The 230686-nt window shown below is 38.5% G+C and carries 192 protein-coding genes, 2 tRNA genes, 1 rRNA gene and 1 pseudogene (1 of these 196 cut by a window edge); 88 read left to right on the top strand and 108 right to left on the bottom strand.

The features are described from left to right. From accB to ade, 8 genes are all read left to right on the top strand, one after another. Positions 1 to 6, top strand: partial view of an acetyl-CoA carboxylase biotin carboxyl carrier protein gene (gene accB / locus CBW18_RS17215; RefSeq protein ID WP_088302561.1) — the final stretch only. 474 nt of this gene lie to the left of the window's left edge; only the last 6 of its 480 coding nucleotides appear in the window; its start codon lies beyond the left edge, outside the window; the stop codon is at positions 4 to 6. A gap of 97 nt (positions 7 to 103) precedes the next feature. Continuing rightward, positions 104 to 1444 (top strand): acetyl-CoA carboxylase biotin carboxylase subunit, encoded by a 1341-nt coding sequence (gene accC, locus CBW18_RS17210; protein ID WP_088302560.1) that lies wholly within the window; start codon positions 104 to 106, stop codon positions 1442 to 1444. Between the two features lie 70 nt (positions 1445 to 1514). Further along, positions 1515 to 2399 (top strand): twin-arginine translocase subunit TatC, encoded by an 885-nt coding sequence (gene tatC / locus CBW18_RS17205; RefSeq protein WP_029287019.1) that lies wholly within the window; start codon positions 1515 to 1517, stop codon positions 2397 to 2399. Between the two features lie 45 nt (positions 2400 to 2444). Further along, complete coding sequence (gene rpiB, locus CBW18_RS17200; protein ID WP_088302559.1) at positions 2445 to 2882, top strand: ribose 5-phosphate isomerase B; 438 nt, start codon at positions 2445 to 2447, stop codon at positions 2880 to 2882. A gap of 30 nt (positions 2883 to 2912) precedes the next feature. Next, on the top strand, positions 2913 to 4550 hold the full coding sequence (locus tag CBW18_RS17195; protein WP_088302558.1) for a M28 family peptidase: 1638 nt from the start codon (positions 2913 to 2915) through the stop codon (positions 4548 to 4550). Between the two features lie 89 nt (positions 4551 to 4639). Beyond that, complete coding sequence (locus CBW18_RS17190) at positions 4640 to 6028, top strand: LutB/LldF family L-lactate oxidation iron-sulfur protein (protein ID WP_088302557.1); 1389 nt, start codon at positions 4640 to 4642, stop codon at positions 6026 to 6028. Positions 6029 to 6058: 30 nt separating this feature from the next. Further along, entirely contained in the window at positions 6059 to 8035 is a 1977-nt protein-coding gene (locus CBW18_RS17185) for a thiamine pyrophosphate-dependent enzyme (RefSeq protein WP_088302556.1), read from the top strand. A gap of 87 nt (positions 8036 to 8122) precedes the next feature. Then, positions 8123 to 9760, top strand: a complete 1638-nt coding sequence (gene ade, locus CBW18_RS17180; RefSeq protein WP_088302555.1) for an adenine deaminase — start codon at positions 8123 to 8125, stop codon at positions 9758 to 9760. A gap of 83 nt (positions 9761 to 9843) precedes the next feature. Here ade and CBW18_RS17175 read toward each other — a convergent pair whose 3' ends face one another. From CBW18_RS17175 to CBW18_RS21785, 3 genes and pseudogenes are all read right to left on the bottom strand, one after another. Next, positions 9844 to 10452 carry a SprT-like domain-containing protein gene (locus CBW18_RS17175; protein WP_253249070.1) on the bottom strand — a complete coding sequence of 203 codons (609 nt, stop codon included), beginning with the start codon at positions 10450 to 10452 and terminating at the stop codon, positions 9844 to 9846. A 129-nt stretch (positions 10453 to 10581) separates the two neighbouring features. Then, a pseudogene (locus CBW18_RS17170) lies at positions 10582 to 10959 on the bottom strand (GxxExxY protein). Positions 10960 to 11014: 55 nt separating this feature from the next. Continuing rightward, positions 11015 to 13285 (bottom strand): helix-turn-helix domain-containing protein, encoded by a 2271-nt coding sequence (locus CBW18_RS21785; protein ID WP_216359260.1) that lies wholly within the window; start codon positions 13283 to 13285, stop codon positions 11015 to 11017. A gap of 493 nt (positions 13286 to 13778) precedes the next feature. Here CBW18_RS21785 and CBW18_RS17160 point away from each other — a divergent pair, with 493 nt between their 5' ends. Together CBW18_RS17160 and CBW18_RS17155 are read left to right on the top strand one after the other, a co-directional pair. Beyond that, entirely contained in the window at positions 13779 to 15362 is a 1584-nt protein-coding gene (locus CBW18_RS17160) for a peptide chain release factor 3 (RefSeq protein WP_088302554.1), read from the top strand. 156 nt (positions 15363 to 15518) lie between these two features. Next, positions 15519 to 16493 (top strand): thiol-activated cytolysin family protein, encoded by a 975-nt coding sequence (locus CBW18_RS17155; RefSeq protein WP_088302553.1) that lies wholly within the window; start codon positions 15519 to 15521, stop codon positions 16491 to 16493. A 32-nt stretch (positions 16494 to 16525) separates the two neighbouring features. Here CBW18_RS17155 and CBW18_RS17150 read toward each other — a convergent pair whose 3' ends face one another. Next, on the bottom strand, positions 16526 to 17560 hold the full coding sequence (locus tag CBW18_RS17150; RefSeq protein WP_088302552.1) for a YafY family protein: 1035 nt from the start codon (positions 17558 to 17560) through the stop codon (positions 16526 to 16528). An 858-nt stretch (positions 17561 to 18418) separates the two neighbouring features. Between CBW18_RS17150 and CBW18_RS17145 the strand changes: the two genes are divergently transcribed. Both CBW18_RS17145 and CBW18_RS17140 read left to right on the top strand, forming a co-directional pair. After that, positions 18419 to 19516 carry a slipin family protein gene (locus tag CBW18_RS17145; protein WP_088302551.1) on the top strand — a complete coding sequence of 366 codons (1098 nt, stop codon included), beginning with the start codon at positions 18419 to 18421 and terminating at the stop codon, positions 19514 to 19516. Positions 19517 to 19578: 62 nt separating this feature from the next. Next, on the top strand, positions 19579 to 21003 hold the full coding sequence (locus CBW18_RS17140; protein ID WP_088302550.1) for an RtcB family protein: 1425 nt from the start codon (positions 19579 to 19581) through the stop codon (positions 21001 to 21003). A gap of 154 nt (positions 21004 to 21157) precedes the next feature. Here the strand turns inward: CBW18_RS17140 and CBW18_RS17135 are convergent, their stop codons facing one another. The 17 genes from CBW18_RS17135 to CBW18_RS17055 all read right to left on the bottom strand — a co-directional run bounded on the left by CBW18_RS17135 (position 21158) and on the right by CBW18_RS17055 (position 40804). Continuing rightward, the gene (locus tag CBW18_RS17135) at positions 21158 to 22411 is read right to left on the bottom strand and encodes a pyridoxal phosphate-dependent aminotransferase (RefSeq protein WP_088302549.1); all 1254 of its coding nucleotides are present in this window, start codon (positions 22409 to 22411) and stop codon (positions 21158 to 21160) included. 1 nt (position 22412) lies between these two features. After that, entirely contained in the window at positions 22413 to 23744 is a 1332-nt protein-coding gene (gene argH / locus CBW18_RS17130; protein ID WP_088302548.1) for an argininosuccinate lyase, read from the bottom strand. 205 nt (positions 23745 to 23949) lie between these two features. Further along, positions 23950 to 25017: a M20 family metallo-hydrolase gene (locus tag CBW18_RS17125; RefSeq protein ID WP_088302547.1), complete on the bottom strand. Its 1068-nt coding sequence runs from the start codon at positions 25015 to 25017 to the stop codon at positions 23950 to 23952. A 93-nt stretch (positions 25018 to 25110) separates the two neighbouring features. Next, entirely contained in the window at positions 25111 to 25923 is an 813-nt protein-coding gene (gene proC / locus CBW18_RS17120) for a pyrroline-5-carboxylate reductase (RefSeq protein WP_088302546.1), read from the bottom strand. 232 nt (positions 25924 to 26155) lie between these two features. Beyond that, positions 26156 to 26950, bottom strand: coding sequence for an acetylglutamate kinase (gene argB / locus CBW18_RS17115; RefSeq protein WP_088302604.1), 795 nt, complete (start codon positions 26948 to 26950; stop codon positions 26156 to 26158). Between the two features lie 215 nt (positions 26951 to 27165). Then, positions 27166 to 27495, bottom strand: coding sequence for a DUF1016 N-terminal domain-containing protein (locus tag CBW18_RS17110; RefSeq protein ID WP_088302545.1), 330 nt, complete (start codon positions 27493 to 27495; stop codon positions 27166 to 27168). An 82-nt stretch (positions 27496 to 27577) separates the two neighbouring features. Next, complete coding sequence (locus CBW18_RS17105; RefSeq protein WP_088302544.1) at positions 27578 to 28552, bottom strand: acetylornithine carbamoyltransferase; 975 nt, start codon at positions 28550 to 28552, stop codon at positions 27578 to 27580. 94 nt (positions 28553 to 28646) lie between these two features. Continuing rightward, the gene (locus tag CBW18_RS17100; protein ID WP_088302543.1) at positions 28647 to 29783 is read right to left on the bottom strand and encodes an aspartate aminotransferase family protein; all 1137 of its coding nucleotides are present in this window, start codon (positions 29781 to 29783) and stop codon (positions 28647 to 28649) included. 29 nt (positions 29784 to 29812) lie between these two features. Further along, positions 29813 to 30181: a four helix bundle protein gene (locus tag CBW18_RS17095; RefSeq protein WP_088302542.1), complete on the bottom strand. Its 369-nt coding sequence runs from the start codon at positions 30179 to 30181 to the stop codon at positions 29813 to 29815. A gap of 31 nt (positions 30182 to 30212) precedes the next feature. Next, complete coding sequence (argC, locus tag CBW18_RS17090) at positions 30213 to 31214, bottom strand: N-acetyl-gamma-glutamyl-phosphate reductase (RefSeq protein ID WP_088302541.1); 1002 nt, start codon at positions 31212 to 31214, stop codon at positions 30213 to 30215. Between the two features lie 86 nt (positions 31215 to 31300). Beyond that, the gene (gene argG, locus CBW18_RS17085; protein WP_088302540.1) at positions 31301 to 32491 is read right to left on the bottom strand and encodes an argininosuccinate synthase; all 1191 of its coding nucleotides are present in this window, start codon (positions 32489 to 32491) and stop codon (positions 31301 to 31303) included. Then, positions 32491 to 33192 (bottom strand): N-acetyltransferase, encoded by a 702-nt coding sequence (locus tag CBW18_RS17080; RefSeq protein ID WP_088302539.1) that lies wholly within the window; start codon positions 33190 to 33192, stop codon positions 32491 to 32493. The genes argG and CBW18_RS17080 overlap by 1 nt, the downstream gene beginning before the upstream one ends. A gap of 349 nt (positions 33193 to 33541) precedes the next feature. After that, positions 33542 to 34084 carry a hypothetical protein gene (locus CBW18_RS17075; protein ID WP_088302538.1) on the bottom strand — a complete coding sequence of 181 codons (543 nt, stop codon included), beginning with the start codon at positions 34082 to 34084 and terminating at the stop codon, positions 33542 to 33544. Between the two features lie 265 nt (positions 34085 to 34349). Beyond that, on the bottom strand, positions 34350 to 35333 hold the full coding sequence (locus tag CBW18_RS17070; protein ID WP_088302537.1) for a DUF5007 domain-containing protein: 984 nt from the start codon (positions 35331 to 35333) through the stop codon (positions 34350 to 34352). 18 nt (positions 35334 to 35351) lie between these two features. After that, positions 35352 to 36041, bottom strand: a complete 690-nt coding sequence (locus CBW18_RS17065; RefSeq protein WP_140418703.1) for a hypothetical protein — start codon at positions 36039 to 36041, stop codon at positions 35352 to 35354. Between the two features lie 25 nt (positions 36042 to 36066). Further along, positions 36067 to 37584 carry a RagB/SusD family nutrient uptake outer membrane protein gene (locus CBW18_RS17060; protein ID WP_088302535.1) on the bottom strand — a complete coding sequence of 506 codons (1518 nt, stop codon included), beginning with the start codon at positions 37582 to 37584 and terminating at the stop codon, positions 36067 to 36069. Between the two features lie 10 nt (positions 37585 to 37594). Beyond that, complete coding sequence (locus tag CBW18_RS17055) at positions 37595 to 40804, bottom strand: SusC/RagA family TonB-linked outer membrane protein (RefSeq protein WP_088302534.1); 3210 nt, start codon at positions 40802 to 40804, stop codon at positions 37595 to 37597. A 482-nt stretch (positions 40805 to 41286) separates the two neighbouring features. On the opposite strand from CBW18_RS17055, the gene CBW18_RS17050 reads away from it, so the two are divergent. The 8 genes from CBW18_RS17050 (at position 41287) to CBW18_RS17015 (ending at position 54444) form a co-directional block, all read left to right on the top strand. Continuing rightward, positions 41287 to 41982: a DUF4397 domain-containing protein gene (locus tag CBW18_RS17050; RefSeq protein ID WP_172406560.1), complete on the top strand. Its 696-nt coding sequence runs from the start codon at positions 41287 to 41289 to the stop codon at positions 41980 to 41982. A gap of 263 nt (positions 41983 to 42245) precedes the next feature. Beyond that, positions 42246 to 44657 carry a TonB-dependent receptor gene (locus tag CBW18_RS17045; protein WP_088302532.1) on the top strand — a complete coding sequence of 804 codons (2412 nt, stop codon included), beginning with the start codon at positions 42246 to 42248 and terminating at the stop codon, positions 44655 to 44657. A gap of 11 nt (positions 44658 to 44668) precedes the next feature. Then, positions 44669 to 47080, top strand: a complete 2412-nt coding sequence (locus CBW18_RS17040; RefSeq protein ID WP_088302531.1) for a TonB-dependent receptor — start codon at positions 44669 to 44671, stop codon at positions 47078 to 47080. 63 nt (positions 47081 to 47143) lie between these two features. After that, positions 47144 to 47854, top strand: a complete 711-nt coding sequence (locus CBW18_RS17035) for a DUF4198 domain-containing protein (RefSeq protein WP_088302530.1) — start codon at positions 47144 to 47146, stop codon at positions 47852 to 47854. A gap of 69 nt (positions 47855 to 47923) precedes the next feature. Further along, a complete protein-coding gene (locus tag CBW18_RS17030; protein ID WP_088302529.1) occupies positions 47924 to 49129 on the top strand; it encodes a PepSY domain-containing protein in 1206 nt (401 codons plus the stop codon). Positions 49130 to 49146: 17 nt separating this feature from the next. After that, complete coding sequence (locus CBW18_RS17025; protein WP_140418702.1) at positions 49147 to 50067, top strand: DUF6607 family protein; 921 nt, start codon at positions 49147 to 49149, stop codon at positions 50065 to 50067. 147 nt (positions 50068 to 50214) lie between these two features. Then, positions 50215 to 51354 (top strand): M28 family metallopeptidase, encoded by a 1140-nt coding sequence (locus CBW18_RS17020; RefSeq protein WP_088302527.1) that lies wholly within the window; start codon positions 50215 to 50217, stop codon positions 51352 to 51354. 315 nt (positions 51355 to 51669) lie between these two features. After that, positions 51670 to 54444 (top strand): outer membrane beta-barrel protein, encoded by a 2775-nt coding sequence (locus CBW18_RS17015; RefSeq protein ID WP_172406559.1) that lies wholly within the window; start codon positions 51670 to 51672, stop codon positions 54442 to 54444. A 78-nt stretch (positions 54445 to 54522) separates the two neighbouring features. On the opposite strand, the gene CBW18_RS17010 is transcribed toward CBW18_RS17015, so the two are convergent. The 3 genes from CBW18_RS17010 to CBW18_RS17000 form a co-directional block, all read right to left on the bottom strand. Continuing rightward, the gene (locus CBW18_RS17010; protein ID WP_088302525.1) at positions 54523 to 55206 is read right to left on the bottom strand and encodes a bifunctional 2-polyprenyl-6-hydroxyphenol methylase/3-demethylubiquinol 3-O-methyltransferase UbiG; all 684 of its coding nucleotides are present in this window, start codon (positions 55204 to 55206) and stop codon (positions 54523 to 54525) included. Positions 55207 to 55391: 185 nt separating this feature from the next. Continuing rightward, positions 55392 to 56789 (bottom strand): MBL fold metallo-hydrolase RNA specificity domain-containing protein, encoded by a 1398-nt coding sequence (locus CBW18_RS17005; RefSeq protein WP_088302602.1) that lies wholly within the window; start codon positions 56787 to 56789, stop codon positions 55392 to 55394. Positions 56790 to 56844: 55 nt separating this feature from the next. Continuing rightward, positions 56845 to 57072: a YtxH domain-containing protein gene (locus CBW18_RS17000; RefSeq protein WP_088302524.1), complete on the bottom strand. Its 228-nt coding sequence runs from the start codon at positions 57070 to 57072 to the stop codon at positions 56845 to 56847. A gap of 79 nt (positions 57073 to 57151) precedes the next feature. Between CBW18_RS17000 and CBW18_RS16995 the strand changes: the two genes are divergently transcribed. Further along, positions 57152 to 57775, top strand: coding sequence for an HAD family hydrolase (locus CBW18_RS16995; protein WP_088302523.1), 624 nt, complete (start codon positions 57152 to 57154; stop codon positions 57773 to 57775). A gap of 38 nt (positions 57776 to 57813) precedes the next feature. On the opposite strand, the gene CBW18_RS16990 is transcribed toward CBW18_RS16995, so the two are convergent. Further along, the gene (locus tag CBW18_RS16990; protein ID WP_088302522.1) at positions 57814 to 59280 is read right to left on the bottom strand and encodes a DUF6600 domain-containing protein; all 1467 of its coding nucleotides are present in this window, start codon (positions 59278 to 59280) and stop codon (positions 57814 to 57816) included. A 277-nt stretch (positions 59281 to 59557) separates the two neighbouring features. Here CBW18_RS16990 and CBW18_RS16985 point away from each other — a divergent pair, with 277 nt between their 5' ends. Together CBW18_RS16985 and CBW18_RS16980 are read left to right on the top strand one after the other, a co-directional pair. After that, positions 59558 to 60259, top strand: coding sequence for an SAM-dependent methyltransferase (locus CBW18_RS16985; protein ID WP_088302521.1), 702 nt, complete (start codon positions 59558 to 59560; stop codon positions 60257 to 60259). Positions 60260 to 60575: 316 nt separating this feature from the next. Beyond that, the gene (locus CBW18_RS16980) at positions 60576 to 62858 is read left to right on the top strand and encodes a Tex family protein (protein WP_088302520.1); all 2283 of its coding nucleotides are present in this window, start codon (positions 60576 to 60578) and stop codon (positions 62856 to 62858) included. Positions 62859 to 62962: 104 nt separating this feature from the next. Here the strand turns inward: CBW18_RS16980 and CBW18_RS16975 are convergent, their stop codons facing one another. The 6 genes from CBW18_RS16975 to CBW18_RS16945 all read right to left on the bottom strand — a co-directional run bounded on the left by CBW18_RS16975 (position 62963) and on the right by CBW18_RS16945 (position 68704). Further along, positions 62963 to 63364, bottom strand: coding sequence for a hypothetical protein (locus CBW18_RS16975; RefSeq protein WP_140418701.1), 402 nt, complete (start codon positions 63362 to 63364; stop codon positions 62963 to 62965). Positions 63365 to 63675: 311 nt separating this feature from the next. Further along, on the bottom strand, positions 63676 to 64755 hold the full coding sequence (locus CBW18_RS16965; protein WP_088302517.1) for a mechanosensitive ion channel family protein: 1080 nt from the start codon (positions 64753 to 64755) through the stop codon (positions 63676 to 63678). Positions 64756 to 64909: 154 nt separating this feature from the next. Next, positions 64910 to 65692 carry an indole-3-glycerol phosphate synthase TrpC gene (gene trpC / locus CBW18_RS16960; protein WP_088302516.1) on the bottom strand — a complete coding sequence of 261 codons (783 nt, stop codon included), beginning with the start codon at positions 65690 to 65692 and terminating at the stop codon, positions 64910 to 64912. A 53-nt stretch (positions 65693 to 65745) separates the two neighbouring features. Continuing rightward, positions 65746 to 66330 (bottom strand): aminodeoxychorismate/anthranilate synthase component II, encoded by a 585-nt coding sequence (locus CBW18_RS16955; RefSeq protein WP_088302515.1) that lies wholly within the window; start codon positions 66328 to 66330, stop codon positions 65746 to 65748. 24 nt (positions 66331 to 66354) lie between these two features. After that, positions 66355 to 67752 carry an anthranilate synthase component I family protein gene (locus tag CBW18_RS16950; RefSeq protein WP_172406558.1) on the bottom strand — a complete coding sequence of 466 codons (1398 nt, stop codon included), beginning with the start codon at positions 67750 to 67752 and terminating at the stop codon, positions 66355 to 66357. A 508-nt stretch (positions 67753 to 68260) separates the two neighbouring features. After that, entirely contained in the window at positions 68261 to 68704 is a 444-nt protein-coding gene (locus tag CBW18_RS16945) for a cytochrome B (protein WP_088302513.1), read from the bottom strand. 115 nt (positions 68705 to 68819) lie between these two features. On the opposite strand from CBW18_RS16945, the gene CBW18_RS16940 reads away from it, so the two are divergent. The 3 genes from CBW18_RS16940 (at position 68820) to CBW18_RS16930 (ending at position 74135) form a co-directional block, all read left to right on the top strand. Next, the gene (locus CBW18_RS16940) at positions 68820 to 71840 is read left to right on the top strand and encodes an amidohydrolase family protein (protein ID WP_088302512.1); all 3021 of its coding nucleotides are present in this window, start codon (positions 68820 to 68822) and stop codon (positions 71838 to 71840) included. 1 nt (position 71841) lies between these two features. Further along, a complete protein-coding gene (locus tag CBW18_RS16935; protein WP_088302511.1) occupies positions 71842 to 73152 on the top strand; it encodes an amidohydrolase family protein in 1311 nt (436 codons plus the stop codon). 437 nt (positions 73153 to 73589) lie between these two features. Further along, positions 73590 to 74135 carry a transposase gene (locus CBW18_RS16930; protein WP_088299538.1) on the top strand — a complete coding sequence of 182 codons (546 nt, stop codon included), beginning with the start codon at positions 73590 to 73592 and terminating at the stop codon, positions 74133 to 74135. A gap of 217 nt (positions 74136 to 74352) precedes the next feature. On the opposite strand, the gene CBW18_RS16925 is transcribed toward CBW18_RS16930, so the two are convergent. From CBW18_RS16925 to CBW18_RS16910, 4 genes are all read right to left on the bottom strand, one after another. Beyond that, positions 74353 to 75495: a TIGR03364 family FAD-dependent oxidoreductase gene (locus CBW18_RS16925; protein WP_088302510.1), complete on the bottom strand. Its 1143-nt coding sequence runs from the start codon at positions 75493 to 75495 to the stop codon at positions 74353 to 74355. Next, on the bottom strand, positions 75492 to 76805 hold the full coding sequence (locus CBW18_RS16920) for a DUF5690 family protein (protein ID WP_216359259.1): 1314 nt from the start codon (positions 76803 to 76805) through the stop codon (positions 75492 to 75494). The genes CBW18_RS16925 and CBW18_RS16920 overlap by 4 nt, the downstream gene beginning before the upstream one ends. Positions 76806 to 76814: 9 nt before the next feature. Further along, positions 76815 to 77498, bottom strand: coding sequence for an HAD-IA family hydrolase (locus CBW18_RS16915; protein ID WP_088302509.1), 684 nt, complete (start codon positions 77496 to 77498; stop codon positions 76815 to 76817). A 77-nt stretch (positions 77499 to 77575) separates the two neighbouring features. Beyond that, positions 77576 to 78154: a helix-turn-helix domain-containing protein gene (locus CBW18_RS16910; RefSeq protein ID WP_088302508.1), complete on the bottom strand. Its 579-nt coding sequence runs from the start codon at positions 78152 to 78154 to the stop codon at positions 77576 to 77578. A 146-nt stretch (positions 78155 to 78300) separates the two neighbouring features. Here CBW18_RS16910 and CBW18_RS16905 point away from each other — a divergent pair, with 146 nt between their 5' ends. The 6 genes from CBW18_RS16905 (at position 78301) to CBW18_RS21590 (ending at position 86310) form a co-directional block, all read left to right on the top strand. Then, positions 78301 to 78882, top strand: coding sequence for an HD domain-containing protein (locus CBW18_RS16905; RefSeq protein ID WP_088302507.1), 582 nt, complete (start codon positions 78301 to 78303; stop codon positions 78880 to 78882). 180 nt (positions 78883 to 79062) lie between these two features. Continuing rightward, on the top strand, positions 79063 to 82344 hold the full coding sequence (locus CBW18_RS16900; RefSeq protein WP_088302601.1) for a SusC/RagA family TonB-linked outer membrane protein: 3282 nt from the start codon (positions 79063 to 79065) through the stop codon (positions 82342 to 82344). A gap of 20 nt (positions 82345 to 82364) precedes the next feature. After that, a complete protein-coding gene (locus tag CBW18_RS16895) occupies positions 82365 to 83963 on the top strand; it encodes a SusD/RagB family nutrient-binding outer membrane lipoprotein (RefSeq protein ID WP_088302506.1) in 1599 nt (532 codons plus the stop codon). A 55-nt stretch (positions 83964 to 84018) separates the two neighbouring features. Beyond that, positions 84019 to 85110: an alkaline phosphatase family protein gene (locus CBW18_RS16890; RefSeq protein WP_088302505.1), complete on the top strand. Its 1092-nt coding sequence runs from the start codon at positions 84019 to 84021 to the stop codon at positions 85108 to 85110. Between the two features lie 193 nt (positions 85111 to 85303). Next, a complete protein-coding gene (locus CBW18_RS16885) occupies positions 85304 to 85525 on the top strand; it encodes a hypothetical protein (protein ID WP_029287553.1) in 222 nt (73 codons plus the stop codon). A gap of 194 nt (positions 85526 to 85719) precedes the next feature. After that, positions 85720 to 86310 (top strand): hypothetical protein, encoded by a 591-nt coding sequence (locus tag CBW18_RS21590; RefSeq protein WP_216359258.1) that lies wholly within the window; start codon positions 85720 to 85722, stop codon positions 86308 to 86310. A gap of 121 nt (positions 86311 to 86431) precedes the next feature. Here the strand turns inward: CBW18_RS21590 and CBW18_RS16875 are convergent, their stop codons facing one another. After that, on the bottom strand, positions 86432 to 87223 hold the full coding sequence (locus CBW18_RS16875) for a glucose 1-dehydrogenase (protein ID WP_088302504.1): 792 nt from the start codon (positions 87221 to 87223) through the stop codon (positions 86432 to 86434). A gap of 196 nt (positions 87224 to 87419) precedes the next feature. Between CBW18_RS16875 and CBW18_RS16870 the strand changes: the two genes are divergently transcribed. The 3 genes from CBW18_RS16870 (at position 87420) to CBW18_RS16860 (ending at position 89831) form a co-directional block, all read left to right on the top strand. Continuing rightward, on the top strand, positions 87420 to 87722 hold the full coding sequence (locus CBW18_RS16870; protein WP_088302503.1) for a helix-turn-helix transcriptional regulator: 303 nt from the start codon (positions 87420 to 87422) through the stop codon (positions 87720 to 87722). A gap of 12 nt (positions 87723 to 87734) precedes the next feature. Continuing rightward, complete coding sequence (locus CBW18_RS16865) at positions 87735 to 88835, top strand: NADH:flavin oxidoreductase (RefSeq protein ID WP_088302502.1); 1101 nt, start codon at positions 87735 to 87737, stop codon at positions 88833 to 88835. Positions 88836 to 88940: 105 nt separating this feature from the next. Further along, positions 88941 to 89831, top strand: a complete 891-nt coding sequence (locus CBW18_RS16860) for a pirin family protein (RefSeq protein ID WP_088302501.1) — start codon at positions 88941 to 88943, stop codon at positions 89829 to 89831. Positions 89832 to 89946: 115 nt separating this feature from the next. Here the strand turns inward: CBW18_RS16860 and CBW18_RS16855 are convergent, their stop codons facing one another. Further along, a complete protein-coding gene (locus CBW18_RS16855; RefSeq protein WP_088302500.1) occupies positions 89947 to 90345 on the bottom strand; it encodes an HIT family protein in 399 nt (132 codons plus the stop codon). A gap of 88 nt (positions 90346 to 90433) precedes the next feature. Beyond that, on the bottom strand, positions 90434 to 90907 hold the full coding sequence (greA, locus tag CBW18_RS16850; protein WP_029287566.1) for a transcription elongation factor GreA: 474 nt from the start codon (positions 90905 to 90907) through the stop codon (positions 90434 to 90436). A gap of 272 nt (positions 90908 to 91179) precedes the next feature. On the opposite strand from greA, the gene CBW18_RS16845 reads away from it, so the two are divergent. After that, complete coding sequence (locus tag CBW18_RS16845; RefSeq protein WP_088302499.1) at positions 91180 to 93060, top strand: M1 family metallopeptidase; 1881 nt, start codon at positions 91180 to 91182, stop codon at positions 93058 to 93060. A 65-nt stretch (positions 93061 to 93125) separates the two neighbouring features. Here the strand turns inward: CBW18_RS16845 and CBW18_RS16840 are convergent, their stop codons facing one another. Together CBW18_RS16840 and CBW18_RS16835 are read right to left on the bottom strand one after the other, a co-directional pair. Next, complete coding sequence (locus CBW18_RS16840; RefSeq protein WP_088302498.1) at positions 93126 to 93602, bottom strand: OsmC family protein; 477 nt, start codon at positions 93600 to 93602, stop codon at positions 93126 to 93128. 85 nt (positions 93603 to 93687) lie between these two features. Further along, positions 93688 to 94611 carry a 2-hydroxyacid dehydrogenase gene (locus tag CBW18_RS16835; RefSeq protein WP_088302497.1) on the bottom strand — a complete coding sequence of 308 codons (924 nt, stop codon included), beginning with the start codon at positions 94609 to 94611 and terminating at the stop codon, positions 93688 to 93690. 226 nt (positions 94612 to 94837) lie between these two features. Between CBW18_RS16835 and CBW18_RS16830 the strand changes: the two genes are divergently transcribed. From CBW18_RS16830 to CBW18_RS16820, 3 genes are all read left to right on the top strand, one after another. Further along, positions 94838 to 97327 (top strand): TonB-dependent receptor domain-containing protein, encoded by a 2490-nt coding sequence (locus tag CBW18_RS16830; protein WP_088302496.1) that lies wholly within the window; start codon positions 94838 to 94840, stop codon positions 97325 to 97327. An 82-nt stretch (positions 97328 to 97409) separates the two neighbouring features. Then, entirely contained in the window at positions 97410 to 97964 is a 555-nt protein-coding gene (locus tag CBW18_RS16825) for an NUDIX hydrolase (RefSeq protein ID WP_088302495.1), read from the top strand. A 33-nt stretch (positions 97965 to 97997) separates the two neighbouring features. Beyond that, the gene (locus CBW18_RS16820) at positions 97998 to 98741 is read left to right on the top strand and encodes a 1-acyl-sn-glycerol-3-phosphate acyltransferase (protein ID WP_088302494.1); all 744 of its coding nucleotides are present in this window, start codon (positions 97998 to 98000) and stop codon (positions 98739 to 98741) included. Between the two features lie 85 nt (positions 98742 to 98826). On the opposite strand, the gene CBW18_RS16815 is transcribed toward CBW18_RS16820, so the two are convergent. Both CBW18_RS16815 and CBW18_RS16810 read right to left on the bottom strand, forming a co-directional pair. Next, a complete protein-coding gene (locus tag CBW18_RS16815; protein ID WP_088302493.1) occupies positions 98827 to 99576 on the bottom strand; it encodes a LytTR family DNA-binding domain-containing protein in 750 nt (249 codons plus the stop codon). A gap of 59 nt (positions 99577 to 99635) precedes the next feature. Next, positions 99636 to 100667 (bottom strand): sensor histidine kinase, encoded by a 1032-nt coding sequence (locus CBW18_RS16810; protein ID WP_088302492.1) that lies wholly within the window; start codon positions 100665 to 100667, stop codon positions 99636 to 99638. Between the two features lie 265 nt (positions 100668 to 100932). Here CBW18_RS16810 and CBW18_RS16805 point away from each other — a divergent pair, with 265 nt between their 5' ends. From CBW18_RS16805 to CBW18_RS16795, 3 genes are read left to right on the top strand one after another with little or no spacing between them, the layout of a single operon-like run. Then, on the top strand, positions 100933 to 101190 hold the full coding sequence (locus CBW18_RS16805) for a hypothetical protein (protein WP_088302491.1): 258 nt from the start codon (positions 100933 to 100935) through the stop codon (positions 101188 to 101190). A 3-nt stretch (positions 101191 to 101193) separates the two neighbouring features. After that, positions 101194 to 102102 (top strand): ABC transporter ATP-binding protein, encoded by a 909-nt coding sequence (locus CBW18_RS16800; RefSeq protein WP_088302490.1) that lies wholly within the window; start codon positions 101194 to 101196, stop codon positions 102100 to 102102. 1 nt (position 102103) lies between these two features. Continuing rightward, positions 102104 to 102901 (top strand): ABC transporter permease, encoded by a 798-nt coding sequence (locus CBW18_RS16795; RefSeq protein ID WP_088302489.1) that lies wholly within the window; start codon positions 102104 to 102106, stop codon positions 102899 to 102901. A 196-nt stretch (positions 102902 to 103097) separates the two neighbouring features. On the opposite strand, the gene CBW18_RS16790 is transcribed toward CBW18_RS16795, so the two are convergent. Then, on the bottom strand, positions 103098 to 103328 hold the full coding sequence (locus CBW18_RS16790) for a response regulator transcription factor (protein WP_088302488.1): 231 nt from the start codon (positions 103326 to 103328) through the stop codon (positions 103098 to 103100). Between the two features lie 294 nt (positions 103329 to 103622). On the opposite strand from CBW18_RS16790, the gene CBW18_RS16785 reads away from it, so the two are divergent. The 7 genes from CBW18_RS16785 (at position 103623) to CBW18_RS16750 (ending at position 109968) form a co-directional block, all read left to right on the top strand. Continuing rightward, a complete protein-coding gene (locus CBW18_RS16785; protein ID WP_088302487.1) occupies positions 103623 to 104012 on the top strand; it encodes a hypothetical protein in 390 nt (129 codons plus the stop codon). Between the two features lie 692 nt (positions 104013 to 104704). Further along, positions 104705 to 105433, top strand: coding sequence for a sensor histidine kinase (locus tag CBW18_RS16775; RefSeq protein WP_172406557.1), 729 nt, complete (start codon positions 104705 to 104707; stop codon positions 105431 to 105433). A 3-nt stretch (positions 105434 to 105436) separates the two neighbouring features. After that, entirely contained in the window at positions 105437 to 106078 is a 642-nt protein-coding gene (locus tag CBW18_RS16770; protein WP_088302484.1) for a response regulator transcription factor, read from the top strand. Positions 106079 to 106189: 111 nt separating this feature from the next. Beyond that, positions 106190 to 106567 carry a BlaI/MecI/CopY family transcriptional regulator gene (locus CBW18_RS16765; RefSeq protein WP_088302600.1) on the top strand — a complete coding sequence of 126 codons (378 nt, stop codon included), beginning with the start codon at positions 106190 to 106192 and terminating at the stop codon, positions 106565 to 106567. Beyond that, complete coding sequence (locus tag CBW18_RS16760; RefSeq protein WP_088302483.1) at positions 106564 to 108585, top strand: M56 family metallopeptidase; 2022 nt, start codon at positions 106564 to 106566, stop codon at positions 108583 to 108585. Before CBW18_RS16765 ends, CBW18_RS16760 begins: the two co-directional genes overlap by 4 nt. Positions 108586 to 108597: 12 nt before the next feature. Next, a complete protein-coding gene (locus tag CBW18_RS16755) occupies positions 108598 to 109221 on the top strand; it encodes a TonB-dependent receptor plug domain-containing protein (protein WP_088302482.1) in 624 nt (207 codons plus the stop codon). A gap of 24 nt (positions 109222 to 109245) precedes the next feature. Then, positions 109246 to 109968, top strand: coding sequence for an energy transducer TonB (locus tag CBW18_RS16750; protein WP_088302481.1), 723 nt, complete (start codon positions 109246 to 109248; stop codon positions 109966 to 109968). Positions 109969 to 110249: 281 nt separating this feature from the next. Here the strand turns inward: CBW18_RS16750 and CBW18_RS16745 are convergent, their stop codons facing one another. The 3 genes from CBW18_RS16745 to CBW18_RS16735 all read right to left on the bottom strand — a co-directional run bounded on the left by CBW18_RS16745 (position 110250) and on the right by CBW18_RS16735 (position 113826). Then, positions 110250 to 111020, bottom strand: coding sequence for a succinate dehydrogenase/fumarate reductase iron-sulfur subunit (locus CBW18_RS16745; protein WP_088302480.1), 771 nt, complete (start codon positions 111018 to 111020; stop codon positions 110250 to 110252). Positions 111021 to 111113: 93 nt separating this feature from the next. Beyond that, complete coding sequence (locus CBW18_RS16740) at positions 111114 to 113093, bottom strand: fumarate reductase/succinate dehydrogenase flavoprotein subunit (RefSeq protein ID WP_088302479.1); 1980 nt, start codon at positions 113091 to 113093, stop codon at positions 111114 to 111116. Positions 113094 to 113112: 19 nt separating this feature from the next. Next, a complete protein-coding gene (locus CBW18_RS16735; protein ID WP_253249069.1) occupies positions 113113 to 113826 on the bottom strand; it encodes a succinate dehydrogenase cytochrome b subunit in 714 nt (237 codons plus the stop codon). Positions 113827 to 114164: 338 nt separating this feature from the next. On the opposite strand from CBW18_RS16735, the gene CBW18_RS21895 reads away from it, so the two are divergent. Further along, on the top strand, positions 114165 to 114314 hold the full coding sequence (locus CBW18_RS21895; protein ID WP_216359257.1) for a GxxExxY protein: 150 nt from the start codon (positions 114165 to 114167) through the stop codon (positions 114312 to 114314). Beyond that, on the top strand, positions 114311 to 114490 hold the full coding sequence (locus CBW18_RS21890) for a GxxExxY protein (protein WP_216359262.1): 180 nt from the start codon (positions 114311 to 114313) through the stop codon (positions 114488 to 114490). The genes CBW18_RS21895 and CBW18_RS21890 overlap by 4 nt, the downstream gene beginning before the upstream one ends. Before the next feature lie 124 nt (positions 114491 to 114614). Here CBW18_RS21890 and CBW18_RS16725 read toward each other — a convergent pair whose 3' ends face one another. The 3 genes from CBW18_RS16725 to meaB form a co-directional block, all read right to left on the bottom strand. Beyond that, complete coding sequence (locus CBW18_RS16725; protein WP_010599638.1) at positions 114615 to 114806, bottom strand: cold-shock protein; 192 nt, start codon at positions 114804 to 114806, stop codon at positions 114615 to 114617. Positions 114807 to 115112: 306 nt separating this feature from the next. After that, positions 115113 to 115616, bottom strand: coding sequence for a hypothetical protein (locus CBW18_RS16720; RefSeq protein ID WP_088302477.1), 504 nt, complete (start codon positions 115614 to 115616; stop codon positions 115113 to 115115). Between the two features lie 225 nt (positions 115617 to 115841). After that, positions 115842 to 116744 (bottom strand): methylmalonyl Co-A mutase-associated GTPase MeaB, encoded by a 903-nt coding sequence (meaB, locus tag CBW18_RS16715; RefSeq protein WP_088302476.1) that lies wholly within the window; start codon positions 116742 to 116744, stop codon positions 115842 to 115844. Between the two features lie 154 nt (positions 116745 to 116898). Here meaB and CBW18_RS16710 point away from each other — a divergent pair, with 154 nt between their 5' ends. From CBW18_RS16710 to CBW18_RS16690, 5 genes are all read left to right on the top strand, one after another. After that, positions 116899 to 117777, top strand: coding sequence for a glycosyl transferase (locus CBW18_RS16710; protein WP_088302475.1), 879 nt, complete (start codon positions 116899 to 116901; stop codon positions 117775 to 117777). A 59-nt stretch (positions 117778 to 117836) separates the two neighbouring features. Next, positions 117837 to 118895, top strand: a complete 1059-nt coding sequence (locus CBW18_RS16705) for a glycosyltransferase family 1 protein (RefSeq protein WP_088302474.1) — start codon at positions 117837 to 117839, stop codon at positions 118893 to 118895. Positions 118896 to 119110: 215 nt separating this feature from the next. Beyond that, positions 119111 to 120940: an ABC transporter ATP-binding protein gene (locus tag CBW18_RS16700; RefSeq protein ID WP_088302473.1), complete on the top strand. Its 1830-nt coding sequence runs from the start codon at positions 119111 to 119113 to the stop codon at positions 120938 to 120940. Positions 120941 to 121023: 83 nt separating this feature from the next. Next, entirely contained in the window at positions 121024 to 122115 is a 1092-nt protein-coding gene (locus tag CBW18_RS16695; RefSeq protein ID WP_172406556.1) for a glycosyltransferase, read from the top strand. 11 nt (positions 122116 to 122126) lie between these two features. Next, positions 122127 to 122924: a DUF5672 family protein gene (locus tag CBW18_RS16690; protein WP_088302471.1), complete on the top strand. Its 798-nt coding sequence runs from the start codon at positions 122127 to 122129 to the stop codon at positions 122922 to 122924. A gap of 50 nt (positions 122925 to 122974) precedes the next feature. Here CBW18_RS16690 and CBW18_RS16685 read toward each other — a convergent pair whose 3' ends face one another. Next, positions 122975 to 123913, bottom strand: a complete 939-nt coding sequence (locus CBW18_RS16685) for a glycosyltransferase family 2 protein (protein ID WP_088302470.1) — start codon at positions 123911 to 123913, stop codon at positions 122975 to 122977. Between the two features lie 80 nt (positions 123914 to 123993). On the opposite strand from CBW18_RS16685, the gene CBW18_RS16680 reads away from it, so the two are divergent. Together CBW18_RS16680 and CBW18_RS16675 are read left to right on the top strand one after the other, a co-directional pair. Next, positions 123994 to 124848, top strand: coding sequence for an alpha-1,2-fucosyltransferase (locus CBW18_RS16680; protein ID WP_088302469.1), 855 nt, complete (start codon positions 123994 to 123996; stop codon positions 124846 to 124848). After that, a complete protein-coding gene (locus CBW18_RS16675) occupies positions 124845 to 125852 on the top strand; it encodes a glycosyltransferase (RefSeq protein ID WP_088302468.1) in 1008 nt (335 codons plus the stop codon). The genes CBW18_RS16680 and CBW18_RS16675 overlap by 4 nt, the downstream gene beginning before the upstream one ends. Here the strand turns inward: CBW18_RS16675 and CBW18_RS16670 are convergent. The 3 genes from CBW18_RS16670 to CBW18_RS16660 all read right to left on the bottom strand — a co-directional run bounded on the left by CBW18_RS16670 (position 125849) and on the right by CBW18_RS16660 (position 128387). Then, positions 125849 to 126940, bottom strand: a complete 1092-nt coding sequence (locus CBW18_RS16670) for an acyltransferase (protein ID WP_088302467.1) — start codon at positions 126938 to 126940, stop codon at positions 125849 to 125851. The genes CBW18_RS16675 and CBW18_RS16670 overlap by 4 nt on opposite strands. Before the next feature lie 304 nt (positions 126941 to 127244). Continuing rightward, positions 127245 to 128078, bottom strand: coding sequence for a hypothetical protein (locus tag CBW18_RS16665; RefSeq protein ID WP_088302466.1), 834 nt, complete (start codon positions 128076 to 128078; stop codon positions 127245 to 127247). After that, complete coding sequence (locus CBW18_RS16660) at positions 128079 to 128387, bottom strand: hypothetical protein (RefSeq protein ID WP_088302465.1); 309 nt, start codon at positions 128385 to 128387, stop codon at positions 128079 to 128081. 360 nt (positions 128388 to 128747) lie between these two features. Here CBW18_RS16660 and CBW18_RS21885 point away from each other — a divergent pair, with 360 nt between their 5' ends. Continuing rightward, positions 128748 to 129002: a helix-turn-helix transcriptional regulator gene (locus CBW18_RS21885; protein WP_088302464.1), complete on the top strand. Its 255-nt coding sequence runs from the start codon at positions 128748 to 128750 to the stop codon at positions 129000 to 129002. 30 nt (positions 129003 to 129032) lie between these two features. On the opposite strand, the gene infB is transcribed toward CBW18_RS21885, so the two are convergent. The 4 genes from infB to CBW18_RS16635 all read right to left on the bottom strand — a co-directional run bounded on the left by infB (position 129033) and on the right by CBW18_RS16635 (position 134506). Further along, positions 129033 to 132119, bottom strand: a complete 3087-nt coding sequence (gene infB / locus CBW18_RS16650; protein ID WP_088302463.1) for a translation initiation factor IF-2 — start codon at positions 132117 to 132119, stop codon at positions 129033 to 129035. A 60-nt stretch (positions 132120 to 132179) separates the two neighbouring features. Continuing rightward, entirely contained in the window at positions 132180 to 133424 is a 1245-nt protein-coding gene (gene nusA, locus CBW18_RS16645) for a transcription termination factor NusA (protein ID WP_088302462.1), read from the bottom strand. Positions 133425 to 133488: 64 nt separating this feature from the next. Continuing rightward, positions 133489 to 133953 carry a ribosome assembly cofactor RimP gene (rimP, locus tag CBW18_RS16640; RefSeq protein WP_088302461.1) on the bottom strand — a complete coding sequence of 155 codons (465 nt, stop codon included), beginning with the start codon at positions 133951 to 133953 and terminating at the stop codon, positions 133489 to 133491. Between the two features lie 121 nt (positions 133954 to 134074). Beyond that, positions 134075 to 134506: a hypothetical protein gene (locus CBW18_RS16635; protein WP_088302460.1), complete on the bottom strand. Its 432-nt coding sequence runs from the start codon at positions 134504 to 134506 to the stop codon at positions 134075 to 134077. Positions 134507 to 134523: 17 nt separating this feature from the next. Here CBW18_RS16635 and CBW18_RS16630 point away from each other — a divergent pair, with 17 nt between their 5' ends. Beyond that, positions 134524 to 134868 carry a phage holin family protein gene (locus CBW18_RS16630; protein ID WP_088302459.1) on the top strand — a complete coding sequence of 115 codons (345 nt, stop codon included), beginning with the start codon at positions 134524 to 134526 and terminating at the stop codon, positions 134866 to 134868. Between the two features lie 202 nt (positions 134869 to 135070). Here CBW18_RS16630 and CBW18_RS16625 read toward each other — a convergent pair whose 3' ends face one another. The 4 genes from CBW18_RS16625 to panC all read right to left on the bottom strand — a co-directional run bounded on the left by CBW18_RS16625 (position 135071) and on the right by panC (position 138938). Beyond that, positions 135071 to 136210, bottom strand: coding sequence for an acyl-CoA dehydrogenase (locus CBW18_RS16625; RefSeq protein ID WP_088302458.1), 1140 nt, complete (start codon positions 136208 to 136210; stop codon positions 135071 to 135073). 122 nt (positions 136211 to 136332) lie between these two features. Then, a complete protein-coding gene (locus CBW18_RS16620; RefSeq protein WP_140418700.1) occupies positions 136333 to 137283 on the bottom strand; it encodes a lysylphosphatidylglycerol synthase transmembrane domain-containing protein in 951 nt (316 codons plus the stop codon). Positions 137284 to 137326: 43 nt separating this feature from the next. Then, positions 137327 to 137677, bottom strand: coding sequence for an aspartate 1-decarboxylase (gene panD / locus CBW18_RS16615; protein WP_088302456.1), 351 nt, complete (start codon positions 137675 to 137677; stop codon positions 137327 to 137329). A 415-nt stretch (positions 137678 to 138092) separates the two neighbouring features. Continuing rightward, a complete protein-coding gene (gene panC / locus CBW18_RS16610) occupies positions 138093 to 138938 on the bottom strand; it encodes a pantoate--beta-alanine ligase (RefSeq protein WP_088302455.1) in 846 nt (281 codons plus the stop codon). A 149-nt stretch (positions 138939 to 139087) separates the two neighbouring features. Between panC and CBW18_RS16605 the strand changes: the two genes are divergently transcribed. The 3 genes from CBW18_RS16605 to glmS all read left to right on the top strand — a co-directional run bounded on the left by CBW18_RS16605 (position 139088) and on the right by glmS (position 143273). After that, complete coding sequence (locus CBW18_RS16605) at positions 139088 to 139912, top strand: glycogen/starch synthase (RefSeq protein ID WP_088302599.1); 825 nt, start codon at positions 139088 to 139090, stop codon at positions 139910 to 139912. Between the two features lie 21 nt (positions 139913 to 139933). Then, on the top strand, positions 139934 to 141310 hold the full coding sequence (locus CBW18_RS16600; RefSeq protein WP_088302454.1) for a DUF4270 domain-containing protein: 1377 nt from the start codon (positions 139934 to 139936) through the stop codon (positions 141308 to 141310). A 124-nt stretch (positions 141311 to 141434) separates the two neighbouring features. After that, on the top strand, positions 141435 to 143273 hold the full coding sequence (gene glmS / locus CBW18_RS16595) for a glutamine--fructose-6-phosphate transaminase (isomerizing) (RefSeq protein ID WP_088302453.1): 1839 nt from the start codon (positions 141435 to 141437) through the stop codon (positions 143271 to 143273). Positions 143274 to 143447: 174 nt separating this feature from the next. Here glmS and CBW18_RS16590 read toward each other — a convergent pair whose 3' ends face one another. Together CBW18_RS16590 and mutY are read right to left on the bottom strand one after the other, a co-directional pair. Continuing rightward, complete coding sequence (locus CBW18_RS16590) at positions 143448 to 143888, bottom strand: single-stranded DNA-binding protein (RefSeq protein ID WP_088302452.1); 441 nt, start codon at positions 143886 to 143888, stop codon at positions 143448 to 143450. 58 nt (positions 143889 to 143946) lie between these two features. Further along, on the bottom strand, positions 143947 to 144996 hold the full coding sequence (gene mutY, locus CBW18_RS16585) for an A/G-specific adenine glycosylase (protein WP_088302451.1): 1050 nt from the start codon (positions 144994 to 144996) through the stop codon (positions 143947 to 143949). Positions 144997 to 145165: 169 nt separating this feature from the next. Here mutY and CBW18_RS16580 point away from each other — a divergent pair, with 169 nt between their 5' ends. The 12 genes from CBW18_RS16580 (at position 145166) to frr (ending at position 158139) form a co-directional block, all read left to right on the top strand. Continuing rightward, positions 145166 to 145468, top strand: a complete 303-nt coding sequence (locus CBW18_RS16580) for an HU family DNA-binding protein (protein ID WP_010601128.1) — start codon at positions 145166 to 145168, stop codon at positions 145466 to 145468. Positions 145469 to 145478: 10 nt separating this feature from the next. After that, the gene (locus tag CBW18_RS16575; protein WP_088302450.1) at positions 145479 to 146357 is read left to right on the top strand and encodes a M48 family metallopeptidase; all 879 of its coding nucleotides are present in this window, start codon (positions 145479 to 145481) and stop codon (positions 146355 to 146357) included. A 283-nt stretch (positions 146358 to 146640) separates the two neighbouring features. Further along, the gene (locus tag CBW18_RS16570; RefSeq protein ID WP_088302449.1) at positions 146641 to 148191 is read left to right on the top strand and encodes an Rne/Rng family ribonuclease; all 1551 of its coding nucleotides are present in this window, start codon (positions 146641 to 146643) and stop codon (positions 148189 to 148191) included. 283 nt (positions 148192 to 148474) lie between these two features. Further along, positions 148475 to 148918 carry a 50S ribosomal protein L13 gene (gene rplM / locus CBW18_RS16565; protein ID WP_029287677.1) on the top strand — a complete coding sequence of 148 codons (444 nt, stop codon included), beginning with the start codon at positions 148475 to 148477 and terminating at the stop codon, positions 148916 to 148918. A 3-nt stretch (positions 148919 to 148921) separates the two neighbouring features. Continuing rightward, on the top strand, positions 148922 to 149308 hold the full coding sequence (gene rpsI / locus CBW18_RS16560; RefSeq protein WP_055913282.1) for a 30S ribosomal protein S9: 387 nt from the start codon (positions 148922 to 148924) through the stop codon (positions 149306 to 149308). Between the two features lie 18 nt (positions 149309 to 149326). After that, positions 149327 to 150160, top strand: a complete 834-nt coding sequence (gene rpsB / locus CBW18_RS16555; RefSeq protein WP_029287679.1) for a 30S ribosomal protein S2 — start codon at positions 149327 to 149329, stop codon at positions 150158 to 150160. A gap of 129 nt (positions 150161 to 150289) precedes the next feature. Then, positions 150290 to 151135 (top strand): translation elongation factor Ts, encoded by an 846-nt coding sequence (gene tsf, locus CBW18_RS16550; protein WP_088302448.1) that lies wholly within the window; start codon positions 150290 to 150292, stop codon positions 151133 to 151135. A gap of 146 nt (positions 151136 to 151281) precedes the next feature. Then, a complete protein-coding gene (gene nagA / locus CBW18_RS16545) occupies positions 151282 to 152367 on the top strand; it encodes an N-acetylglucosamine-6-phosphate deacetylase (protein WP_088302447.1) in 1086 nt (361 codons plus the stop codon). A gap of 21 nt (positions 152368 to 152388) precedes the next feature. Continuing rightward, positions 152389 to 153351, top strand: coding sequence for an MBL fold metallo-hydrolase (locus tag CBW18_RS16540; protein WP_088302446.1), 963 nt, complete (start codon positions 152389 to 152391; stop codon positions 153349 to 153351). Between the two features lie 53 nt (positions 153352 to 153404). Further along, on the top strand, positions 153405 to 156674 hold the full coding sequence (locus CBW18_RS16535) for a TonB-dependent receptor (protein WP_088302445.1): 3270 nt from the start codon (positions 153405 to 153407) through the stop codon (positions 156672 to 156674). Between the two features lie 159 nt (positions 156675 to 156833). Further along, the gene (gene pyrH, locus CBW18_RS16530) at positions 156834 to 157538 is read left to right on the top strand and encodes a UMP kinase (RefSeq protein ID WP_088302444.1); all 705 of its coding nucleotides are present in this window, start codon (positions 156834 to 156836) and stop codon (positions 157536 to 157538) included. 37 nt (positions 157539 to 157575) lie between these two features. Continuing rightward, positions 157576 to 158139 (top strand): ribosome recycling factor, encoded by a 564-nt coding sequence (frr, locus tag CBW18_RS16525; RefSeq protein ID WP_088302443.1) that lies wholly within the window; start codon positions 157576 to 157578, stop codon positions 158137 to 158139. Positions 158140 to 158188: 49 nt separating this feature from the next. Here the strand turns inward: frr and CBW18_RS16520 are convergent, their stop codons facing one another. Together CBW18_RS16520 and CBW18_RS21455 are read right to left on the bottom strand one after the other, a co-directional pair. Continuing rightward, positions 158189 to 159208 (bottom strand): LacI family DNA-binding transcriptional regulator, encoded by a 1020-nt coding sequence (locus tag CBW18_RS16520; RefSeq protein ID WP_253249068.1) that lies wholly within the window; start codon positions 159206 to 159208, stop codon positions 158189 to 158191. A 149-nt stretch (positions 159209 to 159357) separates the two neighbouring features. Then, positions 159358 to 159501, bottom strand: a tRNA-Asp gene (locus CBW18_RS21455). A 340-nt stretch (positions 159502 to 159841) separates the two neighbouring features. Here CBW18_RS21455 and CBW18_RS16515 point away from each other — a divergent pair. Further along, the gene (locus tag CBW18_RS16515) at positions 159842 to 160318 is read left to right on the top strand and encodes an Lrp/AsnC ligand binding domain-containing protein (RefSeq protein WP_025145395.1); all 477 of its coding nucleotides are present in this window, start codon (positions 159842 to 159844) and stop codon (positions 160316 to 160318) included. Positions 160319 to 160467: 149 nt separating this feature from the next. On the opposite strand, the gene feoB is transcribed toward CBW18_RS16515, so the two are convergent. From feoB to CBW18_RS16410, 21 genes are all read right to left on the bottom strand, one after another. Beyond that, the gene (gene feoB / locus CBW18_RS16510) at positions 160468 to 162576 is read right to left on the bottom strand and encodes a ferrous iron transport protein B (RefSeq protein WP_088302441.1); all 2109 of its coding nucleotides are present in this window, start codon (positions 162574 to 162576) and stop codon (positions 160468 to 160470) included. A 6-nt stretch (positions 162577 to 162582) separates the two neighbouring features. After that, entirely contained in the window at positions 162583 to 162801 is a 219-nt protein-coding gene (locus tag CBW18_RS16505; RefSeq protein ID WP_088302440.1) for a FeoA family protein, read from the bottom strand. A gap of 256 nt (positions 162802 to 163057) precedes the next feature. After that, on the bottom strand, positions 163058 to 165877 hold the full coding sequence (locus CBW18_RS16500) for an outer membrane beta-barrel family protein (protein ID WP_088302439.1): 2820 nt from the start codon (positions 165875 to 165877) through the stop codon (positions 163058 to 163060). Positions 165878 to 166129: 252 nt separating this feature from the next. Further along, positions 166130 to 166528 carry a VanZ family protein gene (locus CBW18_RS16495; protein ID WP_088302438.1) on the bottom strand — a complete coding sequence of 133 codons (399 nt, stop codon included), beginning with the start codon at positions 166526 to 166528 and terminating at the stop codon, positions 166130 to 166132. 11 nt (positions 166529 to 166539) lie between these two features. Further along, a complete protein-coding gene (gcvH, locus tag CBW18_RS16490) occupies positions 166540 to 166920 on the bottom strand; it encodes a glycine cleavage system protein GcvH (RefSeq protein ID WP_088302437.1) in 381 nt (126 codons plus the stop codon). Between the two features lie 76 nt (positions 166921 to 166996). After that, positions 166997 to 174136 carry a cell surface protein SprA gene (gene sprA, locus CBW18_RS16485; RefSeq protein ID WP_253249067.1) on the bottom strand — a complete coding sequence of 2380 codons (7140 nt, stop codon included), beginning with the start codon at positions 174134 to 174136 and terminating at the stop codon, positions 166997 to 166999. A gap of 54 nt (positions 174137 to 174190) precedes the next feature. Further along, positions 174191 to 174775, bottom strand: a complete 585-nt coding sequence (ruvA, locus tag CBW18_RS16480; RefSeq protein ID WP_088302435.1) for a Holliday junction branch migration protein RuvA — start codon at positions 174773 to 174775, stop codon at positions 174191 to 174193. A 6-nt stretch (positions 174776 to 174781) separates the two neighbouring features. Then, positions 174782 to 177103 (bottom strand): NADP-dependent malic enzyme, encoded by a 2322-nt coding sequence (locus CBW18_RS16475; protein ID WP_088302434.1) that lies wholly within the window; start codon positions 177101 to 177103, stop codon positions 174782 to 174784. A gap of 127 nt (positions 177104 to 177230) precedes the next feature. Further along, complete coding sequence (locus CBW18_RS16470; RefSeq protein ID WP_088302433.1) at positions 177231 to 178637, bottom strand: lytic transglycosylase domain-containing protein; 1407 nt, start codon at positions 178635 to 178637, stop codon at positions 177231 to 177233. A gap of 121 nt (positions 178638 to 178758) precedes the next feature. Further along, positions 178759 to 180177 (bottom strand): Asp-tRNA(Asn)/Glu-tRNA(Gln) amidotransferase subunit GatA, encoded by a 1419-nt coding sequence (gene gatA, locus CBW18_RS16465; RefSeq protein WP_088302432.1) that lies wholly within the window; start codon positions 180175 to 180177, stop codon positions 178759 to 178761. Between the two features lie 18 nt (positions 180178 to 180195). Continuing rightward, positions 180196 to 180396, bottom strand: a complete 201-nt coding sequence (locus CBW18_RS16460) for a twin-arginine translocase TatA/TatE family subunit (protein WP_216359256.1) — start codon at positions 180394 to 180396, stop codon at positions 180196 to 180198. Between the two features lie 11 nt (positions 180397 to 180407). Next, positions 180408 to 180770 (bottom strand): twin-arginine translocase TatA/TatE family subunit, encoded by a 363-nt coding sequence (locus CBW18_RS16455; RefSeq protein WP_088302431.1) that lies wholly within the window; start codon positions 180768 to 180770, stop codon positions 180408 to 180410. Between the two features lie 49 nt (positions 180771 to 180819). After that, the gene (locus CBW18_RS16450) at positions 180820 to 182124 is read right to left on the bottom strand and encodes a murein hydrolase activator EnvC (protein ID WP_088302430.1); all 1305 of its coding nucleotides are present in this window, start codon (positions 182122 to 182124) and stop codon (positions 180820 to 180822) included. Between the two features lie 194 nt (positions 182125 to 182318). After that, the gene (locus tag CBW18_RS16445) at positions 182319 to 183110 is read right to left on the bottom strand and encodes a DUF4292 domain-containing protein (protein ID WP_088302429.1); all 792 of its coding nucleotides are present in this window, start codon (positions 183108 to 183110) and stop codon (positions 182319 to 182321) included. Further along, a complete protein-coding gene (locus CBW18_RS16440) occupies positions 183088 to 184710 on the bottom strand; it encodes a lipopolysaccharide assembly protein LapB (protein WP_172406555.1) in 1623 nt (540 codons plus the stop codon). The genes CBW18_RS16445 and CBW18_RS16440 overlap by 23 nt, the downstream gene beginning before the upstream one ends. Before the next feature lie 216 nt (positions 184711 to 184926). After that, the gene (dut, locus tag CBW18_RS16435; RefSeq protein WP_088302427.1) at positions 184927 to 185361 is read right to left on the bottom strand and encodes a dUTP diphosphatase; all 435 of its coding nucleotides are present in this window, start codon (positions 185359 to 185361) and stop codon (positions 184927 to 184929) included. 37 nt (positions 185362 to 185398) lie between these two features. Beyond that, on the bottom strand, positions 185399 to 186886 hold the full coding sequence (locus CBW18_RS16430) for a lipopolysaccharide biosynthesis protein (RefSeq protein WP_088302426.1): 1488 nt from the start codon (positions 186884 to 186886) through the stop codon (positions 185399 to 185401). A 135-nt stretch (positions 186887 to 187021) separates the two neighbouring features. Continuing rightward, entirely contained in the window at positions 187022 to 187309 is a 288-nt protein-coding gene (locus tag CBW18_RS16425) for an acylphosphatase (protein ID WP_088302425.1), read from the bottom strand. Between the two features lie 82 nt (positions 187310 to 187391). Beyond that, on the bottom strand, positions 187392 to 188351 hold the full coding sequence (locus CBW18_RS16420) for a nitronate monooxygenase family protein (protein ID WP_088302424.1): 960 nt from the start codon (positions 188349 to 188351) through the stop codon (positions 187392 to 187394). A gap of 82 nt (positions 188352 to 188433) precedes the next feature. Beyond that, positions 188434 to 189600 carry an amidohydrolase family protein gene (locus CBW18_RS16415; RefSeq protein WP_088302423.1) on the bottom strand — a complete coding sequence of 389 codons (1167 nt, stop codon included), beginning with the start codon at positions 189598 to 189600 and terminating at the stop codon, positions 188434 to 188436. Between the two features lie 121 nt (positions 189601 to 189721). Further along, positions 189722 to 189794, bottom strand: a tRNA-Thr gene (locus CBW18_RS16410). 279 nt (positions 189795 to 190073) lie between these two features. On the opposite strand from CBW18_RS16410, the gene CBW18_RS16405 reads away from it, so the two are divergent. The 3 genes from CBW18_RS16405 to CBW18_RS16395 all read left to right on the top strand — a co-directional run bounded on the left by CBW18_RS16405 (position 190074) and on the right by CBW18_RS16395 (position 192210). Then, positions 190074 to 190388 (top strand): hypothetical protein, encoded by a 315-nt coding sequence (locus CBW18_RS16405; RefSeq protein ID WP_088302422.1) that lies wholly within the window; start codon positions 190074 to 190076, stop codon positions 190386 to 190388. Positions 190389 to 190495: 107 nt separating this feature from the next. Further along, a complete protein-coding gene (locus CBW18_RS16400; RefSeq protein WP_088302421.1) occupies positions 190496 to 190810 on the top strand; it encodes a hypothetical protein in 315 nt (104 codons plus the stop codon). Between the two features lie 68 nt (positions 190811 to 190878). After that, positions 190879 to 192210 (top strand): sigma-54 dependent transcriptional regulator, encoded by a 1332-nt coding sequence (locus CBW18_RS16395; protein ID WP_088302420.1) that lies wholly within the window; start codon positions 190879 to 190881, stop codon positions 192208 to 192210. Positions 192211 to 192245: 35 nt separating this feature from the next. On the opposite strand, the gene CBW18_RS16390 is transcribed toward CBW18_RS16395, so the two are convergent. Continuing rightward, positions 192246 to 194723 (bottom strand): ATP-binding protein, encoded by a 2478-nt coding sequence (locus CBW18_RS16390; protein WP_088302419.1) that lies wholly within the window; start codon positions 194721 to 194723, stop codon positions 192246 to 192248. A gap of 124 nt (positions 194724 to 194847) precedes the next feature. Here CBW18_RS16390 and CBW18_RS16385 point away from each other — a divergent pair, with 124 nt between their 5' ends. Together CBW18_RS16385 and CBW18_RS16380 are read left to right on the top strand one after the other, a co-directional pair. Then, positions 194848 to 195537 (top strand): YafY family protein, encoded by a 690-nt coding sequence (locus CBW18_RS16385; protein WP_088302418.1) that lies wholly within the window; start codon positions 194848 to 194850, stop codon positions 195535 to 195537. Positions 195538 to 195753: 216 nt separating this feature from the next. Beyond that, positions 195754 to 196251 (top strand): DinB family protein, encoded by a 498-nt coding sequence (locus tag CBW18_RS16380; RefSeq protein ID WP_088302597.1) that lies wholly within the window; start codon positions 195754 to 195756, stop codon positions 196249 to 196251. A gap of 126 nt (positions 196252 to 196377) precedes the next feature. Here CBW18_RS16380 and CBW18_RS16375 read toward each other — a convergent pair whose 3' ends face one another. The 15 genes from CBW18_RS16375 to CBW18_RS16305 all read right to left on the bottom strand — a co-directional run bounded on the left by CBW18_RS16375 (position 196378) and on the right by CBW18_RS16305 (position 213977). Beyond that, positions 196378 to 197376 carry a GDP-L-fucose synthase family protein gene (locus CBW18_RS16375; RefSeq protein ID WP_371566915.1) on the bottom strand — a complete coding sequence of 333 codons (999 nt, stop codon included), beginning with the start codon at positions 197374 to 197376 and terminating at the stop codon, positions 196378 to 196380. Next, positions 197369 to 198484 (bottom strand): GDP-mannose 4,6-dehydratase, encoded by a 1116-nt coding sequence (gene gmd, locus CBW18_RS16370; RefSeq protein WP_088302417.1) that lies wholly within the window; start codon positions 198482 to 198484, stop codon positions 197369 to 197371. The genes CBW18_RS16375 and gmd overlap by 8 nt, the downstream gene beginning before the upstream one ends. A gap of 35 nt (positions 198485 to 198519) precedes the next feature. Then, positions 198520 to 199233 carry an exopolysaccharide biosynthesis polyprenyl glycosylphosphotransferase gene (locus CBW18_RS16365; RefSeq protein ID WP_088302416.1) on the bottom strand — a complete coding sequence of 238 codons (714 nt, stop codon included), beginning with the start codon at positions 199231 to 199233 and terminating at the stop codon, positions 198520 to 198522. A 19-nt stretch (positions 199234 to 199252) separates the two neighbouring features. Then, complete coding sequence (locus CBW18_RS16360; RefSeq protein WP_088302415.1) at positions 199253 to 200569, bottom strand: WcaI family glycosyltransferase; 1317 nt, start codon at positions 200567 to 200569, stop codon at positions 199253 to 199255. Between the two features lie 174 nt (positions 200570 to 200743). After that, on the bottom strand, positions 200744 to 201310 hold the full coding sequence (locus CBW18_RS16355; protein WP_088302413.1) for a WcaF family extracellular polysaccharide biosynthesis acetyltransferase: 567 nt from the start codon (positions 201308 to 201310) through the stop codon (positions 200744 to 200746). Between the two features lie 6 nt (positions 201311 to 201316). Beyond that, positions 201317 to 202552, bottom strand: coding sequence for a glycosyltransferase (locus CBW18_RS16350; protein ID WP_088302412.1), 1236 nt, complete (start codon positions 202550 to 202552; stop codon positions 201317 to 201319). 20 nt (positions 202553 to 202572) lie between these two features. After that, the gene (locus CBW18_RS16345) at positions 202573 to 203586 is read right to left on the bottom strand and encodes a glycosyltransferase (protein ID WP_088302410.1); all 1014 of its coding nucleotides are present in this window, start codon (positions 203584 to 203586) and stop codon (positions 202573 to 202575) included. A 9-nt stretch (positions 203587 to 203595) separates the two neighbouring features. Beyond that, a complete protein-coding gene (locus CBW18_RS16340; protein ID WP_088302408.1) occupies positions 203596 to 204783 on the bottom strand; it encodes a glycosyltransferase in 1188 nt (395 codons plus the stop codon). A 20-nt stretch (positions 204784 to 204803) separates the two neighbouring features. Continuing rightward, the gene (locus CBW18_RS16335; protein WP_088302407.1) at positions 204804 to 205355 is read right to left on the bottom strand and encodes a hypothetical protein; all 552 of its coding nucleotides are present in this window, start codon (positions 205353 to 205355) and stop codon (positions 204804 to 204806) included. Positions 205356 to 205367: 12 nt separating this feature from the next. Continuing rightward, positions 205368 to 206414 (bottom strand): glycosyltransferase, encoded by a 1047-nt coding sequence (locus tag CBW18_RS16330; RefSeq protein WP_088302405.1) that lies wholly within the window; start codon positions 206412 to 206414, stop codon positions 205368 to 205370. 157 nt (positions 206415 to 206571) lie between these two features. After that, positions 206572 to 207621, bottom strand: coding sequence for a glycosyltransferase (locus CBW18_RS16325; RefSeq protein ID WP_088302403.1), 1050 nt, complete (start codon positions 207619 to 207621; stop codon positions 206572 to 206574). A 47-nt stretch (positions 207622 to 207668) separates the two neighbouring features. Further along, positions 207669 to 209309: a hypothetical protein gene (locus CBW18_RS16320; protein WP_088302401.1), complete on the bottom strand. Its 1641-nt coding sequence runs from the start codon at positions 209307 to 209309 to the stop codon at positions 207669 to 207671. Between the two features lie 8 nt (positions 209310 to 209317). After that, complete coding sequence (locus CBW18_RS16315) at positions 209318 to 210841, bottom strand: lipopolysaccharide biosynthesis protein (RefSeq protein WP_088302400.1); 1524 nt, start codon at positions 210839 to 210841, stop codon at positions 209318 to 209320. A gap of 37 nt (positions 210842 to 210878) precedes the next feature. Beyond that, a complete protein-coding gene (locus CBW18_RS16310) occupies positions 210879 to 213239 on the bottom strand; it encodes a polysaccharide biosynthesis tyrosine autokinase (protein WP_088302398.1) in 2361 nt (786 codons plus the stop codon). A 3-nt stretch (positions 213240 to 213242) separates the two neighbouring features. Beyond that, positions 213243 to 213977 (bottom strand): polysaccharide biosynthesis/export family protein, encoded by a 735-nt coding sequence (locus CBW18_RS16305; protein WP_088302396.1) that lies wholly within the window; start codon positions 213975 to 213977, stop codon positions 213243 to 213245. Positions 213978 to 214386: 409 nt separating this feature from the next. Here CBW18_RS16305 and CBW18_RS16300 point away from each other — a divergent pair, with 409 nt between their 5' ends. Together CBW18_RS16300 and CBW18_RS16295 are read left to right on the top strand one after the other, a co-directional pair. Next, positions 214387 to 214947, top strand: a complete 561-nt coding sequence (locus tag CBW18_RS16300; protein WP_088302395.1) for a UpxY family transcription antiterminator — start codon at positions 214387 to 214389, stop codon at positions 214945 to 214947. Between the two features lie 32 nt (positions 214948 to 214979). Further along, entirely contained in the window at positions 214980 to 215378 is a 399-nt protein-coding gene (locus CBW18_RS16295; protein ID WP_088302393.1) for a helix-turn-helix transcriptional regulator, read from the top strand. On the opposite strand, the gene CBW18_RS16290 is transcribed toward CBW18_RS16295, so the two are convergent. Beyond that, the gene (locus CBW18_RS16290) at positions 215344 to 215622 is read right to left on the bottom strand and encodes a hypothetical protein (RefSeq protein WP_088302391.1); all 279 of its coding nucleotides are present in this window, start codon (positions 215620 to 215622) and stop codon (positions 215344 to 215346) included. The genes CBW18_RS16295 and CBW18_RS16290 overlap by 35 nt on opposite strands. Positions 215623 to 216022: 400 nt before the next feature. Between CBW18_RS16290 and rluF the strand changes: the two genes are divergently transcribed. Next, complete coding sequence (gene rluF, locus CBW18_RS16285; RefSeq protein ID WP_088302390.1) at positions 216023 to 217003, top strand: 23S rRNA pseudouridine(2604) synthase RluF; 981 nt, start codon at positions 216023 to 216025, stop codon at positions 217001 to 217003. Between the two features lie 88 nt (positions 217004 to 217091). Continuing rightward, complete coding sequence (gene rlmN, locus CBW18_RS16280) at positions 217092 to 218138, top strand: 23S rRNA (adenine(2503)-C(2))-methyltransferase RlmN (RefSeq protein WP_088302388.1); 1047 nt, start codon at positions 217092 to 217094, stop codon at positions 218136 to 218138. Here the strand turns inward: rlmN and CBW18_RS16275 are convergent. The 5 genes from CBW18_RS16275 to CBW18_RS16255 all read right to left on the bottom strand — a co-directional run bounded on the left by CBW18_RS16275 (position 218135) and on the right by CBW18_RS16255 (position 224835). Next, on the bottom strand, positions 218135 to 219454 hold the full coding sequence (locus CBW18_RS16275) for a leucine-rich repeat-containing protein kinase family protein (RefSeq protein ID WP_088302386.1): 1320 nt from the start codon (positions 219452 to 219454) through the stop codon (positions 218135 to 218137). The two genes, rlmN and CBW18_RS16275, sit on opposite strands and share 4 nt — an antisense overlap. Positions 219455 to 219955: 501 nt before the next feature. Then, a 5S ribosomal RNA gene (gene rrf, locus CBW18_RS16270) occupies positions 219956 to 220067 on the bottom strand. Positions 220068 to 220174: 107 nt separating this feature from the next. Further along, positions 220175 to 222544 (bottom strand): ABC transporter permease, encoded by a 2370-nt coding sequence (locus CBW18_RS16265; RefSeq protein ID WP_088302385.1) that lies wholly within the window; start codon positions 222542 to 222544, stop codon positions 220175 to 220177. A 192-nt stretch (positions 222545 to 222736) separates the two neighbouring features. Beyond that, positions 222737 to 223435, bottom strand: coding sequence for an ABC transporter ATP-binding protein (locus CBW18_RS16260; protein ID WP_088302383.1), 699 nt, complete (start codon positions 223433 to 223435; stop codon positions 222737 to 222739). A 155-nt stretch (positions 223436 to 223590) separates the two neighbouring features. Then, positions 223591 to 224835, bottom strand: coding sequence for an efflux RND transporter periplasmic adaptor subunit (locus CBW18_RS16255; protein WP_088302382.1), 1245 nt, complete (start codon positions 224833 to 224835; stop codon positions 223591 to 223593). 297 nt (positions 224836 to 225132) lie between these two features. Between CBW18_RS16255 and CBW18_RS16250 the strand changes: the two genes are divergently transcribed. The 3 genes from CBW18_RS16250 to CBW18_RS16240 all read left to right on the top strand — a co-directional run bounded on the left by CBW18_RS16250 (position 225133) and on the right by CBW18_RS16240 (position 230360). Next, complete coding sequence (locus CBW18_RS16250) at positions 225133 to 226542, top strand: sigma-54 dependent transcriptional regulator (RefSeq protein WP_088302381.1); 1410 nt, start codon at positions 225133 to 225135, stop codon at positions 226540 to 226542. A 91-nt stretch (positions 226543 to 226633) separates the two neighbouring features. Beyond that, positions 226634 to 227992 (top strand): PAS domain-containing sensor histidine kinase, encoded by a 1359-nt coding sequence (locus CBW18_RS16245; RefSeq protein ID WP_088302379.1) that lies wholly within the window; start codon positions 226634 to 226636, stop codon positions 227990 to 227992. Between the two features lie 169 nt (positions 227993 to 228161). Beyond that, entirely contained in the window at positions 228162 to 230360 is a 2199-nt protein-coding gene (locus tag CBW18_RS16240; protein WP_088302378.1) for a bifunctional alpha,alpha-trehalose-phosphate synthase (UDP-forming)/trehalose-phosphatase, read from the top strand. Positions 230361 to 230686: the final 326 nt, after the last annotated feature.

The raw sequence follows: 230686 nt of genomic DNA, 5'->3' as shown, positions 1-230686 counted from the left end.
ATTTAGAAGCTGATTTCACAGATTAATTTGATTTCACAGATTTTTGATCATACAGTTAAACCGGTGTAATCGTTTAAATCTGTGTAATCCTAAATTAAAAATTATGTTTAAAAAAATACTGATTGCCAACAGAGGGGAAATTGCATTACGCATTATCCGTACCTGTAAGGAAATGGGCATCAAAACAGTTGCTGTTTACTCTACCGCCGATCGCGAAAGTTTACATGTACGTTTTGCTGATGAGGCTGTTTGTATTGGTCCTCCACCAAGTAAAGATTCTTATTTAAATATTCCAAATATCATATCGGCCGCAGAATTAACCAACGCTGATGCCATACATCCGGGTTACGGTTTCCTGTCAGAAAATGCTAAGTTTTCTAACATTTGCCGTGAATACAACATCAAATTTATTGGTGCCACACCAGAGCAAATTAACGGGATGGGCGATAAAGCTTCTGCAAAAGAAACGATGAAAATTGCAGGTGTACCAACTATTCCGGGATCAGAAGGCTTACTTACCAGTGTTAGAGAAGGTATAGCTATTGCCAACGAAATGGGTTATCCGGTTATTTTAAAAGCTACTGCCGGTGGTGGTGGCCGTGGAATGCGCGTAGTTTGGAAAGATGAAGATTTCGAAAATGCATGGGATAGTGCACGTCAGGAATCTGGAGCTGCATTTGGTAATGATGGTTTGTATTTGGAAAAATATATTGAAGATCCCCGTCACATTGAAATCCAGATTATTGGTGACCAGTTTGGCAAAGCCTGTCACTTGTCAGAACGTGATTGTTCTATTCAACGCCGTCACCAGAAATTAGTGGAAGAATCTCCATCACCATTTATGACGGAAGAACTTCGTGTAAGAATGGGTGAAGCAGCCATCAAAGGTGCACAGGCTGTAAATTATGAAGGTGCCGGTACAATCGAATTTTTGGTTGATAAACACCGTAACTTCTATTTTATGGAAATGAATACACGTATCCAGGTAGAGCATCCGGTAACTGAAGAAGTCATTAACTTCGATTTAATCAAAGAACAAATTAAAGTGGCTGCCGGAATTCCAATATCAGGTAAAAATTATTTCCCTGACATGCATGCCATTGAATGCCGGATCAATGCCGAAGATCCTGCAAATAACTTCCGTCCTTCACCTGGAAGGATTACGAACTTCCATTCACCAGGTGGACATGGTGTTCGGGTAGATACCCACGTTTATGCTGGTTATTCTATTCCTTCAAATTACGATTCAATGATTGCAAAACTGATTTGTGTGGCACAAACCCGCGAAGAAGCCATTTGCACAATGGAACGTGCTTTAGGTGAATTTGTAATCGAAGGGATCAAAACCACCATCCCATTCCATTTACAATTGATGAAAGACCCTAATTTCAGAGCAGGAAATTTCACCACTAAATTCATGGAAACATTTGAATTTGCAGAATAATATAAACTATTTCTATATTTAACACGTAAATACCATTCTATTCATTTAGAATGGTATTTTTGTTTTCAACATGAGCGACACTACAGAAAAAACATCCCTACGCAAAGCAATCGGGCAAAAAGGAACAACACTGGAAGCAGAAATGTCTTTTTTTGATCACCTTGATGTACTCCGTAAACATTTAATCAGAGCCGTAATTGCCATTGGTGTATTTACAGGTATCGCCTTCTATTTCAATGAAGAAATTTTAGACAAAGTTATTTTCGGACCTAAAAAACCTGATTTCTGGACCTATAGAATGATGTGCAAACTGGTTGAAAATTTTCCTTCACTCGGTAAAGATATGTGTATCACTAAAATTAATGGTGAGATTATCAATACTGAAATGGCTGGTCAGTTTAATCTGCAGCTCAATGTGTGCGTAATGTGTGGCATTATTGCAGGCTTCCCCTATCTTCTCTGGGAAATCTGGCGTTTCATTAAACCAGCGCTACACGATAATGAACGGAAATCTGCCAGCGGATTTGTCTTTTTCGCATCCATCCTGTTTATCATTGGTATTCTTTTCGGCTATTTCGTGGTTTGTCCGCTTTCGGTTAATTTCCTAACAGGCTATACCGTAAGTGCAGAAATTAAAAATACTTTTACCGTAGATTCTTATCTTTCTTCTGTTGCCACATTAACTTTAGGAACAGGTATCATTTTCGAGCTTCCGGTCATTATTTTCATTTTATCGAAATTGGGATTAATGACGCCTAAACTGATGAGATCAAGCAGAAGATATGCCGCCGTGATTATTCTGATTATAGCTGCCATTGTAACGCCAACTCCGGATATCATGACGATGCTGATTGTGGCCACGCCTTTATTCTTATTATATGAATTAAGTATTTTCGTATCTGCATACATCGAAAGAAAGAAGAAAAAAGCAGATGCTGCTTTCTATGCTAACTAACAAAAACATTACGAACAGATTTTATAATTCTGTATAAATTTGAACATGTCTGAGACTAAAATTAAAATCGCCATTGGAGGTGATCATGCAGGCTTTGAATACAAGGAAATACTTAAGGATTTTCTAAAAGATTATGAAGTAAAAGATTTTGGACCACATTCTGCTGTTTCAGTTGATTATCCTGACTTTGCACACCCCCTGGCCTCCTCGGTAGAAAAAGGCGAATTTACTTATGGCATACTGCTTTGCGGTTCTGCAAATGGTGTGGCCATTACCGCGAATAAACATAACGGAATCAGGGCCGGCTTATGCTGGGAGAATGAAGTGGCCGCTTTGGTTCGAAAGCATAACAATGCCAACATCTTATGTATCCCAGCCAGATTTGTTTCAATAGCACAGGCCAAAGAAATCACCAACACTTTTTTAAATACTGCATTTGAAGGCGGCCGTCATCAAAACAGAATTGAAAAAATTTCATGTTAACCCTATTCACTCAACTAACCATTACCCATAATGAATAAAAGATTTTTAACCCTTGGGCTAGCCTCACTACTTAGTGTTTCCTGCTTTGCACAAGTTAAACCACTGGTACCAAACAAAGATGCCATCAGATTCAGCAAGGCTATTAATCCTGAAACGGCATTCAAACACCTTTCTGTTTTAGCTTCTGATGCATATGAAGGACGGGAAACCGGAAAAAAAGGTGCCTGGATGGCTGCAGATTACATTCGCGATTATTTTAAATCAATCGGATTAAAAGGACCGGTTGACGGCAGTTACTTCCAGAAAATTGACCTTGCCAGTTATGTGGTTAGTGAAAGTATGTTCACCATCAACGGACAGCCAAAACAAGCATACAAAGATTATCTGATTACCAGTAATGCCGTAGGTTTAAATGGCTTCACTTTCAGTGCAGATGAAGTTGTTTTTGCAGGTTATGGAATTTCTAAAGATGGTTTTAACGAATATGATGGCCTTAACATTGAAGGCAAAGTCGTGATGATTTTTGGATCGGGAGACCCAACTTTGAAAGCTACGGATAAAACAGACAGACGCGCGGCCATGATGGCGAGGCAAAAAAAATTAAATTACCTGGCCCAAAATAAGGCAAAAGCAGTAATTGTAATTGACCCTGCTGTTGATCAGATCTCTCCGGAACGCAAAGCAGCCTATGAAGCGGGCCAAGTGATAATGAGAACAGAAGAAGTGGTAGAGCGCATGAAAAAACAAAACCCTTTTACTATCATCAGCATTTCCACAGCTACTGCAAATGAAATTTTAAAAGCGGCAAATACTTCTGTTGATGCTTTTCAGAAAAAGACAGCTGAAACAACAAAACCAGCATCTCAAACCATCAATGTTGCCCTTTCTGCAAGTGCAATGAAAAAAGGAATGGCTGTTCGTGGAGAAAACGTGTTGGGTTATTTAGAAGGTTCTGATCCTAAACTTAAAAAAGAAGTGCTGGTATTAACCGGTCATTACGATCATATTGGAATTACACCTGAAGTAGAAGGGCCAGACAAAATTAATAACGGCGCAGATGATGACGGATCAGGCACCACTGGTGTTCTTTTAATGGCTAAAGCATTTACTGATGCAAAAAAAGCAGGTAAAGGCCCGAAACGGAGCATTTTATTTATGACCGTAGTAGGAGAAGAAAAAGGTTTGTGGGGTTCTGATTGGTACTCGCAACATCCTGTTTTTCCGGTAGAGAATACCATTGCAGATTTAAATACAGATATGATTGGCCGTATCGGTGAGGAGTATCTTGGAAAACCTGATTCTGCCAATTATATTTATTCTGTAGGTTCAAAAATGTTGAGTTCTGATTTAGGTAAGTTAAGTGAACAGGTAAATGCAACTTATACTAAAATGAAACTGGATTATAAATATGATGATCCTCAGGATACCCAGCGCATTTATTACCGTTCAGATCATTATAACTTTGCTAAACTGGGTATTCCAATTATTTTCTATTATGACGGAATGCTGGAACAGGATTACCACAGGCCGGGGGATGAAGTTAGCAAGATTAACTTCACTCTATTGACAAAAAGGGCAAAATTAACTTACTACACTGCCTGGGAACTGGCTAATGGTGCGAAAAGACCAGCCGTTGATTTAGATGGAAAAGGAAATCCTAAGAAATAATAAAGTCATAAAATCAAGCCTCCTGATATTCGGGAGGCTTTTTTATGCACATTACTTTTGGCGGCAGTAGAAATTCATATCTTTGGTTTATGATGAAGACAGCCGAGGAATTTTTAGAAAAATCTGATGAAAAAGCTTTCGATTTACCGCATCGTAAAACCATAAATTATAATATTGGCAAATACAATACGGCAGTAGAACGTGGATTATCAAAATTCGAAAACCTCGAGGCATCTAAAAAGAAGGCTCACGTGATCAAATGGCGTGTGATGGAGAATCTGGATAAATTCCTGCCTGAGTTTGAATCAAATTTTCAACGTCGAGGAGGCAAAGTCATCTGGGCAAATGATGCCGAAGAAGCCCAGCGGGAGATCCTGAACATCATCCAACGCAATAATGGCAAAACGGTAATCAAATCAAAATCGATGACCACCGAGGAAATTCACCTGAATGATTTCCTGGAAAGTAACCAAATCGAATCTTTAGAAAGCGATTTAGGTGAATACATTGTGCAATTGCTGGGGCAAGCACCTTATCATATTGTTACGCCAGCCATGCACCTGAGTGCAACCGACATTGCCAAATTGTTTCATGATAAATTCGGTACGCCTATAGATGCCACGCCACCACAGCTCGTTCAAAAAGCACGTGAATTGCTTCGCGATAAATATTTAAAAGCAGATATCGGCATCAGTGGTGGGAACTTCCTGATTGCTGATACCGGCAGTATTGCGCTTACTGAAAATGAAGGGAATGCCCGTTTAAGTACCACTTTCCCAAAAATACATATTGCTATTGTGGGTATTGAAAAGGTAATCCCTTCCATGGCAGATTTAGATTTATTCTGGCCGCTGCTGGCCTCACACGGAACCGGACAAAACTTAACGGTTTACAATACCATTTTAAGTGGCCCGCGTCAGCCAAATGAAACCGATGGCCCTGAAGAAATGTACGTTATCCTTTTAGATAATGGCCGTACAAATTTACTTGCTCAAAAAGACCAGCGCCAGGGCCTATACTGCATCCGTTGCGGAGCATGTTTAAATGCTTGTCCGGTTTATAAAAACATCGGTGGTCATACCTATAATACCACCTATAGCGGACCAATTGGCGCTGTAATTACGCCGCACCTTAAGGGCATGGAAGAGTTTAAACACTTAAGTTATGCCTCAAGTTTGTGCGGAAAATGTTCAGAAGTTTGTCCGGTTAAAATTGACATCCACAAGATGCTTTTGCTGAACCGCAGAGATGCTGCAACAGCACATGAAAACGGTAAGGTGGAAGAAATGGGCTGGGGAATGTTTAACCGGATGATGCAGAAACGTAAATGGATGGATTTCTTCGGCGGAAAGTTTAAAAATTTTATGCTTAAATCCTTTTTTAAAAAAAGCTGGGGTAAATATCGTGAAATGCCGGCGGTAGCCGATAAATCCTTTGCTAAACAGTGGGAAGAGTTGAAGAAAAGTAAGGAGTCTTGAGTCCAGAGTCATTAGTCAAAATAACCAGATATGCAATTTCACAGAGGAGATAAAGACGACAAATTCTTACTGAATTTATATAAAAAGCTGCTTTATCCCCGTTTGGTAGAAGAGAAAATGCTAAAATTATTGCGCCAGGGCAGAATTGGAAAATGGTTTTCGGGTATTGGTCAGGAAGCCATCGCAGTAGGCAGCACTTTGGCGATGCATAATGATGAATATATTTTACCCATGCACCGCAACCTGGGTGTTTTCACCTCGCGTGGTATTCCATTAAAAAAATTGGTGGCACAGTGGCAGGGCAAAATCACCGGCTTTACTAAGGGTCGCGACCGCTCTTTCCATTTTGGCACACAAGATTATAAAATTATTGGAATGATATCCCATCTCGGTCCGCAAATGGCATTGGCTGATGGTATAGCATTGGCTGATGTATTACGCCAGCGGCCTAATGCTACACTGGTTTATACCGGAGAAGGTGCAACCAGTGAAGGCGATTTCCACGAAGCTGTAAATGTTGCCGCTGTTTGGAATCTTCCGGTTATTTTCCTCATTGAGAATAACGGTTACGGATTATCCACACCAAAATCAGAGCAATTCAGCTGCAAAAATTTAGTTGATAAAGCCGTTGGCTATGGCATAGAAGGAATCCAGGTAGATGGCAACAACATTTTAGAAGTTTACGATACGATTGATCGTATTGCAACGGATATTCGTCAAAATCCGCGGCCGGTTTTATTGGAATGTATCACCTTCAGGATGCGTGGACACGAAGAAGCATCAGGTACTAAATACGTTCCTCAGGAATTATTTGAGGAATGGGAAAAGAAAGATCCGCTCAGCAATTATGAAGCTTATTTAATTGAGCAAGGTATTTTAACATCCGACTCAATCATTGATCTCAAAATTAAAAATAAACGGGACATTGAACTGGAAGTGGAAGAAGCCTTTAATGAACCGGAACCAGCGGCAGATCCCCATCATGAAGAAGCTGATATGTATTTTCCCTTCGCTCAACAGGTTACAGAACCGGAACACTCATCAACTGAAAAGCGATATCTGGATGCCATAAGCGAAGGACTGGACTTGGCCATGCAAAAATACCCCAATTTGGTTTTAATGGGACAAGACATTGCAGACTATGGAGGAGCCTTTAAAATTACAGATGGCTTTACCGCTAAATATGGTAAAGAAAGGGTAAGGAACACACCGATTTGCGAATCTGCCATTGTTGGTGCGGGCTTGGGTTTATCCATCAATGGCTATAAGGCTGTGGTAGAAATGCAATTTGCAGATTTTGTAACCGTTGGATTTAATCAGATTGTAAACAATTTAGCGAAAACACATTATCGGTGGGGCGAAAAGGCCGATGTAGTGATACGTATGCCTACAGGGGCTGGAACGGGTGCCGGACCATTTCACTCACAAAGCAATGAAGCCTGGTTCACCAAAACCCCGGGATTGAAAATTGTTTACCCCGCTTTTCCGGCTGATGCAAAAGGATTATTACTGGCTGCCATTGAAGACCCAAATCCTGTGCTTTATTTTGAGCATAAGTATTTATACAGAAGCTTAACCGCTCCTGTTCCCGATGGTTATTACACTACTGCCATTGGAAAGGCCGTTACTTTAAAAAAAGGCGAAAAGTTCACCATCATAACTTATGGTTTAGGCGTTCATTGGGCTTTAGATTACCTAAAAAACAATCCGGATAGCGATGCAACCTTAATTGATTTAAGAACATTGCAACCCTGGGATAAAGAAACTGTTGCCAAAGCAGTAAGAACAACGGGAAGAGTTTTAATTTTGCATGAGGACACGTTAACCAATGGATTTGGTGCTGAAATTTCAGCCTGGATCGGAGAACATTGTTTTACTGATTTGGATGCTCCGGTTATGCGATGCGCCAGTTTAGACACCGCAATTCCGATGAGTAAAATATTGGAGGAAGATTTTTTAGCGAAAGCGAGATTAGCGCAAACGATAGATAAGTTATTAAAATATTAAATAATTTTTGCCACAGAAATTCCGGAAGATATTAGTTGTCATTCCATCCCAATCTGTATTTCTGTGGCCAATTCATAAAAAGCACAAATGAACAATTTTAAAGTCAAAGGAAACATAGTTGATATCACAAACCGAAATATTTTCTTTGGCGAAGTAGAAGTTGAGGATGGAAAAATAAAGTGTATAAACGCGATTTCCGAAGCAAAAGAAGATACTCATTTTATTTTGCCAGGATTCATCGACAGCCATGTACATATTGAAAGCAGCATGTTAATTCCGAGTGAATTTGCCAGATTAGCGGTTGTGCACGGAACAGTTTCTACCATTAGTGATCCACACGAAATTGCCAATGTTTGCGGCATGAAAGGTGTTGAGTTTATGATTGAAAACGGAAATACCGTACCTTTTAAGTTCAATTTTGGTGCACCCAGCTGCGTGCCGGCTACCATTTTTGAAACAGCAGGAGCCGAACTCAATCATGATGATGTTAGCAAGCTTTTAGAACGGCCGGAGATCAAATACCTGAGTGAAATGATGAATTTTCCGGGTGTGCTTTTTAAAGATGAAGAGGTTTTACAGAAAATTGCTTCTGCACATAAATTGGGCAAACCTGTAGACGGGCATGCCCCAGGTTTACGTGGTGATACCGTTCAACAGTATATTGATGCCGGTATTTCTACAGATCATGAATGTTTCACTGCTGAAGAAGCATTGGATAAATTACAGCGTGGGATGAAAATCCTCATCCGCGAGGGAAGTGCCGCTAAAAATTTCGATGCCCTGATCGGTTTATTAAATGAATGGCCCGACATGATGATGTTTTGCAGTGACGACAAACATCCTGATAGTTTGGTCGACAATCATATTAATGCACTTTGTGCAAGGGCAATAGATAAAGGAATAGATATTTTTAATGTTCTTCAGGCTGCGTGTATTAATCCGGTTCTTCATTATAAACTGGATGTTGGTACCCTAAAGCTTAATGATCCGGCAGATTTTATCGTGATCGAAGATCTGAAAAACTTTCAGGTTAAACAAACCTACATCGACGGCATATTGCTTGCTGAAAATGGAAAAACAGCTGGAGACTGGGTGAAGCACCTGCCTGATCAGGAATCAGTAAACCATTTCAGCTGCAGTTTCAAAAAAGAAGAAGATTTTGTTTATCCGTTTACAGACCAGCAGGAAATCCCAGTGATCGAAGCTTTAGACGGGCAGTTAATTACCAACAGGCTTTACTCCAAACCTCAGGTTTTAAATGGAAACATCGTCAGCGATTTGAAGAATGATGTATTAAAAATAGTGGTGGTGAATCGTTATCATAACGCCCCCATTGCTGTTTCCTTTGTGAAAAATTTTGGCCTCATAAAAGGCGCTATTGCATCCAGCGTAGCGCATGACAGTCATAACATCATTGCTGTTGGTGTAGATGACAAAAGCATTTGTGATGCAGTTAATCTGGTTATTAAAGAAACTGGTGGTGTAGTTGCATTAGGAGATGGGAAAGAAGAGGTTCTGCCTTTACCGGTAGCGGGTTTGATGAGTAACCAAAACGGCTATCAGGTGGCTGAGCGTTATACCTCAATTGATCAGTTTGCCAAGAAATTGGGTTCGACTTTGGTCGCTCCTTTCATGACACTTTCTTTTATGGCACTCTTAGTGATTCCACATTTAAAGCTGAGCGATAAAGGTTTATTTGATGGGGATAAGTTTGAGTTTGTGTAAGGCGTTCGTCACCCTGAATTTATTTCAGGGTCTTTTTGTTGATAAAGATGCCGGAACAGTTCAGCAGGGCGATCGCGAAAAAATTATTCTACCACAAAAACCTCCGCTAAGGGATTAAACAGATACAAACGTTTATCATCCAGACAAATACAGCGGTAGCGCTTTCTGATTCGTTCTCCTTTGGTAAAACGCCGGCCATCTTTAATTTTAAAGTTAGCGTTAAGCGGAATTTGTTCTAAATGTAAAGTCTCCGTTTGATTGCGATCATACTTTTTTAAAACACGTGATAAATGCAGGTCAGAGCAACTTGATGCAGCCGGATTGGACATATAATTATTTATGGCCTGATGAATATCTGCCGGAAAGATGTGCATATCGAAAAACGGAACCATCATCCGCTGGAAGTTTTTTTTCCACTCTGCACCATGAGGTTTTACTTTGTTCTTGAAATCGTTCCAGGTGAGTAAGTGCGCAAATTCATGGACAGTAGTTACCAGAAAGGCGTAATGATTGAGGTTAAAGTTTACCGAAATTCTGTGGCCCTTGCCCTGATAAGGATGGCGGTAATCGCCCAGTTTGGTTGAACGGGTTTTAGCGATCTTAAATTCACACTGAAAATAATCAATCCACTTTGCAATGAGCGGTGCCGCTGGTTCTGGCATATACTGCGCTAAAACTTTAACCTTTTCCACGGATGCTAAGATAAATAATTTTAAGGTTTAACCACAAAGGACACAAAGTTTTACACAGAGGAAACAGAATCTTCTTGTAGTGTATAACCACAGAGTGCACTAAGTTTACATAGAGAAAACGGAGATGTTTTAGTAACCATTAACAACTCTTTTGATCCCATCTTTCAATCTTAAAACATTAAAATTAATCAACAATCCAAACCTATAACCACCTAATTTCATATAAGTTAAGGTTTGTGCTAAATGAATATCATTTAAGCCTTCAACACTTTTCAATTCTAAAACTAACTTATTCTCTACCAAGAGATCAATTCGATAGCCACAATCCAAACTTACCTCTTCAAAGAACAAAGGCATTATTTTTTCTTTTTCAACCTGAAAACCTGCTTTATCAATTTAATAAAACAGACATTCCTTGTAAGCACTCTCAAGCAATCCAGGGCCAAGAGCTGTGTGAATATCTATAGCCAATCCAATAATGGTCCTAGTTAATAAATCCTCTTTCATAATCCTTTGTGTTCTCTGTGCCTCACTCTGTTCGCTCTGTGGTAAAAACATCGATCTATTCCTCGGATGGGAACAACGACGCCAGCACCAACTTAATCTCCCCAAAAGAATAATCCTTTCCCAAAAACTCCCTTATGGTAGCCATTGATTTTGTTTTCTGGCTTTCTACCGCATCCGTAATATTCTTAATTTTATTAGGCTTTACCAGCTTACTCACATCCAGTTGCCGGGTAGAAACATAATATGCCAGATGCCCTTCAATCGTACCAATAGAAAAACCCCTTTCTTTTGCAATCTCTCCTAAACTTTTACCCTGCTCATAAAGCTCAAAGCTTACCAGCTTGGTATCAATTTTAGGCTCCTTTTTCTTTTTCTCCACTGCAGACTTTACCTTCAGTGTTTCACCCTTCAACTGAATGGCCTTTTGCAGCTGCCGGTTTCTTTCTGAAGCATTTAATAACGCATCTGTATCTGCTTTGCTAAACTCCTTACCATCGATAATTGCCTGCAGTAAGGCCTTGCTTTTATGCATTTTCTTCAGCTGCTCATATACCAGTATCTCCAGTTCCAGCAACTCTGTCAGATAAGTTTTAATCTGTTTTTCTTCTTTTACCGCCTCAATATGAGCTAATAACTGATCTGAAACACCCTTAATTAGCGGATTGAAATATTTTAATGCAGCCCCCACCCTTTTTGAAACATTAAATAAAGTGTGTTCAGTTTGTTGAGCGAACAGGTTTTTCAGTTGATTGATAAAGGTATCAGCCGTTGCCGCTATTTTCTGAAAATCACGGTAGAGATTCATCGTCCACTCATCATAACGCTGCTTGGTGGATTTGGCCTCACTTTTATCAAAAGTCTGAACATGTTCCTTCAGGTAATACCTCACCAGGTTCAGGTCAAAAGCCGACAATAAATAAGTTCTGATAAAATCATAGCTCTCCAAACTGATCCGCTGATTCAGCACTTCATTTGGTTGTTTCGTTTTAGAAAAATAATGAATATTCTGATCCTGCTGCAGACCGGTTTCACGCAGGTGAGAAGTTAATACCAAGCCTTTTAATGAACGTAAACGCGAAAGGGCAACATAAGCCTGTCCGGGCGCAAAAGCATCTCCAATATCGATGATGGCTTTATCAAAGGTTAAACCCTGACTTTTATGTACCGTAATGGCCCAGGCCAGTTTAATCGGATATTGTACAAATGAGCCAGCAACATTTTCATCGATTTCATTGGTCGCTTCATTCAGTTTATACTTGACATTTTCCCAGGTATAAGGCGAAATCTGAATCACCACCTTGTCTTCCGGCAATTCAATTTCTACCACATCCTTTTCAATATGATGAACCACACCTATTTTACCATTGTAATATCGCTTCTCGGCCGTCATATCATTTTTAATGAACATGATTTGTGCCCCCACTTTAAGTTCCAGGCGTTTATCATTGGGATAGGCATGTTCATTGAAATCACCGGTAATTTTGGCATCAAAGAAATAGGATTTCGTTTTTAACTGCGTTAACCTTTCTCTGTTAATTGTATCTGCCTTATTATTATGCGTGGTTAGCGTAATATAATTTTCATCAGTATCCGGTTTAAAATCCTGTCTGAAATGTTGCTTCAGCAAAGCCGTATCCTCAGCAGTAATCTGATTATTTCGTAAGTTGTTCAGTAAATTAATAAATACGCTATCATTTTGACGGTAGATTTTATCCAGCTCGATGTAAACCGGTGGATTTTCCTGCAAAGCCAGTGCATCAAAAAAATAAATGCTCTTATAAAAGCCGGCCATCACCCGCCATTCATCATTTTTCACCACTGGTGGCAACTGGTGCAAATCACCAATAAAAAGTAGCTGAACACCTCCGAAAGGTATATTTCTGTTTCTGCGGATATATCGAAGAGAAAAATCAATTGCATCCAGCATATCGGCACGCAACATACTAACTTCATCAATGACCAGTAATTCTAATTCCTGAATCATCCGCCGCTTATTGCCCTGCATATTTAAATGCTTCACAATGGTTTTGGGTGTATTAAAATTAAAAGTGATATTCTGACTGATAATACCTGCCGCCGCATCCGGAAAAAACGCACCAAACGGCAGCTGAAAAAGAGAATGAATGGTTACACCGGCGGCATTGATGGCAGCAATACCCGTTGGCGCACAAATCATTGCTTTTTTGTGCGTAAGCTGAATGAGTTTTCTTAAAAAGGTAGTTTTACCTGTACCAGCTTTCCCGGTTAAGAAAACGTGCTTAGCGGTATAATTCACAAATTTAGCCGCGATCTCAGCGGGCATAGATGTTTCTTCCAGAGTGGGCATTAGCAGTAAAATTTTAATTGGTAATAAACGGAGGGACGAATAAAGCTAAACATTTTAGTACAAAACTAAAGAATGATTAATGAGAAATTTTAATTTTAGATGGATATTTTTGGTCTAAATCTTTATTTAATCGATAATATCATCATTCGCGGAATAAAAACCTCAATAGAATTACTGCATAAGCAATCTAAACCTGACAGAAACGGCAGCCTCCGATTTAAGCACCGGTTTATGCTATATTTTGGTGTGCTTGCTTGTTTCACAGGTTTTCTATCGGAGCTATAGTGTATGGCAGGGCTTCAATAACAAAAGAACCACTGTCCTTACTTTTCTAAATCTATTCACCTCAACAATAAAACAATACAATAACCTAACAATTAATGATAAAGCTTTTTATTATCTTTGCGGCCTGATGAAACAACAATATTCAAATCTTATCGCTGTTAAATTCCTTTAACCAGGTTTCATCTCCCTTTACACCCAACATTTTATTATGCTTAACCCTGAAATAGAAAAACGTAAAACCTTTGCCATTATTAGTCACCCCGATGCGGGCAAAACCACTTTGACGGAAAAATTCCTGCTCTTTGGTGGTGCGATCAATACTGCAGGTGCGGTAAAACGGAACAAAGCGAACCAAAGCAATACTTCCGACTTTATGGAAATTGAAAAGCAACGTGGTATCTCGGTGGCTACATCCGTAATGGGTTTTGAGTATAGTGGAAAACGGATCAACATTCTGGATACACCTGGTCACAAGGATTTTGCCGAAGATACTTACAGAACTTTATCAGCGGTAGACAGCGTTATTCTGGTGGTTGATTGTGTAAAAGGTGTGGAGGAGCAGACCGAGAAGCTCATGTCGGTTTGCCGCATGCGGAACACCCCGGTTATCATCTTCATTAACAAAATGGACCGCGAAGGTAAAGAGGCTTATGATTTACTGGATGAAATTGAGGAAAAACTGAACATCAGCTTATGCCCGCTTTCATGGCCTATCGGACAGGGCCACACCTTTAAAGGCGTTTACAGCATTTACAATAAACACTTGAATTTATTCAATTCTGATAAAACAAAAGTAACCGATTCAGTTGTGGCGGCCAGTGACTTAAATGACCCCTCCTTATTAAATTACCTGAAGGAAAACGAAATCAATACCTTAAAAGATGATGTAGAACTGGTTGACGGCATTTATGGCAAAATTGATAAAGATTTATACACCGAAGGTTTAGTTGCGCCTGTATTTTTTGGAAGCGCCATCAATAACTTTGGGATCAAAGAACTATTGGATACTTTCATTGATATTGCCCCAAGTCCACGGTTACGTGAGGCCGAAGAAAGAGATGTATTGGTTGAAGAGAAAAATTTCAGTGGATTTGTATTTAAAATTCACGCCAACTTAGATCCGAAACACCGCGACAGAATTGCCTTTTTAAGGATCTGTTCTGGCAAGTTCGAGCGAAATAAATTCTATTACCATACCCGTCAGGATAAAAAACTGAAATTCTCCAACCCGATGGATTTCATGGCTAACGAGAAAAGTATTGTGGAAGAGGCCTGGCCAGGTGACGTGGTGGGTTTATATGATAGTGGCAACTTTAAAATTGGCGATACCTTAACTGAAGGCGAAAAACTGCAGTTTAAGGGCATTCCAAGTTTCTCTCCATCTATCTTTAAAGAAGTAGAAAACATGGATCCGATGCGCACCAAACAATTGGAAAAAGGTATTGAGCAGTTAACGGATGAAGGTGTGGCGCAGCTATTTGTAATGCAGCCCGGAAATCGTAAAGTAATTGGTGCCGTAGGTGAACTTCAGTTTGAGGTAATCAATTTCCGTTTGGAACATGAATATGGCGCAAAATGCCGTTTCCGTACCTTAAGTTATACCCGCTCAAGTTGGGTAACTTCAACTGATAAAAAGAAACTGGATGAATTTGTAAAACGTAAACAACAGCACATTGGCTTTGATAAAGAAGCCAATCCTGTTTATCTGGCTGATAGTGAATACATGATTAATTTAACTAAACAGGATTATCCGGATATCGATTTCCACAAAACAAGCGAGTTTAAGAGTTAGTTGGGAGTTTCCAGTCCTGAGGCTGAAGTTTAAATGACAGAAGAACCTGTAAGATTTATTTATGTACCCGTAACATAATCATAACTTAAGAACAGATTTTTGAACTCAAAAATTGTGTAGATTCGAGCGTTTTTATACCTAATACTGATGCACTTGATGAAAAATAAAATAAATTATTTTTTGGTTGTTTCTACACTTTTATTTGTGGTTTCCTGTAAGAAAGCTAATGATACGGTTCCAGTTCCTGAGCCTGTTAATCCTACAGAAATAGATAAGACAGAAGTAATAACCTGGAAATTCGATTCCTTTATTGTTGATGATCTTAACGTTAAACAAGTTTTTCCAGGAGCAATCTTCACCATCAGGGAGAATGGGAACGATCTTGAAGTAGTGTCGTTAAAAGATAAATATACCCCGTTGCCCATTACTGCTTCTACTTCTCTTGTTGGTGAGATCAACAACAGTTTTAAAGATGTTCCGTCCTCAGAAAAGATTGCTGCTTATGCCAAAAGCCTGCCGATTAAAAATGATAATGAAAGTCTGGCCTATTCGGAAGATGAATTTAAGGATTATAATGTATTAAAGTATTATTTATCGAACAACGATGATGTAAAATCAGTATTTGAAAAAATTGGAATTACAACATCTACAAGGATCACCAAAAAACATGCTGCATATTTTTTCTCCAACCATATTAAGTTTTCACTTGATATGAACTTGCCCACTAAAACCGAATTATTATCCATAGCGGATGTAGAAAAGATAAACACCACAAATAATGCATACTATATTAATAGTGTGATGTATGGAAATAATACTTTAATCTTAGCCGAAGCTGATACCGATTATGCCATCCTAAAAAATGCGCTAAAAGCCCTGCTTTTAAAACAGGAATTAACACCCGCACAAATTCAATCCTTAAGCACAGCAAAAGTTACTTTTTATGCCAGGGGAGGAAGCGAAAAGTCTTTTATCAAGATTGCTAAAGGCTCAGAAGAGATAAAAGCTGCAAACAAAGAATTTGAAATATTTAACAATACAGCCATTTCTTATCCCATTTCATATTCGCTACACTCGGTAAAAAATTTCACCTTGTTTAAACATGAAATAAAGGTTAATATGATTCATTAGTAAATGCACCAATGGCCAGGTTTAGGAGCTAATTATTTTAGCGTCTGCATTTTTTCTATTTCATATCGCTGATAAGTTTGCGCCAATCTTCTTTTGATTTTAGCAATCAATATTCTTGGAGCAAGCACTTTAACGCATTCTCCAAAACCCAGAATTTCACGCTCCAGTTCATAGTTTAATACGACATCAATCCTGAAGGTGGTAGTTTTTTCATTCTTATTTAATACAACCTGAGAATGATGTAAGGGTTTAGTTACCACATATGGTGCATGGTCATTGGTAAATTCGAGAATTACTTTTTGTGCACGGTCACGTTCGCTCTTGCTTACGCCAATTAAATCTTCATAATAGCGATCGAAATCTACCCCTTTGTAAGCAACAAATTCTTCGTTGGGCAGTTCTTGAAATTCTATTATCCTATCTAAGGCAAGGTTCAGGATTCCAGCTCGTTTTTTTGCTTTACAGATCAAAAACCACCTGTTTCTATATTCCTTTAACAGATACGGATAATAAATGCCCTGTTGAGCCTGCTGCGCCTTGAAAGATTTATATTCGATCAGTAGTGAACGCTTATTTAAAACCGCCTGGTATAATGGCGGAATGCAGTCTAATCCTTTAACCAGTTTATTGCTTTCCAACTGGATGTGATTGCCACTTTGCTTGGTTGATTTGTTAAGGTTATTCTCCAATCGTGCAATCATATCACTCATTTCATCGAAATAATTAAAAGCATTAAACTGCTTCAATACCCCAACAATCTCCTTCATTTTATCCACGTCGGCATTATTGATCGGTGCTTTGGTAATGCTGAAAGCCGGATCTTCGTAAGCATAAAATCGTTTGTCTTTCACTACAATTGGAGCATTATAGCCCAGTTTATCACTCCGCATCAGTTGAATATCAGCCTGGATAGTTCTTTTGCTTACCCCTGATGTGATACCCTCCAATTCGTATAAGGTTTCTGATACTTTTTCGATAATATCTTCTAATGTCCATTTACGGAACCGGTTTCTTAAACAATCATCGATGGTTTTGTAACGGATCAGTGCCAGTTTATTTACAGCCATTTTGGAGTGGATTTGGGTTTCTGCTAAAAATCTGTTGATTTCGCTGATCTAAATATAAGAAAGAGTTTTACTACTACGCAATACATTTGCGTAGTTTATGATTAAAAGAGCTATTCTACGCAATAAATAAAATTTATTAATTTAATTATCAAACACTTAAAAATGATCTACTAAATATTTTTATCTACGCAAATGTAGCGCGTAGTAGTGGTGGCATCTTTGTAATGTCGCCAGTCGATAAAGTTCTTTGAGAAATATTAATCATCATATATAAGATATCCCGAAAGGGATGGCAATACTAAATAATGACTATCCATAGTTGCGGGTTTCGAAACAGCCCCAAAGTATTCACGCTTTTGCGCAGCATATTCTGATAGAAATTATGATAGATTGTCTAAAACACGTTGTGTGTCGTGGGTTCGAATCCCACTTCCGGGAAATCGGAATAGCTCAGGGGTTAGCGTAACAACCAAACATGCAGGTTCGAATCCTGCTTCCAAATACCACTTGGAATAGCAAAATGGTAATGCAATGGATTTAGGTTCCATCTAAAAGAAGGGCAACTTTTCAAAACGCCCACCAGAATAAGCGTTGTAAAACCGCATTTGGCTTAAGGATTAATTTCAATCTTAAAGCAAATTCGTCTTTCGCTTTGTAAGTAAAAATGATGAAAGAACTAATTTAAAAATCAGCAAGAAACGGCAAACGAAATCTTTAGATAGCGTAACTGCAAAGCTCAATTCTATTTTTAAAAACATCAGGATTCTTTTTACTTCCGCAAAAAACAAATGAATGCGCTTTTACAATGCTTAATAAAACGCAAAAAATTAATAGTTATAAATCTAAACATCAAAAGACATGAAAAGAGTAACCATTAACACCAATTATGTTGGATTGGTGTTTAAAAAAGGAAAATTAAAAAACGTATTAACTGCAGGAACTTACTGGTTAGGTTTTGGCGAAGACATTACCGTATACGACATGGGTAAGGAATATTGCTTCACCATTGCAGAGTTAGAAGTTTTGTTAATGAACAATGACTTTGTAAACTTAGTGCATGTTGTTGAAGTAGCTGATAATGAGTTGGCTTTGGTTTACAGAAATAACAATTTTAAAAGTGTATTAACCGCAGGTAAACATGCCATCTGGAAAGGTTTATCAGAATACAACTTTGTTAAGGTAAACATCAGCAACATTAATATTGACGAAACAATTGATAAAAACTTATTGGACAAAGCACCATTAATAAATTACATCAGGGCCAACAAAGTAGAATCATACGAAAAAGGATTGTTATTTATCGATGGAAAATTTGAAAAAATAGTGGGTGCAGGAAACTATTTGTACTGGAAAAATGCCACTACAATTCATGTTTTAAAAACTGATATGAGACAATTGAACATGGAAATTCTTGGACAAGAAATCTTAACAAAAGATAAAGCACAATTGAGGGTAAACTTCAGCATTCAGTATAAAGTTGATGATATCATCAGGGCGTTATTGGAGAACAAGGAATTCGAAAAACAATTGTACATCACCATGCAACTGGCATTAAGAGAATCTATTGGCCTTATGACTTTTGACGAATTGATGGAAAGCAAGGAAAAAATTGCTGAAATGGTAATGGCCACCACATTGGATAAGGTTGAAAGCTTAGGTGTTAAATTGACCAACTGTGGTGTTAAAGACATTGTTTTACCAGGTGATGTGAAGGAGATTATGAACCAGGTTTTGGTTGCCGAAAAAAGAGCACAAGCCAATATCATTACCCGAAGAGAAGAAACGGCCTCGACCAGAAGTTTGTTGAATACTGCCAAATTAATGGAAGACAATAGCATGTTGTATAAGTTGAAAGAGATGGAATACGTAGAGAAAATCGCAGAGAAAATCAATAACATCAGCTTATCTGGCAGCGGACAAATTGTAGATCAGTTGAAACAGATTTTCGTGAAATAAACTAAATTTAAAAACCCCTCGGTTAGGTGAATGTTGCCTGCCGGGGATTAATGTAGAAAAAAATGAACAGCAACATCACAGGTAATAACCTGATCGAAATAGGTTATACCGAAGGAAAAATAGTAGGCTTAGCATTAGCTATCGTGAAAGAAAATTTTGCGGATATTGAAGAAAAAGAATTATTGGCCTTATTTAAGAAAGTAAAAGATTATCCGGAAAGTTTTTTGGATGATGAAATATTGAACATTTTGGCAACAGCCGTGATTGAGGAAGCCAATGTGCCAAAAGATGAAACCATCGAACTGGTAAACCATGTTAAACCCTACGCGGTATTTGGTCCTGATTACATTGAAGAAGGCGCAAGAAACCAAATGGATATTGCCATGAAATTACCGGTTACGGTTGCAGGTGCATTAATGCCTGATGCCCACCAAGGTTATGGTTTGCCCATCGGTGGCGTATTGGCTACGAGAAATGCGATTATTCCTTATGGAGTAGGTGTAGATATTGGGTGCCGGATGGCTTTGAGTATTTTTGATATTCCCGAAAAACATTATTTCGGTAAAGATGCCATGTACAAACGCGAATTAATTGCCTTCACCAAATTTGGTGCCGGTCAAAATTTTAAAGGTAATGAAAAAGCAGATCATGAGGTTTTAGAGAACGGGGCTTTCAACAGCATTCCTTTCCTGAAAAACCTGCATGGAAAAGCCTGGGCACAATTGGGTACTTCGGGTGGTGGAAATCACTTTGTGGAATGGGGGATCATTGACTTCGCAGAACGAGATGAAATTTTAAACATTGATAAAGGCCGTTATGTGGCTTTATTAACGCATTCAGGTTCACGAGGCCTTGGCGCAACAATTGCTGGTCATTATACTAAACTGGCTAAAGAGATCTGTAAATTGCCCAAGGAGGCTGTAAATCTGGCTTACCTTGACTTAAACACTTCCGAAGGACAAGAATATTGGATTGCCATGAATTTAGCCGGCGATTATGCATCAGCCTGTCATGAAGTGATCCATAAAAGGTTGACTAAAGCCATTGGTGCCAAAGTTTTGGCCAAAGTAGAAAACCATCATAATTTTGCCTGGAAAGAAATGCTTGATGGCGAAGAAGTAATTGTTCACCGAAAAGGTGCAACGCCTGCCGGTAAAGGCGTGATGGGGATCATCCCGGGAAGTATGACTGCACCAGGATTTTTAGTTAGGGGAAAAGGTGAAGTGAATGCCATCAATTCTGCTTCGCATGGTGCAGGTAGACAAATGAGCCGAACAAAAGCGATTCAATCGATTACGAAATCGGAGATGAAGGCCATTTTGAAAGACCATCATGTCACTTTAATCGGCGCAGGTTTAGATGAGGCACCAATGGCCTATAAAGACATTGACAAAGTGATGGCAGCACAAACTGAACTGGTTGATGTTATCGCTAAATTCGAGCCTAAAATGGTGAGAATGGCTGATGATGGAAGCAGGGAGGATTAGCGTGGAGTGTTGAGTCTTTAGTCCAAAGTCCTTAGTCTTCAGTCAAATCGTTATTGCTTCGTCCCTCAGCATTGACTATTATTTACAAAAGTCTTACGACAATAAAAAACCTCTTCAAAATTAATTGAAGAGGTTTTTTTATCTATTTATAATCTTATTTCAATTTACTCAATGCCGCTTTAATCCTTGGCAACATATCTTTAATATCCTGCAAAGTACAAGCACCAACTGAAGCCCTGAACCAAGGCATACTATCTGCATTTCCGAAGGCAGAAAAAGGAACCAAAGCTGCGCCAGCTTCTTTGATCAGGTAGAAATTCACATCTGCACTGTCTTTTAAAACCTGACCATCTTCAGTGGTTTTTCCGATATAGTCGATTTTAATGGTTAAATAAATGGCACCCATTGGCTCTACAGCCTCCACATTAAAGCCTTCATTCTTTAATTCGTTAAAGCCATTATAAAGCGCATTCAAACTATCCTGAATCTGGCTCTTAAAACTGGTTAAGAAAGTATCAACCTGTACTTTATTATTAAAGTAATTTGACATAGCCACCTGCTCAGCCTTAGGTGCCCAGGCACCCATGTGCCCAACCAATGCTTTCATCCTGTTGATAATATCTTCCGGACCAAAACCCCAGCCTACACGCACGCCGGTTGCAGCTAAACACTTAGAACTGCCATCCACAAATACCGTAAACTCACGCATCGCCGGACGTAAAGAAACCGGATTTACATGGGCTTTGCCAAAAGTTAAAAGGGAATAAATCTGATCGTACATTAAATACAATGGCTTTTCATCAGCTCCGCGACTTGCATTTTCTTCCAAAATAACATCACAGATTTCAGCTAAAGAATCACCATCGAACATCGTTCCAGTCGGGTTCAAAGGGGAACATAAAGCCAATAAAGTTGCTCCTTTTAAATGCGGTTTTAATTGTGCAGCTGTTGGCATAAAATTATGCGCAGCATCAGTTTCTACAGCAATAGTTTTAGCCGAAGTTAAGTGGCAATAGTGATTGTTATTCCAGGAGGGTGCCGGAAAAACAACGGTATCTCCCGGATCGATTAAGGCTAAATAAGTTGCATAAATTAACGGACGGGAACCGCCTGAAACCAAAATACTGTTAGTATTGTATTCCAATCCGAATCTATCTTTCAGTAATTCAGAAACGGTTTCGCGTAATTGTAAAACGCCATCTGCAGGAGGATAGTTAGTTTGATTTGCATGGTATGCATCTACAATTCCGGCTTTCAATTCGCTTGGTATCGGGTAAATATTCGAATCGAAATCACCGATGGTTAAGTTAGCGATTGAAGCGCCTTTGCGTTTCATTTCGTTAACTTCATTGCCAATTTTTATAATTTCTGAGCCAATTAATGCACTGGCTAATACTGAAACTTTCATATTATGCTATTAAATCTTCTATTGCTTTATTCACTTTTTCAAAACCAAACTGAGCTAAAACCTGCTGCATTGCTGCCGTAATCTGCTCGTTACAAAGGTTGCCAATACTGCCTTCATGTGTATGTTTGATCTCACTTGATGGTGCAAAGGTACCATTTTCAATCTGTTCGCCTACAATTTTATATGCTTCCCTGAATGGAACCCCCTGCAACGCCAGTTCATTAACCACCTCTACACTAAACAGATAATCGTATTTTTTATCTTTTAAGATGTCATCCTTGATGGTGATGTTTTGAAACATAAATGTAGCGATCTCCAAACATTCATTCAGGGAAGTAATGGCTGGAAAAAGATTTTCTTTCAGCAATTGTAAATCTCGGTGATAACCTGATGGCAAATTGGTGATCATCATGGCAATTTCATTGGGCAAAGCCTGTATTTTATTGCAACGTGAACGAATCAGTTCAAAAACATCCGGATTTTTCTTGTGCGGCATAATACTCGAACCTGTAGTCAGTTCTGCCGGAAAACTAATGAAACTGAAATTCTGGTTGATGAATAAACATACATCCATTGCCATTTTGGCCAAAGTAGCCGCAATGGAACTCATGGCCTGTGCCAAAATTCTTTCTGTTTTTCCACGCCCCATCTGCGCATAAACCACATTGTAGTTTAAACTTTCGAATCCTAATAATTCAGTCGTTAAAGTTCTGTTTAATGGGAATGACGAACCATAACCAGCGGCAGAACCCAATGGATTTTTATTGGTAATTTTCCAGGCAGCAAGCATCAGTTCAAGATCATCGGCAAGGCTTTCCGCGTAGGCACCAAACCATAGTCCGAATGATGATGGCATGGCAATCTGCAAATGCGTGTAGCCTGGCATCAATTTATCTTGGTGTGCATTACTTAATTCAATTAATTGGTTAAACAAGATTGATGTCTGATTGACCATATCTTCAATACAAGCCCTGAAAAATAGCTTTAAATCAACCAGAACCTGATCATTACGTGAGCGTCCGCTGTGGATTTTCTTTCCTGCCTCACCAATTCGCTGCGTAAGCAACCATTCTACCTGCGAATGAACATCCTCTACGGTATCTTCAATAGTGAAATTTCCAGCCTCAATTTCAGCATAAATATTTTTCAATTCCTGCTGAACGGTTTTTAATTCATCAGCAGTAAGCAGGTTAATGGTTTCCAACATTTGCGTATGGGCCAGAGAGCCCAACACATCAAATTTTGCCATTTGTAGATCCAGTTCACGGTCTTTTCCAACCGTAAAGGTTTCTACAAATTTATTTACGTCTGTATTTTTTTGCCAGATTTTCATTTTAAATCTATTTAACCGCAAAGGGCACTAAGTTTTTTCGCAAAGTGCGCCAAGCTATTTTATAATTTTAGCACAGAGTTCATGAAGTTTTTCAGAGAACACAAGGCTATTTTTACCACAAAGACACTAAGCACAAAGGTTTTTAAATCTTTTAAAAGATAAAGGGGCATTTAAGTTTCGCATCTGAACCTTACGCCTTAAACCCTCAACCTTCAATAACCGGTTTTAACATATTCACATATCCTTCCACACCTTCTGCTACTTCCCTCACATACAAAAACTCATCAGCCATGTGCGAGCGGCCAGAAAAACCTGGTCCGCATTTTACAGATGGAATATCTAATAAAGCCTGATCGGATGTTGTTGGCGAACCATAAGTAGTTTTACCCAATGCCACACCAGCCTGAACTACAGGATGGTTTTTATCGATTGATGATGGCTTTAAACGGATAGATCGTGGTGTAACATCACAATCTACATTGGCCCGGATAATTTCTAAAACTTCTTCGTTGGTATATGCATCAGTCACCCGGACATCTACTGTAAAAGTACAATTTGCCGGAACCACATTATGCTGCGAACCCGCATTGATAATCGTAACCGACATTTTCAGCGGACCAAAAACCTCAGAGACTTTCGGGAACTGATAATTCCTGAACCATTCGATAGCTGCCAATGCTTTGTAAATGGCATTTTCGCCTTCTTCACGTGCCGCATGACCTGCTTTGCCATGAGAAACACAATCCAATACTAATAATCCACGTTCAGCAATGGCTAAATTCATTTCTGTCGGTTCACCCACAATTCCGAATTCCAATTCACCTAAATCAGGCAGAACCAATTCTAATCCGTTATTACCGGAAATTTCTTCTTCCGCCGTTGCGGCCAAACAGATGTTATATTTTAAATTTTCCTGTTCATAGTAATATAAAAACGTACCGATTAAGGAAACCAGGCAACCACCAGCATCATTACTGCCCAAGCCGAATAATTTATCTCCTTCAATGGCTGCATCGTAAGGATCACGGGTATAACCAGAATTTGGCTTTACCGTATCATGATGGGAATTGAGCAACAGTGTTGGTTTCTTCGCATCAAAATGTTTGTTATATGCCCAAACATTATTCATTTTGCGGTGGGTTTTAATGCCCCGCTCATCCAAAAACTGCGCAATTAAATTAGCCGTTCTATCTTCTTCTTTACTAAAAGACTGGATACGAATCAATTGACGCAATAAATCCAGACTTTCCTTTTGTATATTTTCTAATGACATAGTATCAAGTAATGAGTATCAGGTATCAAGACAATTTTCATCTTAACATGCATGATACTTTTTATTTTGCTTTCAGCTTTAGTCTTTCTGCTTTTAGCTTTCCTTGGTATATAAATTCCCGGCTTTTAAGGCCGAAAGTTTAATTCCCTTTATTAATGATGAGCTAAAACCATTGTGTTCCATTTCGTTTAAACCGGCAATGGTACAACCTTTCGGCGAAGTTACTTTATCTATTTCTGATTCCGGGTGTGTACCATGCAATAAAAGTAAATCGGCCGCTCCTTTTGCCGTTTGAACAGCCATTTTAAGTGCTTCATCGGCATGGAAACCAATTTCTACGCCGCCCTGCGATGCTGCCCGGATCGCCCTTAAAAAAAATGCAATCCCACAGGCACAAAGTGCGGTAGCAGAAGTCATTAAATCTTCGTTTATTTTAACTACCGAGCCTACGGTTTCAAACATTTTGGTCACATCCGAAATATTTTCAGCCGAGGCATTATCACTGGCCATGCAAGTCATCGATTGTCCGATGGCAATTGCCGTGTTTGGCATTACACGAATCACTTCTACATCCTCACCCAGTTTCGCTCGAACCGCAGCACAGCTGACACCGGAAATTACAGAAATAACCAAATGTTTAGCCGAATCTATCGCCGCATTGATTTCATCTAAAACGGTGTTTAACTGTTGCGGCAAAACGGCGAGGATGACAACATTAGCTTTGGAAACAGCCTCTTTATTATTATTGCTCACTACAAATCCAGCTTCGGCGAAAGATTTTAAATGATCAATATTTCTACGGGTAAGTGTAATATCGCCCGCTTGAGCAAAGTCGGCCTTTACCAAACCTTTAGCTAAAGATAAACCTATATTTCCGCTACCAATGATGGCTATTTTTTTTGTCATGATTCCTAATTTTCCTGCGGGTTGATTACACAGATGATTTGATTACACAGATTTATATATTTTTTGAAAAGCAATTTCAGCAATTCTATTGATGTTCAGTCCTGCTATTCGTTACAAGTCCCGATGAAAAACCGGGAGCTTTCCACTACTATCAGGTTTAAATGGCAAAAGCAGAATTCATCGGTTTCTTTTCCTTTCTAATCCCAAAACCTTCAGCCTTTCTTCTCTACCTTTACTTCAGCATTTTGGTGCCAAACGTTCCATCAGCCAGTTCTGCTAATTCATCGGCTTTACCAATATAAACGGCAGAAACACCTTTTTTAATGGCCTCGAAAGCATTGTGCAATTTTGGAATCATTCCGCCCTGCACAGTTCCATCAGCTTTAAGTCCTTCAAATTCATCTGCTTTGATTTCTCTAACTACAGAATCATCATCATTTACATCTTTCAATACACCTTTTTTCTCGAAGCAATATACCAAACGCGTTTCGTATAAAGCCGACATGGCTACCGCAACCGATGATGCAATGGTATCGGCATTGGTATTTAACAGTTGGGTTTCTCCATCATGTGTAATGGCACATAAAACAGGAACCAATCCGGCTTGCAATAATTTACTTAAGGTTTCGGCAGAGACAGATTTTTCATCCAAATCACCTACAAAACCATAATCGATCTCTTTCACAGGACGTTTTTTTGCTTGAATGATATTTCCATCCGCACCGGTTAAACCAATGGCATTGCTACCCTTGGCCTGCAACTGGGCAACCATATTTTTATTAATTAATCCTGCATAGACCATGGTAACAATTCGCAAGGTTTCAATATCGGTAATCCGGCGACCATCCACCATTTTCGCTTCGATGCCTAAACTTTCGCCCAGTTCTGTTGCGATTTTGCCACCACCATGAACCAGGATTTTATCGCCTGGCAAAGCGGTAAAATCCAGCAAAAACTGATGTAAGTTTGCGGAGTGATCGATGACGTTTCCACCAATTTTAATGATGGTCAGTTGCTTATTGTTCATTTCTATAAAAAATTTCAGAAAGTTGATGCAATTTTTCTGCAAGCAGTTTTTCATCAATCAACTTGGTTTCATAATCGGCAATGAGTGCTGGCTCTCTTCAATGCCTTTTGTTTTTGACAGTATTAACAGATGATGTGTCCAGTTTATTTTTGATAATATCCTTTTGCAAAAAGTAAAAATACTGCTTTCTAATTGTGTCACCACTGGTGACACTTCTAAGTTGTGATCAGCTTGCAATTTGTCAACAGTGTCGAAACAATTTGCTCATCGCTATAAACATCATAAAATTGTTTCATTCTATAAAGTCCGCGGCGGTTAAATCCCTTTAAAAGTGGTTGCTTTTCAGCGATATAATCTGCCAGATCATTTACTATTCCATCACCCCAATTTCCAGCCAATACTTTTTCAGAAACAATTTTTCCAATATTAAAATACAACATTACCAACTCGGCGTTTGCCTTACTGTAGGCCCTGTTCCGTGCATCGTTGATCATGATAATCACCTGATGGAAATCGGATAAAGTACTTGTAATTGGCTTAGTCATGTATAAAAATAATTATAATTTTTATGATCGTAAGCTGTCTTCCTGATAAGTTGCAGGTTATAGGCCTTCAAATCGTAACAGATTATTTCAATTCTTCCAGCATCGATTTAATTACAGCTTGTGCGGCCCATAAACGGTTACCAGCTTCGTGAATGACTAATGAATTTGGTCCATCTAAGATTTCAGATGATAATTCCAAATCTCTGCGAACAGGTAAACAATGCATCACTTTCGCATCATTGGTGAATTTTAGCTTTTCATTGTCCATCATCCAGCCTTCAGGATAATTTAATACTTGACCATATTCCTGATAGCTGCTCCAGTTTTTTACATATACATAATCTGCTCCGGCCAATGCCGCCTCTATATTATACTGAATATCGGCACCTTTGGTAAAACCTGCTGAAAGTTCATAACCTTCAGGTTGAGCAATGGTAAAATCGATCATTCCTTCCTCCTGTGCCTGACACATCCATTCAGCAAAAGAATTTGGCACAGCCTGTGGCAAGGCCTTTACATGAGGTGCCCAGGCTAAAACGACCTTTGGTTTACGTCCATCAGGTTTGTTCGTCCAGGTCTCGTGAATGGTAATGATATCAGCAAAGCTCTGTAGAGGATGGCGTGTAGCACTTTCTAAACTTACCACAGGAACTCCACAATATTTCACGAATTTATTAAAGAAATCTTCGCTATAATCTTCTTCACGATTATTTAGTTTAGGGAAAGATCGCAAGCCTAGAATATCGCAATATTGACCCATTACGGCAGCAGCTTCGCGGATGTGCTCCACGGTTGAGCCATTCATCACCACACCGTCCTGTGTTTCTAAAGCCCAGCCTTCTTTATCCAGATTCATCACCATCACATTCATCCCTAAATTTAAAGCAGCCTTTTGGGTACTTAAACGGGTGCGCAGACTTGGGTTCATGAAAACCAAACCCAGGGTCTTGTTTTTACCTAAATCCTGATGCGCATAAGGATTTGCCTTTAAGGCAAGCGCATCATTTACAAACTGCTTGATGCTTGGAACATCGTGCACGGAAGTGAAAAGTTTCATTTTAAAACGTTGTAAGTAGTAAGTTATACGTTATAAGTTTCGTATTCCTCATCCAAAATAATTTATAAATAGAGTCCTGTGTACTTAAAACGTACTACTTAGAACTTAAAACTAAAGCAAACGCTTCCAAAAATTCATCAGCATGTGCCTTGGTTAAATTCAAAGCCGGCAATAAGCGAATTACATTCGGCTTTGCTTCGCCGGTAAAAATATAGTGGGTGAATAATAACTCTTTTTTAACATGGGCAAGCTCGGCTGGCAATTCAATACCAATCATTAATCCACGACCGCGAACTTCAACTACCTGTTCAATTTTTTTTAATTCTGTAATTAAGTAATTTCCGATTTCTTCGGCGTTTTTCATGAGGTTATCTTGCTCCATCACCTCTAAAACGGCTAATGCTGCTGCACAGGCCAGGTGATTACCACCAAAAGTGGTACCTAATTCTCCATGCCATGGTTTAAACTTAGCGGCAATTGAAATTCCTGCTACCGGAAATCCATTCCCCATTCCTTTGGCCATGGTGTAAACATCGGCTTCAACCCCGGCATAATCGTGTGAATAAAATAAACCAGTTCTGCCATAACCACACTGAACGGAATCGGCAATGTAAACCGAATTGTATTTATCACAAAGCGTACGGATTTTCTGCAAGAAACTTTTTGAAGCTTCCTTAATTCCACCTACACCCTGAATACCTTCAATAATTACGGCCGAAATTTCATTGCCTTGCGCTTTGAAAGTTTCTTCTAAAGCAACCTCGTTATTAAAAGGTAAAAAGATTACGTTTTCCGTCTGGTTAACCGGCGCAACAATTTTCGGATTATCAGTTACCGATACGGCCAATGATGTACGTCCGTGGAAAGCACCGGTGAAAGCAATCACTTTCTTTCTGCCGTTGTAAAATGAGGCTAATTTTAGCGCATTTTCGTTGGCTTCTGCTCCTGAATTCACCAAAAACAATTGGTAATCTTTCTTACCAGAAACCTGGCCCAATTTTTCTGCCAGCTGTACCTGTAAAGGAATTTTAACTGAATTGGAGTAAAAACCAACTTTGTTTAACTGCTCAGTTAAGCGATTAACATAATGCGGATGGGTGTGACCAATGGAAATCACGGCATGGCCACCATATAGATCTAAATATTTTTGTTCATTAGCATCCCAAACATTGCTGCCGGCTGCTTTGGTAATTTCTATATCGTTAAGAGGATAAACGTCGAATAAGTTCATTGTTTGAGTTATGAGTTGTACGTTTTAAGTTATAGGTTTTGGCGCTTAGTTCTAACTTTCAAAATTAAACTGATAAGCATTGCCTTAACTTCATTAATACTATTTGATAAAATTGTAAATTGTTCTTCAGCTAGGTAGTCTAAATCTTTAGATAAAATCAAAAAGTATTCAGTCTCATTTGCTGAACCTAAAGAAATATTTAAAAAATTTGCCAAATCTGCCTGTGAATTTTTCCCACAGCCTTCGGCAATATTAGCTGGTATTGATGCCGATGCCCGCCGGAGTTGATTGGTAAGACTATACACTTCTTCTTTTGGGAAGCTCGCACTAATCTTATAAATACTAAGTGTAAGCTGGTGGGCTTTATCCCATACTTTTAAATCTTTAAAATTTTGCATACACTTATTACTTAAAACTTATAACGTATCACTAAAAATAGGCCGCTTTCAATTTAAGCCCTGCTGTTTCTTCCAGTCCGAACATTAGGTTCATATTCTGAACCGCTTGTCCGCTGGCACCTTTTAAGAGGTTATCAATAATGCTGATGATAAATAATTTATCGCCGTGTTTCTCTACGTGAACCAGCGCTTTATTGGTATTGACCACCTGTTTTAAATCGATATTTCGCCGGCTTACATGCGTGAAAGGATGGCTACTGTAATATTCTTCAAAAATGCTTTGTGCTTCTTCCAAAGTTAAATCACTTTCCAGATACATGGAAGCTAAAATACCTCTGGTAAATGCACCACGCTGCGGAATAAAACTCAAAAGATCTGTTAGTGATGGCTGCAACTGCAACAAACTTTCACCAATCTCATTCAGGTGTTGATGCTCAAAAGCTTTGTAGATAGATAAATTATTATTTCTCCAGCTAAAGTGTGAAGTAGCATTTAAGCCTTGACCAGCGCCTGTTGAACCGGTAGTCGCATTGATATGAACTTCACTATTGATTAAACCTTTTGCAGCCAGAGGTAATAAACCTAACTGGATACAAGTGGCAAAACAGCCAGGATTTGCAATGTTTTTGGCAGATTTTATTGCTTCGCGATTAAGTTCGGGTAAACCGTATGTGAAGTCTTTAGTCGGGAGTCCGGAGTCTGGATTCGAAAAAATGGCATTTGCAGTTAATCTGAAATCCTGAGATAAATCAATGATTTTAATACTTTCCTTGATTGGATTGGCTGCTAAAAACTTTTTTGCATCACCATGGCCAACACATAAAAACAATACGTCAATATCTTGTGGAATATCACTTACAAATTTTAGATCTGTATCTCCGATTAAATCAGTGTGTACATCAGAAACTAGGTTTCCGGCATTGCTGGTACTATTGACGAAAGCAATCTCAACATTTGGGTGGTTAACCAGAATACGAAGCATTTCACCACCAGTGTAACCCGCACCGCCAATTATTCCTGCTTTTATTTTCATATTTAAAAAGGTTTAGGGTTTGAGGCCTAAGGTTTAAGGTTTAAATGCTAATGTAGCCTTAAACCCTCTGCCTTGCGCCTTTGAGGCTACGCCTCGTTATTAACTTTATGCCAGATCATGACCTGGTTACCAAAGATTTTAGAGAAGCCTTTCACATCTTCTCCGCTCCAGGCATTGTTCATTTCGCCGTAGCTACCAAATTTATTGCTCATTAAATCGTGGTTCGATTCGATACCAATAATCTGGAAACGGTAAGGCAACAACTCCAAAAATACCTTGCCGCTTACTACCTTTTGCGTATCGGTTAAGAAAGCTTCAATATTCCGCATGATTGGATCGTGGAACTGACCTTCATGTAACCAATTGCCGTAAAAAGATGACAATTGCTCTTTCCAGCTTAACTGCCATTTGGTTAAAGTGTGTTTTTCTAAAGTGTGGTGAGCTTTAATAATTAATACTGGTGCCGCAGCTTCGAAACCCACACGACCTTTAATCCCGATGATGGTATCGCCAACATGTATATCGCGACCAATTCCAAAGGGTTGAGCAATGGCCTGTAATTTTTGAATCGCGCTTACAGGTGCCAATGTTTCACCATCAATGGCAACCAGTTCACCTTTTTCGAAAGTTAATTCAATTTTGCGTGCTTCCGTTTCCGAAACCTGCGTTGGCCAGGCACTTTCGGGTAAAGTTTCGTGAGAGGTTAAAGTTTCCTTCCCACCTACTGAAGTGCCCCATAAACCTTTATTAATGGAATATCTGGCTTTTTCTGCACTGTATTCCACACCATGTTCTGCTAAATATTCTATTTCCGCTTCACGGGATAATTTTAAATCTCTAATAGGTGTAATGATTTCAACTCCAGGGATCAGGATATTAAAAATCATATCAAAACGTACCTGGTCATTACCTGCACCAGTACTTCCGTGCGCCACATAATCTGCACCCACTTTTTTAACATAGTTGGCAATTGCCGTAGCCTGACTTACACGTTCTGCACTTACGGAAAGCGGGTAAGTTGCATTTTTCAATACATTACCAAAAATCAGGTATTTAATGCAGTCGTTGTAATAACTTTCTGTTTCATCTACTACGGCATGTGAAGCAACACCTAAAGCATAAGCTCTTTTCTCAATCTCCTGCAATTCTTCCTCAGAAAAACCACCGGTATTTACAATAACTGAATGAACTTCCAAGCCACGATCCTGTGCTAAATAAATACAACAAAATGAGGTATCAAGACCTCCGCTAAAAGCTAAAACAACTTTCTTTTTCATTATTTATGAAATAATAGGGTAAATAAAAACATCAAGGCCTTGAACCCGGATTTGGGTTTCGGTTTTACAACTAAACGTTGCTTGATGCGCATGAAGCGCTCATATAATTTAGGTTTCTTTTGTAATTCTTCTGCAAATCTTTTGGCCGCATCATGTTTCTGCGTAGCAGGATCATATAACATGGCCGTGCACATGCAGTTTTTACGTTCCTTCATTTTCAGGATCTCAAAGTTCACGCAACTCTGACAGCCTTTCCAGAATTCCTCATCCTGTGTTAACTCAGAATAGGTAACCGGTTCGTAACCCAGGTCGGAATTAATTTTCATTACGGCCAAACCAGTGGTTAACCCGAAAATTTTTGCTTTGGGATACAAACTTCTGGAAAGGTCAAAAACCTTTTCCTTAATGGCGTGCGCTAAACCTGCCTTCCTGAATTTAGGAGAAACAATTAACCCGGAGTTTGCCACAAACTGACCATGGCTCCACGTTTCTATATAGCAAAAGCCGGCCCATGTACCATCTTTATGAAAAGCAATCACGGCCTTGCCTTCGATCATTTTACCAGCAACATAGTCTGGAGAACGCTTGGCGATACCGGTGCCACGTGCTTTTGCAGACTCAGCCATCTCAGTTACAATTTCTTCTGCAAATACACGATGTTCAGGAAGTGCAACCTGCACTATAAATTCGTTAATATCCATTCGTTTTCTAACGAAAAATTATAAGTATTCTTGTTAATTGGGTTTTTAGAGAGGATCAATTCCTCATAACGTTTAGTGGAGGTACTAAATACGTGGCGTGAAATTTTGCCGGCTTGTGGGATAATAAAATACAGGCTGAAAACGATTAATAAACAAACTCTTTCCAAACGCCAGTTGCGCGGAGAAAGCAGAAAGTTTATGTAAAAATTGTTTAATCATTTCAGGCGTATTAAAACGGCTATAACTCTATTGAGGTGCAAAGGTTTAAATAATAATCGAGTTACACAATATTTTTTGAATTTTTTACAATAATTGTAAAAATTAAAGCCCCTGAGTTGGGGCCTTAATTTTATTTTTTTGTTAATCCGACTGAAACTCTTGTTCCATCTACGAAAAAATTTAGCTTTTTAGGTGAGGTGCCTGCAGGCAAGCTAAATTTCCATACGGCTTCTGATGAAGCCTCCGGCTCAGGCTCGGTATTACCGCTCTCTTTATTTCCGGGAACCGCTGTACCATTATCCAATTCAAGTCTGGCATCAGCGGCAGAAACAGAGAAATATTTCTTAGCATCGAGGGTACTTTTATTGGTAACCTGCAGTTTAACAGTAAGTTCAGCACCTGTAGATTTACCATCCGCATCCTGCAATTCTACTGCAGTTGCTTCAGTTACCTTAACCAATGCTTCCTTGCTTTTGCCTAAAACAGCACTATCAGGTGTGATACTAAAGCTACTGCCTGCCGGTGCATTTTCTTGCTTCTCCGGTACAGTTACAACCGTTTCTGTCTTGGTAATGGTGGTATCAGCAGGTTTGTCCTTTTGAGAACTTCCACATGAAGCCATCACCAGTGTACCTAAGCAGATGCAGATTAATTTTGAGCTGTTTTTAATCATTTTAATAAATTTAGTGGTTAAACAAAATTATAATTGACATTTAATATTAAGATTACTAAATAGTTAAGTAAACCTCAGTTGAACAACTAATCATTTATTTTGTTTTTGAAAGAAGCGAGCAATAAACTGCCTCAATATTTAATTTCACTAAATTTATTTTTACGGTTATTTAATTAGAAACCCCACTCATATTAATTAGAAACCCCACTCATACAGAAAGGCAATTCCATATGAAATTGCCTTTCCGTTTAATTGAATTTACATACTATTTTTTTGTTACATCAGGAAATTTCACCTGTATTACATATGTTCCTTCAAGCTTTAATTGCCATGACCACCGGGGATTTACAGAGAATGTTCCGAGAGATGCAGGAAAACCATCAACGGTGACAAAGTTACTTGGGATCCTGTAATACATTAAAAAGCCCCAATCTGTTGTTGGCGTAACATATTTGGTCAGTGGGAAAGGCGCTACCTCAAAATCACAAATCATGGCTGTATCAGTCTTTATAACCGGATTAAACTTTGCATAATTTTCAAAAATAGGCCGATCTCCTCTTTGTATGATTTCGCCTGCCTTAGGGTTAAAAACCTTTCCATTTTTATCAACCATTTTTAATATCGCCCTTGCACCATTATTAGAGATTTTAGTACAGGTAATAATGGGATTTTTCATAGGCGTTGCCACACCTGTAACATCGTGAAATGCATTCGAAACATTATCCGTAACCACAAATAAATCATCGCCTTCAGGGTCTACAACATTTATCGTTGCCAATTTTGGAAAAAGCTTTGTTCCGGTAACGTTTGTCATTTCAACATCAAAAACATACTTGCCCAATGGTAAATTTGCTGAAGCCCTATTGAATGTGAGTTGTCCGCTGTTTTCGTTGAAATACATGGGTAATCTTTTAACCGTTTCTCTTTTCTTGTTCAACAAATCAACAGTCACATCCTTTTCTGCATCGAAACTGGTACCCTCCTTAAACACCAGAATTTCATAGGCTTTAGAAAATTCTACCGGTGCAGGAGAACCGTCTTCTTTTCTGAGGTTTACCATTTTATAGGTAAATGGCGGCGTAGAGCCATCTGCATTAATCCTGTCAGACTGAAAAAGTATCAGGCCTCGTTTAGCATAAATATCGTTGTCTTTATAGCGAATGGCATTACTTTGAAAACCTTTCTCAATTTTTGAGCAGGAATAAATACTCAGTAAAAACAGTATGCCTAAAATATATTTAATTTTCATGATTGAATATTTTATGGTTTAATTCCCTAACGATTGTCCATTAAAAAACAACCTATGATTTCCGTTTAAAACATGAACAATTCCTGTTTTTGTGATAATACCGGAGGTCTGTACGTCTACCGCTTTGTCTTTTTGGTTATCCGGTATAGCATTCAGATCAGGTTCCGTATCATCGCGCGTACCTATCACTTTGGTATAGGTAACATAATCTATATAATTCAAATACTGGGTATATTCCAAAGTAGATCGTCTAAACTTAATTAAATATTGGACATTTGGAATGGCACCTAATAAGCTATTGTACAGCTTCCCGGCAAGGCTAATCTGATCCCTGTTTATTTTACCTGCAAACAGGTAAGTTTTTAATGAATCACTAAGTTCCTGAGCCGGAATATCTTTGATTCCGAAATCAAAATTTTCTTTACCGAGTTGAAGACTCTTTTGATATTTTTTCGCTTTTACATAATCTGCTATTCCATAATTTGTGGTAGCAAAGAAGGTAGCATCGCCATTTACAGCATCTTTCAAACCCGCCTTATCAATCACTTTCACTAATGAATCAAAATTGCGATTGGATTTTAGGTAGTCATAAGTGGTCATATCAACAAAAGGACTACTCTGCCCCCCATCTCGTTTATAGTCGTCTTTTTTACATGCCGACATGGCCAGTAAAACAATCGACATATATATTAAAATAGTATTTTTCATGATTTTTAATATAAAAATTAATTATTTACACCTTACCCAACCAATATGTAGTTTGCTTTAAGAATGGATTGTTCCTAAACAAAGCGGGATCTACAGGCCAGTAAAAACCTTCTTTTTTAAATCTGTCTTCCGGTAGCCAGTCTACGATGAACCCATACCTTCTGGTGCGTAGCAAATCATAAAACAGGTGTCCTTCGAGATACATTTCCCGTCCGCGTTCGATAATGTATTCATCCATGACATCGCTTACAGACAAGCCGTTATCTACCAACACAGGATTGGGATCATTCCTTCTTCTGAATGTATTGATAATTGAAGTAGCCGTGGCGGCATCTCCCTTATACAGTGCGATTTCAGCTTTTAGCAATCTCATATCACCTAACCTGAAGATTATGATGTTATTGCTTAAATATGGATTTAACTTTTGCCCCGGATTTCTGTATGTCACATTGGAATATTTCAGACACACGGGCTTATCCGGCAGGGTTACATCAAAGCCTTTGGTGTATCTGATATCAGTAGTTGTAGAAAAATGATCTTTCAGATACCTGGGCACCACAAAGTACCTTGGATTATTACCGTTTCCTTTTACATAGCTTTCGTTTAAAAAGCCCCCACCTATTGAACTATTAGAACCTTCCAACGTATTCTCGCTTATATTGATTTCAAAAATACCTTCTGAAGAACGACCTATAAAAGTATTCTTATAATTGGCCGTATCAGTTAAAGTATAGCCACCACGATTGATTAGTGTGTTAATCGTAGTATCTGCGCTATTTACATCAACCAGGTTGGGCGTGTCTGAACTAACATTGGACATGGTGGCCCGCCATAAATACAAATGGGCTAAAAGTGCATATGCAGCTCCTTTGTTAGCTGTAACTTTCGCATCGCCACTGTTTTCATAAGTCCAGGTCAGCAAATTAATGGCTTTATGACAATCATCTTCAATGAGTTTCATTACCTCTGCCTTTGGCTTTCTGGGAAGTTGAGGTGCATTAAGTGGATCTTCGTATGCTTCGGTAACAATTGGCAGATCGCCCCAAACCCTTACCATCATAAAATAACTTAATGCCCTTAAAAAATAAGCCTGGCCTAAAGTGTTATTTCTAAATGCAACAGCATCATTTTCCGCCGATAATTGGGCGTCGGTCATCGCCGCTACTTTTAACAATATGGTGTTCGACATCGCTATACTTTTATAGTAAAGCGTGTAATTGGCTAATGAGTTTAGGTTATACTGAAAGGTAAAATCGCCGGTTTGTATCCCCTCAAGCCCATCCCCACTATACTGAATGGTAAAATAATTTTTAGCAATTGCATCTCCATACATGTAATAGCGGTTATTTTTATTCGTAATTGCACCACGGAACAATGCGTAATTACCCGCCATGGCACTCCTTACATCTTTAGAAGTTTTCCAGAAAGTTTGCTCATATGGTGCATCTTTTGGTTCTTCATAAAGGAATTTTTTACAGGCACTGGTACTCAAGATCAAGGTTAGAGCACATAATATGCTAAGTTTTGTACGTAAATTTTTCATGTGAATGGTATTAAAATTGAACTTGAAGGCCTAATGTATATTTTCTAGGGATCGGGTATCCATTTCCATTATACTCGCCATATCCGTTTACAGCCTCCGCATCAGGCAGTTTTTTAGATTGCTGGAACATATGAACATTGTCAACTACCGCAAATATTTTAAGCTGGCTCAATCCCAATCTTTTTAAAGTCCTGGCATTCAGGTCGTAGCCAATATTGATGCTTCTTATCCTCAAATAACCACCCTTTTCTAAGAAAAAAGTTTGTGCCCCTGTATAATAATAGTGGTAACTACCCAAATCGTATTTAGCGTATTCAGCATTGTCGCCAGGATTTCTCCAGATATTAAGTCTGTCTAAATCAGGGGTGGAGAAATTTGCGAAATTTGATACAGCATCAATAGACGTTGAATTAGCAAAACGATCTGAATCAAATAAGTTCAGTACATCTCTTTTAAATGTAAATGTTGCAAAAATGCTCAACGAGAAATTTTTGTAGCTGAAATTATTGGTCCATCCACCTGTAAAACGCGGATTGGGATCACCGACTGGCATTTTATCAGGATTAATTCCATCATTAAAAACATCAATAACACCATCTCCGTCAAGGTCAGCCAGATAAAATTCACCGGCTGCATAGGTACCACTCGTATTCTTGTACAATTCTCCTGTGAAAGGATTAACAGGGATATCACTTGTTCTCGAAAATACCCCATTTGTTCTATATAAGTAAAATGCATTTATTGGGCTCCCGACAGAAAGGATATGGGATTTATCAAACCGGTCACCTCTCAATACAATGTCTCTGCCACCGTTAGGCAGGCTCATGATCTGGTTTTTGTTGTAGGATATATTAAATGAGGTATTCCATTTAATCTTTTTACTGATTGGAGTTGCGTTAAAGGTTAATTCCATACCAGAATTGCGCACAGAAAATGCATTGGTAAACGCGTTATCATAACCAGAAGTAACTGGCAAGTCTACATTAAACAATTTATCCTTTACCTCTTTATTGTATACATCAAACGAAAGTGCGTATTTTCCATTTTGGAATTCAAGATCAGTACCGATATTCCATTGCGTTGATTTTTCCCAGCTTAAATCTTTTTGTGCCACACCGTTAATAAAATTTGGAGTTATTGCTGTAACGCCGTTATATGAAGTTGCACCGGGGAGTCCATATTGAACACCATTAACAGCACCATTACCTTCAAACCCACCATTATTAACCAGGTATTTATTATACTGTACGTATGAATTCCTTAAATCTTCATTGCCGGTAGCGCCGTAACTACCCCTGATTTTCACTAGTGTAAATGGATTATTAGTGATGTTTTTCATAAAATTTTCTTCGGATAATATCCAGCCTACCGATACCGAAGGGAAAACACCATATTTGTTGTTCTCGCCGAAACCAGATGAACCATCAGTCCTGAGTGTTCCGGATAACAAATATTTACTATCGTAGTCATAGTTAAAACGACCATAATAGGCAATTAAACCATGTGCCCGATACTGCGACAAAGCAAAAATATTGGCTTGCTGAAATCCCGTTACCACTTGTATGTTATCAGAAGCACCACCAAATCCGGCAGCCTGTGTATTCTGATATTTATTGTATTCTATATCCTGCCCTACCACAGCACTAAAAGAATGCTTTCCAAGCGTACCATTGTAGTTTAGGTAATTAGAAGTTCTTAAACCAATACCACTGGAAGAAAAACTAGTCGCGCTGTTTCCAAAATTATTATTGAGCAGGCTACTTCTGCTGGCATCTCTCCGGGTATTGTCTGAAGTATATGAGGACTGCGAGTTTAGCGTAAAATGCTTATTAAACTCATAAGATAAATTTAAGTTGATGCCAAACTGATTACTGACGTTTTTGTCGAGGTTTTCGCTGTTAGGACTTACAAAAAAATCTAGTTTCTCAGGTGACAAATTGATCAGTGACGAGGGCAGATTGCCAGCACCAATTTTGGTTGGTTTGTTCGGATCATCTGGATCTTCATTTCCTCTCGCCCGATCAGCGCTTGAGTAGTAAAATTGTGGATTAATCATCAGCTTTTTATTCAAAGCCCTTGACGTTAAATTAATCCTCGAACTATACCTTTTAAATCCTGTTCCCTTTATAATTCCCTGCTCATTATAATAACCACCACTAAAACGGTAGGTCATTCCGTTGTCCGATCCACCGGTTATACTCAAGTTATTATCATTAATCTTACCCACCTGATAAAATAAATCCTGCCAATCTGTATTTCCGTTAAAAGCCGGATTTAAACTATCGGTAAGCAAATAGGGCAACTGTCTTCTTTGGTCGTAAGTAAGCTGACGCTGCAAAACTTCCATTTTTTGCCTGCGTTCTGTAGCGCCTATCGTTGCTTCCCTCAGATCTGGCCTTTGCACAAAACCCACATAACTACTTAAGGAAACCCTGGTTTCTCCGCTAACACCTTTTTTGGTTGTAATCAGAATTACACCATTTGCCGCTCTTGATCCATAAATAGCTGCTGCTGATGCATCTTTCAACACATCGATTGATTCAATGTCGTTCGGATTAATCCCTGCAAGATAGTTTGTACCAGTTCCTGTACCAGGTGGCACAAAGTCATCTGAAGATTGTGGCACCCCATCAACCACATATAATGGCGTTCTTACGGTATTAAACTGATCGTAGCTCGTACTCGCTGTTGAGTTACCACGTACCGAAACAGTTGGTGACACTCCAGGCTGGCCGGTAAAATTTTGAACATTTACGCCCGAAAGCCTGCCCTGTAACAATTGGTCAAAACTTGCAGCAGGTAAATTAGCCAGTTCTTTCCCGGAAATACTGGAAATAGAGGCCGTTGATTTTTTTCTGGTAATTTTTTGATAACCAATCAGTACCACCTCATCAAGCATCTTATTGTCGTCTTGTAAAGAAAAGTTCAGTATGGCATTTGCCGTAACAGGTTTCTCTACCGTTAAGAAGCCCACAATCCTTGCCACAAGTATTGCTTTACTATTTTGTACAGTTAATACGAACTTTCCATCCCCATTTGTGGAAGTACCATTTTTTGTTCCCTTTTCCAATATAGATACCCCAGGAATGGGTTTATCGTTCTGATCTAAAACGGTTCCCTTTATTATTTGCTGGGCAAATGCCAGCCAGGGAATTAATAAATAAAAAAATGTTGCAGATAGAAATTTCAGATAGAAATGTCTTGTAAAAGTTTTTTCCATTGACGGTTAGTTAGTTATGTTTGATTTTTAATAAAAGTAATGGTATTATACCAGCGTCTTTTATTCCTTTTTACCCAACAAACACCATATTTTAACTAAAACCAATCATTAGCCTCATGCGCTAACTAAAAATATTACTCATCACCTACATAAACCCGTTTATAGCTCCTTATTCCGCATGATGATGTAGCTTAAAAGCCGTTTACCCATAAAACTGAGGGCCTAAACATTATCATTTGAATGACTTAAACTTTGTATCAAAACAATGTTGAACATCCTCCTATTTATTTTTATTGAGCAGATTATTTCTACAGCATCCTAAAACTGTTAAAATCTGACAGTTATCATTAACATCACTTAACAAGATTTAACAATCACTGCTGATATTAAAACACAATATTTGTGCTATTGTAGCGCTTCCTAACCCGTCGCCGTTTAACCTTACACTACATTTATTAATCAAAATTTAAAACCCAATGAAAATGTTTACCCTTAAAAAACTGAGTTACTATTCCTTCTTAACCCTTATCATTTCAATGGGATTTATTTCCTGTAAAAAAACCGAAACTGTTGATCCAAACTTATCGAATTTAAGAGTAACTAACATTTCGCCTACACTGGGCACCTATAATGTATACCTGAATGAAACGCTACTGAATACCGCTGCATTACCATTTGCCGGATCAACCTCTTACACTACCAGAACCTCTGGCAACTATACCTTAAAATTTACAACGGCCACTTCAACTGAAGGTATACTCACTAAAGCCCTTAATTTAACCGCCAGCACTAATCAATCTTTTTACCTGATCAACAAAACCGCTGCATTAGAAGTGTTAGCCTTAACGGATGATTTAACTATATCCTCCACAGACAAGGCATACATTCGCTTCATCAATCTTGCTCCGGATGCTTCCGCTATGGATTTGGTAAAAACAGGCAGCACAAATAGCTATGCAACAGGCAAACCTTATAAAAGTGCCAGTGGTTTTATCGCTGTCGACCCCGGAACATTTACCCTGAATTTAAAAGAAACCAGTTCCGGAACAGTTAAAGCTGTTTCTGAAAACAGCTCCTTTGCCGCAGGATATCACTATGATGTTATTGCCGGAGGTTTGGTTTCGCCTGCCAATGATACAGAAAGACCACTTAGCTTGAGGGTAATCCAAATCAAATAAACTTTTTACCCTTGTTGGTTTTTTGGGTTTCAATCCTGTTGTAACCAGGAAACCAACTTTTATCAGCTTCAGGATTCATCATTTCCGAGTGATGAAATGTTAATCTCAGCTGAAAACAGCTTTTAAAATCTGGCTACCGGCAATTTAAAAAGCAAACATCTTTTTGAACGCTATTCTTATTTAGAATTATTACAAATTATTTGGATTATAATTATTTCTACCGTTATTTTGCAGCTGTTTAGAATTAATCCAAATAAATAAGCATGCTTAAACTTAGACTCTTCAATTTAATACTTTTACTTTTATCTTTTACTTCAGCAACTTTCGCTCAGCAAACATCAACCATCAGTGGAAAAGTAACCACTTCAGATGGTAAGCCTGCCCCTTATATTTCTGTTGGCCTTAAAGGAAAAGGCATCGGGAATACCACAGCCGAAGATGGTTCCTTTACTTTAGACCGTATTAAACCCGGCACCTACATCATTCGCACTTCAGGTGTGGGCTTAAGTTCTGAGGAAAAAAACATTACCGTAACTTCAGGTCAGCCGCTCACCATAAATTTTGTACTGCGAGAAAATGCTGACCAGCTTAAAGAGGTGAACATTAGCAGTAATAAACGGAATAAATTTGCTACAAAACCAAGCAATTACGTGGCTAAGCTGCCTTTAAAAAACCTGGAAAACCCTCAGGTATATGTCACCATCAGTAAGGAATTAATGGAAGAACAAATCGCTACAGATTTTAACGCTGCCTTAAAAAATTCTCCCGGAATCGATAAACTATGGACCTCAACCGGCAGAGCTGGCGATGGTGCAGCTTATTATAACCTTCGTGGTTTTGTTACGCAGGTATCTATGATTGATGGTATTGCCGGACAAACCAACGGAGATCTTGATCCATCCAATATTGAAACGGTTGAAGTGATAAAGGGACCAGCCGGCGCTTTATATGGCGGTGCACTCACCAGCTTTGGAGGCTTGATTAACGTAGTGACCAAAAAGCCGTTGGATACCACCGGGGGCGCTGTTTCTTATTATACCGGTAGCTTTGGTTTAAACAGGTTAACCGCCGACGTTTACAGCCCGGTGAATAAGGCTAAAAACCTACTGTTTAGGATGAACGCAGCATATAACAAGCAAAATAGCTGGCAGGATGCAGGTTTTAATAAATCAACTTTTTTTTCTCCGGCTTTAGAGTACAGGGTTAATGATAAATTAAAATTAAATTTAGCTGCCGATTTCTATAGCTACGAAGGCACCAACCCTTTAATGGTTTTCTTAAACAGAAGCAGACCATTGATTGCCCGCACCCCGGATGAATTAAACTTTGACTTTGGAAAATCTTATACCAGTAACGATTTAACTGTTAAAACACCTACTAACAATGTTCGCGGCCAGGTAACCTATAAAATTTCTGATGAGTGGGTCGCTCAAACAAACTTCTCTCAGAACACCCGTAAATCTGACGGATTTTATCAGTACATCATGTATCTCGGCGCTACTGATAATGTGCTTTCCAGGTATATAAACATCCAGAATTCAACCAGTAACGGGGCTAATATTCAACAAAATTTTATTGGAGATTTTAAAATCGGTGGTATCAGAAACCGGGTAGTCATCGGGTTGGATTATTTATCTCAAAAAACAAACAACAGCAATTCTCCATATGTATTGTTTGATTTAGTTAATAGTGTAGGTACACCCGCAAACTATGCCAGCATTACCCGCAGTGCTGTAGAAGCTAAAATTGCCGCAGCCTCAGGCCCGGCAAAATCATCTACTTTAAGTAAAGTATATAGTGCCTATGTATCAGATGTGGTAAACATCACTGATGAGTTGGGTGCAATGCTGAGTTTAAGGGTTGATCGGTTTGACAATAAAGGATCTTATGATATCTCGACTGGCATAACCACAGGTAAATATTTACAAACAGCGTTATCGCCTAAGTTTGGTTTAACATATAATATTGTAAAAGATCAGGTAGCATTATTTGCCAATTACATGAATGGTTTTAAAAACCTGGCACCTGTTATTCAGCCATTGGCAGATATTAATGGCACGTTTAAACCTCAGCAAGCCAATCAGATTGAAGGTGGTGTTAAGGCTGATCTATTTCATAACAAGCTCAATATTACAGCAAGTTATTTCGACATCAAAGTGGATAACATTATCAGGGCTGAATCCATTAACAGAGGTGGAACCAATTATAACATCAGTGTTCAGGACGGAACGCAAAGAAATAAAGGTATTGAAATCAGCTTAAATGCCAATCCGGTAGCGGGCCTGAATGTAGTTGCCGGCTATAGCCATATTGACAGTAAGCTCACTAAAGCCGCTCCATCTGTAGAAGGCAGAAGACCAGTTGATGCGGGACCGGAAAACATGATTAACGGTTGGATCAGCTATACCATTAGTAAGGGAAGTTTAACAGGGTTGGGTCTTGGTTTTGGTGGCAATTACAACAGCACAAATATAATTACCAATAATGCTGTTACAGGGATTTTCACGCTACCGTCATATACCGTTTTAAATACCACTGTTTTTTATAACAGGAATAAGTATCGACTCGGACTTAAGTTAGACAATATCACAGATAAGAGATATTATAAAGGCTGGACAACAATCGAACCTCAAATGCCTAGAAATCTGGTAGCAAACATCACTTACAAATTCTAATTTTTAATTCAATGAGATTATTAACACTAACAGCAGTGATGCTGATGATCAGTCTGATTACTGCTGCACAACAAGTGGCCACTATTAAAGGAAAAGTAAGCACTTCAAATGGTCGCCCTGCTCCCTTTATTACCATAGGTTTGAAGGATAAGGGGCAGGGTACCACTTCAGATGATGCCGGTAATTATACCATTCATCGCGTAAAACCAGGAACATATATTATTGTGGCTTCTGCCGTAGGCATTAAAGCATCAGAACAAACCATAACAATCACTGCCGGAGAAGATAAAGTGGTTAACTTTACACTGGTAGAAACCGATCAGGCCCTGGAAGAGATAACCATTGCCGGTAAAAATAACAGGTACAAAATAGGATTACCTTCCGCCTCCCTGCGTTTGAATGAACCCCTTTTAGAAGCGCCTCAAAATATACAAACCGTTAGTGATCAGGTGATCAAAGACCAGCAAATCATTAGCATGAGCGATGGTTTAATCAGAAATGTGAGTGGTGCTACCCGAATAGAGCATTGGGGTGATATGTACACCAACATTACCATGCGCGGATCCCAGATACAGGCAATGAGAAATGGTTTCAATGTCGTGTCATCATTCTGGGGACCCCTGACAGAAGACATGAGCTTTGTTGATCATATTGAATTTGTAAAAGGTCCGGCAGGTTTTATGCTCGGAAATGGTGATCCAAGTGGCATGTATAATGTAGTGACCAAAAAGCCAACAGGTTTTAACCGTGGGGAGGTTTCCTTTACCTTGGGGAGTTATGACCTGTACCGCACTGCAATTGATTTCGACCGCAAGTTAACGAATGATGGAAAACTATTGTTCAGGCTAAATGGTGCGGTACAAAATAAAGGATCTTTCAGGCCTTATGAGCAAAATGATCGCTATAGCATTGCTCCGGTATTAAGTTATCAGATTACAAACCGCACTAAATTAACCGCCGAATATACCTTTCAAAATGCAAAAATGACTGAGGTCGGATCATATTATATTTTCTCGCCGGATGGATATGCCACGCATCCACAGGAGCTTACCATGACGCAGCCTGGAGTTCCGCCAACACGTATCAAAGACCAGAGTATATTTTTAAACCTGCAGCACAATTTTGACGATAACTGGAAATTAACCGCACAGGCCGCCTATTTTAAGTATAACCAGGTAGGTTATAGTTCGTGGCCATCTGCCGTGAATGCCAATAGTACAGTCATTAGAAATGTGGCCATTTGGGATGCCGAAAGCAGCATGAAACTGGCTCAATTATTTATCAATGGAAAGGTGAAAACCGGTGGCATTAACCACCGCATTTTAGCAGGCTTTGACGGTGGAAAGAAAAATTATATGGCAGACTGGGGTCAATCGCATAATTTAGATTTACCAACTGCTCCATTTGATTTAAATAACCCAAACTATGGTTTCCCTTTAAATGGGTATCCGGTTTTTGATCGCACAACACCCTTAACACAAAGAGCCATCAACGCTGGCGGGTTAATGGATTCAAAATATTTAAGTGCCTACGCACAGGACGAACTTGGTTTCTTCAACAATAAAGTACGTTTAACATTAGCCGGCCGCTATACTTATGTGAATCAATCAGCCTGGGGTGGCGAAGCCTATTCAGCCAAAAAAGTTACACCACGAGTTGGTTTAAGTGTATCCATCGATAAAAATACGGCAGTTTATGCCGTTTATGATGAAGCCTTTACGCCGCAAAGTGGCTTAATCCGCAACGGTGGTAAGGTTGAACCCATTACCGGCACCAATAATGAGATTGGTATAAAGAAAGATTGGTTTGATGGGAAATGGAATACAACGCTATCAGTATATAGAATTCGTAAACAAAATGAACTGACTGCTGATCCTGCAAATGGCGTAATTAATAACCCAGCAGATCCGGCTAATCCGATAAGAGAGAACTTTAGTGTTGTTTTAGGCGAGAAAAGATCCCAGGGTATCGAGTTCGACTTAAGGGGTAAAATCACGGATGGTTTAACTTTAATTGCCAACTACGCCTACACAGATTCTAAAGTAACCGAAGTTACACCTGGTGTTACCGGTATTAATGTGGGCGATGTTGTTCCGGGTTTTGCTAAACATGTATCAAATGGATGGTTAACATATACCTTGCAAGATGGGGCATTAAAGGGTTCCGGAATTTCAGCTGGCTTTACCTATCTGGCCGGCCGCGCAACAGATACCTGGAGTGTGGGTTTACAAAAATTACCTAATTACTTTAAGTTAGATGGCGGATTGTTTTACGAACGCTCGAAATTTAGAATCACCGGAAATGTATTTAACATTCTGGATAAATATTTATACAGTGGTTCTTATTACCAATTTTTAAATGCTTACTACTACCAGGCAGAAGCACCAAGAAATTACAGAGTAAGTGTAGCCTATAAATTCTAACAAATCTGCGAGCAGAAATTGGTCAGATAGTTTCTGCTTGCTTTTACCTAAAACCGAAATACAATGAAAACGAAATTATCACTATTGTTTTTTTTCTTCACCTTCAGCCTTTCTCAGGCATTTTCACACGCTTTATGGATTGAAACTGCATCAACAGGGAAGAAAGGTCAAGCTCAGGAAGTAAAAATCTTTTTTGGAGAATACGAAGCCAATGAACCAGACTCTACCGCAAAATGGTTCAGCAATTTAAAGGATTTTAAACTGATGTTAATTGCACCAAACGGAACAACAAAAGTATTGACGGCTTCGCCAGATTTACATTTCTACAAAGCCAGTTTTACCCCGGATCAAAGCGGAACCTATAAATTAGCTGTGGTACACGAAGTGGCAGATATTTATGAAAAAGGCAAATTAATGTACTATGCATTTGCCGATGTTGCTATAGGTGGCAAGAAACTAAATAATGGTTTTCCGGCTAATGCAGCATTAACCATCAGGCCAGATCAACCTGTTCTAAAAGTTGGCGAATCATCCACTAATCAGCTTATTTACGACAAAAAGCCTTTTGCGAAACAAAAAATAACACTGGTTAATCCGGAGAGAAAAGTTATTCCGACAGAAACTGATGCTGACGGAAAATTCATCTTTAAGCCGGAAGCAAAAGGAAATTATTTCATTGAAGCATTTACTGAAGATAAAACTGCCGGAAAGCTGAATGGAAAAGATTATGAAAAAGTTTGGCACCTGGTTACTTATACTACCCAGATCAATTAAAAACCAATGCAACATTTACAACCCATTAGCAGCATAAAACCTGCAATGGGTTAATTTATTACAATATTGATGGCACCAACCAAACCAGTCCAAAAAAAACCAGCAAAATCCCGGATTCGAAAAATCAGCGATTGGCTACACTTGTGGCTTGGAATTGCTTCGGGTTTGGTCGTTTTTCATCTGGGTATTACCGGATGTATTTTTGCTTTTCAAAAAGAAATCACCGAATGGATTCATCGGAAAGAAATTTTTGTTGATGTGCCTGCTAACAGGCAAACTGTTCCGCTTAGTGTTTTAAAACAAACAGCAGAGAAAGCTTTAGGTGGCAACAAACAAATTTCCTTTATTTCTACTTACCAGGAAGCAGATCGTGCCTGGGAATTTGGCACTTTTAAAGCAGGAGACCCCAAAGCTTTCTGGTATTTTGATTCAATAGACTATTACGATCTGGTACTGGTTAATCCTTATACCGGAAAGGTAACAATGGTTGCCGATCACAAATATGAATTCTTTGCCATCGTTAAAATGCTCCATTGGAGTTTTCTAATGAATCATCCCATTGGTCAGCAGATTATTGGTTGGGCTACTTTCATTTTTGTATTTCTACTGATTTCCGGAATGGTGATGTGGTGGCCCAAAAACCTTAAAAAATCCAATTTTGATAAAAGTTTCAAAATCAAATGGCGTGCAAAGTTTAAAAGGGTAAATTATGATTTACATAACGTACTGGGTTTTTATGTGATGATCATTTGCCTGATGCTGGCGCTTACCGGCATGGTTTGGGCTTTTAAATGGTTCCAAACCACGGTATATGTGGTTGCTTCCAGAAGCATTACCCCTCCGGTACAGGCTGATGTGAAGTCGGATGCTACAAAAAAAATCACAGCAAATCCCTTCGATATCGCTTTTGAAAAAGCAAAACAGACATTTAAAGATTTTGACCGGATCGGTATGTCGCCTGCAGTGCCAGGCGGAACCAACACCATTTATGCCACCGGCTATCATGGTACTGAAACGTATTGGAATTTTGATGTTTTACAGTTTGATCAGTATACAGGAAAATTGTTGCATCGCAAAAACCAACGTGATAAAAATGCCGGCGAAGCACTCATCGGAATGAATTACGATATCCACGTGGGTGCAATATTGGGCTTGCCTGGAAAAATCATGGCCTTTTTTGCCAGCTTCATTGCCGCAAGTTTACCCATTACAGGTTTCATCATCTGGTGGGGGAAAAAGAAAAAAAAGAAAAATCCCGCCCTGGCGGATCAGTAAACCTTAACCTTTATAAAATGAAAAATCTAAATTTCTTAGCCGTATTGATTGTACTCATAACAGCTAATGTCCAGGCTCAGGATAAATTTGAGCAAGATAGAAAAGCCATTAAATCACTAGCAGGTTTCTATAAGGTAAATTTCAATTATGCAGAAATTACTGCCCCAAACACGGAATATCAGTTTAGCAAGCCTTACCGGAGCCATGGAAATGAATGGGCAGAAATCATTGTTGATGAGCCTAAACGCATCGTGATTCAACATATGTTAGCCATTAATGATTCTACGGTAATTAAACACTGGCGCCAGGACTGGACCTATGAGGATACTGATATTATGCTTTATACACAGGATAATTCCTGGAAGAAAACAACCTTAACGCCTGCTCAGGTAAAAGGGAAATGGACGCAAAAGGTTTACCAGGTAGATGATAGTCCACGTTACCAGGGTTATGGAACCTGGAGCCATGTTGGCGGTCATGATGCCTGGCAAAGCGAAACAGATTCGCCACTTCCAAGAAGGGAATCAACCGTTCGGAATGACTATAATGTTTTAAATCGTGGCAGCAGAATTTATATTACAAAAGAGGGCTGGATGTTTGAGCAAGACAATAAAAAAGTTTTGCGTACGCCGAAAGGTGACCAGTTGCTGGCTATAGAAAAAGGATATGAAGAATTTACTAAAATCGATCCAAAGAAATTTGAATATGCCCAGAAATGGTGGGATAACCAAAAAACATATTGGGCTGATGTTCGTGAGGTATGGACAGATTTAACTAAAACCTCGCCAGCTGATTTCAAAGTTAAAACCAAAGTAAATGACAAATTATTATATGAAGTACTATTTGCATTAGGTGATCAATCCATTACAGATAAATGGACTTCAGTTCAAAATAAAGAAAAGATAAAAGTGGCACTGCAACCCTATTTAGCAAAGTAGCATGGCTAAAACCATATTTACAAAAGCCATTCGATTTCAAAATTGAATGGCTTTTTGCATGGATTTTGTTTAGCATTTAAAAAGCATATTTACCGAATTTATCATTTAACAACAATTTCCGCTTAGCTTTACACTTCATCCTTTTTTATGAAAAAGATCTTCACGCTGTTTTTAATGTTGTCCAACATCGCCTGCTTCGCACAGGATTCTCTTTACGTGCGTAAGATGGTTAACACCTTAGCATCTGCGTCCTTCTGGGGGCGTGGCTACACCAAAGATGGCATGAAGAAAACTGCAGATTTCTTATTAGCCGCATATAAAAACATAGGCTTGCTACCTATGGGAACAGACTTTAAGCAAGAATTCGCTTATCCCGTAAATACTTTTCCTGGTAAAATGTTTGTAGCCATTAACGGTAAAAAGCTTATGCCTGGTAGAGACTTTATCGTTAACAATGAAAGCGCCGGCGTCAAACAAAAAGGAAGTTTGGAAAAAGTTGACAGCTTAAATTTCATCGCACATCCAAACCTGCGTATTCAATTAAAAGATAAGTTAACCTGGTCTGTAGCCACAACTGTTGCGCAGGAAACAACCATCGAGATCAATCGTAAAAATTTCAAAGAAATACCAAGGGAGATTAGTGTCGATATAGAAAACAAATTTATTGAAAACTTCAGGGCATCCAATATTTGCGGATGGATTAAAGGAACCAAACAACCCGATTCCATGTTGATCATCACGGCACATTATGATCACCTTGGTGGAATGGGTGCTGATACCTATTTTCCAGGAGCCAATGATAATGCTGCAGGTGTGGCTACTTTACTAAGCCTGGCAAAATATTACAAAGCACATCCTCAGCCCTACTCCATAGGGTTCATCTGTTTTGCAGGTGAAGAAGCCGGTTTGCTTGGTTCGCGCTACTTCGTTGAAAACCCACCAATTCCCTTAAGCAAAATTAAGTTTCTGATTAACCTGGATTTAGTTGGAACAGGAGAAAGCGGAATGACTGTCGTAAATGCAAGTGTTTATCCTAAAGCATTTTCTTTGTTAAATGAAATTAATCAGGAGCAAAAATTAATCAGCAAAATTAATTCAAGAGGAAAAGCGGCAAACAGCGATCATTACTTTTTCACTGAAAAAGGTGTTCCGGCCTTCTTCATTTACACACAGGGTGGTCCTTCGGCTTATCATGATATTTTCGACAGAGCTGAAACCTTACCCTTAACTGAATACCATGATTTATTTAAGCTGATTGTTGGGTTCAATCAAAGGATCATGGAATAAGAAAATGCGCAGGTTCAACTTCGTATATCCATTAAAATAAGTCAGCCTAAAGATTTTTCTAAACTGAAAATCAGTATAAAAAGAAGAATATCATACACAATGCATCTGTAACTTTTTTGCGCCATTTCAAATCTGTTCGGGATTAACCTTATGTTTAACTAAATTTTTAGTTGTTTTGTTGATTGTATTCATTTTTAACATGTAAAGCAAAAATGCTGGTTTTGGATGTCCGTCACATTTTATAAGACCTTCATCACATTTTTTAAAGTGGCATCAATACCATACATAACTTCAGACTTCCTAATCAGCTATTATATGAAGATATTCCTACTTTCAGCAATTTTATGTTTTACATTTCTTAACCTGGCTGCTCAAAAAAACGGCAGTATAACAGGTATATTGGCAGATAGTGCCAACCACAATAGCACTTTAAATTATGCTACAGTTTCTGTGTATAAGGCTGGAGACAGCATTTTAACGACTTATAAACTTTCTGATGATCATGGCGTTTTTAAAATTAATGGCTTGGCAACGGGATTAAAATACCGACTGATCATAACAGCCTGGCAATATGGAATTTACAGAAAGAATGTAGAACTTACCGCAGATAAACCCATTTTAGATTTGGGCACACTTTATCTCTCCACAAAATCTAACGATCTCGATGAAGTGATCATTACGGCAGAAAGGCCTCCTGTGATTGTCCGGAAGGATACGATTGAATTTAATGCAGCATCATTTAAAACACTTCCATCGGCTGTAGTGGAAGATTTGTTAAAAAAATTGCCTGGTGTACAAATCGCTGCTGATGGTTCCATCATGGTGAATGGTAAAACGGTTAGTAAAATCCTGGTGGATGGAAAGGAATTTTTTGGTGGAGACCAGCAAATTGCCACCAAGAACTTGCCTGCCAATATGATAGACAAAGTTCAGGTGGTTGATGATAAACAGGCAAAAAGACGTAATCCTGATTTAACGGCAGCTGAAATTCCGCAGGTGATTAACCTGAAACTAAAAAAAGCCATTAAAAAAGGTGCCTTTGGAAAATTATATGCAGGTGCTGGCACTAAAAACCTGTATCAGGCTGGCGGCTTAATGAACTTTTTCAGAGATACTACACAGGTAAGTGTATTGGCATACGGAAACAATATCAATCAACCTGGTTTTAATCCGAATGATGTGCAAAGAATTGGCGGTTTCAACCGAAGTGGTGTAAATTCCATGATGATGAGCTCTGGTGGATATTTCGAATTTAACGGAATTAGCTTTGGCGGAAGTTACAGCGGAATTCAAACCTCATCAGGAGGAGGTTTCAACTTCAATACGTTAACCAAAAAAGGAATAAAAATAAACACACAGTATTTCTTCGGCAAAAATGATAATCTGCTGGAAAGATTAACCAATACCAACCAAACCCTTGGAGAAGATAGGTTAGTCACCAATGCAAATGAAAATACCAGTTCACTAACATTGAAACATAATATTGCCGGGAAAATTGATTGGCAGATAGACTCACTAACCCAGTTAACCATTGAGCCCTTTCTGGTATTGAACTCCAATAATTCCGTAAGTACAAATTATTCAACCAATACCAATGCCGCGGGGCAGTTGCTCAATACCCTTCAAAACTTAAATAACATCAATTCAGCTAATAATAAGTATCAGCTGGTGGCCGATCTGAGTAAAGATTTTAAGAAAGCCGGAAGATCATTTAATATCGGATTTGACATATCAACCAAACCCAATCCTGGCTTAAACTATAATCAAAGTAGCAATACCACCTTTCTAACGCCTTCTACAACTGAAATAGATCAATTAAGAAATAATCAAATTGAAAATTTCAGAACGTATATCTATACGAATTACAGCGAACCCATTAATAAAAAACTTAACTTCAAGATTGATTTAAGCGGCAATATCATCAATAATGAGAATGCCCTCAGCACTTTTTATAAAAACCAGGCCAATCAGTTGTATGATATTGTCATTCCGAATCTAAGCCAAACGGTTGAACAAACAGGCTTTAAAACAAACATGAATGTGAGCTTGAATTATAAAATCACCAAAGATTTTAACTTGCAGCCGGGAGTGGTACACAATTATATTTCACTTAACAACCGTTTTAGCCATGCAAACAACCTTAACCAGCGCTATCATTTCATTTGGCCAACATTTCAGTTAAAGTATAAAATATTCCGAATCAATTATTCGGCGCAGTTTACAGAACCAAATGTAAGCTATTTACAGCCCGTAGCCGATAATACAAATGCCTTGTATATCCGCAATGGTAATCCAAATTTATTACCTGCCCGAACACAAAATGTAAGTTTAAATATGTACAAATATGATCCGCAAAACCTGATCAATTATAATTTATACGGTTATGGAAACTTTACTAAAAACGGAATTGTAAACACCGTAAACATCAGCAACGGTGTACAAACGGTAACCCCGATTAATGCAAGCGGAATATACAGCTTTAATGGTGGAGCCAATGGTGCTAAAGATTTCAAATTCAACAAAACAAGCTTAAAGCTAGGGCTAGGTTTCTGGGCGAACTTCAATCACCTGCCAGTTATTGTAAATAATATCAGGAGTAATGCCAATGTATTTTATGTAGGGCCAAATGGAAGCATTCGCCTCAATCTGAATGATGTGGTAGAAATCAACCAATCGTATGCTATTAATTTAAACCGCAGTCGCTACCAGGATAATTTCTACACAAATTTAAGCTACAATACACAAAACAGCACTTCTGAATTGATAATCAGATACCCTAAAAAAGTTGTTTTTGAAACCAATTTTGCACTGACTGCAAACACGCAGCAAATTGCAGGCTATAACAATAACATTAAACTTTGGAATGCAGCCATAACCTATCTTTTTATGAAGAATGACAAACTTCAGCTGAAACTGGCAGTGAATGACATTTTACAAAGTAACGTGCGCCGTTCTATTGAAATTACAGGAAACAGTGTGGTGGATTATCAAACGAATAATCTGGGCAGATACGGCATGTTAACCCTAACATATAACATCCAGAACTTTGGGCAGAAAGTTGGTGGCAGGCAAACGATGTTTAGTTTTTAAATTGTCAGATCGTCCTTGCCGAGGCACGAAGCAATCTCATTTGCGAGTAAAATTGCTTCATGCCTCGCATTGACAGATTTATGCCAATGTTAATTTCACCAGGTACTGGTCTTCACCATCATCAAAAATCATTTCGCAATTCCAGCCGGTCTCCGCAGCAATTGCTTTGATGCTTTCTTCGTCAATATAAACCCAATTGAACCAATCACCTTTTTTGCCTTGATATTCGTATTGATAGGAAACTTCACCATAATACTGGTTTTGAGGCTTTAACTGGTCCTCATACAAATACGAAATATCAGACGAATCGAAAATCACTTGTCCGCCGGGGTTAAGCAAATCTTTTATTTTGATCAGAAATTCTTTAAAGCCAGAAAGTGTTCCGGTTAGGCCAATACCATTCATCAGCATTAAAATGGTATCAAACTTTTCCTGGTAAGTAAAAACATCCTGAAGTAAGGCTTTTTTTACGCCACGATCTTTCATAATATCAACCGCAGCTGCTGATACATCGATAGCCGTTACATCAATATTAAAGGCTTGTAAAAGTAAAGCATGACTTCCTACGCCTGCACCAATATCTAAAACTTTTCCAGTACACATATGCAATGCCTGTAACTCCAAAACCGGCATTTCTTCATCATCACGAAAGAAAAATTCGAGAGGCATTTCTTCCGGTTCGCCGTAAGAATTGTGTAACCAAAGTGTATCGGCTTCGCCGGTTTTATAAATATCAGTAAGTGCCTCACCAAAAACATCCATATTACAAAGATAGCGAGGAATGGCGAAATAGTAAAGAATAAGGAACAAAGAGCAAGGAACAAAGAAAAATTTAATTTATGAAATCTACCTTAAGTTAGCCGATAGATGAAAAACGCCTATCGAATAAAATCTTTAAACATGCAATCAAACATCTCTATGTAACATGTCCGAAGGTCATTCATCAACTAAATCTCAAACTCCTGATGATATTCGGGAATGGCAACATGCTTAAATCCATGATCCTTTAAACGTGTGGCAAAGTGTTGCTGCACTTCATATTCTCCATGAACCAGAAACAATTGTTTTACCAGTGCAGGATCCTGACAGGAAAGAAATTTTAATAAATCTTCATAATCACCGTGCGCACTCATCGATTTGATGGATTGAATTTCTGCTTTTACATCATACTCATCCCTGAAAATTTCTACCACTTTTTTACCTGCAATTAATTGTCCACCCAGTGAATTGGGTTCACAGTAGCCTACCATTAAAATGGTGTTTTTTTGGTTTCCTATATTGTTTCTGATGTGATGCTTTACTCGTCCGGCATCAGCCATACCTGAAGCAGAAATAATCACGCAAGGTCTTGGGTCTTCATTTAAGGCTTTAGATTCCGCTACACTTTCAATAAACCGCAATCCTTTGAAACCAAAAATATCATGATCTACTTTTAAAATCTCTTTTACCCCATTATTATACACTTCGGGATGGTTCCTTAAAATTTCAGTTGCTTTTGACGATAATGGGCTATCTACATAATAAGGAACATCTGGTAATTTGCCTTTTAATTCCAAACCATTCAGTGCATAAAGCAATTCCTGCGTTCTTCCTATGGCGAAAGCAGGAATAATGACTTTCCCTTTTTTAACCTCGCAGGTGTTCTGGATAATGTCCAGGAGCATATTTTCAATTGGATCGAGGTCTTTATGCAAAGAATCGCCATAAGTAGATTCCATTAAAATATAGTCTGCCTGATCAAAATGCTGCGGACTTTTTAACAACAAATCGCCATAACGACCTACATCACCAGAAAAAGTTAGACGTGTAGATTTGTCATTCTCTTGGATGGTTAAATGAACAGTAGCACTTCCTAAGATATGGCCGGCGTCAGTCAATCGAAGGTGAATGTTTTCATCAATTTCAAAATCCTCTTCGTAGTCTACAATCCTCATCAGGCTTAATGTTTTTGCAACATCTTCATCTGTATAAAGTGCTTCTTCCATTTCTTCCCCTTCCCGGCGATGGCGATTAGAAAATTCAGCATCCTGCATTTGAATCTTAGCAGAATCCATCATTAAAATCCGCCCTAAATCCATGGTAGCAGCCGTACAGAAAATTTTTCCATTAAAGCCATCTGCTACCAGTTTAGGCAATAAACCACAATGGTCTATATGTGCATGAGATAGAATTACATAGGTAACTGCTTTAACATCGAAACCAAAAAAGTCATTTAACTTTTCGGTCACATGGCCCATTCCCTGAAACAGGCCACAATCTAATAGTATTTGGGTATTATTATCTAATCTAATAAGGTGCTTGCTACCTGTAACTGTACGGGCAGCACCATGAAAAGCAATCTTCATTAAGGTATGGTTAGAAATACAAAAAGAAAATGCCGGAATATCCGGCATTTCAATATTAAGCTTTTACCTCTGCTATTTTATCTTTCACCTTATCAGCCACATCTGATGCTCGATCAGCTAAACCAGCCAATTTATCTTTTGAGGAGTCTAACAGATCAGCAAAAAAGTCTGATAATTTACCTTTAAGATCATTTGAAGAATCTGAAGATAATGCCAATGCAATTGTTGCGCCTAATGCTGCTCCTGCTAACACGCCTACTATGATTTTCGTCTCTTTTTTCATGGTTTTAGTTATTTATCTAGTTAAACATATTTTAGTATAAGGTGTTTTATTTTTTTTATCTTACAAAAACCAATCCACAATGAAGCAAATATTTTTTATCGATCTGGATAATACCATATACTTTACAAAACCCAATGAAAAGCAGTTGATGGGTGGCTTATATCAATTTTTAGATGAACAGCATCTGGGCATCACAGCTGAACAATACCAGGCGGCAAAAAGTGAAATGCTGCGCACACCTTTTTTAAAAGTTGCCGAAAAATATGGTTTCAGAAAAGAAGCGATGGAAAACATTATCGATTATTTAAATTCGAGATCAGTAACAGAACCCTTAAAACCTTCGGATGATTATCATTTTATCAAAGCATTAAAAGGAAGAAAATTTATTGTCACAGCTGGCTTTTACAAGCAGCAGACTTCTAAAGTTAAAATGCTGGGAATTGCAGCTGATTTTGAAGAAGTTTGTGTGGTTGATGTTTCAATTTCTAATAAAAAAGAGGCTTTTCAGAAACTGATTGATCAGCATCAGTTCAAAACAGATGACATTCTGATCATTGGTGATGATGCGACATCTGAGATTAAATTCGGGCTGGAACTTGGGATAGAGACTTTCCTGCTAGATCCTGAAAACCGTTATCCGAATGCTGAAACAACCTACAAAGGGACTACCCTGAGCAGCTTAAAATCCGCAGCCGGACAATAACATAAAAAGGTCCCGATTTTAACCGGGACCTGTAAAATTTATCCTCTGCCTCCTCTGGATGGTCTTCCTGCTTCACCACCTCCTCTTTGTGGTGGAGGAGCAGATTCTGTTCTTCTTTGCTCTTGTCTTTGTTGCATTTGTTGCGAACGTTGTTGTTCCATCTGCTGGTTACGTTGTTGCTGCATTTGCTCGTTACGCTGGGCTCTTTGTTGCTCCATCTGCTGTGAACGTTGTTGTTGCATCTGTTCGTTACGCTGGGCCCTTTGTTGCTCCATCTGTTGTGAACGTTGCTGTTGCTCAAGCTGACCGCGTTGTTGCTGAACCTGAATATCACGTTGCGCACGTTGCTGATCTATACTCATCCGATCTTGTTGCGCACGTTGCTGGCGCATTTGATCCACTTGTTGCTGACCCTGACCTCTGCTTATATTTTCGGGTGTATTTCTTTGATCAACGCCATTGGTATTTCCACGCCCGATTCTGCCATTGGTATTTTTATCATAAGCTTCACCTCTATTAGGTTGATTTATGGTATTCCCCGGGCCAGCATCATTACCACGATTTGGTCTTCCATTGCGATTATCAGTAACCCCAACACGGTTATTTCCATTCTGGTTATTAACTGTGCCTCCACGCGGATCACGGTTAGCTAAGCCATCGTTCCTTCCGCCGCGGCCTATTCCGGCATTACCTTGTTCAAATCTTCTCGGTGCCGCATTGCGGTTGTCTACCGCATTACGCTCTGGTCTTGGCCTGTAAATCGACACTTCCCTGCCCCCAATTCTACTGGCTCCTGGTCTGCTACTCTGATCAAAACGATAAACGGTTACGTCACGATTAGTGGCACGTCTGATATCTTCTACCCTCGGGCCGCCATAATAACTTCTTCTGTTATACACGTAAGTGTTATTGATGATCGTAGTATTACGGATATACACGTTATTTCTGCCATAATCATATCTTGGAAAAGTATTAATATAGATGTTGCGTTGCGGAATAAAATTCCAGCAAAATTCTGGCACTGAATACCTACGGCCAAAGCTTAAATTAATATTAATGCTTGGTGCCATTGGTGCCCAACCATAATAACCATCCCCACTTCTCCAGTCTACCCATGCCGGTCCCCAATTGGTATCTGGTAACCAAATCCACTGGCGATAGCTATTGATTACCCAACGGCCGTAGTGGAAAGGCGCCCAGCCCCAATCATAATTGGAAACCCAGGTATTGCCATACTCTGTCATGGCCCAGCGTCCATTGGTATAATAAGGCCGAAATTCATTCTGATCTACATCCGGCCGCCAAACATAACCATATTGCGGATCCTGAATCCAGGTTCCATAAGGCGTCAGTTCGTCGTAAAAGGTTTGCAAAGAAACGTTACCAGTGCTATAACCATCATTCTGGTAATCATTTTGATAGTCCTGTGCCCTGACTAATGTGGTGGTTCCGGCGAGGAGCGTGAAAAGCCCCAGCACAATTGCCGATTTTTTCAGTGTTTTCATTTGTGTGTTTATTTAATAACCTAATTTGTGTGTATCAATTAGAGCACCAAAAATGCCCAGGGTTTAATATGCATGCATAGTTTCATGCAATTAATGGGAATACGCCTGTTTAAGCTGTATTTAACTCTTATTTAACGTTTTAAGCGCGACATAATTGTGCTAAAAAGCAGTCGTTGTGAAATAAAATTTGCTACACCTTTACTTATAAAAAAGATTATACCGTAGTGACCGTAAACTTTAGAACTTAAATCCTATTTATTGTAAGTATTTTTGTACCATGCAAAACGGCACCTTATATCTTATTCCTGTTCCTCTGGCAGAAGAGGCAGCACATAAAACTTTTACACCCTATCTGGTAGAGACCATTAACCAGATTGATACCTATATTGTAGAAAATAGCAAAACAGCCCGCCGGTTCTTAAAGGAAGCTGGTTTGAAAACACCCCAGAAAGATTTAATCGTTCATGATTATGGAAAACATAACCGTACCGATTTGGGTCAGTTTTTTGTAGAGCTTGCTGCAGGTAAAGATGTGGGTTTAATGAGTGAAGCAGGTTGCCCCGGCATTGCAGACCCGGGAGCAGACATTGTAGCTGAAGCGCATAAACGTGGAATTAAAGTAGTGCCTTTGGTTGGCCCCAGTTCTATATTACTGGCTTTAATGGCTTCTGGTTTTAATGGACAGAGCTTTGCTTTCTGGGGATATTTACCTATTGATAAGGAACAGCGTACCAAGCGCATCAAAGATCTGGATTTATCTGCCAGCCGTTATAAACAAACACAGATTTTTATTGAAACACCTTTTCGCAATAACCAGTTATTTGAAGAAGTGCTTAAAAGCTGCAAACCAAACACGCAGGTTTGTGTGGCCAGCAATTTAACTTCTGAAGATGAATACATCAAAACCCAAAGCGTTTACAACTGGCGCAAGGAGGAAATTGACCTTCATAAAAAACCGACCATATTCTTGTTGTATTAAATCATTAATGGTCTGTGTCACACAGACCATTTTTATTTCATTAAAGTTAATATAGACTGTAAACCAAAGCATTCATGTATAATCGATTTATACACTTTGCAACCATAAATGACCACAAAGATTAAGCGACTTAAACTGGATTGAAGATAACATTCGCAAAAAAGCAAGAGCAACTATAAATGCGATCAGTTGCTAATCAAAAAAGATAAGTGTACTAAAAATTTTCCCACATTTTTCGGTGGAAAACTTAATTCCAAAAATCCATGAATCCCGTAAATCCTGTTTAGCTTTGCTCCTTTAATATTGAGATCAATATATGTTAGCCCATCATAAAATAATTGCTGCAGAATTAAACATTGCAGAAAAACAGGTAACCGCCACCATTAACTTACTGGATGAAGGTGCAACAGTGCCCTTTATTTCAAGATACCGTAAAGAATTAACCGGAAGCCTGGATGAGGTTGAAGTAGCAGCTGTTCGCGATAGGGCCTTGCAACTGCGGGACCTGGACAAACGTCGTGAAGCGATTTTAAAATCAATGACCGAGCTCGGAAAGTTAACACCTGAACTTGAAAAAAAAATCAACGAAGCAGCAACCATTTCACTTTTAGAGGACATTTATCTGCCTTTCAAACCTAAACGTAAAACCCGTGCTTCAGTAGCCAGGGAAAAAGGTCTGGAACCTTTGGCCTTACAAATTCTTGATCAGAAAAAATTTGATCTGAATGCAGAAGCCAACAAATTTATTGATGCGGAAAAGGGTGTGAATACGCTTGATGAAGCATTGGCCGGAGCCAGAGATATTATCGCTGAAATCATTTCTGAAAATGTGGATGCCAGGACTAAAATGCGTAGCTATTTCCAGGAGAAATCTGTTTTCAAAACGGAAGTGATAAAAGGAAAGGAAGAAGAAGGCATTAAGTATAAAGATTATTTTAACTGGACTGAACCTGTTAAAACAGCTGCTTCTCACCGGGTTTTAGCCATGCGGCGTGGTGAAAAAGAATTAATTTTAAGATTAGATGCTTTGCCACCTGCTGAAGATGCCATAGCAATCCTTGAAAATCAGTTCATTACCAGCCAGAATGTCGCTTCACAGCAAGTACGGCAAGCATTGGAAGATGGTTACAAACGCCTGCTTGAGCCAGCCATGGAAACCGAACTTCGGGTGCTAACCAAACAAAAAGCCGATGAAGAAGCCATTAAGGTTTTTGCGGAAAATGCCCGCCAACTCCTGCTGGCAGCCCCAATGGGACAAAAAAATGTATTGGCCATTGACCCTGGATTTCGTACCGGCTGTAAGGTGGTGTGTCTGGATAAACAAGGTCAGCTTTTAGAAAATACAGCTATTTATCCGCATACCGGACAAGGTAATGTAAAAAATGCCGAAGCCACGATAAAACAGCTTTGCGAAAAATATCATATTGAAGCCATTGCCATCGGAAACGGAACCGCAGGCAGGGAAACGGAATCATTTATTCGCGGTTTAAACCTTCCAAAGGTGACCATTGTAATGGTAAATGAGAGCGGTGCGTCCATTTATTCTGCATCCGAAGTAGCCAGAGCAGAATTCCCTACTCAGGATATTACGGTGCGGGGTGCAGTTTCCATTGGTCGCCGTTTGATGGATCCATTGGCTGAACTGGTCAAAATTGATCCAAAATCGATTGGTGTAGGCCAGTACCAGCATGATGTAGATCAGAGTAAGTTACAGGCCAGCTTAGATGATACCGTAATCAGTGCCGTAAATGCGGTTGGTGTGGAATTAAATACAGCATCTAAACAAATCCTGGCTTATGTTTCCGGCCTCGGACCAACACTGGCGCAGAATATTGTAGATTATAGAAACGCAAATGGTGCTTTTAAGAACCGGGCAAGTTTGAAAAAAGTTCCCCGTTTGGGCGATAAAGCTTATGAACAGGCAGCAGGTTTTCTCCGTATCCGCAATGCCGAAAATGTTTTGGATACCAGTGGCGTTCATCCTGAACGTTACAGTGTTGTAGACCAGATGGCGAAGGATTTAGGTACAACTGTTTCGGCTTTAATCAAAGATACGCAATTACAGAAACAGATTAAGCCACAACAATATGTAACGGATGAAATCGGTTTACCTACTTTGAATGATATTTTAAAGGAATTGGCAAAACCGGGCCGTGACCCACGTGAAGCTTTTGAAGCATTCAGCTTTACAGATGGTATTAATGAAATTGCTGACTTAAGAGCAGGCATGAAGCTGCCGGGAATTGTAACCAACATTACTAATTTCGGTGCTTTTGTTGATATTGGTGTCCATCAGGATGGCCTGGTGCATACCAGTCAATTGGCGAATCGTTTTGTGGCTAACCCAAATGACATCGTTAAAGTTCATCAAAAAGTAGAAGTAACGGTAGTGGAAGTTGATGCGGCACGTAAACGGATCTCTTTATCGATGAAAACGGAGCTTAGTCCTAAGCCACATGGACTAAAGAGCAAAGAACAAGGAGCAAAGCGTAAGGAGCAAGGAACACGTAACTTTGCTGAAAAACCACAACCGAAAATAAAAGATGCTGATGGTGATTTGCAGGAGAAACTGGCGAAGCTGAAGGGGATGTTTAAATAATAGATCTATAAAAGGAAAACAAAACTAAGCACAAAATGCATTAAAAAAGGCTTTCTTGTTTTATCAAGAAAGCCTTTTGTGCATAAATTTATTTTAAAATTTAATTATTGAAATACATAAGTTGAAGTAATATCCGTTAAGGTATTTCCACTACCAGATTTCTTATCAACACTCTTACCGTCAACTAAAATCTCACATTCAATTGTACCGCCAGTGTTTGACGTTCCACTGATTAATAAGGCATCAAATTGTTTAACAGTCATATCAAACTTATAAGAATAAGGAAGTACTTGATCACTAAACAATTCTGTTGCTCCTGTTGCATTTCTTCGTACAATGCTATATAAACTTGTAAGGCCAGACGGCGAAGTGATTCTATATTCTACAGATACTTTTCTGGGATAGGTATTTTGATCAATTGGTGTAGGTTCGTCTTTTTTACAAGAGAACAAAAACGTTGTTACTAAAATTAGGGAAAGGGATAGCAGCAGTTTAAATTTTTTCATAGATTTTTTAGTTTTTAATTTCTTAAAACACCAATCCAAATTAAATGCCAAAAGCTCATTTCAACCCAAAATATACCAGTTTACAGGTAGTTAAAATCATACTTTCCGAACATTTCTTGCCTTTTTTCGAAATCTATCAATTTAACCGCTTAAAAAAGCATACACAAATGTTTAATTTTACACATGGTCGATATAAATTCAAGATTGCATTGCAAGTTAAAAACCTTTCTATAAATTTTTTCTATAGAAAAGTTTATTCCCATTAGAATTGAGAATATTTTACCCAAGAAATATCTTAGACTCTGAAGATTCTATAAACCTGCAAATTTATCTTTGTACTCCAGCCTTGTTTTTGGTAAACTTTCAGGATAGTTATTTTGGATGAAAGTTATCATTGCTTCCCTAACATTACAGCGTAAATCAAAAGCCCTTGAAGAATTTGAGGCACTCATTAAAAACCTGATTTCGATGGAACCATCTTTATTGGTATCCGTTACCTGAACCACATTTACCCTTTTATCCCAAAGCGGATTGCTGGTTAAAAGCCTGGTCAGTTCTTGCCGAAGTGGTTCAATTGGAATCGTATAATCCATATACAGGAAAACCGTTCCAAGCAAATCAGCTGATACCCGGGTCCAGTTTTGAAAGGGCTTTTCAATAAAATAAGTGATGGGCAAAATCAACCTCCTTTGATCCCAGATACTTACGACCACGTAAGTCAATGTTATTTCTTCCACTCGTCCCCATTCTCCCTCCACAATTAAAACATCATCAATACGTATGGGTTGTGTAAATGCAATCTGGAAACCAGCCAGTAAATTCCCTAAAGATTTTTGTGCGGCGAAACCGATGATAATACCACCAATTCCTACACCTGTAAGTAAACCAGCACCTATTTTACGCATACTTTCGAAACTCAATAAAATGATGGCGGCGGTAACGATAATGATCAGTGAAACAATAAATTTCCTGATAAATTGTAATTGCGTACGAATCTTTCTTTCCTTTAAGTTATTCTCCTTGTTAAGATCATATTTTAAAAATAAAAAATCTTCGAGTACATTAATTAATCGGATTAGAATGAGGGAAAATGTTACCGTAAGTGCCATTTCGAGCATCTTTTCAACCGGCACCCTGACTTTGGCAGGCATTACCATTAAATCCAGCGAAAAATTGAGCAGCAATAAAGGTATAAATACCGCTACCGGCCTTTTAAGGTGTTTGATGGTAGATTTAATGACAATAGAATCCCACCAGCGTGAAAGTAGAATGAAAGTTTTACTGATTATAAATTTTATAATGATTCCCAATAAAATGGCAATACAACCAATAATCACATTTTTTAATAACAAAGGGATGGGGTAACCAAAAAAGTGGTCGAGATACTGCATAAACGAAATTTGTTGGTTAAATATTAGAGCTTATTCCTCTATCTAACAACAGCGTTTAATGATTGTTTGGAAAGCCATTCTTATACATAAAAGTGCCACAGATTCATAGATTAAAAATAATTTATGAAAATCTGTGGCATAAAACTTAGCAGCATTAAATCTGTGCTATAAATTCTTTTATTGCAGCTCCGGGATCGGAAGTTTTCATGAAATTTTCGCCAATCAAAAAACCATGGAAACCGGCAGCCTTTAAAGCGCTGATAGTTTTCGGATCGCTGATGGCACTTTCTGAAATCTTTAAAAATTCATTAGGGATTTTGTTCACCAGATTAAAAGAAGTTTGAATATCAACTGTAAAATCGGTCAGGTTCCGGTTATTTACACCAATGGCATCCAGGTTCGGACAAATGCTTCGTTCTAATTCTTCGAGGTTATGCACTTCCAATAAAACATTTAAACCCAGATCATGTGCAAATTTTCCAAAATCATTAATCTGTTTTGGCGTTAAAATCGCCGCAATCAGTAAAATGATATCGGCACCCCAGGCTTTTGCTTCCAGTATCTGATATTCATCAATCATAAAATCCTTCCGCAGAATAGGAATATCATTTGCAGCCCTGGCCGCCAGTATATCATCGGTTTTACCACCGAAAAAGTCTATATCGGTTAACACGGAAAGTGCAGAGGCACCAGCCCGATTATAAGCCTGCGTAACTTCAGCCACATCAGCAACACCGTTAATCAAGCCTTTAGACGGCGAACGGCGCTTAAACTCTGCAATAATTCCTGTACGATCTTCAGCCAGCAAAAATTCTTTGAATGAATGAGGAGTCCTTTTAAAATGAACTGCCTTTTCTAAATCCTGTACAGAAATTAACTGCTTTGCATCAGCAATTTCTTCTTTTTTTCGTAATACGATTTTATCTAAAATATTCATTTTTTTTTAAATTTTAGTTGTCATTACGAGATACAAACAATGACAAAGACCTTTTAAGAAGTCAACCAATTCTCCATCATTTGTTTACCATGCTCTGTTAATACACTTTCAGGATGAAACTGTACTCCCCGCACATCTAACGTTTCATGTCTTAACGCCATTATTTCACTTTTATGATCCCTGGCCGTAATTTTTAAACACGACGGAAAGTTTTCTTTGCTCACCACCCAACTGTGGTAACGGCCAACATTAATTGTTTGGGGACATTCCCAGAACAAAGGTTCATCACCATCTACCACTGTTACAGGTGTTGCAATGCCGTGCATGGGCCTGCCCAGATTCAGCAAGGTACCTCCAAATGCCTCTGCAATTGCCTGTTGCCCCAAACATACACCAAAAATACTTTTTGTTGGTGCATAGGTTTTGATTACATCCAGCAGCAACCCAGCTTCTTCAGGTATCCCTGGTCCCGGAGAAAGCAAAATCTTATCGTACCGGGCAACATCTGCCAGATCGAATTTATCATTTCGCCATACTACAGCTTCATAGCCCACCTCATTGATCAAATGAACCAGATTATAAGTAAAACTATCATAGTTATCAATGACCAGTACGGTTTTTTTATCTATATTTTCCATTGTAATTTCTTCTTTCACTCCAAACTAGATACCTGCTGCCATCTCAATTGCTTTCCGCAAGGCTGCAATTTTATTATTCACTTCCTGCATTTCTGTTTCAGGAACAGAATCTGCCACAATGCCTGCACCTGCACGGTAATGCAGTTCATTATTTTTACTCATAAAAGTTCTGATCATGATGGCATGGTTAAAATCTTCATTAAAACCCATAAAGCCAATGGCACCGGCATAAAAATTCCGCCCCAATTTTTCATTTTCATCAATCAGCTGCATGGCTTTGTACTTTGGTGCACCACTTAACGTTCCGGCCGGGTAAGTATCTGCAACGACTTTAAAAGCACTTACATTTTCCTGTAAATGCCCGCTTACCTTACTCACCAGGTGGATCAGGTGCGAATAATATTGAACTTCTTTAAAAGACTTCACTTCCACCCGATTACAGTGCCTGCTCAAATCATTGCGGGCCAGGTCAACCAGCATCACATGTTCGGCACTTTCCTTCGGATCCTGCTCTAATTTTCTCGCTTGTTCTGCATCTTCAATGTCGTTTCCACTACGTTTAAAGGTTCCTGCGATGGGGAAAATGTTAGCTGAATTGTTTTTGATGGTAATCTGTGCCTCCGGTGAAGAACCGAAAAGCTTAAAATCCCCGTAATCAAAATAAAACAGGTAAGGCGATGGGTTTATCGAACGCAGGCAACGGTATACATTAAATTCATCACCAGAAAAAGCCTGTTTGAATGCTCTGGAAGGAACGATCTGAAATACATCACCGCGGTAAATATGCTTTTGAAGTTTCTCTACCAAATCCATAAATCCCTGATCGGTCAGGTTTGAAGACTCTTCCCCCCTGATCTGGAACTTATATTCAGGGTAATTTTTATTCTGGATGAGGTATTCCATTTTTTCGAGGCCACCCTCTTCTTCCTCATCAAATGTATTTTTAAATAAGGTAATTTCGTTCTTAAAATGATCAATAGCGATCAGGTACCGATACAAATGATATTGCATTTCCGGAATTTCTTCGCCATCTGGTGTTTCAGAAACAAATTTAATATCTTCAAAATGCTGAACAGCATTCCAGGTAAAATAGCCAAACAAACCACTCGAAATAAATTTAATTTCAGGCAATTCTGTTTCCTTAAACTTGCCTTTAAAATCCGCTATTTCATCAATCAGGTTCTTGCTTTCGGTAATTTCAACCGTCCCATCAGGAAAATAAGTTTCCAGTCGCGAACCTTTTAAAATGATACCAGCAACAGGATCGGCACAAACAAAACTCATGGAGTTTTCTCTACTATGGTAATCTGAACTTTCCAACAAGATGCTGTTCGGGTACACATCACGTAAGCGTAAATAAATGCTCACAGGCGTAGTGGTATCGGCAAGCATTTTTTTGTAAGTCGTATTTATTTTATACATGATAAAGGTAAAATGGTGTAAGGCTTATGGTTTGCATTCTCGTATTTTTTTCAACAATAAAAAGCCCGGCGTGTGGTTCTACGCCGGGCTTTAATGGTTCTTTAATAAGGTTTAGGTTGATAAACTATATTTTGTTCATACGCAGCCAGCGCAATTCGTTCGAATTACTTTGCCAAAGCCATGTATGTATATTGTTGATCATGAGGAGCAAAAATATAAAGAATTTTGAAAAACGGAAATTTTTATGAAAATAAATTAAAAATAGATTTAACAATGAAGTTCACCAAGATCATTAAGCATGATAACATTTAACCGCAAAGGGCGGAAAGAACAAACTCAAAGAACTTCAAGCTGGTATTTTAAATGACAACCAAGGAGCAAATGGAGTTAAATTACAAAGGGCACAAAGCCTTTTGCTTTATGCCCTTTGTAAATATATAGTTGCGCTGTGGTTAAACCTTTGCGCTACTTTGCGAAAAGCTTAGCGTTTCTTGGCGGTTAAAACCAACTAAGAAACCCCGAAAAATGTTCTGCCCGGAATACTCTTAGTCATCATTAAGATCGATACGATAATAATAACCAACGCCAGGCCAAAGAAAATAGCGATGGTGCGGTGTTTTGCAAGAGCATCAGCCACTTTTTTTGATTTAGCATTACCTACTGTAATTAAAATAATAGCAATAAGCATCATAGAAGTATGCTCTGCTTTGAAATATCTACCAATGGTATCACTCATTGGCAATTTAGTTAAAGGGCTTAAAAAGAAAAGCACTAGACCTAATAAAAATTGGATGTGTGCACTAATGAGTGTAAATACATTCAACTTACGATTACCTTCAGTATACGTTTTTTTACCAAACCAGCCAGATAATGCATTGATAACAGCCACCAATAATAAAATTAATACGATGTAGCGCCATCCGGAGTGCGCAGATTTTAAGATACTATACATTTTAATTCAAATATGTTTCCTCAAAAATAGACATTAATTGTAAAAAATAGGTTATTGAACATATTCAACGCTTATTTATATTAGTTTTAAACAAAATTAAACCCCTAAACTTATTATGAAGAAAATTTTACTCGCCATTGGGCTGGTATTTTCTACTACATTCGTATTTGCTCAGCAAACTACCTTTCCTGTAAATGGTTCATATGATACCAGGCCTGGAATGTTTGCTTTTACCAACGCAACAATCGTAGTTAATGCCAACCAAACTTTAACAAATGCTACACTTTTAATTAAAGGCCAGACTATTCAGGCGGTGGGCGCCGGATTATCGGTACCAAAAGGATACGTGATCGTAGATTTGAAAGGAAAATTTATCTATCCTTCTTTAATTGATGCCTTTACCAGTTATGGCATTACAGAAGCGGCTGCTCAACCACGCGGATTTGGTGCACAAAGACAATCGATATTTGTTTCAACTAAAAAAGGGGCTTATGGCTGGAATGAAGCCATCAAACCTGAAACTTATGTTAAGAATGTTTTTTCTGCTGACAGCAAAAAAGCTGATGAATTACGTAAAGTAGGCTTCGGCAGTGTTAACGTCATTAACCGGGATGGGATTGCCAGAGGTGTTTCTGCAGCCGTAACCTTAAATGAAGATGCAGACAACAGCTTAATTCTAAAAGATCAAACTGCAGCAAATTATTCCTTCAATAAAGGGACGTCATCAAATGATTACCCAACATCTTTAATGGGTTCAATTGCATTACTGCGCCAAACCTATTATGATGCCCAGTGGTATAGCAAACAAAAAGCGGAATATAATATATCTTTAGATGAGTTTGCTAAACAACAAGCACTTCCACAAATATTTGAGGTAGATGGTTGGGCAAACGTACTCCGTGCAGATAAAATCGGCAAAGAATTTGGCAAAAAGTACATCATCAAATCCGGAGGAGACGAATATCAACGCATTAATGAGGTTAAAGCAACAGGTGCAAGCTTAATTATTCCATTGGCCTTCCCAAAAGCTTATGATGTGGAAGATCCTGCTGAAGCCAGAAATTTAACTTTAGCCCAAATGAAAGGCTGGGAACTGGCACCTACTAATCCGGCAGTTTTAGAAAAAGCGGGCGTTAAATTTGCCTTAACAGCATTTGGATTAGAAAGTAGCAGAGATTTCTGGGCGAATATCCGCACGGCAATTGAAAATGGCTTAACTGAAAAGCAAGCCCTACTAGCAGTCACCACTATTCCTGCAGAACTTTTAGGCATCAATGATAAGGTTGGCTCATTAGAAAAAGGCAAAGTGGCCAACTTCCTGATTTCATCAGATAACCTTTTCAAAAACGGAAACATCATTTTCGAAAACTGGGTACAGGGCAAACGTTTCATTGTAAATAAAATGGATGTAAGTGATGTTCGTGGAACCTATAATCTGAATGTTGATGGTGTGGGTGCCTTAACCTTAAAAATTACCGGAACTGGTGGTGGGTCAACCGCAGCCATCGAGAGAACTGGTACAGATAGTGTTAAAACTACAGCCACTTTCACCAGAAATGGCGATTGGGTCAGCATTAATTTTAATTTAAAGAAAAATCCTAAAGGTGATGTTCGTTTAAGCGGCTACATTACTTCTGCAAATCCAATTACCATTAAAGGTGAATCTGCATTGGCTGATGGATCAACAGGAAAATTTACGGCGACTTATAAAGAGGCGGGCAAAGAGACGCCAAAGAAAGATGAGCCTAAACCAAGCCTTGCAGCTGGATCGGTAATTTACCCTTTTGGTGCCTTTGGTGCTACAGAATTACCAAAACAGGAAACTGTTTTAATTAAGAATGGTACCGTTTGGACCAATGAAAAAGACGGTATTCTTCAAAATGCCGATGTACTTTTAGAAAACGGAAAAATCAAGGCAGTAGGTAAAAACCTTTCGGCTGGTGGTGCAAAAGTAATCGATGCCACAGGCAAGCACATCACTGCCGGCATTATTGATGAACACTCACACATTGCGGGTAGTGGCGGCATTAATGAAGGGGCACAATCGGTATCTGCAGAAGTTCGTATTGCCGACATCATCAACTCTGAGGATGTGAATATTTATCGCCAGCTGGCTGGTGGTGTAACCACTTCACATATCTTGCATGGTTCTGCAAACCCGGTTGGTGGTCAGTCGCAATTAATTAAACTGCGTTGGGGTAAATCACCGGAAGAATTAAAATTTGCCGGTGCTGATGGCTTCATCAAATTCGCTTTGGGTGAAAACGTAAAGCAAAGTAACTTCGGTACAGGTGCCCGTTTCCCGGTAACGCGGATGGGGGTAGAACAGACTTTTGTGGATGAATTTACCCGAGCTAAAGAATATGCAAAAGCCATGTCGGTTAAAGGCAATAGCGTTCGCAGAGATTTGGAATTGGATGCGATTGTAGAAATATTGAACAACAAACGTTTTATTACCTGTCACTCTTACGTACAAAGCGAAATTAATATGTTAATTCATGTTGCCGATAGCTTAGGATTCAAAATCAACACATTTACGCACATTTTGGAAGGTTACAAAGTGGCCGATAAAATGAAGGCACATGGTATTGCAGGCTCTACTTTCTCAGATTGGTGGGCTTATAAAAATGAGGTGGCTGAAGCCATTCCTTACAACGGAAAAATTATGCACAATGTGGGTGTAACTACCGCTTTCAACTCTGATGATGCAGAGATGGCACGTCACTTAAATCAGGAAGCCGGAAAATCAGTTTTATACGGTAACGTTCCGGAAGAAGATGCTTTGAAATTTGTGACGTTGAACCCGGCTAAAATGCTTCACATAGCTGATCAGGTAGGCAGCTTAAAGGCAGGCAAAGATGCAGATGTAGTGATCTGGACGGCTAATCCACTTTCTATTTATGCCAAAGCGGAGAAGACTTTTGTTGATGGGATTGCTTACTGGGACATTGAAAAAGATGCGCAGCTGATTAAATCTCAACAAGCAGAAAAAGCACGTTTAATCCAGAAAATGCTGGAAAGTAAAAGTAAAGGTGGAAAAATGCAACGCCCCACAGGCGATGCTCCTCGCTTATATAATTGCGAAACATTAGAAAATTATTCAGCAGAACTAACCGAGAACGAACATGCACACTAATATGAAAACCTATTTATTAAGTCTGGCTTTTTCGGCAACAAGTCTGATGAGTTTTGCGCAGGCAAACATTTCGCCAGCTAAAAAACAAAGCAAAACCATTGCTATTTCAGGCGCAACAGTACATGTTGGCAATGGCAACGTCATCGAAAATGGAACCATCATTTTTAGTAATGGAAAAATTGTTTCTGTTACAGCCAACGGACAAGTACCACAAGGTGATGTCGCCCAGATTTCTGCCAACGGAAAACATATATATCCAGGTTTTATCGCTGCTACCACCAATTTAGGATTAACAGAAATTGAAGCGGTGAAAGCAACCCTCGATTTTCAGGAGATCGGTGATTTCAATGCTCACATCCGCTCCATTGTGGCTTATAATACCGATTCAAAGGTACCTGCAACTTTAAGGAGCAATGGTGTTTTAATGGCGCAACCTACTCCGCAAGGCGGAATCATTTCCGGAAGCTCATCAGTGGTACAGTTGGATGCCTGGAACTGGGAAGATGCAGCACTCAGAAAAGATGATGCCATGCACATGACCTGGCCGGTTACGCCACGTTTTAGAGGTGGTTTCGGAGGGTTTGGCAGACCGCAATTGTCGCCAGAAGCATTGGCCGAAAGAACGGCAAATTCTATTAATCAGTTAAATTCTTTCTTTGCTGAAGCAAAGGCTTATGCTAATTTGGGCAAACCTGAAGTGATTAATACCCGTTTCGAAGCCATGAAAAGAGTATTTTCAGGTGAGGAAAAATTATTTATTACAGCCGATAGTCAGAAGGATATTGTTGCGGCAGTTAACTTTGCCAAGAAATATGGCATTACGCCTGTAATCACGGGTGCTGATGAAGCTTACCTGGTGATCGATTTTTTAAAAGAAAACAACATCAGCCTGGTGGTTAAACAACCTCATGCCCTGCCAAACAATAACGATGATGATGTGAACATGCCTTATAAAAATGCAGCTATTTTGGCTAATGCAGGTTTAAATGTGGCATTAAGTATTGATGGTTACTGGCAACAACGCAACCTGCCTTTTATGGCGGGTACCGTTACCGCCTGGGGATTAGATAAAGAAAAGGCATTATCTACCATCACCTTAAACGCCGCAAAAGTAATGGGCGTTGATAAAACCACCGGAAGCATTGAAACAGGCAAAGACGCCACATTCTTTATTTCTGCAGGTGATGCGCTAGATATGAGAACCAACAAAGTAGAACAGGCTTTTATTCAGGGCAGGGATATTAATCTGGATAATTTGCACAAGCAGCTGGATAAGAAGTTTAGCGACAAATATGCCGCTGAGAAAAAGTAAATTAAATAGTTTAATAGTAAACGGCCAATATTAATTTATTGGCCGTTTTTGTTTAAATCTAATTTAAAAAACCGATCACTAAAAGGAAATTACTTTATAAACTATAATACCATTTTTAAATGCAATTTTTAATCCAAATTGTAATGGATATTCATTTTTAGAAGCATAAATATGTCTTTCAGTTTCGTCAAATCTTGAAACAGGCGTAAAATCATAGGGGGATGCTCTCATCACCGTACAAAACCTCAACACTTTCAATATCATTTGCTATCGATGGATTAATTACCAATGAATTAGCGAAAAAATTAGAAGGAAAATTTACTTGTCTATAAAAACCATCATAAACTTTACCTATCGGTTGGTGTCTCACCAACCGAAATATTAACCTGAAAAATCCTATATTGCTTTTATTGTCCCTCTAATCTAAAAAAAGTATTATGAGTATTTTTCACAAAAGACAGGGACAAATGGATTATAATTATCCTTATTTCTACACAGACACTATCTGCCATTTTGATCACTTACTGGCAGATGATCATTTTAAGATGATTGTTATTAATTCTCTTCAGTATCTAACTCAACAGAAATTAATAGAGATTTATGGTTATGTTATTATGCCTAATCATATCCATCTCATCTGGAATATGTTAAAGCTAAATGGGAAAGAAAGTCCTGCAGCAAGTTTCACAAAATTTACCGCCCATCAATTTAGAAAACATTTAATAACTCATTCACCAAATTTACTTAAGAAATATAGATCAATAAAAGAAGACCGTAACTACCAGTTTTGGAAGCGAGACCCTTTGGCTATCCCCTTAAGTTCTGAAGGTATATTAATTCAGAAATTAGATTATATACATGAAAATCCAACTAAGGAAAAATGGAATTTATGCGAATCTATAGAAGATTATACCTGGAGTAGTGCTGGTTTTTATGAAAACGGGATTGATAACTTTAAAATACTTACTCATTTTAGAGATTAATTGAAGCGGTGTCAGGTTTCGGTTGGTGAGACACCAACCGATAAAATCTAACTTTAATTATGTAAACTTTAAATAGCCTGGTAGAAGTTTATCAATTAGCATGATGATTAATTTTTAATTCCTGAACAAATACAATGTATCAAGCAAATCTTCATGAAATAATTTTTAGAGTTAATGAAGCAGTTATAACCACATTAAACCTTACAGATTATAAAACCTACAAGGTTTGTGAACTAAACCGTGCACCGATTACCTGCTCACACAATCCAAAAGATAAAGTCATGCCATTACCACCTAAACCATTAATGATGGTTACCCCTGGTGCTACCGCCATAACCAATTCGGTTTCGCCGTTTTTCATTTTCGGATAAATGCCATTCCAGGTTTGGATGATGCTGTTATCTTTAAAATGAGTAAAGGTTTTTAAATATTTTATAATCAGCTGGTTGATAAAATCCTTGTCGAAAGGATCATGAACCAGGCCATACTCATGCGAATCGCCGATGGTAATTTCTCCGGTATGGTTTTGGGCGGCCATTACATGGATGCCCCATTTCAAATATTCTGCATATTCCACTTCGTAACGTTTACGCAGCTGGGATAGAGATGGTGTGGCGTGAAACCCGGGATAATGGATCATACTCAGGCTTCCGCACAATGCCGGCCCCATACGCCAGCCCTCTGGCTGACTGATGATGCGTAACATTTGCAATTTGCATTTGGTAATGCCCTGCTGCATAAAAATTTCAGGATATAGGGTTTCAAATTCGGCACCACTGCAAATAAAGATTTCATCAGCCTGCCAGCTTCGTGATCCTGATTTTACAGTTGAATTTTCTACCTGGCTAATGGCTGTATTCCAGTGAAAATTTACCCCATATTTTTCTTCCAGATAACCGGCTATTTTACCAATGGCTACGCGGGCTTCTACAATCATTTCCATCCCGCTCCACAAGGCGCCTTTTAACGCAGCAGGATTTACGCCGTTTGATTTGGCTAAAGTTTGTTGAGGTGTAAGCAATGTACAATCGCGATAAGCCTGATTCATTTCTACATAGTCAGTCATCACTGCAAGTTCATCATCGCTATTGGCGATGTGTAAGGAACCTACCTCATCATGCCAGATACCGGCCTCCATGCAAATTTGTTTCCAGATGCTGCGGGATAACATTGCACGTTCAAAAAGGGGGCCCGTAGGTTGTCCTATTGGCCACACCATCCCAAAGTTGCGGATAGATGCACCAACTGCATGCTCGTGACGTTCAAATACGGTTACTTCAAATCCCCTGATGGCAAGTGCCCGGGCGGTGGCCAAACCTACAATGCCGGCTCCAATAACGATGGCAGATGGTTGATTCATATGGTTGAAAATTTTAACGGTGTTGCCGCAGCAGAAGTGCCCTTGCGTGCAGATTGAAAAAAATAAATTAAGGATAAGATGCTGCAAAGGCCTCCAATAACGGCGACCAGGATTATACCTTCTCTAAAAAAATTCCCCCAGCTGATATCCGGCTTTCCGAATTCTTTCACGATTAATACACTTACACTGGCCAGGTAGCCCAGAGAATCGGCCAGGTACATTACAAAACCCACATTGCTTTTATAATGAAAGGTGGCAATCATCCGTTCAAAAAAGATGGCATTATAAGGCACATAACCCAGATAGAGCCCTAGGCCAGCCATTGTCATCCAGGCTACGGGGCCAACCATGTGTAAACTGAACATAAGGGTGGATACGCCAATTAAAATGCAGCCCCCTATAATGAAGAGGTGGATAATACTGAAGGCTTTTAAATTTCTTTTGATCAGAAAAAGCAAGCTCATGGCAACCAGTACAATGATCGAAATCCGGCTATCTATTTTCGCATAAATGTTCTTATCGGTAATCCCCAGGCTGTTCCAGATTTCCACTTCAAAGTTATCACGCACATCACGCATCACCGTAAGCAAAACATAGATGATTAAAGTAAGGATAATGCCGGGCAGGAAGCGACTGATAAATTGTTTTCTTTCTGAAGCCGTCATGGGCTTACGTTCAGTGCGCAGAAGCCGGTCTTTTTCTGTAGGCGGCGGCATGAGTTCGAGCAGTAAGACAAAAAATATAATCGGGATTACAAATAATGCACCCGTTAAAAATGGCATCATGTATTCATTTACATGGTAAGCGTGCAGAAGCGTTTGGCCAACTGTTTTTACGAAACCTGAACCGAAAATAAGGCTTATGGATAATACCGCAGCCATAAATTCGGTAGAACGGCGACCTTCCAGATAGCCAAATACCAGACCCCATATTAAACCCAGAGGGAAACCATTCATAAATAAAAACAGCATATTGTAGGGTGCCGGTACGAGGGCAAAGCCCAGCAAAGCCAGCCACGAAATACCTACCAGCAGCAGTATGGTAGCCCCCCTGCGCTTACTCTTAAGTTCGGCAATAAAACGGATGCCATAAAATTTACTCAGTGTATAACCTACAATCTGAAAAATAACGAGCCATACTTTATAATCAATATGAAAATACTGCTGCCCCGCGTATGTACCTGCAGCAAAGGCCTTGCGGAAGGCATACATAGATGAATAGGCCCCAAAAGCAGCCAAAGCCGATATAACCGACGTAAGGGCATAAGGCCAATGGGCTATCTTTGCCCGTAAAATTTTTGCTAAGCCCATCGCGATTATTTATAAAACGATGCCAAGCACATCAGCAATGTTATCAATAATATGCGTGGGATGGTAGGGCTCCAGCGCGGCACGGGTAAAAGCACCGGTGGTTACCGCAATGACATATTTACAACCTGCGTTCTGCCCCTCGCGGATATCCACTTCGGTATCACCAACTTTCGCCACCTCATCTGCTTCAGCAATACCGGCCAGCTGCCGCAAACGGTTAATCATCCCTGGATTGGGGCGACCTTCTGCTACTTCGTCCGAACAAACCAGGTAATCAAATATATCTTTCTCCCGCCATTCGAGTCTTTTAATAATCACTTCGGCAATATCTCTTGAAAAACCCGTGTTGATGCCTACCTGAATACCTGCTTTTTTTAAGGCCAGGAGCGTTGACGCTGCATTTGGTAAGGCCTCCAGAAAATCGGCCTGCTGATAATATTCAATCATCAGGCGTACAAAGGTCTCGTGGATCTGATCAATAAGAACTGGTGTAATCTTCGAAGCATCAGCTTCATATAAGTGGAGCATTTTGGTAATCGCCACTATTTTTTTATAGCCCATTAAAGGGTTGATGATGTGATCAGGAACATCATAACCATACTGATGTAAGGCACTTTTGAAAGTTTGCGTAACTTTATTTTCATCTTTGACCGTGGTACCGGCCATATCAAACACTACGAGTTTAATGGACATTGCTAAATCTTTTGTTTAGCAAAATTAAACTTAGTTTATTATTACAAAACTACCTTAATGTTAAGATAAATTTAAGTTTAGCTGATTTCTTCAAAGAAATAGATCACCAGCATACTGGCTTTTTCTTTACCCAAATTTTTTGGGGTATGCGCCATACGCCCATCAAACAGCATAGAATCACCTTGCTTCAGGCTATACACCTCCTCCCCAAAATGGTAATCAATACACCCGTTTAAGATGTACTTATATTCAAAAGCTTCCGTTTGGATCTGCGGTCTTTGGGCACCGGGTTCCAAATCGAGAATAACGATATCTATGGTTGATTTCTTAATAGATTGTGTAAAGATGCGCTGGTAATTAAAACCTATAGCATCTTCCTTTTCAAAATGCTCGTAAGCTTCCTTACGGCGGATCAAAAGTGGAAACTCCTTGCCATTGTATTTAATATCCTTGAAAAATATGTTTAAATCAATTTCTAAAGATTTAATAATATCAATGAGTACGATTAAAGATGGTACAGTACGGCTATTTTCAATCTGCGAAATTAATCCCTTGCTAACATTTGCCCTGGAGGCAAGTTCCTGCACCGTAATATTCTTCTCACGTCGCCTGTCTTTAATACGGTTACTGATCTGTATCAGTACATCATCTTCCATCGATCTGATTTTTGTAAGGGCGGAAATTAGAGAATAAATTTTAGCATGGCAAGGCTTTTAAAATATTTTAGTATCAAGTAAGAAGGTCACAAAAATTTAATTCTGTGCTAACATGAATTGCTTTTATTTGCGTTTTTTTAGATCGCATGACAGAAAAACCCTTAAATCCTCAGCTTATTGCTGATGAAGTGTTCGCTTTATATGAGGCATATGGAAATGATGATTACATCGGAGAACCTGTTTCCCAGTTGGAGCACATGTCGCAGGCAGCAAACCTGGCACTTGCAGAAGGCTATGATGATGAAGTTGTACTTGCAGCTTTCTTTCATGATATCGGACATTTATGTGCAGCAGGTTCAGCAGTGGGAAGCATGGATGGCATGGGTAATGTAAATCATGAGCAGATCGGAGCTGATTACCTGCTGGCACGTGGTTTCTCCCCGCGTTTGGCCAAACTGGTAAACGGACATGTGATTGCTAAACGCTATCTCACTTATAAATATCCCGAATATTTTGACAAGCTCTCTCCGGCCAGTCGCATTACTTTAGGCTTTCAAGGCGGACCAATGCATGCAGCCGAAGCAGCTGCATTTGAAGCTGATCCTGATCTTGATATTATTATCCGCATGCGTTTTTGGGATGATGAAGCGAAATTAACAGCGATCCCGATCAATAATTTAGATCAGCTTAAGGCGCTTGCCATAACACATTTAAGCCATCGTAAATAGGAATTATTGCTTTGGTGTTAAATCATCTTAACCTAATTGTATTGATTTAGTTACCAAAACTGAAATCTGTTAATGATCAGTAAACAAACTTTTAAAGTTTAGATAACTTAAAATTAGTTTACAAATAATAAACAAAGTTTAGTATTGCCAAATAATATTAAATCAAATTATTTGGCAATTATGGATGCTTTTTACCCCAATTTAAAAAGGCTCGCACTCCTGGTGATGTGCTTCCTTTCTCCGCTAATTTTACTGGCACAAACCAAGATTTCAGGTGTGGTTAATGATGAGACCAATCAGCCTCTTCCCGGAGTAACTGTCATGATCAAAGATTCTAAAGTTGGCACAACTACTGATAATTATGGCCGCTTTATCTTATCAGCAAATATCGGTCAAACACTTCAGTTTCAATTTGTAGGTTTCAACAGCCAGGAAGCGACCATTATTGACAGTACGAACCCGCTGACCATCACGCTGCAAGGGAATAACCAAACACTTAATGAAGTTGTGGTAACGGCTTTAGGTGTAAAAAAGGATAACCGTAAAATTGGCTATGCCGTATCTACCGTTCAGGGAGATGATCTTACCCTGGCGCGTGATCCCAATCCGGTAACCGGCTTAATTGGCAAAGTGGCCGGATTATCAGTAGGTCCTTCTGCTGAATTATTAGGCTCGCCAAATGTAGCCATTCGCGGAAATACCATTTCTTTATATGTGGTGGATGGTTTCCCCATCAATACAGATACCTATAATATCAGTCCGGATGATATTGATACCTATACAGTATTAAAGGGTCCCGCTGCAGCCGCACTTTATGGCAACAGGGCATCTTATGGTGCCATTCTGATTACCACCAAAAAAGGCAACAAAAACAAAAAAGGCTTAACCATTGATGTGAACAGCAGTACGGTCATCAACAAGGGGTTTTTGGCCTTCCCAAGAATACAGCATGCTTATGGGGCGGGTGAAAATACTTTTTATCAGTTTGTTGATGGTAAAGGTGGCGCACCGGGGGGTGTAGATTCTGATTATGACATTTGGGGGCCATACTTCAACGGACAATTAATTGCACAATATGACAGCCCTATCGTGAACGGTGTACGCCAGCCAACACCTTATACCGCGCGGGGTGCAAATAACTTAAATAACTTTTTACGCACCGGAGTTCAAACGAATAACAATATCGCCTTAACCTCCAACGGCGAAAACCATACCATCCGTTTTTCTGCTTCGCAACAACACCAGGACAGTTACATTCCTGAGCAATACCTGGATATTGCCAATGTCAACATGTATGCTTCATTCAACCCCAGCCCACGCTGGAAATTTGAAGGTAATGTTAACTTCAACCGCCAAACCACTGATAATTTTCCAGATGTACAATATGGCCCAAACAGTTTAATTTACAACATGGCCATCTGGACTGGGGCAGACTGGGATGTGAACGCACCTGATATTAAAGCCATCTGGCAACCGGGTAAAGAAGGGATTCAACAACAATTTGCAGAATATACCCGTTACCACAATCCCTGGTTTATGGTGAAAGAATGGACACGTGGCCACTATAAAACAAATACCACCGGCTACCTTTTAGCCAATTACAAAATCAACACGAACCTGAATGCCACCTTGCGCTCGCAGGTTGATACCTACAATATCCTGCGCACAGAGAAAATGCCTTTTTCTGCCCATCCTTACGGACGTGAAGGCAATGAAGGGGATTACCGTGAAGATCGCCGCGACTTATTCGATAACAACACGGAGCTGATGGTAAATTACGATTATACCATTAAAAAATTCCTGAATATTTCTGGTTTAATCGGCGGAAACATGCGCAACATGTCTTATAATTCCAGCTGGACCTCTACCGATTACCTGAATGTTCCTGAAGTTTATGCTTTCAGCAACTCTAAAAATCCAATCCAGTCTACCAGTTTCAACTCTGGCATGCGGGTATTAAGTGCCTATTATTCGTTGGATTTAAGCTTAGGCAAATATGCAACGATTTCAAGCACAGGCCGCTTAGATAAATCTTCTGCCTTTCAGGTTCCAACCACCTATTATTACCCAAGCTTATCAGCAGCAACAGTAATCTCTGATTATGTTAAAATGCCAGCGTTTATCAGCTTTTTAAAAGCCAGGGCATCATACTCCAATATTCGATCTGATGCCACTTCTACCACCATAGGTCCTGCCCCATTCAGTTCCATTACGGCCTTGGGTGGCAGCACGGGTGCATCACTTTTTAACAACCCACTGGGCTATGGCACGACATATAGCTCTCCATACAATGGACCTGATTATTCTTTAAATACTTCCTACGCCACGAGCAAACCTTATAATAGTCAAACCGCAGGTTACGCTTCTGATTATTTATATCAGAATGGGATTAAAACCTCAACGCGTGTAAATTATGAGGAAGGCTTTGACATCAGGTTTCTTAAAAACAGGTTAACTTTTAGTGGAACAGCCTTCCAGTATATTGATGGGCCAAGAATTTTACCAAATGCCATTTCAACGGCTACAGGTTACACCATTGAATACCTGAATGCGCTTAAAACGAAGAAAACCGGATACGAAGGCTCATTAAGCGGTGATGTTTTTAAGCAGGCAGACGGCTTTAGCTGGAATATCCTAACCAATATTGCTACTTACAAAGAAGTTTATAAAGAACTTCCGCAGGGCCAAAGCATTTATGCTACCTTCTTTAAAGCAGGAGACCGTACAGATAAATTATATGGAAGCGCATTTGTAAGAACACCGGATGGAAAAATCATCAATGATGCGGCAGGCAAACCATTAGTTAACCCAACAGCCCAGTTTCTGGGTAACGAAATCGGCAGATTTAACTGGAGCATTTACAATAAATTCCAATATAAAAACCTAAGCCTGGGCATCCAGTTTGATGGGAATGTTGGTGGTGTAATTGTTGATTACATGCACAACAAAACCATGCGTGGTGGTTCAAATGCAGAAACTGCAGAAGGTGCTTTAGGTGCCGCCAGATACCAGGATTGGTCAAATTTTGGAAAGAAAGGTTATAATGGCACTTACGTTGGAGAAGGTGTAGTGATTGCTAACGGCGCTTCAATTAATTATGACTCCAATACTGGCGCCGTGCTTAATTATGCAGCCTTACAATACGCTCCGAACACACAGGTGGCCTTTGTACAGGATTATGTCAGTAAATATTACGGGGTAGACGAGGCTAACCTGATGAGTAAAACATTTACCAAGCTGCGCGAAGTAACTCTCGGATATGAATTTTCTAAAGAATTGCTGGAAAAAACCTTTATTAAAAAAGCTTCATTATCGTTGTATGGCCGGAATTTATTGTACTTCTATAAAGATAAACGCTTTAAGGATGTAGACCTTGATCAGTATAATTATGCCACGCCCTCAACCGGTTTACAGTCGCCAACTATCCGCAGTTTTGGCATCAACCTAAACGCTTCTTTCTAACCTTGACAACATAAAAGATCATGAAAAAAACAGCCTATATATTCCTGTTGCCCCTGGTGCTCATCACCCTGGTAACAGGTTGTAAAAAAAGCTTTGAAGAGCTCACTAAAAACACCAATAAACCCAATTCCGTTTCTGCGGCCCTTTTGTTAAATGGCGTATTAAATAATTTACCAGACCTGCCAGATGGTTCAAAAGAAACCTATAGCCAGTATTACCTGAACAATTATGATTACTATGGCAATAACCGTTATGATTTGGGTAGTGGTGATGATTATTATACCGCACTTAAAAACGTAGTGGAAATGGAGCAACGTGCTGCAGCTACCGGTGGTGCCAGCATTAATCCTTATGAAGCATTGGGTAAATTTTTTAAAGCCTATTTCTTCAGTAAAATGAGTTTGGAAATGGGTGATATTCCAATGACGCAGGCACTAAAGGGCCTGGATGCGCTGGAACCCGGATATGATTCACAAAAAACAGTAATGCAGCAATCGCTGGCCTGGCTGGAAAGTGCCAATAGCGATTTGGATCAGCTAATTAAAAACCCGGCTAATTTTGGCACTGGTGCCGGCGCAACACTCAGCAATGATATCTATTTCAACAATGACCTGAGTAAATGGCAAAAAACGGTAAATGCATTAAGAATCAGATTATTGCTTCAATTAAGCAAAAAAACAGCGGATACAGATCTGAATGTGATGACGCAGTTTGCCAGTATCATCAACAATCCTACTAAATACCCTTTAATGACTGGTACTGCAGATAACCTGCAATACACCTTTGTAGCCCCGAACAATTATTACCCTCAAAACCCAAATAATTTCGGGCAAAGCGGATCCAGAAAAAATTCATCAGCAACTTATATCAGTTTACTTACCCGTTTAAAAGACCCGAGGGTTTATGCCACTGCCGAACCCGCAAGAGATTTAGTGGATAATGCTAAGCAAAGCGCTACGGATTTTGCTTCTTTTGTTGGTGCAGATGCAGGCCTGGATTTAGGTGTAATGTATAACAATGCCGGTTTACAAAAATATTCTTTCCTCAACCGTAAACGTTTTTATTCTACTTATACCGGTGAGCCAAGCATACAGATCGGCTATGCCGAACTCATGTTTAACATTGCAGAAGGCATTAATAGAGGATGGGCGGCTGGAAACGCTGAAACCTATTATATTGCCGGCATAAAAGCCTCGATGAGTGCTTATGGCATTCCTGAAACGGGCAACTATACCGCATATTTCTATCGCCCCGGATCAACAGATGTAACCAACACATCCAATTATGATACCTTTATTATCCCGGTTGATTTTAATACCTATTATAACCAGGCTACAGTAAAGTATGCAGCCGGCACAACAGGTATTACACAAATTTTGCAGCAGAAATACCTGGCCTTGTTCAGACATGCTGGTTTAGAATCTTATTTCACTTACCGCCGTACCGGAATTCCAGCTTTTACAACCGGCCCGGGAACAGGAAACGGAAACCGCATTGCGCAACGTTTTAAATACCCTTCCGCAGAACGCACTGCCAATGCTAAAAATTATCAGGCAGCCATTGCCTCTCAGTTTAATGGCAATGATGACATTAATGGCATCATGTGGATTTTAAAATAATATCCATTCAGGCAAGGCCAACTATTGGCTTTGCCTTTACCCTCCAACCCATCATATGAATAAGCTTATATTAATTGTTGCCTTAACCATAAGTGCAACATTTTCCTTTGCACAGGCCAGGAAAACAAGAAACCTGTTAATTGTTACCCTTGACGGAATGCGCTGGCAGGAAGTATTCAGAGGGGCTGATTCTGCTCTGATCGGTTCAAAATACACGGAAGACAAGGAGGAAATAAGAAAAAAATACTGGACTGCCGCTCCGGATGACCGAAGAAAACTACTTTTCCCATTTTTATGGAACACCATCGCAAAAGAGGGGCAGATTTATGGTAACCGGGATTTGGGCAATAAAGAAGAGTTATCCAATCCTTATCGTTTTTCCTATCCTGGCTACAATGAGCTTTTTACAGGCTTCCCTGATGTCAGGATGAATACCAATGATGCCATTGCCAATCCTAACCTGAATGTGCTGGAATTTCTGAATAAGCAAAAAGGCTTTGAAGGTAAAGTAGTGTCGTTTTCATCATGGGAACGTTTTCCGCAAATTTTGAATACCGGCCGTTCTGGTCTGCCAGTATACTCCGGCTATGCAGATTTGAAAAACAATGATGCAAATGCACGATTAAAATACCTGAACGAACTTCAACATCATGTTCCGCATTACCTCGGTGATTCTACCAGACTGGATTTTATTACCTATGAATTTAGTAAGGAATACCTGAAGCAATATAAACCAAGGGTAATGTATATGGCTTTTGATGAAACCGATGACATGGCACATGCAGGCAATTATAAATTTTACCTCGACAGGGCCAAACAGGAAGATGGCTATATTAAAACGCTATGGGAAATGATCCAGGCAGATCCGTTTTATAAAAACAATACGACACTGTTGATCACCTGCGATCACGGCCGCGGAGAGGTACCCATGGATCAATGGCGTGACCATGGCGCAAATGTTAAAGGAGCTGAAAATACGTGGTTTGCCATTTTAGGACCAGACACACCTGCAAACGGAGAAATAAAAACATCAACAACAATTTACCACAAACAACTGGCACAAACCATATCTGAACTACTGGGTTTTGATTTTAAAGCCGCAGCCGGGCACGAGGTTGGAAATGCTATCAAAACAGTGTTTAAATAATAACTAATTTCTGAATAGATTTAAAGTTGATTGGAAGCGATACCGCTGATGGTCAACTTTTTTAATTTAACCAGTTTGCTAATCCTTCTGAATTAAGTCTGTTTACCGAAAGGCTTTATGGTAAACCGCTACGTTTACGCCCGAACTTTTTAATATGATTTGATGTTATCCATTGAACTAACCCGATAACATCATGGCAAAAGAGAAAAAGAAAAAAACAACGAAGAAAAAAGGTGGCAAAAAGAAAGATAAAAAGAAAAAAGGCAGTACTAAAAAGAACAAGCTTGGTGTAAAAAACTCCCTGGTGAACAATATCAACGCCCGGAAAAAGAAGGGAAAATCCCGTTCGAAAAAGAAATCTAAAGTGAGTAGAAAGGCCTACAAAAAAATGAAAGAGGGCTGGAAGAAAAAATAGTTTAGGCAGGCCATAACATCACAGGTTTTAACAATGGCCTGCTCCCCTTCAATATCATTCTTTTTTCCCATGATCTTCATAAAATCTTGATATCGAAGGATGATCAATTAAAGATAATCACTGGTAAATCAGCTTAAAAAATCCCTAAAACTGAAAATCATAATTTTAGGCTATCTTTACACAAAATAAAATCGATGGCGGTATTACATAAAAAAGAAGAAAAAATTCAGGCAGTGCTGGGTAGGTTGCCTAAAAAATATACAGATGAACAATTCGTTGAAATGTTTATCAGACTTTACTCTAAAGATTGGGGTAAAATCAAATCAGCTTACATCAAGCAATCTCAGGATAAAGAAAAGGGTTCTATCATCAACATGCCTAAGCCAGAGATTTATTTGAAACAGGTTTTAGCCAACTACCTGCAAAATGCGGATGCCCCTAAAGCGGCAGAAGTAAAAAAGGAAGAAATTAAAGAACCCGTTACGGAAGCAAAAAAAACTAAAACACCTGTCAAAAATAAGGCGGAGGCTGTTGAAGCAATTGCTGAACCTAAAAAGGTTAAGGCACCGGCGAAAAAGAAAGTACAAGCAGAAGATGCGCCGGCTGCAGCAGTAAAGGAAAAGAAAGCACCTGCTAAAAAGAAGGCCGAAGCCACAGAAGAGCCAGTTGCAGAAGTTAAAAAAACTAAAGCACCTGCTAAAGCAAAAGTTGAAAAACCAGCAGATGCTTCAGCAGAAATTAAGAAACCAAAAGCAGCAGCCAAGAAGCCTGCAGCAAAAAAATAAAAAAAATTTTCACTCAGGTATAATAAATCATCTTTTTGGTTGTTTATGTATATGAGAGCGTTAATTTAGATGACGGGGATAGGTCGGTATGATTTATCCCCGTTCTTTTTTACATCAGAATTTAGACATTCCCGTAACTATTGGATTGCCCTCCATCAATAGCTATGGTTTGGCCATTTACATAGCTACAATCTTTACTTAATAAAAAGCAAACCACTTTAGCAACTTCTGCAGGCAATCCAAGTCTTTTAGCCGGATTGGCTTGTGCATAATCCTTTTCTGCCGCCTGGGGATCAGCGGGGTTTACCTGCTTAAAAGCCTCGGCAACCATTGGGGTGAGTATAGCACCCGGGGCTATGGCATTTGAAGTAATTCCATACTGGGCATATTCTAATGCTGTATTTTTGGTCATCCCCGAAACCGCATGCTTACTGGCTACATAAGGCATTTGATTCATTACACCACGGATTCCGCCAACAGATGCCACATTAACAATTCTACCATATTTTCTTTCCTGCATATGTGGCAATACATAACGTAAACCATAATAAACACCCATTAAATTAATATCGACTACTTTTTTGAAAATATCGATATCATATTCCGTTATGGATGCCTGTTTGCCTTCAATACCCGCGTTATTGTAAAAACCATCTATCTGGCCAAATTTCTCAATGGTTTCATCAACGTAAGCTTTAACTTCCTCTTCTTTTGATACATCGGCTTTAATGGTTAAAACCTCCAATCCGGAATAATCTTTTGTCAGGTCAGACTTTGCTTTTTGCAAGGCCTCTTCATTATAATCAACAAGCACTAATTTGGCTCCCAAAGCTGCAGCTTCCCATGCAGTTGCCAATCCTAAACCCATTCCTGCTCCTGTAATCAGAATTACATTTTTTTCAAAATTTTTCATATTCTTCTTTTTAATTATGATCAAATCAACCCGCTATCAGGTTTAATCTGGCATCAATAAATACTTGCTTACCGAACGCAGCGCAGCTGCTAATGTTTGTCAGTTAATTTTAATAAACCTAAAATGTAAAAACATCAAATTGTAATCTTCAGCTTTATCATTGGTATATCGGGAAAAGTCGATATATCTTTGTTTTATGGATCAAGTAGAAATCTTTAAAGCCTTATCAAACAAAACCCGTTTACAGATTTTAAACTGGCTTAAAGAGCCTGCCGAGAATTTTCCTGAACAGCTAAATCCTGATTTCGAAAATATTGGTGTTTGTGTTGGGCAGATTCAAATGAAGGCTGGTTTATCTCAAAGTACCATTTCCGAATATCTTTCCATTTTACAGCGAGCAAATTTGGTTACGGCGACACGTGTTGGCCAGTGGACTTACTACAAACGCAGTGAAGAAGGAATCAAAATGTTAAATCAAATTATTGGTACAGCATTATAAAAACAGAAATATATGAACACAGATAGCTTATTTAAGCCTTTCAGCTTAAAAACATTAAATACCAAAAACAGAATTGTAATGGCCCCGATGACGCGGTCTTTTTCTCCTGATGGCATTCCAACCGATGCCGTTGCGGAATATTATGCTAAAAGAGCGGCCGGCGAAGTAGGACTAATCTTATCTGAAGGAACAGTGATTAATCGACCTTCATCATCCGCCGACCCAAACATCCCACATTTTTATGGCGATCAGGCTTTGGCTGGATGGCAAAAAGTGATCAATGAGGTTCATGCTGCAGGCGCACAAATGGGCCCGCAAATCTGGCACCAGGGCATTATGGAAAATCATGCTTCTGGCTGGACACCAGGTACACCTTTTGAAGGTCCGTCTGCATTACAAAGGCCTGGTTTTGAAAATGGGGTACCAATGACGGATGCAGCCATTGCCGATACCATCGCGGCTTTCGCACAGGCCGCCGCAGATGCAAAAGCTTTAGGTTTTGATACGGTAGAAATTCATGGGGCACACCAATATCTAATTGATCAGTTTTTTTGGGATGAGACCAATAACCGTACAGACATTTACGGCGGCAAAACCCTGGCTGAGCGAACACGTTTCGCTGTTGAAGTGATTAAAGAAACGCGTAAACGTGTTGGAGAAGATTTTGCTTTAATTATTCGCTTATCGCAATTTAAACCTGCTGCTTACGATTTCAAATTAGCCAAGAATGAAAACGAGATGGAACAATGGTTAACGCCACTGGTTGATGCGGGAGTTGACATTTTACATTGCTCTCAACGCCGATTCTGGGAACCAGAATTTGAAGGATCTGATTTAAACTTTGCCGGATGGGCGAAAAAAATCACCGGTAAAGCCACTATATCAGTAGGTTCTGTGGGTTTAGACGGTGACTTCTTTGGTGCATTTGCCGGACAAAGTTCACAACCAAGTTCATTAGATGAACTGGTACGCAGAATGGATCGTGGCGATTTCGATTTAATTGCTGTTGGCCGACCGCTATTATCCGATGCAAACTGGGTAGAGAAAATCAAAAATAACCGTACGGATGAATTGAAAGGCTTTAGCAAAGAAGCTTTAGCAGAGCTGGTATAAACTTGCTATTTATAAGGCAAAAAAAGCATCTCAGCAATGGGATGCTTTTTTTGTTCTGACGACTTTGATAGAATTTCCTTAAATTCAGCTTTCAAAAAATATTCCATGTCAAATATCTCCCTCATAATAGAAGAACGTCCGGCCAATATTGGCAATTTCATGGTGGGCAGGTTATTGCCATTCAGAGAAAAGCGAATGGTAGGCCCTTTTGCATTCATCGACCATATGGGACCAGCAGCCATGAGCGATCATGAAAATTTAGATGTCCCACCACATCCACATATTGGTTTATCTACATTGACTTTTCTTTTTGAAGGGGAGATTGAACACCGCGATAGCATGGGCACAGCTATCATCATTAAACCTGGTCAGGTAAACTGGATGACCTCCGGAAGTGGCATTGCACATTCAGAAAGAACTCCGGCATATCTTCGCCATACAGACAAAATGCTCCATGGCTTACAAATCTGGGTAGCCTTACCAAAAGACCTGGAACAAATGGAGCCAGAATTTTTTCATGTGGAAGAAAATGAGATTCCGGGTTGGGAGCAGGATGGCGTAAATATAAAATTGATCGCCGGAGAAGCATTTGGTAAAAAATCACCGGTTCCGGTTTATTCTCCGCTTTATTTTATCGAAATTAAAAGTAATAAAAGGCAAAAGCTGAACATTGGAAATGATTTGTTTGGAGAAAGTGCCCTTTATATTTTAGAAGGCGGCATTGAAAGCGACGGACATCTATTCGAGCCACGACTTATTTTAATTGCCAACGATGCCAAACTTTGTGAATTTACCATGCTGGAAAATACAACGGTTTACATTTTTGGCGGTGCACCTTTCCCGGAGGAAAGATTTATTTACTGGAACTTTGTGGCTTCGGATAAAGCTTTAATTGAACAGGCCAAACAAAATTGGTTAGACCAAAAATTTAAACCTGTTCCCGGTGAAACCGAATTTGTTCCCCTGCCAAATCAAAATCCTTATTTGAAAAAATGAAGATCATTTCTTTAAACTCATCCTCATGAACTTGATTCAGGATCTTTTCATGGAAGAGTTTATGAAGAGGATTGCTTCGTTATTCCTCCTCACAATGACTATAGATCATCTGATATTATTCTTCCAGCAAGGCCTGCCTAATTTTTTCAGCGGCTTCAGCCAGTTCTTCCTGACTTGGGCTTAGTTTCGCTTTGCTAAAGTTCATATCGCTGACATGATTCATTGGGATTAAATGAATATGCGCATGCGGTACCTCCAGCCCGATTACTGAAACGCCTACTTTTTGACAAGGAAAAGCTGTTTTTACGCCTTTTGCCACAATTTTAGCAAACATCCAGAGACCAACAAACAGGTCTTCATCCATATCAAAAATGTAATCTACTTCAATTTTCGGGATCACCAGCACATGGCCGGTAGTTAAAGGCTGAACATCTAAAAAAGCTAAATACTCTACGGTTTCAGCAACTACATGAGCAGGAATTTCACCGGCAACAATTTTCGAAAAGATAGTCATAAAGGTGGAAGGTATAAGGTGAAAAGGTGTTGAGGTAAGCGTTTTGCGATAGGCGTTTTATAATCGCTCACCGCCAAACGCTATCTGCTTATCTTGATATTTCAAGCACTTCAAACTGCATTTTACCTGCAGGCACTTCAATTTCAGCGAATTCACCAACAGATTTACCTAATAAACCTTGAGCTATTGGAGATTTGACAGAAATTTTTCCGGTTTTTAAATCAGCTTCCGTTTCGGCAACCAACTGGTAAGTCATAGTTGCACCATTTTTTACATTTTTAATCTTAACAATGGATAATGCCAGCACTTTTGTTAAATCCAATTTCGATTCATCAATTAAGCGCGCATTCGCCAGTGTATTTTTTAATTTGGAGATTTTCGCTTCGTGCAAACCCTGTGCTTCTTTCGCAGCATCGTATTCTGCATTCTCTGATAAATCACCTTTATCTCTTGCTTCAGCAATTGCTTTAGATATTAGCTGACGCCCTGTGGTTGTTAGATAATGAACTTCCTCTTTTAGTTTATCTAACCCCTCTTGTGTATAGTACGTTACCTCTGTCATTGCTCTATTAATTTTTTTTCAAACGCTATAAAAAACAAACAAGACTACATAGTTGGTTCCTACATAGTCTTGCTTCAATTATAACGAAGATAAAATCTGAAAATTACAAATGCAAATAAATGCACATGATTTTTATGATTTAGATTTACAGAATGCTGTAATGACGTTGATAACACATTTGAGCAATATATCACTCATTTGAATCTAAGCATTCTTTCATTCAATAAATTCATTCATTATTTTTTACTTTTAGCCCAAATTATTCAGAAAAAATGAAAAAGTTATTTTCGCTAGCCCTCATCTTAGGGATGAGTTGGTATTCCGTTTCGGCTCAGGAGCTTTATATGCCCCGAAATATCAAAGCTGCCTATCAAAAGGGAACACGTTCCATGAATGGGCAGCCTGGTCCCAATTACTGGCAAAATCATGGCCGCTACCAGATGGACATCAAAGTAGATGCAGAAACTAAAATAGTAAGCGGGCAGGAAGAAATTATATACAGCAATAACAGCAATGATACCCTGAATGTATTAGCCATTCGTTTCGTAAACAATTTGCATAAGCCTACTTCACCGCGTAGTGGCTCAGTAAGCGAAGATTTCTTATCCAGCGGCTTAAATATTTCTGCTTTTGCGGTTGATGGGGAAACCTATAAGATAGACAGCAAAGGCTGGGGAACAGTTGGAAACGTAAAACTGAAAAAACCATTAAACCCGAAATCGAAAATTACGGTCAAAATAGACTGGGATTATCCATTATCTAAAGAAAGTGGTCGTGAAGGACAAATAGACCCCAATTCATTTTTTGTGGCTTACAGCTATCCGCGTATTTCTGTATATGATGATTACAATGGCTGGGACCGGATTCCGCATACCGACAGGGCAGAATTTTACAACGATTTTAATGATTATGTTTTCACTGTAAAAGCGCCAAAAAATTATGTGGTTTATGCCACCGGCGATTTTTTAAACCCTGATGAAGTGCTTCAGCCAGAAATTGCTGCCCGTTTAAAAAAATCGTATAAAGCAGATGAAGTGGTTCATATTGCCACTGCTGAAGAATTAAAGAACGGAAAAGTTACTGTACAAAAAGACTGGAATACCTGGAAATTTAAAGTTGATCACATTACAGATGTTACTTTTGCGTTGAGTAATCATTATGTTTGGGATGGTGGCAGTGTGGTTGTAGATGCTAAAACCGGCCGCAGGGCCAGTGCACAGGCAGCTTATAATCCAGCTACAGGTAAAGATTTTCTAAATTCTGTGAAGTATAACATCAATGCCTTATCCTGGTTTTCGAACAACTGGCCTGGCATTCCATATCCTTATGCCAAAACAATTGCCTTTCAGGGCTTTGCAGATATGGAGTTTCCCATGATGGTGAATGATTCTAACTTCGGCGATCCTGTTTTTGCACAATTGGTTCAGGATCATGAGGTGGCGCACACTTATTTCCCTTTTTACATGGGTATTAACGAAACCCGTTACGCTTACATGGATGAAGGCTGGGCCACTACTTTTGAATACTTAATTGGTATCGCTGAACATGGTCAGCAGGCCGCGGATGATTTTTACAAAAAATTCAGGGTAAACAACTACATCAATGATCAATCTACAGAAGAAGATCAGCCTGTGATTTCCATGTCAGATCAGGTTTCGGGTGCAGGTTACGGGAATAATTCGTACGGAAAGGCTTCATTATCTTACCTGGCATTGAAAGATATGCTGGGCGACGTTCTTTTCAAGAAAGCATTGCACCACTATATGAACACCTGGAATGGCAAACATCCTATTCCATGGGATTATTTCAATTCGATGAATGCAGGTTCAGGACAAAACCTGAACTGGTTTTTCCAGAATTGGTTTTTCACCAACAACTATCTGGATTTAGCAGTTGAAAAAGTAACTGCAGCAAAAGGAAAATCGGCTGTTACCGTTAAAAACGTTGGTGGTTTTGCTATTCCTTTTGATGTGGTGGTAATTTATGCTGACGGCAAAAAAGAAACCCTTCATCAAACACCTGCAGTTTGGAAAACCAATCAGAAAGAAGTGGTGATCAATATCCCGTCAGCCAGGAAAATTACATCCGTTACATTGGATAACGGCATTTATGTAGATGCTACTCCAAAAGATAATATTTACGAAGTAAAATAATACCGTTTTACAGTTTTCAGTTGGCAATCGTAAATAGCCAACTGAAAACTGTAAATTAAAAAACACTAACTGTTCTCTGCTTTAAACGTGGCTTCGTGTTTAACCGGAAAATTCAGTGAGTTGGCGATAAAGCACATTTTATTGGCTTCCTGATGTAGCGATTCTGCCAGTTCGACATGAGCCTTATCCGCAATTAAAACCTGAGGGTGCAAGGTTACTTCTTTAAACTTTCCGCTCCCGTCTGCCAGTTCCTCCATAGTTCCAACGGCCTTATCCTGATAATCAATGACAACAATTTCATTTTTCGAGCAAAGGTGTAAATACCAGAGCATATGGCAACTGGATATCGCAGACAGCAATAGGTCTTCGGGATTATACTTAGTTTTATCACCCAGGAAGGCAGAATCTGATGAGCCCAAAATATCGGCTTTACCATCAACGGTTATGGTATAATCACGATCGTATGAACGATAATCCATTGTTCCGGAACCTTTATTGCCCGTCCACGTAATGGTTGTTGAATATAAATGATCTTTCGGCATAATATATCTGAGTTAGATTTGGAATCAATTTAAGAAAATAGCTTTAAATTCTAAGCAGCAATTACAAGTATAGAATAAAATGTAACTATAAAAAACCCTGCAGCTTATCAGCAAGCACCTCCGAAATTTTGCGATATGAGTCAAAAGTCCAGCCGCCTACATGCGGAGTTAAAATAACCTTTTCATTTTTCTTCAATTCTTCATACCAGTCTTGCGTTGCCAGGGCAGGGAATTTTTCAGTTTCCAGTACATCTAAACCGGCACCTAAAATCTTACCAGATTTAATGGCATTCAAAACAGCTTTGGTATTGACCACCTCTCCCCTTGCGGTATTGATGAAGTAAATTGGTTTCTTAAAATGGAAAAAATATTCATCATCAACCATTTGCCTGGTTTCGGCAGTGAGTGGAATATGCAGACTCAGCACATCGCTATGTTTTACAATCTCTTCCATACTTACCTCACGCGCAAAGGCATCGCTAAAGCCTGTTTTATATTTGTCATAGGCCATTACATCCACTTCAAAACCTGCCAGTTTCTTCGCAAAACTTTGTCCCATAAAACCGTAACCGATAATCCCTACCTTTTTACCTTTCAATTCGTAACCTCTGTTACCTTCACGATCCCAGATTCCATTTCTAATTTCCAAATCAGCCTTGCGGAAGTTGTTCATCAGTGAAAGCAACAATCCGGTAGCATGTTCTCCAACAGCATCGCAATTTCCTTCCGGAGCATTGATTAGTTCAATATTTCTTTCAAATGCGATTTTATCATCAATATTATCCAGTCCGGCACCGGCTCTGGCCACAAACTTTAAATTTGGGGCCGCTGCAAAAATCTCAGTATCGATTCTAAACTTCGTCCGCACTGCAATCCCTACATAATCCTTGATTTTATCCAGCGTTTGCTGACGCGTAATTTGTGGTTCATCATCAACTTCATAACCCATTGCAATGGCCCGTTCCTTAAAAACCGGGTGTAAATCATCAACGATTAATATTTTTTTCATTGTGTAAATTTTATTTCAGACGTTTTTGAAATCAAACAAAAGTAACATTTTATGAAAGGCTTCCACACTTCAAAAGCGCTTATTTATTTAAAGCCTTTCGCATCATTGAGACTCACAAAAATATTACTATAAAACCGCTGTAATAAAATAGTTACGCCACGCTTATTAAACTTAGTTGCTGTTACTTTGTCTCCCTTTACAATACATACACAAATTTTAACCTTTAATGAGACTTATACACTTACGTGCCATACCACTTGCCCTTTTATTTTTAAGTTTAACGTTTAACCTTTTTGCCCAAAGCGGGGGCAAAGCAAAAATTACCGGCGTGTTAAAAGACGCTAAAACCCAAGAAACTATTCCGTTTGCTACCGCTGTTTTAATTGACAAAGCAACCGCAAAGAATGTTAAAATCGCACAGACTGACCTTAACGGGGCCTTTACCATGGCTGATTTACCTAATGGGAATTTTACTTTTAAAATCAGTTTTGTAGGCTATCAAACCATGGTAAGGGATAATGTTGCCATTACCGCAGCCACCGGAACTTTAAACTTTGGCGATATAAAAATGAATGCGGCTAAAGGCAATATTTTAAGTGAGGTAACCGTAACCGGCCAGAAACAAGGCATGCAGATGGGGATTGATAAAAAAATCTTCTCTGTTGACCAAAGTGTGATCAGCGAAGGTGGCTCCGCAACTGATTTATTGCAAAATGTACCTTCCGTTTCCACCGATATGGACGGGAATGTAAGTTTACGTGGTTCAACAGGTGTCCGGGTTTTAATTGATGGCAAGCCTTCTTTAATTGCCGGCGGAAACGTAGCACAGATTTTAGCTTCCATTCCGGCCAGCTCTATTGAAAGTGTAGAGGTAATCACTAATCCTTCAGCCAAATATGATGCGGAAGGTCAGTCGGGCATTATCAACATTGTTTTAAAGAAAAACACTAAATTAGGTTTTAATGGTTCAGCAGCCATTACTGCCGGTAACCGCGACAATTATAATGCAAATACCAATTTGAGTTTTCAGAACAGTAAGGTAAATATTTACGGAAACTACAGCTATCGTTATGGCAACCGCCTTGGTGGGGGTTATCAGGATATTTTTTATAAATCTGACTCCTCAAGAACAGCCTACACCAGCCAGGCAACCCGTTCAAATTCTTTGGATAAGGGACATAATGCTAAAGCTGGTTTGGATTATTACCTGACACCTAAAAGTGTAATCAGTTTATCCGGGGGGTTCAACTCCAGGGAAAATGAGCGAAATGAGTTGCTCGACATCAAACAATTGAACCGTGCACAAACGCCGCTTTCATTAAGTAATAGAACAAATCTAAACGATGGTTATGGAAGTAGTTATGATTTAAATCTGGATTTCGTTCAGAAGTTTAAAAAACCTAAGCAAGAGTTAACTTTTAATTTCGGCTATTCGAACGGAGATAATAACAACGATCAAACGTATAGCACCACCACCACAAATAGAAATAATATTCCCATCAATGAAAATCTGAGTTTGCAACGTGTTTTCAACAGAGGAGATAATTCAAACTATAACATCCAGACAGATTATACCATGCCTGTGGGTAAAGCAGGTAAATTGGAGGCTGGATACCGGAGTCAGATTCGTTTGGCCGGCAACAATCAATATGCAGATTCTATCTTAACCAATACAAGTATTTACATACAAAACAATAAGCTGATTAACAATTTTGACAGCAAAGACCAGGTTCATGCACTTTACTTAAACTATCAGAATCAAATTAAGGATTTCGGTTATCAGCTGGGTTTAAGGGCTGAAGATGCACGGTTAGATACCCACTTAGATGGCTATACCAATAATATATTAACCTCAAACGAAGGAAATATTCACTATAAAAGATTATATCCGAGTGTATTTTTAACACAGAAGCTGAAAGGCGACAACCAGGTTCAGCTGAGCTATACACGCCGGGTAAACCGCCCGAGGCCATGGGATACCAATCCATTTCTGGATGTTTCTGATCCATTTAACTACAGAGGTGGTAACCCTAATCTATTGCCAGAAGATGTACACTCATTTGAGTTGGGCTACAGCAAATACTGGAAAAAAGTAACCTTAACTTCCAGCTTGTATTTCCGCCAAACCAATGATGTGATTCAAAGGGTAAGAAGCTCACCTGTTAATGGAATCATCACCACCACACCACAAAACTTATCTCGCCAGATCAACAGCGGTCTGGAACTGATCGGCCGTTTTGATTTGGTAAAAGCCTTAAATTTTACCACCAATGTAAACCTTTACCAGGCAAAATTTGCTGGTGATACCAGATTTGACATCCCCACCAGCAGTGGTTTTAGCTGGAATGCCAACTTAACTGCGAACTTAACGGTAGTGAAGAATTTATCGGTACAGGTTCGTGGTGATTACCGCGCCCCTGAGGTAATGGCACAGGGAAAGCGTAATGCCATGTATGGCATTGATGGCGGTGCCAAATACGACTTCCCGAATAAAAAAGCTTCATTAAGCTTCAATGTGAGAGATGTATTTAACACCAGAAGATGGAGCATGACTACTGAAGATAAATTTACAATTGTGGATTTTGAACGCCAGATGCAGGGAACAATGGGAAATTTAACCTTCTCTTACCGTTTCGGAAAAACGACATTTAGCAATGTAAAAAAACAGAAAAAAGATGAGCAACAGGATAACCGACCTGATGAAGGTTCATTCTAAATAATAGTAAGGCGTTTCGACTATCGGAACGCCTTTTTTGTTTAATTACATCGTGTCAAAATGATATTCATTATCTTGCGCTATGGAAGATCAAAACCCCTGGAAGACACTTGACAGTGAAGTAAAATACGATAATAACTGGATCAGGGTTACCGAACATCAGGTGATTAATCCATCTGGTGGCGCCGGTATTTATGGCGAAGTCCATTTTAAAAACTTTGCCATTGGCATCTTAGCCCTGGATGAAGAAAACAATACCTGGCTGGTGGGGCAATATCGCTTTCCGCTTAAAGCCTATAGCTGGGAAATTCCGGAAGGCGGCGGTCCTTTGAATGAAGAGCCGCTGGAAAGTGCACGGCGCGAACTTCTGGAGGAAACCGGATTAAGTGCTAAAAACTGGCGGGAAATTCAGCGCATGCACCTTTCCAATTCAGTAAGTGATGAACTGGCCATCATCTATCTGGCCACCGGTCTGATCCAGGGAATCGCCATGCCCGAAGAAACGGAGCAGTTAGTGGTAAAGAAAATTGCCTTTGAAGAAGCCTGTCAAATGGTTTTAAATGGGACAATAACTGATTCGATGAGTGTTGCTGCCATTATGAAAGTAAAGCTGATGATTTTAAACGGCGAAATCTAATGATTACCTTTGCCGCATTAATTTTTTAATCAGATGAGTAAGCTTTTCGGCTATATCTTAAGCCCTGTTTTCTATTTCTTCTTTGGCTTAACGCTTTGCATTTTTCACCCCATTCAGTGGATTTGCCATCGGTTTTTCGGATACAAGGCGCATAAAGTTTCTGTTGATATCCTGAACTTTTTTCTCACCTATTGCCAGGTGTTTTTATTGAATTCGGTTATTTTTAAAAACGATTACAGCTTGCCAACCCATCGGCCCATAATTTTTGTGGCAAACCACCAGAGTATGTATGATATTCCCACACTCATCTGGTTCCTGAGAAGATACAGCGCCAAGTTTATTTCTAAAATAGAACTGACCAAAGGTATTCCGTCCATTTCCATCAACCTCAGAGTAGGTGGTGGTGCAAACATCAACAGGAAAGACAATAAGCAGGCCATCTCTGAAATTATCAAACTTGGCCGCAGGATGCAGCAAAATAACTGGAGTACGGTTATTTTTCCTGAAGGCACCCGCGCAAAAGACGGACAGGTTAAAACCTTCCAGTTTGGCGGCATTGCCACCCTTTTGAAAGCAGTTCCAAATGCACTGGTGGTGCCTGTTGCCATTGAAAATTCCTGGAAAATTGTTCGCTTCGGCATGTTTCCCTTAACTACCGGAAATGCGTTACGCTGGACCGTTCTAAACCCCATAGACCCAGAAGGAAAAACAGCAAACGAGATTACACTGGAAGCAGAAACAGAAATCAGGAAGGTGCTAGGACAAGAAATGACTTAGTATCGAAACCTTGGTATGGGGTCTCAAGATTTTAGTATCAGGTATCAGAACTATTGACTCCGGATTAAAGACTCCAGACTAAAAGCTAAATATTCTTATTTCCAATTACTTTGAAAAACTCGTCACGGTAGGTATCTCCAACCGGAATGATTTTCTGATTAATCGTAATTCTGCTTCGTTCAATACTTTCTATTTTATCTACCGCTATAATGTACGATTTGTGTACGCGGATAAACTGACTTTGCGGTAAGGCCTCCTCCATTTTCTTCATACTCTGAAGCGTAATTACCCGCTCTGTTTTAGTGAAAATAGAAATATAATCTTTCAAACCTTCAATGAAAAGGATGTCATGAAGGTAAATTTTCTGAATTTTATGTTCTGTTTTCACAAAAATATAATCCTGAACAGGATTTGCAGGTGCAGAAAATGGTGCCGGTGTAACAATAGGTTGCGCTACGCTTACAGGCGCTTCAGCCGGTTTAAATTGTTTGTGAACCTTCTCTACTGCTTTGTAAAAACGATCAAATGCAATAGGCTTCAAAAGATAATCTGATACGTTAAGATCATAACTTTCCAGGGCATACTGCGGATAAGCTGTAGTTAAAATATAATGGCATTTGTTCCCGGCAATTTTCAGGAATTGAATCCCGGTAAGTTCCGGCATCTGAATATCGAGAAAAACCAGGTCAATCCCCCCTGCCTGAACAATTTGCAAAGCTTCTATGGGATTTTCGCACCTTTTAACAAAATTTAAAAAGGGCACCTTTGAAATATAATCCTGAAGGATATCCAGTGCCAAAGGCTCATCATCAACAACAATGCAGTTTAAATTCATTTTAAGTTTATCGTTTTAATTCATGATTTTTTATAAAATCCGCTGGTGTGGCTTCCGGATTAAATATCAATCATCAGTTCGCAGGTATAATGGGTAGCCGAATTTACAACATTTAATTTATATCTGTCAGGATAAACCAATTGTAATCTTCTTTCTACATTGGTTAAACCCACTCCGCCCTGCGCATCTTTATTCTGGTTATTTTTTTTATTCACCACACTGAAATGAAGAATTTTCTGGTTGGCAATGATGTTAATTTTTACCGGGTGCCCGGGATCATTGACCACGCCATGTTTAAAGGCATTCTCCACAAAAGAAATCAGCATTAGCGGCACAATTTTCTGATCATCAATTTCCCCGTTTAAAACCATCTCAATATATGCCCCATCCTTAAACCTGATTTTCTGCAAATCAATATAGTTGGTTAAGTAATCAACTTCCTTACTTAAGGATACCGTAGGTGTATTGCTTTCATAGATCATGTAACGCATAATTTCAGAGAGCTTCATGATCGCATCAGCTGTTTTATCAGATTTCTGATAGGCCAGCGAGTAAATATTGTTCAGTGAGTTGAATAAAAAATGAGGGTTTAACTGCGACTTTAAAAACTGCAGCTCCATTTCGCGGCGTTCACTTTCCAGGTTTCGCTGAATGCGTTCATTTGCAAACCAGTCTGCCGCAAATTTGATCAGGCAACTGGAAACCAGAAAAAAGCCACACAAAAACAACTGCGCGAAGAAGTATTGATCTGCAGTGATCGCTTTTCGCCTGCCTTCATTCATATACTCCATCATCTCTCTCGGATTTAACACTGCTATTGCCGTTTTGACAAATGCCGTTACACCCAGCAGAATAATAAAAATGAAGATATAAAGAAAGTATCTCTTTTTCTTTTTAATGAACTGCGGGATGAGGATCAGGTAATTGATGTAGAAAAGTGAAACATTAATAATTCCGAATAGTACAAGCGATAATATAAAGTGCTTTATATTTTTAGTTTCAGAATCAAAAAATATGCTTAGTGCAATTATGATTAAGATAGCTGCCCAATACAGTGCATGCAATATGATAGGTCCCTTACTTTTCGTCATTATTTTTCGCTTATTCATCAATTGTGTTGATACTTTCGATGAGCGCATCCAAAATAAATAAAGTTTCTATTTTTAGATAATACAATCTACCAACTGCCTTTTTTTTTCTACGAACAGGCCAAACGGCCTAAATTATCGACCAACACCAATTTTTATCGATAAACGCCAAAATGGCCTGTTGATCTAGAATCTTTAACGCTTGGTATAATACATTTTAGCAGTTTGGTTTTCTTCAGTTTCTTTGAATCATCAAAACGAAACAATTATGAAACACGCATCAGCCATTCACTTCAATAATCAAACAGTATTTACTGATGCTACTTTCAACATCGCTCCACTTAAATTATCAGTTATGAAAAAATTAGCCAATACCTCGCCATTTTTACTTTTATTATTACCGGTTTTTATGATGATGATATTAACGCTTACGGTTAATACCAATCCAAATGAAGCTGAAATTGTAGTAAAACCAGCCAAGGCATCTACCTCAGTGGTGAAACAAGCTACGGCTATTTTCAAATAAGATATGCCCAGCTTTACCATTGAAACCGTTGGATTAAATTTCAATTTCGGACAGCAGGTCATTTTAAAAAACTTGTCGCTACAGGTTCCGAAGGGCAGTATATATGGCTTTCTTGGCCCGAATGGAGCAGGCAAAACCACTACAATAAAAATTCTGCTGAACCTCTTGAAATCTCCCTCCGATCAGGTTTTTATCTTCGGTAAAGAAATCAACAGTAACCGCATCGACATTTTAAAACAGGTAGGCGCACTGGTAGAGCAACCCGCCATTTATGGGCATCTTTCCGGAAAAGAAAACTTAATTAACCGGTGTTTGCTTTTACGCATTCACAAAAGCAAGGCTGATGAGATGCTGGCGCTGGTTGGCTTAACAGATGCCGCAAATAAAAAATCAAGCCAATACTCGCTGGGAATGAAGCAACGCCTCGGCATTGCACTGGCCCTGATTTCAGACCCTGAACTGCTGCTTTTAGATGAGCCCACAAATGGCCTGGATCCAAATGGCATCATCGAAATCAGGAATCTGATGATGGAGCTTACCGCAAAATACAACAAAACCATCCTGGTATCGAGTCACCTTTTGTCTGAAATAGAAAGAACGGCAACCCATGTTGGTATTATCAATCATGGGCAATTGCTTTTTCAGGGAACCATTCAGGAACTTCAGCTATTGAACAAACCCTTGCTCGAAATTGAAGTTGATCAGGTAGAAAGTGCTGGTGCTTTAATCCTGGAGAATGGATATGAAATCATGGCACAAACAAAATCCAAAATCAGTATACCTTATGCCTCTGCGGCAGAAAGCGGAATCGTCAATACCTTGTTAATAAAAAATGGTTTTACGGTAACCAGTCTCTCCATGCAAAAAAAGGACCTTGAAAATTTATTCCTGGATATTACCAAAACCGACTAATATGCGTACGCTCTACATATCATTAATATCCGAATTTTATAAATCAAGAAAAACACTGGCACTTTGGGCAGCAATATTGTTGCCGGTAATCATATGTGGATTAATCACTTTTGGTTTTTATTCCAGTTCTGAAAGAATTATTGCCTTTCATTATCCACCGATGATATTGTGGGCAAATTATAGTGGTGCGGCACTTGGCGTAATGGGGTTTCTAATTATGCCTTTCTACGTCATATTTATGGCTTTTTCGGTCAACAATATTGAACACAAAAATGATACCTGGAAAATGCTGTTTGCACAGCCTCTGAATAAATTTTCCATTTATGCAGCAAAATACCTGTATGCTGTATTTATGATATTCATCTGTTTACTGCTGTTCGCATCATTAACCTTCGCCTTTGGCCATTTATTACAGGTTTTGGTGCCAAAATATAATTTTAGTCAGTATAATCCTCTACATATCCTGATCAACTCTTATGCTAAACTTTTTCTCTCTTCTTTAGGCATTTTATCACTTCAGTTTATCATGAGTTTATTTTGGAGCGATTTCCTTAAACCCATGGGCATAGGCTTTATTGGTGCCATCATGGGAATAATTATCGTAAATGTTGGATGGAAATATGCCTATTTCATCCCTTACTCTCTACCCACCCTGGCTTTGAGAATAACGAAAGTAAACAAAGGGGCTAATCCATTGGAATTTCCGGTTTTTACACAGGAAATATGGACAAGTTTAATTTATGCAGCTATTCTTTTCATTGTTGGTTATTTTATAGTAACCAGAAAAAGCATTAAATAAGCTAGAAAAGCCAGCATCATTTTTTTGATTCAGCAGATATTATTTTCACCCAGGAGCAGTCAGGAATAAGCCCTTTGCTATTGCGCGTGTAAAATTCTTTTTAATTACAAAAGCCTGCTTTTCTGATCATTGCTGATCAAAAGGCAGGCTTTGTTGTTTAGAGAGAGATGCGTTAAATGCAGAGCGTTATTCCTTATCAAAAGGACAAAATTCTTTGTTTAAATGCCCAAACAATGAGCTGGTAAGAATTGCGTAAATCAAGTTTTCTCACCATATTTCTTCTATGTGTATTAACCGTATGCTCACTGATAAAAAGCATATCGCCAATTTCTTTACTATTATAACCATTTGATAAAAGACGTACAATGTCTATTTCCCGCTCAGTTATCAAACTGGTACTTTCCTGAATTAAGACTTTGTTTATCATTTTATAAATTTAAGCGAATCACATCAGCCGTATTAACCATTAAATAATAAATGAAGGAACAGTGTACTTCTAAGTTATATTTTAAGCAATTGGATCTGGTTAGGGCGGCTTTAATAGTTAAATTAATATTTTGTTTGTTTCAATAATCAAAAGTACGGGCCGCTACTGATTTATGAGTAGTAGAAATTACCCTAAATAAAAAGGTGTTTTTACGGTATAAAAAAAACCAATCGCTATTGCCTGCCATGATCTAATTTACGAATTTAGGGATCTAAATCATTTATAAATACTAATATGGAAAAAGTAAACGAATCGCAGCCTATTGATAAAAATATAGCGATAAAAATGGTTAATGCTTATAGCGAAGAGGCTACCAGACTAAACTCCGGATCATATACAAAGGCAGTATGGTTTCCTGCAGAGCAGATTCTGGCAATGGCAAAAAAAATCAGTGAAGGTAAACATGATGGTTTGCGGATTTACTTTGCGCAGTACATCGAAGAATCATTAAAAGACTTACCTGAAGATCATAGAGGAAGAAATACAGTATTATTGGTACCTACTTATGCCGCTGGCCAAACCAATGCGCGTGGGGAAAAAACGAATGCACATGAAGATGATACCACCAATATTGAAAACAGAGGTGATCTTTGTCCTACTATGTGTGACGGAACAGAACTGTAATTTATGAATTTTTTTACCCCTATCGTTATTGCAGAACTAATTTCTCTGATTATAGCGCTAATTTTTCTATTTAAGGATAACATTTCATTCTGGAAAGTTAATATAGCCTATCTAATCATAGCATTGTCTGCAGAAGCAAGGGGATCCTATCTTTCGGCTCACCATCGCCATAACGTAGGGTTATTCAATACATTCGTCCTGTTTGAAATCGCATTTATTTCTTATGGCATGTATTATTGTTTAAAAAAATACACGAATCCAAGGCCTGTAATATTTACTGGCCTTGGTATCTGTTACTCGATTTTTATCTTTTTTACATTCAAAAATGGAATACACGCCTATAATGATGTATTCAATGATAACACGGTAAGTGTAATGTCTTTAATATTTGTGCTTTATTGCCTGTATTATTATTATAAACTTTTAAATGACGATGAAGTCCTTGATCTTAAGCATCATCCAGAGTTTTGGTGGGTAAACGGGGTTTTATTCTATTACTTTGGCGGCACAGCTATTAACCTCTTTTATGGGCTGTTTAATATCCTCATATTTGAACATATTAAGCTTCGATTATTTATTTACTATATTATCAACATTATCCTTTATAGTAATTGGATATACAGTTACATATGCAGAGCCAAACAACGCAAATTGCTATATTAATTTCGATTACAACATTTATATTCCTGCTCATGCCTTTATTTCTGATTATTTATATCAGATCATATAACAGGCATAAAAAAAATCATTTGCTGGAGAAACAGCATATGCAGCAAAAATTTGAAGCCGAAATTTTACAGGCGCGGATTGAAGTGCAGGATCAAACCATGCAAACCATTGCCACAGAATTGCATGATAATATTGGCCAGCTCCTGAGCCTTACTACATTGACACTTAATTCTGTAAACATCAACGACAGTGAAAAAGCAGAGAAAAAAATTAGCGACTCCCTTTCCTTTATTAATAAATCAATCAGAGAACTAAGAGAACTGGCAAAACTGCTGCATGGCGAACAGGTTGTCGAAAATGGAATAGGCTATGCACTGGATCAGGAAGTAAACTGGTTAAGCAAAACCGGAGCCTACGAAATAGAGGTTAACAACAGTCTTGTTGATTTAATTGAAAAATCACCGGATAAAGACCTGATCATTTTACGTTTACTACAGGAAATCATCAACAACATTATTAAACATGCCAATGCAACGGCCATTACCTTTAATGCTTACTACGAAGATAAAACCCTTCATTTACAGGTTAAAGAGAATGGAATAGGGTTTAATTATGAACAGGCAGCAGCAGCCTCCTCCGGAATGGGATTAAATTCCATCTATAAAAGAATAGAAATGATCAATGGAAAATTAGTATTAAATTCGTCACCTAATCATGGTACTAATATTTTAATTGAAATTCCCTATCCTTAAAACATGTCTGCTCCATCTATCTCCATTGCCATCGTTGATGATCATACACTTTTCCGCTCCGGACTGGCCAGTTTATTAGATGAGTTTGATGAAATTAAAGTGCTGTTCGAAGGCATCAATGGCCAGGATCTTCAGCATAAAATTAAAAACCATCCGGATTTACAGCTTATTTTGATGGATATTAATATGCCCGTAATGGATGGTTATACCGCTACCAAATGGGTTAAAGAAAATTACCCGAACGTTAATATACTCGCCTTGAGCATGCTGGAAGACGAAAAAGCAATTATTGGTATGTTAAAGGCTGGTGCAGGCGGCTATATGCTGAAAGAATCTACTCCAAACGAACTGCTTACCGCTATCAAGGCCATCAACGAAAAAGGCTTTTATGTTAATGACCTTGTTTCTGGCCGCTTGCTGGTGGCACTCAAAGATGGTGATACCAAACCAATCTTCAGCGCACGCGAATTAACCTTCCTTCAACATTGCAGCAGCGAACTTACTTATCGAGAAATTGCAGACCTTATGAATGTGAGCCCGCGAACGGTAGACAATTACCGCGAGTCACTGTTTGCAAAACTCAACATCAAATCCCGCACCGGACTGGTGGTTTACGCCATTAAAAACAATCTGATTAAGATATAATTATCTTTTATCGCCGGATATTTTTTCCCATATCATTTGGATAACTAATTAATTAGTTTTAACTTTAATAATGACAACATTTGTTGATCATCCTTATTGTTATGCATTATGATGGAAATTAAAGATTTAACCAAAGCCGAAGAACAAATTATGCAGGTTTTGTGGCAGTTGGAAAAAGCATTTGTTAAAGAAGTTATTGACGAACTACCTATTCCAAAGCCTGCTTATAACACAGTCTCTACCATTATCAGAATTCTGGAAACCAAAGGCTTTATCGGGCATGAGGCATTTGGAAAAGCACACCAATATTATCCGCTGATCAGCAGAGAAGATTATAAACGCCATGCGACAGAAAAACTTCTGGGAAATTATTTTGAAAACTCTGTAGAAAGTATGTTTTCATTTTTTGTTAAAGAAGAAAAGCTTGATTTAGGTGATGTAGATGAAATTTTGAAAATGATTAACAAAATTAAACGCAATCCAAAATGAGTTTCGCCCACTACCTGCTACAGGTTAACCTCTACCTGTTTGTTTTCTACGGCTTTTACAAACTGCTGTTAGATAAGGAAACCTATTTCCTGCTTAATCGCATCTATTTAGTGGCATCGGGAGTTTTATCTTTATCTATCCCTTTTATACGCATGGAATGGATTACCCGGCAGGATGTTGCTCAAAAAGTTTATACCAGTATAAACTGGGATGCTGTTTTAGAACAGGCTATAATAGTTCCGGATCATGAAAATAGTTTTAGCTGGTCAAACATCTTTGTGCTGATCTATTTTACCGGGATATTGTTTTTTCTGTTTAGGATGGTGCTCAATTTATTAACGGTTAAAAAACTGATTCATTCCGCAAAATCGGGTTCAGCTTTTTCTTTTTTCAATAAAAAAGTGATAGATCAGCAACTACCCTTATCAAATGTTATACACGCACATGAAGATGCACATGTAAAGCAATGGCATACCTTAGATATTTTATTTTTTGAGCTTTTAGGCATTCTGACCTGGATAAACCCGGTTATTTATTTCTATAAAAAATCAATTAAAAATATACATGAGTTTCTGGCCGATCAGCATGCCGCGGCATTTCAGGGTGATAAGGCAGAATATGCCATGTTGATTCTGAGCCAGTCTTTTGGCATTATGCCTAATAGCTTAACTAACGGTTTCTTTGATCAATCCCTCATCAAAAAGAGAATTTTTATGCTCCAAAAGGAAAAATCAAAAAAGGCCGCCATCTTGAAATATGGCTTTTTTATCCCGCTTTTTGCCCTTTTAATCATTTTCTCTTCGGCTACCGTACGTAAAAACAAAAATTTATTGGAACTGTCTGATCAGATTCCTTTAGATAAACCTATTGAAATGGTGAAAGATATCGTAATATCCGATAATCCATCCACTGAAACTTTAGCTACCGAGAAATCAATTGCGCCGGAAGCAGGAAAGATGGATAAATCCTGGAAAGATTTTTATGCTTATTTATCCAGAACGATAAAGTATCCAATAGCAGCGAAGTCACAAGGTTTACAGGGAAATACCCAGATCAGATTTCAGTTAAAAAACCATAAGATAGTCCGCGTTGCTTCACTGGTAAATTTAGGTTCCGGTTGTGATGAAGAAGTGATGAATGCCGTGTCATCTTATACTGGTTTTAAAAACGCAATTGATGGAAACTATGCCATCAAAGTTGAATTCAGGTTGGATGAAGGTAATTCAAAGATAAAAAACCTAAATTCAGTACCTGCAGTGGCCTATACCCTATTGCCAAGCCTTCAGGTTAAGGCTTTTGCAAATCAGAATTTAACTGATCAGAATTATCAGTCTAAAGATAAAGTATTTGATTTTGTATCTATAGATCAGCAGCCTGAATTTCCTGGTGGTATTGAAAAATTTTACCAATACCTGGGCAAAAATATTAAATATCCTAAAATGGCAGTGGATAATCATGTAAGCGGTAAAGTATTCTTAAGCTTTATCGTAGAGAAGAGTGGAGACCTTTCAGATGTTCAGATTACCAGAGGATTAGGCAGCGGGACCGATGAGGAAGCCATTAGGGTCATTTCGCAATCACCTAAATGGAATCCAGGCATTGCAAATGACAAGCCCGTAAGAGTAAAGTATAATATTAATGTGAATTTCAACTTAGCAAAAAGTAACGAGCCATCAGAAAACCCAACGCCGACCAGAACACAAAAATTATCATTAAGATCAACAGGAAATAACAACGACACCAAATTTATTGATGGTATATTTAATGGTCTTATAATAGTTGATGGCATTAAGCTGGCAGATAATAAGCTTTTAAATAAGATAAACCCTGCCAATATTGAATCAGTAAGCATATTAAAAAATCAGGCTGCTACCAGTTTATATGGTTTAGAAGCCAAAGAAGGCGCAATGCTGATTACGACTAAAAATAGTGAAAAAAATCTATTCAGAGATTTGAATCAAAAGGAAAGCACTATTGACAAGAACATAACTGTTGACTATTTACGTGAAAAATTTTAACGGAATCAATTTATGAAAAAAGCATCAATTTTGATTACTGTACTGGCTTTGGGTTTCCATGTTTGTGCGCAACAGCCAGACACGATTAAAGTCCAATCCAACATATCATTTCCCGGATGGTCTAAACCAGACAACAAAGAACCACTAATTATTATAGACGGGAATAAGCAATATATAAGAGGTACTACAGCACTAAAAGATATCAATCCGAAGAATATTGAATCCATAAATATCCTGAAAGATAGCGCTGCCATACGTAAATATCAATTTGATGGCACTGCTGGTGCAATTGAAGTTAAGACCAGAAATGGCGATGCCGGATTTTATAAAAAGGCCATAGATACCGGACATATAATTTTAAAGAGTGAAATGCAACCGGGTTTTCGTTCGGCCAATCCATCAAAGGTCATCATCAGAAATTTATTACAAAAAGATCTTGATCCAAAGGCTGAACCTATGTATGTTTTGAATGGAAAAGAGGTTCAAGATATTAAAAAGCTAGATCCAAGCACCATAGCTTCTGTTGATGTAATTAAAAATGCTGCAGGAAAATCTTCATATGGTGAAAAAGGAAAGAATGGAGTGATCATAATTACAACAATAAAAGCGAAAAAAAAGTCTGAAAAGAAAAACTAAATAAAAAAACCTTAATAATATTTAATGATGAGAAAGCTAATAATTTTAGCCCTAATGGGCATCGCCATGTTTATTAATGCCGTAAAGGCACAAAAAGTTTATGATTTTACATCTGTAGAAAAACAACCCTCCTATCCGGGTGGCATAGCAAAGTTTTATGAATACCTTGGTAAGGAAATTAAATATCCTGAGGCAGCCAAAAACAACAAAATACAGGGAAAGGTATTTGTAAGCTTTACTGTTGAAAAAAATGGAAAATTAGGCAATGTAAGAGTCACTAAAGGCCTATCAACAGAAACAGATAAAGAAGCCCTCAGGGTGATAAGAAACTCACCAGACTGGACTCCTGGCACCTTGGATAGTAAGCCAGTCAGGGTGAAGTATAATATGAATGTTAATTTCAGTTTAACAGCTGCTAATACCGAAAAAAAGGCAGCATCTAAGTCTGGAATCCAACCGGAATATCCGGGTGGCACAACTAAACTATATCGCTACCTGGCAAAAAACATAAAATATCCCGCACAGGCTAAAAAAGATAAAGTGGAAGGAAAAGTATTCTTGGCTTTTAATGTGGAGCAAGATGGTACATTATCAGATGTACGGGTTACTAAAGGGCTATCCAGAGAAACTGATGCCGAAGCACTTAGGGTAATGAAATCTGCACCGAAATGGAACCCGGCTATTGATGCAAACGGACACCCGGTTAAAGTTAAATATCAAATGGCCATTAACTTTATAATGAGCTAAGGCAATTTATTAACATCAAACACAAAACCCCTGCTTAAAAATAGCCGGGGTTTTGTGTTTTCTCTCCTGTCTCGGAAGTTTAAATCTATAAATTATTTAATGTATATACAAATTTTACAGAATATAATTTCAAATAACAATATTTTTAATATGCTGACATAGAAATATTTATGTTTCACAAACTTATATTTTGCTTACTTTGATTTCACTTAGAATTAAAAAGCCCCAAACTAGGTTTGAGGCTTAAGATTCAACTTTGCAGCTGAATGCACAGTATATTTTTAAACTGTTTCTTCTGAAACAAATTTCGCACTGGCAAAGTCACGGTTCATGCGCGCAATGTTCTCTAAAGAGATTCCTTTAGGGCACTCCGCTTCACAGGCACCCGTATTGGTACAGTTACCAAAACCTTCGGCATCCATTTGCGCCACCATACTTTGTACGCGACGATAACGCTCTGGCTGACCTTGTGGTAATAATGCCAGCTGAGAAATTTTAGCCGATACAAATAACATGGCAGATGCATTTTTACAGGTAGCCACACAAGCACCGCAACCAATACAGGCAGCAGCTTCGAAAGCAGCATCAGCCTGCATTTTTGGAATCGGAAGACTATTGGCATCCTGTGCATTACCCGTGTTAACGGAAATAAAACCACCTGCTGCAATTACCCGATCAAAGGCTGAACGATCAACAGTTAAATCTTTTACAACCGGAAAAGCTGCTGCTCTCCATGGCTCTACAACAATAGTATCGCCATCTTTAAAAGAGCGCATGTGCAACTGGCAGGTTGTAACCAGGTCTTTCGGACCGTGCGGACGACCATTAATGAACATGGAGCACATCCCACAAATACCTTCACGGCAATCATGATCAAATACAACCGGCTCTTCGCCATTAGTGATCAGATCTTCGTTTAACACATCGAACATCTCCAGGAATGACATATCCGGAGAAATACCAGCTAATTTATAATCTACCAAAGCACCTTTGGTATTGTTATTTTTTTGACGCCAAACTTTTAGCGTTAAGTTCATATTTCCTGTACTCATGATATTGAGATTTTGGACATTAGACAGGAGAAATTAGATTTGAGATTTGAGACATTATTGCCTTTCTCATATCTTACATCTCACATCTCACATCTATTTATAACTTCTTTGTGCTACTTTAATATTTTCAAACTTCAATTCTTCCTTGTGAAGTTCGAAGTTTACGCCTTCTTTAAATTCCCAAGCTGCAACGTATGCGTAGTTTTCATCATCACGTAAAGCCTCTCCCTCTTCAGTCTGGTATTCTTCACGGAAGTGGCCACCACAACTTTCATTACGGTTTAATGCATCAATACACATCAACTCCCCTAATTCAATAAAATCAGCAACACGACCGGCCTTCTCCAGTTCAGTATTTAATTCATCAGCTGATCCTGGTACACGAACATTACTCCAGAATTCAGCACGTAGCGCCCTGATGTCCTGAATGGCTTCGTTTAAGCCTTTCTCGTTACGGGCCATCCCACATTTCTCCCACATGATGTGGCCTAAACGCTTATGGAAATGATCTACAGATTTTGTACCCTTTATATTGATTAAAGTATTTAAAATACCTTTCGCTCTTTCCTCTGCCTCTACAAATGCAGGGTGATCCGTTGGAATGGCTTTTACCGAAATCTCTTTTGATAAATAAGCACCAATGGTATAAGGAAGGACAAAATAGCCATCTGCCAAACCTTGCATCAAAGCAGATGCACCCAAACGGTTAGCACCGTGATCAGAGAAGTTTGCCTCACCAGTGCAATATAAACCAGGAACAGATGTCATTAAGTTATAATCCACCCAAAGTCCGCCCATAGTATAGTGAACTGCCGGATAAATACGCATTGGCGTTTCGTAAGGATTTTCACCCGTGATTTGCGCATACATATCAAACAGGTTACCATATTTGGCTTTAATCACCTCGGTGCCTAAACGCATACAGGTTTCTTTATCCGGATTATGAATACCCGATTTAGAAGCTTCGATTCTACCGTAACGTTCTGTATTGGCTTTGAAATCCAGGTATACGGCCAGTTTTGAAGCACCAACACCATAACCGGCGTCACAACGTTCCTTAGCTGCGCGTGAAGCCACATCACGGGGAACCAGGTTACCAAAAGCAGGATAACGACGCTCTAAATAATAATCTCTTTCCTCTTCAGGAATTTCTGAAGCCTTACGGTTATCATCTTTCTTTTTAGGAACCCAGATTCGTCCATCGTTACGCAACGATTCAGACATCAGGGTTAATTTCGACTGGTGATCTCCGGAAACCGGAATACATGTCGGGTGAATTTGCGTATAACAAGGATTTGCAAAGTAAGCACCTTGTTTATGTGCTTTCCATGCTGCTGTAACATTACTTCCCATGGCATTGGTAGAAAGGTAAAATACGTTTCCGTAACCACCTGTTCCTAATACCACCGCATGGCCAAAGTGACGTTCAATTTCGCCGGTAATTAAGTTACGGGCAATAATACCGCGTGCTTTACCGTCGATTTTTACTACTTCAAGCATTTCATGGCGGGTATACATTTCTACCTTACCCATACCTATCTGGCGTTCTAATGCAGAATAAGCACCCAATAACAATTGCTGACCAGTTTGTCCTGCAGCATAGAATGTACGTTGCACTTGCGTACCACCAAATGAACGGTTATCTAACAAGCCACCATATTCACGTGCTAAAGGCACTCCCTGAGCCACACACTGATCTATGATATTAGCACTTACCTCGGCTAAACGATGCACATTGGCTTCGCGGGCACGGTAATCGCCACCTTTAATGGTATCATAAAAAAGACGGTAAACACTGTCACCATCATTCTGATAGTTTTTGGCTGCATTAATACCACCCTGAGCAGCAATAGAGTGTGCTCTGCGAGGCGAATCCTGGAAACAAAAACATTTTACTTTATAACCCATTTCAGCCAGGGTTGCTGCTGCAGAAGCCCCCGCCAAACCTGAACCTACAATAATTACTTCAATAGTTCTTTTGTTCGATGGGTTTACCAAAGGCACAGAAGACTTATATTTAGTCCATTTACTGGTTAATTCGCCTTCTGGAATATTTGAATTAATATCTGACATATCTCTTTTGTGCTAAAAACTAATTAATTAAACCGGTATAAACTGCAATTGGCATCAATGCAAATAGGATCGAAATGATCACTGAATACCAAACACTAGCGCCCTTAATTATTCCATTATATTTAGAGTGATTCCAGCCCATGGTTTGAAAAGCCGAAGCAAAACCATGTAATAAGTGGTAGCACAGAGAAAACATAGCTAAAATATAAACAGCTACTCTTACAGGATCCTGAAACTTTTCTTTCATTACCGCATATAAATCTTCATGTCCGTTAGCATCCACAGTTGGAATGCCGGTGAAACGGGATACTACCCAGAAGTCTTTTAAATGAACAACTAAAAAAATAAGCAATAGCGTACCCAATAACCCCATCGAACGGCTATACCATTTACTGTTTGCTTTACCATTATACTCTGCATACTTAACTGGTCTTGCCTTTTGATTTTCAAAAGTCAGCCTTGCCGCCTGAAAAATATGTGCAAGTAAACCAATGAATAAAACAATTTCACCAGCCCTGATGATCCAGTTAGTGGCCATAAAATGAGCACCAACATTGAAGGTTAAACCACCATCATTAATAAAAATTAATGCGTTTATGCCGCAGTGTACAATTAAAAAGAGTATCAGGAATATTCCTGTAACACCCATAATGAATTTCTTTCCTATTGATGAAGAAAGCGCATTTCCGAAACCACTCATTTGATTAGGATTTATATCTAAAATTTCTTGCAAAAGTATCTAATTATGAGTTTAATTTATAAACGATTATGACAAAACGGCGATAAAACATTTATTTAGAAACATTCTAAGTCGGAAACGAAAGAAATGGAAAGAATTTGGAATTTTACTTTTGGAAATGGACCAATTCAGATCTGAACTATTTATACAGTAAAATAAAAACTTCTTAGTCAATATCTTATTTTTTAAAAAACAAAGATGAAAATAGTCACCAAACTGAAAATTTAAACATTAAGCACAGTAAGATCAAGATCATCCCTGAAATCATCTCTTATTATTTCAATAAGTCATGCTTAATCACCTAAAAGCGATGATAAAAAGTAGTTAAACAATTGTCTTATGACATCATTGGCTACGCTATTCGCGTACATAAATATCTTGGCCCCGGGCTATTAGAAAGTGTTTATGAGCAATGTCTGAGCTATGAATTAGAAAAGAATGGACATCAGGTCATTAAACAGGCAATGGTTCTGTTTGAATAATTGATGTAGCGTTAAGAGTTGATTTACTGGCAGATGATTGCATTGTTGCGGAGCTCAAAACGGTTGAACAACTTTTGCCAATTCATGAAGCACAGATTTTAACATATAAGAAATTATTAAATGTACCACAAGGACTGCTGATTAACTTCTTCAAGATAACATTACACGATCATTGAAACCTTTTGTGAATGAACTTTACCACAGCTTACAGGATTACCATACCTGGTATTCGAAATCTTTTTCATAAAAAAAGTCCCGATTTTCATCGGGACTTTCAACGATTTATGTGTTCGAGTTTTCTTAAGCTACTTTTACATTTACCGCGTTAAGGCCTTTTCTACCTTCTTCTACATCGTAGTTTACGGTATCATTCTCGCGAATGTTGTCAATTAAGCCTGAAGCATGAACAAAAATTTCGGCATCGCCATTAGATGGAGTGATAAATCCGAAACCTTTAGTTTCATTAAAAAATTTTACTGTTCCTTGTTGCATTATATTGTATTTTAATTTGTACCAAAGATAGGCTTAAATACCTATAAACCAATTTTTTATTTTAATAATAATAAAAACCCCTGAAAATACTAGCTGATTGCCCGTTAGACGCTGTTTTTTGATTTAAATTAATTTAGAACCATCTTCAATATTAGCAATTTCAAACATGAATGGGGTAAAAAATCATGATTGAAGTCCCAATCCTTTTCCAGAAATAGCATCTATAGAGACTTGTTTAATTCTTTATCAATCAATATTTGATATACGAACTACTAATCAAACATACAGCTCATGTCATTAACATAATTAAGCCAACTGTAAATTTTGATCATAAGAAATAACCAATTCATCATTCCGTTTAACCATAAAAATATCGCCAAAATTATCTTTAGCACAATAACTGAGCATCAGATAGTCATCTACAATTTTATGCAAAATCAATTTCGGACTGGTATAGGTAATTGATACAACATGAGCTGCCTTATTTAATAAATCAGAAGACAGGATATGAAGCTCAGCCCAATCGAAAAGGACTGACTGCCCTTGTGAATCATTTAAACCAGGTATTTTATGCTTTAAAGCGTCCATCATATCCATCACTGAAGATTCCAGTTTTTGATTTAAGGAATAAGCTTTCTCATTTTCCTGCACCATTTGAGAGAACGTATGGAAAAGTTGGTTCTGGGTATATGGCTTGGATTGCTTTTGAAATTCACGATAGGTTTGATGAAAGACATAGCGTTCAAAATCCGTTCTGCACATGAAATTGATATACTGTTTTAAGCTGAGGTTGATATAAGCTAAAGCCATATGCTTAATAATTGCTATTTGAGTGTGAGGATTTCCCAGGCTTAAAAATGTAAAGCATTTGGCAAATACTGATTATCAATCGATAAACGATAAAATAATCGGCATATTGCATCTCAGGAAAATACCAGTTTTTAAATCAAACGAAACAACTTTGTCTTTCGCTTCAGTTACAGAAAATAAAATACAGTCTGCCTATTTCCTCTTCAGGCAGTATATTAAAAACATTTAGGTACCAGAAATGAAATCATCAGCAAAACGATATACATTAAAATCTTCCTGCTGTAACGCCAAATGAAGCGCTTCCTTAAGCTTTTTTTTATCGACCAACTGCATCTTATGGTGCTGAATAATTTTCCAGGCTTTTTCGGCAAACAGAAATTCTTTTCGCTGGCTGGCCTCTGTAATCGGTGCCGTAATCCAGTCCATTAATTTATCAATACCTATATTTTTATCAGCTACTGTTTGTAAAACCGGAATTGATTTTGTCCCCTCGTGAACCATTTTTTTTAAGTTATTGGCAAAGGTACCAGCACCTTCCCGATCGGCCTTATTAACGACAAAACAATCTGCAATTTCCATTAAACCTGACTTGATATGCTGAACCTCATCGCCTGATTCAGGCACCAGAACCACAATCGTTTTATCTGCTAAACCCGCAATTTCAACTTCCGATTGCCCGACCCCTACTGTTTCGATGAGAATAAGATCAAAATTTGAAGCCTTCAATACATCAACCATTTCAATTGTTTTAGCAGAAATGCCCCCTAATGCCCCTCTGGTTGCTAAAGAGCGGATAAAGACATTGGGCTTATTAAACTGCCTGGCCATTCTGATCCGATCACCCAGCAATGAACCCAAATTAAATGGCGAGGTTGGATCAATGGCTAAAACGGCTATTCTTTTATTTTCCAGCGTAAAAAAATCAGTGATGGCGTTAACTAAGGTACTTTTTCCGGCACCGGGAGGACCAGTGATACCAATAACAGGCGCACCATACCGACTATCTAAATTTTTCAGAATGGAATCTGCCGGCGAAAGATCATTTTCAACAAGTGTTAATGCCCTGGCCAAAACCCGGTAATTACCTTGTTTCACTTCGCTTAAAATGGATAGAGGGGTATTATTCATCAATAAAACTATCTTTGTACAAATTAACAAAATAATACGGCACCAGGCATAAAACAATCAACATTGAACGAAAGCATCATGATTTACCAAAATCCACTGGGAATTTATCAACAAATCACCATAGCTTCATTACTGCTAAAACACATTTAAACAGATGAAAGTTACCGGCTTTACCTTCTTAAGAAATGCAGTTGTAAATGATTATCCGGCAAAGGAAGCCATACTTTCTGTTCTTCCATTATGTGATGAGTTTATTATTGCCCTGGGAAACTCAACGGATGAAACGGCAGAACTGATTAAAAGTATAGATTCTGAAAAAATCAGAATTATTGATACCACCTGGGACGAATCCATTCGCGAAGGCGGCCGTGTTTTTGCCGATGAAACCAATAAAGCGCTGGCTGCAATTTCAAAAGATACGGACTGGATGATCTACATTCAGGGTGATGAAGCCATTCATGAAGATGATCTTCCTTTAATCAGAAAAGAGATGGAACTGGAACTCCATCACCATCATATTGAAGCACTTCTGCTAAAATATAAACATTTTTATGCTTCTTATGATTACCTGGCAGAATCAAGACGCTGGTATCGGCGGGAAGTCCGGATTCTAAAAAACCTACCCGGCATTCATTCTTATCGCGATGCACAAGGTTTTAGAATTGACAACAGAAAATTGAAAGTTAAATTAATTGATGCCTATATTTATCATTATGGCTGGGTAAAACCACCCCAAGGTTTACAAGGAAAAGTCAGGAATTTTAACCAGTTTTATCAAACAGAAGAATGGATTGAAGAGAATTATCCTGCCCAGCAAACGTTTGATATGCACAATGCAGATCGCCTGGTACATTTTAAAGGGACTCATCCACAAGTAATGAAACAGCGAATTGCCGCAGCAAACTGGAAATATGAGCAGGATTTAACTAAAGAAACCACAAAAATGAATTTCAGAAGAAGGTTGTTGCAAAAAATTGAGGATTTAACAGGGTGGCGTCTCTTTGAATACCGTAACTATAAAATTATGAAGTAGTAAATAATATAACTACTTATATTTGCTGAATTTTTTATTTAAAAAAAAGGATATTATTAATGAAAAAGCCTGCTGTTTTAGTAACTTTTGATTCAATGAAGGATGCCAACTGTGGCTACTTTTCTTTTGGAAAGGGACTAGGGGACGCATTAATTCAACAAAATAAAGGGAAATTTAAATTAAAATTTTACTTATTTAAACAAACGCAATACCTTTTTAATGGCCTCGTTGATATCATCTATCTTTCCAAACTCGATCGGTTATTTTTCAGGAAAAAAAATGAGTTTGAAGTTGTTCACCTATCTGATCAAACTTGCAGGTTAAGACCTAGTAAGGTAAATGCAAAAAAGATAATGACCATTCATGATATGAATAAGGTTCATTTAAAGTTTAGCCGACCACATAGAATTAAAGTTTATCTAAAAAAACTAGGTAAACTTATCTCCCAATGTGATAAAGTAGTTTGCATCTCTCAGTTCGTTGCAAACGATGTCAAACACTATTTCCCTGAAGCTGAAGATAAGATCAATGTGATATATAATGGTGCTGATAAGCTAATTGCTAATGATAACCATCAGCCCGCATTTAAACCAACAGGCAAATTTTTGTTTACTATTGGCTTGCTATCAGTACAAAAAGGATTCCATTTATTGCCAGCAATATTAAAAGATAATGATTTTGAACTGGTAATCTGTGGAAGAGAAACACCTCATAAGGAGCGTATAATTGAGGAGGCCCAAAAATACAATTGCTTAACTAGAGTACATATTACCGGCCCTATAAGTGATGATGATAAGGCATGGTATTATAAAAACTGTAGTGCCTTCCTATTTCCTTCTGTAGCTGAAGGTTTTGGTCTTCCGGTAATTGAGGCGATGCATTTTGGTAAGCCTGCATTTCTTTCCAAATTTACGTCTTTGCCAGAAGTGGGTGGAGATGCTGCATATTACTTTGATAGCTTTGAACCAGAAAGTATGCAGAAAGTATTTTATAATGGTATGAAAGATTTCGAAGAAAGAAATCGCAATCAAGAAATGATTTTGCAGGCAGAAAAATTTTCATGGGAAAGAGCAGCCAATCAGTATTTGAATTTATATGAAGAAACCTTAAAAAAGTAAGAATGAAAAATAAATTTTATTGTTCAATTCTTAAAATGTATCCACAACAATAAAATACTCATTTTCACATTCTAAAATTCAAACATTACAATCTTCATTAGGTAAGGAACCATATTCTTATCGATATTTGTGAAAAAACGTACATTTGCCTGAACTTTATTATATTTTTTTTACGGCTAGTACTTTCCTAAGGTCCGCTATATATACAATACTCAATGAAAACTTATTTTCGTTTATTATCCTTTGCCAAGCCCATAGAAAAGTTTGCAATACCATATGTAATCGTCACATTATTAGCTGTTCTTTTTGGAACGTTAAACCTTACCCTACTTGTACCACTCTTTGACACATTGCTTCCTTCAAAATCGCCTGGAAACGTTAGTGTAGTATCTTCAGCAAGTTCTGCTTTTGATATTACTGGTAAGTTTTCTGATTTTGTTTCACACTCGCTTGTTGTTAATGGCAGGGCAGAAACTTTAAATTATGTCTGTATCATTATTGTTGCTTCTGTTCTACTATCAAATTTCTTTAGATATTTCTCTCAACGTTTTATGGAAGATTTAAGAGTACATACTTTGCTAAATCTTCGTAAGTCAGTTTTTAATAACGTCATGAATTTACACGTTGGTTATTTTAATAATGAACGTAAAGGCGATATTATTTCAAAAGTTGCATCCGATGTACAGGTTGTACAATTTACGGTTACAAATACTTTACAAGTTGTTTTTAAAGAACCTCTAACCTTAATTTTCTACATCATAGTTCTTTTGAGTATTTCTGTTAAACTGACATTATTTTCACTATTAGTAATTCCAATATCTGCTTTTATTATTAGCAAAATAGTTAAGAGAATTAAGCAGCAGGCGAAGGAATCTCACGAATCATTTGCAAAGATGATTGGTTTTTTGGATGAATCATTAAGTGGAATCAAGATTATCAAAGCATTTAATTCAACTGATAGAGTTAAAGAAAAATTCCAGAAAGAAAATGAATTTTATTCAAATCTAAATAGAAAAATGGTTCGAAGACAGCAATTAGGCTCGCCAGTCTCTGAATTTCTAGGTGTTTTGATGGTTTCTTTAATCGTTTGGTATGGAGGAAATCTGATCATAAGTAACCAGCCAGGTGCTTTAACTACAAGTCAATTTATCGCATATATTGCTTTTTTTTCACAGGTAATGCGACCAGCAAAAGCCTTAACAGATTCATTTAGCGGAATCCACTCTGGTATTGCGGCAGGTGAAAGGGTTTTAGAGTTGATTGACACTAAGCCAATATTAATTAATAAGCCCAATGCGAAAGTACTTAATAGCTTTAACAGTGCAATCAGCTTTCATGATGTTTCATTTATCTATGGAGAAAAAAAGATTCTAAATTCGATAAATATCAACATTGAAAAAGGAAAAACGGTGGCCTTGGTTGGCCCTTCAGGTGGTGGAAAAAGCACGTTAATGGATTTAATCCCCCGTTTTCATGATCCAGAATCAGGTACAATTAAAATTGACGGATATGATTACAGAGAACTTACGGTAGAAAGTATTAGGGCGCAGATGGGAACGGTTAATCAAGATTCATTTTTATTTAACGATACCATTTTTAATAATATCGCCTTTGCAAAACCACATGCAACCGAAGAAGAAGTCATCGAGGCTGCGAAAATAGCCAATGCGCATGAATTTATTTTAAATACGGAAAACGGCTATCAATCTTCGGTCGGCGACAGGGGAAATAGGTTATCAGGTGGGCAAAGGCAGCGTGTTTGTATCGCCAGGGCTGTGTTAGCAAATCCGCCAATTATGTTATTGGATGAAGCAACTTCGGCATTAGACACTGAATCTGAAAAATTAGTTCAGGATGCATTAAATAATTTAATGAAAAACCGTACTTCGATTGTAATTGCCCACCGCTTAAGTACCATACAACACGCCGATATAATTGTGGTAATAGATAAAGGGGAAGTAGTGGAGAGCGGAAGTCATAATGAATTAATGTTGAAAAACGGATTATACAGAAGGTTAATTGACATGCAGGCCTTTAACGACTAAACATTTAGATCATGAAAGTGCTATTTTTTATGCCTGATAATCCGCTAAAAAAAAATGCGGGAAATAGAACCAGGGCGTTAAGTATGTTAAGCTACTTTAAATCAAGAAACTTTGAAATTGATTTTGTAAGCGAGTATTATACCGGACGTTGGGACGAGACAGATATTATAGCATTTGAGCAATCGGGACTGGCTGATAATACTTACGTAATTAAAAAAAAGCCTTCTAAAAAAAATATACTATATTATCTTCTTTTTTATAAACTTCCGAATTTTTTCTATCAAAATAAGGCTTGGTTTTTTCCACTTCAATTCCCTGAATTGGTAACCTTAAGATTTAAGCGTGCGTTCAAAAAAATCTTAAAGAAAAATGATTACGATTACATCTATATCAACTATGCCAGTTGGGCTAAATTAGTAGAAGATAACCCTTTTGTAAAAAAATCGATAAAAGTAATTGATACACACGATTTTATAACGGCTCAACTTCAAAATAAAAATAATATTGGGCAATCTTTTAAAGAAGAAATCAGGAGAATTTCTTTATTTGATGTTGCTTTAGCCATTTCTGTTGAAGAACAGTATATCTTTAGTCAATTCTGCAAAAATAAAGTGGTTTTAGCTCCAATGATGTTGGATAAACCAGAAAATCTTCATACTGTTAAAGAAAAATCATTAGATCTGATATATGTAGCAAGCGATAATATACATAATCAAAGGGCTGCCAATTGGTTTTTTAAGGATGTATACCCATTGTTACCAGGCAATATACAGATATGCGTTATTGGACAGATAAACGAGCATCTTTCAATAAAGGCACCTAATATTATTTCTGTAAACTTTGCCGAAGACTTATCAACCTATTACCAAAATGCTAAAGTAGCGCTATGCCCGATGTTAACAGGTACCGGAACAAAAATAAAAGTAGTAGAGGCCCTATCTTATGGCTTACCTATAGTTTGTAATACCAGAGGAATCGATGGGTTGATAAACAAAACCAATAATGGTTGTTTGGTAAGTGATGATCCAGTTGCATTCCGAAATAATATCATGAAATTATTAACGGACGAATCAGAATATCAAAACCAGGCAGAAAATGCATTAACTGCCTTTAGTATGAATTACGAAAGGGAACGCTGTTATAGAAATCTCGATACTGTTTTTGAAATAGTTTAAATCCTCATTACATGATGAAAAAGGTTGCCATTATTGTACCTATTTATAAAGAAATAACCTATTTAGAGGATATATCCTTACAGCAATGTTTCAAAGTTCTTTCTAAATCTTATCAAATTCTTTGTGTAAAACCTATCTCTTTAAATTTAAATATTAAGTATCCATTCAATGACTTCATAAGTTTTGATGATTCATATTTTAAAGACATTGCCGGCTATAACAGACTCATGCTATCAGAGGAATTTTATGAAGCATTTTTAGACTATGAATATATCTTGATCTATCAATTAGATGCCTTTGTTTTTAAAGACGATTTAACCATTTGGTGTGAAAAAAACATGGATTATATCGGAGCTCCGTGGCTCAGACATAAATATCCAGATGTGATTAAAGCAATAAAAAATAATATTCTAGGCTACATACACCGAAAATTTGACATCAAAGAGAGAAAAACACTTATTCCAACCGACATCCAGCGGGAATATAAAGTAGGAAACGGAGGTTTATCTTTACGCAGAACACAGATATTTTATACGCTTACTAAATGTTTTGAAGATAAAATAAAAGAATATTCTTTGAATCCTGCAGCCAACTTTAATGAAGATGTTTTCTGGAGTATAGAAATAAATAGAAAGAAAAAACATTTAAGAATACCTTCCTATAAGGAAGCCGTATACTTTGCGTTTGAAGTGCCTATTGAAAGAGGCTTCGAACTTACGAATAACATGTTGCCCTTTGGATGCCATGGCTGGAACAAAAACCTGGAGGTATGGAGGCCTATATTTAAAGACTTTGGATATTCTATATAAATATGGATGGGTTAGGTATTCTTTCTTAAGAAACTCACTAAATAAATTTATTATTTCTTTCTATTATCGTTCATCATTTTTAAATATGATGCCAGGAATTGCAACAAACCAGCATTTTTAATTAAACTAAGACATTCTTTTAGGCTAAGTTTCGATTCTTTGAATAACCCACTTAAAATAATTTTATTATGCCTTAAGTTTGATTTTTCTAGCACTTTCTTTTGATCTGAATTAATAAATGAACAGCTTTTTATTAAGTCTTTAATTCTCTTCCTTACTATTACCTCATACCCTGACATCTTTTTCCTGTTTTGGCTCATACTGTTTTTATGTACCCTAATTAAAGCAAAAGCTTCCTCTACAGTTAAAAAAGAAAAATAGAATCCTTTAAAAGCACCCGAAATCCAAAAGTCCCAGTCTTCCAAACTTTTCATCGCCACATTAAAAAAACCTATTTTTCTCAATGATGATGCTCTTATCAAAGCAGAATTAACAGGCATTATATTTTGCTTTGTCAGCATTTCTAAAACTTCATACCCGGAAGCATTAAGCCTAGGCATCCACTCATTTTGATTTAAAGTTATACTTTTATAAAACTTCTCCTTACTGCCGTCCACAAAATAATATGCCATGGTATAAGAGACATCTATGTTAGCATCTTTTTCCATATGCTCAACTTGCAAACTTATTTTTAGATCAGACAAAAGGTCATCAGCATCTAAAAACTGAATATATTCTCCCATTGCATTTTTTATACCCAAATTTCTTGCGGCCGACAGGCCTCCATTGGATTGATAGAAATATCTTATTCTAGGGTCTTTTGCTTTAAATTCGGCTATCACGTCTTTTGATTTATCTGTCGAACCATCATCCACGACAATAATCTCAAAATTTTGATATTTTTGTTCCAATACCGAAGTTAAAGTATCAGGTAAAAATATCTGATAGTTATATGCAGGTATAATAATAGTTACTAAAGGATTTTTCATTTCTAACAAAGCTAGTTTAAATCTAAATACGTAAAAAAATTATTCAGATTTAAATAGAATTTATTGATTCAACTCAAGCAATGATCATCATAAAAATAATTGGCGGACTAGGTAATCAGATGTTTCAATATTCGTTCTACAGATCTTTACAGAATAATGGCGTCAATGTCTATGCAGATTTATCTGATTTTAAAGAATACCCCTTACATAATGGCTATGAGTTGGAAAGAGTTTTTAACCTAAAAATAAAAAGACCAAGTAATTTTATTTTAAATCTATTTAAGCCAAATCAAAGAAATTGGATATTTAGAAAATTAAAGAGGATTTTAAATTTAAAAAGGGCATATAGGATAGAAGAAAATGAATTTAGATTTGATGCCTCTTTTTTAAGTAATACCAATCAGTATTATAGTGGATATTGGCAAAATGAAGGTTATTTTCAACAGATAGCAAATCAAATAAAGCAAGATTTCAAATTTCCTAAAATTGAAGGTTTAAAAAACAAAACCGTTCTTCAGCAGATTATAACCGCTGAAAGTGTAGCTATCCATGTAAGAAGGGGCGATTATTTAAAAGATCCTTTGTTAGGTGGTATTTGCAATTTAGACTATTATGAACAAGCGATACTGACCATGAATTCAAAAATTAGACATGCTCATTTTTTTGTTTTTTCAGATGATATAGCTTGGTGCATACAAAATCTTAATTTGCCAAATGTGACATATGTTGATTGGAACAAAGCAAACAAAAGCTATATAGACATGCAATTGATGAGCAACTGTAAACATAATATTATTTCAAATAGTAGCTTTAGCTGGTGGGGAGCATGGCTGAATAACAATAGCAATAAAATTATTATCGCGCCAAAAAAATGGGTAAATAACCTTCCAAGTAGTGATATTGACATTTGTCCCAAAAAATGGATTAAAATATGAAAAGTCCTAAAATAACAGTATTTATGGCCGCTTACAATGTTTCAGCTTATATTGAAGAATCTATATCCAGTATTCTTAATCAAACATTTAAAGATTTTGAGTTTATTATTATAGATGATGGTTCAACTGATGACACTGCCTTAGTAGTCAAAAAATTTAGTGATAGCAGAATCATATTTATACAAAATGATGGGAATAAAGGTTTACCTTTTACTAGAAATCGACTACTTGAATTAGCTAGAGGTGAGTATATTGCGATTTTAGACAGTGATGATATTGCTTATCCTGAAAGATTACAATTACAGTTAAGCTTTTTTTCTTCGCATCCGGAAGTTGCACTTTGTGGAGGACACGGGAAAATAATTAATGAAGATGGAATAGAACATGAAAAAAAAATCATTGTGCCAACCAATGATTTGATAAGTATGCACATGTTATTTGGCAATCCTTTCATAAATTCCAGTACAATGTTTAAAACTCAAATCTTTAGAGAACTAAACGGCTATCGAAATTTTGCATTAGCCGAAGATTTTGACCTATTTATACGAATTTCAGAAAAATATACAATTGCAAACATCGATGCTTTTTTAGTTAAATATAGGATACATGGTCAAAATATAACTATAAAAAGATCTGAAGATCAGGAACAAAACGAATCGGAAATTCTTAAGTATTTACAACAAACTTTGGGAATGGCATTTAATATAAACACCTTAAAAATGCATAAAGAGCTATTAACTAATCAGATAGATGAAACTCACTTTTTTGCATATTTCGAACTATTGGTTAATATGAAAATCGCGAATTTAGAATCCAATAGATTTAACATCATTAAAATGAACAGATTTTTATTTAATAAATGGTATGAAATAATAAGATCTAAAAAATCAAATGTAAAAGCATTAAATTGGTACTTTAAAAAAGAATTATATAGTATGGAATATTTTAACTTTAAGCAATTCCGAAAAATATTTAAAAGTAGTCTTAGAGGATTGATTAACTAATTTCCCACCATCCATTTCATTTTTGTTTTATTAATAACTTTGGTTAAGAAAAAACTTACAATATAGGTAGTTAAAAATCTAAATAATAGTATCCCTGTATTCAGCCAAACGCTAAACTCAAGAAAGTTAAGCTTCAAAGGTTGAAAAATTAAAGGAAGCCCTCTGTCAATAATAATAACATGGATCAGATAGATACCAAAAGTAGTTTCCCTCGGGCGTAAATTTTTTCGGAGCCAAGGTAAACTGCCTACTTTTAATAATAGCGCAAACATAACCAAAGAATATATAATATTACTTATACGCAGGGTATTGTATGCATCTGTTAGACCAATGCTATTAATATATGTAGATTCTCCAACCGCTATACAAAATGTAATGAGAGCTAAAAGAAGTATTTTAAACCATGAAGTGGCTTTAACTATGCTCATGATTCTATCGTAGAATTCGTTGAAATAAACGCCAAGCCATAAATAAAATACAAATCCAAAAATTGCTGTAGTATGAGTGGTAGCGATCCAGCCCTGATATATATTTATACTATAAAATAATGAAAAGAAAGCCAAAATAAGCCCAAGCCAAATGCTATATAAATACCTTTTAAATAGTAATAAAATAGTAATACAAATTAGAAAATTAAGGATAAACCAATACGGACTAATTAATACTATTCGTATAAACGTTTCATAGAAGTAAAGGAAAAAATCACTCCCTATTAAACCCATTTCGCTTCCCCTTCTATGGGCGATATAACGGTCTAAAACACTTAACATAATTAACATAAAGATCCAAAACAACCAAGGCTTAATGGTTTTTTTAAACCTGTTTCTTAAGTACTGAAAGGGGGTATATTCCTGAAACTTATGGTTAATTAAAAAACCTCCGATCAGAAAAAAAGCAATTGTACTGAATTTAAAAAGCTGAATAATTGATGTTTCAAAAAGTGAATCAAGTTGATTATTGTAATGATTCGGAGGAACAATTCCGCAATGCTCCAACACAATCCCCATCATAGAGATGCACCTGATAGTATCAACGAAGTCGAAATTTGTTTTTTGAGGTGTTTCAGTTTTTTCTATTACAATATTCATTAAATATGTTTGGGTATTCTTTCAGCAAATATGAGTTAAAAAAAAATAGTCCATAATTAATTATAGACTATTTAACTTTTTTGTATGTAAAATTTTACAGTTAAAGAGTTTGATACTAATATAACTGACATTTGATAATATTTTTATAAATGAGAAAATTAACTGCTAATCACTATTAGTTGCGAATCTAATTTTTCTCTAATTCACAAAAACAGCTTCAATAATTAACTGAAGCAATCTTTATATTTATTCAACTGAAATACATATAGATATATTAGATGCTTAATTTGGAAAATAATATTTACTATTGAACATAGAATGCAATTCCTTCATATTGCCAATCTCTAACGCCAGCCAATTCACTAGCATCCCTAGTATAAACTCGATCGCCGCTTCTTGGATTATAATACTTATAAACTGCCTTAGTATCATTGCCCGATGAAGTAAGTACATATCCCGCTATTCCTTCATTATCATATCCAGGAGGGGGAGTCGGGTTATTTGGTTGAAATACATGATCATCTGAACGCGATCTGTAAAATCGATAAAGTGGTAAGTAAGAACTTTCCTGTATAACTTTAATAAGTCCGTAATCTCCTTCAGATTGCCATCCAATCTTTATAAGATCACGCTTTTCTCTAACAGAGGCAGTAATCATATGCCGCCCTCCATTAGGATTGAACATACGAGTTAGGAACATCATATTTGAAGATGGAGCAAGTATAATTGGCATCGAAAAATTAGTAGAGTTATCACTTAATTCACCTTCAGCGCGAAATTTCACTCTAATATTACCAGTTGTAAGTCCTGCTGACAGAGTGAAATTAAAGCTACCTTGATAAAGCCTTGCGGCACCCATAGCGAATAATGGTAGTGTAATAGGATTTTCTATTGGGGTATCTGTACCATCAAGAGCGTGATGATATAAAATTACTTCAATTGATCTTGGGGCTGCCTGTTCTATTGAAAAGAAGTTAAGAGAAACAGTAAATGGTGTTGGTGTAGAAGCTGCAACAGGTAGCTTGTCATAAAGTATAGAACCATTTAAAATTTCAATAGTTAGTGGTCTTACAAGGGCTTTAGTTGCTAAATTTATCAAGAACAAAAATAGCAATGATAATAGTAATTTCTTTTTCATTTACTTTTTTTCATATTCTGCGTGATATATATTTGACTTATCATAAAGATCTTCAATCATTTTCTGATCAAAATGATCTCTTCCAAAAATATATTGATTTGAAGTTGGATTAAAAGTTACTTTATCAAAAGGAACTTCTGAAATTACAGAAATAAACTTTCGAACTTTTAAAATCTTAACAGATTCAGGAGTATTAATGATTTCAGGTGATTTATTAATTTGTTGTAAATCTTTTTTACACCCCAGCATCAATAATATTAGTGCTAATGTAATTGACATGCAATAATAACGAAGATTTTTTTTATTCATATTTTTATTTCAAAATTAGCAAAGAAAAATATAACTAATGACAACTATTAGTTGTCATTATAATTTTTTAATATATAACTAATACATAAAATTATTTCTTAGATATGAGAATAAGTAAAGAATATTGATAAAATAAAATAGCACATTTATACATGCCAATTTCTTTACCATAATGTGATTTTCCAAACCCTAATTATTTAGTAATTAACTGCAATAATATTAATAAAGATGTTAATGTAATATTACTTCACAAAGTAAGCCATTTAAATTATAAATATTGACAAATTATACTTATCAATATTTACTAATTATATATACATTTGTAAAACCTTAGAAACTCAAAAATTATCAGTTCTCGACATGTTAGATATAGGCAATACCTTAAGAAAGTATAGAGATGAATATAAATATACCCAGCAATACGTAGCCAATATTATAGGAATAAGCAGGGTAGCTTATCGAAAATGGGAAAATAATGAAATTGATTTTGCACTCTCCCAACTAAAAAAAATAGCCGACTTGTACGAGATTTCCATTCATGAAATCATTCTGCATTCAAAATTCAATAGCAATCAAATAATTCCTATACAACAAAAAGGGCATCAATATTATTGATGCCCTTGGTATTTCTGTTTTAATAGCTACTTACAATTTTCTCGCTACTTCTACTTGCTCGTATGCTTCAACGATATCACCTACTTCGATGTTGTTAAAGTTCTGGATATTCAGACCACATTCGTAACCTTTAACCACTTCCTTCACATCATCTTTAAAGCGTTTTAATGATGCTAATTCACCGGTGTAAACGACAACGCCATCTCTAACGATACGGATCTTACTGTTACGGGTAATCTTACCATCCAATACCATACAACCTGCAATGGTACCCACTTTGGTAATTTTGAAAGTCTCGCGAATTTCAACGTTAGCCACAATTTTCTCTTCAAATTCGGGATCCAACATACCTTCCATCGCTGATTTAATCTCATTGATTGCATCGTAAATGATAGAATATAAACGGATATCGATTTGCTCAGCTTCAGCTAATTTACGTGCACCTGTTGATGGACGAACCTGGAAACCAATGATGATTGCATCAGAAGCAGAAGCCAACAAGACATCAGATTCTGAAATCTGTCCAACACCTTTACTGATGATATTGATCTGGATTTGCTCAGTTGATAGTTTCAACAATGAATCGGCCAGTGCCTCAATTGAACCATCCACGTCACCTTTAACAATGATATTAAGTTCTTTAAAGTTACCGATAGCCAAACGTCGACCAATCTCATCCAGGGTAATATGTTTCTGCGTACGCAATCCCTGCTCGCGTTGTAACTGCATCCGTTTGTTTGCAATATCACGTGCTTCAGTTTCACTTTCAAGCGCATTGAAACGGTCACCCGCTGTTGGTGCGCCCTGCATACCTAAAACCTGTACGGGTTGTGATGGACCTGCTGAATCTACTTTAGCACCACGCTCATTGGTTAATGCTTTAACACGTCCGCTAAAACTACCGGCTAAGATCGGATCACCAACTCTTAATGTACCCGCCTGAACCAATACTGTAGTCACAATACCACGCCCCTTATCCAATGCAGATTCAATAACTGAACCTGTAGCTCTTTTATTTGGATTGGCTTTAAGTTCTAATAACTCAGCCTCTAATAATACTTTATCTAAGAGTAAATCAACATTTAAACCGCTTTTGCTTGAGATTTCCTGTGATTGATATTTACCACCCCAATCTTCAACCAAAATATTCATTACAGATAATTGCTCACGAACTTTATCTGCATTTGCACCTGGCTTATCCACCTTCGTAAAAGCAAATACCAAAGGAACACCTGCAGCTTGTGCATGATTGATAGCTTCTTTTGTTTGCGGCATCACTGCATCATCCGCAGCAATTACGATAATTGCAATATCGGCAACTTTCGCACCACGGGCACGCATCGCTGTAAAAGCTTCGTGACCTGGTGTATCTAGAAATGTTACTTTTTTACCGGTTGGTGTGGTTACCATATACGCACCAATGTGCTGTGTAATACCACCAGCCTCGCCAGCTACCACATTTGCTTTACGGATATAATCCAGTAAGGAAGTTTTACCGTGATCGACGTGACCCATAATCGTAACAACCGGAGCCCTTTCGATTAAATCTGCCTCGTTATCTTCCTCTTCAATTACATTTTCCTCATCTTCATCCGGTTTAACGAACTGAATTTCGTAACCAAACTCATCAGCAACAATCGTTAAAGTTTCAGCATCCAAACGCTGGTTGATGGAAACAAACATGCCCAAACTCATACAGGTACCAATAATTTTAGTTACCGGTACATCCATCATGCTGGCCAGTTCATTAGCCGTAACAAATTCTGTTACTTTTAATATTCTTGATTGAGATTCAAGTTCATTTGCAGCCTCTTCAGCATTAAATGCAACATCATCACGTTTCTGACGACGCAATTTAGCACGTTGAGCAAATTTACCAGATTTACCAGCTCCACTTAAACGGGCAAGTGTTGCCTTAATCTGATCTTGAATTTCTTTCTCAGTAGGCTCCTCTTTAGGACCGCTTGGTGTAGCATTCCTGTTTTGGAAACCTGGTCTGTTGTTATTTCTATTTCCCTGATAAGGTGTACCACCTTGTCCGGCCGGTCTATTGCCCTGGTATGGCGTACCACCACCTGGACGATTACCTTGATAAGGTGTACGTGGTGTACCTGATGCGCCTGGCTGACCCTGACCCGCAGGATTTTGTCCTTGCTGACCCTGACCACCATGCTGACCTGGTGCTCCCGGAGTTTTTTTACGTTTACGTTTGCGTTTAGCAGCCTCGCTATCACTAGATGATGCTACAGGACCGTTTCTTCTATCCGGAGTAGTTGGTAAAACAATCTTACCAATGATATTCGGACCAGTTAATTTAACCGTACGTGCTTTAATTACTTCAGGCTCATTACTTACCGGTTTTACTTCGGCAGGTTTCACTTCCGCCGGCTTTTCTTCCGTTTTTGGCTGTTCTGCAGGTTTTACTGGTTCAGGTGCTTTTGCAACTGGTTGTGATGCAGGTGTAGGTATCTGGGCAGCAGGCGTTTCCTCTTTCTTAACCTCTGCTGATTTTTCTTCAACTTTAGGTTGTTCTACAGGCTTAACCGGCTCAGGTACTTTTGCAACTGGCTGTGATGCAGGAACTGCAGCAGCAGGGGTATCTTCTTTTTTAGCAGGGCGCGTTTTGGAATTAAGATCATTCAAATCAATCTTGCCCACAATTTTAACGCCTGGTAATCCACCATCTTCTGCTTTGTCTTCTGTCTTCGTTGCTGCAACCGGCGCTGCTGCCGCAGGAATAGGTGCCGGAGTCTCTACTTTTGGAGTTTCTACGACCTTAGGTTTTTCTACCGGAGGAGTTGATGTTTGAGTATTCTTAATCAGAACCTCTTCATTTTTCTCGAAATCGGTATTTTTCTTCGGCGCTTCTACTGGCTTTTCAGTTTCAGGCTCGTCGCGACGTATTTTACCAATCACTATTTGTTTGGCTTCTTCTCTTACGATCTTATCTCCCTGATACTCTTTGAATAAGGCACTATACATGTCTCCCGTTAGTTTAAACATCGGGCTCTTCTCGGCAGAGAATCCCTTTTTGTTTAAAAACTCAACGGCCGTACCCATGCCTATATTAAGTTCCTTAATAGCTTTAATTAAAATGATTGGTTTGTCGTCTGACATTTAGCTCCTGTTATTTTTTAATATAATACAAAAGTAGTGTTTATTTGGCAATTACACCACTTATTCAAATTCTGACTGTAAAATCTGAACCACTTCTTTAATGGTTTCTTCTTCTAAGTCTGTGCGTTTCACCAAATCTTCTACTGTAAGTGCTAAAACACTCTTAGCAGTATCGCACCCGATAGCCTTTAATTCATCAATGATCCAGCTATCAATCTCATCTGAGAATTCTTCCAAATCCACATCTTCGTCGCTTTCTTCTCCGGCTTCACGGTATACATCAATTTCATAACCGGTTAATTTACCAGCCAGTTTAATATTATGTCCGCCACGTCCGATGGCTAATGAAACCTGATCTGGTTTTAAGTAAACCGATGCATGTTTGGTTTCATCATCCAATTTAATAGAAGTGATTTTTGCCGGGCTTAAAGCACGTGTGATATATAATGAGATGTTATTTGTGAAGTTAATCACATCAATATTTTCGTTTTTTAATTCGCGAACGATACCATGAATACGAGAGCCTTTCATGCCCACACAAGCGCCTACCGGATCAATACGATCATCGTAAGACTCTACAGCTACTTTAGCGCGCTCTCCTGGTTCACGAACAATTTTCTTCACCGTAATCAAACCATCAAAAATTTCGGGAACTTCCAGTTCGAACAAACGTTGTAAAAACTCCGGTGCCGTTCTCGAAATGATAATTTTTGGATTCGCATTGATCATTTCTACTTTAGAGATTACTGCTCTTACAGAATCGCCTTTTTTGAAATAATCAGCAGGAATCTGCTCAGTTTTAGGCATTAAAAGTTCGTTACCTTCATCATCTAAAACCAAAGTTTCTTTTTTCCAAACCTGATAAACCTCGCCAGTGATAATCTCACCTACACGATCTTTATATTTTTTGAAAATTTCATCTTTCTCTAATTCCAATACTTTAGAAACCAGTGTCTGGCGTGCAGCTAAAATTGCCCTGCGGCCAAAACTTTCCAACGTAATCTGCTCTATATAATCATCACCAACCTCTAAACTTGGGTCAATTTGATGTACATCAGCCAATTCAATTTCCAGATCATCATCTTCAGAGAAACCATCCTCCATTACTTTCCGGGTTCTCCAGATCTCTAAATCTCCGTTATCCGGATTCACAATTACATCACAATTTTCGTCTGTTCCGTATTTTTTACGCAACATGCTACGAAAAACTTCTTCCAGCACACTGATCACCGTGGGGCGATCTATATTTTTGAAATCTTTAAACTCCTGAAAAGAGTCGATTAAATTAATTGTTGTAGTACTCATTTTTTACCATGATTAAATAGATTAGTAAGATTACAAGAAATCTCGTTTTTGCTCATTAATCGTATTACTTAAAACTTATTAATACACTTGTTTCTAATATATCATTAAACGGTATTGTTGTTTCAACATTTGCCGCTTTTTTCCCTTTTTCTTTAACTGACTCTTCCAACAACAAGTTGTCTTCCGCGACCTCTAAAAGCTTACCCTCCTTTTTAAGTCCATCCTTCAGCTTTACACTTAAAGTTCGTCCAATATTTTTAATGTACTGGCGGTTTAACTTCAGTGGTTCACCAACACCGGGTGAAGAAACTTCTAAATTGTAGGCCTGTTCAATTACATTTTCCTCTTCCAGATGAAAACCTACATGCCTGCTGATTACCACGCAATCCTGTATGCTAATTCCTTCGTCACCATCAACATGAATAATCAATTTATGGTTTGGTAACATTTTCACTTCGACCAGAAAAAGTTCTGGTCTGTCTGCAATTTTTTCCTCAACGAGGGCTGCAACTCTCTTTTCTACCTGCATATTTTACCCTGATTTCATAGAAAAAGGGGACATTGTCCCCTTCTCTTTTCTTCGATTACGATGCAAATGTAGTAAACATTTCTTTAAAATCAAACACTTAGCGTAATTATTGTGCTGATTATTACCGTTTAAGTATTTGTTTTTGCGGCTGTAAATTGTGCCTGGCACTACCATTAAGTAAGTTATCCATGCCTGCAAAATTAACTCCGATATAATTTTCTACCAGGTAACTTTTATTTTTCTGAAAAGGTTGTTCAGGTACGAAAATAACAGAATCGCCCGCTATCTTAACTTTTCCAGGCACATCAATATCATCCTGCAAACTATCCAGGTCTCCTGGTTTCAGTATAACCGAAATCAAGGCTACGGAATCTGTATTTGCCTGATCATGATTTTTAACCTGCAATAAACTTGCTTCATCAATATTTTTAACTACGATCACTGTACTATCCGATGCAAACTTAATCACAGGTTTTTTGTTTGTACCAGAACAAGAAATTAAAGTGGCTGCTATTATGGCAACTGCCGAAAATTTACACAGGCTTTTAAACATTAACAAATTTAAACATTATGAGATTAATTATTGAAGTTCTTTTGATGGGACTTGCATTTTTTATCGGGGCTAAACTGGTTCCCGGAGTAGAAGTAACAGGATTTATGAGTGCACTTATTGCAGCCGTTTTAATCGCACTTGCAAATGCTACTATTGGCTTTATTTTAAGATTGTTAACCTTCCCGATTAACTTTTTAACACTGGGTTTGGTATCCTTTATCATCACTGTTTTAATGATTCTTCTGGTAGACAGCATGATGACCTCTTTTAATACGTCTGGTTTCTTCGCTGCAGCATTTTTAGCCATTATCGTAGCGTTGATCAAAGCCGTTTTTGGCGCTGTTGCAGGAGAGAAGGAGTAGTTTCGAGTCTTGAGTCTGTAGTCCTAAGTCTTGAGTCTAAGGTTTACTAATTAAAAACAAATAAAGCGGCATCATAAGAATAGCCTGTGAAATTAAGTCGAAGCACTTAAATTCGCAGGCTTTTAAATTAATACTCAAGCTAAATAGCAGGAGTTATGATACGCTAAATAAGAGACTCCCGACTAATGACTCACGACTTAACTCAGCGTATAACTTCTCTTGATATTACCATTTTCTGAATCTCCGAGGTTCCTTCATAGATTTGGGTAATTTTTGCATCGCGCATTAAGCGTTCCACATGATATTCTTTAACGAATCCATATCCGCCGTGAACCTGAACAGCTTCAATAGTTACATCCATGGCTACTTTAGAAGCAAATAATTTAGCCATCGACCCTGCCTGGGTATAAGGTAGTCCCTGATCTTTTAACCATGCAGCTTTATAGACCAATAACCTGGCGGCTTCAATCTGTGTGGCCATGTCTGCAAGCTTAAAAGCAATCGCCTGATGTTCTGAAATGGGCTTCCCAAAAGATTTACGCGCTTTGGCATACTGTGTTGCCAATTCAAAAGCACCCTGGGCAATACCCAGTGCCTGTGCGGCAATCCCGATCCGGCCACCTTCCAATGTTTTCATCGCGAATTTAAAACCGAAACCATCTTCCCCTATCCTATTCTCTTTTGGCACCTTCACATCATTAAACATTAAAGAGTGGGTATCAGATCCACGAATCCCCAATTTATTTTCCTTTGGCCCAATAGTAAAGCCTTCCATTCCTTTTTCCACGATAAAGGCATTAATTCCTTTATGTCTTAACTCCGGGTGAGTTTGCGCGATAACTAAATATGTTGAGGCCGAATTCCCATTGGTAATCCAGTTTTTCGTTCCGTTTAACAGGTAATAATCACCTTTATCCTCGGCGGTAGTCTGTTGAGATGTCGCATCCGATCCGGCCTCCGGTTCTGATAAGCAAAATGCCCCAATCTTTTCTCCGGATGCCAGGGGTTTAAGGTATTTCTCTTTCTGTGCTTCATTTCCATAAGCCTCCAAGCCATAGCAAACCAGGGAATTATTTACCGAAACCACCACTGATGCAGAAGCATCGATTTTAGAAAGCTCTTCCATCACCAATACATAAGAAATGGCATCAAGACCGCTGCCATTATATTTCTCGCTGACCATCATGCCCAGGAAACCAAGTTCACCGAGTTTTTTCACCTGTTCTGCCGGAAATTTCTGATGCTCGTCCCGCTCAATTACACCTGGCTTAAGCTCTTGCTGTGCAAAATCTCTTGCGGCCTGCTGGATCATTATCTGCTCTTCACTTAATTCAAAATGCATAACATTTAAGTATAAAGGGTTAGTAAATCAAATGTAGCATTTCAAATCTAAAATTACTATGGCTGCATAGTAATTTTATTGAAATATTTGTATTCTGCCTTTAGCTTACCATAGCGAATTTCTCATCTTAGAGGTTTGGAATCAGGTTTCATTAATATTAAGAAAGTACTAAAACACCCCAAAACGAGAATAAGTAAAATTTGCGAAGAATGGATAATTGTGGCATATGCCAATCCATCTTTAAAGGATATGGCGTATAAAACCAGAGATTGTGCCACCATCCAGTGAAAAACACCTATTCCACCCTGCACGGGCGCGGCCATGGCAAAACCTGAAAACACAAGTGCCGTAAAAGCAGCCTTAAAATGAAGATTACTTGTTGATGGAATAGCATAAAGACAGCAATACATGGAGATCAGGTAAAAACTCCAGATTGCAAATGTGCAAAGCAGGAATAACCACTTGTTTTTCATTTTGCTGTAAGAACCAAATCCCTGTCTTAGGCTCACAAAAATTCTCAGGAACTTTTTGCCTACTCTTCTGCGCAGAAGATAGAATAAAGCACCTAAGCATAAAATCATTATGATTCCAAATGCGACCAACCAAACATAGTTTACCCGCATCAGGTGGTTTGCAATATTCTGATAAATGCGGTGATAAAGAAAATCAATTACTACATCATATTGAAAGAAGAACATTGCTAAACCGGTTATAAAAAGCACCAAGACATCGAAAAGTCTTTCTGTAATCACCGTACCGAGCGAAGAAAAAACCGGAACGTTTTCTGTTTTGCGCATTACAGAACAGCGAACTACTTCACCGAAGCGGGGTAAGGCTAAATTTGCGAAGTAACCAATAATTACACCGTGATAAACATTCAGGAAACTAACCTGATAATGAATAGATCGATAAAGCATCTGCCAGCGCAATGCTCTTAGCACATAGGCAATCAACACCGATAATGCAGAGATAATGACGTAAAACAAATTGGCTGTTTTAATTTCCAGCCAGATCTTTTGCAGATCCTGACCTCGAAACGCCAAGTATAAAATACCTACTCCTATCAAAAGCATGATAAGGTATTTTACTGCCGTTTTAAGGTCGAGCGTCACAATGCTATTTTAGTAAATGATTGTTGTCATCCGGAAAAACAAGGATAGGATTATATTGCTTTGCCTCTTCAATTGGAAGGCTTCCGTAAGACATAATGATCAATATATCGCCTAACTGAGCCAATCGGGCCGTTGCACCGTTTAAACAGATTGTTCCGGTACCACGTTCACCTTTAATTACATAAGTTTCGAAGCGGGCACCATTATTATTATTCACAATTTGCACTTTTTCATTGGCAATAATATTGGCCGCATCCATTAAATCTTCATCAATCGTAATACTGCCAACATAATTCAGTTCAGCTTGTGTTACTTTAACACGGTGTATTTTCGATTTTAATATTGTAATAACCATTTGGCAAAGTTAGTAATAATGTTATAATGAATGACCGAATTAGTGAATGATAGAATTAGTAAATGATGGAATGATTGAATTAGTGAATTAGTGAATGATAGCATGAAGGAATAATCGAATTAATGAAGGATGGAATGATAGAATTAAGAAATCTACCTTCTGAAACCAAAACATTCAATCACTCAATCATTTTATAACTCAATCATTATTTAGTTGGAATAATATTATGAATTAGTGAATGATAGAATTAGTGAATCTAGATTCGGAACCAGAACATCAATCACTCAATCATTTTATAACTCAATCATTAATTTGTTGGAATAATATTAAGTATGAATTAGTGAATGATAGAATTAGTGAATCTACCTTCTGGAACCAGAACATTCAATCACTCAATCATTTTATAACTCAATCATTATTTAATGATCATATTATCAATCAGTCGCGTCGATCCAACTTTCGCTGCAACCAATGCCACCAGGCTATCTTCATCTTTAGAAGTTGCCGGCGCTAGTGTATTGCCATTGGCAATAGTAAAATAATCCAGTTCTACTCCCTTAATATCTTGATAAAATGTCTTTGCCTTTGCTTCCAGCTCATCTAATGAATATTCTTCAAAATGTTTAACCACAAAATAAAGAGACTCATTTAATACCAGGGAATGTTGTCTGTCATCCGCTGACAAATGAATATTCCGGCTACTCATGGCCAGTCCGTCATCTTCTCTTATAATAGGACAGGTAATGATCTGAATAGGAAGGTTAAAATACTTAACCATATTTTTGATCATCAATACCTGCTGAAAATCTTTCTGTCCGAACATGGCGATATCAGGCTCTACTGCATCAAAAAGTTTTTTTACAATTTGCGTAACCCCCTGATAGTGGCCTTTTCTAAACTCGCCTTCGAGTAAAAACTCAGCTTTTCCAAGATCAATTGACCAGTTTTCCTGCTCATCTGAAGGATACATTTCTTCCACATTTGGCATGAGTACGCCACTGCAACCTGCAGCTTCGAGCATTGCCAAATCATGTTCAATAGGGCGGGGATATTTTTCCAGGTCCTTCGGATCCGTAAACTGTGTAGGATTTACAAAAATGCTGCAGATAATGATGTCTGCGTTTTGCTGTGCAAGTTTGATTAAAGAAATATGGCCATGATGCAAGGCACCCATTGTAGGTACAAGTGCTATTTTTTTACCCGATTCTTTTAGCGGTTTTAAGAAAGCTTTAAGCGCTGCTTTGGTTTTAAATATTTCCAATTTGGTCTATCTAAATTAAAGTGGTAAAGGTGTAAATTAATCTAAACGAAACCAAACAAATGCTTGCTATATTGATAAATAGTATTATTATGCTTACCTTTGCAGCTCATTATCTTTTATTTAACTTAATATTTTCCTACAATATGGAGATGGCAAAAACGAAGCTGCTGATTGTTACACACGAGATGTCGCCTTTCCTCGAGCTTACTAAAATTTCTGAAATCACCCGTCAGCTACCGCAGGCTATGCAAGAAAAAGGATTCGAAATCCGCATCTTGATGCCTAAGTTCGGCAACATCAACGAAAGAAGAAATCGTTTACACGAAGTAATCCGCTTATCAGGAATGAACATCATTATTGACGACAATGATAATCCCTTAATTATTAAAGTAGCATCCATCCCAGCTGCACGTATGCAGGTTTATTTCCTTGATAACGAAGAGTATTTTCAACGTAAACAAGTATTTAGAGACGCGAGTGAAAAATTCTTTGAAGACAATGACGAGCGCACAATTTTCTTCTGTAAAGGCGCATTGGAAACTGTTAAAAAGTTAGGGTGGGCTCCAGACATTGTTCATTGTCATGGTTGGATGAGTGCTTTAGTTCCTGCTTATATTAAAACTACTTATAAAAATGACCCTACTTTCAAGAATTCAAAAGTAGTGTATTCAATTTATGAAGATGGTTTCACAGAAAAACTGAATGATAAGTTTGCATCTAAAGCAGTAATGGCTAACATGACTGAAGAAGATACTAAAGCTTTCGTTCCAGCTGATTGCAACAGCATGCATATTGGTGCAGTAACGCACGCTGATGCTGTGGTTTTAGCAGATGAAAATCTTGATGCCGCTGTGTTAAAATTTGTTAAAGATTCCAATAAACCAACATTAGCATTTAACTTAACCGAGAATTTTGAAAACTTCTATAATTTTTATGAAGAAATTTCAAATGATGAATTGGTTTCAGTTGCTTAATCAGGTATTATTATTTTAAATATGAAATTTACAAAACAAGACTTATTAACCCTGTTGATAGGTCTTTTTCTTTTTGCATCATGTAAAAACCCAGGTGCTGTTGGCTTAGATGTTGATCCTAGCGCAGCTTTAGAAGGCACTTTGGTTAATAATGAGCAGATCAATTCTCAAACTATTAAGGAAAACGATATCCCTACCGGTGGATTAACTCAACATCCAATAGGCTATATGGTTGATCCGATTTTTGGAAAAACCGAATCCAGCCTGGCCATGACAGTAGCACCGCCAGCTACACTTACCCAGGATTTTGGTACGAACTCCACATTAGATTCGGCGGTACTGGTGCTAAATCTTGGTACTCAGTTTTACGGAGACACCACAACTTCTAAGTATAGTATTGATGTTTATCAGCTTACCAATAAAATCACCAATTTCAAAAGTTCTGATGTACAGGCGCATAACAGTACCTTATTGGGAAATTTTAACAGCAAAATCTTTCCGAAAACGCCGATTAAAATTACGGATATTGTTGCAGGTAAAGCGGATACCTTAAAAACGGTTAAGGCACAAATCAGAATTCCGCTAAACAAAGCTTTTATTCAAAGCACTATTTTAGCACAACCTGCTGCCACATTTACAACCAATGCGAAGTTTATAGATTATTTTAAGGGTTTATACGCTGAGATTAACAAAACATCATCTACCATTGCTGGCGGTGGCATAGCATTCATTGATCTTGCTACAACCAATTCATACGTTCAATTGGTGTATAAAAAACCAAATACCAGCAATGGCATTGATACCACAAGTGTAAATTTTCCAATTTCTACAGCAAACGGCGCTGCGGCAAATATTAAACATGATTATACGGGTACGGATGTTCAAACGCAATTGACAAATACTTCTACGCAGTATAATGTAACCTATTTACAAGGTCTGGTAGGCGTAAAAACAAAACTTTCTTTTCCAAATCTTGCTAATTTTGCCAGTACTCATGGAAAAGTTATAGTGAATAAAGCAGAATTAGTGGTTGATGTTAGTAATGGTTCTTTTGCTAATCCTTTTGCGCCTGCAGAAAGAATAGCGATGTACCGTTGGGATATTGCAGAACAACCGGCTAACATACCTGATTTAACTAACCTTGGCAGCGCTGGTGCAGGGTTATTCGGTGGTGCTTATCAATCGCTTAATAACAGATATATATTTAATATCACAGCTTACGTACAAGGGCTTATTGATAAAACCATCACTGATTATGGAACTTTCTTAGCGCCATCATCTACTACCGCTTACGAAATTACACCATCAGGTACGTCAGCAGGAAGAGCTGTTATCGGATCTTTTGGCAACACCACAAATAAAATAAAACTGAATATTTATTATACCAAAATAAATTAACAGGTTGAATCCTTTAGAAAACCTCAGCAGATCATGTTGAGGTTTTTTTTTGCCTGATAAATTATTTTTACGCTAAACAATCTTTGTTTAGTATATTCGTCGACGTTAGAAATACCCCAAATTTATGTGCGGAATAGTAGGTTATATCGGTTACAGAGAGGCTTGGCCAATAGTTTTAAAAGGACTTAAAAGATTAGAATACAGAGGTTATGACAGTGCCGGTATAGCACTGATAAATGATAGCGGACAAAGCATTTATAAAAAAGCTGGTAAAGTAGCTGTTTTAGAAGAATTTGCCGAACATCAGGATCGTACAGGAACCATTGGCATGGGACATACCAGATGGGCAACCCATGGTGTTCCTTCAGACCGGAATTCGCATCCACATACTTCCAACAACGGTAAACTATCTATTATTCATAACGGTATCATTGAAAATTATGCTACGCTGAAAGAAGAGCTGATAGGCCGTGGACATGAATTTAAAAGTGATACGGATACTGAAGTACTCATCCATTTGATTGAGGAAATTCAAAAGATAGAAAACTTAGATCTGCTGGAGGCCGTTCGTTTAGCATTAAATGAGGTGAGTGGTGCTTATGCCATTGTGATTATGGATAAAGACCATCCGGATCAATTAATTGCAGCAAGGAAAGGCAGCCCGATGGTGATTGGTGTTGGTAAAGGCGAATACTTTATCGCTTCAGATGCTACGCCGATTATTGAATATACCAAAAATGTAATCTATTTAAAAGACGGCGAAATTGCTTTGGTCACCAGAGAAGATTTACTGGTGAAGCAACTGGATAACATTGTGCAAACACCGTTAATACAGGAACTTGAGCTGAAGTTAGAAATGCTTGAAAAAGGCGGCTTTGAGCATTTCATGCTAAAAGAAATTTACGAACAACCACGATCCATTAAAGATTGTATGCGTGGGCGAATATATCCGGCAGAAGGCAAAGTGCAGCTGGGCGGGATAAAAGAATTTGCAGAGAAATTAAAAAACATCGACAGAATTATCATTGTTGCCTGCGGAACATCATGGCATGCAGGTTTAGTTGGCGAATACCTGATCGAAGAATATGCCCGGATTCCGGTTGAAGTGGAATATGCATCTGAATTCAGGTACCGCAACCCGATTATAACGGAAAAAGATGTGGTAATAGCCATCTCTCAATCAGGAGAAACGGCAGATACAATGGCGGCCATTGAAATGGCTAAAGAACGTGGCGCAACCATATTTGGAATTTGCAATGTTGCCGGTGCATCTATTCCTCGTTTAACTCATGCAGGGGTTTATACGCATGCAGGACCTGAAATTGGTGTTGCTTCTACTAAAGCCTTTACTGCGCAGGTTACCGTGCTAACCCTCATGGCTTTTTACATGGCACAGCAAAAGGGCACCATTACGGCTTCAAAAATGATTGAACTTTTAACGGAGCTGGATCATATCCCTGAAAAGATTCAAAAAGCACTTGAATCCAACGATATCATTAAAGAGGTAGCAGAAAAAATTAAAGATTCACGAAACTGCCTGTTTCTTGGCAGGGGAAGCGGCTTCCCTGTTGCCCTTGAAGGCGCATTGAAGTTGAAGGAAATTTCCTACATCCATGCAGAAGGTTATCCAGCGGCCGAAATGAAGCATGGCCCTATTGCACTCATCGATGAAGAAATGCCCGTGGTTTTTATTGCCACTAAAAATTCATCTTATGAAAAAGTAATCAGCAATATCCAGGAAGTTAAAGCCAGAAAAGGAAAAGTAATCGCTATTGTTACTGAAGGCGATACAGAAGTACAGAAAATGGCAGATTATTGCATTGAGATTCCGGATGCAAATGAAGCATTTCTACCTTTATTGGCAACAATTCCACTTCAGCTGTTATCTTATCATATTGCTGTTATGAGAGGCTGCAATGTCGATCAGCCACGAAACCTGGCCAAATCGGTAACGGTAGAATAATGGTATATATATTTAAATAAAATGCTGTATTATAAATTCAGGATGACATCTCGAAATTAAATATGTCATCCTGATTTCCTGTTCAGGGACTTGTAAAAATGCAGTTAATCGCGTTTCGACAAGCTCCTTAATAAATTAGTATAAATTTCAATACCACCGCTGTATAATTAAGATTTAAAAAGGTAAATCACCATTTTCATCTGAAGGTCCAATGGTAAACTCGTCTTCAATTTTACGCTCTGCCGGTGCTTGCTGAATTGTAGTGGCCGGACTTTGTTCAAAATCACTTTTACGGCCCAACATGGTGAAGTTTTCTGCTACGATTTCAGTTACATACTTCTTTACTTTTTCTTTATCCTCGAAAGATCTTGTCCTTAATTTACCTTCAATGTAAACAAGTTTCCCCTTTTGCAGGTACTTTGAAGCAACCTCTGCAAGCCCACGCCATAATACAATATTATGCCATTCCGTTTGTTCTACTCTTTTTCCATCTTTATTGTAGGTTTCTGATGTTGCAAGGGGGAAACTTGCCACGGTAACGCCTCCATCTAAATGGCGCACTTCAGGGTCTTTGCCTAAATGGCCGACTAAAATCACTTTGTTAATGCCCGACATAAATATTATTGGTTAGATTTTTCAGTTTAAAATGATCGCCAGATGGTTAGTTATTCCATCACTCATGAAGGTATTCAGTTATAAAATCATGAATAACTTTTGGCTGCGGCAATTCATCTAATATTGTTAAAGAAACCCATTTTAGTTCCTTTTGTTTACTAAAGTTAAATATATAATTTTTTAGAGAAAAAAAATGCAGATGGATAATTTGGTGTGTCAAGATGTGTTTTTTACTCGTTAAAAGAGTAAAACTGGCAGCCATTCCAAAAACATCAGAAACTTTTTCGGCAAAGCTGGAATTGTTCAGGTTAACCTCTTCCGGAGTTTCAATAGAAGGAAAATCAAAAAGATGCTGCCAGATATCACCGGACTGCCTTTCGCGAACCAAAACCTGATGATCATTTTCACAGATAAAATAATTGATATAGCGGTGCTTTGGTGCCGCCTTACGAAGCTTAACAGGCAATAAACTAACTTGATTATGCTTGAACGCGAAGCAGGTCTGATTTAACGGACAAACACCACAATTTGGCGATTTTGGCTTACATTGCATCGCACCGAATTCCATGATCGCCTGGTTATAGGTGGCAGGATCTTCCTGGTAAAGCAATTCATTAGCCAATATATAAAATTCCTTTTTGCCTGCAGGCGAATTAATTGGTGTAGAAATACCAAAATACCTGGCTAAAACCCTGAACACATTTCCATCTACCACAGCCCTAGCCTCACCCGAAGAAAAAGAGGATATTGCAGCAGCAGTATATTCACCTATCCCTTTCAGCTTAATCAGTTCATCATGTCGATCCGGAAATATTCCATTAAGATTATTTACAACTGATTGAGCTGTTGCGTGCATATTTCTGCCACGCGAATAGTAGCCCAAACCCTGCCAAAGCTTAAGCACCTTTGTTTCCGAAGCCGAGGCAAAATCGGTCACGGTGGGGAAATTTTCTAAAAACCTGTTGAAATATGGCAGCCCTTGTTCAACCCTGGTCTGCTGTAAAATAATCTCTGATAACCATATGGTATAAGCGTCTTTGGTGTGCCTCCAGGGCAGATCCCTTTTATTATTTTGATACCAATTTATCAGTTCAGTCTGGAATGTCATTGGTGCAAATTACGGGGTAATTACCGGATAAAAAAAAATCTTGCAATCAGCTGATATCTTAACTGATAAAAAAATCATCTTTTATTTCCCTATCTCATTAAAAAGCAATACTTTTGCAACCCCAAAACAGTTATAATATTAAAACACAATATATATAAAATAAGTAAATATGACTAAGGCAGATATTATTTCAGAAATATCAACAAAAACCGGAATTGAGAAGGTTGATGTACAGGAAACGGTTGAGGCATTTTTCAAGGTTATCAAAACAAGTATGATTGGCGGTGAAAATGTATACGTAAGAGGCTTCGGAAGCTTTGTTGTTAAAAAGAGAGCACAAAAAACTGCTAGAAACATCTCTAAAAACACTGCAATAATTATCCCAGAACATTTTGTACCTAGCTTTAAACCTGCAAAAGTTTTTGTTGATAAAGTTAAAAGTAACTCCAAAAAAATCAGCGTAGAAGCCTAAGTCTTATTACATGAATAGCAGCATCAGATCAAAACAAATCATCATTATCGGAGCAGTTTTATTGCTTGTTGCTTTTTTATTTACAAGAGACATTAAAGGATTGGTTAAACCAACAGAAGAGAATGGCAAGATGCCTGCGAGTGGACAGATGTCCGCAACAGAATCTAAACCATCATCTGCAATCCTTAGTATTGAAACAACATCTACCGCTGCTAAAAATGTTTTGAATCAAAATTTGGCCAAAGACATTACAGCATTAGAAAATAGTTATAAGGGTGCTAAGGGAGCAGAAAAAGTTGAATTGGCGAAGCAGCTGGCTCAGAAATGGGACGATGTAGAGCAAATTACACCTTCAGCGCTTTATTTAGAAATAATTGCCCAGGAAGAACCATCATCAAAAGCATGGTTAGCCGCTGGTAATCAGTTCATGAAAGCGTTTGAAAGCACGCAAGATAGTTTAGCTCAACCTGCATTATTGCAGAAAGCAAATACATCTTACAAAAAAGTATTAGAGAAAGACTCTTCAAATATTGAGGCCAAAACAGGTTTAGGCGTAACCATAGTAAATGGCTTAGGTGCACCGATGCAAGGTATTGCAATGTTGCTTGAGGTTGTTGCTAAAGAACCTAAAAATGTAAAAGCCAATATGAATTTAGGCATCTTCTCTATAAAATCAGGCCAGTTCGACAAAGCAATTCCTCGTTTTAATACAGTAATTGCAACTGCACCTACTCCTGAAGCTTATTTTTATTTAGGGACAGCCCTTGAAAATTTAGGCAAAAACAAAGAAGCAGTTGATGCTTATTTAGCAAGCAAAAAATTAGCAGCTAATCCAACCTTATCATCATTTATCGATAAGAAGGTAGCTGAGCTAAAGAATAAAAATTAATTAACGGATTAATAAAAACATTTAAAACTTAAAACTATGCCAAGCGGTAAAAAAAGAAAAAGACATAAAATGGCTACCCACAAACGTAAGAAACGTTTAAGAAAAAACAGACATAAGAAAAAATAGATTCTTATCTTGATTAAGCCTAATAAACCTCATAGTGAAAACTGTGAGGTTTAAAGTATTTATATGATTTTTTTATCCCGTAGATATCTGGCTATATCAGTTTTTTTCTCGTTTACTATCCATTTGTTAATAGGCGAAAGCCTTAAATCTGTAGCTGTTGGTAAAAGAATTAATTATCAATTCGACTCCTGCCGGAGTTACCATAGCATTGATTGAAGACAAACAACTTGTTGAGCTTCACAAAGAACAAATCAATAATAACTACGCCGTAGGCGATATTTATTTAGGCCGCATTAAAAAAATTATGCCTGGCCTGAATGCTGCTTTCGTGGATGTTGGTTATGAAAAAGATGCTTTTTTGCATTATTTTGATCTGGGCCCTCAGGTGCAATCTTTAATCAAGCTAACTAAAATCAAGCGTAATGGCTCGGTTACAGGCACATTATTAGATCATTTAAAGCTGGAAGCCGACATTAACAAGGCAGGCAAAATTTCTGATGTGCTGACAAAAAACATGCTCCTGCCTGTACAAATTGCAAAAGAACCAATTTCTACAAAAGGACCGCGTTTGAGTTCCGACATTTCGATTGCCGGCAGGTATGTGGTACTGGTGCCCTTCTCCAATACCATATCTGTATCAAAAAAGATTAAAAGTAATACTGAACGTAATCGTTTAAAGAAGATTATCGAAAGTATTAAACCTCAAAATTTTGGGGTGATTATCAGAACTGTTTCTGAAGGCCGCGGAGTTGCCGAAATGCAAAAAGATTTATTGGATCTGATTGCAAAATGGGAAAACTTTATTAAAAAGGTACCTTCTACCGAACCTTCGAAAAGAGTTTGGGGCGAAATGGACAGATCTTCAACGTTAATACGTGATATTCTGAATCCTGATTTTACAAACGTTTACGTGAGCACGCCAGAGCTGTTCGATGATATCCGTTCTTATGTTCATGATATTTCTCCAGAAATGGAAAAAATCGTGAAACTGTACAAACAGAAAGAACCCATCTTTGATCATTTTGGAATAGAAAAGCAAATCAAAAATGCTTTCGGAAAAACAGTAAACTTACCAGGTGGTGCTTATTTAGTAGTTGAGCATACCGAAGCACTCCACGTGATAGACGTGAATAGTGGAAACCGCACGGCCAGTAAAGAAACCCAGGAGGAAAACGCTTTACAGGTAAATAAAGAGGCGGCAAAAGAAATTGCCCGTCAATTGCGCTTGCGTGATATGGGCGGCATTGTGGTTATCGATTTCATTGATATGCACAAGCCAACAAACCGTAAAATGCTATTCGATTATTTGCGTGAGCTGATGTTGTTGGATAGAGCCAAACATACTATTTTGCCTCCAAGCAAATTTGGTTTGGTACAAATCACCAGACAACGCGTTCGTCCGGAGATGAATATTGTAACGGTAGAAAAATGTCCGGCTTGTGGTGGAACCGGAGAAATTAAAGCAAGTATTGTTTTAATGGATGATATTGAGAATAACCTTAATTATATTTTACGTGAGCAAAATGAAAAAGGTGTAACATTAAGTGTGCATCCTTACATTGAAGCTTACATTACTAAAGGAATCTTCAACTTACAACGCCGCTGGTTTTTTAAATATGGCCAGTGGATTAAAGTTAAAGCACAATCATCATACTATTTAAATGAGTTCCATTTTATCTCATCAAAAGATGAAGAAATAAAATTGTAACACCATGTACATGTAGCTAAAGCCCGAATTTAAAAGTTCGGGCTTTTGTTTTTTACAGCCAAATAAAAAACAGAACCGCTGATTAGTCAAATTACTTTGATCTGCAATAAACAATGGCATCTTAAAGAGGTAATTTTGCAAATGCCTTTAAACTTTCAATCTTAAACCAACAACTTTCATTTTTTTTCTATTCAACTATTTGATAATAAAAGTATTCTACCTATCTTTGCAGTCCCAATTTTAATGGGAATAATAAATTGTTTAATAAATTAAATACAAGCAAGTGAATACGTTAAGTTACAAAACTGTCTCGGCCAATGCGAAAACTGTTAACAAACAGTGGATTGTTGTTGATGCGCAAGGCGAGATTTTGGGGCGCTTGTCATCGAAGATCGCTATGATCATCCGTGGTAAAAACAAGCCTGAGTACACCCCACACGTAGATTGCGGAGATAACGTAATTGTTATCAATGCAGACAAGGTTAAATTGACAGGAAACAAATTCAGCGAAAAGCAATATGTTTCTTATACTGGTTATCCAGGTGGTCAACGTTTTATCTCTCCAAAAGAGTTAATGGCGAAACACCCTCAACGTGTAATCGAGAAAGCGGTACGTGGTATGTTACCGAAAACTAAATTGGGCAAAAAATTATACACAAACCTTTTTGTGTATGCAGGTGAAAACCACCCACATTCAGCTCAATCTCCAAAAACCATTAAACTTTAAGAAATGTCAGTTACTAACACTTCAGGAAGAAGAAAAACAGCTGTTGCACGTATCTACTTAAAAGATGGTGCTGGCGCAATTACCGTTAACGGTAAAGATCACAAAGTATATTTCCCAACTTTACCTTTGCAATATATCGTAAACCAAAGTTTAGAGGTTTCTGAACTTACAGGTCGTTATGATATCACTGTAAACGTTCAGGGTGGTGGAGTAAAAGGACAAGCAGAAGCTGTTCGTTTAGCTATTGCTAAAGCGATTGTTGAACTAGATGCGGAGAAAAAACCTGCATTACGTGCTAAAGGCCTAATGACGCGTGATATGCGTATGGTTGAGCGTAAAAAACCAGGACGTGCAAAAGCCCGTAAGAAATTCCAATTCAGTAAACGTTAATCACAGGAGGCAAAGACAATGGCAAGAACAACTTATCAAGACTTATTGGATGCAGGTGTACACTTTGGTCACCTTACCCGTAAATGGAATCCAAAAATGGCTCCTTACATTTTCATGGAGCGTAATGGAATTCACATTATAGATTTAAATAAAACATTAACTAAAACTGAAGAAGCTGCGGCTGCGATTAAACAAATCGTAAAATCAGGACGTAAAGTTTTATTTGTTTCAACAAAAAAACAAGCAAAAGGAATCGTAGCTGAACAAGCTAAGAAAGTAAATATGCCTTTCGTAACCGAGCGTTGGTTAGGTGGTATGTTAACCAACTTTGCGACTGTTCGTAAGTCAATCAAAAAGATGTCTAACATCGATAAAATGACTAAAGACGGTACTTATTCCATCTTATCTAAGAAAGAGCGTTTGATGATTCAACGTGAGCGTATTAAATTAGAATCACTTTTAGGTGGTATTGCTGATTTAAACCGTTTACCTGCTGCTTTATTCTTAATTGATGTTAAGAAAGAACACATCGCAGTTACTGAAGCGTTAAAATTAAACATCCCTACTTTTGCGATGGTTGATACGAACTCTGATCCTTCAAACATCGATTTCCCTATTCCAGCGAATGATGATGCCACTAAATCAATCTCTTTAATTACTGATGTAATCATTAAAGCAATTGAAGAAGGTTTAGATGAACGTAAACGTGAGAAAGATGATGAAGCAGAAAAAGAAGCAGTAGCGGCTAAAGCTGCAGCTGATGCGCCAGAGGTTAAAGAACCAAGACGTAAAAAAACTGCTGAAGCTGAAGTTGAAGCATCTTCATCAGAAGAAACTAAAACAGAAGAATAGTAATATTTTTTAATTGCAGGTTACTGGTTTCAGGTTTTAAGTTGGCTTAACATGAGTTTAACTTAGCACTTGTAACTTGTAACCTGTAATTGTTATCACAAGATTTTAAACTTTAAAAAAGGAAATAAAATGTCTACAGTACAAATTACTGCCGCTGATGTAAACAAATTGCGCCAACAAACTGGTGCAGGTATGATGGATTGCAAAAAAGCTTTAGTAGAAGCTAATGGCGATTTCGAAGCAGCTGTTGATTTATTGCGTAAAAAAGGTCAGAAAGTATCTGCCGCTCGTTCTGGTAATGCAACTTCTGAAGGTTTGGTATCAATCAATGTTTCAGCAGATGGCACAAATGGTAAATTAGTTGCTTTAGCTTGTGAAACTGAGCCAGTTTCTAAAGTTGAAGATTTCCGTAATTTAGCTCAGGCTGTTTTAGCTGCAGCAGTTGCCAACAATCCTGCTTCTGCTGAAGAATTATCAGCAATTACTTTGGAAGATGGACGTACAGTTGCTGAAACCATCACTGAACTCACCGGTAAAATCGGAGAGAAAATCGTTATTCAGGAGTACGCAAATGTATCTGGTGAGAAAATCGTTTCTTATATCCATTCTAATGGTAAAATGGGTGTTTTAGTGGTATTTGAAGGCGCTAATGGTGCAGATATTACTGAGGCTGGTAAAGATGTTGCCATGCAAATTGCAGCGATGAACCCAGTTGCTGTTGATAAAGATGGTGTTGATCCTGCTACGATTCAACGTGAAATCGAAATTGCTAAAGATGTAATCCGTCAGGAAGGCAAACCAGAAGAAATGGTTGAGAAAATTGCTGCCGGTAAATTGAACAAATTTTACAAAGACAGCACTTTATTAAACCAGGAGTTTGTTAAAGACAGTTCTGTAGATGTTCGTAAATTCTTAGATAATACTTCTAAAGGTTTAACAGTATCGGCTTTCAAACGTGTACAATTAGGTGCATAAGCAGTTGAAATAATATAAAAATCCGGTTAGCTGAAAAGTTAACCGGATTTTTTTTGTCCCTTTATGATCCAAACCTTATCATATTTAAATATTTACCAGGTTCAGAATAGATTGAACTTAGTAACTTAGCGCTTCAACATTGTGTTATGCTAAACATTCCAAATGCTAAATTTTATGCTGATGATGTTTTACAAGAAAAACAAAGCATCAGTATCCATCAAGGCAAAATTACATCAATTGAAAAATCAACTGCTGACTTAGCAGATGAATGGGTTTTTCCAGGATTGATTGACCTTCAGATTTATGGTGCAGGAGGAAAACTGTTTTCTGCAGAACCTACAGTAGAATCGCTCAAAATTATAGAAGACGATTTACTTAAAAAGGGTACAACAGGTTTCCTGGCTTGCATGGCAACCAATTCTCCGGAAGTTTTTAATGCCTGCATCGCATCCGCAAAAGAATATCGTTCATCGGCCAGAAACTTATTGGGCTTACATTTGGAAGGACCTTTCTTAAATCCAAAACGACTGGGAGCACATGTACCTGCATTCGTTAGAAAAGCAAGCTTAGAGGACATAAAAGCTCTTCTGGATTTTGGAGATGGCGTAATTAAAATGATGACGATTGCACCTGAACTACAAGATGATAAAGTAATTCAATATCTTCTGGATCATGATGTGGTGGTGTCATTAGGACACAGCAATGCTACCTTTGCCGAAGCCACTCAGGCATATAACAAAGGGATTCAAACGACCACACACCTCTTTAATGCCATGAGTCCGATACACCATCGGGAGCCAGGTATTCCAACGGCCTTCTTTAATCATCATCAGGCCATGGCCAGCATTATTGCTGATGGTAAACATGTAGATTTTGAAATTGTAAAGCTGGCACATAAACTCGCAGGCAACAGGTTGTTTTTAATCACTGATGCAGTTACCCCTTGTACAACAGGCCCTTATCAGCACATTGAAAAGGATAATAAATTCGTAATGCCGGATGGAACACTTTCAGGCTCATCCTTAACGATGTTGGAAGCCATCAAAAACTGTGTTAGCCATTGCGGCATCAACCTGACTGAAGCCATCAAAATGGCTAGTCAATACCCTGCAAAATTAATAGGCTTAGAAAATTTTACAGGAAAGATTGAAAAAGGATGTCAGGCTGACTTGCTTATTTTAGATGTAAATTTAAATCTAAAGAATGTAATCTTCAAAGGAGCGTTACAATAAAATCAATTCAAACCAATAACGATGTTAAAAAAAAGCAAACTGATTTTAATGCTTTTAATGGTGGTCTCCATCAACTCCTGGGCTCAAAAAAAGGATTATACCTTTAAGGTCATCCCACTAGGTGTAAAAGGTGGCGATGACGAAAGCAATTTATCATGTTACATGCTGGCTCCAAATGGCAGCAATAATTTTATTTGCCTGGATGCAGGAACCATTAATGCGGGAATTCAGAAAGCCATAGACAAAAAAACTTTAAAGGGCATTAGTGAAGACATTCAACGCAAACAAATTAAAGGCTATTTAATATCGCATGGGCATTTAGATCATGTTGCCGGACTCATCATAAATTCTCCTGCGGATACGGCAAAGAATATTTATGGAATATCATCTGTTTTAAATATCCTCAGAGATAAATACTTTACCTGGGATGCCTGGGCAAATTTTGGAAACGAAGGCGAAAAACCTCAACTTAAAAAATATACTTATACTACTTTAGAGGAAGAATTTAGCTACCCACTTGCTGAAACTGAAATGAAAGTTCGTGCTTTTGAACTCAGCCATGGTAAGCCTTATAAAAGTACCGCATTTTTAATTCAGGCAAAAGATAACTACGTTTTATATCTTGGTGATACTGGTGCAGATGAAATAGAAAAATCTGATAAGCTCTCAGAATTATGGCAAGAAGTGGCTCCTCTTATCAATACGGGCAACCTGAAGGCAATATTTATGGAAGTGTCCTTTCCAAATGAGCAACCTGTAAACCAATTATTTGGCCACCTTACACCCCAGCTTTTCTTTAGTGAGCTTGCAAACCTGCAGAAGATATCAACTCCAGAAGCCCTAGAAAAAGTATCTTTTATTATTACGCATAGGAAACCTCCGGTAAAAAATATGCTTAAAATAAAACAACAGTTACTGGTACTTAATGCGCCTGGATTTAAGTTGATATTCCCTAACCAAGGAGAGCTATTAACAATATATTAACACAAGTAACCTATTTGATACAGAAAGTGAGTGTACTTTTGTGAAAAAAATTCATGAAAAAAATCTTACTTTTATTTACTGCATTTATATTTTTAATTTTCTTAAAGATAGATGCAGTAGCTCAAAATGAAACAACGGCATCTATAAATGGTACCGTAGCAGATACCAAAGGACCGATAAGCGGTGCTACGGTAATTGCCATCCACGAACCTTCTGGGTCTCGCTATGCTACATCTACCCGATCTGATGGTCGTTATAATTTACCTGCCATGCGCATTGGTGGCCCCTATTCTATTACCGTTTCTTTTATCGGTTTTAAAAACCAGGTACAACGTATAGAGAAATTAGCCCTCGGGCAAAGTTCTACCTTAGACATCACTTTAAGTGAAGATGCAAACAATCTATCTGAGGTAATGGTATCTGGCAAGCAGAGTAAAATTTTCAATTCTGGCCGGACAGGTGCCTCACAAAATATTTCCAGAACAGCAATTCAAAATTTACCCACCTTAAATAGGAGTTTCACTGATTTTGTTAAGCTTACACCACAGTTCTCTTTACAATTTGGCAGTCCGAGTATTGCCGGAAGAAGCAATCTTGCCAATAATTTTACAGTTGACGGTGCATTATTTAATAATGCATTTGGTTTACAAGGCACCATTGGCAGCCAGACGGGTTCTCAACCCATTAACATGGATGCATTCGAAGAGATTACAGTAAATATTGCGCCTTATGATATTCGCCAGAGTGGATTTACCGGCGCGGCCATAAATGCGGTAACGAGAAGCGGAACGAATGAGTTTCAAGGTTCATTAAATACATATTATAGAAATCAGGATCTGGTAAGTGATTACAATTATGCAAACCTTAAAGTACCTGTAACCAATTTCAATTTAAAGGGTTATGGATTCACTTTTGGTGGCCCGATTATTAAAAACAAATTATTTTTCTTTGCAAGTGGTGAACTGGAAAGAAGATCAGATCCTGGAACAGGCTTTACTGCATCAAGAAATGGAAGTACTGGTCCGAATATTTCGCAGGCTAAAGGAGAAGACCTGGATAAATTAAGTACCTTTTTAAAAACATTGGGCTATGATGCTGGTGGATATGAAAACTATGCATTAAAAACCCGAAGTGATAAATTATCTGCCAAACTGGATTATAATATTGATGATAAAAATACCCTAAGCTTAAAATATTTTTACTTCAGATCATACAAGGATATTTTACCCAGCAACAGTGGAGCACCGAAAAACAACCGTCAGCCATCGCAACTGGGTCTTCCATTCCAGTCTGCCGGATATGGCATTAACAATAACATGGATAATGTTAACCTTGAATTCAGAACACGTTTCAACAATAAATTCTCTAACCAGTTGACAGTGGGTTATAATAACATGAACGATTTCCGGGAATCAAAAGGGAATAAACCTTTTCCACTGGTTGATATCATGAATCCTGATGGCAGCTCTTATACCGCTTTTGGCTACGAACCTTTTACAGCGTTTAACAGTTTAAAAACTAAGGTCTATCAGGTTACAGATAACTTTAACATTTATGCTGGCCGTCATGAAATTACGCTTGGAGCCAATTATGAAGGATATAGAACCAGTAATGGTTTCGCACCTAACTACTACGGAACGTACACTTTCAAAAGTTTAGATGATTTTTATAATAGTGCCAACAATGGCATTTCCAATGCTACGCGCTATCAGGTTCAATATTCCGTATTGCCAGATGGATCATTTCCTTATGCAGAAATTCAATCCAATATGTATGGTTTATATGCACAGGATGCTTTTACGGTTAGTGACCAGCTAAAATTAACGGCTGGCTTACGTGCAGATTTAACAAATGTTTCTTCCCCTTCATTACTTAGTAATCCTAATGTTGAAAAATTAACCTTTGAAAATGGTGAGAAAATCGATGTGGGCAGATTTCCTAAAAATGCCATATTATGGTCGCCACGCCTGGGCTTTAACTGGAATGTGAATAACACAGGCAAAACACAGGTTCGAGGTGGAACAGGATTATTTACGGGACGGCCTCCATTGGTCTGGATCTCAAACCAGGCAAGTAATAATGGTGTTCAGTTTGGATCAGAATCCATTGCGAATCCTACAAACAGACCGTTTACGCCTAATGTTGATGCTTACCGAAATTTAAACAAATCTACCGCAGCAAATAATACAGCTTATAACCTTGCAGTGGCCGATCAGAATTTCAAATTCATGCAGGTTTGGCGTTCCAATTTAGCTGTTGATCAGAAATTACCAGCAGGCTTTACCGGAACACTGGAAGCCTTATACTCAAAAGACATCAACTCTGTTTATTTCCGCAATGCGAATTTAAATACGTCTGCCTATACACTTCTTCAGGGTGCAGATAACCGCCCAAGGTATACCGCTTCAAGAATTTATGGTTCAGCTACTCCAACACCTGCTAACCCAAATATATCTGATGCCATTGTAATGACCAATACCAATAAAGGGCATAGTTTATCCATTACCGGAACCTTATCTAAAGAATTCGCCGGAGGATTATTTGCCACGGCAGGTTATACTTATACCGATTCGAGATCAGTTAATGATGGTGGTTCCATCGCGCAATCCATGTGGAGAGACCGTCAGGTTTCTGGCAGTCCAAATACAGATGCACTTTCTTACTCAAGCTACATGGTTAAAAACCGTTTCATTGCATCCGTTGTCTACAGAAAAGAATATCTCCGCCATTTAGGAACAACATTTTCAATGTTTTATCAGTTACAAGATGGTTTCCGGTATTCGTACACTTATGGCAATGATTTAAATAACGATGGTTTAAGCGGCAATGACTTAATTTTTGTTCCGGCAAATAAAGCTGATATTGTTTTAGTGCCTGAAAATTCCGCAGATACGAGGACCACAGATCAGTTATGGTCACAATTGAACAGTTACATTACTCAAGATAGCTATTTAAATCAGAGAAGAGGCCAATATGCAGAAAGAAATGGTTTAGTTGGTAATGTGATCGGAACATTAGATATCCGTATTGCGCAAGATTTATTTGGAAGTTTGAAGGGTAAGAAACATTCACTCCAACTTACTTTTGATGTTTTTAACTTCGGAAACATGATTAACAAAACATGGGGTGTTCCAAAGTTTGCGAACAGGGCAAATGGATTGCTGAACTTTAAAGGAGTTGATGCAACGGGTAAGCCTACATTCTCTTTCCCATACTTAAATGCAGATAATAATACGCCTTTAGTAAATACTTTTTCCAGCAGCGTTGATGAAACTGCACGCTGGAGGATTCAATTTGGATTAAGGTATAGGTTTAATCAATAAACTTTCAACACATGATCAATGGCTGGGTTAGCATTAACTCAGCCATTTTTATTTTATGAAAACCAATAATGCCATAAAGTCATTGGTCTGCGTAAAAATTTACATCAATTATCTTAAAGGATAGCCAGGTATTAAAAAAATGTTAATATTTTTGAGGTCATGAGATACAAACGCATCCTGCTAAAGCTTAGCGGCGAATCGCTAATGGGCGAGAAACAATATGGCATTGATAATGAACGCGTTAAACAATACGCAGAAGATATCAAAGCAGTTCACGATAAAGGTTTGGAAATTGCAATCGTTATTGGTGGAGGAAATATTTTCAGGGGTTTAAGTGCGGAAAAAAGTGGAATGGACAGGGCGCAGGCCGATTATATGGGTATGCTCGCTACGGTAATCAATTCCATGGCTTTACAAGATGCATTAGAGAAAGTCGGAATTAAAACCCGCTTGCTTACAGCGATTAAAATGGAACAGATTTGTGAGCCATTTATCCGCAGAAGGGCAGTGCGTCACTTAGAAAAAGGCCGTGTCGTGATTTTTGGAGCAGGTACGGGTAACCCTTATTTCACCACTGATTCTGCAGCTGCTTTACGTGCTATTGAAATTAAAGCTGATGTTGTTTTAAAGGGGACTCGTGTTGATGGTATTTACACGGCAGATCCTGAAAAAGATCCGTTAGCCACAAAATATGAAGAAATTTCTTTCAGAGAGGTTTACGATAAAGGCTTAAACGTGATGGATATGACCGCCTTTACCCTTTGCGAGGAAAACCAAGTGCCAATTATTGTGTTTGACATGAATAAACATGGAAACTTTATGAAAATTGCCAATGGTGAATCAATCGGTACTTTAGTAAAATAAACCATAAAAATAATTATATTTTAGATATACACACATTATGAACGAACTCATACAGTTACAATTGATGGATGCTGAATCTGCTATGGAGAGAGCAATCGATCATTGTGAATCAGAACTTACTAAAATCAGGGCAGGTAAAGCCTCAGCAGGAATGCTTGATGGTATTTTTGTAGATTATTATGGTGCTTCTACAGCATTATCGCAGGTGGCCAGCATCAACACACCTGATGCCAGAACAATTGTGATCCAGCCCTGGGAAAAATCACTTTTGGTACCGATCGAAAAAGCTATTCAAGTGGCAAATATTGGCATCAACCCACAAAACGATGGTATTGTAATCCGGTTGGTAGTACCTCCCCTAACTGAGGAACGCAGAAGAGACCTGGTTAAAAAGGTAAAGGAAGAAGCTGAACGCGGACGAATCACAGTCCGTAACATCCGTAAAGATGCCAACACCAAAATTCAAAAACTAAAAGGCGAAGGTGTTTCTGATGATGAGATTAAGACCGGTGAGGCAGAAGTTCAAAAATTAACCGATGCCTATATCATAAAAGTAGATAAACACGCCGAAGCAAAAGAAAAAGATGTAATGACGGTTTAATAAAAAAATTAAATTGAAAGGGAACAGATTAATCATCCGTTCCCTTTTTTTATGATGATGATTTTAAACTCGATTCCCGGATATTAAATTTGGTTGAAACCACTACTTCATTATATTTTTTATCGGTAACATGCTGCTGTAGTCTTTCCATTAATATTTTCATAATATTTTCGGCTATTGCTTCAAGCGGCTGTGCTATCGCTGTAACCGGTGGATCACAAAATTCCAGAATTTCAAAATCATCAAATGATACTACAGCGAGGTCTTTCTTAATCCTTAAACCCATCGCACGGAAAGTTCTTAAACCATCAAGACTAATGTAGTTGGCTCCGAAAATAACAGCATCCAGATTTTTATTTGCATTAAAAAATTCAGTAATCTCTTTTATAGCAGTTGCTGACGTGCTGTAATTTATTTTTTTAACAAATGAATTTAACTTGTGATGTGATATGGTTTCTTCATATCCGGAAAGCCGGTCCAGCATTTGCTGCTGATCAGAATCAATGGTAATGAATGCTATATTTTTAAACCCATTTGAAATTAAGTGCTCAGTTGCATGAGCAGTGCTTTGTTTATTGTTAATAATGACATAGTCAGCCTTAACATCTTGTACATACCGATCAAACAGTACAACCGGAGCATCTGTTAAGATCAATTTTCTTACTTCATCTTCCAATCCTTCAGGTAAGGCCATGATATAACCATCCACATGCCTGTCCTTAAAAATCTGAAGTAGCTCAATTGCCTTTTTGGTATCATTTCTTGTACTGCTAAATAAAATCTTATAGCCCAGCTCTGATGCAATTTCATCAATACGTTTTGCAATCCCAGAAAAAAATGGCTCTGATATATCATCAACTAAAAAGCCAATAATCCGGGTTTTGCCCGTCCTCAGACTGGTAGCAAGAGAATTAGGCTGATAATTGAGCTCTGCCACCAGATCCAATACCTTTTTGGTTAATGCATCACTGATATTCTTTTCTTTTGCTCTTCCATTAATCACAAAGGAAACAGATGTTATAGAAATATTTAATTGCTTGGCAATGTCTTTAATTGAAACTCTTTTCATTATGGGGAACTACAAAATATTTGGTATTATCGGGGTAATATAGTGATAAGTGATGTAATATTTTAGTGGCAGATCAGAAGATTATAAAAAGAAAAAGAGCAACCTATCCAGGATTGCTCAATTAACTAACTTATTATTCATAAAAAATGCTGTTGGGGAAGGAGTCGAACCTTCAAGGGGTAGTTAGCTACAGTTCAAAAAATTAATTGTGGTCAACCCAATAAACTGCGTTTGTCCCATTATTCCCCACCACCGAGACAAGGAGGCGTGTCTGCCAATTTCACCACCCAACATTTTAGTCCTTAGTCCAAAGTCTACAGTCGTAAGTCTACTAAAGACTATGGACTCTTGACTTAGAACTAAGCCGCTGTAGGGGAAGGAATCGAACCTTCAAGGAGTGGTTAGCCATTGCTGGTATTCCCATTATTCTCCGCCACCGAGACAAGGAGGTGTGTCTGCCTGTTTCACCACCCTACAGTATGTTTAGCAATGCTTTAAAGAACGTTCCTTTTTGTTAATTGCTTGATACAAATGTAATGGAAGCAGCAATACCTTACAAATATTTTAAACATTTAATTTTATTTTTATAATATTGATAAATATTTGTAAATTCGCTTATCAAAATTCAAAAATATGCTTAAAAAAGACAATTCCAATTTAGAAATTGACAACCTCGATATTGATATATTGAAACAACTGATGCAGGATGCTACGAAACCATATACTGAAATTGCAAAAGATTTGATTGTTTCGGGCGGCACCATACACGTCAGAATGAAGAAATTACAGGAAATGGGGATTATTAAAGGCTCACACCTGATTATCGATCCCCAAAAAGCCGGCTATGATATCTGTGCCTTTTTAGGTATTTACCTGGAAAAAGGGATTCAATATAAAGATGCTGTGGCACAATTAAGCAAAATAAAAGAAGTGGTAGAACTTCATTACACCACTGGGGCATATAGTATGTTTGCGAAAATTATCTGCAGAGACACTAATCACTTGCGTCATGTACTGAATGAAGAAATCCAGGCTGTTAATGGTATTCAGCGCACAGAGACATTGATTTCACTGGAAGAGAGTATTAAAAGGCAGATTGAACTGGGATAGCTTAGTAAAGAGTCTGGAGTCTTTAGCCGGAAGTCTCCAGCCCATTGTCCTATGTTGCAGGTTGAAAGTTAATAATACAATTCATTAAATATCGTGAGGTCGTAGCCTGAAGTATCCAGGTAATCGCCATTAGTCTTTATACCAATTTCCTATTTCAGTAACTGATAGGCAATAAGCGCAGCAAAGTAGGCCATAGCGGTCATATAAACCAGTTGAATGACAGGCCATTTCCAGCCTTTCGTTTCCCGGTAAACGATAGCTACAGTACTCATGCACTGCATGGCAAAGGCATAAAACAACATCAACGAAATACCAGTAGCAAAAGTATATACAGGCAAACCTGTACGGCTGTTTACCGATGAAGACATCCTTGCTCTAATGGTTGAAGTATCTTCATCTCCCCCATCAACACTATAAATGGTTGCCATTGTACCCACAAAAGCCTCTCTTGCAGCGAATGATGTGATCAGACCTATGCCTATTTTCCAATCATAACCCAGTGGACGAATAGCAGGTTCAATCCAATGTCCTAAGATGCCAACATAGGAGTTTTCCAGCTTTTCTGTTGCGATCAGTGTTTCGATATGTTTGCTATCTCTTGTTGTATCAGCAAGTGCCGATGCATATTTCTGATCAATGCGGTCAAAGCGGTTTCCTGGTCCAAAGGTGGCCATTACCCACAGAATAATAGAAATGGCAATGATTACCTTACCAGCCTCAAAAACAAAAGTTTTAGATTTTTCGTACATGGTATAAAGCACGTTTTTCCACCGTGGCATTCGGTAAACAGGCAGTTCCATAATGAAGTAAGCCCTTTCTTTGGTTTTGATCAAAAACTTCATGATCCAGGCCACCAGTACTGCTGCAATTACACCTACCAAATACATCACCATTAAGGTCAATCCCTGCAGGTTAAAAATGCCTAATATATTTTTTGATGGGATAATTAAAGAAATAATTAAGATATAAACCGGAAGCCTTGCTGAACAACTTACCAATGGCGTGACCATGATGGTGATCATTCGGTCTTTCCAGTTTTCAATATTCCGGGCAGCCATGATGGAAGGCACTGCGCAAGCCAGACCGCCAATCATGGGTACAACAGATTTACCATTTAATCCCACTTTACTCATGATCTTATCCATCATAAAAGTAACCCTTGCCATATAGCCGGTATCTTCTAAAATAGATATAAAGGCAAATAAGATGGCTATTTGAGGGATAAATACAAAAATTCCACCCAACCCGGCAACAATACCATCTAATACCAGATTAGTAAGCATACCTGCTGGTAAATATTCATGACCTGTATCTGTTATAAAACCAAAGCCTGCCTCAATCCATTGCATTGGATAAGATGACCAGGCAAAAATGGCATTAAAAATAACAAAGAGGATTAATAAAAATATAGCAAAGCCCCAGATTTTATGGGTTAAAATAGAATCGAGCTTATCACTCAATGTAAATTTTTTAGCCGAATCGTTGTCTGTTACGACATCAGCGAGTATCAAACTTAAATTTTTATAGCGTAAAATGGTTTCAGCGGCCTGGGTTTTCGCCGATTCAAAATGATGTGATTGCTCTATCGCTTCAATTTCCTCCTGTTCCTTTGGTGTGAAAAAATTGAGATACTCATGCTGATGCAATACCTGTAGTGCATAATAATCATTATCCGAATTTAATTTCGATTTAATGGCATTGATTGCTGCTGGTGCGAGACTATTTACATCAACATCCTGAAACTGAGTAGCTATTTTATTTGTATTACTTATTGCAGACTTTAGTTGATCAATACCTACATTGTTGCGGGCTGAAATAGAGACCACCTGAATACCTAATTTTTCAGCAAGTTTATCCAGATCAATCCTGATCCCTTGTTTCTCAGAAAGATCAATCATGTTTAAGGCCAGTACCATTGGGATTCCCAAATCGGCAACCTGCGAATATAAAAGCATATTGCGTTTAAGATTGGAAGCATCAACCACCAATACGATCACATCAGGATAACTACTGTTTTTTGAATCCGCTAAAACCTGAAACACAATGCTTTCATCACTGCTTTTTGGATACAGGCTATAGGTTCCGGGTAAATCGATAATTTCAGCCCCTTTACCAGTTTCCAGTTTCATAAAACCTGTCTTTTTATCAACAGTTATTCCAGGAAAATTCCCTATTTTCTGATTTAAACCAGTTAAACGATTAAAAAGAGTAGATTTACCTGTATTGGGATTACCAACTAACGCAACTTTAATATCCAAATCTGCTTATTTATTGATGACAATGACTTCAGCTTCACTTTTACGCAAGCATAGCTGATAACCAGCAACACGAATAGCCATTGGGTCGCCAAGCGGGGCAAAACGTTCAACCTCTACTACTTCCCCCGGCAAACAGCCCATTTCCATCAGTTTTACAGAAAGATCAAGGTCTGTAAATGAAATGATTGTTCCTTTTTCGCCAACTTTTAAATTTGAAAGTTTCATCTGTATCTAATTTTATGCTCAGACGGGACCTCCATGATCAAATAATGATTCAATCGCTTTGGGTTCATGTGCTAAATTGCACGCAAGTTAGCCTTTCTTTAGATTTATTCCAAATAGAGATTTTTATCCTAAACAGGTATGACTCATCAATGATTAATTTATTGTTCAACCGGGGCTTAATCTATCTTTTCAAAATTCTATAAGCACAGAAGGCCCGTTTTCTAACGAGCCTTCTGTTTAATATCATTCTATTTTATCACATCCTGAAACGCTGTCCGCCACCCTGCCCCGGTGTTGGCATTTGCGGCGTATCACCACTCATATTTCTTCCGCCTATTCGGGTTAAAGAGTAGGTGAACGAGAACATGTAATATCGCTTTAATACATTATAATTTAAATCGGTAATGGTATTATTTGTAGCTGTTCTGCTAATGCCCTGATTTTGGTTAAACGCATCATTCACTGCAATTTTGAATGTCCCCCTGTTTTTGAAAAACTGGCGGCTGATATAAGAATTGACTAATGTAAACTGTGTATTATAGCCCTCTCCCCTTCCGGTATTCTTAATATAATCCAGATCAACAGCTAAACGGATGTTACCCGGAAAAACGTAGCTGATATCGAAACTTGGATTCAAGGTATAAAAATTAGTATTGGCATTGGGCTGAGCAGAATACGTTGCCCGGTTATAGGTTCCGGAAATGCCGCCGGTTAAATCAAACTTATCAAAATTGGTCACAAAATTATACCGGTTGGTTATGCCGATGGTATTGGTAATGTTTCTGACCAAATCATTGGGATTATCATTGCCAGTTGTGAAGTTCACATTACGGCTATAATTTGCATTTAAAGATGCGTTTAAAGTAAGTTTTCTTTCCGGTAACAGCGGAATACCAACATTAACACTACCATTTCCGGAATAAACCCCATCTACATTTACGTAGGTGGTCCTGATTTTTCCATAGTCTCTGTCGGTACTATCAGTAACCAACTGGCTGCTGTTACCAATGGCATTAAATGTCTGACTTAAACTCAGGAAAGCAAAAAACATCCTGCCCTTCGCAATATCAAAATTATTGTAATTGATATTTAAACTATTGTTAAAGGAAGGTTTTAAGGTAGGATTACCTATAAAAACACTTTGTGTATTGGTGTTATCCGGAATTGGCTGGATCTGGCTGATACTTGGCTGTTGCGTATTTCCTCTGTAGCGTATATTTAATCTTCTGGAGTTACTGAAATTATACCTGAAGTTTGCAGATGGGGTAAGATTAATAAAATTCTGGGTACGTACCAGTCCAGTGGTCAGATTGGTGTTTATACGATTGGTTTGTTGTGCGGCTAAACCAATATTCCAGTTATATTTTTTTTCATTGGTGGTGAAGCTGATGCCTCCCGCATTGGTTAAAGTCTGATTTTCATAGGTATTGGTATAATCAACATTAACCAAATCATACTGACCGCTGGCTGAATTAAAATCCAATACCTGCCGGCCTTGATTATCATGGCTATATCCATTCTGATAATTAAATTCCAGACTTGTGGTTTTGGATAATGGCTCAGTATAAACCAGCCTGGAGGTGTTATTAATGGAATTGGTATTTACTTTATTCAACTGATCCGTAACTGTTGATGTGTCTCTATTATTGATTGTATTATCTTCGGAGATATAATTATAGTTATCGGCATCGTTGTTATTGATCGAGGTATTAACATTTAGTGATAAAGTTCTTCCCCGTCTTTTAAACTTTTTTCTCACCAATAAGTTATTGGTTATATTTGGCGAAGAACTATTGCTAATGTACCGTTGCGAACCTATTGTTTGAGATTCGATTAAATTCCTTTGATATTTACTCAGGTTTGTGGCATCACTTTCGGTATAAGAAACATTAGGTTGAATTTTAATCGTTGTAGATGAATCCAGTTTCGTATCGATCATAAAATTAAACCGGTGATTGATGCGGTCTGTATTGTTATCAGCATTATTTGAAACGGTAGTAACACGATTGCCTAATAAATTCTGGGTAAAGCTTTGCTGCTGATTAGATACATCAGAGCGGTTAAAAAAGTAGCTGCCCTGAATCTGGGTTCCATCTTTGTAGGTATCTGCAAAGTTTAATCCGCCGGCATTCGTATTGGTAATACCACCGCTGCCTGCACCACTTCCACCACCGCCAAAATTACCCCGACCTCCGCCACCGAAACCGTTTCCAACACCATTACCCTGTCCAAAATTCTGCTTATTTACATTATTGAACTGACCAATTACACTAAATTGCTGGTCATTATCAAACTTATTGACATTGATACTGGCATCATACCGATCCTGGGTGCCATATCCAACTGTACTATTCCCGAAATATCCCTTTTTCATCCCCGCTTTGGTGGTGATGTTTAAGATTTTAGTCCGTGTACCATCATCCACACCGGAAAATTGTGATTGCTCAGATAACTCATCAATTACCTGAATTTTATCAACCATATCTGCTGGTAAATTTTTGGTTGCCAGTAAAGGATCTGAACCAAAAAATTCTTTTCCGTCTACTTTTACCTTCGTAACTGTTTCACCCTGGGCCTTAATACTGCCATCTTTTGCCACTTCCACACCAGGAAGTTTTTTGATTACATCTTCAACGACGGCATTTTCACGAACTTTAATCGATTTTGCATCAAATTCAAGTGTATCTGTTTTTACCACTACCGGAATGCTTGCCGTTACATTAACCGTATTAAGGTCTACACCATCATCAGTCATGGCAATATCTCCCGCATTTACCGCCGCTTTCGCTACCTCAACATCTTTGGTGGCTGTTTTTAAGCCTAAAAAGGCCGCATAAATTCTGTATTTTCCTGGCGCGATGGCTTTGAAATTGAAAGATCCGTCAGGTGCCGTTTGCCCTGATGCAACAACTACAGAGTCTTTTAGGTTTCTAACAGCAATGGTGGCAAAATCAACAGGCTGTTTATCTTTGGCATTAATGACTTTTCCACTTATTGAGCCAGGATTCTGAGCCTGAGCCAGATAACCGCAAAAAATAAGCACTACGAAGATTGCCCTCTGAACGTTTCTTTTCATTAATAAATTTAGATTATATGTATAAAACTAAGCAATCAGACTAGCCAGATGCTTAAAGGTTTGTTGCGGAACGCTAAAAGATTGGTAACATTTTAAATACAGCAAAAGAATCAGCTGTATTCATAAAAAGGAGGAGTTGATATTTATTACCTGTTTGGAGGATAACTTTGGTAATAGACTTTCGGGCAGTTACAATCTTTTTTAAAGATACTACAGCCACTTAAACATAAAGTTGCAATTATAACCACTGAACTAATTATCTTTTTCATCGAAATTCAGTTTATGAAGCAATATATAACTAAAAACGGCCATACAGGCACCCAACATATCACAGCCCAGGTCCCACCATTCTGCAGAGCGGTAAGTGAAAACCTTCCATTGTAATAACTCAATACTTCCACCAATAATGAAGTTAATAAGCAGGATTTTAAAAATGGTTAACGTTCTGAAGCCGTAACTGTGCTGATATTTTATCTTTCCATAAAATAGGAAAACTGTCAGGACAAAGAAAAAACCAAGATGCGTCATCTTATCGAAACCTTCGAAAAAGAATCCATCACCCTCCGTATGCGGCAACCTGATATTACAAAGCACTAAAACGATCAGTGTCCAGAATATGGCCCATTTTTGCTGCTTCAGTGCTTTGTACAAAATAGTATAAATTAAGCGCCAACCAATGCCTGGTAGGCTTCTGCAGTTAATAAATCTTCAATTTCAGCAACTTCAGATAATGATACTTTCACCATCCAGCCTTTTCCATAAGGATCAGAATTTACCAGTTCCGGGTTATCATTCAATTCTGAATTGATTTCCAATACAGTACCTGTTACGGGCATAAATAAATCAGAAACTGTTTTTACAGCTTCAACTGTGCCAAAAACTTCTTCTTTTGCCACTTCGTCGCCTACTGAGTTAATGTCAACATAAACGATATCACCCAATTCACGTTGCGCGAAATCTGTAATACCGATGTAAGCTTCGTTACCTTCAACCTTAACCCACTCGTGGTCTTTAGTGTATTTTAATTCTGATGGAAAATTCATGTATTTTTAATTTATTTGGCAAAGTTAAATATTATGTTGGAATGTTGAAGCGATAATTAAGATTCTCCCGATGAATTTAATTTAATGTAAACCTCAAACTAAAACCAAAATTACTGAAAGAAGTATTAAACGTTTGCGAAGTATATGGTTTGGTAATGTTTGAATCATAAAACAGCTTCACATTAAATTTCTGATTCAACACATAATCAACACTTGGTCTTAAAGTAATGTTTTTAGCACCTGAGGAAATTTCAGCTTCTTCCACATCAGCCCTGTAAATTACTGTTTTATTATCACGAATGGCTACATCCAGTTTAAAATCCATATTGTTATCCATTTTTAAACTTTTAAACCAGCCAAAAGGAAACCTGAATTTATTTGTTCTGTAGCCCATTCCTAAAACCACATTGTTTTCTGATAACTGCGCAAGCTGGCTATTGGCCAGACTCAAGCCTAACAGTCGTGACCGGTTTAATTCAAAAGTGGCACTCAGGTTATTTTTAAACCGGGTATCTACACCAATTAATGGAGAAAAATATTCTGATACGGTTACCTGCGCGAACTGAAACTCAGGTAAAAAATTGTTATTTACATCCCGGTTAACCGAGAACCCGTTACTTTCCCTGTACCTTAACAATGAATTATAACCATTAATGTTGTATGCTGAGCGATAACCATGTCGGAGATCAATGGATGTGAAACGATCAGCAATGAAAGCAATTTTTGTTAATCCATTGTATGTTAACGTCCAGTTTGGAAGTGGAATCCGCGGAAAAGAATTCATGCTCATTTTACCTGGATCTTTTCCAGAATAAGCCGCCAGAAACGCGGAGATCATCACATCCTGACTTTCTTTACCATAACCATCTGCATAACCACCAGTCTGACCTGAAGAGTTGGGATTCTGTGCGCCTAACCTTCTTGAAATCAGAATCCGGTTAGACATAAACTGGTTAAACAGCGTGGAAATAACGTTTGAGTTTTTTTCTTTAAATGCGGTACCTAAAGCAATGTAGGATATACTATAATCACCGGTAGTGATGGCACTTAAATTCTCAAATGAAGATACACTGGCCACATACCTGTAGTTAGAGGAGAAGTTCCTGGTTTGCGATTTATTTGCCCTGATGGTAATCCTCAAATCTCTGATCGGCTCAATTTGCCCGGTAAATTGTAAGTCTTCGCGAAGTGTATTAACGTATAACTGTGTCTGCAGCGTATCGGTTGTTAACCATCCGTTGTTAAGTGCCATATCCCTGATGTCTCTCTGACTGCCAAATGCGAAACCTAAACCCGGTGCTCCGGTCACATTATCTATACCAAAATATTTAGTCGTTGGTAAATAACCTGGTAAAAAGATTCCTTTTGTCTGCACATAATTGGCATTGACATTTTTTACGCTGGTTAATAAGTTGATAAAGAAATTCTTTAGTTTATTGCCGGTTTCTTCGCTATTACCGGCATTTCTGATAAAACCAAATTTGTTATATAAGGTAGTCAGGTTCAACGCGGGGTTAACCTGAATATTTCTGCTGTTCTGAACCGTATTGCCTAAATTTATATTTGGATCCAGCAGGGTAGACAAAGGTTCGGTTTGCCAGTTAAAGTTTGTGCCATATCTTGTTTTTACCGTTACCCAGTTTAATCCAGGAACTTTGTCAATGGGTAAAGTATAGGTCACATTCAGGTTATGGTTATAATCGGTTGTACGTCCGAGGCGTTTCAAATTTTGCCAAACCGTATCCCGTTTCATGCCATCAATCCGGCCATCTGGTTCATCAATAATGGAATAGTTTGTGGCATTAAAATCTAACTGAAGTGAGCGGGTTAAATTCCAGGCGATTCCATAAATCCGGCTCATTCTGAAGTTTTTATTAAAAGTGGTTCCAAAACCATTCTGATAAATTGGAATTGAATTGGCCGGATCATTATTTCTCAACGTATTTTCAGAATACAGGCGGTCTACGTCAATTCTAAAATTAATGGCGCTTGGAAAAATACTAAAGTTAAAATCCTTCAGCAAGCCCAGCATATTCGACTTAATGATCTTTTCGAACGGTGCATATGTTCTAGCCTCTTTCGCATAGCTATATTGCAGTGAAGCCCTGTACGTATTCTGAATGCTGCTCTGGTTAATAAAATCACGATGGTTATACTGTGTATATGCATAGCTGGCTGCAAAGTTTTCAATATCCCAAAGCCGGGCCGGTTTACTGTTGTTTGTTCGCTCTTTACGTACATTGGTAAAGTTGATACCCCTTCTAACCGTATAATCCTGTGCAAAATTTAAAATAGAATCTTTTTGTTCTTTAGTTGATTGATCAAGGGCATTTTTTAATTCAATATCCGGCGTGCGTGGATTATATTGTGGTGTGGAAACCTGTTTTGAATAATTCACAAACATTGGAATTTTTACACCTGATTTTTGCGGTAAGAATTTACCAAGTTCTACAGCAGATGAAACATCCAACAAAACATTATCTGCCCGGTTACGCTCACTTACCTTCGAATCAATAGATCCAAAACCTATAGTTGATTTACTGCCTGAGATGTTCACATCGGCAAAATCTGCCAGCTTTAAATTTAACCTGGCTGTAGCAGCCCAGCCTCCTCTTTCGTCAAATTCTGTTAAGCGAAGTTCATTAAACCAAACCAGCACATTTTTATCCAGGCCATCATCACCTCCTGCTGTCGTATTATTTTTTAAAGGGTTTTTTACCCCCAACATGTACACCCTTACCTTACTCATATCCGGCTGTCCCTTTACAATGATGGTACGGTCGCCATCAGTATAAGTAAAGGGAACATTTATTGGCCATGGCTGTCCATTGGCCTGTTTGGCCACATTACGGGCAAGTTTAGCATTTTGAAACAAGATTAAATCAATATCCATCCGGTTTGCTTCAGGCCAAATGGCATTCGGATCGCTGGTACCGGGCGTGGTAATTTTTAAAGGCATTAAATATTCATAGTAGTTATCCTGGTTATCCGTTCCGATTCTTAAAAACGCACTGAGGTCACGGTCGCTTAGGGTTTGATTATTAATGGCCTCGGCGTGTACATACATTTCCAGATGTTTGTATGAACGGAAATCGCTATAAGCCGTTTTAAATGCTGCCCTGCCATAACCATCACGCAGGTTTTTAACCGTTACGGACAGTGACTGTTCATTTAAACGGGTATCTCCACGATAATTACTGAAATCACGTTCACGAAGAATACCGGGAGGGGTAACATAAGGGATCGGACTTCTTTTCCCGTTTTCTTCAATATTAACGGTTGATACTTCAATTACAGAATTATCAGGTGTTAAAGCTGGCAGGCTGGGTTCAACAATAACCTGATCGGCCGTGTTTTTAGCATTAAATTCCCGCCATTCGCCCCTGATGAGCTGCAGCTTTGCAAAACGCATAATGGCTGTATCGGCAAAGTTGGTCATAAACATCCTGAAGAAACGGATGGATTTAAAATCCTGGATGTTACCAACTTTTTTTTCGTATTGTGTAATGGGGATCCTAAACTGATACCAGGTAACGGCCTGTGTATTGCCATTTGCCAATCTTACCTGCGATGTGACTTTATCCGTAATAAATTGCGTTTGGCCCACATCCATCCCTGGCCGCATACTTACTTTATATTGATAATATTCATCGCTTTGCGTCATATTATTATCGCGGTTAATATCCTCCCCGTCAGGAAGAGAGGTAGATGCTGAATTTTCTATTCCCAGTTCCGCCTGCGATTGCTGGGAAGTTTTGGAATTTCCCTCCGGACCATTATATTTTTCATACCGCTTTAAAATGCCGGCATTGATCTGATCTAAAGCCGGACCCCTGAAATAAGAGTAATTATCGGATGAAGGATCCTGATCAATTTCTGCTGCTGCAGTAGCATTTAGCTGTGATTTGATCTGGTTAATGGCCGCAGAGAACTTCGCCCTTTCATTGGCATCAGACATGCCATCCAAACCAACATCCTGTGCCCTTCTCGCGTCAGGATCGTTATCAAAAGCCTGAACAACTGGTTGTAGTTTCGGAACACGCCCCCAGGCTGTTTCATCATATTTGGTAGGATCATCCGTAGCGGGCAATCCATTTTCCAGTGATTTTCGGCCATCCTTCAAAATATCTTCAGAGATATTTCCTAAGTTAAAATAAATATCACCGCCCTGAGAATTTCTATTGTAGATAAAGGGATCCATCACCCAAAATTCAATAAACCCAACATTAAGCGCTTCAAAATCATTGGTTTCAATTTTACGCTGAAAGCCACCCCAACGTTGCCTCGGGTTTGTTAATTTTCCATCAGTAGAAAAACCTGTGGGGGCATAATTGTATGGCCCGCGAATGGTAGGATAAAAAGCTACATCCAGGGTTGTAATATTTAGGGCCTGCCCCGTTGCCGTTTCTTTAAACGGAAAAACTTCCTGCTCAATCACCTGCCTGACATAATGGTTGGAAAGTTCGTTCCTGTTGTTTCTGATGTTGGCAGGCGTAGTGGTGGCGTTTGAATTATAAAACGTCGGATCAATATTATAGTAGGCGATCCGTGCACGGTTGTAGCCATAAGTAAGGTCATTGATCAATTGCGATTCTGCAAAATCCTGTGGTGTTCCCGATAATTGCCAGGAAATGGCACTCTTTAAATCAATTACTGACCTCGACGCCTCAAAATCATCCAGGTAACTGACTCCATTTTTACTGCCCGCAAAATTTAATGCCCTCGGATGCCCCGGAACCAGTTGTGCAAACTCTCCATAAAAATTTACACTTGATGGTGCCTTGGTAGAAATAAACGGAAGTTTATCAACCAGTTTGGTTAAAAACCTGGATGAGGAGCTGTAATTCACATCAGCACCCCAAATGGTATTGGATATGGGTTCTTCACCTAAATTTACTTTTTGAGTCAGCGGCTTCTCTGTAAGGTTCATAAATGTACCGCCCAGATTTAGCTTATTATTGAGCCGGTAATCTAATCGTGTTCCAAATAACGACCGTTGCTGCAAGCCAAAAAGCTCATTATTTTCTGTCGTGATCCTGATGGGCTGACCGGAAATTAACAATGCCTGATTGATGATGCTTACCCTTCCACCCTGATAATCTACGGTAAAATCTACCCCTTCCTGCAGAGGCATTGTTCCGGCAAAAACCTTTACCGAACCCTCCGGAACGTTAATGGCATTCAGACTAAATTCAGAAGACACTTCCGATTGATAATGTCCTTTAATTACATACCTGTTTTTATTCTGGAACAATTGTCGGGCAATCAACTGCGTTGAATCATAGAGTGCCGTAAAAGTATATTTATCAATTAAAGCCTGCTCACTTGGAAGAAATTTACTGGCCAGATCCTGACCAAAAGGCTCAATAATGGGAAAGATAATCCTTCCGTTAGCAGGGTCGATGGTAATATATCCTGAATTGGTATTGCTGATTAACGCATTCAGGCCATTCAAAGATAAATTGGACCCAAAAGTGCTGTTATTTGCAGCGTTATTTGAGAAGTAAGATCCAAAGGCATTGTTTGAAGCTACAAAATCAAAAATTCCGTCAGGCTTCTTTTCATTTTGCTGGTTCAGGCGGTCAAATTCTGTTAACGAAATCCATTGTCTGTTTGCAGTATTTTGCCCTTCTGTCATGATGGGTTTTTCAACCCCTGTTTCATTGTCTATTCTAAAAATATCAAGTTTAAAATTGATCGGACTGATCTGATACCCACCAATGGAATAAATATTTTTCATCATCAGGTCCCAGGTGGGCAGATTGATTTTGGTGGTTTCATTTTTTAGCAGCTTTGCATAAAGCACTTTAGGATTAGCAGCATCAAAAGTGATGTCGGTAGAAAACTCACCTACCTGGTATTCTACTCCATTATAGGTATAGCGATAGGCAACGGCTAAAACCTCATCCGCATTGAGCGGATTATTTAAGGAAATATAGCCCAACTGTGGCTGGAAAGTAAATTCACGTTCCGTTAATTTTCTGGCATAGGTAAGTTTGGCATACTGATCTGTACCGCCATTACCCTGAAAAAATGAAATAACGGCATTTGAATTAGTGAGTCTGGCATCAGCAGGTAAACTCGCCAATAAATTATTAGATTGCTGCGGAAATCCCGTTGCTGTTGAACCTGCCGGAAGTGCGGAACCGCCTCCCGCTATTGCACCCGGATTAAAAGGCTGGTTTTCACCCAGATTCAAAAAACCCAATACATCTCTTGAATCAGTGGTGCTACCGGCTTTATTGGTAATCCAGACTTCAATTTTGGTAATCTGAATAGGCGAGGTAATGATCGGGGCATTAGCCAAATGCTTATTATAGTTGTTACGAAAATACTGGGCCAAAAAGTAGTGTTTATTGGCTTCATAACCATCTGCAGAAACAGAGAATTCGTTTTGCTGTGCTCCATTGGTGATACGAAGTTCTCTCGACTCTGATTTTTGCTGCGTATAAACACTGGTCACATTTAGTTTCCCAAATTGCAGTTGAGTTTTCACACCAAATAAGGCTTGTGTTCCGGTGATTAAGCTGGTATTCAGAGGCAAACTCACGTTACCTGCTTCAATTTTTTTAATGATATCGTCAGCTCCACCAGTATAATCCAGCTTAATCTGGTTTTCAAAATCAAACTGTGCTTCGGTGTTGTAATTGCTTTTGATTTTCAGTTTCGTACCAATATTACCAATCAGGTCCATTTGAATCCGCTGATTGAAATCAAAATTGGTCTGCACCCTTTGTCGTTCATTGAACAAAGGGTTTTCATTTTTATTTCTGCGGCCTAAAAAAGTAAGCTCGGCCTCTCCCCTGGGCTGAATATCAATGGTTGTTCCGCCAAAAAGTTTCTCGAAGGCCTTGCTGTTTACCTGAATTTTAGGAATAATACCTGTATTTCTAAAATCGTCTACCTCTGCATTGGAAATACTCCGCCAGTTACCACGTTTTACTTCACTGTTAATTAGGCGGCTATATTCATCAAGTGTTAAATATTGGGTTTGCGTAACATACTTGTCTCCAACCAGTTGCTTTACAATGTATCTTTTATTTTTTGCATCGTATTCCACAACCTGTTTCAGGTTATTAGGCAGTGGAGCAAAAGGACTTTGTGACGATCTGATCCCGATGCGTTGCTTTTCTTTTAAACTGAAGTTATTTTTCGACAAAGCAGTATCAGCCTTGCGCTGAACAACTTGTGAGATTACGTTTTTGGGAGCGAGCAAGAAAAAGGAGATGAGAAAAAGAAGTGTAGAGATTCTCTTCAAAGGCGTTAGGATCTAGAGTTTTTTTAAAGCGTGTTTAATTAGTTGTTCTACAGAAAGTGTTTCTTCTGTGAGTTTTAATATTTGGTCGATAGTTTTTTCGGCTGTTTGTTTGGCAAATCCGAGCATTACCAAAGCTGATAACGCTTCATCTTTAATTGTATTGTGCTGAGGCATAGAAATTAATGAATCTGCGCCTTCTTTTTTTAGTTTATCCTGCAACTCTAAAACCAGACGTTGTGCGGTTTTTGCACCCAGGCCTTTTATTCTTTGAATGAGCGGCAAATCTGCCTTGACAATGGCAGTTTGAATTTCAACAGGGGTAATGGAAGATAAAATCATTCTTCCTGTATTGGGTCCTATTCCAGATACAGAAATGAGATGTAAAAATAAACGGCGTTCGCCTTCATCAGCGAAGCCGTATAAAGTGTGTGCATCTTCCTTTACATATAACCAGGTGTATAATTTACACCGTTCTGCATCGCCAAGCGCACTGTAAGTATTTAATGAGATGTTTATATGATAGCCTACACCTCCGGCTTCAACCACAACAAATGCTGGATTTTTGTATGTTAATTTACCATCAATATAGGCGTACATGGCGTATTATTTCTTTGTTGTTTTTGTAAATATACCTTTTCGTTTGGAAGTTTCTGCAATTTCTTCTTTTGCCTGAACATCTACCACTGCAATAGTAACCATATTTACGATCTCTCTCACCGAACTTCCTAACTGAACAATATGAACAGGTTTATTTAAACCCAGCAAAATGGGACCTACCGCTTCTGCCCCCCCCAGTTCCTGTAATAACTTATAGGCAATATTACCGGATTCCAGGTTAGGGAAAACCAAAGTATTGGCAGGTTCATCAGCCAGCGTACTAAATGGAAAATTATCTTTTAAAAGTTCATTATTTATAGCGAAGTTACCCTGCATCTCTCCATCCACAATAACTTCAGGATGGTTTTTGTGAAGGATTCTCACTGTTTCCCTTACCTTATTTGGCGTTACTCCATCATTTGAACCAAAGTTTGAATAGGATAATAATGCGATACGCGGCTTGATATTAAATTGTTTAACAGATTTATCCAAAAGCAAAGTAATATCCACTAACTGTTCGGCAGTAGGATCAACGTTTACCGTTGTATCACCAAAGAAAACCGGACCTTTTTTGGTCATCATCATGTACATCCCAGCCACACGCTTAACGCCTGGCTCTACACCAATAACCTGTAATGCGGGTTTAATGGTATCACCATAATTTTTGGTTAATCCGGAAATCATCGCATCGGCTTCCCCAAATTCAACCATTGATGCCCCGTAATAATTGCGATCTCTTAACAATTTTGTTGCATCGTTGATAGATACACCTTTACGTTGTCTTTTTTTGTAAAGTGCTGCTGCGTATTGTTTGGTTTTTGCCGGATTCTGCATCTGATCAATAATCTCTACGCCATGCAGTTCCAGTGCGTGCTCATCAATAATAGCCTGAATCTTTTCTCGGTTACCTAAAAGAATCGGAATCGCAATATTCTCATCCTTAACAATCTGAGCCGCTTTTAAAATTTTATAATTGTCTGCCTCAGCAAACACCACCCGTTTAGGATCAGATTTAGCTTTGGTGGTAATGGAACGCATAATGGCATCATCCAAACCTAAACGTTTTCTTAATTCTTCTGAATAGGCATCCCAGTCGGTAATCACCTTACGTGCCACGCCACTTTCAATGGCGGCTTTCGCTACTGCAATTGAAACTTCCGTAATCAGCCTGAAATCAACCGGTTTTGGAATAATATAATCCCTGCCGAACTTCAGGTTACGGGCATTATATGCCAGGTTTACGGCTTCTGGTACGGAGCGCTTAGCCAGTTCTGCAATGGCCTTTACCGCAGCAATTTTCATGGCTTCATTAATGGTTGTGGCACGAACATCCAAAGCACCACGAAAAATGTAAGGGAAACCCAATACATTATTTACCTGGTTTGGATAATCAGAACGACCGGTGGCCATAATTAAATCCTTACGGGTTTTGATGGCCAGTTCATAGGCAATTTCAGGATTAGGGTTGGCCATGGCAAAAACAATCGGGTTTTTAGCCATGCCCATCAGCATCTCGGGCTGGATAACGTTTCCTGCCGAAAGACCAATAAAAACATCTGCACCTTTCATGGCCTCGCCAATTGTACCAATATCTTTTCTGCTGGTTGCGAAATACATCCGCATCTCATCAAGATCAGTCCGCTCCGTATTAATCAATCCATTGATGTCGAACATCACCAGATTTTCTTTTTTTACACCTAAAGAAAGATACATCTTGGAACAGGAAACCGCAGCAGCACCTGCCCCACTTACCACAACCTTAATTTTATCAATCTTCTTTTTCTGAATTTCACAGGCATTTAACAGCGCTGCGCCTGAAATAATGGCTGTACCATGCTGGTCATCATGCATTACCGGAATATTCATTTCCTGCTTTAAGCGGGTTTCTATTTCAAAACATTCAGGGGCTTTAATATCCTCCAGGTTCACGCCACCAAAGGTTGGCTCCAGGGCCTTCACAATTTTTACGAAATCATCTATATTTTTAGTATCCAACTCTAAATCAAATACATCGATATCAGCAAAGATCTTAAACAATAAACCTTTACCTTCCATTACAGGCTTACTGGCTTCCGGACCAATATTCCCCAGGCCTAAAACCGCCGTACCATTACTGATCACGGCAACAAGATTACCTTTTGCGGTATACTTGTAAACATCATCAGTATTGTCTGCTATTTTTAAACAAGGCTCTGCTACTCCTGGTGAGTAAGCCATGGTTAAATCACGTTGTGAAGTTGTTGGTTTTGTAGGTACTACCTGTATTTTTCCGGGCCGCCCTTGCGAGTGGTAATCGAGCGCATCTTGCTTTCTATTGATATTACTCATTAAGTAACTTATTAGTGACGGGCAAAGGTACGATTCTTTAAAAGAATTAAAAAACCCCTGAGGGTTTTAAAAACCTTCAGGGGTATAATTTTCTGATTGATATTTAAGCCAATAGCAAAATAACGACCTAGCCCTTGCTGATCCTTAAAATCATCCCTGCATGCAAACCTGCCTTTGAAAGCCTGTTGTCTCTTTTAATACTTTGAACGGTAGCGCCGTTAAATTTTTCAGCAATTTCTGAAAGGGTATCGCCGGGTTTAACGGTATAACTTAAAAAGGAAACAGGTGCTTTCAGGCGATTGACATTTTTGGCAAATATTTTAAGCCGTTGCCCGGGCACAACGGTTTTACTTTTTAAGCCGTTCCAAACCCTTAAATCCTGCACTTCAACGCCATATTTATTGGCCACTGTGGTTAGTGATTGTCCGGCACTTACCTGATGAATAATAGCGGCATGATGGGTTACAGCCTGGCGGATTCTTGATTTTCTTAAGTCCCTTACATCGTCAGTACTGGCCTGAACGACACGCATATTTACATCGAGATCAGCATTATACAATGCATCATAAACGCCGGCGTAATCAATATCCCTCAGTTTAGGGATGATAATCCGCTTTGGTTCTTCATCAGTCCCATTTACAATTTTTTTCTTATAAGATGGGTTTAAGGCAAAAAGCGCTGTCTCATCAACATTTAAGGCTTTTGCCAGTTCGGCTAAAGAAACAAAATGGTTGGTTTGAACAGTATCGGTTTTTAAAAATAGACTGCAGGTTTGTGGTGTAATCTGGTGTTTGCCTGAATAGTTCATCACATAAACCGCGGCAATAAAAGCAGGCACATAATTTCTGGTTTCTTTAGGTAGAAACTGCCTGATTTCCCAAAAATCACGCGATTCGGCTTTGGCCATTGCACGTGTAACGGCACCTTTGCCACAATTATAAGCAGCGATAGCCAAAAGCCAGTCGCCCAGCTCTTCGTAAGCATCCCTGAAATATTGGGCAGCTGCATAACTGGCCTGAATAGGATCTTTCCGCTCATCTACAAAATTATCCATCTTTAATCCGTAAGCTTTCCCTGTTCCAAACATAAACTGCCAGATCCCGGTAGCACCTACCCTCGAAATGGCATGCGGATTCATTTGCGACTCTACAATAGTTAAATATTTAATTTCCTGCGGAATGTTAAAATCCTTCAGGGCTTTATCAAAAATGGGAAAGTAATAATTTGATAAGCCCATCATTTTGCCAAACAAATCTTTTCGCTTGGCATAAATATCGATGTATTGCTGAACGTATTCGTTATAAGGAAGGGGAACGGTTTTAACGATAGAATCAAGCCGGAGTTTATAAATATAGTTTTGCCCCATTAATAAGGGATTTTCATAAATCAGCGGTACAGATATCGTATCGGTATTGATGAAAATATTTTCCTGAAATTTAGGTAGACTATCAATTTTGACTTTCTGCTGCGCAAAGGAATAAGAAATACATCCGATGAGGGCACATACACTGGTAAGAAGTAGTTTTTTAATCATGGGCAATTCGGTTTATTCAGCGCTGTTTTCCGGTTATCCTTCCGAAATCTTTTAAAAGAATGCTCATCCGGTGTAGCCGGAAAAACACAAGTGAACGCTGTGCATATTCATTAAAATATGCTTATTTTAAAAATGCCTGAGAAAAAGCAAGAAGCTTATCTTCCTCAAAATGTTTGGCTGTAAATTGAATACTTAACGGTAAACCAGCCTCGTTATTGCCTAATGGAAGCGCAATGGCCGGATTTCCGCTCAATGAGGGCAATACTGTAAAAATATCAGCCATATACATCACCAGCGCATCCTGCATGTGATCACCTAATGGAAATGCTGCTGTTGGCGCCACGGGCGATAAGAGCAGGTCATACTCTTCGAATAAATGGTCTATCTTTTCTCTGATCAAACGACGTACCTGCTGTGCTTTCTGATAATAGGCATCATAATAACCTGCACTTAACACGAAAGTACCCAGCAAAATGCGTTTTTTTACTTCTTCACCAAAACCCTCCGAACGGGAAAGTTTATAGAGTTCAGTTAATGATTTTGCTTCCGTATTCCGGTGTCCGTAATGCACACCATCATACCTGGATAGGTTGGAAGAGGCTTCAGCAGTAGTTAAAATATAATATGCCGGAACAAGATAATCCAGCAAATCAAAAGAAACCTCATCTACCTGATGCCCATCTTCCTTTAATTTTTCTATTGATGATAAGATGGCTGACTTAATTTCCGGATCGAGAGCCTTGCTGTCAATTGTTTCTCTGAGTACGGCTATCTTTTGTTTTTTTTGTTTATTTAACTGAGCCGGATAATCAGGAACAGCTAGATCAGAAACGGTTGAATCATTTTCATCTGCTCCGGCTAATACCTGTAAAAGAAGGGCCGCATCTTCTACTGAAGAAGTGATAGGGCCTACCTGATCAAAAGAAGAGGCATAAGCAATTACGCCATATCTGGAAACCCTTCCATAGGTTGGTTTTAGACCAATCTGGCCACAAAAAGCTGCAGGCTGCCTTACAGATCCGCCGGTATCTGTACCGAGTGCTGCCAGACACATATCTGCCTGAACCGCTACTGCAGACCCACCGGATGAGCCGCCGGGAACCAGCTCAGGATTTGCAGCATTCTTAGCAGGTCCGAAGTATGAAGTTTCATTTGAGCCACCCATTGCAAATTCATCACAGTTAAGCCGACCTATAATCACGGCATCTTCCTGCAATAAACGTTTAACAACAGTAGCTGAATAAGGTGATACGAAGCCATCAAGCATTTTGGATGATGCGGTTACCAAATGATCTTTATAGCAGATATTATCTTTAATACCAATAACCATGCCCGCCAGTTTACCAGCGGTTCCCTGCATCATTTTCTCCTGTACTGCTTTCGCCTGAACTTCTGCCGAATAAAAAAACACCTCGTTAAATGCATTGAGGTGTTCATTATCTGAAATTTGCTTAAAATAATAAGCCAATAAATCGGGTAAAGTAAATTGCTTTTGCGAAATGAGTGCCTGTATCTCTTTAAGTGCGCTGTATTTCTTCAAAACTTAAAATTATAGCAATTAAACGGTTTTATCGCGGTTTGATGGATCAGCCTGTTCCCCATCAACACCATCCTTACCATCTTTAAATTCTTTAACTCCTTTACCTAAACCTCTCATGAGTTCAGGAATTTTTTTCCCGCCAAATAATAAAAGTACCACTACAGCAATAATGATAATTTCCGGTGTTCCAAGCATTGCTGCTATTGTTGTATTTAACATAACTTTTTTATTTAAACTTTTTGACTGTCCGTTACAATATTGTGATCGATAGGTGTGCTGGAGGGATGATTTGCCGCCGGAGCTGTCTTTTCATCTACCGGAGCAGTTTCTTCAGTTGAATGTTGAGGCTGACTATTGTTATTGGCCACTTTTTCTTCCGCTTCTTCTTTATCCAGATCCATCGCATTAATATTGCGGTGAATTTCGCGTTTTACACCGTCTGAGGCATCCTTAAATTCCCTGATCCCTTTCCCTAATCCTCTTGCCAGTTCAGGCAGTTTCTTACCACCGAATAATAAAAGGACAACGACTAAAATGAGTACGATCTCCGATCCACCCATATTTAAAAATTCTAATAACGTTCCTTGATACATCACTAATCTATTTTATACAAATATAAACATTTTACAACTCTATTCCTGCTTATTTACTAATCCAAGCTTCCGGGTTTAAAGCACCCTGACCTCTTCTGATCTGGAATTTCAAAATGGCATCATCACCTGTATTGGCAACAGTACCAATGGTTTGCTTGGTATCTACAGAGTTACCAACACTTACGCTCACCCCTCTTAAATTCTGGTAAACCGTAAAATACTCACCGTGATTAATAACCACTGCTGTTCTACCCATAATATTCTGCACCATTACGACCTTCCCGGCGAATACGGCTCTTACCGCGGCACCATCGGCGGTAGTAATATCTACACCATCGTTGGTATAAGATGCCTGATCTACCTTATGTAATCCAAACCTTTCTGTAATGGTTCCGGTAGCTACCGGCCATGGTAATCTTCCCCTGTTATTTTCGAAACCTGCTGAAAGCCTTGCTGCTTCAGGGGTAGCGGTTAACAATTCGGAAGTACTTTTCTCTCTTGTTGCTGGTGCAGTGGTAGTGGCCGGAGCAGGTTTATTTTCTGCTTTTGCCTTTGCTGCCGCAGCACGTTCTTCTGCCAATCTTTTAGCTGCAGCTATACGGGCCTCTTCAGCTGCTTTTCGTCTGGCCTCTTCAATTGCCCTTTGGATGGCAGCTGCAATTGCCCGGTTAATCTGTGCCTGTTCCTTTTTCTTGGCATTAATGTCCTGCTTAAATTGCCGCTCTTGCTTGGTGAGGTTATTCAATGCTGCCGCCTGCTGTTTCTTATCCTGCCCTAAACGGTCCTGCTCCTTTTCCTGTTCCTTCAGCAAATTGCTTTTCTCTTTCAGGGTTTTATCCAGCACCCTGATTTTTCCCGTTAAATCCTGCTGCGTATTTTCAATATATCCCGCCTGCTTTTTACGGTATTGACTAAACTGCTGCAAATACTTGATCCTCTTGTAGGCCTGATTAAAATCTCTAGCAGCAAAAATAAACATCATTTTCTCATAGGCATTTCTGTTGCGTTGTGCAAAACGAATCATGCCCGCATATTCTTTTTTAAGATCACCTAACTGACCTTGTAATGTATGTACGGTATTTGTATTCTGAGAGATTTGGTTATCCAGGTTTTTTATTTCAGAATTAATGGTTCCGATTTTATCCTGACGGAGACGGATTTGCGCATTAATGGCATTAATCTGCTGCAGGGTTAATTTCTTCCCATTGGCAGTTTTAGTTAAATTTTTTTGTAGCTGTTCAATTTCACGCTGTATAGCTTCTTTTTTCCTTCTTAACTGGCTTTCGGTTTGTGCACTGGCAGAATAAGCAAAAACACTCAAAAACAGGATAAATATGATTTTCTGTAGCTTCATTAAGCCAAAAGTATAAAAATTTTATAGTAAAAGACATTAAAATTTAGATACTAAAGGCATTACAAATAATCTTCACCTCATCTTCATCAGAAAATTTTTCACCAATACAAAAGCAGTCATCAGATAACAGACGAAAAAATTCAACCTGATGACCTGATGACTGCTTTAAACCTATAACCGGGATTCAGGAAATATTACCTGACTAACTTATATCCACCTGGAACTTTGAAAGGAAATTCAACCGGAATATTCCCGTCAATCTTTACAAACTGCAGGTTAATATTAACCTTCTTGGTTCCCGAAAGGGTATTGATTTTCAGTGCACTTGGAAATAGCGACTCATTTAATTTTTGGTAATCTGTATAATTTACCTTTAAAGCCTGACCGGATTTTTCATCATTTAAATTGGTTTCATCTACCTTTAAAAGGGTGTTAAATAAGAGCCTGTAATCTAAACCCTCTTTACTGCCTAATACCACCCAAACACCATTTTCCTTTTTCAGGTTAGATGCAGTAGTTAAAAAATCGCCCATTGCATTTCCGGTTAAGATGGCCTGGAGTGTATTAAAAGTGATTTGCTTATTGGTAAAATTATAGATATAACTGAAAGGCTTGTTCAGGTATTCGCCCTTTTGCCGGTTCATAATTTTGATGCTATCCGGTGTGATTAATGCCCTTGCCGGTTCGTACGCACCACCCAGCGCGGTAATACTGACCCAGATCACTTCCTGATCCTTCATCCTGAAATTCATGGTCACATCGTTTGCATTACCGGCAATGTCAAGTGTGGCTTTTGCCTTCAGTGCAAGGGTATTAAATTTAAGCTGCTTACTGTTTAATAAAGCCAGGGCTTCAGCTTTTGTATTATCTGTTTTAACTTCAGTTGTTACAGGCGGTGCAACCACAATTGCCTTTTTAGGTTTGCAGGCCGAAATAGAAACAACTGTACCTGCAATCAGCAAGCTATTTAAAATACTTTTTTTCATTAATTTTTCTGTTTAATACTTCTGAAATGTTTCCGGCATCTTTTGCTTTTTTCCATTGGAGCAATGCTGCTTCTTTCTCACCTTTCATAAAGAGGATATCACCGTAATGCTCTAAATAAACACCATTCTTATTTGTATTGTTTTGCAATGCTTTTTCGATCCAGACCTTGGCCAGGTCGTATTTACGTTGCTTAAACAAGATATAGGCGTAGGTATCGGTAATGGATGAATTATCCGGCATGGCCTTGGCAGCTGTTTCTGAATATTGAGCAGCTTTGATCAGATCATCATTTTTCAATGCAAGGTAGTAAGCATAATTATTCATGATAAAATAGTTATCGGGTTCCATTGCAATGGCTTTTTCAAAGGCAGCTTTGGCCAGGGTAAAATCATTCTGATTAATATAGATATCGCCCTGAAGTGCAAGCACCTGTGCCTGTAAACTTTTATTGTCAACATCCAGCTGCAATGCTGTTTTCAGGTTATCTTGCGCCTGTTCCAGCTTACCTATTTTAAATAAGGCATAAGCCGTATAATAATATAAGCTGGCCTGGTTGGGATAAATGGTTAACGCTTCATCCCCTAATTTTACCGCATCTGCATAATGTCCTAACAGGGTTTGGATATTTACAATTTGCTCCCAAACGGCATAAACCTGATCATTTAATTTTAACGCAGCCTGATATTGTACCAGTGCTTCCTTTAGTTTTTGCTGCTGATACAAAACATCACCATAAAGGGCAAGTGCTTTTGCATCTGCCGGATTTTTTTCAGCAACGATTTTACTTAATAACGTCACATTTTCTGCAACAACGGGCTCCCTTAAATTTGGGAATAATGCCGCAATAATCTTAATTTTTTCATCCAGTGGCATTTCTGCACTTTCAAAAGCCACCTTTAGTGAAGCAAATGCCTGAGCATCATCTTTTTGCTTCCGGTAGATATCAGCCAGCCCCAGGTTCACTTCAAAATTATCGGGAGCCAGCTGTTTTGCCTTCAATAATACTTTTAAGGCTTCGGCATCATTGCCCTTCTGAAGAAGTAAACCTGCGGCATAGAGATAGTTTTTAATATCGGCCTGGTTGCCTTCCAATAATTTTACAATATCACTTTCCGATGTGCCTCCGCTTCCATGTAAGCGTTTTTTTGCGATTGAAAGTTCATTGGATTCACCAAATCGGGCCAGAATTTCATCGTAGGTTTTTCCGGCGGCTTCAGTTTGACCAGATAAAAACTGAGCGTTTGCCTTATCAAAGTAATACGCATCATTTTCCGGGTCTATGCGAATCAACTGATTGAATACCTCAATGAGTTCGGGCATTTTATTGGTGCGTTTATCTACTTCCGCCAGCAAACGCAAATACCATTTGTTGTCAGGTTTAAGTTTAATGGCCCGCTTAATATTTAATTCTGCTTCTGATAAACGTTCTAACCGCAGGTTGGCATTGGCAAGTTCATAATAAGCAGCATCATGATCCGGGTCCGCCACAACAACCTTATTAAAATTGCTGAGCGCACTGGTATAATTCTCGGTCATTTTTTCCCGCAGTCCGGCAAAGAACAACTGTTTTACCATATTGCTGTCTCTATCTGGTGACACAGTATCATGGTTTTGCCCGAATGCTTTGCCAGTTAAGGAGAACAAAGTAAGAAAAATGACCCTTTTTAACATATATCAAATAATTGATAGAAGGAGTGAATGATGGAATGTTTAAACAAATTGCAAAAAATTTTCCTTTCTCGAAATTCTCTCATTCAATCATTCAATCATTCAAGATCTTATCATTCACTAATTCAAAATTCACACAATCTAAACTTAGCTTTTCCCTGTATGTCCGTAACCACCTTCACCCCTGACCGTCTCTTCAAGTGCTTCAACTGCCTGCCATTGAACAGTTTCGTGTTTTGCCACAACCATCTGTGCAATGCGATCTCCATTCGCTATTTTAAAATCTGTATCTGATAAATTGACCAGAAGTACCTTTAATTCTCCCCGATAATCAGCATCAATGGTGCCAGGCGAATTTACAATGCTGATACCATGCTTATAGGCCAAACCACTGCGCGGTCTGATCTGCGCTTCAAAACCTACAGGCAGTTCCATAAACAAACCTGTCGGAATAAGCTGACGCTGTAAAGGCTTAAGTACAATTTCTTCCTTTATCGAAGCCCTTAAATCCATTCCGGCAGCATGAGCCGTTTCATATTGTGGTAATGGATGTTCTGATTGATTGATGATTTTTATTTTCATTACGCTCTATTTATGGCGATATTATTTCCCAATTCGATTATTCACCCTTCCTTAAAATCTTAAGCAAATTATTTTTCTCAAAATAATACATCCCTAACAGAAAAAGGAGTAATATACCATTCCCAATGTAAATATTTTGTTTGAACACCCAAAAACTAAGATAAACCAATAGTATTGAAACCATTAAGTAAATGGTCATTCCCTTTATTTTATAAGGTATTGGGTAATGTTTTTGTCCTAATAGATAAGAAATAACCATAATAATAAAATATGCACACATGGAAACCCAGGCCGACCCCATGTAGCTAAACTTTGGAATCAAAATAATATTCATAATGATGGTGAACACTGCTCCAACAGATGATATATATAAACCAAATCGTGTTTGATCAGACAATCGGTACCAAATGGATAAATTCATATAAATCCCTAAACAAACGTAGCCAAATAACAGATATGGAACAGCAGAAAGGCCGATCCAGTAATTTGGTGAAATAAAATTTTTAATAAGCTGCATATTTGCGGTCAATCCAACAAACAGGATAGATAAGGCCAGAACAAAGTAATACAGGATAGTTGCATAGGTTTGTTTGGCATTCTCATTTTTGGCATGGCTAAAAAAGAAAGGCTCTGCTCCAAGCCTAAATGCTGTATTAAAAATACTGATGAAGATCGCCAGTTTACTTACTGCTCCATAGATACCAATTTCGTGATCGGCTATAGCATTTGGTAAATATTTACTCAATAAAATTTTATCAAGCGTTTCATTAATAATAAATGATAGATTGGCCACTAAAACTGGCCAGCTGTAACCTAACATATTATAGAATAAGGGCTTATTAAAGCTGAATTCTATTTCCAGAAACTGCGGAATAAGCATCACTAAAGTAACTACACTTGCAATTAGATTCGCAATGAAAACATAGCCTACCCAACGCCCTTTATACCAGGAAGCCAGCCAATCAGCAAAAAAGACATCTTGCTTGATCAGCATGGGAACAACAAAGATGAAAATCAAATTGAAACCGACAAAAACACCAATATTTAGAAATTTAATTAAACTATACCGGAAAGGTTTTCCGTCAGCTCTAAGCTTAGCGAACGGGATTACACTAATTGCATCTACAAATAATATCCAAATGAAATATTTAACATATAATTTCTGATTGGCTAGTTCTGTTAAGCTTCCGTTTATGGTATACCTGGCTAAATAGTCAGAGAAAATTAAACCTGTAATGAGAAAAAGGGTAGAAATAAAACCAATCACAATAAAGCTATTGTTATAAACTTCTTGCTTCTTATCCTCATGCTTGTTCAGGTATCTAAAAAAAGTCGTTTCCATTCCAAATGCCAAAATTGGATTGATGATAGAAACATAACTAAACATCTTTGTAAAGATCCCGTAAACGCTGGCGGGATAAACCCTGGTATAAATTGGTGTTAAAATAAAATTAAACAAACGCGAAAAAATAGTACTAAGACCATAAATAAGCGTTTGACCAGCGAATTTTTTATATACAGACAATTGATTGTAGATTTTGGACTTTAGATTTTAGATTGAATTTATCATCCATCAACCTACCTAAAATCTGATTAATAATATTGATATATAATTTTAATTTAGCTGCGAAATCGTGATCGTCAACTTAAAACCTTAACCTTACCAGAGTAGATTCTTTTTTACTACTTCGAAATTTCGGAAATCTTTAAGTTCGCCATCACTTAGCACTACATTTTCCACAACCGATTTCTCCGGTCCTTCTTTGCACCAGTCTATAAAAGCATCTAAGATAAACGGTTCAGCTTCTGCCTCAATGTAAACAGAACCATCCTTTTCGTTCTTAACAAAGCCGCGAATACCCATCTGATCGGCTACAGCCTTTGTGCTCGCCCTGAAAAATACGCCTTGCACCTTGCCCGTTACTTTGATATCGATGTGTTTCGTCATAACAGCAAAGTTAATTTTTTTGTGTGATGTTACACTTGTTTTTTAAACTCGTACCATTAAGTATTTAGTGTCCATCTGTTCCTTAAAATAAAAAATCTAAGCTTGATAAATATTTTTTCCGTTCAGTAAACTCCTGCCAGATTTCATCAAGAATCTGTTTTGCCGGTTTGATTTCATTCAGCATCGCTGAAACCTGACCGATTTCAAGCTCACCATGCACCATGTCACCTTCAAACATACCCAGTTTTGCCCTCGCCTTTCCTAACATTTCGCGAAGTTGAATTTGGTCCGCACCTGCTGCTTCCGCGTTTGCTATCGCATCGGCAAATTCATTTCTGAGCAAGCGCACGGGCACCAGTTTTTTCATGGCCAGCCGTGTATCTCCTTCAGCCGATGAAATAATTTTATGTTTAAATGCGGGATGTGCTGATGATTCTTCTGCAATGGCAAAGGCAGAACCAATTTGTACCGCATCAGCACCCAGCGCAAAAGCAGCCAGCATCGATTTTCCGCTGGCAATACCACCGGCTGCAATAACCGGAATCTGTACAGCTTCCTTAATCATCGGAATTAAACACATGGTGGTGGTTTCTTCACGACCGTTATGTCCGCCGGCTTCAAAACCTTCGGCAACAATCGCATCTACACCGGCTTCTTCTGCTTTTAATGCAAATTTTGTATTCGCAATCACATGAACAACGGTAATTCCTTGTTCTTTTAAAATACTGGTCCATGTAGCCGGATTGCCTGCTGATGTAAAAACAATTTTTACGCCTTCTTCTATTACTACATCAATAATTTCCTGAATGTTCGGATAAAGCAATGGAATATTAACCCCAAAAGGTTTGTCGGTAGCTGATTTGCATTTTTGGATGTGTGTTCTTAAAACCTCCGGGTACATGGAGCCTGCACCAATGATCCCTAAACCTCCGGCATTCGAAACGGCAGCAGCCAGTTTCCAGCCGCTGCACCAAACCATACCCGCCTGGATAATGGGGTATTTGATATTAAAGCATTTACATATGGCATTTTCTAACTCCATAATATTTTATTTAGCCGGATAAGCGTTAAGCTAATCCAAACATAGGTATGTTTTTAAATTACATCCGGGTTTATATTTCAGATTAAAATAATTTCACCACCTGATCACTCACAATGATAAAATCTTCCGATAACTGAATGAGGTTCAATCCCGGTTTTTTACCGATTTCTATAGTTCCTAACTGTTGGTTAAGTGCTAAAAATTCAGCACCATTAATGGTAGACCATTGCAAAAGCTTTTCAAAAGCAATCTTTTTATGTTCCTGTAGAGTCTTCATTTCAGCTAAAATATTCAGCTGATGGTTACTGGCCAAACTATCAGTACCCAAGGTAATTTTCACTTTTTCGTCAATCAGTAAATCAACATTGGGCAAGGTATTCTCAATGTATAAATTAGCCTGCGGACAAAGGCACCAATATAAATGTTGATTATGTGCTTTCGCAAATTCAACATCAGCTTTGTTTGAAACAGTATTGTGTACCAATAAAGTTTTTTGTTCCTTAATATAAGGTAGCCAGCTTTGTAATGATGATTTGTGTGTAGGCTCGAAAAAAGAAATATCCAGTCCTAAAAATTTGTACAAGTCTAAAAATCCTCCTGTTTTACTTTCGAAAAAAGCATTTTCATGATCCGTTTCCTGATTATGGACACTCATAAAATTATTACCTTTTTCAGCTTGATCCCGGATTAATTCAAATAATTCAGGCGATACAGTATAGGGTGCGTGTGGAACGATAGATGCCGGTAGTGGTTCAAAATCTTCTTTAATGCCTTTAACATGATCCATTATGGAGGCAGCGCTTTCAGGGTTAAAGCCCAGTGCCTCTATAAAGGTATGATAATGGATTTTACTGTTTTGTTTTACAGTTTTGGAAGAAACCTGGTTTGAAATATCGCCAACAGCCACAATGCCATTTTCGAACATTTTTTGGTCGGCATTGTACATGGCCTCCAAAATCTGCTCTCCGTCTGCCTGCCTGTTTGTAATAATGCTGCGCACAAATTCGACCAGTCCGGTGTGCTCGGGGATTTGCCCCAACATGTGCGAAAGTTCTAAATGGCAATGGGTATTAATAAAACCCGGAACAATGGCGCCTTTGTATTTTATGACATCCACGTCAAGCTTTGCAATCTCTTCTTCGGTTAAGATTGCAAAGATTTCGCCATCCGGTCGTACAGCAACCGCCCCATCTTTAACCGGAGCCGAAGCAACAGGAAAAATCCAATCGGCTGAAAAATATCTTAGCATAAAGCGAATTTAGGATTTTAGATTCACGATTTGTAATGTAGCGAATAAGTAAATGCCGGAAGAAAATTTTGGCTTTTGGAATAAATTTAAAATTGTAAATCTACAATCGTAAATAAAAAAGAGCCTCCTATCGGAATCGAACCAATGACCTACTGATTACAAGTCAGTTGCTCTACCAGCTGAGCTAAGGAGGCTTTTTATCGGGCTGCAATGATAGAAAAAAATATTCTTTGGATAAAATTTATTTTAATTTTTTGAAGTTTTGAGTTAAAAAAGCAGCCCAGCAATAACGAAACACAAAACCAATCTGTGGCCAATACCCACAACTTGTGGAGAAATTCCCCATTTCATAATTTCTGGCACAACACTAATAAACTGATAAACAAATACTTAATAACTCATGCCAGCTTTGGCATCATTATCAAACATTAGCAAGTATTGTTACACATATTAAATATTAAAATTTACATACTATGAAAAAGTTCATTTTATCAGCTACATTTTTAGCGTTCGCAGGGTTCTCAGCAGTACAGGCAAGTGAAATAAATACAATTAAAAATCCTGCAATTGTTGCAGTTCAAGATAGCGCCGTAAAAACTCCGGTTAAAGTAGAAGAGCTTCCAGAGCCAGTAACTACCGCATTAAAATCTGATGCCTACAAAGGCTGGACAGCTACTGAAGCATGGGCAGTTAAAGAAGGCACAAAAGAATATTACTTAATCAATGTTAAAAAAGAAGCAGAAACAGGTTCTGTGAAAATTGACAAAGACGGTAAACCAGTTCAATAACTAAATGCCCTGAAGGCATAATCAACCATAAGCGTAGCCTTCGGGCTATGCTCAACTAAAACGAATCACGAAACTATATAGTTTCATCACCTTAAATTTATAAAAAGATGAAAAAATTAATTTTATCAGCTGCGTTCTTAGCTTTTGCAGGATTCTCAGCAGTACAGGCAAGTGAAGTAAATACCATGAAAAATGCTGCAATTGCTGCAGTTCAGGATAGTGCAGTGAAAACACCAGTTAAACTGGAAGAACTTCCGGAGCCGGTTACTACCGCATTAAAATCTGATACTTATAAAGGGTGGACGCCTACTGAAGCATTTTCAGTTAAAGAAGGTGCGAAAGAATATTACATCATTAATGTAAAAAAAGAAGCCGAAACTGGTTCGATTAAAATCGATAAAGATGGTAAACCAGTTGAATAAACCCTAAATATTACATCTACCTAGTACAAGAGAGCCAGTTTTTAACTGGCTTTTCTTATTTTTGCTGTATGGCGAAAATCCTGATTTTAGAAGATGATACAACATTTGCACAATTGCTTGAGGGCTTTCTGACTAAGAAAGGTCATGAAATCACACTGGCAACACATATCAAACCTTCTTTCAAATTAATTGAAAATGAAACATTCGATTTATTTTTGATTGATTATCGCCTTCCTGACGGCATTGGCTTTGACGTCATTACGCACGCCAGAAACCTGGGGATCTCTACGCCCATCATCATCATGACCAGCTTTAACGATGTTAGAACGGCCGTAAAATCTATGCAAATGGGTGCCTTTGATTACATTACCAAGCCCGTAAACCCGGATGAACTTTTAATGGTGATTAAAAATTCCTTAACCAAAAAGGAATCAAATGATGTAAAAACCGAAGTGGCTGAAGCAGATCTGATTAAAGGTAAAAGTGCCATCGCAGATCGGCTATATGAGCACATCGACCTCGTTGCACCGACTGATATGTCAGTGATTATTCAGGGAGAAAGTGGTACGGGAAAAGAATTCGCAGCCCGAACCTTACACCAGCAAAGCAAACGGGCCGGTAAGCCTTTTGTAGCCATTGATTGTGGTGCCCTATCAAAAGATTTAGCCGCAAGCGAATTATTCGGACATATCAAAGGTGCTTTTACCGGCGCATTAAATGATAAAAAAGGTCAGTTTGAAGCGGCCAATGGCGGCACCTTATTTTTGGATGAAGTGGGGAACCTGAGCTATGAAGTACAGATCAAACTGCTTCGTGCTTTGCAGGAGCGGGTGATTCAACCTTTAGGGAGCACGAAACAGATTGCTGTGGATGTTCGGATCATCACGGCAACCAACGATGATTTGTTAAACAGCATTTCCGGTGGTGAATTCAGGGAAGATTTATACCACCGCCTGAACGAATTTAAAATTCAGCTGCCTCCGCTACGAAACAGGGGAAGTGATCTCGAATTATTTATCAATCACTTTGTACAGCTTTCCAATCGCGACCTGAACAGAAATGTAAAAAGTATTTCTGCAGAAGCAAAATCATTGCTGTTGAATTATGACTGGCCTGGAAATTTAAGAGAATTGAGCAACGTGATCAAAAGGATGGTTTTGCTTACACCGGGTGAGGTAGCGCAGGTAAATGCCCTGCCCGATGAAATGATGATCTCCGTTAACCAGCAGACCATGCCCGGCAGTGCTTCCGATTTAAAGGCGGTAAACGAGCAAAACGAAAAAATTTTAATTACCGAAACCTTAATCAAGGCGAAACATAACAAGTCCAAAGCGGCAAAAATGCTCAACATAGACCGTAAAACACTTTATTCAAAAATGGAACGGTACGGAATTGAATAAGCTCTTTAGGCTATGTATAACCAATCAATTTGTTTTTATTGCCCACCAGAAGGCTCCATTTCCTCCATCACGGCAATTAAAGCATCCAGCTGAGTAAGTTCATCTAACACTGCTGCATTAATTTCCGGATTTAAGCCATTTTCCGCAATCCTTATTTCAAGTTGCCGCAATGCCTGCGCCAGGGTTTTAGCACCCATTTGAGCCGTCCTCCCGGCAAGGCGGTGGACGATCAAACGGCTTTTATCCTGATCACCTTCTTCCAGTTGTACCTTTAATGCTGATGCATCATTTATGCAATCCTGCTTAAATCTGATCAATATTTTTTCAAGCATCTCCTGATCTCCAAAAGTCATTTTTTCAATAGACGAAAAATCAAACTCCGGGGCCTTGTTCACGAGTGCTGTTTTATCAAAAATAGACAGCAGGTCCACTGCACGGAAAGGCTTCATAATCAACCCATCAAAACCTTCACTCAAAACCATTTCCCGCTCTTCTGGCAATACCTGAGCAGTAATCGCATAAAATTTAACGTGGTCAGGCAGCTTTTTCTTCAGGATATGGCAGAGTTCCATCCCGGTCATTTCCGGTAAACGCATATCCACCAAAACATATTTTAACTCCGGATCGGCATCGGCATGCAGCATATCTGCCACCTGACTGAACCGCTTAAACGGAATGTTATTTTTTTCAAAAATCAGCCCGCAAAGATCGAGGATTAACCTGTCGTCATCAATCACCCAAACCATTCCCGGATTTATAATGGCATAATGCTCCGGATCTAGCAGATCAGGGATTTTTTCAGCTGTTTCCTGATAGGTCAGATAAATATTAAATGTTGTTCCTACCCCGGCTTTACTTTTCACATGGATTCTTCCACCCTGCGCATCAATTAATGCTTTTACAATAGGCAGCCCCAATCCTGTTCCAGTTTGATTGAGCACATATTTTTCCGGAGATTCTATCTGCTCAAATTCATTGAAAATTTTAGGAATATCTTTCTTGTCGAAACCAATCCCGGTATCGTTAATGGTAAAATTAAAATGAAGGTTGCCTGCCTGTTTTTTACAGGATACTGTCAGCATAATTTCCCCTTTAAGCGTAAATTTTACCGCATTGCCGAGCAAATTAAAAAGAATCTGCTTCAACCTGAAAGCATCTCCACAAACAAATTCAACCCCGCCCAGGTCTAAGCTGGTAATCAACCGGAGCGATTTTTTTTCGGCCAGCGGGCGGATAACCGAAATGACCTCATCAAGCATGTTTTTAATCCCGAAAACCTGGTTGTTAAAGCTGAACTCACCTGAAATGATGCGGTTATAATCCAGCACCTCATTTACAATTTGAAGAAGATGGATGGATGACTGGTAAATGGCATTCACATCCTTTTTATCCGGAGCATCCTGCTGTGAGATCAGCTCTGCATAGCCCAGAATAGACTGTAAGGGCGTTCTGATCTCATGGCTCATGTTTGATAAAAACCGCTGCTTCGCTTTGCCATGATATTCAGCCAGGTCTTTAGCTTCCTCCAATGCTTTACGATATTTATTGCTTTTAGTAATGTCTGTCAGGATGAGGTAAAGCAGGATTACGGTAAGAAAAAAGAAAATGACGATGATGACGGTGATCTGGGTAATTCCATCATTTACAACTTCCTTTGCCTGGATGCCATTTAAATCTACCTGCGCAACGGCTTCACTTTCTACTTCCCTTAAAATCTGAAGAATCTGGTTGGTTAAGGCATTACTTGCATTAGACAGATCTGCTTCGCGTTTTAAAAATTTCTGGCTTTTCTGACGTTGCTCCAGCTCAATATTTTTTAGGGAGCCGGTCATGCTTTTCATAATACTGTCTTCAGCTTTTGCATTCAGGGTATCACGTTTAACCTTAAATTCTTCATTTATGATTTTATACACGTCGGCTTTCTTTTTACCAAACAGTTTACTCAGAAAACCTCTTGATTTCTCTTCTTCTTCGGGTGCAACAGTAGTGGTTGATGTAGTGGTTTCGGTGGTTAAAACTGCGCTATCGGTCTGACGGGAACGGGTAGCCACCAAATCATTAAGTTTTTTTACTTCATTAGAGAATGACTTGGTGTTCACCAGCGTTTCACGCACTTTCAGATAGGCAATAAACTGTTTATCACGCTCTACGAGTAAACGCTTAATTGATTTGATTCTGTTAAGCTGTAAGGGATCGCCTTTATAAAGTTTACGAAGGGTATCCAGGCTCGACCTGAGTCTTCTCGATTCCTGCAAAAAATTATTATTGCCCTGTTTATTTAAAGCCGCATCGCGCTGCAACTGATCAAGCCTTGCCGTTTTATGTGATAAATCATTTACAATTCTTAACCTGTCGTTCGGGGCAGAGATTTCTTCCACCGTATTCAGCATCCGGGTAAAGGCAAATTTGCTGATGCCCCAGGCCAGCAGCAAAGCAAAACAAGCGAATAAAAATCCGATGATGACTTTACTTTTTACTGCCCTGAAAAAACGCTTCTGAATTGCGGCTGCCATGAACTATATCTTGTTTGCTATATTTAAACGAATTTTTCGCTTAAAAGACATATCGAACACTATAATACAATTGTATTCAGAAATGGTTTGAATAATTTCTTAATTTTATACTTCGCCTCAGCATATGAACCGTATCGATCGACTTTTCGGAATTTTAACCCTGCTTCAATCAACCAGGCACATTACTGCAGAGCAGATTGCGCAGCGTTTTGATATGAGTGTTCGTACTGTTTACCGGGATATAAAGGCCTTGGGTGAACAAGGGATTCCCATCAGTTTTGAGCAAAACAAAGGCTATTTCCTGGTTCAGGGTTATTTTCTCCCACCTGTATCTTTCAATATGGATGAGGCAAATGCCCTGCTTCTGGTAGAGCGCCTGGTAAATGGTTTTACAGATCACTCCATCCGCTCTCATTATTCTACAGCACTGACAAAGGTAAAAGCGGTTTTAAAAACGGCTCAGAAAGAAAAGTTAGAAAAAATGAATCAGCACATTAAACTGCAGATTCCGGAGCGCTTAACTTTCAATTACGGGTATCTTTCGCTGATTCAACATGCCATCTCAGAGAAAAACTTAATTGAGCTGGACTATAAAAATGCAAAGGAGATATCAAGCAAAAGAACTGTTGAACCCATTGGATTGATTTTTTATGCCTTCAGCTGGCACTTAATTGCCTGGTGTCATTTCAGGAATGAATACCGTGACTTTAATTTACTGCGGATTGCTTGTTTAAAAAACCTGGGAACACCCTTTATCAAAAAAGAGCATATGCCCCTCAGCGATTATATGAGTCTGTTACCGGTTAATTTTTGATTCTTCATTTCAACAAGGCACTTACCTTATCAATGCAATTCTGTTTCCCACCTTTAATTTCAAAATAGAATATAGCTGTTAAAATTAATTTTTGGCACTGCCATAGGGTTGTCAGTAGCCCCTATTTTCTTTGTACAAACAAAAGAAAAAACGATGAGCTTCGCCGACTTATTACTGATGGAATTGCAATCAATTGAAAAATCAAAAAAACAGCATATGGACATTATTAAAGCATTATTAAAGGAATTAGAATCAGAATTTAACACCACGAAAAAATTTATGGCGTTGGTACCTACTGATAAATTTGACTGGGCACCGCATACAAAAAGCATGAAAATGAAATCGCTGGCCAGCCACATCGCAGAACTTCCTGAATGGATTAGCCTGGCTTTGACAACGGAAGGGCTGGACTTTGCTACTGCTCCCTATCAGGAAAAGCAAATAGAAAATAATGGTGATTTGATGAAACTGCTAGAAGAGAGTTATAACAAAGGCAGGTCAGCGTTAATGCAAGCGCTGGTAGAAGATTTCGATAAACCCTGGATTTTACGCCATGGCGAAATGATTTTAGGGGAATGGACAAAATATGAAACCATTCGCGTTTCGATAAGCCAGACGATTCATCACCGGGCACAGTTAGGTGTTTACCTGCGGCTTTTAGACATTCCCATTCCGGGAAGTTATGGACCCAGCGCAGACGAGCCGGGCTTTTAATCAGCAGAAAAAAAATAAAACCCTGGCCATCCGGCACAGGGTTTTTCAATTGTCCCCAGTGACACACTATAAAAAAAGTGTTTTTTTATTATACTGGATAAACCATCCGTATAAACTGCTCAGTGTTTATGATACACAAAGCACTTCATGACGAACAGCCATTTTAGATTCGTTTATTTGTTTCAGATAATCCTGGTAAGCCAGAAGAATACCTTCCGGTAAGCCTGTTTTAGGTTGCCAACCCGTGTTTTTGATTCTGGAAACATCAAGCAGTTTTCTTGGTGTACCATCAGGTTTTGACACATCGAAAATTAAATCACCCTCATATTCCAAAGCCTCTGCAATAGAGGTAGCGAGTTCTTTAATGGTGAGGTCTTCTCCTGTGCCAATATTTACAATATCACTGCTGTTGTACACTTTCATCAGGTGGATGCAGGCTTCTGCCAAATCATCTGCATAAAGAAATTCTCTTTTGGGTGTTCCTGTACCCCAAACCGTTACGTTAGCTGCTCTGGTATCTTTTGCCTCATGTATTTTACGGATCAGGGCTGGCAGCACGTGAGAATTCTCCGGATGATAATTATCATTCTGGCCATATAAATTGGTTGGCATTGCACTGATAAAGTTCATGCCATATTGTTTGGCATAAGCCTGGCACATTTTAATTCCACTAATTTTGGCAATGGCATAAGCATCATTTGTAGCCTCCAGGTCACCTGTTAATAAATATTCTTCTTTAATAGGCTGCTGTGCAAATTTTGGATAAATACAGGATGAGCCCAGAAATAAAAGCTTTTTAACTTTATTCAGCATTGATGCATGAATCACATTATTTTGAATATTCATGTTCTGGAATAAAAAATCAGCGGGATAGGTGTTGTTTGCCACGATACCACCTACTTTGGCCGCAGCTAAGAAAACATATTCAGGCTTTTCTGAAACAAAGAAATGATCTACTTCTAACTTATCGGTAAGATCCAGTTGCTTGGATGTTCTTTTAATTATATTTGTATAGCCCTGGTTGATTAAGGTTCTTTCTATCGCCGAGCCTACCATTCCCTTATGCCCGGCGACATAAATTTTAGCATCTAAATTCAATAAATCTGTCTGTTTCATCTTATTCATATTGATTTTTTATGGTATAGCCTGATTCTTTAAGCAATTGATCTTTTCTGAAAAGCTGAATATCAGCCTCAACCATTTCGCTTACCAGCATTTGCAAGTTGTATTTGGGTGTCCAGTTAAGCAATTCATTTGATTTTTTTGGATCGCCAACCAAAAGGTCTACCTCCGTAGGTCTGAAATATTTTGGATCAACAGCCACTACCTCTCTTCCAATCTCCAATTGATAATCAGGATGGTTACAATACACCACAAATCCTTTCTCTGCTACACCTGTTCCGGAGAAACCGATTTCAATACCAATTTCGGCAAAAGCCAGCTTTACAAAATCACGAACCGGTGTCGTAATGCCTGTAGCAATCACAAAATCTGAAGGTGCATCTTGTTGCAGGATTAAATACATGGCTTCTACATAATCTTTCGCATGGCCCCAGTCTCTTCTGGCATCCAGATTACCCAGGTAAAGCATATCCTGAAGTCCTAAACCAATCTTGGCTACACCTCTGGTAATTTTTCTGGTGACAAAAGTTTCTCCGCGCAGCGGGCTTTCATGATTAAATAAAATGCCGTTACAAGCATACATGCCATATGCTTCTCTGTAATTCACCGTAATCCAGTAAGCATACATTTTAGCTACTGCATATGGCGAACGGGGATAAAAAGGAGTGGTTTCACTTTGTGGAACGGCTTGTACCAAGCCATAAAGTTCTGAAGTAGAAGCCTGGTAAATCCGGGTTTTCTTTTGTAAGCCTAAAATCCTGATGGCTTCCAAAATCCTTAATGTTCCGATACCATCTGCATTAGCTGTATATTCCGGAACATCAAAACTTACCTGAACATGAGACATCGCACCAAGGTTATAAATCTCATCAGGCTGAACCTGCTGGATAATTCTGATCAAATTGGTAGAATCCGTTAAATCACCATAATGAAGAACCAAACTTCTGTTTTCAACTTCAGGGCCCTGATACAAATGGTCGATCCTGTCAGTATTAAACTGTGAGCTTCTTCTTTTTATACCGTGAACTTCATAACCCTTCTCCAATAAAAGTTCAGTTAAGTACGCACCGTCTTGTCCGGTTATGCCTGTGATTAATGCCTTTTTTTTCATTGTCTTTTTTATTTATAAAATATTTTATGTTCCTTTTAAAATGCGTTTTCATGTCCCCTCAAAACCTGCCTTGCGGTGAGCATGATAATTTTTAGATCGAGTTTATTTGACCAGTTTTCGATATACCAGATATCATGCTTTACCCGGTTTTCCATCATTTCATTTCCGGTGGTATTTCCCCTAAAGCCTTTCACCTGTGCCCAACCCGTAATACCAGGTTTAATGCTGTGGCGAACCATAAAATGATCAATGGTTTCACGGTACTCCTGTGTGTGCTTCAGCATGTGCGGCCGCGGACCAACCACACTCATCGATCCCATCAGTACGTTGAAAAACTGTGGCAGTTCATCTAAACTTGATTTTCTTAAAAAGCGGCCAATACCGGTAATTCTGGAATCATTTTTCTGTGCGTGATTGGTGTGTGCATGATCATTAACCACCATGGTTCGAAATTTATAGCACCAAAATGCCTGGTCATCTTTACCTGTGCGCTGCTGTTTAAATATCACTTTGCCCCGGCTGTCTGTTCTGATCAGCAAGGCTATAATGACGTATACCCAGCTAAAAGCAATTAATACCGTTAAACTGAACAGAATATCAAAAAGCCTTTTTAGTTGTTGCTGATATACATATGAGCTGTCTGTCATTTCCAGTGATGGATCTGAGATCAGCTGATCATTTAAATTGCCTGTCAATTCAGTTTGGTAATGGTTTATAATCGATTCGTCTTGTAGATTTAAATTATTCATGTTCAGTTATTGTTGAGCCTTAATTCTGATTACTAAAAACCAGCTCCGTTTTAATTTCTTTAACCTCAGGAAGGAGTGTTTTTAATGCTACGCCCGTTTCCAATTCCAAAAACAAGCGTCTTAAAATCACATCACGGTTAAGCTCCCGCATGGCATATGCACGGGCATTCAAGGTTCTGGTCTGATGATCGCCAGAACAACAGGCCAGGATGGTACTGGCCAACAGACTTTCATCCTCACAATTAATCACCACGCCCATGTTATGTTCCCTGATAATTTTATGTAGTGTACTTCCCTGCTCTGCCGTAACCAGTGCCAAACCACCTGACGAAAGTATTCCGGCCAGTTTAGAAGGCATCATTAAATCACAGGCATTTTTCTTTTGCAGCACCAGGTGAACATCACTCATATTTAAAAATTCATTAAAAATATGAAGGGGTTGCAAGGGTAAAAAGCTAATGTTAAAAAGCTTTTGATCAGTGGCCATTTGCTGCAATTTGTTACGGTATGGTCCGTTTCCACAAATGATAAACTGAATGGATGCATGCTGCTGAAAATCACTGGCAATTGAAATTAAACTTTCCAGGCCCTGTTTTTCTCCAATACTACCAGAGTAAAGCACAATCTTATCTGCAGCAGTAAAGCCCCATTGTTGTTTCAACTCCGCCCTCCTGTTTATGGGATGAAATTCATCTACGTCTACCCAATTCGGAAACATCAGGATTTTCTTATCTGTTTTTAAGGCGACCTTTTCTAACATCCCAGCTGAAATGGTTGAAACGTATGTTGCTCTTTTCATAATGAACTTCTCCATTTTAAGCATCATGGCAAATAAAGACTGGTTTTTAATGACGCCAAGATCTCTGGCCGCCTCAATTTGCAGATCCTGAATGTGGTAAATCATTTTGCTTCCTTTTATAAAGCAGTAGAATGCACTTAAAAATCCCAAATGAAAAGGTGGAGCCACACAAAAAACATAATCACTTTTGGGTTTAAACAGCAGATAAAGCATCATGACCAATGAAGTGATGAAAAAGCTGATGTCATGTAAAATCCTTTTCTTTCCTGTAGGTACTGAAGGCACATAAAGCGGGCATCTGTATACCCTTAGGTCGCCATTTTCGTTAACCTCCTTTTTATAAAACAGCCCGCTATACGGCTTTTGAACACTCCAGTTTGGGTAATATGGAAATGAAGTGACCACGGTACAGTCATAGCCATCCTTAATTAGCCAGTCAATCATCTCACCGGAATATTTTCCAATACCGGTAAGCTCAGGCGAGAAATTGATGCCAAGCAATAAAATGCGTTTTTTAGCGACGTTGATTTGTTCCATAAGGTTAATATTGAGCGGTCACAATCCAGCATCAGGCATCATAACATGCTTAAGGCTGATGAATGTAACAAGGTTTAATGGGTATCATCAACTTTGCTAACATCAATATTGTTGATGGCATAGCTGAATGACAGGTGGTTAGCTGAATTATTTTTCTGGCAAAAACCAGTTATATTAGTTTGTGATTTTTCTATCACGGAGATAAACGGCTGGATTACCTGAATATATTTTTCTGGGTTCCAGGTTTTTGGTGGCTACCGAATTTACGGTAAGGATAGCATGTGATAAACAGGTGATGCCCGGGCACACAACCGATTTTGCACCTATCCAAACGCCATCCGCTAAGGTGATAGCACCCAGGCGATACGGAAAATCCATCTTACTGTAATCATGATTTCCCGTAAGCAACATCGCTCCCTGAGAAATACAGACGTTATCACCAAGCGTTACTTTATCCAGGTTATCAATCCAAACAGATTCGCCAAGCCAGCAGTTATCTCCAATGACTAACTTCTGTGGGTTTTTGATAATCACCCTGGGCTTGATAATTAAGCCTGTTCCAACATGGGCTCCAAATAATCGAAGTAACCATGATTTAAACATATTAGGCCAGGGGATACTGCTGTTAAAGATGAAGTAATTGATGGGATACCAAAGTATAATTTTCCATTTGGTGCCAGCATTATAATCTCCGATGTCAAATTTCGAAAGATCACTGGCGATTAAGGTTGATGTTTCCATGATTGCTTAGTTCGGATTAGAAATTGCATCTACAAACCGGGTGGTGGCCGGCGTGGTAGAAAAGTTTTTGGTAAAAGAATAAAAAGCATTTTTCGACATCATTTTCTTTGTTTTATAAGAGCTCTGCCCCCATGATTCCAATAGCTTACGGGTACCATCAATGGTATTGTTAAACACATAACAGCCACCATCTTCATTAATTTCACGCCAGATATTGACCTGATTGGAAATTAAAACCGGCTTGGCACACCCTAAAGCTTCTACTACGGCGATTCCGAAATTTTCCTGGTGGCTGGGCAGGATAAAAGCTTCACAGCCATAAAAAGCCCCCCATTTAGAAAGCCCTGAAAGCATGCCTGTAAAAATGACCGATTTTCTAAGCAAGTGATTACTGTTAACCTGGTTTTGAATCTTCTTTCCAAATTCACTTTCCAGATCCGGCCCCGCGATAACTAGTTTTGGTAACAGGCCCGCAAGCCCTGAACGGGGATTTTCCTCAACAGATTCTACAATCGATTGATATGCGTCCAATAATAAATCAACTCCCTTTTTTTCATTTATCCTGCTGAGAAAAAGAAGGTAGGGGGCATGATCCAACTGAGGACACCGGCTTTCAAACTCCACCTTCATTTCCTCTACATATGCCGGCGGATGCTCCACCCCTAAACCAGTGATATAAGTTTTCTTTGGTTGATAAGGTTTAAAGGGCAGCTTTGCCAGGGCCGCCTCTTCCTCGCAGGTAAATAAAATACCATCGGCAAGGTTAATGAGTTTATGTTCAATAAATTTCCAGTAAAATACATTTCTTAAGGCTTTCAGTTTTCTGCCCGCAGCCCGCTGGAAATAAGGATCAAGCATGCCATGGGGCATCACAAAAACCTTCGGAATTTTCTCTTCTTTTTTTGAGGATAAGGCTTTGATTGCTTTCTGTAGCGAAAAACCCATATACGTCCAAAGTCCGTGAACAATTACCTTATCGAAATAAGATAAATTGGTTACAAACCATGAGGTAAGCCTTTTATTATATCTCCAGGGTCCTGTTCCACGCCCTAAGGCATGTACCGTAAACTGATCCGCTTTAAAAAAAAATGATTCTGCATTATCTAAACTCACTACTTCACTGTAAATGTTACGGGTAGCTAAACCCGAAATAATTGTTCTTACGGCCTGACATACCCCCCCCTCTTTAGGGTCCATAGATGATACGATATGAAGAATCTTTTGCACTGGCTCCTGGCTCATTAGTATTATAAATTTATATTTTAGGTTAAATTGGCTTTAACCAGTTCATTGATTTGGTTTATCGCCTGCTGATGGTGGAAATGCTGATGAACCATTTGATAATTTTTTTCTACAATCGTGCTGTATTCTTCCGGATAATCAAGGATATGCCTGATTTGTTCAACAGGTTTTTCCCAGTCTACTTCAATCACCGGGTTATAATCAAACAACCGGGTAATCTCTTTCGGAGCTGCGCCGATGATAACACATTTTGAAGCCATGGCCTGTAAATAGCGAATCGTTAGCGTAGATACTTCTCCGGCCAGTGCCGGATGGGTAACACAACGTGGAAAACAGATGCAGATTTTCGAATCAGCAAGACCCGCTGTAAAATCTGCAGTCGTTGGAAACTGAAGTTTCTTCTTTAAGCCGTGAACAGCAACATCATGTGTTGCAGACCGCTCCTGATACTGGTAATTGATGTGATGTTCATGACATCCATCTACAATTACTTCATGATACTGTTGCCAGGAACGTCCAAAAGAAAGTACATGAATGGATCTTTCTGACCATTCTTTATGCTGATAGGCGTGTACATCAATGGTCTCCGGTACCCAGTGAACCTTGCAGTTGCCCAGATTCAGTTTTTGAAAGTGTGCGGTGGCCTGGTAAGAGGAAAGTAATAAAAGATCAATCTTACTCTTATTAACCAGCTGTTCCACACGATCAAAATCAGGTGCCCAAACATCATAGGTCCACAGCACCCTCAAATCGCAATCGGTCCCAAAGTATGGGAATGTTTTGGCAGTAAGGTAATGGTAATACGGAAGGCCCAGTGAAAGCACCGCTCCTTTTATTTTTACACGCCTTAAAATGGGTTTTAATAGTGCCTGAATACCCGAAAAAAACCGCAGTGAAAATGAACGCGGGTTAAAAAGTACCGGACCCTGTTTAATTGTCCAGCCGCTATTGTGCTGACAATAATCTTCAAACGCGATTAAATGTGAAATATCCGGACTTGATTTTGGAATTTGTGATCTGATTAAGGTAACCATAACAATAATTTAAGCAGGTTCTAATGTATTTAACCTGACAATGCGATCATAAACCTGTTCAAAGTCATCCATTGCCTTTTCTTTATTAAACCGCTTGGCATTTTCTAAAGATTTTAACACCACCGCTTCCTGATTTGGCATATTTAAAACTTCTTCCACCACCAATGCTGCATCAGTAGCCCATTGGCGTGGATTTTCTTCATCCCTTAGGGGAATTAAAAAACCAGCATCACTCACCACCTCCGTCATCGGTGCTTCATTACTGGTAATCACCGGGCATCCACAAGCCATGGCTTCTGCACTTGGCCAGCCAAAGCCTTCAGCAAATGATGGAAAAAGAAATAGCGATGCACCCGCATAAATCTGGCTGACCACTTCATCCGTTTGACCAATAAGGAAATGGATATCATGGCGGTATGATGAATCTTTCTGGCATTTCGCGATAAAATCATCAGGAGGTGGCCCCACCAATAACAAGGGCATTCTTTTTTTGGTTATTGATCGCCAGGCATTGTAAATTTCAATTACCCCTTTTCTGTTTTTATACCAGTGGTTACCACCCACGTGAAGGATATAACCATTACTGAGGTTAACACCCAGCGCCGGCGACAAAGATGCTCTCACTTTCACTTTATCTAGTGGTTTGTAAAATGCTTCCAATCCATTATAGATCATGTAAGTATTCATTTTTGCTGCGGGTAAAAGCTTCTTTAAATCAGTATCCGTTTTGTAAGAACTGGTAATGAAGTTTTTTCCTTTTTTAAAGCCATCCCGAATAAATTTCTGATACATTTTACCGGTCAGTCCTACTTCCTGTCCCTTAATTTCGCCAAGGGCAGACCACTGTGCCAGAAAATCATGGCAATGCATCACATGGTTTCTATTTTGAACCAGTGGCATCCAGGGGCCCTGCGCCTGATCGGTAAAAACAAAAATGGTTTCCCGACTAACTTTCTTGAGCCGCTTTTTTACCTGAATCGGGAATAATACATATTGATCGATATAACCCATCCATTTTCTCATTTTAGCAGGAAAAGGCAGATCAAAGCAGGTAGAGCCTGGTGTCCATACACTTACTTCATGTGATTTATCCCTCATACCATCAACGAGCATGTTCGTAAAACGTGGCATACTCGAGAACGCGGGCCTTTTCTCTGATCCGAAGAAATCAGGATTTGAAAAAAATATTATTTGCATATAATTAATTTAAGGAAGACTTAGATGACCGCACTGGCTAAGGCGCAATCAAATTTTCTTCTTTTTGAAGCAAGTGCCGCAATATGACCGGAAAGTGCCAGGGCACATGGCTGGTCTATAACCTTTAAACGATCTTTGATATGGAGGTTAATTTTATCAGCAATTTTACTTTTTGTAATGACTGAGCAACCTGCAGATAGTGCAAATCTCATGGCATTTAAACCAGGTTCATTATCTTCAGCAACAATAAGTACGTCAATCGCTGCATAATGCGCTGATAAATCCTCTTGTCCATCCAGACCAGCATGATGAAATGGCACTCCATATTTTGTGTATGACTTAAAGTCGAGATCTTTAAACAGATTATCTTCCTCTCCGTGATCAATTCCATACAGGTGAATTCTTGACCGGATACGGTCGGGCAGTTCTCCCAGCATAGCAAGAATCATGTTCAGTAATGCTGGTTTTAAGCAATAGCTATTGATTGCAATGACCATTGCCGAGGCATCTATCCGGGCTTCAAACCGTTTGCGGTGTCGCCTTTGCCTTTGTTTATCCCTTTCATTGAGCATATCATTGAGCAGTTAATTCGTATTTGATAATCCTTTTTCAAGGATGTGTTTACAGATATCTTCGTTCCCTAATTTAAGGTGGCGTACTTTCTTCATTCCGGCGTTCTTAATATTTATCAGTTCGTTTCCTGCCAGCAGCTTTTTACAAATGGAAGCACATTCATAGGCGTCATTCCAAAAAACAGCTTCTAGACCATCCACGTAAAGTTTTGTATGATCGCTGGTGCGTTCGGCACAAAGTAAGCCTCCCGCATAAGGTACTTCCATAGATCGGGTGGTATGTAAATCCCGGTTTCCTTTAGAGAGCAGACCTAAACACATCTTTGCCCCTTGTATGGCTGCGATATAATCTTTACCACCCAGGTTTGGTCCCCGGTAATAGGGTTTCAGCAATTTAAAATACCGACTCTTTGGCCATCGATCACCCCAAATGGAAACAGAAATCCCGGCATCAATTAAAACCTTTATAAATTCATCCCGGTTTTCATTGCGCATCCAGGTACCAATAAATGCAACATCAGATTTAAATCCCGCAGGGATCTCATCTTTATGCAGGTAGGGGGCATGTGCCACTTCATCATAACCCATCATTACTTTGATTATCTTTTTGGCACCAAGGGCTTTAAATTCTTCGGCAGCCTGGCCTCTTACCACCGCAATAACATCGTATAATTTCACTGCACTAAGCAAACGATCAAATCGATGTCCGTCTCTTTTTCCTGTCGGATCATCAATACTGTACAGTATCACCGGACAATTAAATTGCTTCAGAATCTGAAGACATTTCCTGCCAAAAAATTCACCATTATCTACCCAAATTACATCAGGCTTGATGCCGGAATGTAAAATCTCTTTTAATTTACGCTGAACCGAAGGCTGAACGAGGCGATAACCACTCCGGAAATTAATAGCCTTCATAATTGAAGACTTAAAAAATTCCGGAAAATGTTCTGCTGCATGGTAATGTATTACCTGATGCCCTATTCTTTCTAAAGCCTTTGCACGGTGGTAAGCGGTAGAGAAATTCCAGTTATCACCGAAATATAATATGTTAAGCATGACATGATTCAAAATAAGTTTGAAAAATCATTAACCTTCAAATGGTTTTAACCATCAACTTTTAAATGTTTATCATTAGGAATGTGAAGTTTTGCCATCTCTTCCATGTGACGGATACTTTGAGATTATTAAAAGCAGCGAACTGCAAAGACAGAAATTAAATCGCGATGGACAATCCTTTTTCAAGGATCTGTTTACAGATATCTTCGTTCCCTAATTTAAGGTGACGTACTTTCTTCATTCCGGCGTTCTTAATATTCATCAGTTCGTTTCCTGCCAGCAGCTTTTTACAAAGTGTGGCACATTCATAGGCATCATTCCAAAAAACAGCTTCCGTACCATCATCGTAAAGATCGGTATGTTCGCTGGTGCGTTCGGCACAAAGTAAACCTCCCGCATAAGGTACTTCCATAGATCGGGTGGTATGTAAATCCCGGTTTCCTTTAGAGAGCAGACCCAAACATATCTTTGCACCTTGTATGGCTGCGATATAATCTTTACCACCCAGGTTTGGTCCCCGGTAATAAGGTTTCAGCAGTTCAAAATGCGGGCTCTTTGGCCATCTATCGCCCCAAATGGAAACAGAAATCCCGGCATCAATTAAAACCTTTATGAATTCATCCCGGTTTTCATTGCGCATCCAGGTGCCAATAAATGCTACATCTGATTTAAAATCCAATGGTATTTCAGCTATATCCTCATAAGGCGCATGTGCTATTTCATCATAGCTTCTCATTACCCTCAGCACTTGTTTAGCACCAAGTGATTTGCATTCTTCTTCCGTTTCTTTTCTCACTACAGCAATTAAATCGTATAATTTTATCGCGGATAAGAAACTATCAAACCGTCGCCCATCTCTTTTTCCCGTAGGATCATCAATGCTGTACAGGATGATTGGGCAATTAAACTTTTTCAAAATCAGAAGGCATTTCTTTCCGAAAAATTCACCGTTATCTACCCAAACCACATCTGGTTTGATGCCCGATTGAACAATTTTTTCCAGATCCCGCTGCACATGCCCCTGCAATAAACGATAGCCACTCCGAAAATTGATGGCACTTATTACGGCAGATTTAAAATACCCTGGTAAGGTTTCTTCCGGATTATGATAGCCAATGATATGATGACCAAGTCTTTCTAATGCCTTAGCACGATGAAATGCGGTAGAAAAATGGCGATGATCACCGAAATATAAAATATTAAGCATTCCCTGCGGTTAAAATTTGAGGATGATTGAGGATAAAATCAGGCTGTTTATTTGCTGGATTTAACGAATAAACCAGAAAATTTAAACAGGATAAAATATAGAAACAGGCTTTGGATATATCCCCTGATTAAAAAAGTAAATGGCCCGGCAACGCTTTCTGTGGGCAGGTACTGAAAAATAGAAGTCAGCGCCAGTAAACCACAAACACTAAATATAATATTGTGTTCCACCTGGCCGTGAAGCCTGTATTTTAAAGTCCCTTTGATGATAAATTTATCAAACAGCATAAATACCGGAATCATCACTACCCCCAGAATAACCAGGTACCAATATCCAAATGCTGCCATGCCCGTGCCTGACATATTTCCTAACCGGTAACCACCAAAGGTTGAATTACCTGCACCAGCCAGATTATAAATGTAATCGCCGAATGATTGGGCATATAAACTTTCTTTATCAATTTCGGGTTTAATTACCCGAAGTACAGGATCAGGAAGCGCACCCCATACGTAATTGATGGTATGTGATCGCATCTGCGGGTTATTTTCACCCACTTTTTCTGCCTGCACCAGGCTGGCGTCGCTGTACTTGATCGTGGCAAAACGAGAGGCAAATGCATTGTCGAGGTAACGTTCATCCCAGTCGCTTTCCAGCTGTCTGTCTTCTAAACGGCGCAAAGCAATGGCCCGATCATCTTTCATCGCCACCCAGGTTTTCTCAATCAGTTCCTTTTTACTGATGTCTGAACGTTCAGCGCGAACAAGCAACATGGCTGTTCCTAAATTTCCAAGCGGGCCGTTAACAAACCAGATTCCAAAAATCGCCAGAACAACTATTTTATAATTCACTTTAGGAATGCGAAAAATACCGATGAGCAAGCCTAAAAAATAAGCGAAACCAATAGATGCGAAACCGATCATGAACACACCACGGCTATTCCTCGCAATACTTACGATGAACAGCATAACCGTAAAGCCAACCAAAAGATAAATGGTAGATTTTTTAACCTTTCCCACGCCACCAAACAAGCCTTTAAAAGGAATAAAGTAGGGTGCATAGGCAAAGGGAAAAAGTGCCTGAATGGCTTTTCCGGAAGCATCACCACTGATTTCTGTAGCTAAAGACTGATTAAAAACCAAGACATAAATATTGGCCAGAAAACCAATTAATCCCATAATCCACAATTGTAAATTCTGTGGGGTTTCAAAAAAACCAAGTCGCTTTAAAATAGAAGATTCCCGATCTCTTTGCAAAGGCAGCCAGCGGTAAATATAATGTGCGATGAACAGTACAATTAATACCAGGCTCGCATGAAAAAAAACATCCTGCGGTTTTTCTAAATTATAAACCACGGGTTTAAATTCCAGTGAAGTAAACAGCAAAGGGAAATAAAACTGTGTGGAAGCAAAGCCGATGACAATAAATAACGATAACGGATATTTCCTGATCATATCATCCGTAATGATAAACTCTGTTACGATTAACCACACAATCGCAATATTCGCGATGGCAATAATGTTATCAGTGGTCCAGAAGAAATAACACTGAAAAAACAAGGCAATAAGCAGGATTACCCTCGAATAAAATTTGGCCTGCCCCAAAAATGTGGAGCCCACCATCACTTTAACCAAGGGTATGGTTTTCCTGTTTGAATAGGATTTATCTTTTTGATATGCCGGAATATTCATGATATGGTTTAGTTTTTATGTCCGAAAACATTTAAAATGGCTTTCGCCTTGATGACCGCTAATTGTGGTAAAGTTAACCAGTACCGATAAAGGTTAAAGGCCAATAGCAATAAAGCTATGGTGAGAATTAAATGTTCATCATTTGGTAAAATAATCATCAATACAACCCCAATACTGGTAAATGCTACCGATAATAGGGCTACATTAAAACCCTGATGAGGCCATTCCAAACCAGCATTGATTAACCACTTCTCCGCAATTTTTGTAAAAGCCACTGATGCCGCAATTTCTGACAGCAGCAAAGCCATACCAGCACCTTTGATGCCCAATACCGGAACCAGGATTAAGATTCCGACTACAGCAATAACTGCACTCATTATAGAAATCATCAGTTGTGGTTTCAATAAATTATTGCCTTTCACCACAGCAATACTGGGTTGGGATAATGCATAAACCAGTACTCCTATTGAAAGCAAGGCAAATAACCAGGGATCAAAACTCAGCTTGCCCCTTGTCCAGGCGTTGTAAATTAGTGGGATAAAAGTTTGAACCACAAGTAAACACGGCGCAATGATGGCGATGGTCACTAACCACAATGTACTAAATGCCACTTCTGTTTTTTCCTGATCGCGTTGATGCAAAAAATTCATGAGCTCAGGCATCAGTGGATTAATAATCGTTCTTAAACCTTGCAATGCTACATTAGATCCGGTTCTGATGGTCGAAAATACCGCGATACCAGTAGCCCCCATAATGGGCGACATGATTAGTCTTGCGCCCTGCTGACGAACATTTTCCAAAAATCCGGTTACGGAAAGATTGGTAGATTTCTTAAAACTGGTCCATCCCAATGCAACAGATGGCCTGATCACTTTTACATGGTGTTTCTTCAACAGCTTCAGCATATCAAACCAAACAGGAAGATCAAAAGCCACTTTGGCAATGGCCATGACCATTCCCGCGGTTAAGAGATTAGCGCCAAAAACAACTGAAATGGCTGGTGATAGCAACAAAACGGTATTGGTAAGTACACTCCACCATGCCATCCGGGGGTAATAGCCGAAAGTAGCCATGATCCGGTTTAATAAACCACCAACCGTGTTGCAAAGCAGCCAGATGATCGACTGAATCAACAGGATATAAAAAGCCTGTATGGCCTTTGCCCTTAATGCCGATCCGAGATCTTTAAAAATCATAGGCAGAATATCCAGCCAGTAAATCAGCAAGACCACAATGATCTGAATCAGGCCTAAAATGATGGCCACCATCATACCCGAAGAAAGTAATTTACTTATCTTCTTTGGCACCCGGCTGCCCAGCTTCAAAAACTCATAGGCCATATACTCCTGAAAACCCAGATCGAAGGCACTGAGTAAGCTTGAAAAAGATAACACCGCAAGCCATAACCCATAGGTAGATGCATCCCAGTAACTTAAATATAAGGGCACCAGTAATATTTGCGCCAGCATAGCCACTGCGATTTGTACCCAGGACGCGATGGTTCCGGAAAGAATTCTTTTTGAAGCGGACATGAAATAGCTTATAATTAAAGTGGAATGGATATAAAGATTAGAATCTTAAGGCAAGATCTGTAAAGGCACCTGAAACCAGATTCTTATTGCTTTTCTCGCTATAGTAACCATAATCCAATGCATAACCATATCTGCTATCCATGTAAATGCCGTTAAAAACGATAAACATATTTTTGACTTTCTCTTCCTGGTACAGTTTCTCAATAAAACTGAGTTCTGATTTGGCCGTGTGATTATGCCTCACCATATACAAACATACATCTGCAAACTGCGACAGAATTAACCCATCGGTTACCAGGTGCATAGGCGGCGAATCGATGATGATATGATCATATTCTGCGCTCAACTGCGAAATTAAATCAGCCATCCGGCCACCCTCTAACAATTCAGACGGATGCAACGGAATTGGTCCTGCTCCTATAATAGATAGATTCTCATTAAAAACGGAAGGCTCAATAATGGCATTCAAAGCGGCTTTACCTTCCAAAAAGCTGCTCAAGCCAAGAGATGAATTTTTAGCCCTGAATATTTTTGCAATCCGTGGCTTTCGAAGGTCCAATTCAAGAATAATGGTTTTCTTACCAGTGGCCGCTAATGACAAGGCAAAATTGCTGGCGACAAAACTTTTTCCCTCACCGGCAACGCTCGAACCAAACAGAATAACCTGGTTACTGGAAGCACTGGTTTGTTGTAAAATATTGGTTCGCAGGTTCCTGATCTGCTCCGTAATGGCAAAAGCCCCTTTCTTCAACATCACCAGTTCATTCTTACCGCTTTCATGAATCAATTCAGCAATAACAGGTACCGATGTACCCAACTGAATATCATTCACTGTTAAAATTCTATTCCTCAGGTTTTTTCTGAAAGACAATAAGCCCACCGGAAAAATCATGCCGAGCAAGATGGCTATGGTTAAAGGTCCCTTTTTCTTCGATTCAGGTTTTCCGGCATAGGCATTTTCTACAATCCGTGCATCCTTAAGGGTTGATGCATAACTCAGCGCCACCTCTTCTCTTTTTTGCAAAAGATAAATATAAAGCCCTTGTTTAATATCCATTTGGCGTTTGAAACTCACATACTGTCGCTCCTGCACCGGAATATCTTTAATTGAACTTTCAAAACCGGAGCTAATCTTCCGCAATTCGCGATTGGTCGATACAAGAGAGGATTTGATATTACTAATTGAACTTTTTATTGCCGCTTTGGTACTTTTAATCTGAGAGTTAAGCGGATAAAATATCGGGTTACTTTCAGGAGCAGTAGCCAATAACTGGTCTTTCTCCAATAGTAAGGCACTTAATTTCCCTACCAGGGCCACCAATCCCGGATCTTCTATCCCAATCGTTGCCGGTGGGCTCGAAGCATTCTTTTCAGAATTTACATAACGCTCAATGCCATTGATAATATTCAACTGAACGCTTACGGCACCAAGTTTTCCGTCATTTGATTGGGCATTATCTAAGTAATACTGACTTTTAGCAGAAATATCAGTTAAGCCTACGCTACTTTTATAACCTTCAACCGTTTTCTCTGCCTGTGATAATTCGCCACGTAAAGATGCCAGCCGGTCATCGATGAACTTTAAAGTAGTAAGCGTTTCCTTATTCTTATTTTGAATATTAGAGCTTTTGTATACACTAATTAAGGTGTTTAATGTCCTGATTCCCCTCAATGGCACCTGATCTTCGATATTAAGCTCAACCATAGGAGCTGTTTTATTGAAGCTGGTTGATATTTTTTCCTGATAGGCGGTAACCGCTGTTTCCAACGGCACAATATCTACCTTAACGGTTTCACCCTGATAATTTTTTAACTTATCAGTGGCTAGTAAAGTAAAATTCCCGAAACTTGTTTTTACAGGTTTGCCAAAATGACCAGTGATTTCTTCCTCATTATGCATGATCTTAAATTGCTTCCCATCAATAATTTCAACCTCAAAATTCTGTGTGAATAAAGCTGTTTTAGGCTTAATCAATTGCAAACGGAATGGTGAAGAAGTATAAATATCAACTGTTTTAAGGCTTTGCTTAATGCTATAATTTACCCAAAGCTGCAAAGAGTCAACTACATTTCTGATTAAAGGACGTGATTTAATAATTTCAACCTCACTTTCCACCAGTTTACTCCCTGTAGAGAGAGAGAGCTGTTCCATAGCGGCTTCCTTTACATTCGTTTCCTTATTCTTATTGTCGTTAATCGAAATTTTAGCTTTTACATTATAAACCGAATTGGTTGAGCTGATGTAAACAAATGCCAGTATGATAGCAACGATTAAACTTAAGATAACCAATGGCCAGTGATAAAGTAAGTTGTTTACCACACCTGATATTTTATTTTGCCTTACCTCCGCCTGCTCTACAAATGGAGTATAAATAAATTGTTCATTGTTATTTTTCATGGCTTATCTTAATGAATTCGAAAGAACGATTGCAACGATAGACAGTGCCGAAAGTACCAGACTAACTGTCCGGTAACCTCCGTCTACTGATGCATATTTAGTTTTGTCTGGTTGTACATAAAGAACATCGTTATTCTTTAGATAATAATATGGAGAGGTAAAAAGCTTTGCCGAAGTAATATCTATCGGAATAAATTCTCTTTTACCATCAACTTCTCTGATGAGCAGAATATTTTTTCTTTTAGCCGTGATGTTTAAATCACCTGCCATTGTTAAAGCTTCCGTAACGGTTACGCGCTCGCTCACAATCTTATATACATCCGGTTTTAAAACATCTCCCATTACGGATACTTTAAAGTTGAGCATTCTTACTGTTACAGCAGGTTCCCTTAAATAGGTTTTCAATCTTTCCTGTATCTGATCTGCCAGCACACCCGTCGTTAAACCTGCTGCAGGAATTTTACCAATGAGCGGCAATTTGATTTCACCATGTTGATCTACCAGATAACCCGAAACCCTCGCGCTGGAATCGCTGTAGGCCTTTGGATTCAGGCTACTAACGGTAATTCCCAGGATATCAGATTTTTGAATAGTCAGCGGACTAAAGTTTTTAATGTCCTCCGAACTTTGCTTATTCTTGTCCAGATCCTGGAAGTAAGGTACATTCTTGTAAGCATTACATGCCGAAAGCAATAGCATAGCCGTTATGGCATAAAGCAATAAAATTTTGTTTTTCATAATATAGTAAATTACACTGGGGGGTATAGCTTCGCCATTTCACTTACAGTGATCCTTTTCGACGAAATTGAATGCAGAGAAATTGGTGAATCGCATTCAAAAAGCTTCTGCGAAAGTAAGGTGTATTTAATCTCTTAAAAACTTTTTTGATGGGATGGTTAGCAGAACGTGGTGTTTTGGGAACATTACACGATCATAATTATGCACAAAAGAGAAATTGTGTTTACTTATGGAAACCTTTGCTGTGCAAAACCATCAATAAACCATCATTTAAACATAAAAAGAGTATAAACAACTAATTATCAAACTAATGAGTTTACATAAGTTCACATTATGATATACATATGTAATCTTTATACGACATTAACCACAGATTTTCGGTTATTTTACATTGTCATCCTTAATAATTATGAATTTAGCAACCATCTCACTTCACCAGGTGAGAAAAAGAAAATGGAAAGTGGTATACACACGATCCAATTATGAGAAAAAAGCACATGATTTACTTAATCAGTGCGGATTGCACAGTTTCTGCCCTGTGATAACCATCAGAAGCAAATGGGCAGATCGATTTAAGCTTATTGAAAAGCCGCTTTTCCCTTCTTACTTATTTGTTTATGTCAATCCTGCAGAAGAGCAAAAGGTACTTGCTATACAAGGCATTCTAAATTATGTGAATTTTGGCGGCAAGCCGGCCATCATGCCGGATGAAGATATCACCAGGATTAATGATATCCTTTCCACCTACCAGGATATAGCAACGATTAGCAGCAGGCAATTGGCTGTTGGAGACCAGGTGATCATCAATAGAGGTTTTAAGGCTGGTACCCGGGCAGAGATTCTGGAAGTGGAAGAAAGAACAGTATTATTAATACTCAACCAGCTTGATTGTGCCCTGGTGGCAAAGGTTCGCGTTGATATTTCCAATATCATTATTCCCACAGCTAAAACAATTTCAACCCATCTTTAAATCGAACACTAAATCCCAGTTTATTACGTAATATGGAACTTCATCACGGCCAGACAGTAGAAAGAATTATCAGAAGAAATGGATATAGCATTGCAGAATTAGCCAGAATTATTAAAGTTAACCGCCGATCTGTATACAATTGGTTTAATCAAAGACACCTGAAACCCGAGATCATTTTTCGAATAGGATCTGTTCTAAATCATGATTTCTCTTCAGAATTTCCTTCTTTATTTGTTAAAGGTGAAACAATAGGCAAAACCACCTTTCATTATACCGAGTCTGCAGAAAATGCGCCCGGTTTAGAAGATGCGAACTGGAAAGATAAATACATTGATCTGCTGGAGAAATATAACGAACTTTTACAATTATGCATTAAGAATAAAGGGATGATACTGTTTATTCTGCCGCTGCAATGCTTACTATATTTTTAAGAAAAAAACCAAGTTCTTTCAGGAGCTTGATTTGAGGCCTGATTTCACCTATAGGCGTATTGGCATCAGCGCAGTTAATTAACCGCTCTGAAATGGAATCCAGTACCACTTCAAAGTTTTCTTTTTCTACAGACATAAAGTCTTCACAATGATTTAAGAAACTCACGTATTCTTCTGCATTGAAAGCGTATGTAATTTCTTTTACCTTAAATAAGGGTGATGTAACAGGTACTTCAGCGGGCATAGAATTTTAAATTATGGATTGATGTAATTAATATGCTTAGAGTTTTGTAATGAAATACGTTCGACAACTTAAGTTACGCTTTTTCATTATATCATACTCCGAACCAATGAAAATGAATAGTTTGAATGCTCGTATTTAATTCATATCTGATTAAATGAATGAATCTGATTACCGTAATTGATTGATCAAAAATAAAACAATTATCCGTATTTATAGTCCACATTGTTGGATTCTTTTATACGAATAAATGCCATAATGTGTGAAAATTTGAGCATCTTATCTTAATCTTTTTTTAGCAAAGCCTTTAATTCCTGTAAACCCTGATGTTAGAGCGTAATGTTTTGATGTTACATGTAACAGATATGGTTTAGAAAAGGGATTATTTCCGTAAAATTGCAGTATGAATAATAACCCTGCCACCCGATTAAATAAATTCATCAGCGAAAGCGGATTATGTTCCCGCCGGGAGGCAGATCGCTTTATCGAAAAAGGTAATGTATTTATCAATGGTAAAAGGGCTAAAATAGGCGATCAGGTTTTGGCCGGAGACAGGGTCATGGTGAACGGACATCATATCGAACCTAAAGAAGAAAGCAGCTTTATTCTTCTGGCCTTCAATAAACCAACCGGAGTGACCAGCACCACCGAATCAAATGTCCGCGATAACATCGTGGATTACATTAACCACAGTGAACGTATTTTCCCCATTGGCCGTTTAGATAAAGATTCATCGGGATTAATTTTCTTAACCAATAATGGCGACCTGGTGAATAAAATCCTGAGGGCAGGTAACAAACATGAAAAAGAATATGTTGTTACCGTTAATAAACCCATTACCGATGATTTCATCTTTGAAATGAGTAATGGTGTACCCATTCTGGGCGTCAATACCCGCAAGTGTAAGGTGAGGCAGGTGAGCACTTTCGTTTTCAATATTACATTGATTCAGGGTTTGAACAGGCAGATCAGAAGAATGTGTGAACACTTCGGATATGAAGTGACAAAATTAGAGCGGACGCGGATTATGAACATTAATCTTAAGGGCATCCCAACAGGAGAATTCAGGGAATTAACGGAAGAGGAAATGGCCGGAATCATGAAAAGCGTTGAGAAATCATCTTCCGAAGCAAGCCCGAAAGTGAAAAGTTCTGCAAAGAAAAAGAACAATACCTGGGACGAAATTCCGGAGTTAAGGGAAGAAGTGAAAAAAAATCACAAACCTAAACATTCCGCTACGGCTAAACCAACAACTAAAAAGCATACCGGTTCATCTTCAGCTAAAAGCAAAACCACCGGCAAAAGCACCTCTGCCAATAGAAATGCCAAACCGGCAAAAGGTAAGCCTGCAGGAAAATCAAATAGCAGATCAAGAGGAAGATAGCCTGCTAATTGTAAAATTCTGAATCACAACAATTTGCTTTCAGCTTTCGCCTTTCAGCTTAAGTGCTTTTTAAGTACCTTTGCAGCAAATGGTAACAGCAAAAAAGATAGATATCCGCTCACTTGATTTAGCACAATTGCAACAGCACTTAACGGCTATGCAGCAACCTGCCTTTAGGGCAAAGCAGATTTATCAATGGCTATGGGAGAAATCGGCAATTAACTTTGATGAAATGAGCAATCTTTCTAAAGATTTGCGAAAAACCCTTGACGAAAATTTTGCCATTAATGCGGTCCAGGTTAACAACTCACAGTTCAGTAATGATCATACCATTAAAAATACTTTCCGTTTAGCCGATGGCAATATTGTAGAGGGCGTTTTAATTCCATTAGAAGACCGCATGACTGCCTGTGTAAGTTCTCAGGTGGGATGCAGTTTAACCTGTAAATTCTGTGCCACAGGTTATATGGACCGGAAAAGAAATTTAAATGCAGATGAAATTTACGATCAGGTTGTGCTGATTGATAAACAAGCCAAGCAAAATTACAATAACCCCTTAACCAATATTGTATATATGGGCATGGGCGAACCATTGCTAAACTATGCCAATGTATTAAAATCTATCGAACGCATTACTGCACCCGATGGTTTGAATATGAGTTACAAGCGCATTACAGTTTCTACCGCCGGCATTGCCAAAATGATTAAAAAATTAGGCGATGATGGTGTTAAATTTAACCTGGCACTTTCCCTCCATGCGGCAGATGATAAAAAGCGAAATGAGATCATGCCCATTAACGAAGCGAACTCATTAAAGTCACTCGCGGAGGCATTAAAATATTATTTTGCAAAAACCAAAAACCCGGTTACCTACGAATACATTGTTTTCAATCATTTTAATGATGAAATTGCTGATGCTATGGATTTAGCCAAATTTTGCAAGCACATTCCTTGTAAGGTAAACCTGATTGAATACAACCCTATTTCCTTCGCTGATTTTACCAATGCAGAAGGTGATAAAATTGATGCCTTTGCCAGTTATCTAAAATCACAAGGGATTACCACTAACATTCGCCGGAGCCGCGGAAAAGATATTGATGCCGCCTGCGGTCAGTTAGCAGTGAAAGAAAGTTAAATTAAATTTTGACTTTTTATTTTAACTAAAACAGACTCAATCTGTTCAAAACCAGGTCTACGGCCCACATCTGTCAAATGGCAAGATTTTTCTAATGCACGCAATGCAGAATAAAAAGTATCTTGCTCTACTGATGCATATAATGATAATAGATCGTCAACTAAATGTCCAAAAGCACTTACTTCTATTCGCTCCATTGCATGTGAGAAATCCGAGTGATTCCGCTCATACCGGGTTGCGGCACCAAAGTCACCGAATAAGGTTTTTCCATCCGCATCAATCAACATGTTGTGCGCATATAAATCACCATGCATAATCCCTTTTTGATGCAGATGATTAGCCACTGAAGATATAGCGGTTAGAATGTTCATGATTTGCCAGGCAGAAAGTCGCTTATCCGAATCAAATACATCCCTGCTACAGGTATTTAGTGATGGCGGATTTCCAAGATTTGTATAATGTTTCGGGATAAGCTCCATGACCAATCCAGTTTTTGATTCAGACGAATCATTAGTTTGACCAATGATTTTCACTAACGCCTCATGGTCACCAGCTTCGATGCTCGAATGCATTTCATCTTCCGGATAACCATCGCTGGTAACATCACCCTTAAATACTTTTACGGCTACATCCTGGAGCATTCCATCGCTTGATGCACGGTAAATGGTTCCTGATGCGCCTTCTCCGAGTTTGTCCTGAATTTTTAAGCTATCATAGGCAATAAATGTTGCTCCCGCTCCGGATATGGATGGTCTGCAGCATGGATTTCCTGAAAAAGCCAGCCATGATAATGCTGGTAAATTAAACAGCCAGGCAGGTAAATATTCAATCTTATTGGCCGAGAGTCTCAAAAGTGCGAGTGCTTTGCAATACTGTAATTCGTCAGGTAATTCCGTTAATCTATTGCCTGCAAGCATCAGCTTCTCCAGCCGATAACAATTTCCAATACTGGCAGGTAGTGCAGCTATCCTGTTATTGGTTAAAATTAACCACCTTAAATGGCTGCCAATTGCAAGATCAGGAATATGCTCAATACAGTTTGCTTTAAAGCCAACAATGTCAAGTAATGGACAATCAGCAAGTACTTCCGGATAAATGGTAAATGCATTATTGGAACAAAAGAAAACTTTCAATTTCTGAAGTTTCCCAAAATCGGGAGGTAATTCTGACAAACGGTTAGCAGATAGGTCTAGATATTCAAGTGTATCGGCCAGATCTAATATTTCGATCGGGAAGGTTTCCAGATCTGCTGAAAGTTTTAACGAAGTACAACCATTCAGTTCACCACGTTTCAATTGCACTAATGTTTGCACCATATTATTGTTTTCACAAAGATAAATTTATAGTGTAATATCACATAATGATAATCCCATAGCTTTACTCTATTGAGTGTAATTGATGATAATTTACCATTCAGTTACGAATACATTAAGGTTACATTAGTGTTCTTAGCATCATGTATAAGAGATTCATAAATCAATTTCAACAATTCTTATAAAGCCTGAATCAAATTCAGAAGGAAGGTGCTTAAGACAGATGTTTTTCAGACTTCAAATGCCTGCTACACAACGTTTCATCACCCTAAATCTGCGAAATCTCCGAAATCCGCGGGAACCATTATAGATGAATTCTATTATTGATCGTTGTTAATTAGTACCCTTAAAAACATCCCGAATTATGTCTCAGTAATATTCAAACAACAATTCAGCCTTTGCTCCTTGCTCTTTGCTCCTTGTTCTTTAAACATTATAAATCAAGAAACCCCTGCAGTTGTTACTGCAAGGGTTCTGATTAAATGCCTGCTTAAGGCTTTTAAGATTTGGCACCGACCTACTCTCCCACGTGTTACCGCAGTACCATCGGCTCTGGTGGGCTTAACTTCTCTGTTCGGAATGGGAAGAGGTGGACACCACCGATATAGGCACCTAAATGTTTTTAAATAAGTGGCAGGTTTTAAGTATGAAGGTATAAGTATCTCTACTTACAACATACAACTTATCACTTACAACTTAAAACGTATAACTTATCACTTATTTTTATTCATATTTAAGCGCATCAACCGGGTTCGCTTTCGCTACCTTCACCGACTGAATGCTCACGGTTAAAACAGCAATTAAAACAGATATTGTAATGGCAAGTGCAAATGGCCAAAATGATATATCAACCCGGTATTCGAATGCAGAAAGCCATTTATTAATGACCAGATAAGCGAGTGGAAAGGCAACCACATTCGCAATAGCAACGAGTTTGATAAAATCCTTATTTAAAAGCGTTAGGATGTTGGCCGTGCTCGCACCTAAAACTTTACGGATGCTGATTTCTTTTTTGCGTTGTTCGGCCATGAAAAGCGCTAATCCTAATAAACCCAAACAAGAAATGAAGATGGCAAAACAACCAAACCAATTGGAGAGTGTACCCAGTATCTTTTCATCCTGAAATTTTACTTCAAAAGATTCATTGACAAATTTGCGGTTAACCGGATAATTAGGTTCTATTTCTTTTACGAGCGCATCAATTTTATTTAGTGATGAACTGATGTTCTGACCAGGATTTAAACGCACAAGAATGACACTAAAATCTTCGTTATGTGCCAAACGAAAAATCATTGGTGCCACTTTCTGATAAGCGCTTTCTACAACGAAATCTTTAACAACACCAACGTTGGTGAACTTGGTACCCCAAAAAGTGATCACTGCACCAATTGGATTCTTTAAACCCATCATTTTTACGGCCGATTCATTGAGCATCACATTGCTGCTGTCGTTCGGATATTGTTCCGAAAATTCGCGACCACTAAGTATCTCCGTACCAATGGTTTTTATAAAATCATAGCCAATGGATCTGTGGTTAAAAGAAACCTCTTCATTTGGATTTTTTCCTGGCCATTGGATATCAATAGTATTATTGCCTCCTTCCGTAACATCCATACTAAAAAATGTCACATCACTCGTAGCGCCAGATTTAAGTAATTGTGTTTTGAGCAACTCCAGGTTTTTATATTTCTTCATTTTACCTTGCACGGCAATCTGGACGAGGTTAGATTGGTCATAACCAATTGGTTTATTCTTAATGTAATTCAGTTGCTGATAGATTACGGCTGTACACACGATTAAGCAGGCTGCAAAGACGAATTGTCCTACCACTAAAACCTTCCTCACCGATACTGAAGAATCAGTTTTGAGTTTTAAACCTTTTAATACTTTAATGGGTTCAAAAGAAGATAGGTAAAGTGCCGGATAACTACCCGCTATAAATCCTGTAAAAATCATTAAAATAAAAAGCGCAGTCCAAAATCTAAAATTGCTATAATCAATTTCTAATTTGATATTTAATAAATTATTAAAATAGGGAATGCTTACCTCAACTAAAATAAAAGCAATAACCGTGGCAACAACTGTGATTAGGATAGACTCTAAAAAAAACTGGTTAATTAAAGATTGCCTTGAAGAACCAATAGCTTTACGAACGCCAACCTCTTTTGCTCTGCGCTCGGAACGGGCAGTAGATAGATTCATAAAGTTTACGCAGGCAATTAACAGAATGCAAAACGCAAGTAATAAAAATATTTTGAGCTGATCTATTCTTCCACCTACAGATTTTCCGTTTACAAAATCGCCGTATAAATGCCATTTGGATAAAGGATGTAATAATGCAACTGCCAGGTTTTCTTTTTGATTGCGTTTGTAAATATCATGTATATAAATATTTGCCGCCGGAAAAAATTTATTATCCTGCAATTGAACCAGCGTCAGGCACATGTTATTACCCCAGTTATTTTCCTTTGCCCAAGTTTCTCTCTTCAAAAATAAATCCCATGGCATGATACATTCAAAAATTAAACTGCTATTGGCCGGGATATCTTCTATAATGGCCTCAACTTTTAAAACCTCCTGATTCTCCAGCTTCACCGTTTTGTTAATGGGGTCTTCGTCCCCAAATAACTTCTTTGCAAATGATTTTGTCAGAATTATAGTATTTACATTCTCCAAAACTTTTACAGGATTGCCCTTAAGGAACTTATAATTTAATATTTTAAGGAAAGAAGGATCAGCGAAAACAACCTTGCTAATCAGTTTATTTTGATCAACGGTAATTAGATGAGCTCGTGGATAGGTAGAATGTGATGCATATTTTACTCCCGGTAATTTTTCCTGCACTTCTTTAGCCATTACATTAGGGGTCCATGCCCAGCTAAAAGTTTTACCATTAGCCTCCATATTTTGATAAACCACATAAGTTTTATCGTTGTTGGTAAACTGCTTATCATAACTCCACTCATAAGCAACATAGAGCAATAAAACCATACAACTGGCTAAGCCAATGGCCAGTCCTCCGATATTGATCAGTGAAAATCCTTTGTTTTTCCAGAGGTTTCGCAAGGCGATTTTTAGGTTGAGTTTGAACATCTTTTAGTATCAGGTAAATAGTATCAATTATTCAAGACAGGTATATGAAAGCCTTAGCCTCTTTAATTTTATATTTTCGGTTTAGTCAGCTTTTCCAGCGCCTTGCCTAAATCTTCCCATCCGGGAAGATTTTTAGGAAGACCTATCATTAACTAAACTAAAATCTTTTTTACGAGGTGTAAGGTTTAAGCCTTAGATCAGCTCTTCGTTTCTACTTTTATTTATCTTTTCAGAAATTACATGACCATCTTTCAGGTTAATGATTCTGTTGGAAAAACTGGCATCATGACTGGAGTGCGTTACCATCACGATTGTAGTTCCGGTTTCATTCAGTTCACAAAGCAATTCCATCACTTCATTGCCATGCGAGCTATCCAGGTTTCCGGTAGGCTCATCGGCCAGAACTAATTTTGGCTTGGTCACTAATGCCCTTGCCACGGCAACCCGTTGTTGCTGTCCACCGGAAAGTTGTTGTGGAAAGTGGCCACTGCGGTTAACGATATTCATCCGTTCAATGATTTCGTTCACCAGTTGCTTCCGCTCTGCTGCCGGGATTTTATTGTAAATTAAAGGCAGTTCGATGTTTTCAAATACGGTTAATTCGTCTATCAAATTAAAATTCTGGAAAACAAAGCCCATATTTCGTTTCCTGAAATTGGAGCGCTCTCTGTCGTTTAAACTTAAAAGTTCAGTATCGATAAATTTATAACTGCCACTTTCTGGCTTATCCAATAATCCCATTACATTCAATAATGTAGACTTTCCGCAGCCTGAAGGGCCCATGATAGAAACAAATTCTCCCGCTTTGACGTGAAGGTTAATGCCGTTCAGGGCCGTAGTTTCGACTTCTTCAGTTTTGTAAACTTTTTCCAGATTTTCTATTTTAATCATAGCGTTTTAGTATCAGGTTTTTAGCCCCACCCAACCCTCCCTGGCAGGAAGGGCTTTTGGAGTGTTCATATTAAATTAATTTGTGCTAACAAGTTAGCTTTTTCGTTATTTAGGTTTTACTTTTTGCTTCCCTCCGGGGAGCTCGGATAAGGATACTACTTAGCGATCTCCAACTGGTCGTACTGGTTAAACTGATCGTAAGATGAGGTAATCACTTCATCACCCTTAGCCAAACCATCCAATATTTCATAATAAAGATAATTTTTTCGCCCTATTTTTACGTTTTTCTTGGTTGCCTTGCCATTATTCACCACAAATACCCATGAGCCGCCCGTACTTTGGAAAAACTGCCCCTGTGCCAGCAATAATGATTTGCTGTTATCCGATAAGGTTAACTTGGTTTGCAAGGATAAACCCCTGCGCAAACCTTCCGGAGCTGCACCTTTAAACACTATTTCAACCTGAAACTGGCCCGCTGTAACTTCGGGGATTACTTTACTAACCGTCAGGTTGTACGTTTTCCCGTTGAATTCACAGGTGGAAGTTTGCCCCTCTTTTACACGATTAATATAGTATTCATCCACACCAGCCTGTAATTTATATCCCTGCAATACATCAATTTTCCCAATCATTTCATTGGAGTTATATGATTTACCGGTAACCGGATCATAAGATGATAATTTTCCGGAAACAGGTGCCTTGATGGTCATGTTCTCAATGTTTTTGCGGATCATTTCCAAACTTTCATTCATCTGCGCCATTGACTGGTCAATTTGCATCAGCTGCATTCTCCTGCTTTGATTTTCTTGTTTTACAGCCTGGCGAACAATCTTAAGTTTACCCTGGTAATATTCATAATCCTGACTTGATTTATTAAACTCCTGTAGGGTGATCACCTTTTTCGCAAAAAGTGCACTATCTAAATGATACTGACGCGCAGCAGTTCTTAAGCTATTTTCGACATCTAAAACATCCTGATTTAAAACCCTTTGATTTTGCTCCAAATCCAATCTGGACTTACGCAGTTGATTAATTTGCTCAGTCGCAGCGGTTTGGCTTGAGGTATAACTTAACATTGCATTAGCGTTCGAGATTCTCAATAATGGAGTACCTTTTACAACAGAAGCACCATTCTCTGTAAAGATTTCAGCAACCGTACCTCCTTCAGATGAACTTACGATAACAGATGTTAATGGAACAACGCTGGCGTTCAGGAGCGCCACATCTTCAAAATCGCCGTATGCTACTTTGCTAATGGTTAACTTCTCTGCATCTGCATGATATGTTTTTTTAAGTGATAAAGTATAACCATAAAGTACAATGGCCACAAATGCTATTGCTCCTCCAATCATAATTAAGGTTTTACGGCTAAATCTTTTCTTCTCTATTTTTTTATCCATTGTTCGGTTGTACTATTTGATTTGCTTATTAACCAAGTATGTGCCAAAGCAATAAAAAACAATTAAACACCTTAAAATCAGAATATTAAAAAAATTATTAAATTTATTATGTTCATTTTCGGACAGTTATTGTGCGGGAGCGGACAGTTTGGCTAAATTTACCGCATGCCCCCAATAAAGTGGCAGTTACAGGCGAGGTGGAAATGACAAATTCCAAAAGAAATTACCCTCAAGAACAACATTTGAAAAGAATTTAGCCATGTTCAAATTAATTGAAGTTTTAACAATACATCCGATATGAATGATAGAAAGGAAAGCTCCCCTTTAGGCCCTGGGGGTTTAGAAGCCACAGTTTTAATCATTGATGATGATGATGATATCTTGTTAAGTGCCCGTCTCTTCCTCAAACAACAGGTAAAGCAGGTCATCACCTGTAAATCGCCCAAAGAAATTAATGTGTTATTGAGCAGGAATGAGGTAGATATTATTTTGCTCGACATGAACTACCAGAAAGGTGCCAGCGACGGGCGGGAAGGCTTGTATTGGCTTGAGCATATTTTATCCATTGATAAGGATTATGTGGTGATCCTGATGACTGCTTTTGGAAATGTGGAGCTCGCCGTAAAGGCCATTAAAAAAGGTGCAACTGATTTTATCCTCAAGCCCTGGGAAAATGAAAAACTATTTGCTACCCTTTCTGCAGCTTCAAAACTTCGCGAATCTAACCGGAAAGTAAAGAAACTCGAAAAAATTCATACCTCATTACAAAAAGATTTAACACGGGGGTTTGAAAACATTGTAGGTCAGGCAACAGGCATTAAACAGCTGCAAAATACGTTATTAAAGGTAGCACCTACAGATGCCAACGTTTTAATCCTCGGTGAGAACGGTACCGGAAAACAGGTTTTCGCCTATGAGATCCATGGAAACTCGCAACGGAAGAACCAGGTTTTTATGCATGTGGATTTAGGATCGCTCAATGAAAACTTATTTGAAAGCGAGCTTTTTGGCTATGCCAAGGGTGCTTTTACCGATGCAAAAGAAGATAAACCCGGCCGTTTCGAACTCGCAGATGGCGGGACGATCTTTTTAGATGAAATCGGGAATTTAACCCTTCCTTTACAGGCTAAACTGTTAAGTGTGTTACAAAACAGAACGGTGATTCGTTTAGGTGAAAGCAAAGCGCGCAAAGTAGATGTTCGTTTGATCACTGCAACCAATATGCCCCTGAATGAAATGGTTGCCAAAAATACATTCAGACAGGATTTACTGTTCCGGATCAATACAGTTGAACTGTTATTGCCACCTTTGCGACAACGCGGTACAGATATTCTGCTTTTAGCCAATCATTTTATGCAGGTGTTCAGCTCAAAATACCATAAAGAAACCCGAAATTTAAGCAGCAAAGCTGAAGAAATCCTTTTAAATTATAAATGGCCTGGAAATGTGCGGGAGCTGCAGCATGTGTTGGAGCGGGCGGTTATTATGAGTGATGGAAAAGAAATTACTGATGAAGATTTACAGCTTAGTCCGCAACGTTTTACCCAAACTAATACTGTACCCGAAGAAATGGCATTGGGTGATATGGAAAAAATGATGGTGCAGAAAGCCATTGATAAACACAAAGGAAATATATCAAAAGCTGCCGCCGAACTGGGTTTAACCAGGGCAGCTTTGTACAGAAGAATAGAGAAATTTGGAATATAATCTAAGGTAGAAGGTAAAAGGCAGCGAGCGAGAGGTTTATCTCGCAAGCAAAATCCTCCACCTTAAAACCTTCAACCCTCAACCTTAAAATATGTTTTACAAACGTTTTACTTTCCGTTTAATATTCCGGTTGCTGGTGATCAATATACTGGCTTACCTGCTGTTCTACCTTATTAAAAATACACAACTCTGGTTTACCATTATCGGGGTGGGACTGATCTTTCTGGGTACCGTCATCTCCTTGTACCATTATATCAATGAAATCCGTTCGGATATCAAACGGTTTATATTGGCAGTTAAAACACGCGATCATACCTTAAATTTTAAAAACAAAACCACCAAAGGAAGTTTCCCGGAGCTGTACGAATCATTTGGGGAGATTCTTCAGGTTCATAAACAGATCCGCTTAGAGCAGGAAGCCATGTTTCAGCTTATTAAAACCATTCTGGAGCAGGTTCCTGTAGGGGTAATCGTAATTAACAATGCTACAACAACGAGCCAAAATCAGGAAATTGCCTTCTTTAACCAGGCAGCCTCAAATTTACTGGCTGTGCCCGCTTACAAATACTGGCATCGCTTAAAACAACATTTACCGGCATTCGCAAATGAAATTGATCAGATATCCGGTGGCGGCAAACGTTTCCTGGAACTGAAAATACAGGAGAAGTTTATTCAACTTTCAACGGAAGTTATTCCCCTTAACTTATACGGGAAAAATTATACGATCATCAGCTTTCAAAACATTAAGGATGAAATTGAACAAAAAGAAACTGAAGCCTGGAACCGGTTAATAGGTGTCATTTCACATGAAATTTTAAATTCCATAACACCGATCAGTTCGTTGTCTGATACCATTAACAGCATGGTTACTGATAAGGAAAACCTGAATATAGATGAGATGGAAGACCTGAAAATGGCCCTTCAAACAATTAAACGCCGTTCTGCCGGATTGCTGGATTTTGTAAAGGATTACCGCCTCATTGCAGAGTTACCTACACCAAATCTCGAATCGCATACCATTGGCGAAATTTTAAAACACATCATGGTTTTAATGCAGCCTTTTGCGAAAGTTAAAAATGTGCTTTTGGATATTGAACAAACCAGTTCAAAAATTACTGTTCAACTTGATTTAAAACTGATTGAACAGGTATTGATTAACCTCATCACCAACAGTATTTATGCGGTTGAAGGATTTGATCAGCCTCATATCACAGTTAGGCACCGGTTGGAAAACACTAAACTTTATATAGACGTCACCGATAATGGTAAGGGAATAGATCAGTCAGATCTGGAAAAGATTTTTGTTCCTTTTTATACCACCAGGAAAAATGGTTCGGGCATTGGCTTAACCATTAGCCGCAACATTATGAAAATGCATCGCGGAAGTATAGAAGTTGTGTCTGTTCCGAATGAACAAACCACTTTTTCTTTAGTATTCAATTACGTCTGATCCGGATTTAAAAAATCAGAGTCAAACCTGACCTTTTCACACCCTTAAGTTTTGAAAAGTTATTGGTAATATAATTTGGTTTAAATCATTTCAATGTTTTTTTAACACGAATATTCAAACAAAAACGCTGTTACAAGCTTTTATTTATGTGGATACATCAAATACAAGCATGAAAACAGTTATAATATCGAACAGACTACCCGTTAAAATTATAGAAGAAAATAACGAGTATACCTTCATCCCAAGTGAAGGCGGACTCGCAACAGGCCTTGGAGATGTTTATAAAACAGGTAACTCCATCTGGATTGGCTGGCCGGGAATTGAAGTTCCGGAAGAAAGGCAACAGGAAGTCATAGATAAACTCGCTGTACTTAACCTCTACCCGGTATTTCTTACCCAGGAAGAAATTAATTTATATTACGAAGGTTTTTCAAACGAGGTTTTATGGCCTGTTTTTCATTATCTCGTTACCTATGCGCATTATGAACAAAGTTATTGGGATTGTTATAAATCCGTAAATCATAAATTTGCAAAAGCCGCTTCAAATGTACTTTCTGCAAAAGATAAAATATGGATTCAGGATTATCAGCTCCTGCTCCTGCCAGGCATCCTGCGTGATCAATTGCCACAATCTACCATAGGCTTCTTTCAGCATATTCCCTTTCCATCTTATGAGATATTCAGGTTAATTCCCTGGAGGGATGAATTGCTGAACGGCATGTTAGGCGCCGACCTGATTGGTTTCCATACCTATGATGATGTGCGCCACTTTTTAAGTACAGCAACCCGCTTATTACCGGTAAATTCAACAGCCAATGTTTTAAACAACAACGAAAGGCAGATTGTAGTTGAAGCCTTTCCAATGGGCATTGATTTTGATAAGTTTTCCAATCTTACGTCGCACGATGAAGTTCAAAAAGAAATTGAATACTTCCGGAACGGAAAGGAAGACATGAAAGTTATCCTCTCCATTGACCGGCTTGACTACAGTAAAGGCATTCTGGAGCGCCTAAAAGCGCTGGAATTATTATTGCAGGCTCATCCCGAATTTATTGGTAAGATAGAGTTGTACATGATTGTGGTCCCATCCAGAGACACTGTTCCGCAATACAGGGATTTAAAAGAACAAATTGACCAGTTTGTAGGGAATTTAAATGCCCGGTACCGCTCCATTAACTGGATTCCGGTAAACTATTTTTATCGCTCTTTTCCGATTGAAATTTTATCAGCCCTTTATGCCACTGCAGACATTTGCCTGGTTACCCCCATGCGTGACGGTATGAATTTAGTAAGTAAAGAATATGTAGCCAGTAGAAATCATAACAACGGCGTACTTATTTTAAGCGAAATGGCTGGCGCATCCAAGGAACTAACAGATGCAGTAATTGTGAATCCAAATAACATTGGAGACATTATGGAAGCCATCGTATTGGCTTTAAAAATGCCAGTAGAAGAACAGCACATCCGCATGAAAGCCATGCGGAACATTGTAGAAAAATTCAATGTGAAGCATTGGGTAAATAATTTTATATTAAGACTAGACGAAGTGAAAGATTCTCAAAACTCATTACTTACAAAACATGCCGTAACGGCGATTAAAGAAGTAATTTCTGAAAAATATGATCATACCACAAACCGGGTATTATTCCTTGATTATGATGGAACCCTGGTAGATTTTGCCGGAAATATTGATGATGCATCGCCTGATGAGGAACTTTATAATTTAATTACCAGGTTAACGGCAGATCCGGCAAATACCGTGGTCATCATCAGTGGCAGAAGAAATGAAACCCTTGAAAAATGGTTTGGTCATTTAAAGGTAGACCTTATCGCGGAACATGGTGCCTGGCAAAAAGCCTATGGCGATAAATGGAATTGTTTGCCACTCCTCACCGATCAATGGAAACAGGAAATGAAATCTATCCTGGAAACTTATACAGACAGGACACCCGGCTCTTTCATTGAAGAAAAAAGTTATTCCTTAGTGTGGCATTACCGCAAGGCAGAAGAGGGATTAGGCGATTTAAGGGCAAATGAAATTGTAAGTCACCTGAAGATTCTGGCCGCAGATAAGGGACTACAGTTAATGCCGGGCAATAAGGTCATCGAATTTAAGAACATGGAAGTAAATAAAGGAAAAGCTGCACTTAACTGGCTGTATGGTAAGCAACCCGATTTCATCCTGGCACTTGGCGATGACCATACCGATGAAGATATTTTCAAAGCCCTTCCAAATGATGCATTTACCATCAAAGTGGGAAATAACATCTCTGAAGCGAAATATTATTTAAATGACTTTAAGGAAGTGAGGAAATTACTTTGGGGTTTATTAAAAGATGAGGTTATAGAAATTCAACCATCACTTTAATTTATTTCGTACATAATACATAATTCAAATGGTCTGTGTTTCGCAGGCCATTTTTTCACCCTTTAAAAAAATCTCCCGGATTCAAGAAGACCATCACGGAAACAAATCAGCGGAAATCTTCTAAAATATCATTTCGTCAGACTCAAGGTGGCAATGACAAAAATCCCGCTGATTTAGAAGATTATCGCGTAAACAAATCAGCGGAAATCTTCTAAAATATCATTTCGTCAGGCTCAATGTGACAATGACAAAAATCCCGCTGATTTAAGAAGACCATTACGGAAACAAATCAGCGGAAATCCTCTAAAATATCATTTCGTCAGGCG

Origin of the sequence: Pedobacter sp. AJM, assembly GCF_002197755.1 — a bacterium.
GTDB lineage: Bacteria > Bacteroidota > Bacteroidia > Sphingobacteriales > Sphingobacteriaceae > Pedobacter.
This window is presented reverse-complemented; position numbering and strand designations above follow the sequence as displayed.

Bases quoted from the DNA above. Each gene is read 5' to 3' on its own strand.
- accC (WP_088302560.1), top strand. From the start codon at position 104: ATGTTTAAAAAAATACTGATTGCCAACAGAGGGGAAATTGCATTACGC.
- tatC (WP_029287019.1), top strand. From the start codon at position 1,515: ATGAGCGACACTACAGAAAAAACATCCCTACGCAAAGCAATCGGGCAA.
- rpiB (WP_088302559.1), top strand. From the start codon at position 2,445: ATGTCTGAGACTAAAATTAAAATCGCCATTGGAGGTGATCATGCAGGC.
- CBW18_RS17195 (WP_088302558.1), top strand. From the start codon at position 2,913: ATGAATAAAAGATTTTTAACCCTTGGGCTAGCCTCACTACTTAGTGTT.
- CBW18_RS17190 (WP_088302557.1), top strand. From the start codon at position 4,640: ATGATGAAGACAGCCGAGGAATTTTTAGAAAAATCTGATGAAAAAGCT.
- CBW18_RS17185 (WP_088302556.1), top strand. From the start codon at position 6,059: ATGCAATTTCACAGAGGAGATAAAGACGACAAATTCTTACTGAATTTA.
- ade (WP_088302555.1), top strand. From the start codon at position 8,123: ATGAACAATTTTAAAGTCAAAGGAAACATAGTTGATATCACAAACCGA.
- CBW18_RS21785 (WP_216359260.1), bottom strand. From the start codon at position 13,285: ATGCCCACTCTGGAAGAAACATCTATGCCCGCTGAGATCGCGGCTAAA.
- CBW18_RS17160 (WP_088302554.1), top strand. From the start codon at position 13,779: ATGCTTAACCCTGAAATAGAAAAACGTAAAACCTTTGCCATTATTAGT.
- CBW18_RS17155 (WP_088302553.1), top strand. From the start codon at position 15,519: ATGAAAAATAAAATAAATTATTTTTTGGTTGTTTCTACACTTTTATTT.
- CBW18_RS17150 (WP_088302552.1), bottom strand. From the start codon at position 17,560: ATGGCTGTAAATAAACTGGCACTGATCCGTTACAAAACCATCGATGAT.
- CBW18_RS17145 (WP_088302551.1), top strand. From the start codon at position 18,419: ATGAAAAGAGTAACCATTAACACCAATTATGTTGGATTGGTGTTTAAA.
- CBW18_RS17140 (WP_088302550.1), top strand. From the start codon at position 19,579: ATGAACAGCAACATCACAGGTAATAACCTGATCGAAATAGGTTATACC.
- CBW18_RS17135 (WP_088302549.1), bottom strand. From the start codon at position 22,411: ATGAAAGTTTCAGTATTAGCCAGTGCATTAATTGGCTCAGAAATTATA.
- argH (WP_088302548.1), bottom strand. From the start codon at position 23,744: ATGAAAATCTGGCAAAAAAATACAGACGTAAATAAATTTGTAGAAACC.
- CBW18_RS17125 (WP_088302547.1), bottom strand. From the start codon at position 25,017: ATGTCATTAGAAAATATACAAAAGGAAAGTCTGGATTTATTGCGTCAA.
- proC (WP_088302546.1), bottom strand. From the start codon at position 25,923: ATGACAAAAAAAATAGCCATCATTGGTAGCGGAAATATAGGTTTATCT.
- argB (WP_088302604.1), bottom strand. From the start codon at position 26,950: ATGAACAATAAGCAACTGACCATCATTAAAATTGGTGGAAACGTCATC.
- CBW18_RS17110 (WP_088302545.1), bottom strand. From the start codon at position 27,495: ATGACTAAGCCAATTACAAGTACTTTATCCGATTTCCATCAGGTGATT.
- CBW18_RS17105 (WP_088302544.1), bottom strand. From the start codon at position 28,552: ATGAAACTTTTCACTTCCGTGCACGATGTTCCAAGCATCAAGCAGTTT.
- CBW18_RS17100 (WP_088302543.1), bottom strand. From the start codon at position 29,783: ATGAACTTATTCGACGTTTATCCTCTTAACGATATAGAAATTACCAAA.
- CBW18_RS17095 (WP_088302542.1), bottom strand. From the start codon at position 30,181: ATGCAAAATTTTAAAGATTTAAAAGTATGGGATAAAGCCCACCAGCTT.
- argC (WP_088302541.1), bottom strand. From the start codon at position 31,214: ATGAAAATAAAAGCAGGAATAATTGGCGGTGCGGGTTACACTGGTGGT.
- argG (WP_088302540.1), bottom strand. From the start codon at position 32,491: ATGAAAAAGAAAGTTGTTTTAGCTTTTAGCGGAGGTCTTGATACCTCA.
- CBW18_RS17080 (WP_088302539.1), bottom strand. From the start codon at position 33,192: ATGGATATTAACGAATTTATAGTGCAGGTTGCACTTCCTGAACATCGT.
- CBW18_RS17075 (WP_088302538.1), bottom strand. From the start codon at position 34,084: ATGATTAAAAACAGCTCAAAATTAATCTGCATCTGCTTAGGTACACTG.
- CBW18_RS17070 (WP_088302537.1), bottom strand. From the start codon at position 35,333: ATGAAAATTAAATATATTTTAGGCATACTGTTTTTACTGAGTATTTAT.
- CBW18_RS17065 (WP_140418703.1), bottom strand. From the start codon at position 36,041: ATGAAAAATACTATTTTAATATATATGTCGATTGTTTTACTGGCCATG.
- CBW18_RS17060 (WP_088302535.1), bottom strand. From the start codon at position 37,584: ATGAAAAATTTACGTACAAAACTTAGCATATTATGTGCTCTAACCTTG.
- CBW18_RS17055 (WP_088302534.1), bottom strand. From the start codon at position 40,804: ATGGAAAAAACTTTTACAAGACATTTCTATCTGAAATTTCTATCTGCA.
- CBW18_RS17050 (WP_172406560.1), top strand. From the start codon at position 41,287: ATGTTTACCCTTAAAAAACTGAGTTACTATTCCTTCTTAACCCTTATC.
- CBW18_RS17045 (WP_088302532.1), top strand. From the start codon at position 42,246: ATGCTTAAACTTAGACTCTTCAATTTAATACTTTTACTTTTATCTTTT.
- CBW18_RS17040 (WP_088302531.1), top strand. From the start codon at position 44,669: ATGAGATTATTAACACTAACAGCAGTGATGCTGATGATCAGTCTGATT.
- CBW18_RS17035 (WP_088302530.1), top strand. From the start codon at position 47,144: ATGAAAACGAAATTATCACTATTGTTTTTTTTCTTCACCTTCAGCCTT.
- CBW18_RS17030 (WP_088302529.1), top strand. From the start codon at position 47,924: ATGGCACCAACCAAACCAGTCCAAAAAAAACCAGCAAAATCCCGGATT.
- CBW18_RS17025 (WP_140418702.1), top strand. From the start codon at position 49,147: ATGAAAAATCTAAATTTCTTAGCCGTATTGATTGTACTCATAACAGCT.
- CBW18_RS17020 (WP_088302527.1), top strand. From the start codon at position 50,215: ATGAAAAAGATCTTCACGCTGTTTTTAATGTTGTCCAACATCGCCTGC.
- CBW18_RS17015 (WP_172406559.1), top strand. From the start codon at position 51,670: ATGAAGATATTCCTACTTTCAGCAATTTTATGTTTTACATTTCTTAAC.
- CBW18_RS17010 (WP_088302525.1), bottom strand. From the start codon at position 55,206: ATGGATGTTTTTGGTGAGGCACTTACTGATATTTATAAAACCGGCGAA.
- CBW18_RS17005 (WP_088302602.1), bottom strand. From the start codon at position 56,789: ATGAAGATTGCTTTTCATGGTGCTGCCCGTACAGTTACAGGTAGCAAG.
- CBW18_RS17000 (WP_088302524.1), bottom strand. From the start codon at position 57,072: ATGAAAAAAGAGACGAAAATCATAGTAGGCGTGTTAGCAGGAGCAGCA.
- CBW18_RS16995 (WP_088302523.1), top strand. From the start codon at position 57,152: ATGAAGCAAATATTTTTTATCGATCTGGATAATACCATATACTTTACA.
- CBW18_RS16990 (WP_088302522.1), bottom strand. From the start codon at position 59,280: ATGAAAACACTGAAAAAATCGGCAATTGTGCTGGGGCTTTTCACGCTC.
- CBW18_RS16985 (WP_088302521.1), top strand. From the start codon at position 59,558: ATGCAAAACGGCACCTTATATCTTATTCCTGTTCCTCTGGCAGAAGAG.
- CBW18_RS16980 (WP_088302520.1), top strand. From the start codon at position 60,576: ATGTTAGCCCATCATAAAATAATTGCTGCAGAATTAAACATTGCAGAA.
- CBW18_RS16975 (WP_140418701.1), bottom strand. From the start codon at position 63,364: ATGAAAAAATTTAAACTGCTGCTATCCCTTTCCCTAATTTTAGTAACA.
- CBW18_RS16965 (WP_088302517.1), bottom strand. From the start codon at position 64,755: ATGCAGTATCTCGACCACTTTTTTGGTTACCCCATCCCTTTGTTATTA.
- trpC (WP_088302516.1), bottom strand. From the start codon at position 65,692: ATGAATATTTTAGATAAAATCGTATTACGAAAAAAAGAAGAAATTGCT.
- CBW18_RS16955 (WP_088302515.1), bottom strand. From the start codon at position 66,330: ATGGAAAATATAGATAAAAAAACCGTACTGGTCATTGATAACTATGAT.
- CBW18_RS16950 (WP_172406558.1), bottom strand. From the start codon at position 67,752: ATGTATAAAATAAATACGACTTACAAAAAAATGCTTGCCGATACCACT.
- CBW18_RS16945 (WP_088302513.1), bottom strand. From the start codon at position 68,704: ATGTATAGTATCTTAAAATCTGCGCACTCCGGATGGCGCTACATCGTA.
- CBW18_RS16940 (WP_088302512.1), top strand. From the start codon at position 68,820: ATGAAGAAAATTTTACTCGCCATTGGGCTGGTATTTTCTACTACATTC.
- CBW18_RS16935 (WP_088302511.1), top strand. From the start codon at position 71,842: ATGAAAACCTATTTATTAAGTCTGGCTTTTTCGGCAACAAGTCTGATG.
- CBW18_RS16930 (WP_088299538.1), top strand. From the start codon at position 73,590: ATGAGTATTTTTCACAAAAGACAGGGACAAATGGATTATAATTATCCT.
- CBW18_RS16925 (WP_088302510.1), bottom strand. From the start codon at position 75,495: ATGAATCAACCATCTGCCATCGTTATTGGAGCCGGCATTGTAGGTTTG.
- CBW18_RS16920 (WP_216359259.1), bottom strand. From the start codon at position 76,805: ATGGGCTTAGCAAAAATTTTACGGGCAAAGATAGCCCATTGGCCTTAT.
- CBW18_RS16915 (WP_088302509.1), bottom strand. From the start codon at position 77,498: ATGTCCATTAAACTCGTAGTGTTTGATATGGCCGGTACCACGGTCAAA.
- CBW18_RS16910 (WP_088302508.1), bottom strand. From the start codon at position 78,154: ATGGAAGATGATGTACTGATACAGATCAGTAACCGTATTAAAGACAGG.
- CBW18_RS16905 (WP_088302507.1), top strand. From the start codon at position 78,301: ATGACAGAAAAACCCTTAAATCCTCAGCTTATTGCTGATGAAGTGTTC.
- CBW18_RS16900 (WP_088302601.1), top strand. From the start codon at position 79,063: ATGGATGCTTTTTACCCCAATTTAAAAAGGCTCGCACTCCTGGTGATG.
- CBW18_RS16895 (WP_088302506.1), top strand. From the start codon at position 82,365: ATGAAAAAAACAGCCTATATATTCCTGTTGCCCCTGGTGCTCATCACC.
- CBW18_RS16890 (WP_088302505.1), top strand. From the start codon at position 84,019: ATGAATAAGCTTATATTAATTGTTGCCTTAACCATAAGTGCAACATTT.
- CBW18_RS16885 (WP_029287553.1), top strand. From the start codon at position 85,304: ATGGCAAAAGAGAAAAAGAAAAAAACAACGAAGAAAAAAGGTGGCAAA.
- CBW18_RS21590 (WP_216359258.1), top strand. From the start codon at position 85,720: ATGGCGGTATTACATAAAAAAGAAGAAAAAATTCAGGCAGTGCTGGGT.
- CBW18_RS16875 (WP_088302504.1), bottom strand. From the start codon at position 87,223: ATGAAAAATTTTGAAAAAAATGTAATTCTGATTACAGGAGCAGGAATG.
- CBW18_RS16870 (WP_088302503.1), top strand. From the start codon at position 87,420: ATGGATCAAGTAGAAATCTTTAAAGCCTTATCAAACAAAACCCGTTTA.
- CBW18_RS16865 (WP_088302502.1), top strand. From the start codon at position 87,735: ATGAACACAGATAGCTTATTTAAGCCTTTCAGCTTAAAAACATTAAAT.
- CBW18_RS16860 (WP_088302501.1), top strand. From the start codon at position 88,941: ATGTCAAATATCTCCCTCATAATAGAAGAACGTCCGGCCAATATTGGC.
- CBW18_RS16855 (WP_088302500.1), bottom strand. From the start codon at position 90,345: ATGACTATCTTTTCGAAAATTGTTGCCGGTGAAATTCCTGCTCATGTA.
- greA (WP_029287566.1), bottom strand. From the start codon at position 90,907: ATGACAGAGGTAACGTACTATACACAAGAGGGGTTAGATAAACTAAAA.
- CBW18_RS16845 (WP_088302499.1), top strand. From the start codon at position 91,180: ATGAAAAAGTTATTTTCGCTAGCCCTCATCTTAGGGATGAGTTGGTAT.
- CBW18_RS16840 (WP_088302498.1), bottom strand. From the start codon at position 93,602: ATGCCGAAAGATCATTTATATTCAACAACCATTACGTGGACGGGCAAT.
- CBW18_RS16835 (WP_088302497.1), bottom strand. From the start codon at position 94,611: ATGAAAAAAATATTAATCGTTGATGATTTACACCCGGTTTTTAAGGAA.
- CBW18_RS16830 (WP_088302496.1), top strand. From the start codon at position 94,838: ATGAGACTTATACACTTACGTGCCATACCACTTGCCCTTTTATTTTTA.
- CBW18_RS16825 (WP_088302495.1), top strand. From the start codon at position 97,410: ATGGAAGATCAAAACCCCTGGAAGACACTTGACAGTGAAGTAAAATAC.
- CBW18_RS16820 (WP_088302494.1), top strand. From the start codon at position 97,998: ATGAGTAAGCTTTTCGGCTATATCTTAAGCCCTGTTTTCTATTTCTTC.
- CBW18_RS16815 (WP_088302493.1), bottom strand. From the start codon at position 99,576: ATGAATTTAAACTGCATTGTTGTTGATGATGAGCCTTTGGCACTGGAT.
- CBW18_RS16810 (WP_088302492.1), bottom strand. From the start codon at position 100,667: ATGACGAAAAGTAAGGGACCTATCATATTGCATGCACTGTATTGGGCA.
- CBW18_RS16805 (WP_088302491.1), top strand. From the start codon at position 100,933: ATGAAACACGCATCAGCCATTCACTTCAATAATCAAACAGTATTTACT.
- CBW18_RS16800 (WP_088302490.1), top strand. From the start codon at position 101,194: ATGCCCAGCTTTACCATTGAAACCGTTGGATTAAATTTCAATTTCGGA.
- CBW18_RS16795 (WP_088302489.1), top strand. From the start codon at position 102,104: ATGCGTACGCTCTACATATCATTAATATCCGAATTTTATAAATCAAGA.
- CBW18_RS16790 (WP_088302488.1), bottom strand. From the start codon at position 103,328: ATGATAAACAAAGTCTTAATTCAGGAAAGTACCAGTTTGATAACTGAG.
- CBW18_RS16785 (WP_088302487.1), top strand. From the start codon at position 103,623: ATGGAAAAAGTAAACGAATCGCAGCCTATTGATAAAAATATAGCGATA.
- CBW18_RS16775 (WP_172406557.1), top strand. From the start codon at position 104,705: ATGCCTTTATTTCTGATTATTTATATCAGATCATATAACAGGCATAAA.
- CBW18_RS16770 (WP_088302484.1), top strand. From the start codon at position 105,437: ATGTCTGCTCCATCTATCTCCATTGCCATCGTTGATGATCATACACTT.
- CBW18_RS16765 (WP_088302600.1), top strand. From the start codon at position 106,190: ATGGAAATTAAAGATTTAACCAAAGCCGAAGAACAAATTATGCAGGTT.
- CBW18_RS16760 (WP_088302483.1), top strand. From the start codon at position 106,564: ATGAGTTTCGCCCACTACCTGCTACAGGTTAACCTCTACCTGTTTGTT.
- CBW18_RS16755 (WP_088302482.1), top strand. From the start codon at position 108,598: ATGAAAAAAGCATCAATTTTGATTACTGTACTGGCTTTGGGTTTCCAT.
- CBW18_RS16750 (WP_088302481.1), top strand. From the start codon at position 109,246: ATGATGAGAAAGCTAATAATTTTAGCCCTAATGGGCATCGCCATGTTT.
- CBW18_RS16745 (WP_088302480.1), bottom strand. From the start codon at position 111,020: ATGAGTACAGGAAATATGAACTTAACGCTAAAAGTTTGGCGTCAAAAA.
- CBW18_RS16740 (WP_088302479.1), bottom strand. From the start codon at position 113,093: ATGTCAGATATTAATTCAAATATTCCAGAAGGCGAATTAACCAGTAAA.
- CBW18_RS16725 (WP_010599638.1), bottom strand. From the start codon at position 114,806: ATGCAACAAGGAACAGTAAAATTTTTTAATGAAACTAAAGGTTTCGGA.
- CBW18_RS16720 (WP_088302477.1), bottom strand. From the start codon at position 115,616: ATGGCTTTAGCTTATATCAACCTCAGCTTAAAACAGTATATCAATTTC.
- meaB (WP_088302476.1), bottom strand. From the start codon at position 116,744: ATGAATAATACCCCTCTATCCATTTTAAGCGAAGTGAAACAAGGTAAT.
- CBW18_RS16710 (WP_088302475.1), top strand. From the start codon at position 116,899: ATGAAAGTTACCGGCTTTACCTTCTTAAGAAATGCAGTTGTAAATGAT.
- CBW18_RS16705 (WP_088302474.1), top strand. From the start codon at position 117,837: ATGAAAAAGCCTGCTGTTTTAGTAACTTTTGATTCAATGAAGGATGCC.
- CBW18_RS16700 (WP_088302473.1), top strand. From the start codon at position 119,111: ATGAAAACTTATTTTCGTTTATTATCCTTTGCCAAGCCCATAGAAAAG.
- CBW18_RS16695 (WP_172406556.1), top strand. From the start codon at position 121,024: ATGTTAAGCTACTTTAAATCAAGAAACTTTGAAATTGATTTTGTAAGC.
- CBW18_RS16690 (WP_088302471.1), top strand. From the start codon at position 122,127: ATGATGAAAAAGGTTGCCATTATTGTACCTATTTATAAAGAAATAACC.
- CBW18_RS16685 (WP_088302470.1), bottom strand. From the start codon at position 123,913: ATGAAAAATCCTTTAGTAACTATTATTATACCTGCATATAACTATCAG.
- CBW18_RS16680 (WP_088302469.1), top strand. From the start codon at position 123,994: ATGATCATCATAAAAATAATTGGCGGACTAGGTAATCAGATGTTTCAA.
- CBW18_RS16675 (WP_088302468.1), top strand. From the start codon at position 124,845: ATGAAAAGTCCTAAAATAACAGTATTTATGGCCGCTTACAATGTTTCA.
- CBW18_RS16670 (WP_088302467.1), bottom strand. From the start codon at position 126,940: ATGAATATTGTAATAGAAAAAACTGAAACACCTCAAAAAACAAATTTC.
- CBW18_RS16665 (WP_088302466.1), bottom strand. From the start codon at position 128,078: ATGAAAAAGAAATTACTATTATCATTGCTATTTTTGTTCTTGATAAAT.
- CBW18_RS16660 (WP_088302465.1), bottom strand. From the start codon at position 128,387: ATGAATAAAAAAAATCTTCGTTATTATTGCATGTCAATTACATTAGCA.
- CBW18_RS21885 (WP_088302464.1), top strand. From the start codon at position 128,748: ATGTTAGATATAGGCAATACCTTAAGAAAGTATAGAGATGAATATAAA.
- infB (WP_088302463.1), bottom strand. From the start codon at position 132,119: ATGTCAGACGACAAACCAATCATTTTAATTAAAGCTATTAAGGAACTT.
- nusA (WP_088302462.1), bottom strand. From the start codon at position 133,424: ATGAGTACTACAACAATTAATTTAATCGACTCTTTTCAGGAGTTTAAA.
- rimP (WP_088302461.1), bottom strand. From the start codon at position 133,953: ATGCAGGTAGAAAAGAGAGTTGCAGCCCTCGTTGAGGAAAAAATTGCA.
- CBW18_RS16635 (WP_088302460.1), bottom strand. From the start codon at position 134,506: ATGTTTAAAAGCCTGTGTAAATTTTCGGCAGTTGCCATAATAGCAGCC.
- CBW18_RS16630 (WP_088302459.1), top strand. From the start codon at position 134,524: ATGAGATTAATTATTGAAGTTCTTTTGATGGGACTTGCATTTTTTATC.
- CBW18_RS16625 (WP_088302458.1), bottom strand. From the start codon at position 136,210: ATGCATTTTGAATTAAGTGAAGAGCAGATAATGATCCAGCAGGCCGCA.
- CBW18_RS16620 (WP_140418700.1), bottom strand. From the start codon at position 137,283: ATGCTTTTGATAGGAGTAGGTATTTTATACTTGGCGTTTCGAGGTCAG.
- panD (WP_088302456.1), bottom strand. From the start codon at position 137,677: ATGGTTATTACAATATTAAAATCGAAAATACACCGTGTTAAAGTAACA.
- CBW18_RS16605 (WP_088302599.1), top strand. From the start codon at position 139,088: ATGGCAAAAACGAAGCTGCTGATTGTTACACACGAGATGTCGCCTTTC.
- CBW18_RS16600 (WP_088302454.1), top strand. From the start codon at position 139,934: ATGAAATTTACAAAACAAGACTTATTAACCCTGTTGATAGGTCTTTTT.
- glmS (WP_088302453.1), top strand. From the start codon at position 141,435: ATGTGCGGAATAGTAGGTTATATCGGTTACAGAGAGGCTTGGCCAATA.
- CBW18_RS16590 (WP_088302452.1), bottom strand. From the start codon at position 143,888: ATGTCGGGCATTAACAAAGTGATTTTAGTCGGCCATTTAGGCAAAGAC.
- mutY (WP_088302451.1), bottom strand. From the start codon at position 144,996: ATGACATTCCAGACTGAACTGATAAATTGGTATCAAAATAATAAAAGG.
- CBW18_RS16580 (WP_010601128.1), top strand. From the start codon at position 145,166: ATGACTAAGGCAGATATTATTTCAGAAATATCAACAAAAACCGGAATT.
- CBW18_RS16575 (WP_088302450.1), top strand. From the start codon at position 145,479: ATGAATAGCAGCATCAGATCAAAACAAATCATCATTATCGGAGCAGTT.
- rpsI (WP_055913282.1), top strand. From the start codon at position 148,922: ATGTCAGTTACTAACACTTCAGGAAGAAGAAAAACAGCTGTTGCACGT.
- rpsB (WP_029287679.1), top strand. From the start codon at position 149,327: ATGGCAAGAACAACTTATCAAGACTTATTGGATGCAGGTGTACACTTT.
- tsf (WP_088302448.1), top strand. From the start codon at position 150,290: ATGTCTACAGTACAAATTACTGCCGCTGATGTAAACAAATTGCGCCAA.
- nagA (WP_088302447.1), top strand. From the start codon at position 151,282: ATGCTAAACATTCCAAATGCTAAATTTTATGCTGATGATGTTTTACAA.
- CBW18_RS16540 (WP_088302446.1), top strand. From the start codon at position 152,389: ATGTTAAAAAAAAGCAAACTGATTTTAATGCTTTTAATGGTGGTCTCC.
- CBW18_RS16535 (WP_088302445.1), top strand. From the start codon at position 153,405: ATGAAAAAAATCTTACTTTTATTTACTGCATTTATATTTTTAATTTTC.
- pyrH (WP_088302444.1), top strand. From the start codon at position 156,834: ATGAGATACAAACGCATCCTGCTAAAGCTTAGCGGCGAATCGCTAATG.
- frr (WP_088302443.1), top strand. From the start codon at position 157,576: ATGAACGAACTCATACAGTTACAATTGATGGATGCTGAATCTGCTATG.
- CBW18_RS16520 (WP_253249068.1), bottom strand. From the start codon at position 159,208: ATGAAAAGAGTTTCAATTAAAGACATTGCCAAGCAATTAAATATTTCT.
- CBW18_RS16515 (WP_025145395.1), top strand. From the start codon at position 159,842: ATGCTTAAAAAAGACAATTCCAATTTAGAAATTGACAACCTCGATATT.
- CBW18_RS16505 (WP_088302440.1), bottom strand. From the start codon at position 162,801: ATGAAACTTTCAAATTTAAAAGTTGGCGAAAAAGGAACAATCATTTCA.
- CBW18_RS16500 (WP_088302439.1), bottom strand. From the start codon at position 165,877: ATGAAAAGAAACGTTCAGAGGGCAATCTTCGTAGTGCTTATTTTTTGC.
- gcvH (WP_088302437.1), bottom strand. From the start codon at position 166,920: ATGAATTTTCCATCAGAATTAAAATACACTAAAGACCACGAGTGGGTT.
- ruvA (WP_088302435.1), bottom strand. From the start codon at position 174,775: ATGTACGCCTATATTGATGGTAAATTAACATACAAAAATCCAGCATTT.
- CBW18_RS16475 (WP_088302434.1), bottom strand. From the start codon at position 177,103: ATGAGTAATATCAATAGAAAGCAAGATGCGCTCGATTACCACTCGCAA.
- CBW18_RS16470 (WP_088302433.1), bottom strand. From the start codon at position 178,637: ATGATTAAAAAACTACTTCTTACCAGTGTATGTGCCCTCATCGGATGT.
- CBW18_RS16460 (WP_216359256.1), bottom strand. From the start codon at position 180,396: ATGTTAAATACAACAATAGCAGCAATGCTTGGAACACCGGAAATTATC.
- CBW18_RS16455 (WP_088302431.1), bottom strand. From the start codon at position 180,770: ATGTATCAAGGAACGTTATTAGAATTTTTAAATATGGGTGGATCGGAG.
- CBW18_RS16450 (WP_088302430.1), bottom strand. From the start codon at position 182,124: ATGAAGCTACAGAAAATCATATTTATCCTGTTTTTGAGTGTTTTTGCT.
- CBW18_RS16445 (WP_088302429.1), bottom strand. From the start codon at position 183,110: ATGAAAAAAAGTATTTTAAATAGCTTGCTGATTGCAGGTACAGTTGTT.
- dut (WP_088302427.1), bottom strand. From the start codon at position 185,361: ATGAAAATAAAAATCATCAATCAATCAGAACATCCATTACCACAATAT.
- CBW18_RS16425 (WP_088302425.1), bottom strand. From the start codon at position 187,309: ATGACGAAACACATCGATATCAAAGTAACGGGCAAGGTGCAAGGCGTA.
- CBW18_RS16420 (WP_088302424.1), bottom strand. From the start codon at position 188,351: ATGGAGTTAGAAAATGCCATATGTAAATGCTTTAATATCAAATACCCC.
- CBW18_RS16415 (WP_088302423.1), bottom strand. From the start codon at position 189,600: ATGCTAAGATATTTTTCAGCCGATTGGATTTTTCCTGTTGCTTCGGCT.
- CBW18_RS16405 (WP_088302422.1), top strand. From the start codon at position 190,074: ATGAAAAAGTTCATTTTATCAGCTACATTTTTAGCGTTCGCAGGGTTC.
- CBW18_RS16400 (WP_088302421.1), top strand. From the start codon at position 190,496: ATGAAAAAATTAATTTTATCAGCTGCGTTCTTAGCTTTTGCAGGATTC.
- CBW18_RS16395 (WP_088302420.1), top strand. From the start codon at position 190,879: ATGGCGAAAATCCTGATTTTAGAAGATGATACAACATTTGCACAATTG.
- CBW18_RS16390 (WP_088302419.1), bottom strand. From the start codon at position 194,723: ATGGCAGCCGCAATTCAGAAGCGTTTTTTCAGGGCAGTAAAAAGTAAA.
- CBW18_RS16385 (WP_088302418.1), top strand. From the start codon at position 194,848: ATGAACCGTATCGATCGACTTTTCGGAATTTTAACCCTGCTTCAATCA.
- CBW18_RS16380 (WP_088302597.1), top strand. From the start codon at position 195,754: ATGGACATTATTAAAGCATTATTAAAGGAATTAGAATCAGAATTTAAC.
- CBW18_RS16375 (WP_371566915.1), bottom strand. From the start codon at position 197,376: ATGAATAAGATGAAACAGACAGATTTATTGAATTTAGATGCTAAAATT.
- gmd (WP_088302417.1), bottom strand. From the start codon at position 198,484: ATGAAAAAAAAGGCATTAATCACAGGCATAACCGGACAAGACGGTGCG.
- CBW18_RS16365 (WP_088302416.1), bottom strand. From the start codon at position 199,233: ATGAATAATTTAAATCTACAAGACGAATCGATTATAAACCATTACCAA.
- CBW18_RS16360 (WP_088302415.1), bottom strand. From the start codon at position 200,569: ATGGAACAAATCAACGTCGCTAAAAAACGCATTTTATTGCTTGGCATC.
- CBW18_RS16355 (WP_088302413.1), bottom strand. From the start codon at position 201,310: ATGGAAACATCAACCTTAATCGCCAGTGATCTTTCGAAATTTGACATC.
- CBW18_RS16350 (WP_088302412.1), bottom strand. From the start codon at position 202,552: ATGAGCCAGGAGCCAGTGCAAAAGATTCTTCATATCGTATCATCTATG.
- CBW18_RS16345 (WP_088302410.1), bottom strand. From the start codon at position 203,586: ATGGTTACCTTAATCAGATCACAAATTCCAAAATCAAGTCCGGATATT.
- CBW18_RS16340 (WP_088302408.1), bottom strand. From the start codon at position 204,783: ATGCAAATAATATTTTTTTCAAATCCTGATTTCTTCGGATCAGAGAAA.
- CBW18_RS16335 (WP_088302407.1), bottom strand. From the start codon at position 205,355: ATGCTCAATGAAAGGGATAAACAAAGGCAAAGGCGACACCGCAAACGG.
- CBW18_RS16330 (WP_088302405.1), bottom strand. From the start codon at position 206,414: ATGCTTAACATATTATATTTCGGTGATAACTGGAATTTCTCTACCGCT.
- CBW18_RS16325 (WP_088302403.1), bottom strand. From the start codon at position 207,621: ATGCTTAATATTTTATATTTCGGTGATCATCGCCATTTTTCTACCGCA.
- CBW18_RS16320 (WP_088302401.1), bottom strand. From the start codon at position 209,309: ATGAATATTCCGGCATATCAAAAAGATAAATCCTATTCAAACAGGAAA.
- CBW18_RS16315 (WP_088302400.1), bottom strand. From the start codon at position 210,841: ATGTCCGCTTCAAAAAGAATTCTTTCCGGAACCATCGCGTCCTGGGTA.
- CBW18_RS16310 (WP_088302398.1), bottom strand. From the start codon at position 213,239: ATGAAAAATAACAATGAACAATTTATTTATACTCCATTTGTAGAGCAG.
- CBW18_RS16305 (WP_088302396.1), bottom strand. From the start codon at position 213,977: ATGAAAAACAAAATTTTATTGCTTTATGCCATAACGGCTATGCTATTG.
- CBW18_RS16300 (WP_088302395.1), top strand. From the start codon at position 214,387: ATGAATTTAGCAACCATCTCACTTCACCAGGTGAGAAAAAGAAAATGG.
- CBW18_RS16295 (WP_088302393.1), top strand. From the start codon at position 214,980: ATGGAACTTCATCACGGCCAGACAGTAGAAAGAATTATCAGAAGAAAT.
- CBW18_RS16290 (WP_088302391.1), bottom strand. From the start codon at position 215,622: ATGCCCGCTGAAGTACCTGTTACATCACCCTTATTTAAGGTAAAAGAA.
- rluF (WP_088302390.1), top strand. From the start codon at position 216,023: ATGAATAATAACCCTGCCACCCGATTAAATAAATTCATCAGCGAAAGC.
- rlmN (WP_088302388.1), top strand. From the start codon at position 217,092: ATGGTAACAGCAAAAAAGATAGATATCCGCTCACTTGATTTAGCACAA.
- CBW18_RS16275 (WP_088302386.1), bottom strand. From the start codon at position 219,454: ATGGTGCAAACATTAGTGCAATTGAAACGTGGTGAACTGAATGGTTGT.
- CBW18_RS16265 (WP_088302385.1), bottom strand. From the start codon at position 222,544: ATGTTCAAACTCAACCTAAAAATCGCCTTGCGAAACCTCTGGAAAAAC.
- CBW18_RS16260 (WP_088302383.1), bottom strand. From the start codon at position 223,435: ATGATTAAAATAGAAAATCTGGAAAAAGTTTACAAAACTGAAGAAGTC.
- CBW18_RS16255 (WP_088302382.1), bottom strand. From the start codon at position 224,835: ATGGATAAAAAAATAGAGAAGAAAAGATTTAGCCGTAAAACCTTAATT.
- CBW18_RS16250 (WP_088302381.1), top strand. From the start codon at position 225,133: ATGAATGATAGAAAGGAAAGCTCCCCTTTAGGCCCTGGGGGTTTAGAA.
- CBW18_RS16245 (WP_088302379.1), top strand. From the start codon at position 226,634: ATGTTTTACAAACGTTTTACTTTCCGTTTAATATTCCGGTTGCTGGTG.
- CBW18_RS16240 (WP_088302378.1), top strand. From the start codon at position 228,162: ATGAAAACAGTTATAATATCGAACAGACTACCCGTTAAAATTATAGAA.